We start from the raw sequence: 230686 nt of genomic DNA on the forward strand, positions 1-230686 counted from the left end.
CTTTGGCGAGAAGGTCAATTTTTTCTTTGGGTAACATGACTTCCAGCAGGACTTGCCGCAGGTTTTCTTCGACAAAATTTTTGCGGTCCTCAAGCCTTTTCACCTGCACGCCCGTCAGGCGCTTCTCCAACTCGTCACACACTTTGTCTGCAACTTCAAAAGCAACATCGTTTTCTGCCAGCGTCATTTTGAAGTCGTCAAGAAGGGGACGCAGGTTTTGGGGTTTAAGCTCAGCGGTGGTTACTTTGGTTACTAAGCCTTTGAAACCCGACTTGAGCTTATCAAACATAGACTACTGCGGTCCTGCACGTATCCCTGCAAGTAGACTTTCCATGCGGTTGCGGTCTTGGTTGATGCGTTCGACAACTTGGGTTAGCTGCTGCTGCGCTTGCACGCGGGTTTTCTCTAAATCGTCAAGGCGTTGCTTAACGATGGTTTTGGCTTCGGGCAAAGTTTTCTCCACACTCACACCTGACCCTAAACCAACCACAACCTTGTTGGGGTCAGCAAGTTTAACGTTGATGTAGCTACTACCGCCAATGGGAACCAGCATCTCAGCGTTCTCTTGCTCTTTCTCGAGGCTTTCCAGCGTCATGTTAGCGTAGGTCAAGTCGGTTAAAGCTGCAGTTAACATGCTAAGGCGTTGCTGCAGGGTATCTGCTGTCTGCTCAAAATAGCGTAACTGCATGCTGAGCTTGCGGACTTCCTCTTCCTCGTTGCCCACCATACCCAAGCTTATTCACCAAGAACCATTTTCTTTAGAGTAGGGTTTGTGATTTCGTCTGCGGGAACTTCTTCAACTTTGGTGACTTTCATGTGGCAACGTTTCACGCGGTGGCGGCTGCCGATTTCGGCGTAGACGCGTTCTTCAGCGTGCTCGGGCTTGTCGGCTACCATTTCCCTGACGAAGTCCGTTTTTAGGTTCGGCTTGTAAATCTTGCCGGTTACTTTGAAAACCTTCATTTATTCTACTTCCTGCACAACATCCAATGCATTCCCAATTATAAACATCTCGGGTCCAGTTGTCAAAGAACCAGCAACTGCAACATGCGAATTAGCAATTAAGCCCGTGCCAACGTAGGGTATGCCACAGTTCACGGTGCCCACATCCACTGGAACCTTCAACACAGACTCCAAAACCTGCTTCTCATCCTCCTTAAGCATAGGATGCGCCAAGACCCCTTTGTTGGTGGCAACCGCCAAGGCGCCCACGTAGGTTAAGTCGGCGATTCTGCCCGGAACAACTTCAACCCCCAAAGCGTCGGAAACCTGTTTCATGACAAAGTCCTTCATGCGGGGGTCAACCACAGCGCCTTTATCGTTAGCTAAAACCAAGTTGCCAAAGGCGGTTTTACGGCTCTCCATAACAACCACGTTGCCGTCAAACCCTGCTTTAATTGCGTCGATTTCTTCTTGGCGGGCAAAAGAGGAAAGGATTATGCCGTTGCTGTTTGCGCAGGCTAAGGTTCCTGCGAGCAGGCTGGCGCCGATGCTGGTGTGGATAAGTGGGACGTTTAGCCATTCAGCGGTTTTTTGGGCTTTATCGGTTGGAACCATTTTTGGGATTAAAACGAATTTGTCAGTAGCAAGAGAGTATACGCCTATGCTTGCGCTGCTGACTAGACTGGTTAGATACACGGTCAATTGGTTATTCTCCTCAGCTAAACGGGTTTTTAACAGCGGAATTTTTAGCAGCCCACTTTTTTGTTTGTAAACATTGTAGACAATGGATTCTGCAAGTGAAATTCTGCCTCTAACATTTATGCTGCAAGAACCAATTTGCAGAGAGCACATTTAAAGCTCTCGGAAAAAGCCACCCCTTTTACGCACCCAAACACACAAACCAGTTATCTTTAGAAAAGCTGAATCGCCCTACGAAATACTCAGTCCGCGTTAGATGATAGTTTTTTAGACAACAATGTCTGAACCAAACTCAGCAGGACCACTGTAGATAAAGATACAAAAAAGGAAATAAAAGGAACTCGACTAATAGCAAAATAAGGTTTACTGTTCAACAAAACAGGCGCACATTCAAAAACTAAAAATTCAAAAAGATAAGCAAAGGTAAACAACACTGAAGCAAAAAGTACACCAAAAAGAAAAAAACGAACCTTCTCAAAAGGTGAAAACTCTTTTAAGCCCCAAACCGCCCCAAACACACAAACAGCCACCACAAAAAAACCAGTCAAACCCGCAACAACAAAAAAATCAGAAGCTTCCATGAAAACAACCGAAGGCAAAACATTAAAAAAAACACCCAAGAGACCTCCACTTAAAACAAATTTCCATCTGTTACCTTGTAACATAACTTTAATTTTTGAACCAACACTCATGTATTTCAACTCCTAAGGGAGGGTTTACTGGGGCTCTGAACGGGATTTAGGAGAGAAAGAAAATGAAAACCAACGAGCAAAGTTGGAAATCATCTCCAGAGCCCACTCAGCCCCTCTTTTTTGCCAATGCTTCTCCTAACAAAAAAAGGAAAAAGGAAAGTTGTTGTTTTGCGGCTGTCTATTTCCGTTTCCTTAGCACTAGCACCGCTGCGGCGGCGACCACGATTATAACTGCTGCACCAATAGCGATGTAAGTCAAGGTTGGCGTGGCTGCTGTAGTAGCTGGCTGCGGAGCCGCACTAGGCGAAGGCGAAACAGACGGTACAGGAGTTGACACTGGCGGAGGAGTTCCCGCAGATGCCGGAGTTGGGGAGACAACGGCGCTAGCTGCAGATGCTTCTGTTACGACAAAAGCTGACTTTGCAGTAGACGACAAGAAGTACTGATCGCCCTCAAATCGCGCTGTAACAACATACGAACCAGGAACAGGCGGAGTCCAAGTAGTGCAGAAGAAGCCAGAGTCATCACTAGTAACAATGCCAACATCTTGATAGTTGCCATTAGGATCAAAAGCTAACAAATGCACATCAACAGGAATACCAGTTTGCGCACCAGTAGACTGCACTGCAACAGTGCCTTCAAACAATACAGCTGAACCCAGCGTCTGGAATTTCGGTGCAGCATCCACTGTCACCAAAGTAGGCAAAGCTGGACCGGAAGTTTGCACTGCTGGGGCTTCTTCGAAGCAGTAAAGAGCCCAGTCCATACTCGTCAAATACAGCGAACCGTTATAGGGCGTCGGAATCGAGTGCAATTCGTCGCCTCCAAGTTGGTACCACGAGTATTTTGCTCCAGTTGAGGCATCCAGTACATACAGGGTTCCCACTTCGTTTATGGCGTAGACCACCCCGTAAGAGTAGGATAAACCTGGAGCTATGCCCTCGCGAGACGTGTATGTGCTCCATGTTTTGTTTCCAGTAGTAGCATTGACGCAGCTCACAGAGTAGAAGTCACTAAGATAGACTGAGCCGCTGTGGTATAACAAGCCAGCCTGACCGGTTCCTTGATTCTGCTCAGGAGTGCCCGGATTATTTCCAGTTTGGTACAGCCAAATCATTGCGCCTGTGGTGGCGTTCAGAGCGTAGTTATTTCTGTAGGTTCCTTGAGCAAAAACCATGCCATCACCAAGCGTTACAGAACCCAGAATCCACCAGGGGGCTGAAGCGCCACCTAAATAGCCAGGGCATACAACGTTGAAAATGACCGCACCTGTTTCTGCGTCGAGCTTTGTTACGTTAAAACCTGCGCTTCCTGCTACACCGTTAACTCCAATATAGACTGCACCATCAGCCACTGCAGGAGTTCCATCCACGTATCCGCGTGTAGCAGCCGCTGATGAGCCCCCTATTCTTGCGCCCGCATTATATTTCCAAACTTCAGATCCACTATTCGCATCGAAACAGTAAAGCGTGTTACCTCCAGCAACGTATACCTTGTCGTCTGTAACTATTGGAGAGCCAGACCCTACGCTAGCACTTGATTGCCACACCTTAGTTCCAGTTGTTGCATCCAAACAGTAGACGTTACCATCGTCTGGACCTGTGTACAGCTTGCCATTGCCTACCGCTACTGTGCTACTGAAGCCTATTTTGCCTGTCGAATAGTTCCATATCGATGCACCGGTGTCAGCATTTAACGCGTAGATATTACCATCCCATGAGCTTACATACGCCACACCATTAACAAGCGTTGGCGAGGACACTAAAGCACCGCCTGTCTGAGCACTCCACTTAAGGGCCAAGTTTGTTGGGCCGTAACCCACGCCAGAGTGCGCTGGATCGTTCATGAACATTGACCAATCACGGGGTGTGTTGCCTATGCACCACACCTGATTGCTGCCGCCACCATAACCTGTTTCCCCTGTATATACAAATGTGCCATTCGCCCATGTTGAAGTACAAGGAATTATGTACAGATTTCCGTAGGCAACACACTGAAGATTGCGTGGTGCACCGTTTTCTATAGGTAGACGCCAAATTAGCTCACCAGTGTAAGCGTCGAAGCAGTCAAACTCAGAGTGGCTGGGCATACCTGTATCTGGATCTGCATATTGGTTTTCACCCATTTGAACGTAGATTTTACCATCTGCAATCGAAAGTTGGTTGGTGAAACCGACACCGGGTCCGTTCTTTTTCCATACGAGTTGACCAGTGGTTGCATTTACAGCGTAGATATAGCCATCCTGGTTCTTTGAGTATATCATACCGTATGCTGCACCTTGGTATCCAAAGAACTCATTAAAGAAGCTGTTTGGGTTGTAAGACCAAAGGTGTTCGCCGGTGGTGGCGTTCCAACCTTCCATTACGCCGTTGATGCCAGCAGCAGAGAATACACCGTCGACATAAGTCATCCCGCTGAATGCACCACGCTTCGTATTAACTGTCCACATTGTCGCTCCAGTTGAAGCGTTAACGCCTGTTAGGTAATTTAGGCTGGTTGACATAACCACTACTCCGCCACCGTATGCCGCGGGTGACTCCGAGCCATATTTACCGTAATCTGCGCTAGTTGTTCTGTTCCACGCTACGGTTGGGGGTTGTGATGGGTCGTTGAGTTTCCACCCTATAGTATTAATGACGAACATTTTCTGTTCAGGAATGTACCCCACTGTAGGCGTATAGCCCCCAGCACTAAACCCTGTCGGACCTGTCCACACTTTTGTACCATCGGCAATTCTAACACAGTCGGAGCCGTAGATCATGTAAGTATTGTCTACGCCGAAAATACTGTTGATGCTAAGTGTACCAAGGGTCGGTCTTGACCAGACGATTTTTCCTGTTGTATGGTCAAGAGCGTATAATGTACCAGCTTGGCTGGGATAACCTTGTGGAACATCACTTACAAGAATCAAGCCCCCTAAGGCTACTATTTGACTGTGCAGGACAGTTGGCAAAGTAGTTGTCCACTGCAAGTTCGGAGAATTAGGAGCTGGACCAGCAGTGAAATACGTGTTACTGGCATCCCCGCCTATTTTGGGATAACCATATTGCAGCAGGTCATTCGCGGTTTGTGCTTCAGCCGTAGGCATTGTAAAATCTGAGATTGCAAAGAGAACTGAAGAAAGCATAAGAAAAGCCAAAAAAAGGGCAGTTATAACTCTTCTATCTTTGTTTTTTTCTTTCATTTTTTTTACTCCTATACCGTGAAAAGGCTTAAAAGATTTTTAAAAACTTGTAAGAAACTAAAGTTTAGACAACTTTTGTTGAAAATCCAAAAAAGCTAAACGTTACTGTACTCAACATTATCGCTAATAATGGAGAGACTAAAAGGAATGGAAGATACTGTAAAAGCCTTCAGTGAGTTGGGCTTGACAGAACTGGAAGCAAGAATTCTAGTCGCTCTGCAAAAGCATAATCGCACGACCGCTAAAGACATCTCAGTAACACTAGATGTTCATAGACAACAAATTTACAACGCTTTGACTGACCTGCAGAAAAAAGGGTTAGTAACGGAACAGCTTGGCAGACCAAGCCAGTTCAAAACAGCGCCATTAAACCAGTTATTTGGCATACTACTTGAGAGGAAATCGAATTGGCTTTCCAACATGGAAAAGAAAACAGCCGAAATATCGAAAACTTTCAAGGAAAGCCTACCAGAATATAACGTAAAAGCTGAATATACATTCGATTTAATAACCGGAACGGAAAGAGTAAAGAGCGCCCTTCATAAGTGGGGAAAACCTTCAAGGACAATAGATACTACGGTAAAATTCGACCCCCTTATGCTGCGGATCGCAGAAGCACTTGACACGCGCAGAATTGAATATAGAAAAGATTTAGAACTACGAATAGTGACAGATAATACTAAATATTATTCTACTTTTCGGCAAAATTTCCCAAAACGAGAGGTCAGGGTCTTAAAGTATCCTGTTCCGCTTGAACTGGTTATATACGACAGAAAAAGGGCGCATTTGGCTGTTTATCCAAATAGATGCGTCTCAGCATCATCTGAAGTTGCGGTGTTAACTTCTAATCACCCGTGCTTTGTCGAGATGCTACAAAACTGCTTTGACATACTATGGAGAGCATCGAAAGAAAAGCCGAACCTTATACTTGACAAATAGCAGGTAAGTTTAATCGAACAGAAGACACAGTGACCAGTTTCAGAGTTGAGAGAGTTTGCTGGGGCTCTGACGCGAATCGGAGAGAAGGATACCCAGCGAGTAAACATCTTTTGCATCCAGAGCCCTCTCAGCCACTTTTAGGGTTTTCAAAAGAAAAAGGGGGTTAGGGGGTTTTGCGTTTTCTTAACGCAAGAGCTGCTGCGGCTGCAACAACAATTACGACCGCTACTCCGATGGCGATGTAGGTGGTTGTGGGGACATCGCTGGTAGGTGGAACGGCAAGCGCGGGGGTCGGTGACGCAGTTTGCATTGGAGTTTGTGTTGGGCTTGCAGGCGCCGGAGTGGGTGTTCCCTGAACTGTGGGCAGGGGGGATGCTGCGACAGCTTCATCAACTGCGAAGGCGGTTTTTGCCGATGACCCGTAGTAGGAGTTTGACCCCTCAAAAGTGGCAACCACTGTGTAAAGTCCAGGCACTGGAGGACACCACTGGGTTGCAAAGTTGCCGTAAATGTCGCTGGTTACAGGGCCAATTTCTTGCGTGTTGCCGTTGGGGTCAAAAGCAGTCAACTTAACAGTAACCCCTTCTGCATCCAGAGGCTTGGCTTGCTTAGCGTACATGTACTCCATCCAAGCCTGCATGTCCTCATCGGCGATTGCGGGAGTGCCTGCTTGCGCGGGGGTTTGGTCTGTCACGGTGCCTTCAATTAATACGCTGCTTCCTTCCGTGGAGATTTTTGGAGCAACAGTCACGGTGGTTTCGCTTGGTCCTTTACCGTAACAGTAGATTTGGTTGTCGTAGAAGTTGAGTCCAACAAGGAAGCCGTCCGCCGCCACTGCTGACCCCCAATGCAGAATCTTCCAGATTTCTGCTCCGTCAGAGGCGTTGATGCATCGCAGATAAGAACCGCGCCACAATGGCTGGGTGGGAGAGTGCTCGGTGGAGTAGGTGTAGATTTTGCCGTCACAAATACACGCAACTGAGATGGGGTAGCCGCCGTAGGGGGATTCAAAGCCAACCTGAGAAGCGTTGTAAACCCAAAGGAGCTCACCAGTTGTGATGTTGTAGGCGTACAGGTCTCCGCTGGATAAACCAGTTGACGAAATGAGTTTTCCGTCGTAGATGGTGCCAGTCATGCCGTAGAACTTCATTTGCGGTTCAGGGTCTGTTGGTCCCCAAATTTGCTCGCCTGTTTCTAGGTCAAAGCCCCACCATTGCCGCGTCATAGACTGTGAATAGATGAAGACGCCGTCTTCAGGGTCAACTGTGGGTCCGCTCATGCTGCCTCCGCCGAAAACTCCGGTGATTGCGCGGTCAGGAACACTTTCGGGTGGCGTGAAGGTTATGTTCCAGAGCAGTGTGCCTTCTTCGCCAGGTTTAAGGCTCAGCGCCCAAAGGTTACCTTCTTCGACGTAAGTGCCGTTGTTTTTGCCTGAAGTTCCGCCGATAACAAACTCGTCCTCACGAACCACACGAAGGCTGCCAGCCATCTGAGGCACGGAAACATTCAAGGAATAGCCGTTGTTGCCGTCGTAGGTCACGTTTAAGCCAGGCCGCCAAAGCCAGTACTCAGCAAACGTAGTACCCCAAACGGGTTTCCACCAAATCGTTTGGGTAGTGTTCCAGCACTGCAAGTAGAAAGGTTCTGTTGCGGGAGCCATCGGATTGGCGGGGTCAGATGTGCCCACGATGTTGTAGTAGGTTAAACTGCCGTCGTCGCCGTAAACTGAAACGCCTCCGCCGCCGAAAAAGCCGCCTCCGCCAGCCCATGAAGGAACGTTTTCTATGCTGCACATGTAGTTGCCAGTAAACGCGTCAAACATCATCCAAGTTGCGCCCGCTGACTCCATGAAGCCGCCTGCACTACCGGTTGACCAGAGGTAGGGTTTGCCGCCGTGCTGGTTAGGTGAGTCATAGTTGAATATTTGGCCAAACGCTAATGCCCCGCCTGTGATTGCTCCTGACGAGGAGCCACTTGGTGTAGATATGGGTCCGGTGGTGTTGTGGAAGTATAAGGTTTCTCCCGTGTATAAGTCGAGGCAGTACCAGCCGTATTTGGGTAGTGATTGAACGTTGTAGAAGATTTTTCCGTCAAGAATTATCGGTGGATTTAGGCTCAAACCTTCGTAGTCGGATGTTGAGTAGCCGGTGTCGCCAAATCGGGTATCCATCAAGCCTCCTGACCACATTGGAGTAGCCCACATTATGTGCGGACTTTCAGGCCCCAGCCCAAACGCGTAATTGCTTGTTGGCCCAATATTTTGAGCTGCCCCGCCTAGCCAGTTGCCGGCAAGGTATGCCCAGTTGCGGTTGGCTTCGTTGATGGGTCTGGTCCAGAATTCGGTTGGTAGAGGGGCTTCAGGCCAGCCTTCGATTGGGTCTTGCTGTACGGTTACGGTGACGGGGTCGCTGCTGCTGGCGGCGAAAGTGTCGTTGATGTATGAATCACCGCCCATGAAGTAGCCGCCTTCAGGTTTAGGCAAACCAGTAACTATATGCTCTGCAACTTTAGCAACAACGGTGTAGGTTCCGATTTGCGTTGGCTGATAGCTGGTCCAGCCACTGCCGACGGGGTCAGAAGTGATTGGGCCAATTGTGTCTATGGAACCGTCGGGTTTGGTGACTTCCACAGTGAAATCCCACCTGTCACCGTAGGCGCCGTTTGCGGTTGGCGGATACGCAGCGGTCCAAAAGACGATGGTAAACGGTTGGTCAACACCAATGACATCGTTTGTTACTGAAACGTAGGTGTATGTGGGAACTGTCCATGGGGGGTCGTGTGCAGTGACAGGGGGGAGTGCAATCAGAGAAGTAATTGTTAGCATCAGAAGTAACGCAGTTACAGCGATAGCTGCTTGGTCAGACGTATTTTTCTTTTTATTCTTTCGGATTTTCATTTTCTCTCATTCTCCTGAATTCCATAGTTCAGTAGTTGTTTTTGTATCAACTTAAGGGTTGGAATGTCGCACTCCGACAGACAGAACCGTCAGTTACCAAAAATTTTTATGCAAACCACACTGAATAGAAACTGGAGAGAGAATAGTGGAGATTCAAGAAGAAGACGTGAAAACTCTCACTTCCTTGGAGCTCACACCAAGACAAGCCAGAGTATATCTTGCCCTAGTTTTAACGGGAAGAACCACTATTAAAAAAATCGCCAAAGTAGCAAAGGTATCCCGACAAGACATCTATAGGATAATAGCGGCTCTACAAAAACTGGGCTTAGTTGACAGGGCACTCACGCTGCCGGCAACGTTTAAGGCAGTTTCGTTAGAAGAAGGCCTCGCTATTCTGCTGCAGCGGCAGAAAAAGGCTCTTTGCAAAACCCAACTTGAAGCGGAGCGGCTTTTTGAGAAATTCAGAGAACAACCTCCAGATGCCAACTCACCCCAGGAGGAGCCCCAGTTTATTTTGATTGCCGGACGAGAAAGAATAGCAACAGCCTTCAGAGAAGACTTAGCCACAGCCCAAGAATGCATCAGCATGAGCAGTTCATGGGAAGTTTTCAGGGAATTCATCTTCGATTTTAACTTTAACTTAACAGAAGCAGGAAAACGAGGCGTGATAGTTAGAGCGGCTATAGACAGGCCGTATAATGATAACGCGTTTTTGGCGATAACGCAGTTCCTCAAGAAAAACCCGATGTTCAGCCTCCGATTCACCCGAGAAGAAAAGCCGCTCTTCATGCTAATCACCGACAAGAACGCCGTGAATATGTTCATGGACACCATCACTACGGTTTACGCCAATGACCTCACAATGATGAAGTCAACCAACCGCATCTTCACAAATCTAGCACATTTCTACTTTGAAAGCATGTGGAACCAAGCAGAGAAAAACCTAACACACGAATACAATTACGCCTAACAAAAAGTTAAGATTAAAAATTGAGGCAGGGCGGTTACTCCGCTAGATGAACGGTTACGTTGCCTTCGCTGTCTTTTGTGGCGCGCACCCGGATTTTCCGGGGTGGTTTCTCAATGCCTTTGCTCCAGAGGTACTCGTTGACTTCGTTGGTTATTGTGAGGGTTGGAGGTTCTTCGTCTTCTTCTTCAGCGCGGGTGGGGACCTTCATGTGTTTCACGACGTAAGCCCGAAGCATACGCATGGCTCGCGGCGAACGTTTTCGCGGAGGCATAATCAAGGCTTTAGCAAGGGGTATGGTGTAGGTTTTCTCTTCAACGATTTCTTCTTCATCTTTTTTCTTCTTTTTCGTAGGAGTTGGGGCTAATTCAACGGGTACAGCTTCAGGCTTTGCGGCTTCTTCAGCTTCAACTTCAGCCTCCAAAGAGTCCATGAGGTTTTCTTCAATGGGCTTGTCTTCGGTTGCTTCCGCTATAGGTTCCTGAGACAGCTCTTCGGGTTTTGCTTCATTGACCATGGTCATGTTTCTCCTATGCCTTTATTTTACGGGTTCGCCAGTTTCTTCGGCGTTTAGGGTTGGTTCTCACTTTGCCGTCTGTCCGCGCAATTACCCATGTGGGAACAGATTCCTTTTGTTTACCGGCTTTAGCTAATCTTAGTTTCTTGGCTGCTGGTTTAACTCGCGCCATACTTTCAAATCCTAGTTATTCTTGTTTCCCGCTTCCGAGATTGAAGCTGGATTAATATTTGCTTCAGCTGCGCATCAGAGATAGGAAGAGCAATTCGTCCTGTCTGTGCCAGCTGGATGAGTTGCAGTTCCAACTGCTCTGTGAAGTCCCGCTTAACCATCTTGAGATTGGTAAGACGTTGCCGTGCTTCTGGCGACAAAATCTGTCTAAGCAGGGCTTCCTTTTGGGCTTCTACGTCCCTTTCAGCTTGAGCTTGCCTTTGCTCGTCGGAGCCCCGCTGCTGATATGCAGAAAGCTTTCTTCGACGGATCGCTTCAAGCTCATCATCAGACATTGATTCATTCGCCTTGATACTTCTTAAGTTCAGGAGCGGTCTTCACAAGTTCCTTGTGGAGGTCTTGGCTAACTTCCTTCATCATTTTTCTGCCTTTAGGCGTTAGGATTCTGCCTTTGGGGCGAGTAATCTGAACAAAACCAGCGGCTTCAAGTTGCTGGAGAACTTTGCGGATGTTACCGCCGCCTGCTTTGGAGGCATGATTTAGTCTAACTGTGAAGCCTTTCCTTCCGCCGTAGTCGCTGCGGAGTTTTTCCAGCCCGATGGGTCCGTGAACGTAGACTTTGCGGAGTAAACTTGCTGCACGGATGTACCACCAGTCAGGGTTTTGAGGCTGCTTCTCAGTATGACTGCCAGTCTTTGCTACTGCAGCCCATGATGGAGGCTGAACTTGCTCAACGTTTTCCTTAAGATATTTGGCTAAACGTTCAATGAATTGTGAAACGGGAACATCGTATGGAGTTGTCAAGATTCTCGACTCTTCTAGGCTATTCCTTGCAGTAAGACAACCTAGCCCAATATAAATATTCTCTGGGTGGAAAAAAATTTTGTTTCCAGTTCACCACAGTCACGGGACACGGAGCTAAGGCGGCGTTGGCGTGAAATCGGCGGAACCAAAAGAACCCGCCGCCGAACAAAGCATACGACTATGCATATTCGAATTGAGGGCGTAGCTTTAAAACCTTAAAGCACTAATAATAAACAGAAACGCGGTGAACCCCATGAAAGCTCTTGTCCTAAGCGGCGGAAAAGGCACACGCCTAAGACCCCTAACATTCACATGCGCCAAACAACTCATACCCGTAGCCAACAAACCCATCTTAGGCTACGTACTAGACCAAGTCCGCCAAACCAGCATTACCCAAGTGGGCATAATAACCGCGCCTGAAACCCAAAACAACGTCAAAGACTACGTCCAAAACGGCGCCCAATGGGGCTTTGACATCGCATACATCCCCCAAGAGCCCCTCGGGTTAGCTCACGCCGTAAAAACAGCTCAACCATTCTTGGCGGAAGACTCGTTTGTCATGTGCCTTGGCGACAACGTCACCGGACAAGGAATAAAACCCTTTGTAGAAAAATTCCAAACCGAAAACCTCGACGCCCTTATCATACTTAAAGAAGTGGAGGATCCCTCGCGGTTTGGCATCGCCCAACTGGACAGCGACGGTAACATTGTGCGGTTGGTTGAGAAGCCTAAAACGCCCATGGGAAACTTGGCTATCATCGGAACCTACCTTTTCTCTAACAAAGTTCACCAAGCCATCGAGCGCATCAAGCCCAGCTGGCGGGGAGAACTTGAAATAACTGATGCCGTACAAGAAATGGTCAACTTAGGGTTTAAGGTAAAAGCTGAAATCCTTAACTCATGGTGGCTAGACACAGGCAAAAAAGACGACATCCTCAGCGCAAACGCCAAAATCCTAGACGAATACATCCACCATGAAGTAAAAGGGCAGGTGGAAAACAGCGTTATCGAGGGACGCGTCTTTGTGGCAGAGGGCGCCAAGATAGTTAACAGCACGGTTAGGGGACCGGCAGTTATCGGCAGAAACGCCTTAGTGGAAGACTCTTTCATTGGTCCCTTCACAAGCGTAGGCAACGACTCGATAGTTGCTCATTCACATGTGGAGTACAGTGTGGTTTTGGAAAACGTCACCGTAGAAAACGTTGAGCGCCTTGAAGACAGCCTCATTGGCAGAAAAGCGAAAGTTACCCGAAACAAGAAAGTCAACACCATAAAACTCCATATAGGCGACTACTCCGAAGTAGATGTGTAGAAACTAAACCTGTTCGGCTTGAAGCGGACAAATGTTAAATAACAAGCTGAACAAAAGAACAAGTATTCGAAGGAAAAGTGATACGGATGCTGCCTGGAATAGTAGTTAAACATTTGAAACGATTTTTTGACGAAAGAGGCTCCTTCATGGAAGTCTTTAGAAAAGACTGCAAGGACCTTCTAATAGATGGCGATGTTATCTCCCAAGCAAACTTGTCCACAACATACCCCGGAATCATCCGAGCCTGGCATCGTCACCTGCGTGGACAAACAGACTACTTTTTGGCGCTGAAGGGCGCAATCAAAATTGGCGTCTACGACGACGAAACCGCCGAACTTAACGAAATAGTTTCCTCAGGCACAAGCATTCAGGCAGTCCGAGTGCCAGGCCACTTTTGGCACGGCTTTAAAGCCGTAGGCAACGAACAGGCTATGTTACTTTACTTCACCACTAACTTGTATGACGCCGCGGATCCAGATGAGGAGCGTCGACCCTGGAACGACCCCGCTTTAATTCCAAAAATCATTAACGGTAAAACTAAGGACCCTCGTGTTGGCAAACCTTGGGACTGGAATTACCCGCCACATAAGTGATTGCCATGAAAATACTTGTCACCGGCGGATTAGGATTCATAGGAAGCAACTTCTGCCGCCACATACTCACCAAACACCCAGACTACGAACTGATAAATCTGGACAGGATGGGCATAGGCGCCAACCCCGCCAGCATGCAAGACGCTGAAAACAACCCCAACTACCGATTCATAAAAGGCGACATATGCAACATTCCACTTCTGCACAAAACCATCAGCCAAGTTGACGCGGTGGTAAATTTTGCGGCGGAAACGCACGTAGACCGCAGCATAAGCGACCCCTACACGTTTGTGCAGAACAACACCATCGGAACCTACACTGTTCTGGACGCAGTACGTAAACATAACCTGCATGCGCGTATGGTGCAAATTTCCACCGACGAGGTGTATGGCACGGCGGTTCAAGGGTCATTCACCGAAAAAGACACACCTAACCCGTCAAACCCCTATTCCGCTTCTAAAGCAGCGGCAGACATGTTTGTGCTTGCTTACCATAAAACTTACAAGCTGAACGTTTCGATAACGCGGTGTACAAATAATTTTGGAGCGTACCAGTTGCCAGAGAAACTCATCCCAAAAACTATCATCCGCGCCCTCAAAGACCTGCCGATTCCCATCTATGGCACAGGTACTAACATCCGCGACTGGATATATGTGCAAGACCACTGCACCGCCGTGGAAACAGTTCTGGAGAAGGGAGAAGCTGGCGAGGTCTACAATGTTTCAGCAAAGAACGAAGCCACTAACTTGGAGATAGTGAAGAGAATTCTGGAGTTGCTGGACAAGCCAGAAAGTCTAATCACGTTTGTGGAAGACCGCCCAGGACACGACACACGCTACAGCTTAGACTCCACAAAGCTTCAAACGGAACTGGGTTGGAAACCCGCATTCTCCTTCAAAGAAGCATTGGAGTCAACTGTGAAGTGGTATGTTGAAAACGAGAAAGCGTGGACACCATTTGCTACACAAGATATACTTTCGCCAACCCCATGGAAGACTGCTGGCGGTAGCCGATGAAACTTGTAGTTACAGGTGCCAGCGGGCTGTACGGCTCTAAACTTGTGGAATTCGCCGTTGACCAGGGGCATCAAGTTTACGCGTTCCACAATCAGCACCCTGCCCCGCATGGAACCCCAGTTAAGCTGGACATAACCAGCAAAGAAGAACTGCAAGCTGAAATTCAGAGAATTCAGCCTGACGCCATCGTGCATGCCGCAACCCTGACGGGGGTGGACCAGTGTGAGCTGAATCGCGAGTTGGCGTGGAAGATAAACGTGGAAGGCACCCAAAGCATTGTTGAAGCGGCAAAGGCAACGGGCGCTTTTTTGTTGTATGTTTCGACCGACTACGTTTTTGACGGCGAAAAAGGCGGCTACACAGAAGACGATTTGCCCAGCCCCGTCAACTACTATGGGTACACGAAGCTGAAGGCTGAGGAAGCCGTCAAAAAAAGCTCAAGTGAGTACTGTATTGGGCGCACCAGCGTCATTTACGGTTCAACTCCAGCGGCAGGCAAAATCAACTTTGCCCTGTGGCTTTTAGACGAACTTAGAAAAGGAGAACAAGTGAAGGTGTTTGTGGACCAGTGGAATTCCCCCACACTCAACAGCAGCCTTGCCGACATGACTTTGGAGGTTGTGGAACGTAAACTGACGGGGGTTTTTCATTTGTCGGGGGCTTCCCGCATAAACCGATACGAGTTTGCAATGGCGCTTGCCAAGACATCGGGGGTAGATGAATCGTTAGTTGTGCCTGCCCGTTCAGAAGAGTTGTCTTTTCCCGCCAAACGCCCCAAAGACTCCTCGCTTGACACAACAAAAGCCCAACAGACTCTAAAGCATAAGCCACTGCAGATAGCTGAAGCCTTAAAGAGGCTTAAAACCGAAACAAACAAGCCTCAAGAATAACAACAAAGTAATTTCAGTGGGTTGTTGCAGTTGTTGACTGAGGGCGTTTCTGTGGTCACCACAACATGGAACGAAGCAGACAACATCGAAAAGTTAGTCACCGCGGTACGCAAAGTGTTGGCAGGGGTTGCTCACGAAATCATCGTGGTTGATGACAGCTCAACCGACGGAACCATCGAAATCACCCAGCGGGTAGCTGATGTGGCGGTCTCAAAGCAGCGCGAAGGACAAAGCAAAGGTCTACTGCACGGGATGCAACTGGCAAAATACCCCTTCGTCGTAACCATCGACGCCGATTTAGAGAACGACCCCAAATACATCCCACAAATGCTCCAGCAAATGCAGGCGGGCGCTGATGTGGTGGTGGCTTCCCGCACCAAGATTCCGCGGTTTTCCGAAAAGGTAGCCTCCAAAACGCTGGGCAAACTGGTGGGGGTGACGGATTTTTTCTCAAATTTTCGGGCTTTTCGAACCGAGCACGTGCCGATGTTTGTTTTGGGCGAGGGGGAAATGTTTGGCTCAGAATTTCTGATACTTGCAAAAAAACACAAACTGAAAATAACCGAAATCCGCTACGAGGCGCCGCCTAGACGCCAAAACCCCCGCATTGGAGGCACCTTAAGGGCGAACGTGAGGATTCTTTGGGCAACAGCCAAAGCCATGTGGTTATATGTGAAGTAGCCGAAGCAGAAAGAATGATTGTTAAGAAGCCCGTTTTCTTGTTTGCTTCTATCTCCTTTCCTTATGAAGTATCAGCAGAACTGAAGCCGACAATAAAAGGCAAAAAGCCCGCCTATTTGCCGTCTATTAGCATCCAAATAGCAATTGTATGCAGAACCTATAGAGGGGAGGGTCGACATTATAGGATTCGGTAGTTGAAGCGACAGGGAAAATGGGAAATCGTAGAGGGGATAGGGGTAGGCGATAGGTAGTCAACCTACCTTCAAGCACAAGCGGTACGGGGAAAGTAGACAAAAACAGAGAGAAAATCGGCATCAGATTATGTAAAAAGCATAAATACCGTCTGGATACACTTAGGAAGTGGTGTTTCAGATGCCCGTTCAGCAAGTCAGCGTGTTTTTAGATAATCGACCTGGCTCACTTTCAGAGATGCTGTGCCACCTTGAGAAACTTCAAATCAAAATTTACGCGCTCTCCATCGCCGAAGCAGGCGAATATGGAGTAATCCGCATGATAACCGCCGACCCCCAAAAAGTCGCGCAGTCACTGGAAGACGCCAACTTTAACCTCGCCAAAGCCAAGAAAAACACCGAAGTCACCGCCATCCTCATAACCGACAAAAACCCCATCTCAAAAATAGCCAAAATCCTAGGCGAAAAGGAAGTCAACATTGAATACGCTTACTCGTCAGCGGTTCATTACGACGGTAAATACGTGCTTGTGGCAAGGCCACGAGAGATTGAGGTCGCCGAGAAAGCCCTCCAAGACAACGAAGTTGCGACCCTGACATTGGAAGAAATCAAACAACACTTCCAATAATAGACAAAGACAGGCAAAATTATTTTAGAAGGCTGAACCAGAGAACATCCATCAACAGTCACATATGCAGCCACAGGGCTACTGGGGAAAACTGATGAGTGACAACAAACACTGGAACAAAACCGTAGAAACTATGCCGAGAAAACAAATCCGCGAACTCCAACTTAAAAAACTTAAAGCACAAGTCAAACATTGCTACGAAAACTCGGCGTTTTACCAAAGAAAATTCAAAACTGCAGGCATCACGCCAGACAGCATAAAAACCTTGGAAGACCTGCAGAAAATTCCCTTCACAGTCAAAACCGACCTGAGAGACAACTACCCCACGGGGCTAGTCGCCGTGGACTCAGGCAACATCGTGGAAATCCACGCGTCAAGCGGAACCACAGGCAACCCAATAGTGGGCGCGTACACCAAAACGGACATGGAAGCCTGGCAAGAAGTCATGGCACGCTCCATCTACACCACAGGCGGAAGAAAAGAAGACGTAATACACATCGCCTACGGCTACGGGTTATTCACAGGCGGATTAGGCTTCCATTATGGTGCCCAAAAAATCGGCATCGAAACCGTCCCCGCAAGCGGCGGCATGACCCAACGGCAAATAAAGCTCATGAAAGATTTAGGCGCAACAATTCTCTGCTGCACCCCAAGCTTTGCCGTGTACCTCTCCGAAGTCATGGCAGCTGAAGGCGTAAACCCCAAAAAAGACCTAAAACTACGCACAGGCATATTTGGCGCTGAACCTTGGTCAGACCGAACCCGCCAACGCATAAACACGGCTCTTGGCATTGACGCCTTTGACATTTACGGACTAACAGAACTGTGCGGTCCAGGCGTAGCCGTTGAATGCCCCGAACACAACGGGTTACACATCTGGGAAGACCACTTCATTGTCGAAACCATCAACCCTGAAACAGGCGAAGTTCTCTCTGAAGGCGAAGAAGGCGAACTGGTCTTCACTCCGCTTTCCAAAACGGGCATGCCGCTGCTTCGGTACCGCACCAGAGACATATCCGTTATCGAAACCGACATGTGCCCATGCAGACGCACACACTCCCGCATGATGCGCGTCAGCGGCAGGTCAGATGACATGCTCATAATACGGGGGGTCAACGTGTTTCCCAGCCAAATCGAATACGTCATCATGGGCTTCCCTGAGTTAGCAACCCAATACGAGATTTACGTGGACCGCCCAGACGCCTTGGACACTTTCGCCGTGAAAGTTGAGTTAACAGAAGAATACTCAAAGAGCACCGCCCTAAACATGAACGAGTTGAAAAGCAGAATCCTAAGCAAAATCAACAACGTCACAGGACTTAACCCCGAAATCCAGATTGTCAAATATGGCGAAATCCCACGAACCGAAGGCAAAGCCAAACACGTTTTTGACAAACGCAAAGGTAAAACCTAAAAGGTAAACCTGATGGCGCCCAAGATTGCATCTGACAAACCCAACAGCTTCCTGCTGCTTAACGGGGACGAAGCAGTCGCACGCGGCGCCTTAGAAGCAGGCATAAAAGTTGCAGCAGCCTACCCTGGAACGCCTTCAACGGAGATTTTAGAAGCCATCGCAGCAGTGGCTAAACAGTTCGGGATTTACGCGGAGTGGAGCATAAACGAAATTGTAGCCATGGAAGTCGCTGTCGGTGCCTCGATGGCGGGCGTCCGTTCCATCGTGTCCATGAAGCATGTCGGGTTAAATGTGGCTGCAGACGCCGCCATGACGCTGGCGTATACGGGTGTTGTTGGCGGGTTGGTTATTGCTGTGTGCGATGACCCCGCCATGCATAGCAGCCAAAACGAGCAGGACACACGCTACTTCGCGATTCACTCCAACATTCCGCTACTGGACGCGGGCAGCCCCCAAGAAGCCTACGAAATGACCCGCGACGCCTTTGAACTAAGCGAAATACTGCAGTTGCCCATCCTCGTGCGGTTAACAACCCGCGTTGCACACGGAAAAGCCCGCGTCAAAATCGGCAAATTCCAAGCTCTCAAACGAAAAGCGGAATTTGACAAGGAATGCGCCAAATGGGTTATGGTTCCCCAAAACGCCTTAAGGCAACACCGCATCCTCAAAAGCCGCTTGACACAGGCAGAAAAACTGGTTAACGAATCCAAATTCAACATCATTGAAGATAACAACAAAGAAATGGGCGTTATTGGCAGCGGCATCGGCTTCTACCACGCCAAATCCCTGCTTGAGCAGGGGCAGTTTTCTTGGTTGAAACTGGGTGCAGTGTATCCGTTTCCCCGCGGCTTGGTTGAACGATTTGTTTCAAAGCTCAAGAAGGTAATTGTGGTTGAAGAACTGCGCCCCTACGTGGAGGACAATTTACACGGCTTAAACGTGGAAGTTCTGGGCAAAGAACAGTTGGGGTTGGAGGAAATCGGCGAATTCACCCCCGACGGCATCAGAACAGCTTTCGCTGAACAGGGTTATCTGAGCCCCGCTGAACCCCAAACCACAGAGGAGCTACCCCAGCGTCCTCCAGGTCTTTGCCCAGGGTGCCCTCACCGCGCATTTTACTACGCCATAAACACCGTAAACCAGTTTGTCAGCTGCAACCCCGAGAAATGTGTAGGCTGTGACATCTGCGAGTTAGCTTGCTCTTGGGAGAAAGAAAAAGTCTTCAACCCCACCAAATCAAGAATACGCGCAGTCAGACTAAACATAATCACTAATGTTGCTTTGACGTGTCGCCTCTGCCCTGACGCCGCCTGCATTCAAGCCTGCCCAAAAGACGCATTAAGCCAGTCTAAAGAAACCCGCATCATAACTGTTGACCCAGACAAATGCAACGGCTGCGGCTGGTGCGTCGAAGCCTGCGAATACGGCTCCTTGACGCTTCACCCAACAAAGCATCAAGCCATAGCCTGTGACACGTGCAATGGCGACCCCAAATGCGTTCAAGCTTGCCCCGAATCCGCCCTAACGTTCATGGGACGCGCAAACGACAAAATCGTCACGGGAGACATAGGCTGCTACACGCTGGGCTGCTTGCCGCCAGTGAACACCGTTCAAACCTGCCTTTGCATGGGCGGAGGAATTTCTCAAGCAGCAGGTATGGCACACGCCGGCGTAAAAGACAAAACGTTCGCTGTTATTGGGGACTCAACTTTCTTCCACGGGGGCATGCCGGGGCTGCTTAACATTGCCTATAACAAGGCAAACGTCTGCGTCGTCGTTCTGGATAACCGCACCGTAGCCATGACGGGACATCAACCCACGCCAGAATCAGGCAAAACCGCCATGGGAGACGACGCGAAAATAGTCAACGTGGAAGCCATTGCAAAAAGCTTGGGCATCGAAAAAATAGATGCCATAGACCCCTACGACCTTAAAAAAACTACACAGGTTCTAAGGGAAACCATGAATTACAAGGGACCAAGCGTCATCATTTCCTTACGTCCTTGCCCGCTTAAAATCGAAAAAGGACCCCTCAGACAAGTTCAACAGACCTGCAACGGCTGCGGCTTATGCGTCAAAGCCTACGGGTGCCCCGCCATCTCCCTAAATGGCAACCGCGCCGAAATCGACGAGACCCTCTGCAGCGGTTGCGGAGTATGCGAACAAGTCTGCCCATTCAACGCAATAAGGAGCAAAGATGCCCAATGAAGCTGGACCTCATTTTCACGGGCGTTGGTGGTCAAGGTGTTGTGGTTCTAAGCGACATTTTCTGTGAAGCAGCCATGCTTGACGGTTTTGATGTTGCCAAGGCGGAAATTCATGGGATGGCACAGCGGGGCGGCTCCATAAGTGCACATGTCCGCGTCGGCGAGAAGGTTTTGTCGCCTTTGATTGAAACGGGCAAGGCTGAGGTGGTTGTGGGTTTTGAGGTTCTGGAAACCGCCCGAGCAATGACTATGTTGAAGCAAAAAGGTACCGTAGTGGTTAACACCAAATACATTCCTCCCGGCGGCGAATTATCAGGTTCAGGCAAGGCGTACAGTGTTGAGTCGCTTCTTGAATTAATCCGCAAAAAAGCGCTAAAAGTTCACGAAGTAGATGGAATAGCCCTCGCAAGCAAACTGGGCAATCTGCTTGTGGTAAACACCATTTTGCTGGGTGCCGTTTCCGCTCTCCCAGAAGTCCCAATTAAAATTGGGTCATTTCAGCAAGCCATTGCGGGCAGGCTGAAAGAGAAGTACATACAACTTAACCTGCGAGCATTCCAGCTTGGTCGAGAAAGCGTTTTATCTCGTTAGCTTCACCTAAAAGGCAAAGTACATCCAAAATAGGAGGAGACAGACAAATGAAGGGAACAGACTACTTCAGGCAATACATAGGCATCCAACAAGTCGAAGCAAAAGACGGTTACGCAAAAATGACCATGGAAGTCACTAAACAACACACAAACGCGTTAGGCTTCACTCATGGGGGAGCCCTTTTCTCGTTTGCAGACTGCGCCTTCGCCGAAGCCTCAAATTTCGGAGACAAAGTCGCCGTTGCGGTTCAGGTAAGCATAAACTTTCTCAGACCCACAAAAGAAGGCGACCTGCTAACTGCCGAGGCGGTCAGGGTTTCAGAGGGCAAAACCTTCGGATTATACAACATCACGATACGCAAGGAAGAAAAAATCGTCGCGGTTTTCTCAGGGTTAGCCTGCAAACAGTAAACAACAATCGGTCGGCAAAGCTCTTATACAGCTAAACCAACCTGCTAACGTAAACGAGGGAAACCCCATCCAAAAGAACCTGTCAGTAGCAAAATTCGGCGGCAGCCTTTTAGACACAGAAGGCAGAGGCATTCCCAAAATCCTCAAAAGCATCCGCGAACTACACAAAACCGACGCAGTGGGTCCAATTACGGTTTTTTCTGCTCCAACAGGCTGCACGGACGAGCTAATTCGCATAGGCGAAAGCTGCGCCCAATCAAGGAAATCTTCCGTAAACTCCATCTTCAAGATATACGAAAACCTCGCAGCCGCCTACGTCAAAGAAGACCACATGAAACAGGCAAAAGCCGATTTGGAGTTTTACAGGTCACAAACCGAAAAGGCATTAGCAAGTGTTAACAGAAGATTTAGCGGCAACATAAAGGCAAAGGTTCTCGCATATGGCGGAGAACTTGCAACTGCAAACCTCATGAGCCACATCATGCAAAGCCACGATTTAAACAGCATCAACCTTTCGCCCCATGACTGGCCCATAGTCACTGACGACGATTTTGAAGACGCCACACCCAACCCCGAACTAAGCCAAACACGCCTCAACAGCCTGACCAAGCCGCTGCAAGAGGGAAAAATAGTTTCTATGGGCGGGTTTTTCGCAGAGACCTCCGACGGGTTGGAAACGGTTTTGGGAAGAGGCGGCTCCGACCTTTCAGCCGTTTTCGTTTCCTGCCTACTAAGCGGAGAATACGATACACAAACCCTGCTATACAAGGATGTCCCAGTTCAAAGTGCTGACCCCAAAGTGGTCAAAGGACAAAAAACAGAACACGTTCCAGCATTAACATACAATGAGGCACATAAAGCGTCCATGATGGGTATGAAGATTGTTCAGAGTTCGGCAATCGCGTTAGCCAGACAATTCGCGGTTCCGCTCAAGGTGGTGCCCATTGATGAACCCGAAAGCTACTCAACCATACAAGCCGAAAAAACAGGCAATCAAATCGTCAAGTGCTTAACAGGCAAAACAGGATGCGCCATCTTGACGATGCACGACGAGAAAAGCCGCTCGCTAGAGGATTCCCTGCGGATATGGGAAAAACGCAACGACTTCATGGATTTGGGCGCAGAAACAATGGAAACAGGAGAAAGAATCCGCGACTTCCTATTTCTGGATTCGGACTATCTGAAAAAGAACGAGGAAAAACTCAAAGGGTTCGACGAGCACCTAAAAGTAGAGTACGGCCTGGGCGTAGTTACGCTCATCGGAGACCGCATGAAAAACTCACACGGAGTGGCTTCAATTGCCATCAGCGCAATTCAGGGCTTGAACATAAAGCGGGGAATTTTTGCGCCGCACACATCCCAAATCATAATCGTGGTCCAAGACAGCAACGTCAAAGCTGCAGTTGCTCTGATTCACCAGAAAATGGATGAACTCAACAAACCGCCAACTTAACCCCACCATTCACTCAAGAAAAGCGTGTAGTGCATAAACAAAAAACATAAGGAACCCTAAATAGTCCTTGAATACTCTACAATAGAAACGTGCGGCAGGAGCATAAAAACACGTGAATTTCACCGCAAAACAGATAGCGCGACAACGCATACAAACACTTATCCAACAAGCAGCAAACACATACAAGGCTGACCCGAAACGGGCTCAAAGTTACCTGTGGACCGCCAGAAAAGTAGCGATGGCAGCCAGAATTCGACTGCCACCCACATGCAAACAGCAAATCTGCAAAAAATGCAACACCCTGCTTATCCCGGGGGAAAGCAGTCGTGTGCGGATAAAGCCTCGAAGGGAACCCCACGTTGTGGTCACCTGTTTAGAGTGTGGTTACCAAACCCGAATACCCCTCAAAGCCAAAAAGGAGAAAACAAAAAGTGAGCAAAATAACCTCAAAAATGAAGAGACACGTTAAGCACGAACTCAAAGAAGAAGGACCCACAATTTGGGTAGGAAAAGAAGGCTTAACCCCGCAAGTGTTAGTTCAAGTTGAAAATCAACTGCAAAAAACAAAGATGGTGAAAATCCGGATTCTCAAAAGTGCACTTGTAACAGATACTGCAAAAGCCATTGCAACCAGAACCGCAGAGCAATTGAACGCGGCGCTTGTGGAAGTCCGTGGACACGTCTTTATCATTTACAGACGCCGAAAGAAGCAAACACCAACACCTGAAACCGACAAGCAATAAGTAGGCGTCAACGGCGTCGCTTGTTCAGATTCTTGCGTATTAAGGAAACAAGTTATATTCGCCGAAAAAGTTGTAGTTTAATGTTCGAGCAGCTATTGTTGTGCTGTTTGAAGAGTTGGGAGTAAGGTAAGCGGCTTAGAGGAGACAGAACAAAACGCATACATTATATCCCGATTCCAGCATGTTTCATGGAGGTGAAACGATATGAAAATAGGTGAATTAATCCAAGAATCAGACTGGAAAACCGAAAAGCACGTTCCTGTTATTGACTGCCCTGACACCGTTAAAAAAGACGAGATTTTTGAGGTAACTGCAAGCATAGGCAAAGAGGTTACTCACCCTAACACAACTGCACACCACATCTGTTGGATAGACTTGTACTTCCACCCTGAAGGCGAAAAGTTCCCACACCAAATCGGCAAATTCGAATTTACCGCCCACGGAGCTTCAGCACAAGGACCCGACACAAGCACAGTTTACACCCACCACAAAGCAACAGCAAGCATGAAAACAAGCAAACCAGGAACCCTATTCGCAGTCTCAATGTGCAACATACACGGACTCTGGCAGTACTCAAAACCGATAAAGGTAGAATAAACTACCTCAGGAACATAACCACAATATCCCCTTATTATTCTTCAAATAAAAAACAGCTGAAACGTTATAAAAAAAACCGGCGCTGCCAACAAAAAAGACAGAAAAGCATAACGCAAAACTGCAGGTTCCGCCGATTGTTACACTCGCAAAACAGTCATGAGTTTATCCATATAATCGAGTAAAATACACAATATTTTACCTACGCCACCTAAGCCACTAGCAATTCCACGCAAATTACGAATGTCAAGGTGAGTTATTGTTCTCGTAAATATCGCAACTGGAAGCAGAACTAACAGAAAGAGAACCACACCTAAAACAAGTTCAACCCAACTGGAAAAGCTCAACAACGAAATGGTAACAAAAGTTATAATTGCAGCTACCGCTGAGGAAAACAGGATTTTTGCAGAAGACCCCCAATCTACACTTACCCCGTAGGTTTTCTTGATGAACCATAGCCCCATGATTAGGCTGGGAATATTTGCGGTAAGGAGAGTCGCGATTAGACCCAAGACACCAAACCGCATAATCATAACATAACCCATCGGAAAACCTATCAATCCGGTAACCAATCCCATCTTCAAAACAAAACCCGTCTGCCCTTGACCATTTAGAAGTCCACCCAAGCTAAGGTGACCAAACGCGGCGTATAGGTATTGAATTGCAAGCAGAGCCAAAAATAGTGGAGCTGTTTCGTAAGTGTCTCCAAAAAGTGCTGCCACGGCTGGTCCTGACAAACACATCACAATAGCCGTAGCTGGAACGACAAAAAAAGATGCATACTTCACTGAAAACTGGAATATACTCTTCAGGTTTTCACGGTCTTTCACGGCATCCAGTTTTGAAAAGGCAGGAAACATCATGGTTGTTATTGGCATAGCGAAGAAAGTTATCAGAACAACAAAATTCATGGCTACGCTATAGTTTCCAATCATCACGTTGTCTTCTATATAATGAATAGGCAATAAAAACGCATAATATTGTGGCAAAATAGACGTAATGAGCACAGCAAAGGACAAAGGCAAACAATACGTTAACATTGCGGTTAAGTAAGCTTTTATTTCAAGCCTATTAGTAGAAGGCTTAGGCAAATGCCTGTAAATGTTCCAAATAAGGATCACGCCAACAACACCACCAATGTAGGTTCCTGCTGTGAAACCAATAATTGCGCCATTAACTTCAAGACCCAAGAGAACCAAGCCAATTATGATTGCCGTTTTAAAGGCACTTTGACAGATCATCATGATGCTGTTTAGTTCCAGCCTTTCATAGCCAGTAAATGCAGCAGTGGCAGCTGAAACCAGCCCGCTTGCAAAAACAGAAAAAGAAACAATCTGGATAAGAGGGGCTATAACTGGACGGTTAAAGACGCTGGTGGCTAAGAAATCGGCAAATAAAAACGAAAAAACGGAGAGGAGCAAACCTGAAGCGACCTCAAAGATTAGTCCTGAAAGGTATACGCTTCTAATTTCATCAAGTCTATTCTCAGCGCGATACTGAGCCGTGAAGCGTATCATTGCTGAGTTCATGCCCCAGTCTCTGAAAATGTAGATCAGGTTTGGAACGGTCAAAACGACTGCATACAACCCGTATGAATCGGAGCCTAACAGTCGAGCAATGAATATAGTGCCTATTGAGGAAATCAGGGTGGAAATTACGAGTCCCCAGAGGAAGTGGAAACTGCCTTTCGCTGAAGTTTTTGCGATGTCTGCAGTTTTGCTCATGTTGTCCTCATCGTCCCCAGTTGTATAGAAGGTTACGGATACAATTTCGACAGGTTATGCTTATCGTTTTTGGTCGTAACAGGATGAGGTGACAGAAGCTGTTGTTCGAGAAAATCAAACTTTAAGAGGTACCTCTAAAACTTGACCACACCTAACACGAAGCACCTACGCGACACCGAACTTATAAGGAGCTATTTTCAGCGACAACAGGTTTTCTGTTTAATTTGCTAAGTAACCCCGTGCTGGTTTTTGTCAATGAAGGTAAACCAATGAGGTCTGTGGAGACTGCTAGAAGCCTAACCAAAAGTGCAAAAGGCAGAGCAATCTCGAGAGGGGCGCCGATGTTGGTCAGCAAAAAGACATAGGCTGCTTCCTGCAGACCTAAACCTGCAAAGGTTATTGGAACATACATGAAAACAGCGGTTAGGGGACCCATGAAAAGCATGTCCAAAAAGGTGGGTTGAGCTAGACTAAGGGCTTGCGCGAGAACATAAAGGGAGATTCCACTAAACAGCACTGAAGCTAAAATCGAGATGATAATGGTTTTGGCTGATTTTCGTATTGCCACTTTGTCTTTGGAAAACGTCGCACGTAGAGATTCAAGTTTCCTAATCAAAATGCCTATGATGGGAAGTTTTGAGAGCCGCTGAAGCAGACCTGAAAAACAGTTAGTCCAGACCAGCACGGTTAAACCGATGCCTCCAACAAGCAGCAAGGTTATGCCGAGAAGCATGGCTTGGACCATGGTTGGGTCAATATTGATGCGGGTTAAAAAGTAGATTAGAGCGATAGTTGAGAAGGCGGCTTTGATGAAAAAGTTAAAGGCGCCTACAGACATCACGCTTATCATGCCCTTTTCTAATGGGACAGCCCTCAACTGGTTAAGCAGGACGGGAGTTGCAAAGTAACCTGATTTTGCGGGAGTAACGTCACTTAGAAGTTGTCCTCCAAAGTTTGCCAACTGAGTTATTCGCAGGGGTGGCGCGGCGTTGGTTGCTTTCAAAGCGCCATGCAGTGCGAAACCTATGGATAAAGAGGATAAAATGAAAAACGCTATAGACAAACCTAAAACAGGTATGTTAATGTGGGACAAAGCGTGGTAGGTTTCGGACAGGTTCACATTTTGGAACAGCAGGTACAAAATAAGAAGGCTGACCGCTACCTGGACAGGAATGAGCAGAGTTCTTATGCGTTTTTGCGATAAATTCAACAGGCAACTACCTTATTGGGTTAAGCCACAACAGCTAACAAAACTTGTGCAGAATTTAATTTAACCATTATGCTCAAACAAGGACAAACAGGCAAACCAAGCATCAAACCAGGGGACACAGCATCAAGAGCAGTAACTTGAAGGTAAACTCAACATCTCAAAATGTTTCAGGCAATGAAGGCTGTCTTGTATGTAAAATAAAAAGGTTAGACAGGTTGGATTGGCCGAATTTCAGGAGCATTTTTATTTCGGGTCTGTCACCAAAGAACGCTAGTTTAAAAACGCCAGTTTCCGCAGCAATCAATTAATTCCATTGGAGTCTCCCTAAAGTCTAGTTGGTGTTGACAGATAGTACTAGTACGGCACCAATAAGGGCAAAACTGGACAGGCACATAAGCGTAAAACCCATAGACTGCGATGTCTGTAGAAAGAACCCAATCAATGGCGCCTCAATTATTGTTGCAGTGCGGTTCCAAAAGGACATCATTCCAAAACCAAGACCAGCCTGTCGGACGGAAACCGCTTGAGCCATCAGCACAAATGCCAAGGCGGGTACTGTGCCAGCCGATGCCCCAACAATAAGAACCCCGACAACAAGTCCAGCGCCCTCCAAGAAGCTCAATGCAAATATGCTTGCCGCTGTTGCAAATAGACCAGCTACGACAAATGGCTTTCGGCTGCCTGTTCGGTCGGATAACCACCCATAAAATGGAACGAAGAATATTTTTGAAGCCATATACGTGCTTGAAATTATGCTTGCATAAACGGGCGTTATCCCCTTGAAAGTTGTAAACAAACTTGGAGCCCACGTGACAAAACCCGACGAGGCAATGCTGAAGAATAACCACATCAGACCAATTTTCCAGATTTCCCTGTTTTTGAGACTTTGACGAATCCCTGTGTAATTCGTCGGGTTTGGTTCAAATTGCATGTGTTTATCTCTTATTGTGACTACAAAAAAAACTGCAAAGCCCACTCCCGCAACCGCGCCAAAATAGAAGGGGGACCGCCAACCCCAACTTTGCGCTAACAGGGGAACTATAAGAAAAGCTGCAACTGCCGAGATTTGCGCACCTATGGAGTAAATCCCCATTGCAGTTCCTAACTCTTTCTTTTGGAACCATTGGGGGATTATTGCGGCTGTACCGATTGTTAGAAAACAGCTCCCAAACCCCGTTATGAATCGCCCGAAAAGGGCAACAGAAAACGTTGTGGCAGATGCTGTGATTAAGCTGCCGATTGTAACTGAAATAAGTGTTAGAAAGCCTAAACGACGAAAACCGTATTTACTTATAAGCAGCCCCGCGGGAATCGCTAGGATGAAACCGGGAACTACCACAACTGACATCAAAAGCCCCGCTGTTGCAGCGTCTACTGCAAAAACCGACTGCATCGTAGTCATCAGAGGAGGCACTGATTGCAACGCAAAGTAGTACATGTCGCAACTAAGCAAGGATGCAGCCAGAATTACCCATCGGTAATTTGAAGCTGCTATAGGTGCCTGACCAGTTGCCATCTGAGGTCAACAAAAAATGCGGCTCAAGAGGCTAATATTACTTTGCAGAAAAACCCTCAAGGAACCCCAGATACGCTTGAGACTCCTTTCTCGAAGTTGATACAACAAAAACCTCAGTTCTCGCTACACAACTTATTCATGCACGCGGTCATTTCCCGTATAGATCAGCTTTTTCAGCCTTGCACCACAGTTGTTCGAAATAGTTATGAAATAATTCAACAAAACTAGGATGATTAGTGTTAAAACACGCAGACTCCGTAATCGACGCTAAAGGATCCATGAGTATCCCCACGGTTTTTTTGTCAAAACAGGCTCCAAGCGTTTTAGGCACAGTAGGCGTGTATCTCAGTTCAAAATTTTGGTGACCCATAAGAGTCTGAACCGTCTCTGGAAGAATTTGCCCATTTTCAGGTTTCTCCACAATAACCCGTGTTTTCACTCCACGTTCCAGCGCTCTTTTGTGGGTTTCAAAAGAGTACACCATAGCCTGAGAAAACCTCTTTAAGCTAGAAATCGTGTCATTGCCCCACTGTGCATTCTGCATGTGAATCAAAGCGCCTCTAATAAAAATCGTCTTCTTAGGGGTTATGTGGAAATCTTTTTCCTGTTCTTCAATAACCCCGCCTATACAACATCGCGCTTGTTCAATAAGTTGCTCGGTTTTCTTCTTAATCTCTTGGTATTCTTGTTCCTTTCTGCTTAACAAGAGGGAAATGCCATCCTGTAATGGAATAGCCTCAAACAGGTTTGGTACACCTATCGTTTTCCCCACCAACCCCATTTCCTGCAGATTCAAAATTTCCCGATAAGCATTTGACCTGTCAACAACTGCAGCTCTCGCCACAGATTTTATCGATTGCTTTCCATTCATCACTAAGGTCAGATAAATTTTAGCTTGTAACGCATTTAGTCCTGCTTTATTCAAGACCAAGATGTCCTCATCCTTAAGCGGCAATACTCATCTCTCTCCATCGGGACAATATGTGCCTGAGTGAATTAACACCTTGCAGTTGTAACTTACATACACCACGGCTTAAAACACTTTTGCAATAAACTCCTTCGCCACAAAAAATAGGAGAAAACAGAAATATGCCTAAAATAATAGTTGCAAACAAAAATAACACTAAAACAACAAAAACGGTACTCTCAGTTGCTCTGCTAGTTCTTTTAGTTGCAGCTGCGGTAATGACAAGCACTAACGTTGGCGCACAACAAAATCTTATTCCAACATACGCGTTCTCTGACGAAGGACCAAACCCCGTCGGGCTAGGTCAAACTTGCTCAATAGGCGGATGGATTGTTCCGGCATCTGTCGGGGCAGGCTCAACATACCAAAACTTAACCTTCATCATCACCAAACCAAATGGCGCCACCGAAACCATTGTTGTCCCTGAAACACGAGTGGAAGCAACAGCCAGTTTTTGGTACACATGTGACCAACTTGGAACTTGGAGTGTAGTCCTTGAATTCCCAGGTGATGCTACCCACCAAAGCGCGATAAGCCAACCTTACACATGGACTGTGCAATCCGAATCCATACAGGAAACCGAACATATTCCCCTTCCAACAGGATACTGGTCATACCCAATTAACGCAGAATACTGGGAATGGTACCAAATTTCTGGACCATGGTACAACTCCCGCTTTGATGCTTCACAGACCCAATTCAACCCCTACACCAAAGGCCCCAACACACCGCACATACTGTGGAGAGAACAGGTCGTGCCAGGCGGCTTAATCGGCGGGGAATCCGGATGGAACTCCGTTGGCGGAGCCTTCAACGGCACTGAACTTAACATGGGCATAACAAACTACGTTGCTGCTCAAGGCAGGCTTTACTACACAACCAACCAGTTCCAGAACGACACCATAACTGATGTGCCAATACTCCACTGTGTAGACCAAGCCACTGGAGAGGAAATATACGCAGTGACCCTTGAAAGAGAAGCAAGCTATGCAAGCTCATTCCACACATACCAACTTTGGCTTGACCTCTCAGGAATAATCAAGAACGGAGACGGCGTACAAACACCAGATCAAAACGGCGCATTTGACGTATGGGTCTCTGGAAACGGCTTATGGCGAATCGACGCTTTCACAGGTGGAACAATGTTCTATTGGCCTGGGAAAACAGGAACATACTTCAACGGAAACATTTACATGACAAATTATCCTGAACGGGGCGATTTGTCGATGTTCCAAACCAGCAAACTGGGTCAAGGTAACTTAACTCCAGAATGGACGATTCAAGCAGGACTAAACTACATATCGCAAGATGGCATCATTGTACAGAAATTCACAGGAACCTCTGCGCCATACATGAAGATAAAATCGTGGAACGCAACAACCGGAGAATTGATCTGTGATGGCGAAGACTTGGGAATTCCTTCCTCTGAAGGTTACACATGTGTCTACGAGGACAAAGTTTACCTTGTAGGCGCAGACATGAAAGTACACGCCATAAGCATTTTAACAGGAAAACAAGTCTGGGAAAGTGAACCCATGTCGTATCCTTGGGGTGCTTTCCAGTCTTATGGGCAATCCGCTGGTTACGGATGCGTTTACCAAGGCATGCTGGACGGCCACATATACTGCTGGAACGCAACAACAGGCGAACTCGTATGGAAATACTACAGCGGAGACACCATAGACACCGCATACGGAACATATCCATTCTGGGGCAACATCGTCGTTGCTGACGGAAAACTCTACTCAGCCACGGGCGAACATACACCTCCTCAACCTTACCCAATGGGATACTGCCTCTACTGCATTGACGCCTTCACAGGAGAACTCGTATGGAAATACCCAGGATTCTCAACCTTCACATTTGCACACGTAGGCTTCGGCGACGGCATATCATCAGGCATGTTATGGTATCAAAACATGCAAGACGGCTGCCTGTACATGTTTGGCATGGGACAATCAGCTACACAAGTTTCAGCATCACCCAAGGTCGCAGCCAAAGGCTCTAGCATACTAATAGAAGGCACCGTAACTGACCAGTCCGCAGGACAACCCGGAACACCCGCAATAGCTGACAAAAGCATGAGCGAATGGATGGCTTACCTTTACGAAAACGCTCCAATGCCAACCGACGCAGCAGGCGTAGAAGTACGTCTCACCGCAATCGATTCACGCAACAACACCATCAACATAGGCACTACCAGAAGCGACTCATCAGGAACCTTTGGCATGCTATGGACTCCTTCAGATGAAGGCTTATACACAGTCGTTGCTTCGTTTGAGGGTTCTGATTCATACTATAGCTCATACGCCGAAACACGAGTAGGCATAACTGCTTCCGCACAACCAGCAGTGGCACCAACGCCAACTCCAGCCATAAATCCGACGCCAACAGCAATACAGTCCGCTTCTCCATTGCCCACCCAAGTTCCACAACCAACCAGCAGCACTTCCACAACGACATACGTTGCCATAAGCGTAGCAGTAGTTGTCGTCGTAATTGCTCTAGCAGCAATTGCCCTTAGAAGAAAAAAATAAGCAATCAAATCCTTCCCCATTTTTCTTTTTGGAAAAGGCAGTTAACATGGGGCTGAGAAGGCTCTGGAAATGATTTCCAACTTTGCTCGTTGGTCGTCTCTCTCCAACGTTCCAGAGCCCCAGCAAACCCACAAACCAAACCCCAAAAAATTGTAAGTTATAGCACCTGAAGGAGCTTAGTTCTCCAAAGCAGTTTCTCAGCTCGTTCAAACACGTATGAAGAGAAGCTGCTCTTTGCTGAAACTTTTGCTGTGTCTGCAGTTTCACTCGCTATCCAGTCCCCAAGTATTGCGAGGCTATAAGCGACAGATGCAATTGAGGTATGTTTATCGTCGTTTTTGCCGTGAACGAATATGAACAACACAGACTGTGCGGCGGTTGAATCCACTCTGGCCATTGGCACGCATGTCGGATTAAATGAAAAAGAAAAGGAAAAGAAAAAATGGGTTGTTTATTTTTTCCTGACAATCAGGACGGCGACAACAATTATCAGCGCGATTAAGACTACTGAGACTGCGTAGAAGGCTTCTGCAGGGAGACTGTTTGCGGTGTTAGTTGTGGTTGTTGGTGAAGTTGAAGTCAAATCTACTGCGATGCCTGTTTCACCTGTTGATGCAAAGTACGATTCGGTTCCATCGAAGCATGCTGTGATTGTGTAGGTGCCTTTTTGGGCGGGGGTCCATGAGACTACGTAGTGACCTGATGTGTCGGTGGTTGTTGTTCCTATTGTTTCGGTGCTTCCGTCTGGGCCTGTGGCGTAAAGTGTCACTGGTACTCCGCGGGCGTTCTGAGGCATAGGTTGCTGTTCATAGAGGTAAGCCATCCAGTCACTCATGAATTCGTCAGCTATAGCGGCGGTGCCTGCTGCAGGTATGCCTAAACAGGTTTCTCCTGGCGACTGGTCAGTTACGGTACCTTGGATTGTAACTGCATTTCCTACGCCAGGTACTGCTGAAACGGTTGTGGCTGATTGCCCTTTACCGAAACAGTAGATTTGGTTGTCGTATCCGTTAAAGCCCACCAAGTAGCCTTCTGCAACTGCCATACCGGAAGTGAAGAAACCGTCTATGCTCCAGATTTTTTGTCCAGTTTGCGCGTTGATTGCGTAAAGTTCTGCTCCTCTGTAGAGTGGGTCACCGTATTGGATGCTCGATGCGGCGAAGACTTTGTTGTCAGCTACAACCATAGCGGACTGCATGAAGGGATATGTTGGGGTGCTTGTTTCGACGCCGCTGGATTGTGCTTCAAAGTTCCACAGGTTTGTGCCGTCTGTCAAACTAACACAGTGGATGCCGTCCATGCAAAGTTGGTAGATGTTGCCGTAGGCGTTGGTTTCATATTTCGGCGGGGTTGATGGTTGAGAGCCCCATGCGTTCGGGTAGGCTTTGGATGGCCCCCAGACTTGTTCGCCGGTGTATGCACTGAAACCGCACCACTCCATTGAGCCAAGGTGGAACTCACCGTACACTCCGTTGGATATTAAGCCCATTAAGGCGTATGAGGTGGACCCTGCGGGTAGGGTTCGGTTCTGGACCCACATTTGTTCGCCTGTCTTTGCGTTGTAGCCGATTTCCATCTGCCAGTTCTGCGGTACCTGCATATTCCCTGTGGTTGAAACTATCACTTCAGAACTAACGATAGAGAGTACTTGACCTGAATAGACTTGGGGAAGGGTTACAGTCCATTCGTATCCGTTTATTGCGTTCACTGTGCGTCCAACTGGAGGCCTCCACATCCAGTAGAAGGCTTCACCAGTTGACAGGTGATCCAAGTTGTTATTTGGGTACTCTAACGCTTTGCTTGAGTTCCAGAGCGTAAGGGTCTTTTGTGCAGTATTAAGTGAGTAGACTAGTATAGATCCGTCGTCGCCGTACATTATTGAACCTGAAGGCACGTTTGCTAAGCTGCAGATGTAGTTTCCAGTGAAGGCATCAAGCATTTGCCAGACGTTGGAGCCTTTTGGCGAAGAGAACGAATACACGGTGCCGTTGCCCATTGTGTACTGGTAGGTTGCAGGTTCCTGTGATACATAGTTCTCCCATAGGTACGGAATGGCACCCTGCTGGTTAGGCGAGTAGTAATTGTAGATTTGCCCAAATTTCAATATTGGATACTCCCAAGCTATGTCAGTTCCGCCGATGTGTGCTGAGGTTTGGCTGCCGATTTGGATTGGCCCCGTGCTGTTTTGCCACCAGAGTGTTTCGCCGGTGCGCAGGTCCACAGCGTAGAAGCCTTCTCGTGGGGCGGTGGCTTGACCTTCGTTGTAGTAGAGGACGCCGTTCATTATGATTGGCGGCGTGAATGCGCCTTCGTAGAGTTTGCCTGTGTAGTAGTTGGTCATGGTGTCGCCGCCGTATTCTCCGCCGATTTGACCGCCGAACATTAGCGGTTTGGTCCAAACAATGTGTGGGGTGTTGGGAGCTTTGGAGTAGGGGTTAAAGTTGCTTGTTGAGTTATATGTTCCGTAAAGCCAGTTACCAGCGATTTGGTACCAGTCGTGGTTTTGTGCGTTAATTGGTCGTTGCCAGTATCCGTCTGGGAGGGGAGTTTGAGGTAGGGAGGTTACGGGTTGCTGCTGCACAACTACTGAAACGGTGCTTGAGCTGGGTTCATAGTAGTCGCCAATGAAGGGGCTAGTGCTGTACAACGAGGGAATTGGCGGAGGGTTAGCATTAACCAGCTTTTGGCCTGCAAAGGTCATTTTAAAGGTGTATGTGCCCACCATGTCGGGAACAAAGGAAGTGTATGCCCAAGCGGTGGGGTTGGAGGTGAATTCACCTAGGTTTTTGGTTGTTCCAGTTGGGTCGGTGACTTCGACGTTGAATACCCAGTTGTCGCCGTATATTCCGTTTGCGGTGGGTGACAAGGGGTTAAGCCAGAAGCTCACGGCTAAGGTTTGACCAATTCCAACGGGGTTTGGTGAGGCAGTGATGTAGGCGTAGGTTGGGATATTCCAAGCGGGATCGTGTGCGTTGACAGCGGGCAAGACGGTAAGAGTACATAAAGTCAGCAGAAGAGTCAACAGGACAGCTGAAATAAGTTTATTCTTATTGGGTTTCATTTTCTTATCTCCTTAATTGCGTAGAAGTACGTTTCAAGGTGTTCCCTTTTAAAAGAGTGTAATGTATGACATACACATACTGCCACCCAAAAGGGCCACCCATAAAAAGCCTCACGAAACCAACGGATTGGAGCGCTGTTAGCCTTAGTTTATAGGCTATTAAGCTGCCGCGCATTCGTTAAAGAAAATTTAATATGGATGTCGATGGAGAGATTAAAATACACCTTCAGTTTGGTAGGATTCAGCAGGCCACCAAAACGGGGAATGGAGAGAAGGAGAGAGAAGCATGAAAGCTATTCCGTCCCTTGATGGAAACACTGCAACGTTGGTAGAGCTAGGGCTCACTATTTCGGAAGCCAAAGTGTACTTAACTCTTGTACAGAGTGGTCCCTCAAAGATTGGAGTAATTTCTGAAATTACCAGCATTCACAGGGCAAATCTATATCCCACATTGCAGTCGTTGGAGCATAAATGCTTGATTGAGAAAGAAGTTGATTTACCAGCCGTTTACCGAGCTACCTCACCCGACATAATAATACCGATGCTGATAAAGCGCAAACAAACACAGGTTTTTGAACTAAAAACAAAAGCAGAGGCTATTGCCCTAAGTTTACGCAGCAAACCCTGCAAGGTTTGTGCAGCAAAAGAAAAAGCATTTTTCAGTTTAATTCCAGGAAAGGAAGTCATCACCCACAAACTGAGAAAAATGCTTCAAGAAACAAAAATTAGTTTAGAAGCAGTTACGACGAAAAATGGTTTTGTCGACACTGTTCTAGAATTTGGGGAAGACTATAAGGAAGCATTAGACAGGGGAGTAAAAATTCAAATTGCTACGGAAAGCAACTTCGCACAGTCTGCCTTCAAGATAGCTCAGGCGCTTGCTGAAAATTCGTTCTTTGAAGTTAAATGCTTAACACTGCCGGTTGATGCAGGCGTTTTCGTATTTGATAAAAAACAAGCGACGGTTTTGATCCCGTCTGAAGATAATTTGGACGGCGTGTCAGCCTTGTGGTCAAATAACGAATGTTTCGTGGCTATAGTTAAGACCTACTTTGAAAACAAATGGAGAAGCGCAGACTAACAGGTCAGTTAGAGACACAAGTCAATTTGCTAGGTAAGTTTGTCTAAAAGTATTTTAATTATCCTTTGGCCTGCCGTGCCGTCACCAAACGGGTTAACCCAAGCCCGCTCTACAGAAAGCATCGCCTTTGAAGCTTCAAGAATACGCTCAGGGTCAGTGCCTGCTAACATGTTTGCCCCCACATCTAAGGTCTCAGGGCGCTCAGTGTTTTCCCTCAACGTAACACAAGGAACCCTCAGAATGCAAGCCTCCTCCTGAACCCCACCTGAATCAGTCAAAACCAATTTAGCTTTGCTTTCCAGCTGCAGAAACGCCAAATAATCCAAAGGCTCAACCAACGTAAGCCCACTAACGTCAATGCCAAACAGTTCCAGTTGCTTTTTTGCGCGCGGATGAATCGGGTAAATAAGAGGAAGCCCAAGCTCCTTTTGCACCAACTGAAGCCCACGAATTAATTGGCTAAAACGGGTTTTGTCATCAACGTTTTCCTGCCGATGTGAAGTTGCCAAAACGTAGCCGTCAGCTGGGATGCCCAGCTGACTGAGAAGTTGCTTGTGCGATTCGGCTATGTTCATATTTTGAAAAACCGCGTCCACCACGGTGTTGCCGACCATGAAAACCCGGTTGCCAGAAATGCCCTCATGCAGAAGAATCCGTTTAGACTTCTCGGTTGGAGCAAACAGAAAATCCGAGCAGTGGTCAGTCAAAACACGGTTTGTTTCTTCGGGCATACTGCGGTCGTAGCTACGCAAGCCTGCTTCGATGTGCCCAACTTTGATTTTAAGTTTCACGGCGGATATTGCACCGGCAAGAACAGTGTTGGTGTCACCTTGAACCAGCACCACATTCGGAGACTCCTTTTGGAGGACTTTTTCGATGCCTATGAGCATTTCGCCAGTTTGTTTTCCGTTTGAGCTGGAGCCGACATCAAGGTTGTATTTGGCTTGAGGTAGCTTCAGTTGTTCGAAGAAGACATTGTCCATGTTGTATGAATAGTGTTGACCAGTGTGCAAAATGAAGTAGTTTAGGTTGAGTTTTTGGAATTCGCGGATTAAAGGGGAACACTTCACTATTTCCGGTCGTGTCCCCAAGATGATGGCAGTTTTCAAGAGTACTAAGTTCCTTAGTTGTTCAGGTGCAATTAACTGGTATTGATTTAAGCCTTAAAACGCTATTGCTACATAGGACTGACTCCACAATAGCATAACACAGTTGTCGTAAATTAATTGTTATTGTACCTGTGTGGATATGCAGAAAAATATTTTGCATAAAAAGAAATAGAGTAAATATCTTGTCTCTTACGGGTTAGCTACGTCTGCGTATAAGTAATGCTGCTATAACTGCGACGATTATCACTGAAGCTACGGGCTGCGACTATGTAGGTTGGAACAATTGATTGACTTCCAAGGTTCGCAACTGCACTTGGATTTGGTGACGTTGTTACTTGACCTGAAGGCGTAGTTGAAGCTCCGGCTGAAATGCTTGTTTCTGCAACTGAACCGCAGTATGACCTGGAGCCACACGAATGAAGCGATGATTGTGTACGAGCCTTGCACTGTAGGCGTCCAAGAGGCTGCGATGTGACCCATTAAGTCGCTTGTTGTCTGGAAGGTTTGGGTGTTGCCGTTGGACCTGTAACGCAGATTGCTACGGGTACGCCTGTGGCATCAGCGGGGTATTATTTGCTGCTCATAAAGTCTCCAGCCATTCACTCATGTATACATCGGAGATAGCAGGGGTGTCTTTTGTGCCTGGAACTTGTCTGTCATCGTTCATTGCACAGTTATTGAGTTCCCTACACCGGGGTTGCTGGGTTGCTGTAATCGCTGTTGTCCTTTGCCAAAACAGTAGATTCGGTTGTCGTAGCAGTTGTCTTTTACCATATAACCGTCTACAATAGCGGAGGGACCGAACCAGCAGTTCATCGTCCAGACAAAGGACACATACAGTTGCGTCGACAGCGTCAATTTTTTGCCTCGGAACAGGGGGCTATTGGGGAGTGCTCGCTTGTTTTTATATAGCATTTGCCGTCAGCCCATCAAAAGGTCGTATCGGTAGGGGTATTCGCCGCAAGGGTGTTTCTTCTCCTGCGCTTCCTCCGAAGAAGTGGACTTGCAGGCTACCTGTTTACATGTCACAGCAGTAGAGGTGCCCACCAAAAGTTGCAGCGTAAAGATTTCCGTTGCCCGCGGTCACGGGTCCACCGTACATGTCGAAAGCGCTGTTGTCTTAGAAAGTTGGTCAGGCATTGTTTAGAAGGCAAACCTGGCTTAGTCAGACACTTTGGCGAGAGGTTACCGGCTTTGGCGCCTAATCCAGTAAGAGCAACAAAAAGGAGGTGTGCTGATGAGGGGGTTAAACGATTTTCCTGAGGTATTTGGAGTAATCATAAACGGAATTCAGGGGTATTGTATTAAACCAGCTGAATTCAGTATGTTCCGAGTTTAGTTTAATTTCCCCTTCAGCGGAGGTCACCTCAAAAGCCAAAATTATCTTTATGCGATCAGGGGTTTCTTCAATCCGCCAGCCAACAATCTTTCCAACTTTCACGTCTAATCCCGTTTCTTCTTTGAACTCCCGCTTCAAAGCGTCTTGAAGAGATTCGTTTTCTTCCACATGTCCCCCAGCAACATGCCAGTAGCCTTTAAATGGTTCTACGTTGCGCTTCAAAAGCAAAATCTTGCTATCTTTAACGTAAATGCCATCAACACAGATAGAAAAAGTTTTTCCAGAGGTATTTATGGCGTTTTCGGTTATGTTTTCGTCCATCAACCTAAGCGTAGCCATCACCTTTTCCATCTGGTAGCTGCTTCGATAGTTACCAGCATATGCGACGGGTTTGAATTTGTCCTGTCCAGAACCAGCTTCGCTATTGTCTGCGTCGTCGACGGTTTCGATAGTTATGTAGCCTTTCTTGAAAGATAAACCAAAAAAGGCAACTATCGCCGTTACAGCTGCCACAGCTATCAGCACCGTCATGGTCGGAAAACTGCTGCTGTCCGCAGCTGGAGTGGCTGTGGGCTGCTGTGTTTGCAAAGGTAGGGGTGAATTGGAGGTTTGCGGCGTTTGAGAAGCCACAGGAGAAGAGGATAAGCTTGCTGATGCACTTGGACTTGGCGCAGTAGAAGAGGTTTCTATGGGAACGATGGGGTCTGATATTACGGAGAGGATATGATTTTCTTGCACGTTGGCGAAGTTAAACGACGTTAAGTTACCTTGATCGACATCATCCGCGTAGACATGGCTAACAAAGCCTGAATCGGAGGTTATGTTGAAAAGTTGAGCCTCACCATAATTGACGGAGATGTTTCCAGGCATAATTACGGAATGCTCATCCGTTAGAGCCGTGATGTTGTATGTGTTTATGGCGAAAGATACGTCTATCGTGTGGTTTTTAGTCACGTTATTGAAGGTGTAGGAGTCGGTGACGTTTTGTGAAGCGTTATCCACAAGCATTTTGTTGACGTGGTAGCCTTCGTTTGCCGTGAAGGTAAAAGTTTGAAACTGGCCACTGTTAATGACGACAGACCCAGATGGCGTGATGGAGCCATTTCCGCCAGCAGAGGCTGAAATCGTGAAAAGCTTAGTTGAAGACACGTTAACTATGTGCGGTGCCGTCACATTAGTAAAAGTATAGTTATAAATCTGACCCAGTGAAACACCGTCAATTGAAACATCAAAACGATAGCCTGACGAAACGTTAAAGCTGAAAGTTTGACACCCAGAATAATCAAGCGTCATATTTGAGGGCATAACACTTGAGTACACATCTGTCAAAGTCGTTATAGTGTAGGTTTTCCAATTTAGCTCTGAGATAGAAGAAGAATCAAGCATTAAAGTTGTAGTACAATTATCAGCATTCCAAACACCCGTGGTAAAAGTAGGCTTACCAAGATTTGTCCACACATTCACTACTGCACTATCGTTAGCTGTAAAAGTTAAACGATCATTTACAAAGAAACTGGTACAGGTAACAAGTGGTGTATTATTTCCAGCCAAAATGTTACTCATATAAATTAACATCGTATCGCCAGTAACAGAGTTGGTTAAGTTGTAATAGTTCGCATAAGAAACAGGGTCTGGATGCGCATATGGCCCCATAAGACAGATCGTAGCGAGATCACTTGATGATAAAACATAGTTGCTGTAAACACATATATTGTCAAGACTACCCGCGAAGTGTTCCCGTCCCTCTTGATTTGCCCCAATTCTAAAACTTGCTGAAGAAGAGGAAGGAGTGCCTAACATAAGGTCAGAAGCCACTAGGGTATTATTGAAATACATACTAACAAAGGTATTTTCTCCAGAAGATTCGCAAGTTAAAGACACCAATGTCCATGAAGCAGGTATCGTAGTGTTTGAGGTCAGCGATCTCCAAGCGTTACCGGTTTGATCTCGGAATTGAAAAGTAATCTTGGAATTTTGATTACAGAAAAGCTTATAGTTCCAGTCTTTTGTAATTATTTGGCCAGTGCCATTAGTTTTTTCACTTCTATACACCCAAGCCATCAAAGTAAACGGAGCAGCCAAACTTAAATCCGCTGACGACCCACAATCAACATAATTTGTTAAACCATCAAAATCCAAAGCTTTACCGTATGCTCCATTAACCCATAAGGGCGCAGGTATTGAAAGGGTTCCAGTATTATTATTTCCACTATAATCAGAGGCCGTTGAGCCTGCGCCTTCATTAAAAGACCAGAATCCAACCAGATGGTTTTCCGAGGAAACACCTTTTTGGGGAGTTTGGGAAAAAGTCACATCTGAATTAAAAGCCATTACACAATTGTTAAAATCTAACAAATACGAGTCTCGACCCGCAACAAGCACACCACTAAACAAGCCTAAAAAGAGCGTAATAGTCAATACACAAATAGAAGCATGTAATAGGGATGAATGTTCCACTAGAATACCTCATCAAAAAGCGATCGACATAGTTTACGAAGTAAAAAGCAAGACACTGTATAACAAAGCAAGAGAGTTTGATCAACATAGCGGTCAAAGAACTGGGCAGTAAGCAACAATTGTTTTACGGTTATACTCTTTTCGAAATTAGTCACACTAAGATGAAAAGTGGGCAAAAGTGAAGCAGTGTACCCTGAAGCTAATAGCACATTTTTAACGTTAAACATGTAGCCACCAACTCTCCTCCAAATTAATAAGCCATTTTTATGTTTTCACCAAGCGATGCATTTAAGATTTGCGATATTTGGCCTAAGACTGAACTAACCACAAGAGAAAAGTTGCCCGAAAAATTATAGAGAGGAAAAAAACGTGACTATCTCGGCACGGTTTGGAAAAGATCTGGAACCCAAATTTTTAACGCAATATGAAGCATACCAATTCCCTAATTTTGCAAGTTGTTCTATACTAAATTTTTTGGACAAACCGTAAATTAATGCAGAAACGAACGCATCACCGGCCCCAGTAGAATCAACGCATTGAACAACATTTGCAGCACACTTGAAGGTTCTCTGTGGCGTCACCATAAGACACCCAGCTCTACCCAGTCTAAGAGCAACTAAAGGAACTCTGTGACAAACAGTTTTTGCTATCGACGACAAATCAGCTTGATTTGTTAAAGCTTTAGCTTCATCATAATTCAAAGTAAGGACATCACAAGAATCAACTAGTTTTTCGAAAGAAGCCCTTTTTTCAGTCACCAAATTATGAGCAGCAATATCAAAAATTATTTTGACATTGAAGGATTTAGCAATATCCACTGCCTTAAATATAGCAGACTCTTGAAGAGCAGTAACTAAAGAATAACCAGTCAGTAGAATACATTTTGCACTTTGTATACACAATTTATGTTTTTCTACATCTTCTGGAGATAGGAAGTCATTTGCGCCTCTTGAAACCAAAAAAGACCTTTCACCATCTTCCGCAACAAAAGTTGTTATTATGCCAGTTGGAATAAACTTATCGAAAATCAATTTAACGTTTACACCCTCACTCAGCAAGTTGTCTTGGTAACAAAAGCCAAAGGTGTCTTTTCCAGCCTTGCCAATTAATGTAGCCTGCCCGCCCAACCTTTTCAATCCAACAGCTATATTGCCAATACCTCCAGGTTCAATCTTCATCGGGACATAACTCGTTCCCCCTTTAATCAAACTTAGTTTTAAGGGGTCTTGTCTAATCATGATATCAAAAAAAACATCGCCCAGTACAACGCAGTCAATTTTTTTAGCCTGATTCATAATGAAAAAACTCTAAACACCAATTTAAAACTAATCTGAATTCCGATGTTATAGCTAAGCTATAAAAAAAGGTCACATAACGCCGTAACGGAGAATACTAGTACCTGCACTAGAAGAAGGTATCGGAAGATTCATCAAATCAAGAAATGTTGGGAACAAATCAACTAAGGCACAATTTTTAGCAACGGTACCGATTTTGCGTACTTTAGGCCCGGAAATTACAAAGCGAGAATGATTATCTTTAACATCGGGGAGATACCCATGCATGCCCCGCACTTCGGCACCGCCCTGCCAGAAGTTTGGAAGAATGACATAACCTTCGTTTACAGCCCAAAATATTTGACCATGACTTAAGTTCGTGAAATTGCAGTTTTGTTCTTTTAAATATTGCGTTGATAATAGGTGGCCAGACGTTAAATCCGAAAGGATACGTTCGAGTTCATTCTGAACTTGTTCATTTTTCACCCAAAAACGTGCAATTGTTGAATCAAGAAAATATACATAATCATCGTTTAAACGCAAAGATGTTTTTCTCAGAATTTTTTCAATATCGACTGTATAACTCACAGGCACATGTCCATGATCGCCGAATACAACCATATTCACTTCATCATATACCTGTAGCAAATGAGAAAAGATTTTTTCGACAGCGATATCGACACCGGTCAGTGCATGTTTGCTTTGTAGAGATGAAGGACCAAAAGAATGACAAAACCAGTCGACCTCTGCAAAATGAAGCCAAACAAAAGCAGGCTTTTTGACCACCTCTTTTTGAAATTTAGCAACTATTCTATCGGTTCGTTGATCTGAACCAGGACTCCCTATGAATAACCAGCGTACATTGTTTTTCTCGAATATGTCAAATAACGTTTCAACCTCTGGAAGAAATTGTGGATCCCAAGGTGGAAGCTTCTCGGCGATATCGAAATTTTTCAATGATGATTGCGGGATGTAGGAAGCAAATCCAGGAAGATGGAACACGTGATTTCCTAAAAAGCCACCCAATACCCTCGTAAGTTTGTTGCGCCGTTCTAAAAATGAGAGCAGTTTCATTCGTTTATACGGTGAAGTTTGCGGCGAATATATGTGAAGAAGAAACTTGTCCGACTTTTCAGGGTAAAGCCCAGCAAACCAAGTAGGGTGGAGACAGTAACCTAGTGGCGGCACTAGCCGTCCAGTCACCCCTTTTTCAGCCATCTTTGAGAGAAAAGGCGTATCTTTACCGAGCATATCATATCGAAAGGCATCTATCAATATTGCCACTGTAACTGATTTCGAAGCGCCAGTCATAGTCGTGCCTCAATAAAACGGGATATTTGTTTTTGAAAAGAAAAACGCAAACTAAATGGATCGAAAGTATTTTTCAAAACATACTGCTTTAGTTGCTCCCAAATATTAATCGAAGAACCTTTCCTGAAATTTAGACCAGTATGCGTGTAAAGAACTCGACAAGCAGTATTTAACATATCTTGATTCAAGGTTCCATCACGATTTACAGAAAAAAGTAGATAAAGACGTGCTGCCAAAAATGCACAAGTTGGTTTCTTGTAAAACATCTTATGATTGGGCCAGCATTTGGTATTATTCCAAAAATTATGCACTGTACCGAAATTATAGGTCAATGGATGAGGACATTGTTCAACGAAGCTCAGGATCATATCATCAATATTTGTCGCTTTCATATGATAAAGTCGTTCCAAAGATACCGCGAAAGAAAGCTCAGCCAAATCTCTTGATCTGAACCACAAATCTACTGCAGCTTGCTCTACTTCGCTGCTAGGCTTGAGTTTATATGAGGCTGCCTGCTTAACAAACTCAAAAACGGAAGGTTCCAATTCATTATCTGGAAAACGCTTAGCAATTATTTTTTGAAAGGCTTGAAAAGATTCAGTTGGGGAAATAGAATATACACTTTCTGAAATTAGTAAGGCGTCAAAAGCCCCAAGGGCAAGTTTCATTGCTTCAAAAGTCAGATGACGTTTCTCGCTATGATGCAGTCCAAGGGATGTTGAACAAGGCGAAAAAGGAATCAGGGCACCAAAAACTCTATTGAAAAGCAAGCGTAATCCATCCACCACAGGAATATCTTGCGAGTTAAACTTAGGAAGTAAGCATTTTATATCGGGACCATAAATGCACTGTGACAACTGAAAATCATAAAGAAATTTTGTCACAGGTAAATCATGTAACTCATGAATGTTCCAAACGAAGAACTCATACACAGGGTGACCGGACATACTATAAACATTTTTTAGGTTCGTTAACAAAGAAGGATCTAAATTAGGCAAGGACGCCCAACCATTTGTAACCACAACAAGATCATAATCGCTTATTAACTCAACGTCAGGACCGTTTACTGCAACAGTACCCTTGGATGATGCATACCCACCGGTTAGGTATATACTTACAACGTTCGGCAAGGTCTTGAGCACATATTGACTTAATACCCGAAGATTGTGGCTCAACACAACATTAATCTGAGACACAGTTTTTATGTCAGTATACCCAGTTGCGGACCAATCGATGTTTTGTTTAAGGATATTCATTATTTCCATTTACCCGACCATAAGTTAAATCTATTTCTAAGTTGCGCCTAATAAATTAGGCAGCACGCGGTGTTGGTAACTTTTTATCGTGGGGAGTTTAAGCGGTAACTCGTCGGATAAAAACTGTTGATTCTTCGATTGCTGTTAACTGCCGCCAGATTTTTCAGAAACTTTGGAGTTAATTAACTGAAGGAGAAAACATAAGTGGACTCATTGTTACGGTATCGATGCTGACACTCAACAGGGGTACTGGCTTTATTTGGGTATCTTACCTTCGGGCATACTATGCTTGCTGTCGGGAATGGTCTCATTTGGTTTGGTGATGCTTTGAATGTTATCGGGTTCTTTTTCAGGTTTGTATTCTGTATTGGTGATTTTATAACGATGAGAATCAACATGGAGAAAGGGACCGATGAAAAGTTACCAGAACTCAACACGCTAATAACGTGAACAAAACCAAAAAGCAAATGAAACATAGAGGAGTCCAGCACAACAAAAGGCACAGTATCCAACTAAGGAGAAAAACTCTGATGCCGATCAACTAGAAAATCACTAAAGGCTATTGTTGAATTTGGTTGCCACCCATAATTAATCTGAACAAGCAGTTCCCGCACGCTTGACCAAGATGGAGAACCTGTGTCAGCAAAAAGATCAAAAGGAATAATTATTTTTCTCCAGCCCTCGGCATCATCTTTAATATTATTGTAACTGTAATAATCGGATACACTTTGTCCTCTAATTACGATATTGAAAGTTGCTTCTGAAGAATTGCCAAGAAAATTGAAAAACAAAAAATCGTAAGCAGACCAGTTCTGAACCTGAGGAAAAACATATCGCAAAGTGAAGCGTCCAAATGGGCCAGCAGTTAAAGACGCATTTATAAAGTTAGTTGCATTGGTTTGGTCAACTATATAATTTGTGAGAGAAAGATCCATATTTCCAGAACCGTATCGCTCAATCAACCACTCATTCAATGTCTGATTATTTTCTTGCATTAAAAATACTGGATTTACTAGTTGGAACTGCTGATAAGCAAAAATATAGAGCTTATCAGATATTTCAAAAATTGGTTCACCAAGCCATTTAGTGTAGGTATCAACTATAAAGCGGAAGTTACTTTGCGGTTCAAGCCTATAAGTCAAAACTATAAATACAGTTTTTGCACCTGTAAGATTCATTATTTGGTTAAGTGGATAGAAGACGTCAGATTCTTTTGAAGGTTGCACAGTTTTCAAATATAATTGCCAAGGTTCAGCAGAAAACGGTCTTTCCGAAACAAACAAATAATTCCCAGTTGAGGTTACAAAAGTTTTAGCACCAAACTCAGAAAGAAAAGCAGAGGAAGTAAACAGATCACCAAAAACATAAAAATTATTTGACCAATCGCCCTCTACGTTTTTTATAAATTGAGCAGCTTCAAAATCGTATTCAGAAATATACCTCAAAGATTGAGCGTTGTATGGTCCCACACTATTAACCCTTGGTAAACCGCCGTAAACAGAACTAACAATCGTTAAAGATATTACAAGAACAAATAAGAAAGAGAAAGATTTGAATACGAGTTTCTTTTTAAAGCGGGAAAAAAGATAGAAAGTGAAACCAACACGCAACTTGGTGGCAGACTCCATTACGAAGTATAAGCCCAGAGAGGTCAAAACGGTGGAAATCAGATTTAGACAGTAGAAGCTTCTGTAAGCACTTTCGTCAGCTACAGAAAGCAGACCGCCTGTTATGAGCATATTCATAAATGAGACAACAACTAAAACACAAACCAAGCACACCCAATTTAAATTCGCGCGACGTCTTATTGCAACAATTAACCCTAAGGCAAGAAAAAGGTACAATATATACGAAAAATTATTCAGATAGCCATAAAAAACTTGCCCCCAAAATGAAAGACTATTGTTAATCCAAAAATTGGGAAAGATTAAACTAAAGAGTTGATGGATACTGACATCGGGATTAAAGGAAAAAGAAAACACTTTCGGAGTCACAATACTGGTGAGATAATAAACTAAAATCATGGATATGCTACACAAAAATGAAAGTAGAATTAATCCCATCAAAGCCAATTTTGATTTTATGCGAGTTTTGCAGCCCTCTGCAAAGGGTCTAAATTTATGAAGGTAAATGCTTAAAACCGCAGCGATTAATGCAAACTGACCAACCCATTGGTGAATCAGCACAACAACCATAGTGAAAGTTAAAGCCACAAAGAGAGAAGGGCACAACAATTTTTCGGTTTGTATATACTTAATCCAAAAAGTAATTCCGATAAAAAGGAAAACTAATGCAAAAGTTTCCCCTTTTAATGGAGGAATCACGAGAAAGACAGTATGTTGAGAAAAAAGAACGAGAACAGCAGCCAATAAAGCAAATTTCTCGTTTATTATACCCGTGCAATGTTTCGCTTGGATATAACATGTCACGGGAATATAAGTAAAAAAGAAAATAGGAATCACCAAACTGGTGAACATTGGGTCTATGTTTAGAAATTTTGACAGTATTACTACAATCACATTCAAACCTAAGTAAGGTAGCTGTTTGTGAATAAGTGAACTTGCAACTTCAATCTGCCCAGGATCGGAAACGAAACGTCCATACTCTGCAAGATGACGAGCCCAAACTATATTTATCCAACTCACTGGCTCCACTGGAATTATGAAAATCAGCAAATAGATAGAGGTTGGTATAGCGACAAGCAAAATTATGTATAGTAAGAGTGTAGTTGTCTTTCGCCGCGCTGAAGAAATCATATAAATTAGAATCGCGGTTGCCAAGAAAAAAGAAACAAAGAAACTTACAGGCATTACGTCTAAAACAGACTTCAGAGATTCGCGGGTATGCACCGAATAAAGCAAGTAGAAGCAGATGAAAACCAGAATCAAATAAAGAAGATCAATCTTGGGAGGCAATTTCAGCCTGAAATGAGGCTTAAAAGAAGAAGAGCAGGAGCATTTGGGATCACCGGTGCAAGAACGGGTTTTCAGAGCCAAAAATGTCAGGATACCGCTAAGTAAAGATAGACTTAAGACTATCATATTATTAGAAAAGTCAAACAGGAGATAAATCAAAGAACCACTCACAGAAACTAGCGCTAAAAACAAAGCAGTTCCATAAAAAAACCTAAAAGCTGTTGATTCATTTCTAAAAAACACATTTCCAGTGAAGATAATGTTTGGAATGAAATACAACAAAAAGTTTAGAAAACCAATTACTGGTGAATTAAGATTAAGCCATAGACCAATCAACCCCATTATGGACAGCGTAATACAAGTCAGGTAATAAGTTCTATGAATAATGCTCACCAATCTTGCAAGGAAAAATACAAAGCAAACTCAAACTAAATTAACTTGAGTTACTGATCGAGGCTAAGATATCAGTCACTTTTTTTGTATGATGCTGCCACAGATAATATTTCTCAGCAATAGAACGCGCAATACCACCAAGTTCAATCACCTGGTCTGGATGCTCTAAGAAGAAGTCAATCGCATTTGCCATTTCTTGAGGGTTATTCTCCTGAACAAGTACCCCCGCGTTCAATCCCTTAAACATTTCGCGAATTTCTGGTAAATCAGTTGCCACAATTGCTTTACCAGCCAGCATATATCGTACAACAGCACCTGGGAAAAAACCAGATGAATAAGTTAATTTATAAGGTGCTACACAAACGTCAGCGGCAGAAATATAAAAATCGAGTTCATCAGGAGATAGTTTGCCCGTGTAAATAACGGTGACATTCAATTTTTTAATACAGGGCAAGAACGTCTCGAAGAGATACTTTGTTCCCCCAGAAAGTACCAATACTACATTTGGACAAAGTAGCTTACTAACAGCAGTTATTAAGCAGGTCAAATCATGCCATGGTGACATTGAACCTACATAATAAATAATTTTTTGCCCATTCAACTGATGTATCGTCTTAACATATGTTTTATCTTTTTGAGAAAACGGATGAGTACAAACAGGGACTATCGAAATTTTTGCTTGATTAACGCCGAGAGCGTGTAATCGATTTTTAAAAACCGTTGAGGGAACTATCACGTGATTTGCTGAAATAGCAAGTTCTCGAAGCCAAGAGTAACCACGATTTTTCTCCTTAATAGCGAGTTTATACGGAATGCCTTCGGACAGATCCGTTTCATAATTAAAGCAAATTTGGTCTTCCCAAAATTCAAGAATCAAAGGCACATTTAGCAGTTTAGCTAAGCGGGTTGGAAACAATTCTGGATAAAATGGAAAGGAGTAAAGTAAGTTTATATTATTTTTGTAAAAAAAATCACTTGAAAAATTAATTACCTTACTGTCAAATTTTGTGTCAACCGTACGTCGAAAATACGAGAACACTTGTACATTATTACTAATCAATTTCATGTATTTTGATCGCCGAAGGTACCCTAAGAAAACAAAGCCATTGAAGGCACCGCGAGAAATCAAAGGCAAAGATCGACAAGCGTTGGGGTACGCAGCGGGTTTAATCATAGAACCAACTAAATATATATCATGTAATCGCGAAAGATCGCTCGCAAGTTTATGATAATCAAGATAAAAGATGTTTGAAAGATTGATAAGAGGTGAAGTCAAGACGCCGATTTTCATACTTTAAGATACCTCTGGATTACACCAATGACGTGTTTTTTGTTTTGTCAAAAATATTTCGGTCAGCAACTTTTCTCAAACCTTGTACGGAATATCTTTTTATTGCAAACTTCTTTAAATACCATAAAAATTGATAATATGCACGAAAAAGCGATAGAAAATAGTCACCGACTCTTTTGCGATCAAAATCAGGAAGGCCCAAAATAGACCGCTGGAGAAACCAACTAGAGTGCCAGAGAGGTAAAAGAACAAACGAAACAATGGGAAAGCGAATAACTAAATTTTTCAACTCATAATTTTTAAAGTAAGTCAATAACATATTTCGGTAGCATTTTACTCTACGTTCGGGCGTGGTTCCTTCCGAACCAGCGCCAACATGAACAACCAAAGGAAGAGGTATATACACAGACCGGAAACCCGCGAGATTTAGCCTATAACCTAGGTCCCAGTCTTCGAAATTTGACACGTAGTCCTCTTCAAAGCAACCTATTTTTTCAAGAACGCATCGTTTGTAAAGTACTGCACAACCAGAATTAGCAAGATTTGTTCTACAGCAATTCGAGAGACTCTCGATTCGTTGCTCAACTAAGGTTTGAAGAAAAAAAGGCACAAGAAAACCACCATTTGTAAATCTCTGGCTAAACCAAGTTTTTCCAGTCAAAGAAAGGATTTTACAACCCACACAACCTATTTTTGGGTCCTTTTTAGCCTCACTAACCAATTCTGCAACAAAATTACAGTTAACTTTCGTATCATTATTCAAAAATATAACATAATCACCACGTGCATAAGTCAACCCGATATTATTACCTTTTGAAAAACCAAAGTTTTCAGGCAATACAATAATTCGCAATCGCGAATTTTTACCAAAATGATTCTTTACAAAAGCCACACCATCATCCGAAGAATTGTTATCGACGAACAAAACTTCATAACTATCAAAATTCTGATTTAATAATGAACTTAAGCAGTTATATAAGAAGCGTTTTCCATTCCAATTTAAAACGATGACAGAAACGAGCGGTTTATCTACAGCGGATAAATCAAGCACCCTCACAAATCAGCCAAATTTATTTTGCATAAACGCCTGTATTCATTCAGAGCTTCAAAAGGCAAAGCCATAAGACCGTTCCTCACCAACCAACAATCAGATACGACTCGTTTTTTCTGAATCAGAGAACGCTTTTGCCACGTCAGATGTTGATTTTTAATCAGCCAAAGATATGCACGCACCTTCACAGCAACACATTTCAAATTTTTTTGTTTTATTAATAAAAATAATTCAAAAACATCAAACGATAGGGAAATAAACAGAGCAGGCAATATGTTTTTGAATTCAACGTTTTTTAAAATATTCATAACACTGTTTTTAGTTCCTTGAAAAGTTTTCAGGGTAGTTATACGACCTTTGCCAGTCGTTCCACCCGCTGCATGGTATACACAAGAGTCAGGACAATACAAGACAGCGTACCCATATAACCAAGCACGCCAACCAAGGTCCGTATCATCCAAACAAGCAAAAAAGTCTTCATCGAAACCACCCAAGTCCAAAAAAACGTCTTTTCTGATTAACATCGCTGCAGCACATGGGTAACCAGTATAAAAAGGTAAAGAACCTAATTTGTCTTTAATACCCATACCAATACTAAACCCTCTACCGTTTAGAGTAAATTTTCCACCCCCGAATTCCAAAAATTCAGGTTTTTTCATGAAAAGTGTCTTGCTAGCACAAATTTGAACCGAATTTTTAATCGAAGCATTCACAAGACGTATCAACCAATCAGCATCTACAACAGTATCATTATTCAAGAAGGCAATGTAATCGCCATTTGCGTACTTTATGCCTCTATTGTTTCCTCCACAAAAACCATAATTATGATTTAGTTTAATTCGTTTAACCCAAGGAAAAATGGCTTCGACGAAAGCAAGACTATCATCTGTTGAGGAATTATCAACTAATATGACCTCAATAAGTTCAGAAGGATAGTTTAGTTGCTTAATCGAGGATAAACAGCGACTTAAAAAATGTTTTCCATTAAAGTTTAGCACAACAATACTGACATATGGAAGATGCCGCGAATCATACGAAGTAACAGAATTAGAATGATTGCCAATTAGAGATTTTACTGAAATAAGACATACACCTTACGATAGAGCTTTTTTGTTGGGTTGCGCACGGATAAAAATATGCAACATCATAAAACTGGCGATAGCCAACTTGAAAGAAGAACTGATAAAGCGTACGAATTGTTGCATAACATTACCTTCACCCATATCTTTCGTTTTAACGAAAGATATGACTAAACTGGTTTCAGCTATAATTCCTTCAATTTCTTTTAAGGTGAAATGATGCGGATGACTTTTATCAACTAACGAGAAGAAGGGAGCAAAAAACCTCAAAGGGTTGCGCACAGCGTGTACCCAAAGCAGCAATTCGCCAGTAGGCTTCAAAACTCTAGTTATCTCTTGCAGAACATTTGTTGGAGTTATAGAATGATCGAGAACGTTGAAACACACGCAGATATCAAAAATGTTGTCGCAAAAAGGGAGACTCTCACCAGTCGCTAAAAGGTGAGGGGTTAAAGAGGTGATTTTGTTTTGTCCAGTCCATGTATCGAATTTTAGGGGATCAATACCAACACTATTCGACGAATTAGTGAAATTTATTATTCCATATGGACCGCAACCGACTTCAAGTACATTAAGCGAAGAAAAATTGGGCCAAAGTCCAAAATTTTCTCTGACGAAAGCTGCCCACGCGTCAGATGTTTTTATTGCCTTCACATTTTTTTGTGCCCAAAAATCTTTTTCAGAATCTCGAGCTTTTAACCATCGATTTAATTGTTTTTTCATTGGTTCAATTAACCCTCTAATAAAGAATCATTTGGATAGGATTTCTGAAAAAACCGATTTCATATGCGCCCCAATTTTTGGGACCGTCAAATTCTTGGATACGTAAGTCAACCCATTTAGCCCCAACTTGGAGCTAAGCTGTTTATCCTCGTATAGGCGAACAATGGCGTCTGCAAGACCTTCAGCATCATCAGGCTTAACTAATAAACCCGAGTTAGTTGACCGGATATATTTTGCAGATTCACCATTTGAAACGCATATAATGGGTTTAGCATAAGACTGAAATTCAAAAATCTTTGTGGGCAAACCCAAATCTACGAAACTAAGTGAAGCCATTGGAAGTACAAAAACATCCGCAGAAGACAACAAGGAAACCAGATCATTTTTTTTCAAGAAAGTTGTGTCGAGAACAACATTATCAAGATTAAGAGCATGTATGGTTTGGTTCAATTTCGGTGCCAATTCACCAACGCCTCTTATTATAAAGACGATGTTTTTTTTGTTCCTCAGAATTTGTGCAGATCTCAAAATGATATCAAAATCGTATCCTAAACCCAAAACTCCAGAATACATCACAATAAAACGATTTGCCGAAACAGCCCCCGAAAGCAAAGGCTTGACACAATCAACACCAACTTCTATGACATGCACCTTTTCAGGAGCAACCTTGTATTTGTTGACTATACTACGCTTATAACCCTCACTAATTGGCGTAATAGCAACTGGAATAACATAAGAAAGCCAAGCTAAGAAGTCTAAGGACTTCCGTAAAATATTCGAATTCACAAGATGTAATTCATAAAAAACTTCCGGCCACAAATCATCGACATTTCTAACAATTGGCACATGGAAAAGTATGCCATAAATCAAAATAGGGAAGAAAGAAAACAAGTTAGGGTTAGCGCCCCACACAACATCTGGTTTAGCTATAAAAGGAAAAGCAAATAGAGAAGAAAGAATAAAACAAAAATGCAAGATAACCCTTTTTAATGGACTACTATGCGATAAGGCAGGAACCCATACGCGGTATACTTTTGCACCACCATATTGTTCAGCAACGACAGCTTTGTGCTTATAGCGTTCAGGGATATTTCCACCCGGATAATGGGGAAAGGCAGCAACTACGGTAACTGCGCAGCCAACATTAAGCAAACCGTTAACTACATTATTTGCTCGCGCACTACCTCCGCCCATATCAGGAGGGAAATACTGAGCAAAAACAAGAACGGTAAGATTTGGGGAGGTCATGTAAAATCAATTTTGAATATCAGTTGTTTGTAAACAACACGATTTGCGATACATTGTTCCGCAATCCAGAGTAAGTCTTAGCTAAACATTCTTCGAGGCTTACCTTGGTTCCCACATTAGAACTTCTATAGCCAAGCTGGATATCAGCGTTTCGCCCTCGGACTCCTTGAGGCGTAGAAAGAGCATATTTCTTTGTTATTTTTTTCCCAGAAATGTCGGCTTTTATATCTGCCAACCCGTTGATGATGCTTACTATACGTTCTGACCTTATGTTGATTGGGTCATCATAGTTAGATTTCATTAGTGTGATAACCCCGTAGATACAGTCATCAATAGCAATATGATCGAGTCTGCGGCACATCGCCCCAAATAGAGGTAAGCCCAGAATGTAAGGCGTCTGCAATTTTTCAGATGAAGCTTTTTTTACTTTGAGTCCGAAATTCATCTTCCGTTCACTTTTTTTGTTATTCTTGTTATTGCGTATAATGTAATGGCAGTCGAAATCATGAAGAACCCTATTAGGATAAAGGAGATAGAGGCTAAAGCAATATTGGTCACTATTTGATGGCTCACAGCATACAGGTTCATCATCCAAATGCCAAAAAAGATACCCGCCACCAGAAATAGCACCTCAGGTATTCCAACTAAAGTTATGGGCCTGTCTTCAACTATAAGCTTTACTAGAGACATAATTAGCCCAATTCCATGTGTAACGGGATTTTCAGTTGAAGTACTAACTCCTATAGTTTCAGAGTATTTGCAGGAAATAGGAACTTCACGTACCGTAAGCCCGTTCCTTTTAACTTCACGAAGAAGCTCTATGCTGGCGCTCATGCCGTCCTCAAACACAGACAGGCAGTCTAATGCATGTTTGCCGTAGGCTCTGAATCCGCTTTGGGCATCGCTGACGCCATTTTTGATGGTGCCGTTGGCTAGTTTGGTGATGACTTTGATGCCAACCCGTCTATGTCGGGGCATGTCTGCGGTGCCGTTTTTGCCTTTGAATCTGCTGCCTAAAACTACGTCGGCAGTTTGGTCTTCGATGGGTTTTATTATGCGGGGGATTTCAGCGGGGTCATGCTGCCCGTCCGAATCCAAGGTTACCAAAATGTCGGCGTTTAGTTCCCGGGCGCGCTTAAAGAGGCTCTGCATCGCTGCGCCGTAGCCACTGTTATGTTTGTGACGAACGACGACTGCGCCGAGCCGTTCAGCAATTTTAGCGGTCATGTCCGCTGAGCCGTCATCGCAGACAACCACAATGTCAGCGTACTTTTGGGCTTCTAAAACGACACGGGCGATGGTTTTTTCTTCGTTGAATGCGGGGATGCCTGCAACGACAACTGAAAGTTTACTCAGAGCACTATTAGTCATACCTTCTGAAGTATTTTGCTCTATCTGAACTTCAACCATAGATGCGCCTTCAGGAGTCAATTGTGCATTCGGGTCTTTACCACACAGAGCGCGAGGTAACGCGCAAAGTTGCGGTCCTGTATCCATTCTGCTGCGGCGTGGTTGCCCCAGCTCACTGCCATATTGCTTAATTTTTGTGCAAGAGGTAAACCAATAGTCCTCGTTATTCGTTCCGCCATGTTTTCTGTTGCCTGCTGCAGTTTTGTTACTATGGCCGTCAGCACTTTGGCCAGCTTTGTACTTTTGACGTTATCGACATATCGCATGGTGAGGTCGATTATACCTCTCTCAAGCCTGTTCAATGTTTTGAACCATAAGCCGCGTCTGAATGCGACCTTTTTTAACTCGTTTAGTGTACTAGAGGAAAGGATACAGAGTGTACTACTTGAAATTTCAGGGTGCGCCCTAATACAGGAAGACCTTCCTGATTGCTTAGCAGACAGCAGTTGTTTTAACGTATCCTTCTCCTCATTTGTTGATTATTGGCGGACAGCCGAAGTTGCCGCCCATCAAAGGAATACGGACGTAATATGTAACATTTATGAATCAGAAATCTGGACGCAGAATTCACTTTGCAATTCCCCCGACCAATATTGTGCAACATCGAAGCCTCGTACCCCCAACACTGAACATAAGTCTTAAGATAAAGCATAAAAACTTTCCGAAAAAAAGAGAACAAAAAATCAACTCACACATCCACATAAAGAATAATTGCACAATAGTTTACAAAATACAAAACATTTTTTTTTAAAACACAAACATGTACAAAACAGAACAACCTAATTTCCAGAGATTAACAGAAACAGCCACGGAAAAGTTAAGAATTGGAGGTATGAAATCACTACGCTCAGGCACTGAGCACAAAGTAAACAGAACCAACTTGCTCAAAGATTGAAGAGCCGAGCCAGAGAGTATGTGGTAAAGATGTTCATAACAATGAATGTAACTATTTTTTGGATTATGGACGATAAGAATACACCACCATGTTTCCCGAGCGGTAGACTTCAACAAATTCTGAAGGCAGAGACGGAATCGCGTACCAACCTTTCCCACTAACCCACCAGAATGAATAAACCGCATGCCCCGTATCGTGTGCATCTTGGGAAGCCCTTAGCATTTGGTTGGCAGTCACGGCACCGTCAGGCATATTGGACCACAGGGATATATCAGTTTTGAAAAACACAACCTCTCGGTTGGGGATACATGTGGAGGTCAAATAGTAAAATGCGTCATGTACCACAAACACTGAGTTTTGGGGCACGTTTTGGTTGACCCATTCAAAACAGTCAACCAGTGAGGCGGTATCTTGAATGGATATGGAGTTCTGCTGCATTGACGAGGGAATAACTGACAAGTAATTGTTATATTGGTAGAAATAGGGGAATGCATGTTCAGGGCTGGAAGCCATGAAATAGCCTGACAAGGTGAAAAGTGAAATCAAGTAAGCGAGGACTACAAGTTTAGGAATTACTCGCTTAATCTTTTGGTTGTATCTTTGGCTGAAGCGCCAGAGGCGGTCAATTCCTTCTGTAGCGAGGAACAGAAGAGGGTAAACCAGCAGCAGGACCCAGCGGAACCAAAGATAAAGCGGCAGATTTGGGTCCACCATCAACAGCATAACTACGGTTAAACCTAAAAGCACCCAAGCGCGAACAAACAAATCTTTCAAACCAAACAAACCCACAACCACGAAGGGTATGATGAACGCGTAACAGTAAACCAAGGAACCTCCGATGTAAAGTGCCAAAGAAAGCGACGGTTCTGAAGCCACTGATGGGGCAGGCACGCCAAAGGCGCCCGTTGTTAAGGAGAACCTCTGGAACATGAACAAGGCAACGGGAAGAACCGCTGAAGCGCTCAACAGCGCAAAGTCGTGGTTTGCCTTCTTGTGGAGCATTTTTGCGCCTTCCAGCAGAAGGAAGAAGAACAGGACAACAGTGGCTAACTCGTGGCTTAAAACTGTCAGCACCATGAACAAGGAGGCAGCGCAGTATTTGCGTGGAGAACTCAGTGTCTTAAGCGAGATCAGGGTGGCCATAAGGAAAATTAGTCCAAGTGTTTGGCGGTACATATCCCAGGAGTTTCTTAGAGAAACAAAGTAGACGCCAACTAGAATTGCTACAAGTAGGGATTTCCAGTTGCTCCAGCCTAACCCTCGCCGTGCATACAGGTACATTAGAAAGCATAAAATGCCCATCATTATGGGGCCGAGAAGTTTCATCAGAATTATGGCATTATTCGTTAGCCCGTAAAACGTTGAGGAGAGTAAATAGAATAAGTTGGTGTAATGCAAAAAGTTGGCCAAACCAGTTGACGCGATGGACCACCCGTCTTGCATGGTTTGTATATAGATAACGGTGTCAAATCCGATGGGGTAGGGCCAAGATAGCACCTCTGGGATAAATCGTGCTCCAAGGGGAATCAGGAAGGCAGCAAGAGCAAACCGGTAACGGTTAAGCATAACGCTCATTTTGGCTAAAGATAAGCTATACTTTATTCTGGTTCCCTCTTTCCCTCAGAGCTGCATTAAGCTTGAGACATTAGGGAACTGCACAATAAATAACCTTCGCGCAGAACACATCAGCGAAACAGTAGGAAGCAAACTTGTAAGTTAAGGTCTTCGCTTAAAATAAACCACAAATACCGCGGTTAAAGCCAAGCAAAATACTGCAACACCAGAAACAACAGCAACATATCCGTCTAATTCGCTAGTTGATGGCTCGTTTGATGGGGAAGGGAGAGGTGTTGGGATAGAAGTTGCGTTTAGTGTGGGGTTAAAAGAAATCGTGGGGGCAGGGGTATTGGGGGTTTTGGTGGAGTTTGGAGTGCTTGTTATTGTGGGAGAAGGGTTGGTTGGGGTAGGGGAGTCACTTGGGTTTGGTCTAGGTGTAAGCGTTGGGTCCGTGCTGGATGTTTCCGTGGGCGTTGGGGTAACGGATGATGGCTGATTAGAAGTGTAGTTTGTTTCCACCACATAAAGGGCTGCATCTAGGATTAAGCCGTTGGTTTTATCGGTGATTGATCCTACTACGCGACCGTTTTCGTCAATTCCTTCTTTGTAGCCGCTGGCGGGGAAAAAGAGAAACGCAGATGTTGCAAGACGGGGTTCAAGGTAGTTAACCAGTTTTTCTGCATACGAAGTGTTGTACAATGCCAAAAAGCCTACTGCCGTTTTGATGTAGGCAATTGGGGTTATGGGGGTAGGTTCAATTTTCCAAAAAGCCCCGCTGGGTGTGACTACCCATTCGTAGACGTATGTGGGGTCATCAAAGAGCCCTGTATTTCCCTCGCTCATGGCTGTGAATTTGTCGGTGAAATTATATCGTGCTTCATGGGCGAGGTAGACGTTGCGCATTAGTTTTGTCTGAAGGGGGTCAGGTTCAAGGTGGAACATTCCCAGCAGCAAAGATTCGCATCCGACGTAAAGTTTAGGCAACTCAATCCCCGAAAAAGAGGCGGGAGGTTGATTCATTGTGTGGTTCAGCAGGTTTAGAGCAGTTGAAATTTCAGGCGAACTAAATCCAAAACTTTCGAATCCGTGGGCCACATAATAATTGTAGTCGTCTGCGTAAGAATGAAACTGTGAAACGATGTAGCTGCTGTTTATCCGTGACTTTACAATGTAATCGATTGTGTTGGCTAAGTCTGGGCGGTACACTTGCAAGCTGTGCAGGGCGATGAGAAGGTTTCCGTAATCAGAAATGTTTGTGGTCTGGTTACTTATTCCAAAAGCCGGACGGCCAGTGCTTGATTCGTACCATAAGTAAGGTACGCCGTCTGTTGTGAGTTGCATTGTTTGAAGCCATGTTAATATTTTGTTCACTCGGTTATCAAAGCCCCACTCACCATCTGCTGATAGGAGTCCAAGTTGTTGGGCATCCATTATCGCAAACAGATAAGTTGCCATATCCCAACCAGTAAAATAATGCCAGCTATTGGATGCATAGTGTAGCCCAGTTGCGGTGTCTACGCCGACTCCAGGTTGAAAGTAGCACCACGCATTTTCCGCTAACCGCATCCAATACTCTTTGTCTGCATCAAGGACACTTTTTGAGTCATCAGAATTTGAGGACTTTGCAGCTGGGATGACACTCACCAGACATACAAAAATAATAGCATATACAACAATTGAACGCGTCTTGCCCTTCATCCTAAGTCACCAGCCGATAAGCCCCAAAATCTACACCCACCTGATTTTATATGACTTCAGGGGTTTTTCTAATTTATATGGGTAGCACTGTTGTGTTGAAACCAAGAAATAAAATTTTAGGTTCTTTAATATTTAGAGCAGCTATAGTTTTGGGAGTTTTTTTCTGCGGCTATGAATCCAAAGCAAGGCAGAAAGTATACCGCCGATAACTGCGACAGAAAGAGCTGCAACCCATTCAAATGGAAAAGCTTCGGCGGAAAAATCGTTTATGTCAGTTGCGTCTGGAATTGGCGAAGTTGAAACGGGCGAGGAAGTCATCAATGGCAATGAAGGATTGAGTGTTGGTGTTGATTGGGGAGGGGTGGTTGAGGGGGATGTACTTTCGGTAGCAGTTGGAGTAGCTGATGGTGAGGGAGTCGATGTTGGAGGTGGAGTAGAGGCTGAAGGGAAAGGCGTAGCTGTGGGGGGAACTACTGAAGGGCTGGGTGATGGGGTTATGGAATGTGAAGGGGTAGGGGACGAAGGGGGCAGAGTTGGGGTTGCAGTTGGAGACGAGGAAGGAGAAAGGGAGGGTGACGGGCTAGGTTGGGTAGGGGTAGGGTCGGGAGCTTGCATTGCATATCTGGCGGCGTTTAGTATAAGACCGTTAGTTTTGTCCACAAGTGTAGAAACCATGCGGTCGTTTTCATCAACGCCATCGAAATAGCCATTTACGGGATTGGTCAAGCTCCATGCGTTATAGGCTATGAGACGGTTTTCTAGAGAGGAAACCATGCTTCTTGAATAACTGGTGTTGTACAGCGCTTGGAAACCAACAGCCACTTTGAAGTACACAATTGGGACAGTAGGAGCTGGTTCAATCTGCCAAGATGCCCCCGTTGGAGTAACAATCCATTCGTAAACGTATGATGGTGAAGATAATTCAGTGTTTCCCTCGCTGAAAGCAGTTAATTTACCCGTTGCGTTATAGCGGGCTTCACTCACGGCGTATACTGCTCGCATTAACTGTGTTTGAAGAGGGTCTTGAGTTTCCAAGTTGAACATGCCTAAAAGGAGAGATTCACAGCCTACGTAAATTTTGGGCAGCTCAACGCCATACACTGTGACTTGAGGTTGATTCATGGATGTATTTAAGAGGTTTAATGCCGCGGAAATCTGGGGGGAATCATAACCGAAATACGCAAAACCATGAGCAACATAATAGTTGTAGTGGTCGGCATAAGCCGAAAACATTGAAACCATGTAGGCGCTGTTGATTTTTGAGTTAACGATTTGATTTATTCTTTCAGTTAAGTCAGGACGGCAAACTTGTAAACGGTGAAGCGCAATTAACAGGTTTCCGTAATCGGAAATGTTTGTTTCGCCATTACTGGCTGGAAGCCCTGTGTCAGAATCATACAAAGAGTAAGGCACACCGTTTGGAGTCAGCTCCATCGTTTCAAGCCAGCTTAATACTTTTTCAATCCTGTAATCAGCACCCCAAGATGAATTGCGGTATATTATCCCAAGCTGTTCAGCGTCGAGAATGGCGAAGATATAGGTGCCTAAATCCCACCCTGTGAAGTAATGCCAATAGTCAGAACCCCTGTGAAGCCCTGTGTCAGGGTCAACACCGACACCTGGTTGGAAATACTGCCAAGCGTTGTTAGCTCTCCAAAACCAGTATTCTCGGTCAAGGTCACGTGACCCGGTCTGGGCTTGCGCAATCGATGAAAAAGATGGAACTTCAGCAAATAAAATCAGAAATACAAACAAAATGGCATATAGAAACTTGGAGTTAGTACTCATAAATAACTTCCTCGCCCGCGAGTTTGAAGACTTCAAAGAAACCACATGTGAAATGCCTGAAAGTATTAACCCTGATTTTTCATCGCCCCTATGAGTAACCATGAAATAGAGTAGGTATTAATGCGGGGCTTCTTAAGATTTTAGGGTAAACCATCTCCCTGAATGAAATTTTCAGGCCTCAGGGGAAAGATTCTTGAAGACATTGAAGACGTCTTGGGCATACTTTGTCCATGTTAGGTTCTTTTGGATATACAACTGGCCACGTGCCACAACATCCGCCACCAATTTGGGATTGCTCAAAATAAACAAAACCGAAGCCGCAATCTCTTCAACGTTTGCATCTATCAAGAACCCGATGTTCTCTTGTTCAATTACTTCTGCCGCTCCGGCACCCCGTGTTATAACCGAAGGCTTTCCTGCTGCCAGTGCTTCAAAAGGAACTAAACCCCATGTTTGATCCTTTACGGGAAAAAGGTTCACATCACAAGCATTGTACAGAAGGCGAAGTTTCTCCTCTGCGACGCCTCCAAAGAAAACAACGTCCTGCGCTAAACCAAGGCGCTGGGCTTCTGCTTTCAAAGCATTTAACCATGGACCTTCACCAACAAGAGCTAATTTAACGTTCCCCAGATGGGGCTTTAAAGCTTTTAAAGCGCGTATGCTTAAAATCTGATTTTTCCGCTGCACCAGTGCCCCCACATGAAGCAAAAGAACCCCCTCAGCTATGCCCAGTTGAGCTTTAGGGTTGGAAATTGTTTGATGAAAAAACTCGTAATCCACCCCAGTAGGCAGCACAGTGGAACTTAAGCCGTACCGTGATTTTATCATGCGGCTGTTAAGGGGGGAGCAGGTTACAATTGACCTGAAAGTCCGGCGAACGATACATTTGTCAACTGTGGTGGCGAAACGTAAGGCAATTCGAAAAAGTAAGCTTTTGTTGTAGAGGTCTTTTGTTTGATTGTAGGGCGCCAAAACCTCGCTGGAAAACCACACCAGAGGCTGCTTTGCCCTTGCAAGCCAAACTGCCCAGTAGGAAGGAAAATTTCCCACACAAACCACATCAAACTCCGAAGAGTGCCGCTTAATCAATCTCGCCAATAAAAGAAGCTCTTTTGAAGAAGACGCTGTGACCTCAAAAATACTGCCTAAATTAGCGGGGTTAGTGGGTTTGGGTGGAACCAGATAGGTTAGGTTTGATAAGTTAGGATGGAGCTGGGTTAAATCGGACGAAAGCGCGGCAATGGTCACATCAAGCGACATCAAATTAAGTTGGTGAGCCAGATTGAGAAGAGCTTTTTCTGCGCCTCCCGCAAAAACATGTGGAACAACAAATAACACTTTCAGACCACAAAACCTCCAATAACAGGGAAGCCCGAGCTCTTCGCAGTGGTTAACATTTCGTATCTGACCAACGAACATACTTTCCTGCAACTGTTCAAAAAGGTTTGCGATTTCTAACCAACATCAAACCCAGATTAAAACAAAATTCATGAAAAACAAAAAAAGCGGCTAAAGCCGCATGGTTCACGGAAGGTTACAGCGCGTTTCGTTTTCGAATCAGAAACACCGCAACTAAGACAATCGCAACAACGACAACCACAATGACTGCCCATAACCAAGCAGGTGTTGAAGGCTGCTCTTCAGGTGTGGGGCTCGGTTGGGGTGTTTCTACCGGCGAAGCGGTTGGAGTAGGAGTAACGGTGCTAGATGGCGTTGGAGTCGGAGTTGGGGCAATGGTTTGTGTTGGAGAGGGCGAAGCGGTTGGAGTGGGCTTAGTTGTTGGGGTTGGAGTGGATGTTGGGTGGACTGTTGGGGTTGGAGTTGGTGCAACCGTTGGAGTGGGAGTTGCTGTCGGGGTAGGGGTTGGAGTTGGAGTTGCGGTTGGAGTTGCCGTGGGTGTTGGAGAAGGAGATGGCGAAACCGTTGCAGTATTGCCGATTGCGAATAGTGGGTCAGTTGTGCTTGACAATGTAATCGTTAAAGTTTGTGCAACAGGGTCATCAGTTGTGGGTAAGGCGACAAAGGAGTTGTTTGAGGGGATATACTTGTAAATCACGTAGGGTCGGGTTATGTTTTGAAGGCTTAGGTCAGTTTCGTTATAATGGAAGATAACATTGGCACTAACGAAGTCGCTTGGTTCGAAGTAAAAAGCAATTGCTATGAAGTTTGTTAAAGTTACACCTGGAGGCGTGTTACCCGTCGGTTGAGGATTTCCTGAATACACTGTTGAAGTTACAGTCCCAAAAGTGCCAGGTTTACCGGTTATGTTGAATGACACTCCTGTGGTTTGGTTAACGAATGTTGATGTCGCGCCAGGAGGGATACCTACAGGAGTACTTTCATGTGCAGTGTAATCTGAACTGGCACAGGCAAGGTTTGTCATCATCAAAGCTAACGTTAAAACTGAGATGCTCAATGCAACTTTTTTCAAGTTATTCATAGGTTGAAAGTCCCCAATAGCTCATAGTTGTATTGATGGATATTTAACAATTTCGATTTTATCAACTCCCACTACTGACGATATACTCTATTTTTAAAAAATAGGACTACAAAACAATCAAATTTGAGGCAAAACGCAAAGCATTACACAAAAGAATCAACACTGAAACCACCAAAACCAGAGCCCCCGCAGAAAACCGTTTTTTGCACATATCGTCTTTGCGAACAATCACATGCATCAACCAGGACAGACCTAAACTTGAGAAGACCACCAGAGGCATGGCAAAAAGGAACTTGTGGTAAGCAAACTCGCTGCCTGTGAACAAGATAGCTAAGCTTGAAACAAAGACCCAGGATGTGAGCAGTGAAGACATTTCTGATTTACTTCTGAGGACAACAAAGAATCCGACGATAGAGAGAAAAACGATAAGAACACAGCCAAAAGCGCCGCCTAAATAAAAGTCTGCAGTGACTTTCAGACTGTTCCAAAGAAAACTCAGATTTGGAAAAGTCAGGTCTCTTGCTACAGTATCGTAAACTATGGTTACGGACGAGGTTACTGTTAAAAGGCGCCTGAAAAAATCGAAGATTACGCTTAACAGAAAACTCGAGAAAACAAGCAACAGCTTAGTTTTAAAACTTGTCCACAAACCAGCATCGGAGGAAGCCAAACGCCACTGCATAAACAGGAAAGCCAGCATGGAAAGGGCAAGAATGAACCAAGCCCAGGGGTACGCAAAAACTATTAGAACTGCCACTGCCGCTAATGAAGAAAAGCCTAAAAGGAAATTTTTCCGTTGCGCCCAGATGAAAACAATGTAATAGAGATAAACCAGAAGTAAGCCAAGCATATTGGCGAAGTAGCCTGAAAAAATCAGTCCCAAAGCTTGAATTGATAGGGGCGCCAGCAAAACTGCGTAAACTGCAGTTTCGCGTGGACCGCCCACCAATTTTGTAACGAAAAAGCAGAAAACAGCAAACACTGGAATCAGTAGAGCAGCAAACAACTGCACTAAGTCCAAAGAGGGAATGACTGCAGACAAGAAGTATAGCAGTATCAAGAAAAATGAGCGGTCACTGGCGAAAGCTAAAGACATTGCACCGCTAAAGCCGGCGGCATGCAGGTCCTGAAGCCATTGATAGTAGAATGGGGCGTCGGTACTCACAAGCCTATATGTTGGGTTAATCCAAGGCAAAACCGTAACTAAAACCAGAACCGAAGAAATGACGAAAGATAATGCAAAAGCGAGAAACAGGAAAAAACGGCCATTAGTAAAACTGGAATTTTCTTTCGGGTCAAGGTCAAAGGAGCCCACGAAATCAAGATGCCTTCGAGAAAGAGGTCTTTGAAGCCAAGTAGCTGCTTTTGATAGAAGACCTACTTTTATGAATATGCCTGTGAGACCTAAGAAAACAAGAATCAGATAAGCCAAGGGTAGAAGGGGCGAGAGCAGGTTCGCGAAGCTGAGGTCTAAAAGAACTAAGTGACGTGTTGCAGCCATTGCAGGGGGACTTAAAGTTGAAGCAGTTGGGCTGATGAGAACCAGTGTGGAGACCAAGGAACCAGCTTGCACGAACAGCAACAAGAAAGCAAAACACAAAAGTAAGTCGCGTATAGCCGATAACGGAGAAAGTTCAAGTACCCACCGAAAACTGACGGCGAATAAAGCGACGGATATGCTGGCTATAGCCAGAAACAAAGAAACATCGAATCCGAAAAAGACTAAACAAACCGAAAAAAGGGGAACAAGCAGCAAAAACAGACGCTTTTGTTTAGTAGGTCTTTTTTGGTGGAAACGGTATAAAACATAAGCAAGTACAACGAGAACAGCTGTCAGCCAGATTAAGGCATCCAGATTTTGGGACAGAAACACTTTGCTTACAGTTTGTTGAAGCATGCCTCCGCCGACAAGAGAAAAGAAGGTTACGCCCAAACTGTTCGCAATAAACAATGCAGAGTACATGAGTGACAGCGTTAAAGCCAGTTTTGCAGCCCAGGACAACAGTTTGGTTAGCGCCATAACAGGGTAGGCTCCTTGTTACGTGTTGTAATTTTTGAGGGAGATTCGGGTGGTTACAAACCCTAATGTGGCGCACATGCTTTTTACTGTAAAAAGCAGGCAAAAACCCAAAAACAGTTTAACAGACCGTCCAGGGGTTCGCATAACCTCTAACAAGGTACGCAAAGTTAGGTTGGCGGTCAGAAGGTGAGGGGTTCTGTTTTTGGTTTTTGAAAACGCAACTACCGACTGCCCATACATGAGGTACTTAACTGTTATAGCCTTCAGCGAGCCGCTTTCACAGTGAAAAACCTGGCTGCTACACCAACCTTCCTTGACGCCTGCAGCTTTGAGCCTTTGATGTAGCTCTTGGTCTTCCCAAAAACGTAACTCACTTTTGAAAGCTGAAACGCTCAACAGCGCATCTCGTTTGAAAAATCTTGGGATTCCACCTGTTTGGCCCCAAGCTTTGACCATTCTGTTCTTCCAAAAGGCTGAACAGTGGCCCCAAAAAGTTTCCCACACAAAAACCTCTGGAATTTTGACTGCTTCAACGCTGCTGGAATTGCAGGTTTGGATGCATTTCTCGACAGCGTCAGCTTTGAGAAATTGGTCTGAATCTAAAAAGAGCACATAAGGGGCAGTGGATTTAAGAAAGCCAAGGTTTCTTGCAGCAGCGGGGGTTCCTTTATGTGTATGGACTTTGGCATTGAAAGCTTGGGCAACTTGGCGGGTTTTGTCTGTGCTGTAATTGTCGACAACAAGGATTTCGATGCAGATGGATGTTTGTTTGGTTAGTGAGTTTAGGCATCGAGCTAAAGTTTTCTCGGAATTGAAGGTGGAAATCACCACAGTTACGTTTTCTTTAGGTTCAAGCGGGTTTGGCTTCAACTAGCCGCTAACTCCAGATATGCCCGTTCATACGCGTCTGCAATGACACCCCAACTTTCGCCGTGGGCAAACGCTAAGTTCTGAGCGCTCATTTGGGTAGCCAGCTGTTCATCAAACAACACTTTGAGAAGCGCAGTCTCCAATGCTTCAACATCTCCTGAAGGCACCAGTAACGCAGAAGCACCTGCATCCACAAGTTCTCTGATTTCAGGCAAATTCGATGCTACAATAGGCCTACCGTAGCCGCATGCCAAGTGGAAGACACCGCTGGTTCCCGTCGCAGCCAAATACGGTATCGCGACCACATCGGACTGGGTAAAAACTCTCTCGAGATTGGGCTCAGGAACATACCCTAAAAATTCTACATGCTGAGGATGCCCATTGACGTAGGGGTACATGTAATTGGGGTAGTTGGGGTGATTGGTACCTGCTACAACGAGTTTGACATTAGCGCGTTTTTTTTGCAGAGCCTCAAATGCCTGTAACATTATGGGAAGCCCTTTGTATGGTCCCATGTGTCCAAAAAACAGGATTACTTTGTCTGGGGGGTCCACAAAGGAACAGTTGGTGGATACTGTGCCGTGGGGTATGTATTGTATGTTAGTTTTGCCATAGTGGTCCTTTAGGTAATCTGCATATGACTTAACCGTAACCACCACGCGTTGGGCAGTAAGCGCAGATTTGGTGGCGACCAATATGCCCACCTTGTTAAGGAAACTGGGTTTAATGTTAACGTGCTCCAGTTTCACTTTTTCGCCTAAATTGTGCACTTCAACCAAAACTTTGAAACCTAAAAGGCGACTTAAAAAGGTCAAAGAGAAACCAGCAAAGTTTGCAAGGCGACTTTTGCCATAACTCTGGAAGTGGATATTGAAGTGAACCACATCAGGCTTCAACTTCACAATTTGCAAGATTATACCCAGTATTGAAAAGGGGTTGTCAGGTTGCCAAACACGCAGGACCTCAACTTTTGGGTCGTCCTCGGATACTTCATCAAGGTTTGTTTTGTCAGCTAACAAGTAAATTCGGCCAATCGAAGACTTAGCTTTAATGGCGTTCACTAAGTTTTTGGCGTATTCACTTAAACGGGCACGATTAGGAGGGTAGGAGGAAACTAAACAAACACGCAGCGGGGAGGACTTCAAAAGGGAGACATTTGAAGGGTGATCTGTTTTGACGAAGCCACCTTTTACGGTTTTTTGCCAGACTTTACGTCGTCGGAAAATGAATTGAATAAAAGCCCATAACGCGATAAACATCTGCATGAACCAATAGCCGTAAACAAATGGAACCCAAATTATGTTTTTGAGTTTGACGGGCTTTTCAAAAAACGCCATTGAAGCGCCCAGCGAAATCAGGGTAACCGATGTTAGTAAGATGACAAGATTTGTGGAAAACGGAAAGATAACACCCTCAGAGGGAAAAAACATACTGAGTGCCCAATTGATGTAACTGGCAAAACAAACAATCATGATGAAAGGCCCGATGAGGGAAAGTTCCGCGTCGATTACTCGGCGATTGATATTGTCTAGTAGACTTCCGTATTTGAGGGATGCTTCCATGTACCCTCTATACCAACGGGTACGCTGAGTAATCAACCCTCTTAAAGAGAAAGGGGTCTCTTGACCCGAAGAAACTTCAGGGGCAAACTTTACACAACGACCATGTTTAACTAACTTTAGGGAAAGCTCAACATCTTCAGCCAGAGCTGATTCTTCCCAACCATCCATTTCTTCGAGAACGCTTCTTCTGATGAATTGACAGCTACCGGTAAAGGCAACAAAAAGCCCAAGTTTCTCCCTACCATGAAGTAGACCTTGAAACCAAGCTTTGTCTTCAGCGGCAGCTACGCGGGTTAACATGTTCTGGCTTTCATTCAGCGATACTGAGCTTCCCTGAACTGCTGAAACAGTGGGGTCCGAAAAGTAGGATGCGAGTCTTTGTAAAACATCTGGCTGGGGAACACTGTCAGCATCAAAAACGCCAATTATCTCGCCGGTCGCTTGAGCAAAAGCTAAATTCAAAGCGGCAGGTTTACCTTTTGAAGCTGTTTCACAGAGAAGCTTAACACTGTCGGGATAATGATTGGAGAAATCAAGACAGATGTTTTGGGTATCATCTTTAGAAGTACCTGCAACCACAAGTATTTCCATTTTGTCTTTAGGATAATTTAGTTTCGTTAAAGCATTTAGACATCGATGAATAACCGCGGCTTCGTCTTTGGCGGGCACGATTAAAGAAAATTTTGGCAGATTTTGTTCATCGATGGAACTATGGGAAAGTTTTGTCTGTTTTTCATGTCTGATTCCGGCAAAGATTATTCGAGCATGATAAATTGCCCAAATCAGCATTACAGCGAGTAAAATTGATGAAACTATCCCAAAAACGTTCATGTAGCCACTTCATCGACCTTTACTTCATTTTTTTCCAACACTGTAACGCCCACCAACAATTAGTAGGAAAGTGAAGCATACACAAACGCTACTATTAGCCACCTCAACTGTGATTGACGTATCTGCGAACGTCTGTGCATGTAAATCATTTTGTCCCCATGAACTAATCCGCTCGTTTGTCTTTTATAGTTTATCTTGTGATGACACACACCTACTGGGCATTCGCCAACAAGTCGAAAGAAGAACCACGCAAAACAGAGGTTGCAGACCATCAAAAAAGAGAAGAATAAACGTCAACAAATTTTTCTGAAAAATAATCCTCATAAAAAATGTCAAAAATTAATAAGATGTATCAAATCCAATTCAGGGTTGTTTCATGAACACAACGAACTCTTCAAGGCTTCTGGGCTGCAAAACGTAATTCGAGCGGCGTTCCTCGCCGATTGTTGAGGAGGGTCTTGACCCGTAGTCATGTCCAGGATACACCTCAACACAATCACTTAGTCTCAGAAGCTTTTTGAAAAGACTGTCGTAGAGGCTTCGGCTGCTACCTCCGGGAAGGTCTGTTCTGCCACACTCCCCCACAAACAGCGTATCGCCAGTTAAGAGTTTCCTTCCGTCCACAAGAAGACAAATGCCATCTGCGCTATGCCCAGGAGTGTAAATCACTTTGATGTCGATAGCCCCAACTTTGAGCACATCACCCTCATCCACTGCTACATCAAATTTTGTTCCAGATAGTCTGTGAGCCACGATTTGCCCACCAAAAACCGATTTTAACGCAAGGTTCCCAGCGGTGTGGTCAAGATGTTCATGCGTACTAACTATGTATTTAAGCGCGTAACCACCGCTTTTGAGAGTTTGCAGGATTTTGTCTGTGTTAAAACTTGAATCCACCACTGCCGACTCCCTTGAAAGTTCATCGGCAATTATGTAAGAGAAGTTGTCGCTGTGCTGACTGATTTGTTCAAAGAACATCCTTAAACCCAAGGTTAATGCATTCAGGGGGAGTTGAAATAAGTTTTCTTTCAAAATGCCTTTTAATTAGCTTCTGACAATTGAGGTCCATTGTTTTTATTTAACTCTGGTGTGCTGACCGGTTTCGGAGCTGCACACATATTTACACGTCGAAACGTGCCATCGTGGTTTTTTTGAGATTGTATGCCTCTGATTATGCAGACTGCGTCAATAAGCACAAGACACCAAATCATTACAACTTCAACAGTAATGACGATTAGGGAGGGTTCATAAAGGGAAGTGGTGTGAGATGCGCCCCCAAAAAGCAGCATTTGGGTAAAGATTACACTAAAAAAAGCATGCATCCCAGATTTGCCGCCAAAAGAAGCAGGGTTTGTGTTTTCAAGTATTACCCTCTGAGAATAATAGACCCAAGCTCTGCTTGCCACACCTATTAACTTCAATTTATGGGTCGAGAGATGATGGAAAAAAGGGCATATAAGTCTGTGTTGTTCACGAATTGTGACAACCTAATGTTCAAACCAAGAGATACAACTGTACAGGTACAGTAAAGCTATACCAATTTTTGGCTTAAAATAATCAACTCGACAACAGAAACCACAGTTTTTTGTAACAAACAAAAAAATGAAAAACTAAAAGTTTATAGACTATTTGTCATTATCAGTTATTTGGTGTTCTTAATGGAAAGTCAAAATACAGTGGCAAAATCTTTAGAAAGAACCTCTGAAACGATAAGTGAAACAATTTTGGCAGTCATGGATAAACTTGCAGGAAAACAATCAGACCTCAAACTGAGTTTCCAGGATTTGACATTAGAAGTCGGCGTGGTAAAAGCAAAAGTAAACGGCGCCGTCGTCTTAGACGTAGTCTATTCAAAGGGAACCGAAGAACAGGCGCCATAAGGTAGGCGAGATACAGTTGGCCGAATTAATAGGTCAACTTGTGAAGTCAGGCAAAGTCACTGTCTCCACCAACAACACTGAAGAACTGGAAATCAACATAGAAAACAAACGAATTGATGTTGAAGCCATCCACAAAGACTTTCTTAAAGAAATACTCTCAGCGATTCGGCAATCAAACAAGACAGAGGATTCAGAGGAAGGCAAGAAGACAAGATTTGGCGGAATCAAAACAGTTTCAAATACGCTTGATGCCGCGAAGGATATCGCTGAAGATCTATGCAAGGCAGGCGTCACGGTAACGCTTTCCTACAAGGGCGATACGGTTGTTACTTTGGGTGCTGATGCCAGCTCTAAAATTTTGAAGTTCGCCACAGGATCCAAAGCCATAGAAATCAACAGCCCCAGAAAACTGATAGAACTGGGCATTTGACACACCCTTTCTTTGCTGAATTCTTTCATTAACCGTTAATTTAGCTTATCTTGAAATCAGCATTCATCGTTTTTCTTAACACCCTAAAGCAACCTACAAACCAGTTTGGAAGGGACATAAAAACCAAAAGGTGGGTGGCGGGTCCGACGGTTATCAGACGACTGGTAACGCATTTATACTGACGCCTCCTTGTCGATCAGCTGTTTTAGCTGTTGGCTGAGAACTTTTAGCTGGCGTCTTTGCAAGTCTTCTGGACCTATACAGGTTACTGCGCCTTCGGCTAGTGCATCTCGGGTTAGCATTTGTTCAGGATTCATTCCCCAAGCGCGTATTATTTCTTTTAGGGCTTCGACTTTGCTGACTTGTTGTTTTGGTTTTATGCATAATCCTGATGCAGCATAGACGTTGCGTAGTTTGTCGATTCCAATGCTTTGTATGTCGTGGTAGGTATCGACTGTATGTCCCATCATGTAGTCAACGTAGTCAGGTTGAACACCTAAAGCGAGCAGTTGGGTTTTGAAGTATTTTCGTAGGCTGTGGACTCTTAGGTCGTACATTCGTCCGTTTCGTTGCTTTATCAGGTTTGCTTTGAGGTAGAGTCGGTGGACTAGGTAGCGGATTTGTTTTGAGGATATGTTTCTTGTTTTGCTCTCAGTTGAGTCTCGAATTAGCGGTGATTGGTCGGTTAGGTTTTCAGGCGGGTTTTTTTCTGTTCCTTTTTTGCGTTGGTCTATGTAGAGTTTTAGGTATTGGGCTGCTTCTGCGCCGAGGAACGTGTCGTAGTCGTGGTATTTGCCTTTGGTGATGTCTGCTTCGATGTGGACGTGGATTGGGGTTATGTTGTTTTCTAAGTCGTCGCGGACGTGTCGGTATTGGAGTTTTGATAGGGTGTCTTCTCGGAAGGCGCCTAAGGCTAAGCATGTGACTATTACTTTATCGCGTAGGTTGGCGATTTCCAAGAGTTTGTCGAGTTCTTCAGGTTTTGGCGCTCGGTCTTTGTAGGTTACTCTTCGGCTGAGGGGTTCGGCGAGGTCGATTTTGGCGCCGTTTATTCGGTAGAAGGTTTTGACGCTTTTGATGTAGTTGTTGACTGGTCCAGGTTTTATTCCGTCGTCTTGAAGTGAGGCTAAGTAGTCGTTGATGTAGCCTGTGTGGTTTTGGACTCGTGCTGGGTCTGGGATGTTGCCGACTGGTTTTATGTCTTGGATTATTAGGTCGGGGCTGTAGCCGAGCCAGATTGAGTATTTTCTGATTTGCACGGTGTATGTGCAGCAGGTGTTGGGTGATCCTGAGCAGTGGCGAAGCAGGTGACGTGCTACTTTGAGCACGCTTTGATTGTCGAAGACAAACGGTATAAGCGATGGTCGGTCAGAGAGAAAAGCGTTGAGAACGTATTCGACGAGTCCTCGTTCTTTGGCGGCTAAAACTTTTTCTAAGCTAACTGTTACGGGTTCTTTTAGTTTCCATCCGCGTTTGCTGTATTCAAAAGTGACTGTGTTGCCTTGGATTGTCATCTGTACTGGCAGGTTTTTTAGCTCTTCTAAGGACAGCTTCTGGTTTCTGATGATTATAGGGGAGGCAATGGCTTTTGTTATGACTTCAGCGGTCATTTGCCGTTGCTCCTTTTCTTTGAGTTTTTCGCTCCGATGGTCGGAACGCATACTCACCTTCTACTTTAGGCTGTTTGCAATTTAAATTCAACTCAAAACTCGACGATAGCTTTCGTAGCTCCAAGATATCCGATTTTAACAAGACAAGACCTGAAGCTTTAGGGTCGCCACCATGCAAAGTGGGCGGTTCAGCATCTCTATCCCAGGCTAAAACAAGGTACAAATCGCAATCGTAGATCAGCCAACCCACTGCTTCTCTTGTTTGAGGTTTCATGGCTATGGCAGAACTTCGATTATACAAGACATGGTCAAGATAACGGACAAAAATTAGCTTCATGAATAATTCGGGTGAACTTGGAGATTTTGTTATGTTTAACGTAAGTTCAGCCACTTCCTCTCACCATTTTTTTATTTGAAGAATTTTTCTCCTCGGATGCGTTGGCTAATTTGGATGTAGCGATGGTTTTTGCAGAAATCCAAAATTTTAGTTAAGCGCGGGTCATCAGCTCGCTTGAACTGTTTTATGAAGCCAACCCTTCCTGTTTGCACCCGGACTTCGAATGTTCCGTCAACGCCGAGTATCTGGTAGAAGCCTCGTTTTTCCCCAGCATATTCTTCAAGAACCACCCAGTCCTCGACAAGATTAACCAAGCAGTTTTCACCTTGACCAACTCTCAGGCTCACCATAAAAAGTATCTGCCCCCGCAAAGTGCTCATCACTTTGAAGGGCACCGCAAAGTGACGTATCTTTTAAAGACATATCGAAAGTGCTTCGATGAGCATTTGCAGGTTGGTTTCTGGGGCTGTTAGGAGAAAACAGTTCAGGTCTTTTTTGCTCAAGACAAGCGCTGCTTGTGCTCTAAAGCTCAGTTTATAGAGTGGGGAGAGAAAATGGGCTTTTGCCGGTTTTATTCCCTCCTTCTTTAACCAGCCTTGTTGGCAGAGTGCTTTTACTCGTCTATCGACGCATTGCCGTTTAGTGTGCCTGTATCCTTTGATGCCTCTGATTTTCAAGTATACGTCATAGCTCGTCAGGAGCTTATTTGATGAGAGAATTAGGAAGATGATGAAGTTCAGTTTGGCTTGTCGACCACTGAACACTGATAGCTCTGTGCCCTTGCATCGCTTCCGTGCCACAGATGTCTACTCCCCCGACGGATAAGGGAGCAAAAGAGGCGTGGAACTTTGGCATGCCACCATTGCCGTTCAGAGGCACGCCTCTCCTTTCCCATAGAAGCAAAATGGGGAGTATGTTGGCTGCACCATGTTTAGCGCATAGTGAAGTTTTATAGGGCCTAAAAAAGGGAGATTGTTCGGAACAGTCAGACTCGGCATTTTTCCTTTTTTATGCAGTAAACGCTCGCCTATTCTTGCTGCTAGACCTGCGATTATTCTAAACAGTCCTATGAATAGCGTGACGGCATTCCCAATTGGAGGTGGCTGGTAATATGTAGATTATTAGACATGAGCAAAATACCACAGTTTTCTTCGTTCTTCTTCTTTTTTCAAGAGCGTGTTTTCTTTTTTCGGATGCACTTTTGTTGTTTTTGTGGGGTACTCTATCTCTTCATTTGTCCCACTTGTTTCAAAAATGTATTCTTCATCACTGCAGATATTTTCGTTAGTGGCTTTGTTATCTTCTATTGACAGATTTTTAGATGCCTCTTTCTCTTTGTTCCCTCCTTGTGAACGATTTTTCCGCTCGGCTGAATCTGCCAGTGGGTACATAGTATTTCCCTCGAAGAATTTCTCATACAGGGCATGTTTACCTAAAAATGTTATTTATTTTTCACTCACCTATCGTGAGTGCACATTAAATACGTCTATACGAATTTTAGTAAAATTCACATGTCAGGAATAATTAAGCCATGACTAATCAATCAAAGGATGACATACTTACAAAAAAGGTATTTGATTTCCTTTCCAGCAAAAAGGGGTCCAGCTAAAAAGGGTTTAAGGGGACGCGCGGTACTGGAGACTTTTAGGGGAAGCAGCAATACAACGAGCTATTGTTATAGAAAAAAAGATAAAGAATTAAAACGGAAATGAATGCATGATCAATCTAGCTCTTGTCTCGGTAGACGCTATTTCAGCAATACTCTGCTTTGTTCTGCTAAGGTTCATGATAAAACCCTATCGCACTACCGGTGAGGGACGATATCTCGGTTTGCCTCTGGGCTTTGGCCTTTTAGGCATATCGTACATCCTCATGGGGACAAGCGTGTATTTTGGGTCATTTCTTTTTGCGGACGATATTAAATGGTTCCAGATTTTAACGCAAGCCTATGCCTTTGCTTTTCTGGCGGCAACCTACTATTTTTCAAAGAAACCTACCAAAAACATGCGCTTATGGTGGGACACCACTTATGTAGCCTTGTTTTTTGCTATACTATTTTCATATTTGATTGTGGGTGTACCTCCAATGTTTGAATTGCCTAGCTACCAAATGGCAGACAACGCCCTTCGGCTTTTCAACATTATTTTTCTTGCATACATCTCTATCCACACCCTAAGAAGTCATGTGTCAAATCCTAATCCTAAAACGATATGGATTCCTTTTGCATACCTACTGCTAGGTTTTGGTCAATACTCTTTGTTAATTTGGTCGATTGACTCAAGCTTCTCAGCATACATTGGTGCTTATGTCCTTCGTCTGGTAAGTTTGCTTATTTTCCTTTTCGTTGCCTATCGAACTTTCTATGTCTCGGTTAAGAAGGGAGGTTTAGATGAAAAAGCTCCCGCGTAGAGACAAAATGAAGATTTATGGGGATTTACTTTCAATACTTAGTGAAACGAATACCGAAAAGGTTGTTCTTACGCGTATTCAGTTAAGAATAAACGTTCCTTTTGATAGGCTGAAAAGCTATATCTCTGAATTAAGGGAACTAGGTTTAATTCAAGATGAGACCTCACTGAAATTGACGAATAAGGGTAAACAATACCTTAGAGAGTACGAGGCTGTTCTTGATTTTATGAACCGCATGGGTTTAACATACCGATAGAAAACAGCAGAAACGAGTTTGCTTTAAGAAACTGAAATTTTATTTTACTCACCTATCGTGAGTGTGCATTAAATACCCATAATCAGGTACTCTTCTTGAATTAATTATGTCTTGGTATACTGTACTAGTCCTTTGTGCTGGAATCGCCATAGTGGTTTATGGCGCAGATGAAGCCATAAAGCGACTTACGAGTCTGTCAAAGTTCTTTCGGCTTTCCGCCTTCGTCACTGGTGTAGTAATAGCAGGCACACTCGCAGTTCTTCCTGAACTATCCATCGGTATCCTATCCGCTCTTGACGGAACATCCACCTTCGGTTTAGGCATTATTCTTGGGGCAAACGTTGCCGATTTGACGTTAGTCCTTGGAATTGTGGTGTTGCTTGCAGGAAACCAAAAAATGACTTCAGGTATGATAAAGAATTTGAAGATTTCTTTTTTTGCAGTTCTTCTTTTCCAGTATTCTTGCTCTTGGACGGAGAAATTTCCGGTACAGACGGACTCATTCTGGTGGGTGGTTTCGTCGTCTATGTTGTTTGGTTACTTATAACTGGGCACAAAGAAAAAGGCGTAGCCGAGAGCATGCGCTTTTCAAAAAGAGTAGTTCGATTGGGCATTACCGTTTTTCTCTTAATTATTGGGATAACAGTATTGTTCATTGGCAGCGAGCTAGTAACTCAATCCGCGCAGGAGTTAAGTTCAGTCTTTGGTTTGCCCTTGTTTTTGATGGGGCTTGTTGTTGCTATTGGAACCTGCTTGCCTGAGATGGCGTTTGCCGTTCGCGCGGCTGAAGCAAAGGATGGCGAGATTGGCATAGGCAACATTTTGGGCAATGTTCTTGCAGATTCAATGTTGACAATCGGCATAATTGCGCTTGTACATCCTATCAGAATACCAAACCTGCTTGCCCCATTAACAGCTGGCGTGTTCGTAGCGGCATCAATAATATTTGTGTACTTACGTTCAAGAGACGGGACCATAGATAAGAAAGACGCGATGCTGTTAATCGGCGTTTATGCGCTTTTCGTTATAATTCAGTATTTGATTGAAGCCCTCGGTATTTGATTAACGGTAAAATGAGTAATTGACCAGACAAAAAAATTACGTAAAACATTGGAAAGAAGGTGTCAAAATTAGACCCCCCAAAACTTGAAAACATTACAAAAAATATTGAAGCATGGCTTAAAGCAAACTTTGCGAAAGCTATCGCGCAATCTCCTACCGAGAATGAACGATTCAAATTTAGAAAAATAACAAAAATTACCAGAGTTTGGAAAAGCAAAGATTGCTGGGTTGTGGATGCGTTTGTTGAATATTCCTTCCCAAATCAAAAAACGAAAACATTCACTTTCCAGGTAAACAGTACTGGCGAAGTTTTAGGGTTTGACCTCAATGAGCAGCCTACAAGAATCGTTTCAATTTAGAAACTCTCCTAGGCTTACAATCGAACTGATTCGCTTTGAAAAGAAGGCGGCAAACACAAGATGGCCACTCTCACAGAAATCTTCCAGCAAATACTAAATACAAGCGCTATCAACGCTGAAATCTTAGCTTCAATAGTCATATTTGCTGTCATTGCTTTTATTGGATGTGTCGCATACCTTGTTTTCGGCAGGTATTTTTCTAGGTGGACACAGAAAACCGAAACCACCATAGACGACAAGATACTCGTCGCCGTGAAAGTCATCATAGTGATAACAATAATAGTATTGGGTATCGAGTATGCGCTTTCACCTCTATCGTTCCTACAACCATACAAAGACACCTTAACAGGAGTCTTCACAGTACTCCAAATCTTGCTAGGCGCTTTCGCCTGCACCAAAGTCTCAAACGCAGTGACAGACTGGTACGCAGGCAGAACTGCACGTATAGCAGGAAAAAACAGCCACCACCTCCTGTTTCTGCTCAAAAAAATAGTGCAAATAGTAATTTTCATCTTTGCTTTTCTCATTATACTCTACGTGTTCGGCGTTAACCTCACTGGAGCAGTCGTGGGCTTAGGCGTTGGAGGTATCGCTATAGCGTTTGCCTTACAAAGCACCTTAAGCGACTTTTTTAGCGCATTTTCAATTTATTTTGACCGCCCATTTGAGATTGGTGACTTCATAGTCGTGGGCGAATACAGCGGAACCGTAACCAGCATAGGCATCAAATCCACCCGTCTTAAACTTCTACAAGGTGAAGAACTAATCGTCTCCAACAAAGAATTAACCTCTGCTAGCGTACGAAACTTTAGAAAGCTACAAAAAAGGCGGGTAACTTTCACAATCAGCGTAACCTATGATACACCTATTGAGAAGTTAAAGAAAATCCCACAAATAATAGCGGACATAATTAACAATTTAGACACTGCTACTCTAGAACGCGTACACTTCACAGAGTTTGGCGATTGTAGCCCAAAATTTTTAATCAGTTACTACGTTAACTCGTCAGAGTATGCCAAATACCTTGATACACAACAACAAATCAATTTTTCAATTAAAGAAGCGTTTGAACATGAGGGCATAGAGATGGCATTCCGAACAAGCACAGTGTATATCAAAAAGCATGTATAGAAAAAAATGACTCTGCCTAAAATAAGCTATTTTATTATATCGCGGAAAAACAACGACACAAAAAATGACCAAACATTCTGGAGTTGAGGCGAGTTCTAGTGGCTACGTATATAGTCAGCCATGGTGGCATTAATCAAAGTGCACTTTCATTTTCGTATATCGGTAATGTATTTAAATAACGTCGATTACCGATATATCGGTAACGTTTCGTGACAACAACATTTACCGATACACTGGGACGCAGAAAAAATAGAGGCGCACTCCGCGAACGCATAATCAGAACCTTGCTAGTTGAGCCAAACGGTACACTCACAAAGTACAAACTTGCCAAGATGGCAGAAGCCTCTTTCCCATGGACGCATGAATTCCTCAACAAACTCCAAGCCCAAAAACTGGTCAAAGGCACCGAGGTCACAGACTATGCGGGGCTCATCAACTACTGGCTACAAATAAAAACCAAGCCCGAAAAAAGAGATTACATGCACAAAAATCCTCTCGACTTAATTCAAACAGTTAAGCTTCCGTATGCTCTCACGACTTATCAGGCAGAAAACCTTGTCCAACACTATCTCTTTCCTTCCCGAATTGACTTATACATAAAAATGGAAGACATGGATAAATGGCATGAAGAATTGACTGCTGAAGGGTTAGTCGGCAAAGGCAACCTAAGACTCCTCATAGCAGACGAACACGTCTTCTACGGAGCATTTAAACGCCAAAACTTAACGGTTGTGAGCATTCCGCAGTTAATCGTTGACCTGCTACAAGAAGGCGGCGTATGTACCGAAGCCGCTGAGAAACTCATCAGCAAGGTGGAGCAGCATGCTATATCAAACAACTGAAACAAAAACCTCGCAAGAACAAATGCAGGCAATCTTTTCTCAACTTAAAATCCAAACTTGCCTGCTCGGTGGATGGGCAGTTTACTATCTGGTAAATCAGAACTTCCAAAAAGCCACCGGAAGAACCTACATCGGCTCAAGAGACATTGACCTTGGCTTTCACATAAACTTGGAATGGACTCAGGAGCAGCTGCAAAATTCGGAGTTTGCTACCACAATCAAAGTGGCTGAAAGCATGGGTTTTAACTCAGTGAGTTTTAGGCTGGTCAAGGATTTTGACATAGACACAGGAAAAGAGTTAACGCCCGAAGAATCAGCCAAACTTCCATTATACCAGATATTTCAGTTGTACATAGATCCAATCGTTGACTGCATCCACCCCGAAATAAAAAACCTGCTTGGCTTTGTGCCAATAGATGAGCCTCTTTTATCGCTGGTTTTCCAAGAAAAAATGCACAGAACCCAACCGTTATTTGGAAAAGACGTCTTAACTCCAGAGCCCCATGTCATGCTAGCGATGAAAATCAACTCTGCCCCAAGAAGAGACAAAGAACACAAACTGCTCAAGGACATAGCCGACATCTACGCCCTTCTTTGGCACTCAGACATAAAATTGTCCCAGCTCAAAGAACAACTCTTCGCCATAACACCCAAAGAGAAGATAAGAAAAACAGTGCAAAACTTCTCCACCGAAGACATCAGCAAAGTCGCAGCAATATTAGGAATCGACAGCCAAGAAATAACACGAGTATTAAAGGAGATAACGTAGGCATTATGGTATCCATGGACGATAGATGGAAGCTTGATCCAGCCTGCAAGTTTGACGGCTATAATATTGGTTCCAGCAACTATTATGAAGAGTTTAAGAAAATTATAAATGAAAATGGAACTATCTTCACAGATGAAAGCCAGCAATGGGTAGCCAAACAAGTTATTGATGAAAAGGACTTTCTCACGGAAAAACAAGCAAGAGAAACATTACTAAAAGCTTTTTTATTGTATGCCAAAACCCGTGAGAGATACTTCAAGTGGAATAAAGTTAAAGGTAACTATCTCATCGCTCTTAATGAAACATTTGAAGCAATGAAAAAAGAACTCGATATTGTTGCAAACAAGCTCTTTACATTTGAGCTAGATGGACAAAAAATGGCAAAGCAAAGGGGGGAAACAATGGAGCATTATTTAATGCGGGAGGTAATGCTTCAGTATTTTAACGATTATCGAGGTGGAGTCGATTCTTTTGTTGAAGAATACTCACAAATAAGGGATGTTCTTGAAAAAATAGCTCAAGGAAAAAGCGATAAAGACATCTGGAAAGAAGCGTCAAAGAGAGCGGACTTATATGTTGTACTTAAAAATGGGCAAAAGCTTTGGGTAGAGGTTGAAAGGACAACAAATAGTAAAGAGTTGAATGACAAATTAACAAAAATACAGGCGGTTACTTCTCTGTGTCCTGGCCTTATCGATAAGGTAGTCTTTGTATTTCCAGGGCTGATTTCTGCCATGTTAGAAGGACTGTTAATAGAGGCAAGAAAAGTTTGTTTTCCAGAGGATATGCTGGAGGTCTTTGAAGTGAACTTAAGGGAGAACCAAATTTTACAGGCGATAAGCCCTAAGCTTGTTAGCACAGAGTTTGGCGATAGACTCTTGGATATGATTGCGGACGGAATTCAGAATCCATCTGGTGCCGTTGGTCTAATGGCGAGAGACCGAATTTATCAGAAGATAATCCTGCCTCTTTTTGATAATAATCCCGAAAAGCAATGGATAACAGAGAAACGTGATAAGACAAGAAGGCTTGTCCGCTTTTGGAGAATCAGAACAGGGAAGTTGACTGCAACAGCAAAGGAACTTGAGTTTAAAGAAAAAGCGATAAGAAAAATCAAAAAAGATTACCCATTTTTGATATCTTAAAGTTCAAACCCCTGAATGCTTCTTGCGTTACTTCATATCGGCGCGCGCGAACTTCAAAGCACAGTTGATAGCGAGTTATCCTTGTTTTCAAAGTCGAATGAGTATTTGCTCAAAATTATGAAGATTGAAAGAACAAAAGCAGTTATTGGAACAATGCAAGCGTTTTTTGATGCCGTCCTCCATGAAACTGTGATAATAAAACCGAAAGATTGAAAGTTTTTGCTCTCAAACTGACAGCCTTCCTTGTTTGTTGTCCTTTTTAGTTCGTTATTTTTGGAACTGCTCATTCGGATGTTTTAGCGGTAACTCCGGCAATTAGAACTATACCAGTAAAAGACTGCTGTTTTCGAGCGATAAGCAAGGCAGCGATTAAGGCATCTGAGTTACAAACAAAAACAAAGCCGATAAAATATTTCATCTATCGTGACTTAACATCTTTATCGTTCTGACCGACGCCAGCTTTTGGTTGCCAAATCAAAATACCAGAAACGCAAGCCCTTATCCAAACATTCATTTCTATGCATTAAGGAACGGATGTTTATTTTCGTTAAAGCGCCTTCAAGCTCATCATCCTCAATAGAGACAGGGCATAATTTCCCTGCTCCACTCCAATACTTTTCAATTTGTGGACATTTCGGCAGAATTACGGTACGGTTAAGGTCTGGGTGAACTGGAAAAACTCGGCAAATTAGCGGTCTTTTTTCGTAAATCTCGCATTCATTTTTCTCGTTCAAATGAGGACAATCCGCAAGTATAAGCTGATAATAAACGATAGTTGTTGGTTCCTTATCGCCAATAGCGATGTAAGGCACAATGAATTTGGGGTCAAACTCTTTTGCCTCCTCTTCAGTTAAGCACAAACCCTGCAACATTCCAAATTCTTCAACGAAAAGACCTCGGCAACATGTTCCACACTTTTTGCACTTGAAGGTTAAATCACTCAATCAGATTTGCCCCCGATATTCGGCTCATCCTTTTATTTAGCCTCAGTTTTCCTCGTTATTGTCAGGTTGTAACTACCGAGTTTTAAAAGTATGAGAATCAAGAGATGCATATAATGAACCTGATATTCAGCACTAAGCATTAATGAATGCGCTATCTTGTGCCTTAGATTGTATCCTGCTTTTTCTATGAGCACAAATTTGAACAACAAAAGGTCGTCAGGGTCAAATAATTCGCTTATTCTTTTCTCACTCAAAAGAGCATTTAATTCTTTTTCGTAAGTAATCCTTTTTCCATGTTTCTTGTCAGCCTTAGAGGTAAAAGTGGCAATACCCTTGAAAAAGAACATATCTCTAAGTAATCCTTCAATCTTTAAAATTAAAGAATCAATACATAGAACTAAATTTGGATAATTCTCTGAAACTCGCCAATAATCCATTTGAGTGAAATATTCAAACAATGAAGGCGCTAACAAGCTTAACCAATTATGCGGCACTTCTTTGTTGAATCTCTTTTTAGGAATAGTTTTACCGAACCAGCTATACTTTTGGAAAAAATCCATGAGCGCTTCATATGTAATTTTGTTCTCTTTCAATCCTTCAATGAACACCATATTTAGATAGCGCAAACAATAATTCTCAAGAATCATATGGTATTGATGAAGTGTCCTATAGAGCTCAATTTCTTCTGGTGTTGTAAAGCATTGAGCTGTATGCCCCTGTTCGTCGGTAAGAGTGATTGGAAAAATAGCTTGCAACTGATGCTTCTTTAAAATTTTCTGTGTTAACTCTTTTGTAAATTGATAACCAGGTAGCAAGCTTTTATCCGTCATAATGAAGCAAATTATCTGTTCAGGCGTGAATTTCATCAACTCTTTTACTCTTGCTTCGCAGTCAGCAATGTATTCCTTGAGGTTAATAGGAACCTCAATCTTTGGGAATTCAAGACTTCGACTTAGCTCAGTATAAACTCCTTCAAGCTCTTGGATTTTCGCTGAGTTTTTTGCAAGCTTATAGTGTTCTAAGGCATCACTACAGAAGTCAATGGCAACATGTTTGTTGCTCCTCAAGCAAGCATTCATCATCTTTTCGTAGGATTCTGCCATCACTTCATTCCAGTTGTATTTGGTTGTCCCAGCTTTTTGTTCAACCATTTCGCCAAGTTTCAGAATAGTGATTGCTTGATGTGAGTCTCCTAATGACTGGGAAAAGTTGAAACAGATATCATCTATACCGCTAAAATCAGCCTTTGTGAACACGGTTTTTTCCTTTATCATCAATCCTATTAAATCCATACGAACCCTGAACAAACAAGTGCTCTCTGCGTTAAAGTCGAGAATTAATCGCTTGACTTCAGATTTTGCTAAGTCTATTCTATTTGCATCGTTAATGTTTTTTGAAATTAGAAGCGCATTTTCGACAACCCTTACCACATCAAAGCCAAAATGTTTTTGTGGATCATCTTTGTCTTTTTGCTCATAAAGTTTTATCAATTGGAGATAGTTGTCTATAGCCAGTTGCGCATAGTCACCATGCTTTTTGGGACTGAACCATAGAAAATGAGCGTATTGCGCCTTTAGCAGAGGGTTGTGAGTTGACTTCAACCTCTCAATAATGTAGTCATACGATTGTGGAACAAACGCGTCGTAAACTGGATAACTAACAAGTTTTCCTTCATTGTCGGGTTGGGTGTATAACGGAGCAACAGCATTTCCAGCAAAAGAGAAATTGAAGATGTTTATCTCCCATTGAGCTTTCGCTTCTAAGTCGCTCTTGTTCTCAATATGCATTTTATCGCGTATCTTTTGAAAAAGATTTGCGATTTCACGATATTTGTAATCGACAGCTTTCTCTTCGAGAAGTCTATACAAGCTATCTAAATCTGAGATTTCAGCCACCAACTACCCCTTGGCTCCTTTTGTTTAGCTAACTCATTATACCTTTTAGAAATTTAAGGAGTGCTTAACTTTAAAAGCAACCAACATTAAGACGATAAACAAATGAGCTGGCAAATTAAAGGTCGCATCGGGCATTTCGCCTTAAAAGTTGGACAGATTGGACAAAAATCAAGAGAAGTAATTACCAGTAGAACAAGAAGTTTCTTAAACTCAGCGATTAATTTACTGATCAAAAATTATTTTGCCTTAAATTTGTTTGCTTCATTGTATGCGGTTTTGGGAATACCAATTCAGCTATTTCTAATCGGGAATAACCAGTTATTGAACATTGCTTTAGCGATGGCTTTCATCATAGTTCCAATAGGCTTGACTTTTCCAGTGATGGTAAAAGCGGCTGAGCTTAATCCATCATCCTTTACCAAAACGTTGAAGCTAAGAGACGCGCTTTCGCAATTGTTTTGGGTATTGGCTGGTGCTGTTGTCCTCTTATGGAGTGCATTCTTTGTTATTGCAGTTTATTACACAAATTATCTTCCAAGTGAATTTGCCATCGTCTTGCCTGCGTTCATATTCTCCTATGTGGGAGTTTCTTTGGTTGAAGCCTTGATTGGCGGCTCAGCCATTGGGCTATTGTTATCAGGAAAAAATCGAATGAACCTTAGGCTCTGCGCAAGAACTTATTTCAGAGTTGCAGCAAATTGTGTTTTGGGTGCTGAGTATAAGAGCAAAGTTTGTGACTTCAAGAGTGCAATTGATTATGTAAATGCTTATCTTAGGTCTAAGTACAACCTTCAACTTCTCAAAGGGCAAGGATATTACGACTATTTCAGAACAGTTGCTTTTGCTGGAAGCGATGATGAAAAACAACGGCTTAAAGAAGCAACAATTGATTTTGCTGACAAGCTAAAAAACGAAATTGACCTTAACGAAACCTTAACAGCGACAAGAAACATCAGTGGAAAAATCGTTTGCAGTGAAGAGGATATGCTTTCAGAGATTGACTATGAAATTGGAGCCAAAAAATGGTTTACTCAGCATAGTAAAGACCTCGGTCTTGCCATTGCAGTTTTGTCGTTGCTTGTGGCATTGTGGCGCGCAGTTCAGCATTAGGTTAATGGATTTTCCAAAAGAGGTAGGCTTTTGTTTGGGATAGCATTGCAAGAATTTTGATAAGTTTACTGATCTTGATGTTGTCGGCGGTTTGCACGTTTTTAGCGTAATCGATTGTTTTTCCGAAGGGCTGATGCCTGCTGTCAGTAAACTCTTTTTGAAATCTCGGATGTTTGTTTTTAATGAATACTTCTTTAAGCACACCAATTTGAGCGGCGGTTAGGCTGTCAATTTTTCCTCGTACATAACGTGTGCTACCAACAAGTTGCATATCAAACCCTAACTCCAAGAGTACATTTGAGACTTTAGAGATGCTTTCAACCGACTTTTGTTCTGCAATCTTTTGCATGCCTGCTTTTTCCGCGAAGGGAGAATACTTTGCCATCACGGCAATTAATTCAACGTAAGGAGTTCCCGCCATAGGCAGTGTTTCACGAATCAGCTTGGCACCTAAGCCGATGGTTCGGTATTTTGGATGGATGACTACTCGGTTGATGATGCTTAGTTTTTTGTTTAGCTCTTGAATTGGCATTCTTGGAAGCATAAGACGCCTTCCATAGCAGGCTGGCGGTGGGTAACTATAAACGATGACGCCGCAGAGCTCATCTCTTCGGACCAAGCGGAAGATTTTTCGGGGAACCGCGACCTTGTGCCCGCGGTAGTGGAAACTGCTGAGTTTTTGCCAGTCTTCTCTGGTGCCTTTTTCCACTTTCATTTCTCGGATTAAGCTGCATTCGGCTGCTGGCATGTTTGGGTAGTAGTTGATTTGGATTTCTTCGCCAAACCGTTTATGCACTAGTACGCTTGGTTTTAGGTCGTCTTGTAGGTCGCTGTGGGTTGTGGCTGCTATGACTGCTTTTCCTTGTTGCCGCGCAATCTTCTGGAGGTTGTAAGCTATGATTTTGGCTGTATCACGGTCCAAGCAGGCGGCGAATTCATCCATCAGCCACCACTGTTTGCCGCTCTCGATTAGTTTAGCAATTCGATAACGGTACTTTTGCCCATCACTAAGCTGGCTGTACGTGCGCAGGAAAAGGAAGGCATCGTTTAACCCGACTTTGCTCAGCAGCTCTAAACCTTCTTCGACCGTGGCGCCGACTGTTTCGATCAGAGGCTTGTCCGGGTCAACTGCAACCTCTGACAAATCAATAGCTTCATCGCCCAGGTCTGCTCTAATGGCTCGTAGTAAAACGCTTTTGCCGCTGCCACTGTCACCCGTAATGTAAACGATATCTGTGGGTCCAATCTTTAGCGTGGCATCTAAAACCTTGAACTTCTGCGCTTCGTCAATGCCTAAGCCGAATGCTTCAGCCACGACTAGGCTTCTGGGTGTGATTTTGGTGTGGGTTTCGTAGCTGATGTTGAAGGTGAATTTTTCTTCTTCTCTGTTGTAGATTCTTCGGAGTTGGGTTATGCGGAAGGGTTCGTTTCTTCGTCTTGTCATTTCTTGGTCACCTTGGGATAACTGTTAAGAATGGTTCAGGTTCCATCTGTACGGTTGCAAACACGGCTAGGGCTATGCTCCAAAAGACGTCGTCGTGTGTTCCGTTTGGATGCGAGTAGCCTATGGCGCCGTCCTTGCGTAGGTCATAGCGCTCAACGTTAAGTTCGGTGCAGATGTCGCCTCGGTATGGGCGCTCCCAATTCAGCAGCGGATAAAAGAACTTATGATTCGCCATGCGTTGCTTAAGCAGACTTGCCATCTCGCTCTTTCGGGGCACGCTAAAGTTGACGCCTTCAGCGTTTTCCATTCCAGCAGTTTCCATGTCCGCGATGATGGATGGCCCTTCTCTGGTGAAGTCAACCCTGATTTTTTGAAATCCACCCCACCTATCCTGCAACGCCTTAAGATAGCCCAGAACCTGAGCGTAGAGCGTGGGCTGTTGGAAAATCTTCAGGTGCCTAAGAAAAAGCTTATCGTTTAGCCTTTCAACCACCGAGAGTACACAGTAGTCGCGGGTTTGAGCCAAATCCAGCCCAGCAAAGAAATCGCCTTCACATTCAGCTTCAGGGTTAAACTCTTGCAAGTCCACGCCACAGTTCTTCACGGTGCCAACGCAGGCAACGATTAAGCTTTGAGCCAGCCAAACATCCTCGTCTTCAGCCCATTCCGCCTCCATTTCCCGACGCCAACGGGCAGGGTCATCACCAAATTGGCGTTTAATCTTCTCAATAATCGCTGGTTTTAGTGGACCGTTAGGCTCGATTGCCTTGTCCCATGTGAAGTGGTGTCTTGCAAAGTCTGAGTAGTCTTTGTGGTTGCACATTTTCCAAAACATCGAATCCGTACTAAACGGCGTACTAGTCGCAATTAGCTTGCCGTTGGTTGTTCCCAACGTAAACAGAATAGCATCATACAAATCCTCATCGTTAGGCGTGAAGTTGCATTCTTCCCACCAAATAATCGAGAACGTTGGACCCCTGATAGTGTCAGGGTTGTTTGGGAACGCTTCAATGACGCTGTCGTTTGGCAGCGATATTCGGGTTTTTTGGACATGCAATCCCCGCTGCGGAAGCTTGCGGCAGAAACCGCCCATTCGCCTGATGTTGAGTTTGGTTTGGCGCCAGCTTGGACCAACAATGGCAATGTAGCTGTTCGGATGCTCCCAAGCATACTTAAGAAGCAATGCTGAAACCGAAAAGCTCTTTCCTGTTTGCCTTGGCCAACGCACCGCCAAAAACTGGTTCTTCTCAAACAACTCTGCAAGCTCAATCTGGTACTGGTAAGGTGAAAAGCCAAAGATTTGCTCAAAGAAACTCTTAACATCACCTTGTAAGCTTTGGACTTTGCGCTCGCCTAACTCTTCAACAGCAGCCATATCTTGGCGAAATCCTTCCCACTCTTCGAACAGTCTATTTTTGTGCATTGCTCTGGGACTTTTTGATAAGTTCCGCAATCTTTTTCCTAGCCTCCATTAATTCCTCTTCAAGTTCACGATAGTGAATATACTCTGCAAAACGCTCTTGGTACACTTTAGCGCCCGCGATTATGCCGCGCAGCCGCAAAACCTCAGCCTTATCCAATCCAGGCGTCTTTAGAGCATCCAACGCAGCAGCCAACATCTTTAAGGTCTCTTCGATGCTGGGCAGTTCCTCGGGCAGTTCAAGTTGGGTAGAACAACAACAATTGGAATTTTTCGGCTGTTGTTGTTCTTTCAGTAAACCGAATTTTATCAGCTTTTGACGAATCGCCTCCTCAGTATATCGACCGTCAAAGCTGAAGGCTAAAACTCTAAAGTCAGTGGTTCCCGTTGTGTACCAGTCTTTGAGTTTCTTTTCGTCATCTGCTGGCCATGGTTTGCCTTTGGTCATGTTTTCTGCCCCACAAACAACCCAATGACCGTGCCGCTTAGCCCCGTGATGGACGCGAAGATTTCAGCGTTCCAAGTATGCAAAAACGCCAGATGCGCAAGTTCCAAAGCGGACATAAAAGCGGTCATGCATATGGCGAATTTGACGCCTAACAGAAGCTTAGCAGTGGGTTCTTCAACGATGAGGCGACCTCTTTCAAAGCGTCTGCGAGTCAAGGCACGCTTAATAGGGTCTGCCATCGATGCTCAACCTCCGCTGTGCAAGTGCTCTCCGAAATGTCCTTGGGCGATTCATCGAACGGTGCCCACCCATCATAAAACTATTAACAAGCATACTAGCCGATTCGCTTTGAATGTGCTCTTTTAACAACACGGAAACCCCTAAAGCCCAACCCATCGGTATTGCGGTGTAATCTAAATCGAAGAGGCCATCGGCATAGCGAAAACTGTTCTGTGCAATCACAATATGCTTAACACGGTCACCGATTAGCCCAACGAATATTCCCCAACTCTTCACGGGCACATCAATGGTCATGCCTGAACCGCTGCTTTTGCCAACGCTGGCATCGCACCAGTCAACAGCGATTAAATCACCGGGCTTAACATTTTCCATTTGTTTTAGGATTTGCTTACTCATTTTCTGCTATAACCTCGCAACCTTGTACCTGTTAACACGGTCCACTTTAGACCGCAAAGCATACACATAATCCGCAAGCAGTGCCTTTTCCCGTCCAAGCTCCAACGTGACTTCCAGCTCGCCCGTTTCGGCTTTGACATGGTATTCAGCGATTAAGATGCGGAAGTTGCCGTTGATGTTCTCGTTTGGCAAAGAAACAGCCACGGTATCTGCTGGGAAAAGCGGAGTATTCCCATAATCGATAACGGTGCTCTTGAGCGTGATGTACTCTGAGGGGTCTTTCATGCTGGCTAAAATTGCCCTTGCTCTGAGCAGGCATTCGGTGTCGCTCCAAAGCTCCTCGTCAATATCCACGTATTCTCTAAGACCATAGCTGCCTTGGCTAGCTGCATCCTGCAGAACGCTGCTATAGCGCAAGCCTCCGAAATAGAACTTGTCAATCCAAAACGAGCCTGAACCCGTAACTTGGACAGGATAGCAGTAGAACGCCACAGCTTTAATTTGTGACCAATCAAACCCCGACTGCACGCTCCAGTCAACCGCATTAACAGCGCCTACTTTGAAGGTTTCACTGGTCCACTGGTCAGAACCAGCGGTGCTTACTGACTGAAAAGTGAACTGGCGGCTAGCTGAGCGGCTGGAATTATCCCAAAGGACAAGTGCAGAGCCAGCCTCAAAATAGGCTTCTTTTTGGATGGCAAAATGTAGCTCAGGATACAGGTTAGCGTTAACCACGCCGTTGAGCTGGAAGAGTACGCCGCCGAAGTAGTTGTTTTGTACATATAGCTTGATGCTGTAGGGGCTGCCCATGGCGGTTTCAAGGCTTACTTGCCCTGCAGTGGCAGTCCAAGAGCCATCCGTGGGTGTTAGGCTCTGTGTCCAAGCAACCTTGTTTAAGGGTGCACTCTTGTCTTGTGCTCCGTAAATGGAGACTTTGTTTCTTATTGCTATGATTTCTTTCCAATATTCATAAGCTTCAATTTTATCGGTTAGGCTGACGGGGCTGGTTTTGGTGTTTCTGGGGAAAAACTCGATTTTGGCGTCAGGCATGGTTCTAAAATCGTAGCCAATGACACCGTTCTTGTCGCTTTCAGAAGCGATTTTTTGGAGCAAATCCCAGACTTGTGTGTCTTGCACTTTGAGGTCAGTGAAGGTTGTGTCAGTGTTTTCGACAAGCTCCGTGCTGCCTCGCACATGGCTTAACCCTGAATAGTAATCCAAGAGGTTTTTGACTATGTCCTCGCCCTTGTAGCCGCTGTAGTCTTTGGTTACCGTTTGCCTAAAGAGCTTCTCGCCCCAGCATCGCCCAGCAACTATAACATAGTTTTCGGTTGGGCTCGACTGGAACTTGACGCTTTCCGTTCTTGTGGTTATGAGTTGAGGAACGTTAGCGCCTCTGCCAATGCAAATGTAGCCGTCCTGTCCGACGTTAAGTGGGTAGGTGCCATTGGGGCTGTATTTGCTGTTCCAGTTCTGCAGGTGAAGCTCCCAACTGCTAACCTCTTTTGTGGCGCCCAAATGCACAAGGGCTTCTATAACGTCCACTTGTGGAATGCCAACAGAGCCCAAAGCAATGGTTAAAGCGGGTGGGCTAACGCTCATTGTTCTACACCCCTCCGATAGAAAGAAGCATCCGAAGAACTACCACTCCCCGACCTAGAAATGACGGCTGATTCTCCTGCCCTTTGGATACTGCGTGTATGGGTGGGCGTTTCTGCGGTGGCGCTGTTGAAGTTCTGCACGCTAGCCGTAGCAGTGTTCATGCTACTGGCAAAATATGCCATGGCAGCGGCAGCCGCAACAATAACGGCAATCCCCACTCCCGTTAGGGCTAGGAAGGTTCCATAGCTGATGTTTAGGGCGTTCTGCGCCGCAGTCGCAACCCAGCAAGCCGCCGAATACACCTTCTGAGCAACAGCTAAGCCCGTACTGGTGCGCAAAAACAAACCCATAACCGAAACTACCATCATGGCAGAGTTGAAAACCTTCATCTCCGAATCATTTAGCAACCCAAACTGGTTGGCAACGTAACCGATGGCTGTGCCTGCAGCGCCCAAACCCGCAAGAGTTGAACCCAAACTCTTAACCCGTGTTGCCAATGTTTCGGCGTCTGTCTGGACTCTTGAAAACTCGTTGCTGGCACGGTTCACTGCTCTTATGGTGACAGCGATTTCGCGAAAGCTCATAGCCCAGCCTCCGCTTTAGCCTGTTCAATAGCTTGCACTATGACGGATTCGAGTTCGGGAAGGTACTGTTGAATGGCTGGGTAAAGGTAGGGTTGTGCCTGCATGTACTTGGTGCCAAGCTCAACAAAAAAGGCATAAGTCGCATCTGCGCCGATTTCAGCGACCCATTCCCTGATTTTGGCATAGATTGTGCTGCGAAGATAACCCGTAACCATCGGCGCATTCTTGACGGCTTGAGCTTTGACGTCGGCAGCCCAGCTAGCCAAAAAGCTATGGACCTCACGCTGCATGCCCGAATCGAACCTTTGCATAGCTGCTTTGAATTCTTCTACGCCTTGGATGTCACAGGTTACTTCTACCGCCGTTTTGCTTCACGCTCCGCTTTTTTCTTTTCTTCCTCGTTCATTTCGTCCATCACGTTTAGGATGTGGCAGAACTCCTGCACTGTTCTGGCTGGCTGCTTGGCGAGCTCTGTTGGTGTCCATCCGAAGGCTTGACATAGCCGAAACTCGACAAGAGCGCTGTGCGGCTTTCCTCGTCTAACTGCTCTAGTAAAAAACGCAAATCCTCACGAGCCAACCCATTCAGCTTATTGGCGACTTTCGAGAAGAGTTCTCCAAGCTCAATGGGGATTCCGTCTTCTTCGCTCAGCAGTTTCTCAAGGGTTATGGGGTGGCTTTGGGGCTGCCCATGCATACTAGCCACGATAGTTTCAGCTTGAATGGCTATGAAGTCGCTGCTTTCAACGTCGCCTGAGAGCTTGTTGTATTTGGTGTGTTTTTGGATGATGCGGTTTCGCTTAGCCCATGTTATCTCGGCAAAGCTGTATATGCCCTGGTATTCTTTGTCGAAGCGTCCATCGATTTCTAGTTTTTCTGTTTTCACTTTTTTGCCTCCGTGACTAAGAAATTGTGAGCGGTCCTCTAGCCGTGAACGGAACCTTGGCATAGATTAGGTCCTCAGCTTTGCCGCTCAACGAAAAATCATCCCATTTGGTGTACTCAACGTTGACTTTGTTAGCGCCGCCAAGCCCAAATTCAAGGCTGGATTGCTCGGTATCAGCCAAAATGTCGTCGGCTTCTTGCTTGCTTTCAAACTCAAAAGTCAACTCTCCAGTCAAAAGCCGCTTGCCCCACGTTAGGTACTTGGCTAAGTGCCCGTTTGTTGACCGTATGACCGGGACAGCTTTGCATGAGTTGTCGATTTGCAGTTTCCAAGAAGTAATCCGTTCACATGCTACACCGCCGATTTTCACGTAGCTCTCGCTGCCTGAGACAGCGCCTGCATACTCTGTGTAGGTGGCGTTTGCAATCTTGGCTGCCGTTATTTCCACGTCTTGGGCTGGGAATTCGGCTTCGCACTCCAAAATGCCGTCTATATCACATGTTAGGGTTGCCTTGTTGAAGCGTGCGCCCTTGTAGAGCAAGCTTATGATATCGGTTGCTGTGACAAAGATGTCTTTGTAGTAAAGCACCTGCAAGGAAAGACTGGTGTTGAGTTCCTGTTTGACGTACTGCAACAGGTTAATCGGTGCGTCAGAGGGGATTGGATACTTGAGTTTTAACAGCGGTTGTCTTAGCCCACGTTTTAGAGAGACCACGTCCACTGAACCAGTGCCTGCCACTCGGATGTTGTTCGGGTTTATGTCGGGGTCTAAGTTGCTGCAGGAGTGCCCAAGCATCGCTGGGCTCGCAGGAACCGCGCCGAAGGTGCCCTCTGGAACGTAGTAGAATTTTTCTTGGTCGGAGTGATAGGTGTCTACCATCTTGCTTTTCACCTGTAACTATGAAATGGCTATGGACTCAAAGAGCCAGGCCACGATTTGTATTTCTTCTTTGAAGAGGAAAGGCTTCACGTCAGTAACATCGACGTCTCGATAACTGTGAACATCGCAAAACGTGACGCCTCTAACGTCAACGGTTGCTTGGACAAAATCGCAGTACAAAACGGCAGGCGAAACCCCGTCTGACGGGTTAGTTGTTCTTGCCAACATGTAGAGAAAACCGTCGCTGTTAACGTAGTTTGCAAGGTCAGAGGTTAGAGTTAAGTTCAGGGTCTCATCGGTTCCTGCAGAACCAGTTAACGAATTATTCCAAGCATCTGCCAAGTTATCCCAAACTTTGAGGATAACCCCGTTTCCCTCTGGTGTAGTTCCGAAGCCTTCAAACGACAAAACTACACGCTTTAAACACTGTTTTCTTGGTTCATTACGAGTTTCCCCTGCTTTGGAGCCGATTTTGAAGCGAAAAAGCATAAATGGGTACTCGCCGTTGCCGTTTGCGCTTTTAGAATGTCTTAGGTCATCGCTGCCCCAGAGGTTAGCATATTCCGAACTTGGCAACTCTGTCCATGAAGCGTTTGAGGGTTCCAGTTCGCTTGTGGCTGCTGCATCATACACCTTATGGGTTGCAGAGGTCGAGTCTATCGGGTAAAAGTTGTAGATTGTTCTGTAGGGCAGGTTACGGTTTTCTGGGACGATTAATAGGAGTTGCTCAAGCACTTTGTCTCGCATAACTCTGCCGACGTCGGAGTTTGGAGCGGGCTTATCCGTGGTTGTTATTGTTCCCCGAAGGGAGTAAATGCGCCGTCTTAGCTTTCCGTCCAAGGTGTGCTTTTGTTGTTGGCAAGGTTCAGTGGTTTTGGAAATTGTGATTTGGGCGTCGTAGTCTTTTAGGAGTTCCCGGTCATAGTTTGCCTGAGAGCATAGGACACGGGCTAAGCCGCCGTCATCTTTAACGACTCTGAGCCGAGATTCGATAAGTCTTAGAATGGTGACGACTGGGTTTTCAAGCTCGCTCAACTTGAAATAAGCCTCCTAGCGATGCTTTTGAAGTAGAAGCGCTGGTTCGCAAATGTGAAGGGTGTTATGGTTTGGATTTCGTAGTCTTCGCCTTGACGCCTAATCTTGTCATGCACTCGGACGGGAAGAAACGTGTAAAACGCCAAGTAGTCGTTGAGGTAATAGCCCGCCTCCAACATCACCTGCTCAGCCTTAAGCGAAGAAATCACAGCCAACAAATCCAATGGCTCACCATAATCCACGGTGGCAGCCGCTTCTCGAACTGGATAAAGCGTGACTGTCTCGCCCTTGCTTCTCAGAATTCTTGTGAACTGGGTTGTCGGCTCTTCATAGTGTAGGAACAGTTGGGCTAACCAACAGACCGTAACCATGGCCTGCTTGTTTTCCACATAGCTAAAGTCTTGGTGTTTGGCGCCCCAAAACATGAATTCCTCAGCGTGTTTGCTGATGAGTTCTACGCTTAGTTTGAGGCTGGGTTGGTCGTGGTTCTTGCGAATCTTCCACAGAATCCCGCTTGTGACCGCATCGTAATAGTCGCATGCCGAGAACCTGCTGAGCACATCTATGTAGCCAGCCCAGCATACCGATGGATTATAGGCGGGGTACTTTGCGTTTGCCTTGATGCTGTTTAGGGCGTTGTAGACTTTTTGGCAGCTAACACTCCACCCCTCAACCGCATACAAGCCCAATAATGCGTAGGCGAAGGGGTCATCGTAAACCTCATTCTCGCTCAAGCCAACTCGGTGCCATTTGCCGTCTACAGGGTCAAAATCCAACCAAAGAGCCACAAAACCTACCCTCAAAAAACCGATAGTCTTGCTCATGATGCTCTCATACAAGGCTGTATTTGGCGTGTCGTAGGTTTCGGCTAGCATCTTTAAGCCAATCAAGCCGTAGAGGCATTCGATGTCCAGCTGCAAAAGCCAAGCATCGCCAATCGTTACTGCTCTTGCGAAGCCGCCGTATGCCTGTTGGTCTTGCATGGTTTTGAGGAAGGTTGCTCCGGCTAGCTTTGCAGCATCCAAATATCTATTGTCGCCTGTGAGCTCGTAAGTTCTAAGTAGGGATGGAATGGCTCTGCATGCGTCCACGCTATAGTAGTAGGTGCTGGTCTCTGAGCTTTTGAATCCGCCATAAGCCTTCTTTGCTGGGTCAGTGCACTGCTGGGTGAGAACCCAATCGGCTAAATCCACTATTTTGGCAAGGATGTCTGTTTTTCTGTCCTCAAATTGCGGGGCAGAATACGCTTCATAGAGAAAGTCGATGGCAAAACTTGCAGCTAAGACTCCTTTTCCAAACGTTGGGTCAGGCGTGTTTGGCGGGATAACGTAAACATAGGGTGCGTAGTCCATGACGAATTGGTGATAGGTTTCAGGAACGGTTCCCATGGCTACACGCACCCCACATACGGCTCTTTGAGGCTAGCAAGAACGCGCTCGAATTCCGTTTGCAGAACTGTTAAGCTGGGAAGTGACGAGTTAGAACTGCTCAAGTCGCCGACACTGAAGTTTAACCCGATTGCTGAGCCGCCCGTCAAATAGCAAACGGCGTAAATGGCAGCCAAGAGCGTTATGGCTTCTTTTTGGGCGTCGGTGCAGTTTTGGTAGTCAATATCAGCGGAGAGTTCAAGCTCTAAAGTGACCTCTGCACGCTTAATCATCTTCAGAACTTTCACGTCAGAAATATCCGAATCCTTAAGGTTCAGCGCGTCTCTGACGTCTTCCGCCGATACGCTACCCATCCTTTATGCAGCTCCTGTGCTTTCTTGCGGTTTGCCGCCCATCAGTTCTTTGATGCCCGCAATTATTCCGCCCACCATTGAACTGCCAAGGATGCCGAGTTCGACGTTTCCAATTGGAAAGCCGAGTCCCATCCAAGTAGCCAGTGGCGGCAGAACGAAAGCGACAAACATCAAAAGCGCCTGCTGTTTGTCTGACAACTTCATTTCTCTTTTACCTCCTTACCTTGAACACCCGCTTGCTCTGGCGTGCTTGCAGGTTTGGCATCCCAGAGCTCCCAGCCAAACTTGACCGCATTCTTGCGGAACTCCTCAGCCCGAACCAGCCCCAATTCGGCAGCTTTGATAAGGTCGGCTGGGTTTAGCTCAGGGGTTTCGGGGCTGCCAAAATTCAACCGAACCTTAGCCTTACTCGCGTCAAACCCAGCTTGAGCGACAGTTACAGCAAAAATTTCCTTTTCGACCTGACGTTTGATGTATCGCTGGACTGGTTTTATGAGCATGTCTTGAAGGTCTAAGGCTGCCCGTGCGCTTGCTTCTGTGAAGCCTGGAGTGCTAAACAACCTTGGCAGAGGCGTTTCGCAGCCCAAATAGAACTGGTTAACCATGTGGTCGATGTAATACTCAAAACGTGCCCTCGGGTCAATCGTGACTGGAAAAACGCCGACAGACTTGGCACCACTAAAAAGCCACTGGCCTTCTTCAGGGCGATTTTTTATTGCACTTTCATACTTTTTGATGGTGTCCTCTTTCTGCCCTTCCAGTTGCACGACAACGTCCGGTCCAGCGTACTTGGTGAATATGCTGGGCAAAATCTTCTCTATCTTAGCTTTCATCCAAGCGTAGGACGGGCGCTTATCGGTGTCAACTGTTAAGGTGTGCAGGAGAACTTGCAATAAGCCGACGCCGAAACCAGACGGCACATCACAGTTAAGATGCCAATGGACAACCGCTTCGGGCTTGAGTTCATTTCCAGCATTGCCGCCATAGGTGCCTGAAAGCTGGTAACCCGTAACCTTGTAGGGAATTTTCAGGTTGGGAACGGTGCTTAACCCAATTCGCTGGACCGCGTCAATGGGCATACGGAGCGCATCTGTTAGCCTTTCAGGCGTGAGTTTGAGCCAGAAATCATTGCCGCAGCCAATCAACGGCTTAGCCATTTCATTAAGCAAGCCATCTAAGTTGACGTCTTCACAGAACTTATCCACGGCTGCTTTGGCTTGGGCGGCTTTCTCGTATTTTTCATCTGCCGTGGTATAGAAGCCCATGCCAACCGTTGAAGCCGCCAACAGGTCCACGCTGCTCTTGCATGTTGGGTCACGGTCATAGAGCTTCATCACATCGGCGAGCGGAATGCATGACGTGTCAAAGAATACTCTGCCGTTTGGAGATGCAACTCCTGAAGCAGGCGCATAGGAAAGTACTTCCTTGATTTTCTTGATGACTTTGCTCATGACGTTTTAACCCTGAAGTTTTTGTTTAGCCCAAAAAAGAGGGAAAATAGATGTTGTTTGCCACGGCGTTTAGGTCATGGTTTGCTTAACGTTAGTCATGCGTGCGATAGCTTTGGAGCGAAGAATCCCAGCGCCAAACCGTGTAGTTCCACGAACACCGTACTTGCCAGTTTTGACGTCTTCCCAGTCTTCCACGGTTACGTCTCGGCGAAGAAGCATAACTGAAGCCACGCGAGTATCGATTGCGTACATTGTTCCGTTAGGCACTAGGGTGCTTGACTGTACTGTCATGCCAAGTACGCTGCCGATTGTGCCTTGTGCAATGTCTGTTTCGCTGCTTGGTAAGTAGACGGATTTCACGAATTTGTCATCGTTGAGGAGCTGGTGCAGTTGCATCTCGTTAATCGCCAGCACGTTAGGGTGCCATTTTTCTCTTCGGACGGCTTCATGCAAACTCAAAAGTGACGCCCAGCTTGCCACGGCGCCGCCGCCAGCCAGTTCAGCGCCAGTTGCCAAGTCAGCAGCCAGAACTCCTGCGTATAAGTCGAGAATGGTTTCAGTTTCTTTTTGTCCTAAAGCTCTGCCCACGTTGTCAACGGCTTTGCTCATAACGTTCCAAGTTGCATCTTCGAGGTATTCGCGGGTCCACTGGTCTGAGGATTCGGCTAGCTGGTTAGTGTAGATATCTACTGTAGAGGGTTTCTTTGCGCTTAATCTTGTAACTGCGCCTTCAGCATAGCGATAACCGACTGCCCCTTCATCGAGTGGGAAACGTTCCATCGCCTCAGTTGTTGGCATTACGGTTATGATGTTTCTGCCGATCAGTTCTGGCCATGCAGCGTCAACCATTGTGTCGTGCATTCTGCCAAGGGCGCCTGCCACATCGCTGAAAAAGGCTTCTTTGACACCCATCTGAACGAAACGTTTGAGGAATGGGTGGTCGGCTTTCTGTTTGAGTTTTTCGTAGAGTTCGCGTTGGTCGTTTGGCTTTGCCATTAGGGTTTCATAGAGTCTTGGTTTCATTGGGGGTCACTTTCCAACGGTTATGAAGATTAGGTCGCCGTCGTTGACTGCGGATTCAAGGGCTGTGCCGAGTTTGCGGTTGTAGAATATGGTGTAGGTTGCTGCTCCGCCTTCGTTGACTGCTTGGTCAACGAGTTGAGTGACTTTGCCGTCTGCGGCGCTGCATACGGCTTTGCCTCGTGTTATGGCTCCGTTGGCTACGACTTTGACTTTGCCTTTTCTGAGAACTGGGCACATTTCTGTTGCAAGAACTGTTTTTGTTGCTATGCCTATGGCGTCGTCTCCACCTGGACTGGGCGAAACCTTGTCGTCAGCGCTCAGGTAGACGGGTGAGCCTTTGGTTATGCCTGCTGCGGCTTCAAAAGATTCGATGAGGACTGTTGGGTCGTCTGTTTCTCCTGCGGCTATCGAAGCATTGTCTGTTTTATCGACCATTCAAAATCAAATCGATTTTAGGTTTTGAATTTCCCAAAGTTCGTCCTTTGGTACTCTTCCCCACAAAAGTGAGCGAAAACACAGCTAGCAGCCTCCAGCTTTTTGCTCTAGCTTTTGAATTACTCTGCGAAGTTCTTGGCACATGCGTTGAGGTCCAAGACTCCAACTTCGCTGAACCATCGGCGAAGGCAACACTGCCTCAACCATTTTAGCAGCTTCCGAGACCGCTATCACTTTGGGCGGGTTTTTGATTAAGCCGCCACCGGGAACCTGCTTACGCAAGTCTTCGATGGTTTTCTGCGCTTCTGTCAGTTGCCCTTGGAGGGTTTCGGTTTTTCCTTGCAGGTTGCAGACGGAGCTTTCGATTTTGAGTTCTCCCGCAGCCGAGCACAGCTTTTTGAGTGCTTGGGCTTTGAGTTCTGAGGAAATTTTTGTTTGGTCTAGACGTTGCAATGCAGCTATGATGTGGGCTTGGTCGAGGTTGCCTTCGGCGTTCTTATACTCTAAATGCCGTAGGCTTCGTGGTGTAGTTTTGCCCTGGTCGTCTTTTGTGCCTCCGGGTTCAATGGCTGCAAAACAATCGTCTCGCAGGTTGTTGACGTAGGCTGTGTCCCATTCTGCTTCTTGAACGCCCGCTTTTCGTAGTGCTTCCGTGACTTTGGTGTCTACGAGTTTTTCTAAGACTTGTACGTTGGTTTCAGGTATGCCTGGAACGGCGACTAGGCTTAACTCGGCATTGTGCAGTCCGTGCGGAACTTTGCCGTCCACAACATCGACCGCTTCATAGTCTGCGCCTACGCTTACGTGCTGGACTAAGCCTTTGCGGATTTTCTCGGCCGTCTGGTCATCGTAAATTTCGGCTTCATACCAGAGGCTGTGTCCGTCCCAATCCGTTTTGGTAACCTTACCGACGGCGTTTGGCACTGCAACATGCTCAATGTAGACTGGCGCGTTTGTGAGTTTGCTTGAGAAAGTTTGCAACTCCTCAGATGTGTAGATGTTGAGATTACGGCTCATGCCCGTCGTCATGGCGACACCCCTAATCCTCAGTGGCTTATCTGCCATTTTCTCAAGAACACTAAAAGGCAAAACTGCCGACAGATGCTCTACTGCATGCTTGCAGCCTTCGCACTTTTTTGTGCCGTCTTTGTTGTCTGTTTCGCTTTTAGACATTTTTCGGTCAAAGAATATGGTGGAAAGCTAAAACAGAAATAGCTTATTAGCGCATTTACGATAATAACCTATTTAGGACAATGGTTCGTAAAATAAGGCTTAAGATGAATCTTACAAAAAGAGAACGCACAATTTTGCAATTTGCACAACAAGGATTAAGCGATTATAAGATAGCTCGCAAAATAAACAGCGACCCCCCAAGCATTACGCGCTCACGGAAAAATGCGTACAAAAAACTCGTAAAATCCGTAGTTGATATAGAATGGTTAGTAAAAATTGGTTTTAACATTTCCGAACTAAGCCAATCGGCATCTAGAACCAACCAATACATTTTTTTCTTGTGAATCGCTCTTCTTTAAAAAACCCCTATTCTTAAGCCAGTTACTGTTATCGAGGGGAAATCTTTCTGTTATTCCGCCTATTTCTCAATTTAACCCAAATATTCCTTAAGATTCGGACCTGTTCAAAATTCATGCCTAAACCGTCTCTTAGCAATATTTTGTCATTGGCATCAAAAATTTGAGCCAAATTGCCTTTTCTAATATTGGTATCAATGTCGACAGGATTTAAGTGATCAATACCGACTATTGGTATAAGGAGTTCTTCAGCCTCGCTAGGTTCAAGCGTTAAGACACCACCGCCATAACTTCTGCCTTTAACTTCAGCGGAAGCAAAAGTCAAGGAATTAAGAAATGCCCCTGCAATTTTTTTCCCATCAACTCCTTGGTTGAAGTTAACCCTGTGAATGGTATCCGTACAAGTTGAGCCCGATGTGTTCAATACCATTTTTGGGTAATCATGTATTTGTCTTAGCAAAAAAGCCTCGGGTTTGTAGATGGTCGGAACGCGGAACCAGTCATCTCTACGAATCCTGCATTTGAAACCTTCATTAACCCCATGCTGCACTCCCTTTTCAATATAATTCTTAATTGCATCGGGTAAGTCTGCATATTGCGTTTGAGATGGCGCAAAAAGGTAACAAGGGTTATCCTTTTGCCTAATTTTTTGCCAATCATCCTCAGAAAATATTATGCCTTCAATATCGGAAGAGCGGCCAAAAATTTTGATTGTGTATTTTTCGTCAATTCCGATATTATTGAGTGTATTTTTCGATAAAATAAAGAACTTATTTTTCCCAGTAACTACGCCAATATCCACCGAATACAAATCACCTCCCCTTTTTATGCCCTCTAAAGTAGGTATTTTTCTAAGTAATTCTATTTCTTCGGTGTCTAGAAAATACTGTGTCCATTTTTCGGTAGAATGATCCATCGGCTTATATTTATAATACTGAAAATTCTTCGAAACATCTTCAGGTCTAATTCTCAAATACAAGTCGTTTTCATTCTTTAGTTCAATGACTCTTATGCCTTCAATTGGTCCATTGTTTCTTTCTCCCAGTAATAAAATGACCTCTTGCTGCGCTGTCGGAAAAATTAGTTTCTCAAAAGTAATAATTGTGAGTTTGCTAAAGAAAACGCTCAAAAAACGACGCGTGTCGGTGGCATACTTCACTTGAAAAAGCTGAGCAGGGATTACCATTGCTATCTTTCCGTTTTCAGAAAGCAATTGAGACGACAATAAGAGAAAAGCAATCCAGGAATTTGCGTGACCACTCAATTTAAAATCAAAAAGCTCGGAGATTAGTTTAAAAGCAATTTCTTTTGATTTCTGGGGAAAGTCCTGATAGCGGATAAAGGGCGGATTGCCCGTAATCATAGAAAATTTTTTGTTATTTTTCAGAAAAAGCTGGCAATAATCAAAAAAATCCCCGTTTAAAACAATCTTTTCAGGGTTTGCAATATCTAAATCTGATAGAAGACGTCTTGCCTTGTTCGCCTCTTCTTCAACCAGTTCAATGCCAATTAAGTGTGACTGAAAAGCGTCTTTGGGTAAGTTTATGTTAGAAAATTTTTTGCAAATTGAAGAAAGAAAAATACCGTTACCACAGCTTGTTTCAAGCACGACAGAATTACTATCAAGTCCAGCCCAGTCTATTAAGAAATCAGACACAATCTTAGGAGTGTAGAAACCTCCTCTAAGTTTGTCTACCGTAGACTTTGATGTCAGGACAAGTACCCCACAGCCAAGTAATTGATTTAAATTGGTACATATGTAATCAACTACATAAAACCTATTTGCTAGATACTCGTTATCTAATCAAAGAAAGTGGTAATGGTAAATGAGCAATAAAGGGCTAACCTTCACCGTTGATAGTTTGCTACTTGGGGAAATAGGCGAAAGGCTAGTTACCAAAAATTACATAGCACTAGCTGAGTTAATAAAAAATGCTTTCGATGCCGATTCTGAACACGTTGTAATAACAATGGAAAATACAAAAAGCGATTCTTTCAGCGATGACGGAACAATCACAGTTGCTGATTGTGGACATGGTATGAGTTTGGAACAAGTAAGAGCTTTTTGGATGAGAATCGCGACCCCAAATAAGCAAAGGAATCCCTATTCTCCAAAATATGGAAGAAGAAAGACTGGAGATAAAGGAATTGGTCGATTTGCTTGCCGAAAGTTAGCTAATAAACTAATTTTGACTTCTACTGCATTACTCCCGAATAATAAATTTCAAAAGACACAAGTAACGTTCAACTGGCCCAATTATCAGGCTGGTTTATTACTGGAAGAAGTAACAAATGAATACTCAACAATATTTTTAGAAAAAGCAGAGACAGGAACATCTTTGCAACTAATAGGCTTGAGAGATAAATGGTCGCAATTAGACTTTGACACTTTGAGGAGACGAATTGGTGAATTATCGGTTATCTCACCTACAAAACGACCAGGTTATCCTGAAGACCCTGGAATGACCATTGAAATACGAGCAAATGAATTTCGGTCAGGTGAAGGCTTCTTAGTTGAGCAGATTAAGGATGCAGGGTGGGGCAGAGTAGTTGGAAGTGTTTCGTCTCAAGGTCTTGCTTCTTTGACCCTCGATGCAAAGAAAATTGGTAAGGTTCCTTACGAACTGCCAAATACATATGCCAAAATTCCAAACATTAGTTTTGACATCGCTATCTTCTGGGATAGAACTGAATACCTGAGAGATCCTAAAACTTTAATGGGCGGCTTAATACCCCAGATTTTCAAAAATTATTCAGGAATTAAAGTTTTTTTGGATGGTTTCCGAGTATATCCTTATGGCGACCCCGAAAATGATTGGCTAAATATAGATGAAATCCAAGCAAGAAAGTTAGCCAAAATCAGTGACTACTTCAATAAAGCAGCCAATAATTTAATAGGTGTTGACCCAAATCGCGCGAAATTAAATCATCCTAGAAATCAGAACTTGATAGGCGAAGTACGTCTTTCAAATGAGCCTACTCGGCTTTTCGATGTACCAATTAACAGAGAAGGTTTTATCGAAAATGAGTCTTTAGTCGACCTAAAAAAATGCCTGAAAGATGTATTGGAATGGGTAACACTCTGGTATGCTCATTACCTATATTTGAATGAGCAAGAAACTGTACGAAAAGCTCAGGAAGAACTTAAGGATGTATTAGGCGAAACTGAAAGCCCAACAAACTCTCCTGTGAGAACTGGCCCAGAAGAAATGATTTTGGTTGATACCGCAGTCAAAACTCTTGATAGAATAACCGATTCTCTACTCAACGCAAAAGAGAGCTCAGTTGGTCCCGAGGCAAAAATACAGTACGAAAAAACAAAAGAAGCTGCCATTAAGGTTGTTCAAAACACTGTTAGCAGATTAGAAACACAAACTAACAGTTTACGTACAATTGCTTCAACTGGAGCTTTAATGTTTATTTTTACGCATGAAGCTCAGTCGGTTATTAGTAGCCTTGACACTCATGCAAACGAACTCGAAATACGAGCAAGAAATATGCCTGACAAGGAAAAAAAACTACTGTTGAATTTGTCGAAGTCTTTTAGAGAAACGAGAGACCGCTTTGACGACCAAATTCGATTATTTAGCAGGTTGTCCGATGATATCAAAAAAGTGGAGAGAAAAAGACTAAACGTTAATAACTCATTTAAACAAGTGAAAAACGTCTTCGCTGGGTTTATTAAAGATTTTAATGTAGAAATTGATGACAAAATCGACCCCTCCCATAGAACTGGCTTAATGTTAGAACCGGAATTATATTCAATACTTATTAATTTGCTATCCAACGCATTAAAAGCCGTACTAGCTTGCGAATCCAGCAACAAGAAAATAAAAATTGAAACATTCGAAAATGACGACAGTTTGGTTCTTCGAGTTTATGACGATGGCGTTGGGCTGAAGAAGGAATACCGCGAATTAGTAAAACAACCGTTAGTTTCAGACCCCGAAGGAAAGCTCTATAAAAATCTCAAGGGTAAAATAGATGAAAGAACTCTAACGGCGGTTGGTTCAGGTCGAGGGCTGGGATTAAGCATCGTTGGCAGTATCCTTGAATCATATAATAAACAGTTAAATTTCATTGATGCTGAAGAACCATGGAAAACATGTGTAGAGGTGGAATTGCCATGACAGAGAGTAAGGTAATCTGGATAGATGATGATTTAAGTCATAAAAAAGACGCAGACTTACTTGCAGAAAAAAGCGCTGACTTAAAAATAACCTTTTTTCATCCAAAAGAGTTTGTAGTGGAGGAGATGCCGGTTGATCTTTTCTTATTGGATGATAGGTTATATCAACACGAAAATGCTAAGAATGAAAAATCAAACGCGCGCGGCTTTACTCTCGCCGCTAATATAAGGTTCAGCTTTCCTGAAATTCCAATTTACATTTTCACCAAGGACTTCTTTGACCAAGGTATATTTGGCGTGTTATCTCAAGCATCAGAAAGCTTTGTAGACGAGAAAATTTATTATAAAGATGTGCAGAGACGAGGAGTAGAAATTCTACTTAACGATTCTCTCGATTATAAAAAAATCAGGTCAGTTGAAAAACTTAACTTACAACAACTTCTGAATTTATTGAACCCGCCCGAAGATATAGTTGACGAATTGAAAAATGCTTTGCCTGAAGCTTTAAGGGATGGATTACGCCCAGCTGATGACCAAGGAAAATCTGAAGGAAACTCTCTCTTTTATGGCAAATGGATTAAAAAATCGTTGCTGACTTACTCAGGCTTTATTTACGATTCGCTTTTTGCTGCAACAAGTGTTGGTTTAACCGAAAAAATGTTTTTGGAGATTCAAGATTTCGCCCCTGCATTATATGACGGGTTGTTTTCAAAATCAAGGAAACCATTATGGTGGAACCGGAAATTACGTTCGATTTTAATGACCAAAGCACAAAAGGCCTTAGATAATAAAGCCATAGGTAATCCCTTCGCTTTAGCCGAAAAAATCTTTAATCTCAAGGAAAACGAAATATTGAAGTGCGCCGTTTGTAAAGAAAAATATCCCGAAACCGTCGCTTTCAATAAAGACGATCCAAACGACCGACAGCCTGTCCATTTCTCTTGTAGCGCCGTTGATTACACAAAGGAAAACAAGCTGTTCTTTGAAGAACTAAGGTATTTCAAGTATGAGGATTAAAAATGAATGAAGCTGAGTTGACTTCATATCGAAAACACCTCATAAAATCTTTTTCTTGTATTAAAGGCAACCCAACTATCCAAAGAAACTGTTCAGAGATTAGTATTCTATCGGGAACAATTATCGATACATTAAAAGAATTAAGAGACCCGAAAAATTGGAGTTTAAAAATAGACCCCCCTTGGAAGATTCCGATTGAAAATGATGATCGCTATTTCAGTCAGAATGAAGCAATTCTGATGTTAAGTGGCATATTAAGTGTAGAAAACTTGAACTTTCAAATGTATTCTTTTGTTTCTTCGATAGTGTTGAAGTCTCAAAAAAACAATGACGCCCAAATAACGCAAATCCCACTGGAGGATTACTGCGAACATAAGCATATCCATAAAGATAGGTTAGTCAGAAGATTTCACTTTGACTTAGCTATAGGTGAAAACCAAGACAATAAGCCCGTTTCACATTTTCAATTTGGCGGCAAAGAGTACACTAATCAGTATCCATATTCATTAAATCCGAAAATTGGCATCCCCAGAATTCCCTATCCTCCAATTGATTTTATAATACTCTTTGACATGATGCTAAGGCAATTTAAAACCAAAATTCCAAATAGTTTTTATGATTCAAAAGATTGGGTGAGCTGCGTAAAGGTGAGCGAGGAGTATCGAATGAAAGCATATTATGAAGCTGTTGTGAAATATTTTGGAGTAAAAAGCAGAAAACCGTTAAGTGAAATGCTCAGCGCAGATACCTTTTTTCTTTAAAGGCATTGTTAAACAGTTCTTTCAAAATCATCCTTGCTTTCGCCCCAAGCTTCTACTGCAAAAGTAGTTAAAGCCCAATGCCAGCCCCGCTTTTCTGCAATATGTTGTCCAAACTCTTTTTCTAGCCGCCTGTTCATTCTTAAAATCCTTCGACTTATTTGATGCCGAGTAACTGCAAACTGCCTTAACCGCATTTGTAAGTCTTTAGGCAACAAGCCGGGTCTACCCGCTTCAAAAAGCAACTGTATAATCTCTATGTCTATCTCATCTCTACAAGTCACACGCTTAATCAGTGACTGCTCAAAATTGAATGAATCTTTCAGGCCAGCAAAAATAGTGCGTAACATAAGCTTGATTTCTTCCAATTCTGTTAACGTCTTCTTGAGGAGTTGATGATTGTATTTTAGGCGACCTATTTTGTCGCTTTGGGTGCGCTTCTTTTTGGGTTTCTGAACGGGTTTTTCGCTTGCTTCCATGTCAGAATGCACACTCCATGTTTTCTGCTCCATCAACACAGGGCGAAATTGACTGCTGGTAATCAGGACCAAGCAACCACAGAAAAGCGGCTTCTAAAAAGCATGGACTTTTCCCATGCCCTCGGCACATTGCTAAAAGTGCTTTTGAACAGGTTTTCACTGCCATTAGCTTAAAACTGCTGCTAAGAAACGTAGCTTTTCCCTCCGTTCTCAGAAGTCTTAGACGCCTCTTGGGTGCCGCATTCTATACTCCCGACAAGCCGTCCTAAAGCGTCAGCAACCTTAGCCAAATCGCAACCCATCTTCTCCAACTTTGTAAGACTACCAGAAATTCTCTCCAAATCGCCAAGAGCAGTTTCCACTTGGCCTTCCAATTTCTTGACCCGCTCAGGCATCAGCAAATACTCAACCGCTGCATCACGGCCAAGATGATCCAGTTCGCCCTCGTCCTCTCCTGGGCTATCATCAATCAACCGCTTTGGCGTGCTCACTTCAAAATAGCGATTCAATAAATTCGCTACTGGGTCATCGATGCCAAGTTCATGGCGCCTGTTAATTTCGCCCTGACCGAGAACGCAACCGTATTTGCTCATTAAGCCCTGAGCAACGCGATCAGCCATGTTCTTAGCCAAAGTTACGAGCTCCCCCGGACTGCGACCATAAAATGTCTCAACATGAACAATCCAAGACGTCGTTGTATGCCTAACTTTGACACCTTGCTCCAAACCCAAAAGAGCCGTCCAATTCTGCATTTCAATCCGCTTAAAATCGCCCATCGGATAAACGCCTTCACGTAAGACCGGATATTTGAAAAAACAACGATGCAGCCGAAAGACGCCGCTGCTGAAGAGGACTCCCTCACAGGATATGAGAAAATTTTGACCTCGCTCTGTAAGCTCAAAATCAACAAAGTTACTGCGTTTCAATCGGCGAATTAACCCTGCCTTCTCCAGCTTTTTTACGTAGTAAGCTACGTGCTGGCGCTTCCAGCCACGTACACGTCCTATCTTGGCAGGGTACATTTTTACTTCGATGCCTTTGAGTATGGGTATGACGCGGGAGCGGACGGTATTGAAGTCAAATTTGACTTTTGACTTTGAAAGCGAAATATTTTGACTTCTATCGTTAGTGTCGGTCATAAAAAAATCACCTGAGTTTTGGGATGACCTTTTCCTTGATTCTTTGTCTAAGCGCCTCTATGCCTTCGTCGAGTTCTGCCAAAGTTAGCAAGCGTTTTCCATGAAAGTCAGCCAGTGCAGCTCTTAGGGAATCGCGGTTTTCAACCGTGTCTCTTATGCGAAAGAAAGCAGCAATACCCGATACGCCATCAACGATGACTGGTGCCGCCATAACTTCGAACTCTGCGTTCTTTGGGGTTCCAGGCGCAAAGTAGCAGTGCTCTAAATACTGGCCAAAGCCGCCGTTATAACCAAAAACAATCCAACGATCATCATTTATCCAATCAACCGCATCTACTTTTCCGATTTTTAGCTCCATCCAAGCCCTCCTAAATGAAAAGCCCCGGTCGGCTTGTGCCGCAACCTTCAGTGTACTTCGCACGCAGAGGCAAACCGACCTTCAAAACCTCTTTGAGAATGACATCTTTGTTGGCGCCGCTTTTTTTGCTAATTTTTTCAAGGATGACGTCTTGTTGCGAGGCGGTTAGTTCCTTCCAATCTAAAAGGAACACTCTCTCGACTCTGTCTATGCCTTCCAAGGTTGCAGGTTGAGTTATGATGCTTTGGATTGGCGCTTCGCCGTCTGGGAAGATGTCGCACCAAAGGGCTTTGCCTTCAGCGTTTAAGTATGCCCAAGTGTGGTATTTCCTCAAACTTGAGCCTCCTTCTTGTGCACTCTGAGTTTTAATCGTGCGCACGCTTCGCTTGAAGCTATACGATTAACTGATTTCCTGCCCTGCATGGTTGGTTCGGTGCAACGTCCACACCAAAAAACGCAGTCCATACAATAGAAAACTTGAGCGCCTGACGACGTAGCTGGCGCTTGAAGAATAAACCTAAAAAATTTTGAGAAACTAAAAAAGAAAAAGGGGTTGAGAAAATTCAGTATAAATTCGTTACTAGATTGGCGGGTCCGACGGGAGTTGAACCCGCGACCCTCGGATTAAAAGTCCGATGCTCTAGCCTGACTGAGCTACGGACCCACCTTGTGGGAAGCTGTTGATAGCAAAACGACATGGGGGTTTTTTAGCGTTTCTGTTTTTGTTTGGGATTTTTGAAAAGTAGAAGGGGTTTATTGGACTTTGAGGAAGTTTGAGACGAAGGTTTTGATGTCTTGGTTGACGCTTAGAAGGGTGTCGATTGTGTGGGCGCCTTTTTTAGTGAGTTGGTAGGTTCGTTTTCTTTCATCCCAGATTCCTTCGACTAACCCGTTTCGTTCTAGACTGTAGAGTAGGCTGTAGATGGTTCCTGAGCTGACTAAAAGCTGGAATTTGTTGTGGATGTAGCTGATGATATCGTAGCCGCTGAAGGGCCCATTTCGAAGTTCGCTTAGGATTATGATGTCTAAAAAGTTTTTTATGATGCGTTCGTTCATTTTTTTGATAATTTGGGCTTCCGATTTTTCCATCGTTACAACCATCGTGATTTTCCCCATTTCTCCCGTGGTTGGTTAGATAGTTCAATTCTGATATAAATATTTAACTAATATTCGAACTTCGACTCAGAAGTTAATACATGTTGCATGTTGTTTAAACATTGTTTAAACATGCATGATAATTCAGGTATGCGGGTGTTTGAAAAAGAAAAATGGTGAGGATAGAATAAAGGATAGAAAAAGTGAGGCGAGATGGCCGCTTATTCGGTGTATTCTCGGTGTTCGTCGTCATTTGAAGATGCTTCGGGCAAGCTCTCTTTTGCGGAGTGAATTGCCACCTGTGGAATTTCTTCGGAGATTTCTACGGGAGCGTCTGCGACTGCTTCTTGTTGCGCCTCTACTGGCGCTTCCTGAAAAGGGTTCTCCACAATCTCCTCCTCTACGGGCTGTAGAAGTTCCTGCTGTACAACGTCGGGTTCGGCAACGTCAAATTCGTCTAATGGACGTTTCTCGATGATTTCTTCTTCAACAACTGCAACTGGTTCTGGAGCTGCAATTTCTTCCGTAATGGGCATTTCTTCAGCAACTGGAGCTTCAATAACTGGAGTTTCTATCTCCATGGTTTCTGGGGCGGGCTGCTCAATTTCCGTCTGTTCAACAACTGCTTCTTCTACGATTGAGGGCTCTTCGACTGGAAATTCCACGATTGGCGCTTCCTCAACTACGGGTTGTTCCACAATTGCAGGTTCTTCCACAATTGGAGCTGTTTCTTCCATCGCGGGTGCTTCTTCTATTGGAGCTTGCTCAACAGTTGGGACTTCCACAACTGCTTCGGGTTCGGGGGCAACCTCAACTGGTTCAGCCACTGGCTCGGGGGTAGCTGCAAGAACAATGTCAACTTGAGAGTCTGCAGGAGCTTGCTCAACTGGTTCAGGTTCGGGTTCCAGAGCGGGAGCTTCTGCGATGTGGGCTTCTAAGGTTGGCTCGATTGGTTCTGCAACTGGTTCGAGAATAATTTCTGGCGGGGCTGCAACAAATTCAGCAGGTGCAACTTCGAGCGGGGTTGCTTCGACGGCTGCAACTGCTGCCTGGGCTGTTTCTTGGGGTTGTTCGGGGGCAACTTCAAGGAGGGGGGTTTCGGCAGTTGGAAGGGTTGGTTCCGCGATGGTTGGTTTACAGAGTTGGTCCATTGCGGCTTGGATTGTTTCGAGTTCGTGCTTGGCGGTTTCTAGTCCGTTGGTGAGGAGGTTTATTTCGAGGGTGTAGGTGTTTTCGTCGATTTCTCCTGCGACGTGTTGGATTTCGTAGTTTGCAAGGAGAATTTCTAGGGTTTTGATTTGGTTCTGGAGGTCGGCGGATTTTGCTTGCATTTTGCTGACGAGTTCTTGTTGCTGTTTTTCGATTTCTGCAATAGCGGCGGCTATTTCTGCTTTGAATGAGTCATGGGTTGATTGAGAAATCTTGCCTTTTTCAAACAAGCTGTCCAGTGCTTGCTGCTTCTTCTTGGCTATCTCGTTTTCTTCGTTTAGACGGTTAAAGGAATGTTTCCATGAAATCACTTTTAGGCACCGTGCACACATAGGGACAGCATGGGAAATAACGTTTGTTAACATGCACATATATCGCTGCCAGATAAAAACGGGTTGAGCAGCGTAGAAAAATGAAATTATGCATACAAAAAGCCGTTGAATCTATAACTGGTTATATCATTAAACAGTTAAAAAATACATGGAGACAGAAGCGCAACTAAACACCCAAAGGTGTAAAATGGAGTAGCGGCTGGAAACACTTTGACGCGTTGCTCTACGCACGCCATCCCTCTCTTTTTCTGCAGATTGCATTTGGGTTGCTTTTTTGTTTCTGGAGGTGGGTTATATTTTTCTTGCGTCACAGAAAGGCAGAGGAAGGTTATAGAAGGCGCATATTGCTCGAAACTGGCGGTCCACTACATGGTGCTTGTGACTTAAACAGCTGGGCTTAATTTTTTGGATTGCGCCGTTTGAGGGTGAAAAAGGCGATCAGAAGGAGGACTGCTGTTGCGGTTGTTGCCCCTGCTATTATGCCGATGTTTTCTGCGGAGGGAGAGGTTTGTTTTGCGTCGGGGGATTCAACTTGGCGAGGCGGTTGCTCGGTGGGAGGGGGAAACTGGGAGGGGGAAGCTGAAAGTGAAGGTGAAGACAAAGTTGGAGTAGGGGTTGGTTGAGGTGATTGAGTTAGAGAAGCCGTGGGCTGCACTAGTTGAACATCTACCTCGGCGACGGAAGCATTTACGACTTCGAAATACACCGTTTCAGAAGAACATACGCCACCTTCAGAATTCCCTGCATATGCGGTGACGCTGTGAACTCCAGCGGCCAAAGTGTCCAAGTTTGCCTTGCCATTCGCGGTTACGTTTGCGTTGCCATCCAAGCTGTAGCCCAGCCAGGGCACGTCTGCGGTGGCAAAAAAAGCCAAGGGCACACTGCTTACTGGGTAGGTTGTGTTTGCGGGTTGCATTATGGTCAGTGTGTATTTGAGGTTGACGGGTTTACTGAGGGGATGATGGTCCACATTGTTATCATTCATAACCACTGCAGAGTCGTAGACTCCTAATTCAGGGACCTCGTTGGCGGTTGGATGCTTGGCTGAATAGTCGCTCCAGAAGTTGCCCTCTTTGCCGTCATCCCAGAGGTTGAAAGAGGCGTTTGCGGGGTAAGTTTGGTAGGGGTAGCCGCCAACGTTGTTAACGAAGTCGTTGTGATGAATCAGGTTGTTGCCTACCGAGCCAGTTATTGTTAGAGCCCAGCTTTTGCTCCAAGCGATGTTATTGCGTGTTATGAGGTTGTTGACGGATTCGCCGACATGAAGCCCTTTTTCTGAGCTGTACAGTATCGAGTTTTCTAAGAGGGTGTTGTTGCCGCCTCGGTTAATGGTGAACCCTTTTTTGCTGTGCGTTATGTAGTTGCGAGTGAAAGCGTTGTTGTCGCAGTCGTCTAAATGTATGCCAAAGTTTTCGTTAAAGGACATCCTGTTCGTGGACACCTCATTAAATCCCGATGCCTCCATGTAAAATCCGTCAGAGTTGTTTGCTACCAGATTTCCTGAGAGTAGGTTGCCAGAGGAGCCCCGCATTACTATACCGGCTTGGTTGTTGGTTATGATGTTTCGGGTGATTGTGGAGTTGGTGACGCCGACAAGAAGCATGGCTTGCCGCCGGTTGGTTATGTTGAGGTTTTGAACGGTTATGTTGGAGCAGCTAAGAAGAACCACATAACCAACGTTGGGGGGAACCGTTTTGTTGTTTTGCCATATCCAGTAACAAATCGGCGAGCCATCAACAATGTTGGAGTAATCAAACTCGTCAACAAAGCGGTCCTCAAAATTCACATCGTAAGTGTTATTGACTAAACAATTACTGCGAAATACGTTCGACTGCGAGTATGTGAGAATTCCGTATGTGTTGTTCGCGATGTTGTTTGAGGTGATTGTGTTGTTTTGGGAGTTGAAGAGAGCGACTCCTTTGTCGTTGTTGGTGATGTTTGTTTGGGTAACTGTGGAGTTAGTTGTGGAAATCAAAACGATGCCTTGCCCGTTGTCGGATAGATTCAGATGTCGCGCCGTTATGCCACTGCAGTTGATGAGCGCAACGTAGCCAGCGTTGAGGGGCACTGTTTTGTTGTGTTGGTTTACCCAGTAGTATATGGATTTGCCGTTTATGGTGTTTGAGGCGTCAATGTCGTTGATGAAACTTTTTAGGGGTAGGTTAGTTGCGTTTTCGCAGTCGACCCAGAGGTTAGGTCCCGCCCCCAACATTGAATTGCTGCGCAAAACGTTGTTGACTGAGTTTTGAATGAATATACCACCTCTCGAAGTGAAACGGTTTCCCGAAATAAGGTTCCCTGTTGCTGCATCAGCCAAGGCTACTCCGTACTGATTGGACACAAAAACGCTGTCACAAACGGCGCAGTTACGGGAATTGCTTAGAAAAACCCCATACCCAAATCCGGTCACATACAGGTTTTTGAGCGTGACGTTAATTCGTGCCTTCAAAGCTACAGCGTCCTGACGCCCCAAAGCAGGCATCGTCTTCAGCATGGTGTAGCCTGCACCGTCAATGACAATGTTATCTCGCTCAACTTCAATAACAAAGTCGGTTATGTTCCCAGTGAAAAAGTAAACGTCGCCGTCGCATCTTATCGGCGCAGTTGAGGGCGTGATGGTTCCGTTGGCTGTGAGGCAAATTTGTTGCAGGGGAGGATAAAGGAAATTTGCTTCAGCCACTTTAAGCTGACTAAAACTTAAGCCAACGGGAAACAGAAGCAAAAACGCGAACGCAGCAACCAGCAGTTTTTTTCTAATCAACCAGAACCCTCCGCTTAAGCCGCTTCACATACGTATATCCAAGGGTGCTTAAACCAGCGACTACCGCTAGAAGTACAGCTGGAAAATTTAGTGTGCTCCACGAACTTGATGGGGACACTGAGTTTTTGGCGGGAAGTGTTGATTTTGAAGAAATACTCTCAGCGGGAGAGGGGGAAGAAAGGGAAGGTTCGGTAAAGCTTGGGGAATTTAAGGGTTCGTATAGGGGAAAAACAGATTCGTTCATGGTAAATTGGTGTCGTCGGTCGCTGAATGAGAATATGTGAGGTGGAGAGAAGAAGCCCACACCCAGCAAAGAGTAGTCTTCCCCTTCGAAAGTGTAGCTCCAATCAAAATCAGGCGTATCACGAACAGAAATATCTAGTTTAAGGTTACCGTCAACTTTGGAAAGCGGTTCAACCACTGCAACTTCTTGAAGCAGGTCATCCATGTCGCCAATTGTGGAGTCGTTTGTGAACTGTTCGTATCTTTGGAGAAAATCGTGTGCCAATTCAAGGGGGTCATCCGATGGGGGCTCTATATAGGGAATTGGGTCAATGTTGCCTACGTCATAATAGACAAGACACCAAGTGAGGTATTTACCTCGGAACTCAAAAAGTGAATGAACTGAGCCACCTTCCTCGAAGGTTAAGACTACTCTTCCTCCTTTTTGTCCGCGCGTGCCTAATTCGGGGCTGTTGTCGCCAGTCTCATAGGACACATGAACAGTGCATTGGGAGGTGTCGATGTGCAAAACATCCTTAAAGAAGGTGAGCAGTTGAGTTACTTCGTCGGAAAACTCGGCGTGCACCTCAGGCAACTGAAACATTGGCGCCGCGGCAAGAGATAAGCAAAGTAGAGCCACAAATAACTGGGGTTTTTTAAAGCCACCCATTCTGCATCAACCGTTCCTTGAAAAGAAACGGGTCTTTTTAGAAAATAAAAGGGTTCTTGTAAGGGTTTTTTGACAAAAACAAAGAACACCAGAAACCAGTTAGGTCAAAAATTCTTGACTAACAACAAGGAAGCCTAAGCAAATGGCTACACTGCCAAACATTCCCGACTTCCATAAAGGGGAATTAGGCGCTTTCCAGAAGCGTCTGCAAAAGCCTAATCGCCGACCACGCAGCTAAAGCGCTGGTGTGAGGGTTATCGGGGTGGGGGTCGTTTGCGAAGCGCAGAAGCATTTCGCCAAACCGCCATTTAAGCTGGATTTCGTGGGTGTTGCGAGTGACAGAGGGGTCGGAGATGACTTGCACTTTCACTTTTACGGGGCGAACGGTTAACGCTAAAGTTGCAGCGACATTCATGGCTTTGGGAAACGTTTTGGCGGCATCCTCGGCGGTGCCCTCATAAACGACTTCGGGGGCGGTGTTGGTTTTGTCGAAGGCTTTGGGGTTTTTGCGTGAAGCCAAAACCACCTCGTCGACGCCGGCCATGGTGGCGCTGGATATGGCGTCTAAGCCTCCGATGGCTCCTGCAGGCACATGCACACGGTTCAGGTCAACAGGTAGGTCAAGCAGGGCACCTGTGCTCATCACAATCAACTCGATGCCTGCCGCTGCGATTTTGGGAACGTATTCTTTGGCTGCCTGCTGTGAAGCCGCCTCCACAATCACGGTGGGTTTGCGGTCCAGCAACGCCTCAAAACTGTCGACGATGGCGACGGGGAAATTGAGGACGCGTTTAAGCTGCTGTGCCTTTGCCTTGTCCACGTCAAAAACAAGCAACTCATCGCATACGACCAATCTGCGTTGGATAGCTTCTGCAAGAACCGTACCGATGGCACCACAGCCAATTAAACCAACAGTCTTCATTTTCTGGCTCCGTTAATTGGGTTTAGCGGCAACTTGGTACTCTGCAACGAACCGCACTGTGGGGAACAGGGGGAGTTCTCTGCCGTTGCCCTCTTCAGGCAGCACCACCAACGTGTTAACTTTGAGGGCGCCCACGATGTCAACTTTGCCTTCTTCCAGTGCTTCTGCTGCGGAATGGTCGCCTGCGTAGACGGTGAGGTTAGTTATTGGGGTGTTGAGGGACATGCGTTTTTCGGCTTTTTCCCTGCGGACTTCGCCGATGAACTCCACGATGACATCGCCGCGTTTCTCCGCGTGCTCGTCCACCCATGCCTCGTTAACCTGTGGCCACGGTGCCTGCTGGAGGCTCTGGTAGCCTTTGTCAGGGGCGTACATGGTTTGGTAAATTTCCTCAGTTAAATGCGGAACCACCGGCGAGAGCATTTGCAGAACGCGGTAGAGCACTGTGTATAGCGTGTACTGCGCGGCGGTCCTCTGTTCTTGCCCGTGGACTTCGGGTCGGTATAGGCGGTCTTTGACGGCTTCTACGTAGGCGTCGCAAAAAACGTGCCAAGTGAAGTTGCGAAGCTCCTCCACAGCAAGGTTGAACTGGCACTTCTCAAAGGCATCGGTGACTTTAGCGGTTACTTTTTCGGTTTTGCTAAGCATCCAGCGATCCAGCGGTTCAAGCTGCAACGCAGAGGGGTCTTGGATGGGTTGGTAGTCGGAGAGGAGTTTGCTAGTGAAGCCTGACACGTTCCACAGCTTCACAAGAAAGCGTCTGCCGTATTCGACATCTTGGACGCGGTAGGGGATGTCAGAGCCTGTTGCGCCGCCTCCTGCTGCCCACTGGCGAATGGCGTCGGATCCGTACTTGTTGAGGGCTTCGGGCGCGGCAACGTAGTTTTTGAGGGATTTACTCATTTTTCTGCCGTCCTGCCCCAACACCATACCGTTGATAAGCACACTTTTGTAGGCGGTTTCGCCAAACAGCGCCAAATGCCGCACCATAAGGTAGTACGCCCAAGTTCGGATGATGTCGGTTCCTGACGGGTGAACGCTGGCGGGGAAGAGGCGTTTCCAGTCGGCTTTGTCGGGCCAGCCCGCGTGGACGGCGCAGGTGATGGAGCTGTCCATCCAGGTGTCGAACACGTCGGTTTCGCCCGTGAATTGGGTGCCGCCGCATTTGGGGCACTTCTCGATGCGGGGGGCTTCAAGTTTAGGGTCGATGGGGACCCAGTCGGGCTCGGCAAGGATAAGCTCGCCGCAGCTGTTGCAGTACCAGACGGGGATGGGTGTTGCGAAGAGCCGTTGGCGGCTGATGACCCAGTCCCAGTCCAAGGAGCGCGCCCAGTCGATGAGGCGGTTCTTCATGTAGTCAGGGTACCAGACCACTTCGTTGGCGGCTTTTTCTACCGCTTCGGTTAAGTCGCGGGTTTTCATGAACCACTGTTTGCGCTCCAAAATCTCCACATGCGCCTTACAACGGTCACACACACCCACTTCCTGTTGGATTTTTTCAGTGTGGTCCAGCAAACCGGCGTCGGTGAGGTCTTGGACGATGGCGGCGCGGGCTTGGTTTATGGTTAAGCCGTGGTATTTGCCGCCGTTCTCATTAATACGCCCGTTCTCCGAGAGAAGCATGATGACGGGGAGTTTGTGTTTCATGACGGTTTTCACGTCTTCTTTATCCCCATAAGTGCAAATCTGCACCACGCCAGTGCCGAATTCGGGGTCAACGGATTCTTCGCCGATGATGGTTACGGTGCGGTTTACGATGGGCACCACAATTTTTTTGCCGATGTACTTGCTAAACCGCTCATCCGAAGGGTTCACTTCCACTGCGACGCAGGCGGGGATGAATTCGGGGCGGCTGGTGGCAATCATCAGATGCTCGTTTGTGCCCTCCAATGGGTAACGAATGTAGTGCAGTACGCCGTCGCGTTTAACGTGGTCCACTTCGGCGTCGGCTATGGCGGTTTCGTCGCGGGGACACCAGTTAACGGGGTGCGTGCCACGGTACATGTAACCCTTCTGATGCAGCAAAATGAAGCTGAGCTGCGTGCGGCGCCAGTAGTCGGGGTCCATCGTTTTGTACTCGGTGCTCCAGTCGATGGATGCACCCAGCTTCAGGATGCCTTCCTTCATCATGGCAATGTACTTTTCGACCAGCGCCATGCACATTTTGCGGAACTCGTCAGGGGGCAGGTCGCGTTTGCGGATGTTGTTGGCTTTTTCGACCTGGATTTCGATGCCTAAGCCGTGGCAGTCCCAGCCCTGCGGAAACAGCACGTTAAAACCGCGCAGGCGCTTGTAGCGAGCGACTATGTCAAAGTAGGTCCAGTTGAGCACGTTGCCCATGTGAAGCTCGCCCGACGGGTAGGGCGGGGGTGTGTCTATGCTAAAGGGCGTCCGTGCGGTGTCGTTCCAGTCGTAGCGGAATATGCCCAATTCTTCCCATCGCTGTTGCCATTTGCGTTCAATTTCGATGAAGTTGTACTCTTTCGGCAAGGCTTGCATGCAAACTGTTCTCCTGTAAACGTTCAGGCTTTAGAAAAACTATGGTAGCACCTAAAAACATTATCCCACTCACAAACGCAACCTTCAGAATCTCATCAGCAAGCACCAAGACCTAACTCACAAATGTTTTTTAAAAAAATAACTCGACAAACAGACCAAAAAAAAGTCAATCACCATCGAGTCAATCCCGAATTTCAAAAACATAACCTAAACTGTTGGCAACCTTGGATTTCTATTGGAAGCAGTTTTGGTTATTTGATAGAGCTTTGCTGGGAATACACAGTATCAGTTCGTCAACAGCGAATATCTATATACCGAAGCGAACACGAAGCAGCCAACATAAAAAAAATATAAAACACTGAAAAACAGCAAGCAATTTATCTAAAAGTGGTTGTCATGCATAGCAAGCGCTCGGCAACAACAAAATGGAAAACAAAAAATCAGGGTTAAAAGAAAAAGTGCACCCTGAAGTGTTATATCAAGCCTAAGGTGGCTATCAGGAACAGCGCATAAATTATCAAAAACACTGTGCCCTCTTTCCAGGTTAGCTGTCTTCTGGACAGGAAATGTGAAAAGAACACGTTTGCTACCATGGCGAATATTATCAGGTTTAAGAAGACATTCATGTTAAACGTCAACGGAGCGCCGACAAGTGCTGGCACAAAGAGCGCAATCCCTAAAATCAATGTGGTGTTGAAGAAGCTGGCGCCGACGATGTTGCCTAACGCAAGGTTCGGATGCCCACGAAGGATGGATTTTATGCTGATTGTTAGTTCAGGTAAGCTTGTGCCCGCCGCAATTATCGTTGCACCTATCACCTGCTGAGACACGCCCATTGACGTGGCAATAAAAATTGCGGATTCAACCAGAAAGTTGGCGCTTATCACTACACCTAACGCGCCCAGCACCGTAAACAAGATATACTTTTTGAGACTACCGCGCTCTTGTGGTTCTACTTCTATGTCTGTTTCCTCTGTGGTTACTTTAACTTTGGACAGCCTGTACATGTATCCCGCAAAGATAACCAAAAGGAGCAAACCTACAAGCCACGCTGCCTGCGTTGAAGTGTAAATGAGTACAAGAGGAACCAAAGAGGACACGAAGAGTCCAAACTCGATGTTGCTGAACTCTGACTGTACAAAGGAAGGAATAATGTTGCATGAGGAAGCACTGGTTTTGTTCTGGTTTTTCCCGAAATTCAGCTTCAGACCCAGAAGTATTGCGCCTAAACCCAAGATTACGGTGATGTTAAATATGTTTGAGCCTAAGGCGTTTCCTATGGATAAGGGGGCGCCTCCAGATAACGCAGCCGACAAAGCCACAGTTAACTCAGGTAGCGTAGTCGCCAGAGAGATTAAGGTGAAGCCAACAGAGGTTTTTCCAAGCTTGCCCAGCGCCGCCACTTTGGTGGCGTAGTTTATAACTATGTTGCTTGTCCAGTTCAGAAACACTAATGCAACAACAATTACCAAGATGTTTCCGAGGAATCCGTAGTCCGCCATTTATCCTCCCGCTCCCCAAGGTAAATCATGATTTGTATATTGCGCAGAGCATCTTTAACCAAAATATTAACCTTGCTGCTTGAGCTTTCTCAATTCTTCACCGTGCTATGCGCCTCAGAAACAAGCCTATGTAAAGGATGCCCGTTTGCTAATGAAGGCACACTTTTTTGGTGGCTGGTGTAAGTGCCTGTTCTTGTTGGAGAACGCCCTGTTCTTTGGGGAGAGTTAAATTTACCCAACGTAACATAACAGTAGGTGGAACCTTGAAAAGAAACTTGGTTATCCTTCTTTCCTTTGCGGTGTTAGCTATTTTAGTCGCGGGCACCGTCGTTTACAGCCAAGTAAACCCAAACCATACACAACCGCCAGCGGCTTCGCCTTCAGAAGAACCCCCACAATCCTCCACGGCTTCAACAACTACTGCAAACACCACCCCTTCACCGTCTGCCTCTCAAACGGTTTCTTCCCCCTCCCCTGAACCCTCACCCACCGACCACCCAAATTCCTCGCTACCTTCTGCTTCTCAATCTCCTCCCTCACCAACGACCACTCTGATGCATACACCTACAGTTTTTGATATTGTAGTTCCTGGCGATTACTCTCATATTCAGGAAGCTGTTGACCACGCCTTTGATGGCGCAGCTATTCTTGTGAAGACGGGCATATACAATGAATCAGTAACCGTCAACAAGCCACTGTGGCTGGTCGGAGAAGACAACCAAACAACAATAATCGACGCCCACAGCGTAGCCCCAGACATGTGTATCCTCGCGGATAATGTCAACGTTACGGGTTTCTGCATGATAAACACCGCTATTCCAGCGCAGGGAAACTGGATGTTCTATTGGGAATACGTCCCCGCAAAGCAGCTGCAGAATATTCAAATGAGTAACGTCAGCGGCTGCAACATCTACCACAACGTTTTACATAACAGCAGCGTCGGAGTGGACCTTTCAGACTCAAAAAGTAATCGTGTATTTGAAAACGAGTTCTGCGGCAACGGCGAAGCTGTGCACATTTCAGGAGGTAGCCACTTTGTCGTTAATAACGTGATTGCGAACCGCAACGGTGGAGGCACAGGTTTAGCGATTGCTTCAAACCACAACACCATAATCAACAACACCATAACGGAGGGTACAGGCGGAATCTGGTTCATATCCGGCGAAAACAACACCCTCATAGGCAACAAGCTCCAGGGCAACTTCATCAGCTTGCTTGCGGGGTCAACTGAGCCGTGGTTGGACTACGATAACGCTGTCGATTCCTCAAACACCATCAACGGCAAACCCATCTACTATTGGATAGACCGCGCAGGCGAGACTGTGCCGTCGGATGCGGGCGCAGTCATATTGGTCAACAGTACTCGCATGACCATCAAAGACTGCGTCTTTCCGCAGAGCACCTATGGGATAATGCTTGTAAACACCAACCAGTCCACGGTTGAAAATAATCAGCTTGCCGTTTTAGACCCCAATCAACTTGAGCAGTACCATACACCTGGCGTTCCCCTGTATATCCTATTGTTAAACAGTTCTGGCAACCAGCTAAACAGCAACCAGGCAACTCTCTGGCTGAACACCTCATCAACGAACACGCTAACACAGAACACAGGTGTCATTCGGCTTAGTGGTTCAGACCATAACCAAATCACTCAGAACAACGTGACCAAAATCGGCTTCATGTCTATAGACTGGTCGGGTATTGTTCTGAGTCAATCCTCAAACAACACCATAAATGAAAACGACATTTGGGGTAACAGCGCAGGCGTGGGAGTAGATGGAGGCGCCACGTTCAACCGCATAATCAACAATAACATTCATGGGAACGCTCAAGGAGGCATCGTGCTTGGGACAATGGGTTCAGGAACAAAAAATAACCTCATTTGTGGCAACAACATCACCGACAACGGCAACGAAGGTATACTCGACTCAGCCTTTGGCACCCAAATCATAGGTAACAATCTCCCAAAAAACAGCGGCAACGGCATTGAATTGAGTAATAGTGTTAACTGTACCATAATGGGAAATGTTATCGAAGGCTTCTTTTTCGGAATGTACCGCAACAGCGCCATAAATTGCACCATAGTCGCTAACAACGTCAGCCTAAACACCAGATATGGACAGTACGGCATCTGGTTCCAATCTGAAGCACCAGGAACATTTTACCACAACAACTTCATATCCCCCATAAGTTTTGACCACTCCGACTATACCGCTAACGTCTGGGACAACGGCATGGAAGGCAACTGGTGGTACTTTTACACGGGAACCGACGCAGACGGCGACGGCATAGGAGACACACCCTACGAAATCGGACCCAACAACATCGACTACTACCCCTTAATCAACCCGTTCGACATCACCACAGCCATTCCACAAACCGTGCCATAGCCCTCGCTTTCCTTTTTTGGGCACATCGGATTAAGGCGAGAAAACCCTTTTTTGGTATAGCCGACATGGTCTTCTAATTGGCAGTTAACGGGGCAGTTGAATGAAACTGGAAAAGTACATGAAGCAAGCGGTAGAAGAGGCGAAAGCAAGTTTACGCGAAGGAAACAAAGGGTTTGGCGCAGTCATCGCTAAAAATGGACAAGTTGTGTCGTCTGCTCATGACACGGAGTGCACCGAAAACGACGCCACAGCCCACGCAGAACTTCTCGCTATCCAAAAAGCCTCACGCAAAGTGGGCAAAAATCTTTCAGACTGTATCTTGGTTTCAACGCATGAACCGTGTCCCATGTGCGCCACGGCTGTGATTTGGTCGGGTATAGCCGAAATCGCCTACGGATTCTCAACCAAGGAAGCGATTAAGCAGGGAAGAAGGCGGATAGACCTGTCTTGCGTGGAGCTATTTCACAGGGCAGGCGTAAAGGTTGTTGTACATGAGAAAGTGTTACATGAAGAATGCACGGTTTTGTACCGAGAAGACGTTAGGGCAGAGATTAGGAAGCTTCGTAACGCAAACGATGAAGCTCTGAAGGCGCTTAATATCAATTCAGCCCAAAGGCGGGTTAAGTGGTTTAAGGAAAATCGGGAAAAGCTTGAGGATGTCATAACCAAAGACATACTGGATTCAGGCTATAGGCTACTTTTAGAACGGTTGGGCATCACGGAAGATCAAGCTCCAGTTGTATCAAGAACTGAACACGAGATTGTTTTCCATTCCCAAAACTTCTGTCCCACTTTGGAAGCCTGCAAAATACTTGGCGTAGACACAAGAATCATTTGTAGAAAACTAAACGAAAACGCAACTGACACGTTGCTTAAGCAAATTGACCCGCATCTAGAGTTTTCAAGAAACTACCAAAACCTAAGACCTTACACAAAGTATTGTGAAGAGAGTATTCGCATAGCAGAAAAGTGAGCTCTATAGAGCCCGCATTGGTTGGGTATCGAATTGTTAATTAGCTCCAAGAGCCAGTATCCTTGTAAGGTGTTTTTCTTGTCAACCACAATTGAGCCGACCGCTCCAACCAAAATTTCTCAAGCATACCTTAAACCCCGAGGAAAAGTCCACCCCAGCCCCGCCTCATGGCAGGACCAAATCGTGTATTTTTTGCTTCCCGACCGATTCAGCGACGCCAACGAAGCAACCCGACCCCTCTTCAACCGCGCAACCCCAGAAGCGCATCTAGCAGACAAGGGCAGGTGGATGGCAAGCGGCAAAACCTTCCAAGGAGGCACCATAAAAGGAATCACCAGCAAACTCGGCTACATCAAAGACTTAGGCGCCACCACACTTTGGGTTGGACCCGTCTGGCAGCAAAGACCAGACCTTAACGACTCCTACCACGGATACGCCATCCAAAACTTCCTTGATGTGGATTCACGGTTTGGGACGCGGCAGGATTTGCGGGACATGGTGGATGCAGCTCACGATTTAGGGTTGTATGTGCTTTTGGACGTGATTTACAATCATTCAGGCAACAACTGGTTCTACCAAAACGAGGAAGGATACGCCAGCGACATTTTGCCGTACCGTTTTGAGCCGCCCTACCCATTTGGCTGGTGGCGAAACCAAAACGGGCGCCCTGCAACACAAGCTGCAACCGCCCAAGACGGCGTGTGGCCCGTTGAATTCCAGAACCCAGAGTGGTACACTCGCGCAGGAAAAATAGAGCATTGGGACCCCGCAGACTGGGAAAACCCCATGCATGATGACTGCGAGTTTCGAAGAGGCGACTTCTTCAACCTCAAAGACCTCAACCACAGCAAAAACGAAGTTCTCTCCGCCCTCATCCGCGCCTACCAGTACTGGATTGCCTTAAGCGACTGCGACGGCTTTCGCATAGACACCGTCAAACACACGTCGTTTGAGGCGTCCCGCAACTTCTGCGGCGCCATCCGCGAATACGCCGAATCCATAGGCAAAGAAAACTTCCTACTCTTAGGCGAGGTAACGGGGGGCGCGAAAATGATAAGCAACTATCTGGACATTTTTGGCATGAACATCGACGCAGCCCTTGACATAGGCGAACCTGCAGACCGAATCGCCGACATGACCAAAGGCTTTGGCAACCCCCAAGACTTCTTTAACCAGTTCGGCGGCAAAGACCAAGACCAATTTGGCAGCCACCGCGTAATCGGACGCTACCACGTCTCCATATTGGACGACCATGACAAAGTGGGTTCCCGCGGGGGAAAACGCCGCTTCAGCGCAGGCAACAACATCAAACATAAACACCAACAAGCCGCCCACGCGGTAGGCGTGCAACTGACGACTTTGGGGATTCCGTGCATTTACTACGGCACCGAGCAAGCCTTTGACGGCTCCGAAGACCAACACGACTCAGCCATCGAACCCACAACATCAGGCGACGTCCCCTACGGCGACCGCTACATCCGTGAATGCATGTTCGGCGGCAAATTCGGAGCCTTCCAAACCCAAGGCTGCCACTTCTTTGACCCCAAAAACCCCACCTACATGCGCATCGCCGCCATCGCCCGCATACGCAACCAGAAAAACATGGTTGGCTTAGCACTTCGCCGCGGCAGACAATACCTGCACAAAACCGCCAAACCACCAGACGCCCAGTTTGCGTTACCTTCCGCGGGAGACATCGTGGCGTGGTCGCGAGTCTTCTTTGACCAAGACGTTTTGGTTGCCCTTAATACGAATGGGGAAAAAGAGCAGACTGCAAGGGTTCTGCTGGACTCGCGGTTTCACCCCAAAGAGTCGAGCATGAGTTTTCTGTATTTGAGCGACTGGACTGACGCGGAGCTGGCAAAGGTTCCCAACCCAGCAAGGGCGGTTCCTGTGGAGTACGTTGAGGGACAGGCAACTGTTTTGGTGCATTTGCCCGCTGCGGGAATGGCAATCTTAGCGTAACGAAGGCGAATCGGCTCAGTCAAGGCTTAAACCGATAAGCCTTTTAGGCTGAGTTCAAATCTTTCTTTAAAAGGTAATTCGGGGAGCTGGGAAATGACCCGGCTGAGAGGACAGTTCCTTCTGTCGACCCAATGAACCTGACCCAGATAATACTGGCGGAGGGAAAAAACAGTGAACCTAAACGCAAAAAACTATAAATCAAACCAGATTTCTCAATCCAAAAAAATTTCTTTAACCGCAATTATGGCTGCATTAATCGCAGTTACAACCATAATCGCCATACCCCTTCCACCCCCACTTTCAACCATAAACTTGGCGCCGGTGATAATCTTCACCGTAGCCATTCTTTTGGGACCAAAAGTTGGGGGCGCAGCCACGGCCATAGGATGCGCAATCGGCTACTTAACCGGCATAAGCGTCGGAACCATAGTTGTTCCCCCAGGCTTTCAATACATCTACCTGTTCGGATTAATTGCCGCCCGAACCCCAATGGCAATAGCAGTCGGGTTGCTGCGCAAAAAGAGCGAAATCGCAGGAATGACGCTGGGTGTTGTGGTGGAGACTATGATTTTCTTTGTCATCGACCTTGCCATGTTTGGCATAGCATTTGCCATATTTGACCTTGGGGTGTTCATTGACTTCGTGTTTGTACCCATCACCTTTGTTGTGCTCATTGCAGTCCGCAGGATGCTAAACAGCAAATATTTAGCTTAGATGAAAGAAATGAATGAAAAAACGGTGTACACCGAGGAAAAAACCGCCAAAGAATACGAAGCATACTACAAAACCAAGTACCGCAGAGCAGATGCTCTGGAAAAAAAGCTGCTGGAAAAAATGCTATCACAATTTAACGATATCAGTCAAGTGTTAGAGGTTGGTTGCGGAACAGGGCACTTCACAAAATGGATGGCAACACTGGGACTGCAATGTTACGGCGCTGATGTATCAAAGCCCATGCTGCAAGAAGCAAAAAACACGTGGACCCAAAGCTGCCTTGTTCAGTGCGAAGCAACACAGTTGCCCTTCGCAGCCCAATCCGTGGATATAGTTGCGTTCATAACAAGCTTAGAGTTTATCCGTGACCCCCAAACGGCGCTATCTGAAGCTTTGCGGGTTGCCAAGAAGGGTTTGGTTATTGGGCTGCTCAACAAATTCAGCCTCTCAACACTAACAAAACAGGTCAAGACGACTTCAGGAAGAAGCAGGCACTACCAAAATGCACACTTCTACGCCGTAAAGGACATAGAACAAATGCTAAAGCAAACCCAAACCAAGCGAAAGGCAATGGTGTGGGATACAACGGTTTTTCCATCGGTTTTCGGAGACCTCGAATCGTCCAGTTTACCGTTTGGAGCGTTTCTGGGCATCGCCGTAAAAGTGGAGCATGAATCAAATGAGTGAAATCGGCAAGTTTCCAATAGACTTGATTGAAAGAACAGTTTATGCTCATTTAGGAGCCAAAAACCAAGCGGTCCTTGTCGGTCCAGGTCACGGCAGAGACAACACTGTAATCCAAGCTAATGGCGACCAAGTTCTCATCGCAACCGCAGACCCATTATCAGTCATTCCTGCTCTGGGCTTCAGAGATTCAGCTTACATATCGATACATCTTCTCGCGTCAGATTTAGCAACATGTGGGTTTCCACCCAGATTTTTCATGGCAAACCTCAATCTACCGCCCCACATGAAGAACGAAGAGTTTGAGGAATACTGGAACTGCATCGACGAGGAATGCAAGAAACTTGGGGTAGCCATTGTGGGTGGACATACAGGCAGATATGTAGGCTCCGACTACACAGTCGTGGGTGGGGGCGTGATGATGACGTTTGCCCCAAAAGACCAATACGTAGACAGCACCATGAGCAAACCAGGAGACGCCGTGCTAATGACCAAAGGCACCGCAATCGCCACAACCGCTATCCTCACACGGGTTTTCCCCCAAACCATCGAAAACGCCTTCGGCACAGCCTTCCTCAAAAAAGCGCACGCCTACTTGGAGAAGTTCAGTGTAGTGGAAGATGCCTTAGCGGTTGCTTCGGTGGGGCGCAGAGAAAAAGGCGTAACCGCAATGCATGATGTCACGGAGGGAGGCTTAACGGGTGCACTTTATGAACTAACGGAGGCGTCGGGCGTAGGAGTAGAAGTGGACCTGTCAAAGGTCCCCGTAACCAAGGAAGCAAAGCAGATATGCGAGTTGTTTAACCTCTCACCTTACTCTACATTAAGTGAAGGCACCCTGATTGCGACAGTTAAACCTAAAAAAGCAGATGAAACCCAGCAAGCGCTGAAGGAGAAGGGCATAGAAAGCGCGGTCATCGGAAAAATCATTAGCCAAAAAGAAGGCAGATGGATCAAAACCGAAGGAAAAAAGAAGCCTTTGGAAAAACCCACCGTTGACCCGTATTGGGCGGCATATTGGAAAGCAACACAGGAAGGCTGGAAATAAACATGTCCAAGCTGGAAGGATTGTATCTGGTTGTTTCGCCAATACTGCCCACGGATGCACTACTTTTTGCGGTTGAAAGGGCTTTGGAGGGCGGTGTTGACATAGTGCAGTTTTTGTCAGAGCAAGAAAACAGTGAAGTTCGAAAGGTGGCAGTGAAATTGGCAGAATTGACTCAGGGGCGCGATAAGCCTTTTCTCATAAACACGGACATAGCCTTAGCTAAAGAAGTTCAAGCGGATGGGGTTCATTTTGACAACTTGGAGACGGTTCCTGCGGAAGTAAGAGAAGCCTTGGGTGAAAACTGTATAGTAGGCTACACAGTTAACGCGGATATGGAAAAGTTACGCTGGGCAGAAAATGTGGGTGCTGACTATGTTTCGTTTTGCGCTGTTTTTCAAACATGCACCAGTTCACACTGCCCGATAGTGCCGTTAGAAAAAATAAGTGCCGCCAGAGCTGAGACCGGGCTTTCGATGTTTGCGGCTGGAGGCATAAATTTGGAGAATGTGGAAAAAGTTTTGGCGACAGGCGTGGATGGCGTTGCGGTTGCGTCTGCGTTACTTAGGGCGGAAAACCCTAAGCAAACAGCTATGGCTTTTAAGGATAGAATCCTCAAACGCCACAGCTAAACGAGGCAGTAGTTATCTTTTCATTTCGTCAAGCATGAAGGCTACGATTTCATCAGCTATGTTAACTTTGGTCACCATCTGCAGCCCCTTCCATCCCGGCTGACTGTTGACATCGCAGATTTTGGGTCCGTCGGGTCCCTCAAGAATGTCCACACCGCTGACTTTGGCACCCACCGACTGCGCCGCTCTGACAGCCATATCTTCAAACTCCTTGCTCAGCGTTATGGGAACGGGTCGGGCGCCTTGGCTGTAGTTGGTTTTCCAGCCGTCCGCTTCTCGCCGCATAGCCGCCACAACATGGTCGCCAACCACAAAAACGCGGATGTCGGAGGTGCCGTGCTCCACAAACTCCTGCAGGTAAATGACGCCATGCTGGAAGGTAATGGCTTTAAAGACTGTGAGGGCAACTTCGGGGTCGTTGACGCGGGTTGCGCCTATGCCTCGACTGCCAAAAACGGGTTTGATGACGACATCGCCACCCAGTTCATTGAATGCCTCCAAAGCCCAGTTAGCGCTCTCGGTTGCGAAAGTGCGCGGGACAGGCACACCGTTGTCTTCAAGAATGGAGAGTATATCGTATTTGTCGACGCAGTGTTCGATGGCTTCTGTGGGGTTGATGAGGTAGAAGCCTTCGCGTTCCAGCTTATAGAGCATGTCCATACGGAACACGAGCTCTTCAAGACTTCCGCGTCCGATGGGGCGGATGAGCAAGGCGTCGAGGTCTTGGAGCAAATCTACATCTTGAAGGTTAATGTCTTTGGCTTTGAAGTAGGGTTTGCCTCCAAGCTGAGCGATTAGTCGGGGAAAAGTGAAACAAACATAAGGTATGCCGCGTTTGGTGAGTGATTCTCGGACTTGGGTGCTACTCCAAGCTTCCATGTTTCGTGTTGCTATTCCAATCTTCACGTAGGGTTCTCCTGCGGACTTTATCCTTCAAAAATGCATTTGGTTTGGGCTCTTAAAGTTTCCGCGGGAAAAACCACGCTTGCGCCCGACAAGCTGCAATTATTAAATACAAAAATCAATATGCAGATAAAATTCTTATAGGGAGTTAGTTAAACTACAATAGAAAACTATTCGTGGAAAAGGGAAAGGCTTTGGCGAAAACAGAAAACAAGTGCATCGTGATTCTGGCAGTTTTAGTGTTTACGTTAGCATTCATGGGGATAGGTGCCTTTGGGGTAGTACAGGTTAATGCTGAACCCACAGTATCGTTAAAGCTTCACAAGGACTTTGGGTACAGCAGCTTTGGCAACGACGCCCAAGGCAACTGGACAGTACAAGCCAACGTTTCAGAAGACACCACACGGGTCGAATTCTACCTTGACGATGAACTGCAACTTGACGACACCCAGACACCATTTGCATGGTCCTACAACACCGATGAATTCCCTGAAGGTCTGCACACCCTGAAAGCGGTGGCTTACGACGCAAACGGAGACACTGCAGCCGCAGAAACCCAACAGAACTTTGTTCCATACCCAGAAGGCTTAACGACAACTATCATAATCGTGGTTGTAGTAAGCATCGTGGCTGCGTTAATTGCCGCTATAGTCATGATGAGAAGAAACGACAGCAAAAAACACTAGGCCAACAACAGCTAGAACGGGTGAATGAAGGCAACCATTTGATGGGCGTTCTCAAATTTTGGCTCCAGCGGCAACTGCAGGTAGGCGCCGTTTTGGTTGAAGTAGGGTTCGCCTTTACGGCTAAACAACGTGAGCACTTTGCCGTTGTGGTTAATTTTGTAGCCTGCCTCAGCGGGTTCATGTCCCCGTATGAGAATCTGCGCATCTAACGCCCCCAGAACCTCCTCGGTGACTTCTTGGCCAAAAACGTAACCAGCCCCCCTTGGAGAAGTTCCTAAACGGCGGATTTGCTCGTCAGGGTCGCTCCAAAGCAACTCCTCAAGAAACGTCGCTTTGGGATACAGTTGTTGGGCGTTGGCGAGGTCTTGGAGACTTCGAAGGTTGTGGGGTAGTCCACCGTGAACCATGAGGTAACGTTTCTCCACGTAAACCGCGACCTGCAAGTGACAAAAGAGTTCTGTGAGTCGTTGATACACGTCATAGCCGTTTTGCTTGAATTTGCGTTGCAGGTATTCGGGCAGGTCATGGGGAGAAGCCATCAAATCAGGGGGACCTTCATGATTTCCCTGCAACAACACAACTTGCAGGGGAAAAGCCAACTTAAGCTCAAGCACGCAGTAAATCAGCTCAGGCGACAAGGCACCACGGTCGCCGTAATCCCCCAAAAAAATCATCGACGCAAACTTGTCGCGTTCCAGTTTGTCAAGAAAACCGCTCTGCTCCAAAATGACGCGTAGACTGTCAAGGTCGCCATGCAAGTCCCCAACAACCAACGCCTCCCCCACGGGTTTGAGAGTGACCAACTTGCCCGTCACCGTTAGGTTTTCGGTGCTTTTTGGGTCGGAAAGTACGTGAATCGCTTTTTCTACTACTTCGAGGTAAGCGTTGGCTGCTGCGGCTTTGGACTCCTGAATTATTTGTGGAAAATCCATGTGGGGACCCTATTGGATTTGGATTTGTTTACCCATGAAACTGAGAACGTTTGCTTCTATGCTTTTCTTGAGGTGTTGCGCCCTGTCTTTAAGGTCTTGAGCTTGATTTGCCTTCATGCGCTCTTCATCCTCAATGCTGCCTTTTCGGACTTTGAGCGTTTCCATCTGCTGCGTAAGCAGGGTCAGGCTGTTTTTTGCCTCTTCCATTTGCGGCGAATCCAGCAGCTTCCGTTTGAGATTGGAGACATCAACGCACCGTTTGTGTAGAGTTGTTAAAGCTTCTGACTTGAGGATTTCGTCTACGTCTTGTTGGGCTTTACGTTGCTTGTCGGGTTTTAGCTTCAGCTTGTCTTCTGAAAGCAGGTTGGTGAATTTTTCTAAAATTCCCTTTAGCATGGGGCATCCTGGCTGCTCGGACACGATGGCATCAAAGGGGTTGTCCATGTAGAGCCCAATCATCTTTAACTCGTTAGGTGTTATACCGCCGCCTCCGCCGTACGTGGCTAATGCCTGCATTTTCAGAAAGGGCTTTTGCAGGTGCCGTAAAGTCTGTTTCAGCTCGTTGCTTAATTCATCCACTTCAGCGTCAAAACTGCCCAGTTGCTCCAGCGTGTCATTGCCCTTAACTTGAGCCATTTTATGCTGCAACGCCTCAATTTCCTTCTCCAACAAAGAACGTTCCTCTTGCAGGTTTGATTGTTCAGTTTCGATGCCGACGATTTGCTGCTCAACGTTCTGCAGTTCAGCGATGAGTTGGTAGGTTTTCTCCAGTGTCTGGGATTTGATGTATTCTTTGGTTACGAATTCAATGAAGGCTTTGGCGGTGAACTTGGTTTTTTCGTAGGTGGCGAGGAATTTTCGGCGGTCCATGATGAAGAAGGGGCTGATTCGGGGGAACCAGTTGCGAACGTCGACTTCGATGACGGCAAGGGTTTTTTGGATTTCGTTGGCATAAATGTTGATGCTATCAAAGGAGACCTGGTCGGGGGCTTTGAGCTTCTTTAAGCGGTCCATGAAGATGCCGGAAAGTTTGTTGAGGGCACGGGCGCGGTTGTAAAGTTTCATGTTGCGTTTTTCGATTTCTTTTTGGCTGTTGTCGTTGAGCATTTTGCTGGCGTCACTGAGGCTTTGGAGGGCGTTTTGGGTTTCGTCACGGTGTTTTTGGGCTTGAGCTTGAACGGGGTTAAGGATGGAGCCTGTTTCTTGTTCAAGCCAAGTTTTGAGGCTGGAGGTGGAGAAGGTGGGTTGGGTCAAGGCGCTCACTGGTGATTATTTAGAGTTTGAAGTATTTATCAAATTTCCCAAGTTACAACTGCGAAATGAAATTTTTATGAATTTAACAGGAGGCGTTCTCCACGGCAGTACAGGTTTTCCTTCATACTATCGACTGCCGTTTTGAAAGCTAATCATTTTTTAAAAAAAGAAAAAGGTTAGGAGTTGAATTCAAGATAGTGGAAAACAAACTATGTTTGTTAGAGCAGATAGCAAGCCTGATCCCTGCAGCGGGAACGATTTTTGGCAATTGGATGTGCTTTTAGCTGAACCAGCGACAGAAAAAAAGACGCGTAAACCACTGACGAAGAATAACTCCTTTTTTGGTAGCTACTCTTAAATAATTAGTCACAGCCATTACCAACAAAGATGACTCGACATGGACACTAAAAAACTAACCCTTGCAGTCATGATGGGCGCACTAGGAGGCGCGCTCTTCGCAATCTCGTACACAGTCGGACAATTCGCCCCTGGAATAGCATTAGACCTCTCCATTATCGCAGTAGTCATAGCGGGATTCTACGGAGGACCAACAGTAGGCTTCACTGCAGGACTCATCGCAGGCGTTTTGCCAGGAATCATGTTTGGTCCGTTGGGATTTGGGGGAGCGGTCGGACTTATTGGATTGCCACTTGGCAAAGGACTTTCAGGCATGACTGCTGGATTTCTCGCTAGAGCGTTTAAACTTGGGCAAAAAAATCCTTCACCCTATTCGCCTCTTTTGGGAATCCCCGCAACCTTTCTATCATACATTCCCGAAGGCGTATTCACCTATGCATACTTCATTTTGATAATGGGAGGGCTCAGCGGAGGAAATGTGTACATCTTCACTATACTGCCAAAAGCCTTGGTCGAAGTTACAATAGCAAGCATAATAGTCACTGCACTATTGTACCATAAGGGTTTCAACAGCTTCGTCAGAGCACACTTCACAAAAAACCCAAAAAAAGCAATAGCTTAAAAACAGAACTCGAGCCCATTTCTTCTTTTTTTAAAAAGAAACAATAAAAGAAAAGCTTAGAAGCCCAGTGATTGGGCTAAAACGGTTGGGTTGATTTCGCCTGCCTTGAAAACCTTGCCCGTCTTTGCGTTATTCACCATAAGCACAGCGGGGGCAAAGAGGTTGTGGTCAATTTTGTAGAAGTCTTTGTCGGCTTCAAGGAAAATCTGCAGAAACGGTTTCCCGTAATCCTTGCTCATCTTGGATGGCGCCTGCTCCACGATTTTCTGCAACGCTGCCTCATCATCGGATTCGACTGTGCAGTAAACGGTGCCGCCATAAAGGATAGCGTCGTTTGTGCGTGCCATAGCAACCTCGAAGTCTTTGCCCTGCGGCGGAATCGGCGCGTAACCACAAGCGTACTTGATGGTTTTGGGGTCTAAGCCCAATGTGCGGAGCTTGTGGATGCCCACTTCAACGATTCGTCCAGTGACTTGAGTTAAGCCTGCGATGCTTGCTGTGGGAGCAACGACTGCAACGAGGTTTTCGGGCTTCACGTTACATGCAGTGGTGACTTTCTCAATAAGGGTGTCTGAGGGAAGCACGTTACTTTCCAGCGTCAGAACCGCCTTGTCGGAAGCGTCTTTGTAGCCGATTTCCTCAAAAACAGTCTTAGGCTTCAAAGCCAACGCGCGTGCGGGCCCTGAACCGATTGCGATGGAGCCAGCGGGTTCTTTTATCCGCCACCCAGCAAACTGTGAACCTAATGCTGCAATTGCAGGGTGGTCTGTTGAGATGGTTATTGAAGGGAAGGTTAGGTCGCCGTAGGTTTTGAAGCCAAGTTGAGCTTTGCCAGCGCCACCCAAACAGAGTTCAGTTAACATTTTTCCTGCTTGGAAACCACCAGGAACGTTGACCCCGGCGTCAATGATGGTGGCGCCTGCAGCAGATTTTGAGGCGTGCACTCCATAGAATGCTTGTTTATCTTGAAGTTTTTCGGACAGGTTCCACGCTAAACTGTTTACACTTAGGTTTTCGTGCAAGGTTGCTTGCTCCTAAAGGTACTTATCGTATACTGGACCTAATTGAGGATTGCTTGGTTTGGAGATGAATAGCTTGCCGGTTCCTTGTTGCGCTAAGTCGCCCAGAAACACGTAAAACGGTCCCTGCGCGGTTATTTCAGCGTCAACTTTCACTTTTCCCTTTACGGAGTCAACGGTGAAGCTGGGCATGATATCCTCAAGCAGGCCACCAACTATGATTTTGCCGCCTGTCATGCAGGGAGCTAAACGTATGGCGCAGCCTTTCTCGATGTAGATGGTGCCGTTTGCCATGTGGTATCCGAGGAAGCGGCCAGCGTTGCCTTTAACTTTGATTACGCCGCCGTGCATGTAGCAGGCTGAGTCGGTTCCGATGTCGCCGTCAACAATGATTGCGCCTCCGCGCATGCCGACCTCGCTGCCCCGGTAAGGAGAAGCTACATAGTCACCCGCGTTGCCGTGAACTTCAATGATGCCACCTCGCATTTGGCTGCCTGTCCATCCGACGGCGTTACCGTTGATTACGATTTTGCCTCCAGCCATTTTTTCGCCAGTGTGCATGCCAACATCGCCGTTGATGGTGATTTCGCCAGATTTCATTCCTTGTCCGATGCGTTTGACTTTGCTTACGTCGCCGTTGATGGTTATGTTGGATGTTCCGTCTTCGGTTTCTTCGATTTTGAAGAGGTCACAGAGCGTTAGCTGAGCGTTTCCTTCGGTGAGGTGTAAGTCAGCTATCTGCTCGAGGGTTTTTCCTTTGAATATGTCGGGGTTGATGCAGTCTGCTTGAACGGGCACGTCAAATTTTTTCAGTGGAGAAAGAACAATCATTTTAGACATCCGCCTTTACAGTTATTGGACTTGGAACCTTAATGCAGTGGTCAAACACGGGGTAGTTGTCGTATTCGATGGTCCAGTAGTCTTTGAACCGGCGTTTCATGTCTTCGTCAATGAGGCAGGGTTCGTTTGTGTCCACGTTAAGCCACATTGTTTTGCCGCTGGGGGTCTTGACAACCTCTCCGTCTTTAACCACAATTTGGCCGTCTTTAATTGTGTACGCCGCGCTGCCGAAAGCTGCACGGGCAGTCTTGTACTTCTGGGATATGTCTGTGGTTTCAGGGTTAATGTTGTATATGGCTACGTCGCCGTCGGCGCCAACACCCAGATGACCTTTATCTTTTAGCCCCAGAGCTTTGGCTTGACCAGCGCGGGTTACAATTGCTAATTCATACAGACTTAACTCGCGCTTAATCGAGGGCAGCAAGCTTCGGGCTTGGGCTTTCTTGTGGCACTTCTTAAGCATAGCCATGCGGGCTTTTCGGCTGGTGAGCCACGCCATGATTTTTGGATAAGCAAAGAAGGGCCCGCCGTTGGGGTGGTCGGTGGTCATGAAGATTTTCCACGGGTCTTCAATTAGCAACGCAAGCTCTAAACCGATTGACCATTGGACGGCGTTAACAGCGCTTGTGCGTTTATAATGCATAGGTATGATGCCGCCGCTTGTTTCAGTCTCGATGTCAGAGTTGACCCATTTGTGTCCGCTCAACTGGTAGAGGGTAAACTCGAAGGGACCGTCAGCGGTCATGGTTGTGGTTTCGGAGAATATGACTTGACCCATGTCGAAGGTCATATGGTTGTGGTTGTTGATGTATTTGGAGATTTCTTCCGCGGCGGATTTCATGTTGCCCCAACCGTCGCCAGCGAAACTGCTGAACTGCAGGTGGGTGATGTGCCCGACGGGGCGGTCGCCGGTGTAAATGTCTTCCAGTGCTTTCATTGTGTCTAAGGTGGTGGTGTAGTTGCCAGGCAATCCCAGATTGTTTGTGTGTAAGTGTATTGAGTGGGGCAGGTTAAGCAGCTTGTTTACTTTAGCTAAACCGCGCACTATTTCCCGCGGAGTGATGCAAAAGTTAGGCACTTGGTCATCGATGCTGTGAACGTTGCCGCCAAAGCCCCAGCTTTCTAAGCCGCCAGGGTTAACAATTTTTATGGCGTAGCCTTTGGTTGTACTCATCATCCACGCAACGTGACGTGCGCATTCCTCGATTTTGTCTTTGCTTAAGTATTCGAGAACAAACCACCAGTCCCCGATAAGGGGGTAGGAGGCTTTGTCCAGCATGGGTATGTCGTTGAGTTCTTCGTGAGTGTGTTTAGCCTCCAATGGAGCCATGGAGGGGTTCATGACGGTGGTGTAACCCATCTTTGCGTAACGATAACCTGTGGTGAAGGTTGAAGGAATCGAGTAGCCGACACCTGACCGGGTGAGAGCCGTTTTGCGCTCCACATCCTTAACGTGGTCTTCAGGACGAATCATGCGTCCAGTGTTAACTTCGCCACCTGCAATGTGGGTATGAATGTCCACAGCGCCAGGCATAACCGTTAAGCCAGAAGCATCAACAATTTGGGCGGTTTTCTCGTTCACGCTCGCGACTATTTTGCCGTCTTTGATGGCTATGTCCATTTTTTCGCCGTTAATCCCGTTAATGGGGTCAAAGACGAAGCCGTTTTTTATGAGCATTTCAGTCATTTAGTTAGCCTCCACTTTTGCGGCGCATTTGGTTTTTGGCGGCGCCGCGGCTGCTTTTTCAGCTTTAATTTTTCTGACTTCGGCAAGAATCCGTGTGAGCAATTCTTCGTCGTTAAGGACACCCTGTGGGGGCTCAACAACTTTTCTAAGCACTATGGGCACGTGGTCCATGCGGTAGGCGGTGCCTTCGTATTCGATGCCGCACCACTGAGTCGGAAACACAACGTCGCCGAGCCGTGAGATGGCGTTCCAGTCAGGGTTGATGGTGATTAGGGGGTGCTTCATCATGTTTTGCACGGCTGCCTTGGGGAAGTGCGCGCCAGGGTCGGCAGAGATGACAAGAGTTGCATCGTTGTCGCCGCGACGTAGCACATCGATAGCGGTGTTTTCGCCGGGGTTATACTGGGGGTAGCCTTGGGAGAAGTCAAGCGCGTAAGGGTAGCCTGTTTGCCACGCGAAAACCACGTTGGCGCCTGTGACGTTGAAGTGTCCTCTCATGGGGGAGATGACGAATTTGGTTTTTTTGTTAAGGTCACGCGTCAAGGCAATGGCGATTTCGATGTTTCTGAATCTGCCCGCACTTGCGGTTAAGCCAAGCCCGAAGAATATGACGCCGAATTCACAGTTAACCAAGGCATCGGCGACTTCTTTGAGGTACTCAACTGGGACGCCGCCGACTTTGTCAACATCCAACTCCTGATCGTTAACAAGGCATCGGAGGGCTTGTATGATTTCGTAGTCCTTGTTAGGCTCCACCTGCACAAAATAATCCGCAGCTTCAGCAGTCATAGTTTTCCGCACATCAAAAACAATCATCTTACGCCCCATTTTTTGGATGGTTTGTGGGGGGGCGTCGACGACGCATGTTTGTGGACGGGGTGGAGGTTGATATTTCATGAAGTGGCTTTGGCGGGCTGCTGCGGCGAGTTTTTTCTTTCCTGAGGTAGCTTTTATTTTTTGGATGTATTCTTTCCATTCGCTTTTCTCAAAACGCCCTTCACTAAAGTTAGTGTATCTTTCTACGTGTCGGGGGTGTGAAGCCCAGGGGTTGCATGCCCAGTAGACAATCAGGTCGGCGCGGTGGCGGATTTGCCCCAAGGTGCAGGTTGGGATGCCGATTTCTTGGGTAGCCATCACGGAGGGTCCGTGGCAGACGCTGCAGCAGTTGTCTAGTGCTGAGCCTAATTCTTCAGCTAACTCGACGCCTACGCGTTGGGCTTCGCTGGTTGAGCTGCTCCAGCCGAACAGCAGCGGGTACTTGGCGTCGGCGAGGATTTGGGCTGCTTTGTGAACGGCTTCATCCATAGAGACAGGGACTAATGTGCCGTCTTTTCGAATCATGGGTTTTAAAATTCGTTCTTCGCTGTTGTAGCCGTGAACCATTTTGGCTTCACAGACTGCACAGCCATTTTTCATTTTGACGATTTTGTTATCTTCCACGGTTACCTCAAGGTCGTCACAGAGGCAGCCGCATATTGGACAAACAATGGATTTTAGTTCGGTCGTCATTACATTCCCTTTCCAAACTCTTTTTTGAGAAGCTCATTTAGGGTTAAAACGGTCTGATCGGGGGCGGGCTCCACATCCACGGGGAACCCTTTGAACATGGGCATACCCATACTGAAGGTGTCATCTCCGCAAACAGCGTTTGCCCAAAGACCGCATGGTATGAAAACCATCCCAGGCATGGAACCTCGCGGAAATTTCCTTGCCTTCACCACAACTGAACCGTACTTGGAGGTTACTTGAACGTTGGCTCCGTTTCGCAAGCCAAGTTTTATCATATCTACTTTGTCCATAAAACAGACAGCGGCGCTGTCAAAGTATTCTTGGGAGCCTTTCCCCAGTTCTTTGCCTACGCCTTGATCTATTGTTCTGCCCGTGATTATAGTTGCACGTAACTTTTGGTCTACCATACCCTTGACCTATCCAATAGAGATTTCAGTGGTCATATTTAAGAGTAAGTTCAAAAAACACGTAAAATTCAACATCAAAATGTGTGCAAAACACTCAAATGCCACCACATTTTACCCCAGAAAACCCCGTTTCCGGTTTTTAGAAAACAAAGAAGGCTTGAAAGTTAGGTTAGTTTACCATGTTCCGCATTGAAGGTAGCGTTGTAGGTTCTTTTGTGGGCGGCGCCAACTGCGAAAGTGACGTCGGGCAGAAACGTGACTCCCCGCATGCGTCTGAGGTCCTTGGTTGTGTCGGGTTCGGTGTCGTCAAACCAGCACATAACGTAGTGGTCTTGTTTGCCTTCGGGCGAAATGATATAGTCGGTGTCACCCATGAGCGTGAAGAAATCGTGGATTTTTCCGGCGAGTTTGCCGTCGTCAGATTTTGTGACCGCGAGCTGTTTTGCCCTAACGACCACGAATGGGTCTTGCTCGGGGTTAGTGGAGCGTTCCCTGAATATGCAGATGACGGCTTTGTTCCAAACAAAGTCAACCAAAACAATTCCTCAGTAAAATAAGTGCCCCGATGATATATAACATTGATGCTGCAAGGGCACCAACAAGAATTGAGCTTGAGTGACCGCACCACATTAATTAGTTGAATGCGCTTGAAACAGTAGAGGGTTAAACATGAGTGAAGACCAAGACTTTTTTGTTCCAGTTTTAGATGAAAAGGACCTACAAGAAGGCTCCATGAAACGCGTATCTGTGGAAGGCACCCCAGTTCTACTGGTTAAGGTTGCGGGAGAAATCTTTGCTATCGACAACCGTTGCCCCCACATGAGCTGCGGCTTTGACGGCGGCGAACTGGATGGCAACGTGATTATTTGTCCCTGCCACGACTGGCGCTTTGACCTCAAAACAGGCTCCTACGAAGACCAACCTGAAATCAAACTGGTAAAGTTTCCGTGGAAGATTGAGTCAGGCAAAATCTGGGTCAAAGTCGACGAAGAGTAGCCGCACAAAACGTTCTCTCCCGTTTGAGGGCGCTCTACAGTTAGGTGGTCCTATCACCGGACTTCAAATCCGGGGAGTCCGATAAGGACTCGGGGTTCAATTCCCCTTGGGCGCCGCCACCACCCGTTTTATCCAAACCAGCATCTTATCAAAGCGGCATCACTTTTCGTTCCCCAACTGGCAAACCGCTTGCGGGGGATTAGGATGCACGACGGTTTGTTCTTGGCAGAAATCCCAGAAAAGCTCCGCGGCTTTAAGCAGGCTTCGTTTAGGTCGGAGCAGGTAAAGTTTGCGTGTGGTGTTTACGTCTTCCAGTTTTTTTATCAAAACCAGCCCTGCGGCTTGAGCTTTGCGGGAAGCAATGGATGAGACAAGACTTATGCCTCTGCCCTCCGAAACCGCGGTTATGACTGATTCGGTGCTGCCAAGCTCAAGGGTAGTTTTCAACCCAGCAGGAGAGAAACCGGCGGATTCAATGATGCGCTCGATTTCGGCGCGGGTTCCCGAGGTTTCCTCACGGTTGATGTAGGGATAACGCAGAAGTTCTGCAAGTTTGACTGATTCACGTTTAGAAAGCTCATGCCCACAAGGAACGATAAGCACGAGTTCTTCTTGACCGATTTCGATGGCTTCAAATTTCTCGGTGTATCCCCGTATGCTACCCGTCGCAGCAAAGTCCACATCGTTTGCCTGCAGACTCAAAAGGCTGGAAACGCTGTCTTCGGTTTTTATTTTGAATTTTACGTCAGGATTCCTTTTTTGGAACTCAGCAATTAAGCTCGGAAGCAGATGCTCTTCTGGGATGGTGCTGGCGGCAATTTTCAGAACCCCTGAAAGTTTATGCTTGGTTGAAGAGATTGAGGCTTTGGCGGCGTCTAAGTCTTGGAAGATTTTTTGGGCGGTTTCTTTTAGGATGAGTCCTGCTTCGGTGACTTCGACGCCTTTTACGGTGCGTTTGAGCAGTTGAGCATCAAAGTATTCTTCCAAGGCGGCGATATGGTTGCTGACTGTTCCTTGACTGGTTCGGAGTTCTTTGGCGGCAATTGAAAAGCTGCCAATTCGAGCTACTGCAAGGAAAGTTTTCAAATAATCCAATCGCATCGTTCTGGCTTCCAACTCAATGTAAGTTACTTATTTTTTGGGTAACCGCTTATATATTGTTCTCTTCTGATAACGATTTCGTATTCTGAGTTTTCCCAAGGTTGATTCTTGAACGAATTGGCTGTATTTATTGTTTCATTTGGTCAAGTGTCACGCGCAACACATATCTATCAGAAATTTTAATACGCAAAATCAATATTCCAAAAGGGGATGTAGGAAATCCAAAAAAACATACGCATAACGATAGTAATCGCTGGGTTAATCACCGGCGCTTTAGCAGCCATAACTCAAGTTTCTTTCAACGTCCTACCACCATACGCATACGGCATATGCGTTGCATGCCACGCCAGAGACTTAATCAACTGGCTCGTCAACCAGGCCACCGGCTGGAGCCTATCAGTTGCCCCTGTATCCGTTGTGGCACCCGTGTTAACTGTTGTGGGACTAGTTGTGGGTGCATACGTAGCATCAGCGCGTAACCACGAGTTTAAACTCAAAACCACCAAACACCCCCTCACCTCCTTCATCTACGGCTTTCTCGTGATGGTGTTCGCCCTAATTCTGGGTGCTTGCCCACTCCGAACCATCCTGCGCATCGCCTACGGTGACATAATCGCGGTGATTGGTTTTGCGGCCATAGCCCTTGGAGTGTTCATAGGCGCCGAACTCATCAAATGGAGCGCCCAACGGGGACTAAACAGCAAAGGAGGCATCTAAATGGGGCAAACTGAAATTCTGTTAGCAACTTTAGTGGCAGGATTAATCGTGGGTTACGTTGCTCAACGAGCACGCATGTGCTTTGTCGGAGGAATCCGCGACTACATACTCGTAAAAGACACACACCTACTCAAAGCTCCACTTGCCTTCCTAGTCGGAGCCGTAGTCATCTTTGGAGTTGCCTCCCTGTTCTCCAGCGCCCCCCTCTGGCCCTGGGCAGTAAACAAAGCTTTGCTTCCAATTCCCGGCGCACCCCTCTCAAGCGCAGCCACCACACCCCTGTGGGTAAACGTGTTCCTTGCAGTTCTCGGCGGCGCAGGATTAGGATTGTTTTCGGTTTTGGCTGGAGGCTGCCCGCTTAGGCAACATGTGATGGCTTCAGAAGGGGACAAAAGCTCAATGTCGTATTTGGCGGGTTTCTACGTGGGCGCCGTCGTGTTCACCGCGGTAATCTTGCCAATAATAATTGACGTGTTATAGGAGGTAGAGAAATGAAAAAAGAAACTTTAGACCTAAAAGGCAAAACCTGTCCGTACCCTGTGCTGTTGACCAAAGAGAAACTTAAGAAACTCGCATCCGGAGACATCCTAGAAGTAACCGTGGACTATCAGCCCGCCAGAGAAAACGTGGAACGCGTTGCCAAAGCTGAAGGCAGCAAAATCGTGGAAGTCAGAGACGAAAAAACGCAGTTCACCATCGTCATTGAAAAGAAGTAACCACGCCTGGGAGCGAATAGGTTGAATAGAGACAAAAGGGAACGCGCAATTCTGTTGCTTAGAGATGTCCGCGAAAGCATAAAAGCTGAGCGGATACTCAAAGCAAAAAACTACGACGTAAAAGTAGTGGCGCCCCCAGTCGAAGTGAGAATCGGATGCGACTTAGCCATCGAAATCAACCTGGTGGACAGCTTTGGGATTGAAAACCTGCTAAAAGATAACCACATCAACCCAATCAAAGTGGTTCCGTTAAGCAACTTGGAGCTTAGGCCACTGGAAATCATCAAAGAAGTCGACCTTGATGACTACTTGATGGTGAAAGCGGGTCACATGAAGTTGACCTTCGAGAAGCAAAACGGCAAAATCGTAAACGTTTCAGGAGGCGGATGCCCCGACATCCCCTTTCTGGCGTTAAGCATGGTCGGTAAAACCTTGGAGGAAACACAGCGACCTGACGAGTTGGGCTATACTCTTTGCGCGTTTATGCTGGAGAAAGCCTACGAAAGAGCACTACAAACCTACAGGAAGACCCAACCATGTTAGTCATTGTTGGCACCGTACCCCTCAAAGACATGCCCCTGACCACGGACTTCTGCAAGTTTGACCACGAAAAACTCACCGTTGACGATGTTGATTTGCCGCTTATCAACGGAACAAGCGCCTTGGTGGCAACTGCAGCCCAAACCTGCAGCGCCCTCAAAATCGAAAAGCCCTACGCCGTGTTGGCAGGCGACATAGGCACAGGGGAAGGAAGCAAGCTAATTTACAGGCACCTACGAGACACACGTATTCCCGCTGCAGAAAAAACCGTCATAGCAATGCACTACATCAAACCCAACGTGCTGTACGCCAAAGACGCCATCAAAACACTCCGCAGACGCCCCAACACCACGCTGATTGCCGACGCAGGCTCCCTGTACGTCGCCAAAGCTGCTGGACTTGCCAAAGACTTTGACCTTTTCACGCCTGACCCTGGCGAAATGGCTTTTCTGGCTGACCCTGAAGCCATGCACCCCGCATACGTGCGCAGCTTCATTTTTGATGCCATAAATGATGTTCCCGCCTTGATTGCACAGGCGTACAAATACGGCAACGCTGCCAAAGCCTTGTTGGTGAAGGGCGTAACGGACTACATTGTTGACGACGGCAAAATCGTGGGTGAAGTGTCGCAACCAAGCATCCCCGCGTTGGAGGCAGTCGGCGGAACAGGCGACACCCTCGTGGGCATTGCATCGGCTTTGATTGCGGCGGGCTACGGCGTAACGGACGCTGCAGTCTTGGCTGCGAAGGCAAACAGGCTCATGGGCGCGTTGGCGAAGCCTAATCCCGCCACGAAGGTGTGGGAGATGATTCGGTTCATCCCTGAAGCGCTGGAATCAGCTAGGAAAACGCAGACAGGCAGATAGGTCAGGTCTGCGAAGTCTCATCTTTTTTGTTTGATGACTGTTTTGTTTGTAAGTGAGTTTGGATAAAATTTATATCAGGAGCGCTAATAGTCTCTATCAGATACCTTAAAGAGGCTATGTTATGGTTTCGTTCACAGTGTTGATTAATGAAGCACCTATTGCTAAAGAACGCGCCTTCACTGCCCTCAGGTATGCAACCACCTGCGCACTTGAAGGACACGAAGTGAAAGTTTTCTTGATGGAAAACGGCGTGTACGTCGCAAAGAAAGGTCAAAACCCCTCCTCCGACGCACCCAACCTTATGGTTTACCTTGAAGAACTCCTAAAAAGCAATGTAGAAGTCAAAGCCTGTGTGGTCTGCTGCCAAGCTCGAGGATTAACCGAAAACGACCTAATTCCAGGCGTCAAAATCGCATCCATGCATGAACTCGTCGAATGGACCGCAACAACCGACAAAACCATAGTGTTCTAGTGATTGATTTGGAAAACGAGAAACTAGACGTGAAGGGCAAAGTTTGCCCCATGCCCATCCTTTTAATCAAGCGCAAACTGGAAACGGTGCAGACGGGACAAATTCTGGAAGTCAACGGCGATTGTGGTCCAGCGTTTGATAACGTGCAGCGGTGGGCAAAAAACGCGGGACACGAGATTGTTGAAGCCACCAAAAACGGCGTTGAGTTCAACATTAAGATAAAAAAGCAGTAAACGGCACCTCACCTTTTGCTTATTTGGGTGGTTTAGGCTGGTTTTGTGGGTCTGAATCACTCAACATTTTATTTGCTTTTTTAATGTATTTTATCAAAAATTTTAATAGCAACCTTCACGGTCAACAAACCAATAGGCAGTGTTAGTATGGCACAAAAATACGTTGATTTATGGACAAGCCTAGGAATTGACCTAGAAAAACACAACCAGCTTCTAACAGTTTTACCCCAAATCTACACCGACCTGGTTTTATCCCAGAAAAACAGACCCCAAAAAATGGATTACTTTGACTTTGTCATCTCCGAAATCCATGGGCTCCGAGTAGATGAACTGGATAAACTCCGCAAAGAAGGCAACAAAATCATCGGCGCCTTCTGCCTCTACGCGCCTGAAGAGCTTGCATACGCAGCAAACGCCACCATGGTCGGCTTATGCGGAGGCGCAGACTTCTCCATCCCCGACGCTGAAGCAACCCTGCCCCGAAACATGTGCCCCCTCATCAAATCATTCTACGGCTTCAAAGTGGGCTTAACTTGCCCCTACTTCCAATGCTGCGACATGCTAGTCGGCGAAACCACCTGCGACGGCAAAAAGAAAGTCTACGAACTCCTCAACGAGCACACCCCAACCTACGTCATTGAAGTCCCCCACAAACCCGACACCCCCCAAGGCAGAAGCCTCTGGCTTAAAGAGCTGGAAGAATTCAAAACCCAACTTGAAAAACTAACAGGCAACACCATAACCGCTAAAAAACTCAAAGCCTCCATTGAACTCATAAACAACAAACGCAAAGCCCTCAAACGCCTCGCCGAACTCCGCAAAGCAACTCCCGCACCCATCAGCGGCTTAGACGCCCTCATCGTGACCCAAATCGGCTTCTACGACGACGTGAAACGGTTCACCACCAAAGTCAACGAACTCTGCGACGAACTAGAGGAACGCGTGAAAAACGGCGTCGGCGTCACCGACAAAAACGCGCCCCGACTCATGGTTTCAGGCTGCCCCATGGCAGTTCCCAACTGGAAGCTACCCAGCATAGCCGAATCCGCAGGCGCCTCCATAGTTGTCGAGGAAAGCTGCGTTGGAAGCCGATACTTCATGGACATGGTAGAACCCAAAGGTGAAAGCCTCAACGACCTGCTCGAAGCCTTGGTGGAGAAATACGCCAAGATTCCCTGCGCATGCTTCACCCCCAACGACGCCCGTATAGAAAGCGTAAACCAGTTAGCCAAGGACTTCAAAGTCGACGGTGTAGTCTACTACACGCTGCAGTTCTGCCACAGCTACAACGTTGAAGCCGTCAAAGTCGGCAAAGCACTCAAAGGCGAAGACGTACCGATGCTGAAAATCGAAACCGACTACACAATGGAAGACGCCGAGCAAATCCGCACAAGACTAGAAGCCTTCCTTGAAATGATCAAAGGCAAACGGAAACAGTAAATTCCCTCCTTTCTCCTTTTGTTTACTAAAATTAACTTCGGGTAGGTTGAATTTATTTGGCTGTTGCAGGTGTTGATGCAGGTTCAGCGGCAACTAAAGCCGTAATTATCCAAAACCAAAAAGCAATCGCGCACGCAATTGTGCCCACAGGAGCCAACGGCAAAAACGCATCCACAAACGCCTTGGAAAAGGCGTTGGCTGCCGCAAATCTCACCCGCACAGACTTGCAGAACATCGTTTCAACAGGGTATGGAAGAAGAAACGTCGGGTTCGCCGAAAACGCAGTAACCGAAATCACCGCTCACGCCAAAGGCGCCAAAACCCTGTTCCCAGCAGCAATGACCATAATTGACATCGGCGGGCAAGACAGCAAAGTCATCAGCCTTGACGAAGAGGGACGCATAAACAATTTTGTAATGAACGACAAATGCGCCGCGGGCACAGGCAGATTCCTCGAAGTCATGGCGCGAACCATGGAGGTTTCTCTGCAAGATTTAGGCGAATTATCCATGTCTGCTGAGAAGCCCGCGAAAATCAGCAGCATGTGCACCGTGTTTGCCGAATCCGAAGTGGTCTCGCTCGTTGCCCAGGGCGAAAAACGTGAAGCCATCATCGCGGGGCTGCATGAAGCCATATCTAAACGCATCTCGGGCATGGTGAAACAGGTGGGACTGCGACGCGAAGTAGTTTTCACAGGCGGCGTCGCCAAAAACGTGGGCATGAAAGCCAGTTTAGAGCGGGTTTTGGGTTTAAACATTAATATCCCCGTGGAGCCTCAGATTATAGGTGCCTTTGGAGCAGCACTAATCGCTGAAGAAGGCATCAACTAGTAAAGTAACGATAGGCGAAAAAGTATGGAGTACAGGCTCACCAAAGTTGTGCCAGTGCACGGATGAAGCTGCAAGCTCCCACAGTACCAGCTGGATAAACTTCTCAACCAGGCAGGCGTCACGGTTACGCCCTCCGATGAGTTGTTAGCTGGACCGTGGGAGAACGCCAGCGCCGTACAGGTATCCGAAGACGTTGCGGTACTCAACACGCTGGACTTTTTCACCCCCATCGTTGACGAGCCAGAAACACAAGGCAGAATCGCCGCCAGCAACGTCACCAGCGACATCTACGCCATGGCGGTCCCTAACATCGTAACGGTGCTGTCGATTATGGCGTTTCCCGAAAACATGCCCCAAGAACTCGCCGTGGGTATGCTTAAAGGGTTTGCAGATTTCTGCCGCGAAATGGATGCTCCTCTCATCGGCGGACACACCATCCGAAACCCATGGCCCATAATCGGAGGCGCAGCCACCGGCGTAAGCCACCCCAAAAAACTCAAGTACACCCGAGGCGCAAAACCCGGCGACGTACTCGTTTTAACTAAGCCCTTAGGCGTCCAACCTGCGATGGCAGCGTACCGCATGCGTAAAGAAGAGGAAGGCAGAGAATTCCTCCAAGAAGTCCCCGCGGACTTGGTTGAAGCAGCGGTTTCGGGCGCCGTCAAATTGATGACGACTTCCAACAAGCCCGTTGCTGAGGTGATGCAGCAACTTCCCGTACACGCCGCCACCGACATCACAGGCTTTGGCTTAAAGGGGCACGCGGAGAACATGGCAAAACTGGGCGGCGTGAACATCTTCTTTGACCAGCTGGCGGTGGTTCGGGGGACGCCTGCGTTGGCAGATTTGCTTGGGTATTCGTTGTTTACGGGGGAGGCGGCGGAAACCGCTGGGGGCATGTTGCTTTCGGTGGCAAAGAAGGATTTGGCGGATTTGCTAGATGCGTTAGAGAAGCGGAACGTGGACCACGTTGAGGTGGGCTACGTGACAGCTGGCGAGGGCATCGTAACGGTTGCCAAGGACGCAAAAATCGTCGAAATCTAAGCGTGAACCCTTTTTTAATCACAAAACTTGCTGTGTCTATTAGGCTGCAAATATTAATTGTATGCAGAACCTATAGAGGGGAGGACCCTTACTGTAGGATTTCCAAGTTAAACGTGTTTACTGGACAGTTGGACGGTTAGATTACCCATTAAAGGACCTACCAAATGCCGCTGTTGTTTGACCTCATGGTTGCTGAACGTGCGCTCGGCGTTAGGGCAGCTTTGTTACCCCTTCCACGTGGGCAAAGTGTTCATCGAACGAATAAAGCTCTTGTACGCCGTTTTGCTGCATTACGTCAACCGCCAAAGCGTCGTTAGCCTCAAGCTTTAGGTCCTCGCCTAACTCAACTGCCACAAAATACTGCTCACTGGAGACGCCCACAATTTTTAGGTTGTCCAACATGAAAAGTCCCCTCATAATCGTGGTTAGCTGTTCCTGCGGTAAGCCATGTTTAAGGATGTTTGCAACCTCTGAGAGGTGAACCACCGTAATTAGTGCTTCTTCTTTGCCTTCAAAGATGTTGGCGATTATTTTTTTGGCTTGCTCTTTCATCTGATGCTCTTTTTCTGACAGCTGCTTTTTGGGTTTGTAAAAAGCGTAAATGAAGACATTGGCGTCTAAGAATCTCATTTGCCTGATGCCTCATAGAAGCGCTTTTCAAACTCGCTCCAGTTTCCTATGGCTTCCACGCCTAAGTCCACTTGGTCGAAGTATTTGGTGAGGTCAACTTGGCGTTTTGGGACGAGTTTTAGGTATCCTTTGCGTTTGATGACGAAGACCTCTTTGCTTTCGCCAAGCTCTGACTCTCGCCAGTCAGCAGGCAGGATAAGACGACCCTGTGAATCCATTTTTTTAACTTCAACCCCAGTTTCCAAGCTTAATCACCATAAATTATGGTGTTGCTCCAGTAAAATAAGGTTTACCTACGTTGCGTTAAACCAATTAATAGGCTGAAAAACATAGGGGGATAGGGCTATAGCGAAACGTAGCTGACCTACCACGGGAATAGGCATGTTAGTATTTTGGGGGGTACCTGTCGGTGTATCCCGCCTTACCCATAACCCACGATTCACACCACGCCTTATCCGCCCACGCTCGCTCCGCAAGAAACCGCCGTCCGCCTTCAAAATGCATCTTCGCCTCTAACCGGTAATTCTCTGCTGCTGCCAAAAACGCATCTTTGCCCCGAAAATCCAGCTCCACCGCCTTTCCCACTTCACTCTGATGTTGCGACCACGCAAGCAGGGTTTCGGCTTGGTTTTCGCGGCTAATTCCCGCCCAAAACGGCGAATGCTGCTTTTCCAACTCCGCCGCACAGGAAGCGAAGACAGTTTGGGCTTCCTCAAACTTGTGTCGCAGGCTTAACGCGGCGGCTTCTCTGAGGTGCCCAAGCTCTTGTAACGGAACGGCGCCCAAGGTCACCTTAAAGTCCTCTTTTATGGTGCCTTTAGCGAGGCGGGTGCGGAGCTTTGAGAGGTCTTCGTAGCGGTTAATGTTCACAAAGCTTTTCAGTTCAGGGTCCAATGTGTGGATTTTGCCCACGGGAGATACAAACAGCACCTTTTCTGCGCCTCTTACCACATCGTCGGAGCGGGGACGCCTTAGGCGACAGAGGGTTTCCATGATTTGTGTGGCGCTTTCGCGTTCCAGAGCCATGACGAGGGTTTCTATTCTACCGTTTGGCCACATCGGCACCGTAACCTGTGCCTGCGCATCTTCTGCAGCGTCAAAAAGGTACTGTGTGATTTTTGGGTTCATCAGGGGCATGTCACAGGGTAGAGTGATACAGTAATCTGCTTTTGCCGCCTTCAGCCCCGTCATTATAGCCACGTTGGGACCGCTAACATGGCTGATTTGCTCGTCAACCGCAAACCCCACCTCACCCAAACTGTAATCCTTTAGAGTATAGACATAGTTGGCTTTGCGGGCTTCCTCATTAACACAAACCCAAACCTCATCGACCACTTTACGGGCGTTCTCCACCACATGCACCAGCATAGGTTTCCCTGAAAGCTCTGCCAACGCTTTGTCCCGCCATTCTCCTTGGCCAAGCTGGAATCGTCGGGCTTTTCCCCCTGCAAGAATCAGCGCAGCCCGTCGCGTCACGTTGCTTTCCTCAATCTTTTTTTGATTTAGCCGTGGTGTATTGCAAAATAAGCTGCAGCAGCTTTTCGCCCTCGGTCTTTAGGTCAATTATGGGAATTTTGAGCCAGCTTATCTGCGGTTTACTCTGAGAAATTACCCCTGTGACGGCAAGAATCGGCTCAGCAGTGCCCTCAAGAGTCCGCTTCAAGTTATCCTCGTCTTTAGCCGTGATTAACTTGGGAACATCTGGTCGCTTTGCGATTAGGCTGTGAAAGCCCTCAATGAAAATAATGTCCAACTGTTCCCGCTCAAGCAACCCGATGACTTGGTCTAAGTCGTTTAGAGCAGCTTCAGTTCTTTTCAATATGGCTATTTCTTCGGGGCTTATGGCGGCTATGACTTTTGCTCCTGCTTGGGCATACCTCCAGGTGTTGGTGCCCTCTTTGTCCATGGTGAAGCCTCTGTGGTGTACGTGTTTTATGGAGCCGATTTTGTAGCCTTGCGCAGAAAGATGAGAAATTAAATATTCAAGTGTGGTTGTTTTGCCCGAGCCGCTTGTTCCCACTGCAGCGATAACTAAAACCATGCAGTCTACACTCCGACGGAAAACAGTCAAAAAGGGCTCTAATAAACACCGCGATTCCGCAAACCGTCTTTTATGGTACTTCGCGGTTAAACTCAATCCATATTATCCAGTTTTCCCATCTTTTGGGCAGGTGCAATCATGCCTAAAATTGTTGCGGTCGTCGGCGGAAAACACTCCGGAAAAACCACCATAATCGAAAACCTGATTCGGCAACTCAAAACCCGCGGTTACCGTGTGGGAACCGTAAAAGAGATGGTGCGCATTCCCACCTTAGATACGCCTGAAACCGAAACCGACCGCTACACCACAGCAGGCGCCCAAACCGTCGTGGCAGTCCCGCGGGAAGAAACGGTGGTTTTCATCAAACGCCGCCTTGGCATAAATGAAACGCTGGATTACCTGCGCGACATGGATTTTGTGTTGCTGGAAGGCTTTGAAGCTGAAAAGACCCTGCCAAAAATAATCGCAGCCAAAACCGCGGACGAAACTGCCTCCTTCAATGATGGCTTAGCCATAGCAATTTCAGGCATCATCTCGGATTCACCAGAGGAAACCAGCAAAGCCGCCACGCTTCAGATTCCACTGTTTAATGCTATCCGCGATGCCGCGAAGCTGGTGGAGGTTGTGGAGCAGAAAGCTTTTGCGAAGTTGCCTGCTTTGCCTCACTGCGGCGAATGCGGATACGCAAACTGCTATGAAATGGCTAAAGCGCTGGTTCGGGGGGACGCTGAGGCAAAGGGGTGTGTGTTGCCCAAAAAGGACGCTTTTGTTCTTGAGGTGAACGGGGTGCGTATTCCGCTTAAAGAGTTTCCGCAACGAGCTTTTCAGGGTGTGTTGGAGAATATGGTTTTGTCGCTTGAGGGGGTTCCTGAAATAAGGGAGATAAAAATTAAGTCAACCCGAAGGGAACCGTTTTAGCGTGCTTCAATCACGGCGATGCCTCGGACCCACCGCTGCGCGAATTCGTCGTTGCCTATGATTAGCCGTATGGGTCCTTCGCCGCCTTCGGAAAGCGGCGTTAACGCTGAGCCGTCTTTTTCGTATGCCAAGATGGTGTGGGGGTTGTTTGCGTCTTGGAGGGGTATGGTTGCGCCGTAGCCGTCGGCTGCCTGCAAGTAAACGGAGGTGGCGTTGGGGGAGATGTGAGCTTCTTGCAGCACGGCGCTGAGGGGTACGCCTGTGTAGTTAAACACGCCGTTGTCTGCGACGTGGGAGCTGGAGCTTAAGGTTACCTGTATGGTGACGGTCGTGAACGCTTTTAACTCGCTGTAAGTGAAGTTTTGGGGGTTGTCCACTGCACCTCTGACAAGGATGCTTCCTTCGACTCCAGCGTTTTGACGCATGTAGAAGTATACAGGTACTGTGACGGCAATCACAACAATTAACGCTGCTATGGCGATTTTGCTTGCTTTATTCATCTTTTAACCTTCGTTTACTCTTAACCCAAGTTTTCTTGTTCGAACCAGCAGCATGTTTGCAATGAGCCCGCCGATGCCGCCGCTTATCGCAGCAACCAACGCGATGAACAGCAACACATACTCAGGCAAAACCAAAATCAAACTGCCCACCAAAACCGTTCCCACAGCATTTGCCACTGCCCCAGCCCCCAAACAGCATCCCGCACAGCACGCCTTGTGCCGCGAAAGCAGGAAAAAGCCGTCGATGGCAAGACCCGGCGCCAAATAAATCACAAAGGACAGGAGCCCAAAGTTGCCAAACGGCAGCAACAAGCTAATGAAAGCTTGGGTCAAAGAAGTTACGGTGGCGGCGCCTGTTTTGCGCACAAACCCATACGCCATGACTGGCCACATCATGTAGATGCCGCCCGCCAACGCACCCGTCGGAATGTAAAGCGGACCCGCCAAAGTAGCAACCAACGGGTGAATGACGTTTTTGGTGGCTAAACCTAAACTGGCAAACAACGCCATCAAAACTAAGTCCACAGTCGCCCTCTTGCCCGCACTGGCACGCATGTTGACGGTTTTGATTTTCATGACACATTCGATGTTACAAACGTGTAATATCGTTGAAATAAACCTTCGCCCCGCCCAAACCCTGCAGAACCATCAAAACGTGCACTTCGTATGCGTGTGTTGTTTAGGGGATTTTTTTCAGTGCCAAATCCAGTTCTGTCTGTGCTTTGCGGTATCGGGTGATGAGTTCTTTGCCGTAGGGGGTGATTTCTGAGAATCCGCCGCCTTTGGCGCCTCCGCGGGTTCGGTTCACTAAAAGTTGTCCGAGGCGTTTTTCGGCGAGCGTGATTCTGTGCAGGGCGTAGCGGTAGGACATTTTTAGGTTTTGGGCTGACAGGAGCATGGAGTGGGTTTTGTCGATTTCTTCGAGCAACTCTGCCAGTCCGTCCCCGAAAACTGATTCCCCTTCCTCGTTAATCATCCAAAGCTTAATGGCGTACTTCAAATCGCGCATGGAAAACACTTCCCTGATGCATCACTTAGGTGGGAAAAGCAATTAAGGCTACCGCAAAAACGTGAAACGCAGCCTGCAGTATCTGGTTTTGATTTGAACCAGAAAAATCGGGGTTTAAAGGGGTTTTTGTTTGCTTGGGGGTGGTTGTGGCTTTTGTGTTTGTTTTGTTTTGGGGTTTTGCGTCGTGTTTGTTGGGCTTGGGGAAGGTTTTTATAAGTTAATTGTATGTATTGTATATACACGTAAATATTGTATAGTTGTTGAGAGGCTGCCAAAATGTCCAAACTCCAAACCCAAACCACCCAAATAATAACCAAAACCCACAAAATCCTCACCAAAACCCAACTCGCACCCCAAATCAAGCAAATAACCGTCACCGCCCCCGACATAGCCCAAAAAGCCAAAGCCGGACAATTCGTCATCCTCCGCGTACACGAAAACAGCGAACGCATCCCCCTCACCCTCGTCACATGGGACCCCGACCAAGGCACCATCACCCTCATTTTCCAAGAAGTCGGCTTCTCCACCATAGAGTTAGGCAAACTTGAAGTCGGCTCCGAAATCCTCAACATCGCAGGACCCCTTGGAAAACCCAGTGAAATCAAGAACTACGGCAAAGTCGCCGTGGTCTGTGGAGGCGTCGGCACAGCTGCAGCGTACCCCATCGCCAAAGCCCTCAAAGAAGTTGGCAACACGGTAATCTCCATCATTGGCGCCCGCAACCAAGAGTTGTTGGTTTTGGAAAACGAAATGCGTCAAGTCTCCGACGAGTTTTACATATCTACTGACGACGGCTCCAAAGGACAAAAAGGCTACGTCAGCGACGTTCTAAAAACCCTAATCGACAAAAACTACGGGTTTGACTCAGTCTACGCGATTGGGCCCCCTATCATGATGAAAGTCACCTCCGACGTAACCTTGCCCTACAAAATCAAAACCATCGTCAGTCTTAACCCCATCATGGTCGACGGGATGGGCATGTGCGGAGCTTGCCGCGTGGCGGTAGCAGACCAAATCCGCTTCGCCTGTGTAGACGGACCCGAATTCGACGCCCACCAAGTCAACTTCAAGGAGCTCATGCAGCGCCTCAAAGGCTACGTGGACCAAGAAAAATCCGCCAACCAACCACACCACGGAGGGCAATGCACTTGCCACCAGCACTAACGGAGGAAAACAAAATGCAAAACCGTCTCCAAGCTGTTCCAATGCCCAGCCAAGAACCCAAAGAACGCATCCGCAACTTTACAGAAGTCGCTCAAGGCTACAGCGAACAAGACGCCTTAGCCGAAGCCAGCCGCTGCTTAACCTGCCCCAACCCCCAGTGTGTGAAAGGCTGCCCTGTAAGCGTTGACATACCTGCGTTCATCAAATTCGTCAAGGAACAGAAATACGACCAAGCCATCAGCAAAATAAAAGAGAAAAACAGCCTGCCCGCCATATGCGGCAGAGTCTGCCCCCAAGAGCTCCAATGCCAAAAGCAGTGCGTGCTGGGCAAGAAGGGCGAGTCCGTTTCGATTGGGCGACTGGAACGTTTCGTTGCAGACTATGAACTTAAAAATAGCCGTGCTGCCCCCAAATTGCCTGCGTCAAACGGCAGAAAGGTTGCTGTGGTTGGTGCAGGTCCCGCCGGCTTAACTGTTGCAGCGGACTTGGCTAAGCTGGGCTACAAGGTGGTGGTTTACGAGGCGCTTCACGTTGCAGGCGGCGTGCTGGTTTACGGCATCCCCGAATTCAGGTTACCCAAAAAGATTGTCCAAGACGAAGTCAACTACATCAAAAGCTTAGGCGTAGAACTACGCACCGACGCCCTCATCGGCAGACTCTTCACCATCGAAGAATTGTTCAAGCAGGGCTTTGACGCTGTCTTCATCGGCACAGGTGCAGGGCTTCCCCGATTTATGGGCATACCCGGCGAAAACCTTGGCGGCATCTACAGCGCCAACGAGTTCCTCATCCGCGTTAATTTGATGAAATCCTACAAGTTCCCCGAATTCAAAACCCCAATCCGCATAGGCAAAAACGTGGTCGTCATCGGCGGCGGAAACGTAGCTTTGGACTCCGCCCGATGTGCCCTGCGGCTTGGAGCCGAACACGTCTGCATTGCTTACCGCCGTTCCCGTGAAGAGATGCCTGCCCGACTGGAGGAAATTGCTCACGCTGAAGAAGAAGGTATCGTCTGCAAGTTCTTGGCTTCTCCGACGCGGTTTTTGGGTGACGAGAAGGGCAACGTGAAGGGCATGGAGTTTATGACTATGGCTCTTGGGGAACCTGATGCTTCAGGCAGACGAGCCGCAGCTCCCATGCCTGGCTCTGAAGCAGTCATGGATGTTGACACGGTGATTGTCGCCATAGGGCGAACGCCAAACCCCATTATCCAGAGCACGACCGCGGGTCTTCAAACCACCAGCAGAGGCATAATCATAGCAGACCCGAAAACTGGACAGACTAGTTTAGATGGGGTATACGCGGGGGGCGATATCGCAACTGGCGAAGCCACCGTTATCAGCGCCATGGGTTCAGGCAAAACCGCCGCTCAAAGCATCCACAACTACTTGCAAAAAAAGCTGCAGCCCAGCATTGCCGACTCAGGCTTGGACAAAATCTTTAACCCCCAAAGCGTTGCAATCATCGGAGCCAGTGACGAAAAAGAATCCGTAGGACACGCCATCATCCAAAACTTTGTCAAATCAGGCTACGAAGGCAAAGTTTACTTTGTTAACATGCGCAAACCCGAAATTTTGGGGGTTAAAGCTTTTCCCTCAATCAGCCAAGTTCCCGAAGCCGTTGACCTTGCCATCATCGCTACACCCGCCAAAACGGTTCTTAACGTTCTGGAACAGTGTGGACAGGCAGGCGTAAAAGGCGTCATCATCGTCTCCGCAGGCTTCAAAGAAACGGGCAGTGAAGGCAAAGCTTTAGAGGAGAAGCTGTTCCAAGTCGCAAAACAGTACGGCATCAGAATCATTGGACCCAACTGCATCGGCGTAATTCACCCAAACGCCAAACTCAACGCCACCTTCATTGACAAAATGCCCAAACCCGGCAACATCGCGTTCATTTCCCAAAGCGGCGCATTAGGCTCCGCCATTCTGGGCAGGGCAATTGACAAACACATCGGGTTCAGCAAATTCGTTTCAGTTGGCTCCATGCTTGATGTAGACTTTGGCGACCTCATCAACTACTTCGGCGCAGACCCCCAAACCAAAAGCATACTGCTCTACATCGAAGGCATAACCGACGCCCGCAAATTCATGAGCGCCGCCAGCCGCATAACCAAAACCAAACCCGTAATAGTTGTTAAAGCGGGGAAATTCAGCGAAACCGCCCAAGCCGTTGCTTCTCATACGGGCTCGCTTTCTGGCGAGAACCACATCTACGACGCCGCCTTCAAACGTGCGGGGGTGGTGCGTGTGGAGGAAATTGAGGACCTGTTTAATGTGGCGGAGATGCTGAGTTCGCAGCCGTTGCCTAAAGGACCCAACCTGGCGGTGATTACTAACGCTGGGGGTCCGGGTGTTATGGCTACGGATGAGTTGATTGCACAAGGCGGAAAAATCGCCCAGTTAAACCCAGAAACAATCAAGCGGCTGAACATGGTTTTGCCGCCTTTCTGGAGCCACGGAAACCCCATTGATGTTTTGGGGGACGCCAAAGCTTCAAGATACAACGCGGCTCTTGGCGCGTGTTTGGCTGACGAAAACGTTGACGGAGTGTTGGTGATTTTTACGCAGCAAATTATTTCACAACCTTTTGAAATTGCTCAGTCAATTGTTAAGTTAGTCAAACATGCCGAAAGCAAACCTGTTTTTGTTAGCTTTATGGGTGACCGAATGCTACAAGACGCCAAAACCTTGCTTAACGCAAATGGCATCCCCACGTATCCGACGCCTGAGAACGCCGTTAAAACCTACATGAACCTGTACCGTTGCCAACGCAGCATCAACCAAACCGACGAGAAACCCCAAGCCAACCTGCAGCCTGAACAAGCCAAAGAATCAATTAACGGCATTTTCGCCAAGGTTGCCAGCGAGAACCGGGAAGTTCTGACCGAGTATGAAGCCAAGAAGGTTTTGAAGTGCTACAGTTTTCCAGTTTTGGAAACTTGGGTTGCAACCACCCCCGAGGTTGCGGCGGATCTTGCTGGGCAGATTGGTTTTCCCGTTGCGTTGAAGGTTTTGTCTCCGCAAATCACCCATAAGTCAGATGCAGGCGGCGTTGTCTTAGACTTAAAGTCCGCTTCGGAGGTGAAGCAAGCCTTTGAAAAAATTCTGGCAAACGCCAAAGCATATAACCTCGACGCGAAGCTGCTGGGGGTTACTGTGCAGCCTATGGCCAAGACCAAAGGGTGTGAGCTTATCATAGGCGGAAAAACCGACCCCCTCTTTGGACCCACCATTCTTTTTGGCATGGGCGGGGTAGGCGTGGAACTCTACAAAGACTACGCCATTGGGCTTCCACCTTTAAACAGGAACCTGATTCGGAAAATGCTTGAAGAAACCAAAGTCTACTGCCTCTTGAAAGGTTACCGCAATGTGCCCCCGTCCAATCTGAAACTGCTTGAAGAGACATTGCTGCTTTTCTCCCAGTTGCTGGCAGATTTTCCGCAAATCAAAGAAATTGACATGAACCCGCTGCTGCTCAACGAGAAAGAACTGGTGATTCTTGACGCCCGAATCCTAATTGACAAACACTTCACCTCCAAAAACTTCAAACCCTTTCAGCACATGGCAATCAGCCCTCAACTCAGAGATAACTAAAAGCCAACAAAAGTAGTTACAGCTAGGCGTTAAAGCCAGCTGTTTTCTTTTTAGTCTGTTTTTAGGGTTCTATTTTGTAGGAGCGGTTGATGGCGATTTCTGCGATGTTTATGGCGCAGTGAGAGATTCTTTTGATGTTGTCTCGTATGGAGCAGATGGCGCAAACTAACTCGGCGTTTTTCTGTTTTCCTGTGAAGGCTCGGGAGGCGATTTCTACGTCTATGCTGTCGATTATTTTTTTGTGTTTGAGTATGTCTACGGCGTAGGGGACATCTTTTGTGAAGAAGGCACCCACCGCTTTGCCGTACAACTCAACCACTTCCACACCTGCCACCACAACAAGTTCCAGCACATCGTCTGGAATTTTGAGTTGGTAGCCGTCGAGCATGATTATGTGGCGGGCGATGTCAGCTGCGTAGTCGGCAGCGTGTTCCATACGGTAAACCAGCATCTGATGATCCATGCAATCCAAGGCGTCAATGTGCAGCTCGTTTGCCAAAACGGGGTCTTGGGCGGCGTTTCGCAGAATCCTGATGATAAAGAAGGCAAACTGGTCCACATCATCGTCGAGGGAAAACACTGACTTCGCCAAAGTCACGTCGTTATCACATACTGCCCTGATGGCGTCTTCGCACATGGAACGTGAAATCAGGTGCATCCTTTGAATCGCTTGGTCTAGGGAGGCTTGGGATTCGTCGGTTAAGCTTTGGATGTAGACGCTTTTGGAGTCAGATTCCATGACGCGCATGTAGAGCCTGCCGGTCATGTTGCGGACTGCCTTTATTTGGGGTACGGTGAAGACTTTTTCGGAAAGGAGTTTTATGCCTGAGTACCCGTTCAGGAAGGCGCCTAAGATTTTTTGGGTGATGAGAGTTTCGTCGTCGTCTTTGCCGATGTCTATGGTTATTTCTTGGGGTTCGTTTTTGTTTTGGTTGCTGGGGTAAACAATTAGGGCACGGTCGCGCTGGATGGCGTAGGAAACGGAGTCACCTTTCTTTAGTCTGTTCATTTCCATCCAGTCTTTTGGCAAGGAGATGACCATGGATGATTTGCCCAGAGACATGATTTTGCGTTCCAAGCTTGTATCCTCACTATATCTACTGTGAGAGGTTAATACAAACTATTCTAATATATACCGTTAGTCCCTGCCCAAAACAGTTCATATCCCTTCAATTTTCCCAAATGATAGCCCAGCACCACAGGCAGTAGGTGAGTTACGTTTCGGGTAGCCTCTACCCCTCTATAGGTTCTGCATAGATATGCTATTTGGATGCTAATAGACGGCAAAAACTTGTATCGTGCATCACTTCAGTGAGGTTAGACTTCAATCTGTGTCAGTTCTAGCTTGTTGAAGAGGCAAACCTCAACTGTGTCACCTTTCTCCTTGTTGGTGTGGGGCGGAATTAGGGTGTACCCGTTGGATTTGACGATTGTTGTTAGGGCGCTTGAGCCTCCTGCTGTAGGCGTTGCCACCAGTTTTCCGTCTGCCCGCTTTAGGTGAACGAGCAGGAAGCGGAATTGAGGACCATTATGCACCTCTTCACCCAAGACGGCGGGAACCCTCGGAACACTTGAATCCGCAGCCAAACCCAAGTAGGCAGCTATTAGCGGAGCCATGAACAGGTAGAAGCCACCGATGCAGCTGCCGATGTGCCCAGGCAACATCACCACAGGCTTACCGTTGACGACGCCAAAACCTGCGAGGGCTCCTGGACGCAGCGACACCCCCTGCAAGACGACGCCGGGGTTGCCCAGTGCGTTGATGGCGTCGGGCACAAAGTCTTTCACGCCCACGCTGGAGCCGCCGATGGTTGCCACAATATCTGCGGATTGGAGGGCTTGGCGGATTTTCTCCGTGACTTTGTCAAGAGCGTCAGGCATGATACCCATCAGCTTAGGTTCGCCGCCTAACTCTGAAACCAACCCCGCCACGACCAAGGCGTAATTGTTGGCGAAAATGGAGGGCTCGTTTTCGCGTTGTTTAAGCAGCTCATCGCCGCCCGAAATGACCGCGACGACCGGTTTCTTGAAAACGTCCACGCGGGTTAGCCTGTTGGAGGCAAGCAGCCCGGCGTCTTGGGAACGCAGAACCTGACCCTTCTTGAGAAGAAGGTCGCCTTTTTTCATGTCGTCACCCATCGGAATGAGCCCTTCGCCCTGCTTAATTTCCCTGACCACTTCCACGGTGTCGTCGCGGAGGCGGGTTTCTTCGACCTTCACCGAAGCAGAGGCGCCTTTGGGGATGGGTGCGCCGCAGGCAACGTAAACTGCTTCGCCGGGCTTAAGTTGCAGGGTGGTGGGGTGGTCTGGGGGAAACAGTTTACCCACGATTTTGAATGTTGCAGGCTTAGCTGGAGAAGCGGCTTTTGTTTCTTGGGGATTAAGGGCGTAGCCGTCGATGAAGGTTTTGTCGTAATCGGGAAGGCTCAAAACTGAAAACACATCCGTCGCCAAGACGCGCCCAAGACACTGTTCCAGCGGGATGCTTTCGGTGCATGCTACGTTTCTGGGGATGCTTGTAAGCAACTTTTCCACAGCTTCGGTGGGGTTTGCCCGTTTGGGTAATCTGCGTATGTCAGGTCGATTCATGAAGTCACCGTAACTGTAACTATGTATGTGAAAGGGGGTTTAGAAGAGTATCTTTTCGGGCGCGGAGTAGATGTTCATGCGTTTGCCCCGCACAAACCCCACCAGCCCCATGTTTGCCCTCTTCGCTGACACCACCCCCGACGAAAGCACCGCAGCCATCGAAGCCACAAGAGGAATGCCGACTTTGGCGGCTTTATAAATCATGTCTCCGGGCACGCGTCCCGTGATGGTCATGAAGCACTCGCCCAAATCCACATGGTCCAACACGGCGGTGCCGATGACTTTGTCCACGGTGTTGTGTCTGCCCACATCCTCCGAAAACGCAACCAAGGACCCGTCGGTTCGGTAAATCGCCGAGTCATGCAGCCCGCCGGTTTGTTGGAAACCTTTGGCGCGTTTGTTCATGTCGTTGATGCAGTCAATGATGACTTGGGCTTTGACTTTGAAGTGGGAGTTGACTTTGGGGATGGTTTCTCTGCGTTCGTAGGGTGAGGTGCTGGCTTTTATGAGGGGAATTACGCGCCAGTGCACCCTTGAGTGCTTCATGCGTTCCTCCACATCTACATCGGAGTTGAGGGTTATGCGGCAGGTGTAGGCGGCTTCGTCGACGGTTATCTGGGCGATTTCGTCTGCCGAACGCAAAACGTCCTCCGCCAGCAGGTACCCCACTGCCAACTCTTTGAATTGCAGGGGAGAGCACCAAATCACAAACGAGTAGGTGGTGTTCACAGAAATCTGCAGGGGCACTTCATCCGCCACGTAATCAGGTAATTGTTCCGCTTTGCCCGCGGCGAGGTCAAGTTTGAGGATGTCTACTTGACGCATACCTTTCAGCACCTACCCTACCATGCCGGTACTGGAATATAAAGAACAAGAAGCAAAAGACGCAAAGTTATGGGCGGTAGCCGCTTAACGTGCCCAACGCCAAGGTTGCGGCAGTTATGTCAGCGGTGGTGCCAGGGTTGTAGTTGTTGCCACATTCCCGAAGCTTGCGGTCAAAGAGCAAAATACTTTCCCTGCCTTTGGGAGTGTCTAAGCCGCCTAACTCGAGGACGTTTTTGGCGTCTTTGGAGACATCAAGGGTTTTTTCTAAGCCGACTTTTCGGGAGATGAAGGTGTCGGGGCGTTCGGAGAGCACTTTGAGGAAGGTGTGGGTGATGGCAGTGTTAAGGCACTTCTTTTTCTCGTACAACTGCTCCATCAGGTAAGGATAAGCCAATTCGAAAGCTATGGGAAAGTTGTTGACCCACTCATAGCAGATGTCATCGTAGCCAGCGCCAATCTTAAAGACTTGGTAAAGCGAAACGTCCTCCTCGACAAGGCGAGTTTTGGAGTTGGCGTCGTTTACGTCTAGGTCAGGGGCGTCGTTTAAGCCACTGGGGCTGGCGATGGCGATTGCATCGTAGAGGTTCACGGCGTCCTGTGCCGTGGTGGATTCGACAGCAAGTTTCATGTTTGCCCGAAGCTGCTTGAGGTCAAATTCGCCCTTCTCGCCTATTTGGGTCATGCCAGCCGCGACTGCCAAGGGGATAAAAAGCATCACAGTGCCCAGCAGGGTGTTGCCGCCGTGTTGCCATGCGTCTATGTCGGCGACGCAGTCGCGCATAAGTTCACCCATACCCGCTTGGTTGACTTGTAGTTGCCCGTTTTGGATGGCTATGCCTCGTTTGGCGGCTTCCTCAAATGAAGCGGACGCGGCCACGGCTGAAGCCAAGAAGTGTTCTACGCGGGTGCCTTCAAAGCCGACCACGAAGTTTACGTTGCCGGGTTTGTTGGCGCTGACTTCGAAGAGGATAGCCATTTCTAGGCATCGGGAGATGTGTTTTGCCTTGTTGAATTGGGCCATGAGTGCGCACCGTGGGTTATTGAGGCGCAAAAAAGGTTTATTAACGTTATGTAAAAAGGTACAAACACTTGAAGAACACTACAACCCCACTTCAGAAGGCAAATTTATGCGTGCACGTGAAGGCGACCTCATCCAAACAGCCAACAACGTCATATTCGACGTAAAAGGTTTAGTTCACCCCCCAAACAAAATCTTGGCGTTTCCCCGATACATCCCCAGCCCCACAGGCAACCGCACCAGCAGCCAAGGCAACCTGTACGGCAAAGTCTACAACCTCGCCGAACGCTACCAATACCTAAAACAGAAAACGCCGCACCTGCTCGTGTTTGACCCCGTTTTCGGCGAAAATCTATGCGAAGTCTCAACCACCGAAATCACCAAACACTACAACCCCATCGAAGCCCTTGAAAAGCTGCGCCAAGCCAGCAAGCTGCAGCCACTGGAGCAGAAAGCTGTGGCGTTGGCGGAGGAGTTGCAGGAGGCAGCAGGGATTCCGTGGAGCAGCATAGGCATCTCAGGCTCAGTTATGGCGGGACTGTTCACGCTGCAAAGCGACATCGACCCCCTCGTGTACGGCACAGAAAACAGCCGCAAAGCCTACGAAGCCATGGAGAGGCTGCAAAAAACGCAGACATCACATTTCAAGGCATACACGCGCTCAGAGTTGCAGGCGCTCTTCGAGTTCCGTTCGAAAGACACCAAGATGAGTTTTGAGGACTTCGAACGCGTCGAAACCCGCAAATTCTTCCAAGGCATGTACGATGGAACCGACTATTTTGTGCGGTTCGTCAAAGACTGGCAGGAAGTAGATGAACAGTATGGTGATGTGTGCTACGAAAACTCTGGCTACGCCAAGGTCTCTGCCTTGGTGGTGGATGACTCCGAAGCATTGTTCACACCCTGCAGCTACAAGCTGGAAAAAGTGAAAATTTTAGAAGGTCCCCAACTGGAGCCCCTCACGGAAGTGGCGTCATTTCGCGGCAGATTCTGCATGCAAGCCAAACCCGGCGAAGCAGTTGTGGCGCAAGGCAAAGTGGAACGGGTCACCGACAAACGCAGCGGCAACAGCCACTACCGCGTCATAATCGGCAACCAACCCGCCGACTACCTCACCCTGTCACACGCGTAGGTCAGCAACTTTGAGCACTTGCTCATAGTAACGTGGACAGTAAGTCAGGGTTACCTGATAAAAGCTGCCGTTTTCCGATTGAACCTCTTCAAGGCTGCCCTGCACGATTATGGTTTCGTCTTTGTGGGCTTGCAGGCGGAACTCCTCCATGTAGGAAACCACACGCACAGCCTCCAAAGCCTTCTTTGAACCAGATAAAACGTTTAGGGGTTCAATGCCGTAAACCGACGGAATATACGGAGCATCAGCATCTTCGGTCACGCGGGCTTTCAGGTTAACCCAGCCTTTGCGCACAATCTTGGTTTTAGAGTTGTATTCACTGTTGATTTCCTCCCAGCTCTTTACGGGCTCAAACTCGGCTTTTATGGTTCGCCCACTTTGGCGGTCGTCATATAAACCGTAGATGAGTTTGCGTTTCTGGTGCCACAAGAACTCTCTGACGCTAAGATTCTTGAACCGCCATTTCTTACCATCCATCGCGGCGGAAGTTGAAAACTCGTTACGGAAACCCGAAAGCCCATCACTGTAAAGGTCGCCGAGGACTTCGCGCACTTTAGCGATTTCTTTGCCGCCATAAACCAGCAAATCAATGTCCGAATAGTCAGGATGATGGAACCCATGCAGCATGGACCCAAAAACGCCAAAATCCTTGATGGTTAACCCCGAACATTTGAGTGAAATTTCCAACACACGCTGAGTAGCCGCCACAAGGTCATCAGGAGAACCCTCAGCCGCCAACACCTGCAGCCGCCGCTGCGGCATCCTTGCCTCCGCGATGTCACCTTTCTTTATACCCACAACCTTAACGCCCAACATCTTGTGGTCCAAGGTGTATTGGGGGTAGTTTTTGAAGACGAATTTCCAGCCTTCATCATCGTAGAATTTGTAGAAGACTTTCCCGCTGGTTCCACCGTTACGAAGCGCCCGCTTATCCTTGGAGTGAAAAATGTCGGCAGAAGCGTATTCGGCGTCGCATATGTAGGCGCCACGGGGGTGACTGTAGCCGAAAACGCGGAAAATCAAGCCTTCCTTGGTGAGGACGCCGTCGCGGTCACGCAGTTTCTTTATAGCGGCCATATTTGTTCTTCCTCAGACGTTGCTGTTCCAACCACAACCTGATACGTCGCCTCGCCTGTTTTAACAGACTCCACCTTTTCCAGCATCCCAGAAACTTTCACCTTATCACCAGTTCGGGCAACATTACGGTAACAGCCAATGTTGCTTAGGATGCAGCCGGGAACTTGGTCAAGAGGAAGCTGGGATTTCTCGTCCGCAGGCTCATAATCTTTAAGCCGGTATATCGCGGGGCGGTAAATTGCCTCCGTGTCATCACTAATCACACACTGAAACTTTACAGGCGTGGTAGGTATGAAGCGGTATTCACCATACTTCTCATACACTTCTTCAGGAAGCTTCCCAGCCGTAAACATCCAAATTTTATCCTTGTACTTGCCTTTGAATTTGCGGGCGCGGTCCAGCTTGTTGCCAAAAATATAACGCATAGTCCCAGCGTTCACCAGACGCTCAATGGTTTCTTCAACCACACGAAAGTTTCCAGTGCCGTAAACAACAAAGTCGATGTCGCTTTCTTCACTGTGCATGTTTAGCGCAATGGAGCCGTGCATGCCAAAGTGACTAAGACGAACACCAGACTCCTTGCTGAGCATGGTTATAAGCTCCACAGCTAAAGCTTGCATGCTATCGGGGCTGGGCAAAGCAAGGATGGTTTGCAAGCAGTCGCGGGGAACAAAAACTTCGGCGATACGTCGGATTGGGGCGCTGATGAGTTCCTTGTTGCGGAAGGGACATAAGTAGAGGTAGTCGGGAAAGTTTTTCCGGAAGGTTTCAATGAAGGATTGATAGTTTTTGGCGGTGTAGAGTTTTTCGGCGCGGAAAAGTTTCTTGCCGCCAAACTGCCACGTCCGCTCAAGCATTTCCACGTGGAAGAGCTCTTGGTACTCGGCGGGGATATATTTAAGGAACGCGAACACGCGTCCGCCGGGATGCTCGTAGCCAAGCGTGTTGAATATGAAGCCTTCATGGGTTACGAAAGTGTCTCCGTCTCGGGGGATCCAATTTTCTGTGGAAGCCGTTTTGATGCACCGCGTTAAGAAGACAAAATGAGGATTAAAAAAGCTATTGCAAACACATTCCGACAAAAATTATCGACACACAATTAGGAAAAGAAAGCGCACTTCAAAAGAAAGCCCAAAGATTGGAACATCAACTACCTATCTGGTCTAAGGGCAGCCTAAAATAGGGAAGAGAAGGCAGCATCTTATACTGTTGCGGTTTTGTTCATCTTTATCTGCAAGGCAATTACCGCTGCACTAACCCCGACCACTACCGTTGCGCTCAAAAGAATAAACAGCCAGTTATGAGCCAGGAAGCTGCTTAACAGGTCGTTTCGATAGAAGCAAATCCCATAACCGCCTACTCCAAGCCCAGCCAAAAAAAGAGCCACCTTCAAAACGTCTAGCAGACGAATGTGGAAGGTTTCTGCCCTGAATCTTCGGTCCAGTCCGCCTGCAGCAAAAAGCAGCACAACTGAACCAAAACCAAGCAGGCAACCACGCCAGTTTCGGGTAAAGAAAGCAGCCAACCGTTCAGCGTTGGATGCATCGGGCAAGAATACCCACAGAAGAATCAGGATATGGAGCCTACTAGAAAGCCTGTGTCGAGTAGCTGCCCGTTTAAGGCTGGACCCCAAGTTCTGCGCCAGGGCACGGGTTTGTCGCCAGCTACCTGAAGGTCGGGGTCAGCGGTTTCCAGTAGCCCACGGGAGCGGGGAGGTAGGGTAGAGCCATTCGCAGCCTCGGTCTTTCACCGTTGTAAGAGATTCTTGGAAAGAATGCAGGAACATGCCCAAGGAAACGAAGGGGTTGACCAAGAAGACGGCGATTATGACAAAGAAATTGTGGAACAGGGAGCGATGAAGCTGTTCATCGCGATACTGCTTGATTTTCATGAACAGCATTCTCTGTCTAAATCAGGCAGAAGCGCCCCAAGGGCAACCAGAAGGGCAGGTCCGGGTTGACCAAACAGCAGAAAACCGAGGGCTAAAGAGAAAAAAAGATGCGTGTAGGTAAATTCACGAGTTTGTCCCCAACCGATATATCACCAGAAAATGAATTTCTAATTTTCGGTTAGGCTACCGCCCCTGAACGTTAATTGCCAGAAAAGCCATAAATCTTAAATTGCTAAAACAAAAAGAGTAGTTAGAGTGCAATCCATGAACGCAGAGTTATATCCCTATGTACTTTTTCTTCCAGGCGAAGAGAAAAACAAGGTTCTCAGCGCCATATTCGGCTCCAAAGCCGCAGTTGACCTCCTCAAATTCGCCTTAGAGCAAGGCGTAGCCAAAAGCATCTACCAAAAAGACCTCGTCAAAAAACTCAACTTCTCCAACAAAACCATAATCGAAAACCTCAAAACCCTCACCAAACTCGGCGTTCTAAACGAAGCCATGGAAAAAAACGAAAAAGAAGGTCGAATCATCTGGGTCAAAGCTTACCAACTCACCGACCTAGGCAAATGGTTCGCGCTCCTCATGGCTGACGAAGAACAAATCAGCGAACGAGAGAAAGCCGAAATTATGCAGAACCTGTTCCGCATCTACGTAAAGATGGTCAAAGGCTTAGCGGAAGAGCTTCACATCGACAAACGCATGTTTGAAGACATATTCAGGGAAGAAATGCAATCTTGAAAGTTGTCTCCATCATTGGCACCAAAAAATCAGGCAAAACCACAACCACCGAAAACCTCATCTCGGAACTCTCCAAACTCGGCTACAAAGTGGCAGCCATAAAACACGTCCCCGAAAGAGACTTCACCCTCGACACGCCCGGAAAAGACACTTACCGCTTTGCCCAGCACGGAGCCAAAACCATTGTTGCGTTCTCCGCTAAAGAACTCACCACCATCGAAAAAATCCCCGCTGAAGAGGTTTCCTTTGAGAAACTTTTAGAGAAATGCGCAGGCAACGACATTGTGCTGGTTGAAGGCTTAAAACAGGTTATGGCAAAAAACCCCGCAATCCCCAAAATCTCTGTAGTTAAAACCAAAGAGGAAGCTCTATACGCCAAAGAAGCCTACACGCCCATCCTTGCCTTCAGTGGACCATTTAACACCAAAGAACTGGAGCCCAAAACCACCTACATCAATGCACTAACAAATCCGGACAAACTAGCCGCATTCATAGAAGAGCAAGTGCTCAAAAAATAAAAAATAGTGCTGTTGTTGGTGTGTGGGGTTTGGAGGCTTTTGAAGGGAGAAAGGGAAGCGTGCAAAAAGTGTGAGACGCCCCCAAACCTGTCCACCCAACTAGTTGCCGTGTGCCTCTTTTCTCCATATTTCTAAAGTGCTTTGAAAGCTTCAAACCAACGGGTATACAACGCCAGCATATCCATGGAAACACTGGGTTTTCGCGCATCAAATATCTGTCTGAAATCATTCATGATTAAGGGTCTTGGCTTTGCGGCTTTGTCTAAGGCTTTGCCTGACTCGAAGAATTCTCCGATAAGGGAAAGCTGCGCTGACTGGCAAACGTCCCGTATGTCGCTGCCTGAGAAGCCCTCGCTAAGCCTTGCCAACTCATGCAGGTCTACATCTTTTTCAGTCTGAAGGTTCCCAGTGTAGAACTTGAGCATGTTTACACGTGTATTGTGGTCAGGCAACGGCACCAAAATACGCTTCTGGAACCGGCGAATAAACGCCCAATCCAAATCCCAAGGCTTGTTCGTGGCGCCGATGACGTAAACGTGCAGTTGCTTGCCTTTGTCCATGATGCCGTCCATTTCTTTGAGGAACTGGTTCTTAACACGGATTTCGCCGCCCACCTCATTAGAATGAGTGCCCATCAGGGAGTCTAACTCGTCCACGAACACGATGGCAGGTTTACCATCAAGGGAGCTTTTACGTGCAGAACCAAACAGCTTCGCGACATTCTGCTCTGCCTCGCCCAGCCACTTGCTCATAATGGACGCCGCATCAATGCTGTAAAAGTTTCCATCTATCTCTGTGGCAACTGCCGCAGCCAGCAACGTCTTACCGCAACCAGGAGGACCAAAAAGCAGAATTCCACGCGGCCAACCCAACGGAAACAGGTCAGGCCGCTGCACAGGGTAAACAATAGCTTCTTTAACGGCTTTCTTGGCGGGTTCTAAACCTACAACTTCGTCCCACGTAACATGGGGCTTCTCCGTAACTATGAGCTCTTCACCGTCGGGTTCGCCTGCAGGTGCAGCGCGTTCTACACCGTCTTCCTCGACTGTCTGCTCTTCCATCTCATGCCGCACACCCCGAACCGAAACAGCACCCTGCAGGGCTTTAATTCGTTCTTGGTATGCGATGGCTCGTTGCACATAGACTTTGTTTAAGCCGTATTCCGGATAAAGTTGGACAAGTTGAAGCAGGCTTTCGATGGCTTTCTGGTACAGAGTTATAGCTCGGCCTTTGTTGCCTTGCTTGTCCATTTTCACGGCTTCTAATGCGTAAGCTGTTGCTACTCTTTCAAGTTCTTGTGAAGCGCTCATGTTTTCCCCTCTAATCGACTTATTCTGGCGGTCTCAGTTCAATTTTTATACGTCCCTTGTTGCCTAAGCTTTCAAGGGCTTTCTCAATTTCCTTGTTTGAAGTGTTTAACTCACTGGAACAACGTGTAAGGTCTATTTCACCATTACTCTTACGAACGTACTCCAACAGCAAATCCTCAATTGAGGACTTATCAACGGTCAACGAGAACTCCTTGATTTCCTGTTTCCGATAGGAAAACGTGGTCTGAGGTGCACTCCGCGAGGAATCGACCTTCGACTTACGTCCAACCGCCTGCGAATTCGAAGCCGACAGAGCAACAAGCTCTCTCACGGGGGCTGCTTTGGGTGCAACAGTGGCTTTCGGCTCCGTTGCAGGCGGTTCAGGCAGAGTATCGGCGAGTTTCTGCTCCAAGAAGTTTGAAACTTCTTTGAGGATTTCTTCGCCGCCCTCTGTTTTGTTTCCGACTGGAATCACAGCGTCTGCATCAGAAGTAACTTTGGTGGCGTAAAGCGTCTCGCTGATGGTGGTTTGGACTGTGTTAAGCTCTGCGGACACGTCGGGTAACACTTGGAAAAGCTCCTGCGATACATTCTGCAACAGCTTCAACGCAGGCTTAAGGTCCACAACGATTTCGCTGAGTTCCTTGATGGTTTCAAGTCTAAGCACAACGCGTTCTATAGCTAACTGAACATTGTATAGAAACTTGAGTAGCTTACGGACTTCAGCGAGTTCATTAGCGCAAACCGACGCGCGTTCTTTGTTATTCTTTTTCAACGCGCTCATGCAGGTTTCGAAAAGCACTTTATCGCGTTCTTTAAGGCGGTAGCTAGCCTGCTCCAGCTTGTTTTGCTGAACTCGAAGCGTGTAAATTGATTTAGTTGCTAGTTCTTTGACGGGAGGAGGAGCGTGGCGGGCTAAAACTTTAATTTTTGTTCCCTCCGCACCCTGCTATCTTTCCCATCTACTCTTCCGGCTATATTCCAGCCTTTCCGACTTCTTTGACGTAAACTACAACGGGGGGTTCTGGGAGCTCTGGCGCTTCAGGCTCTGGAGCTGCTACCGGGCGAGGTGATTCTTGAGCGGGTTCATTGTAAACTGGGGGTTTCTGTTCAGGCAATGGTTTTTGTTCGGGCAACTTGGGTTCAGCAACAACTGGGGATTCCCCGATGAGCATGTTGGAAAGCTTGGTCTTAATTGATTCCAAGTCAGCTTTTTCGGCGGCAGTACGTTTCAGGGTTTCCTGAAGCATACTAAAGCCGTTGCGGTATGCTTCGTCGTTGATTTTCCCGATTTCGTGCTCTAACTCCAAGTGTAAAACACCGTAGCTTAAAGCTTGAATTTCATCTTCACATCGGTTAATTCCCTGAGCGGCTTCGTCCAACAGCAGCTGAGCGTCTTTGCGCAGCTGGCTTAGGACTGTAGAGAAGTTGCTGTGGAGCTCTGTGTATAGAACTTGGGCGATTTTTCGTTTTTCAGCCAAGTCCTTTAGGGCTTTGTCTTTGCGCCATATAAACGGAATCTGGTCGCAGAAGATTGCGGCTTTAGCCTTAATTTTTGAAATGAATATGACATCAGCGCCATTGAATATGAGGTACTCCATGGGCTGCTTTGTGAATCTGCCATCGCTTTGTTCGATAAATGCTGCTTCGAACTTTCCACTTGGCGTGGTGGCGAAAGAGATTATTCTCCCAACTAAACGGCCGTATTCGTCTTTCACTGGTTTACCAATTGAAAGAAAAAGATTGGATGGGGATGTTTGAGACATTTTTTATCCTCCTTTTAGAATCCTTGTGTTGTTTGCTCGGTGCGGGACGAGGGCGCTGCGGGCATGCTTGGTGGCAGGTCGGGGAAGCGGTCTTTGATTTTTTGTTCTGCAACAGTTGCGGCTTCAGCAAGGATCTTGGATGCATCGTCGTTAACTGTGTCGAAGTTGAGGGTCATTCCTGAACCTTGTCCTGCTTCGATCATTATTCCGCTGAGCATGTTGCCTATTTCTCCGAGTTCATTTTCTGCTTCGGGGAACACGCTGACTAATCCTGATCTGACGGACCGTAGAACTCCCACTGCTGGTCCCAGAGTGGAAACTACATCGCCAAGTTCTGATACTGTTCGTAATCTTAATGTTATTTGTTCAAGGGCAAGCTTCGCGTTAATGATTAATCTGGACATTTTCCGGACTTCAGCTAGTTCATTAGCAAAGACGTTTGCGCGTGCAGTGTCGTGTTTGGTGTAGGCGTCAACGATGCGGGCGAAGATTGCTTTGTCACGTTGGCTGAATCTGTCGGTTGCTTGGTCGAGTTTTTGGACTTGGAGATCAATACGTCTAACGGCGAAATCTAAACGTGGCTTCAGGGGGCCTGGTGGCTTCACGGCGTCTTTTATGCGATTAGTGAACGGTGTTTCTTCCCGTTTACTTTCCCATTTTTTAGCGAACCTTTCAGACAATTCTATTCCTCCAACTACAGTGACTGCACAGAACTGTCTTATACATTGTTAATATGGCGTCAATATGCTCGTATATACGTAGGGCTATACGTGCCTGAAAAAAAGGGCTGGAGCTTTAATTATTGGAATAAAGCCGGAATAGCGCGCATGGAAATTTTTAACATAAACATGTTAGTTAGACTAAAGAGACCCATAGTGTAATTGCTATACAAAGGTGAAAACAATGGGTGACAGATTAAAAGTATTCGGAATCATCGCCATTTTAGGGTTCATGGCCGGCGTCCTAGCACAACTCGCAGCAACCTACTTCATCCCGTGGATGATCTCTGTTCTGCCAATGCTTAGCGGTATCACGAGCTTTCTGATATCAGGTCTTGCCGGAGCATGCCTCACTGTTGGATTAGTCGGTGCATGGGCATACTTTAAAGGCAACCGAACAGTCTAAAAAGAAAGCTTTAACCCACTTTCTTTTTAGTGTTCCACAGTATACTTCATGCCTTATTCTATCTTGTTTTTATCACTCTTTACTGCTTTTTTGAAAAAATATTAGTTGAATGGTTGTTGTGGACTCAGTAGCGGAAAAAGAGTTCATCCGCGGGCTAAGCGTCTCCGTACCTCGATATCCTCATTGTCCGAGTTACTCAGACAACAACGGCGCTTATTTGCATTTCTCAGCAACATTGGTCTGGATGCTCATGAGTAACCCAAAGAAGCATTGTGTTTTGGTGGGTAAAGCTTTTAGGAGATGTTTTTTGTTAGCTACACAGCCAATGGGCAGCAGCTTTTAATCAGGAGTCAAGAAAATGCAGTACCGAACAGTACCAAAAAACGGCGACAAACTCTCTGCGTTAGGTTTTGGAGCCATGCGATTGCCAGTAAAAGGGCAAAACATCGACGAGCCACGCGCGATAAGCCAAATTCGCTACGCAATTGACCACGGCGTTAACTACCTTGATTCTGCCCCGCCGTACCATGGCGGCGAGAGCGAAAAACTGCTCGGAAAAGCCTTGCAGGACGGTTACCGCGCAAAAGTGAAAATCGCCACCAAACTCACCTCATTCATGTTAAGCAAAGCCGAAGACATGCAGAAAATGCTAAACACCCAACTGCAGAAACTCCAAACTGACCACATCGACTACTACCTGCTGCATGGGTTGGAGGAACGGTCTTGGCGAAAACTTCAAGGCTTTGACGCTTTGAAGTTCTTGGATAAGGCTCAGGCGGAAGGAAAAATCGTTAACCAGGGTTTCTCGTTTCATGGGTCACTTAAAACCTTCAGAGAAATTGTGGACGCTAACTATTGGGCAATGTGTCAGATACAGTATAACATTTTGGATGAGAACCTCCAAGCCGGAACAGCGGGGCTAAAATATGCCTCGTCCAAGAAGCTTGCGGTTATGGTTATGGAGCCGTTAAGGGGTGGAGCGTTGGCTTGCGACCCGCCCCGAGAAGTGAAACAGATTTATGACAAGACAGAAAAACGGCTGTCGCCTGCAGAGTGGGCTTTGCGTTGGGTTTGGAATCACCCTGAGGTAACGGTGGTGCTTTCGGGCATGAACGATGAGAAGCAGATTGTAGAGAACATTCGAACTGCCGAAACAGCGTTGCCCAACTCCCTGAAAGCAGATGAATTATCCGTTATCGGAAACGTGGCAAAAGCTTACCGGCGGCTAACAAAGATTCCCTGCACGGGCTGCCAATATTGTATGCCTTGCCCATCTGGGGTAAACATACCCGGCAGTTTCCAAATATACAATGATATGTGCATGTTTGGGGATGAGCAAAAAACCCGCAGCAAGTACGCTATGATACTGATGGGTGGCTTACATGGAAAACGTTCAGACCCCGCTCTGTGTCAAGACTGCAAAACCTGTGTGGAACGCTGCCCCCAACACATAGATATCCCCCAACAACTCAAACAGGTCGTCGAAAACATTGGCGGTCCAGAGACTGAGGCGATTTTTGCACGGCAAAAAAGTGCGCAACTACAAAAACCTGCAAAACCCATTAGAGAAAAGCCGTGAAAAGAAGACCAGAGATATTTGGGGTCAGTATCCAAAGATTGTGCCTAAAATAACCAACTCAAGGGAGAAGTAGAACAGGTACAGTTTCTGCACTGGCACAGGAAGTCTGCCTAACGCGGGAATTACGGTTTCTTCCATGAAGTTATGTGTATTCAAGCTTGTGTTCAACCTGCCTAAAGGTTGGTTTCGCGTTTACTATGCCTGAAGTTGCTGCTGGATATACAGAAGGCGTTTAACCAACATGCAGAGACTACAACAGCAACCTGCTAAACTAACTTAAAGAATATAAAGATAGTAACCAAAAAAACCGCCAATTGATGTCAAAACCGAATTTTTCAGAGTCATTTGAAGAAAAAAACACCAAAACACTCACAAATTTGGCGGAACCCCAGCATCAAGTCGAGCTGTCTTTTTAGCAGCCAATTTTGACGACATAATCGCGAGAATTCCTGCAAGCACGGGCAACCAGTAGAAGCTTAACGCGTATTGTGAGTGGAGTCCCGATACATCCTCGGGTGTCAAACCGAAGCTGGCGGGTGAAAAGAGCCCCGCGATTGCTTTCTCTTGTGGAATTGGAGTTTGAACTATAGTGGCGCCTAAACCTAAATAGAAAATGGGGCTGCATGCAAGGGCGATTATGCCTGAAAGAATCAGAAGTCGTTTGGCGGTTTTACCTGTTGCTAAGCTGCCTTTGATTGCCAAAATGCCTGCAGCCAGAATCATGGCGGTGGTTGCCCAGTTAAACCAGTAGGGCAGGATTTGCGTTTGGTTTACGCCGTTAGCTGTTCCAGTGAAGCCCCAAAAGTACAGTGAAACGCTGATTTGGTTAGAGAAGTCTTGCTGGAAGTTTGGGAAGGCTCCAGTGAGGTTGTAGAAGGAAACGGAAAGCCAAGGCAGCAACAGACTTACAAAAAACAGCCCCGCAGAAAGCAAAGCCACCCAATTTTTCCTCATATTACCCCCGAGGGGTAGTAGGGTGTTTTGGTATTAATTTCTTGCCCAGCTAGCCGAGGCAGAGAGTTGAAAAAGAAAGGAAGGAGGAGGCGTTATTTTCTTCGCCGCTGCAAAACAAACCCTATCACAGCAGCCACAACCAGAAACACCACCACGAAAATCAAGATGTTCATCCATGTGGGGAAACCTTCCTCTGGTTGTGGAGATGGAGACGGGCTGGGGGAGTTTGTTGCAGTAGGGGCAATTGTCGGGGTTGGGGTAGGGGTGGTGGTTGGCAAGGTTACTGCACCGTTTGCGTCGGTTTTTACCAGCCAAAAGTCTCCTTGTCCTGAGCCCGTGGCGTTAGTGTAGCCGCCTAATGTGTAGGTTCCGTCGCTGTTCTGGACCACCGCGCCAAGCACGTTCTGTCCTGATTCGCCGATGGTTTGGTTCCACTGCTGCACGCCCGAAGAGTCAGTTTTAACCAGCAAAGCTTTGGTTTGAGCAGGGTCTGCTGAATCGGTGACTCCAACGAGGGCGTAGCCGCCATCACTAGTTTGGATGCCGTTGAGGTTATCGCTGGTTACGGTTCCGCTATAAGTCTGAGTCCACTGCTCCTCGCCTGAACTGTCAGTTTTGAACAGCACAAATCTGTTTGCGTTGCCAATTTGAACCGTGCCTGCCAGAGCAAAGCCGCCGTCACTGGTTGGGATGAGGGTGCTTGAAATGTAGTTGTTTGCGCCTCCGTAGGTTTGGTTCCACTGCACCGCACCTGAACTGTCGGTTTTGATAAGCCAAAGATTGGCTTGCCCAGAACCGTAAGAGTCAGAGTCGCCCGCTAATGCGTAGCCACCATCGCTAGTTTGAACCACGGAGTAGACGGCGTCATTTTGGTCTGCACCGTAGGTTTGATACCATTCCAACTCGCCTGTGGAACTGATTTTTGCGAGCCATCCGTCACTTTGCCCTGCGCCGATAGTGTTTGATGCCCCCACTAAAGCGTAGCCGCCGTCACTAGTTTGGGTGATGCCGTAGGCGATGGCGGTGCCCAGTTCGCCGTAGGTGCTGTTCCAGCTGAGGTTGCCCTCGGCGTCGGTTTTGACAAGCCAAGCATAGATGCCGCCTTCGTCAATTGAGTAAGTGTAGCCGCCCAAGGCATAGCCGCCATCACTAGTTTGCGTCAAAGTGTCGGATATGCCTTGTTCTAGACCGCTGTAGGTTTGGTTCCACTGCATCACGCCGTCGGTGTCGGTTTTAACAAGCCATGCGTTTACGATGCCTGAGCCGAAAGAGTTGGTGGTTCCCGTCAAAACGTAGCCGCCGTCACTGGTCTTAACCATGGCGTAGGCTTTGTCGGGGTAAGGTCCACCGTAGGTTTGGCTCCACGTCGCCGAAGCAGCCTCGACGCAGGTGGAGGTGGAGAGCAGAAGCACAATTCCTGTCAGAACTAAGCCTAAAGTTACCATTGAGGGTCGGTTTGACATTTTTGGTCTTGGGTGAATATGTGCTAGATGCATAAAAGGTTACGCCAAAATTACAACCAATTTCAGTTAACTGCATTAAACACGCAAAAGATGCATATTGCGTGGTTGGTGGCGTCGTTTAAAAGTTCCCAGAGGTGCTCCAGCTGCTGAGCGATTGAAGAACAAAGGAGTCACGGTGTTTGCGCAGCTCCAGTTTCCGTGTTTCGGCGACTGTTTTAAGGAAATTCAAAAAACCCTCGCCAGAGGTGTCCTCTGCTTTGATGTAGAGGAGGTAGCCTTGTTCTTTATTTTGAGAGTCAAATATGCTTAGTTTAGGCGGTTTGGACAGGTTTTTGCAGCAGAACGACCCAATAACGCGGTGTAGCTCCATAACTTCTACGAAATTCACGTAAGCACCAACTTTCCATTTTTGAATAACGCATGCAGAGAAAGCACTTAAAGGGTTGTGCCTGCACTGTTGCAACAACAAACATTTATCCAGACACCTAACGAAGCCTTGCTTTTAGCAAGGCAAATAAGCAATATCACCATAAACAATACACAGGGAAATTTATGACGGTATGGTTCTGTGTAAAAACCGCTGAAGAAGCAAACGTTGTCGGAGACGTAGTTTGTGCCTTCAACGTCTTTGAAGACTCGCACCCCAAAGGAAAATACACATGGGTCATGGAGAAAGGCGTTGGCGATGAGGAGTACTGGGAAATTAAAGGAAAATATGAGGCGCTGGGGGAACTCACTACCATAGCTTTAGTTTACCGTGAAGGCGACACCGTGGTTTTTGGGGAAGTGAACGATGATTTGGTGCCCAACTTTTTGGCGCCACTGCTGCAGAAGTATGGCTTTGACAACGTGAAGTGGATTGTGGCAACGTCTAAACGTTAAACCCCTTGTTCTAAGCCGCCACCGACTAAAGCAGCCGTGTAGTCTAAGCGTCGAACGATATGTTGACAAAGTTTATACAATAAAACGGTGTATTTTTTGAGAGACAAAACCATGCGACGCCAAAACGCCAAACTGGGACCCATAAATTACCATTTAGTCGGCAAAAAAGTGGACCCCAAAATTTTAAGCCTATTTCCTTCGCTTAATCAGCAAAACGCCACAAACAACCCTGCTGAGAAGGATGCAATCCAACAAAAGTTAACCTGCATATACCTGCTTGGCAACTGTGGTTCAGCGCCGCTCGCCGAACTGGTAAATGCCATGCAGCTCCCTCGGGCAACCGTGGCAAACAACATTAAGAAACTGGTTTTGCTGGGGCTAGTCGAGGCGGTTAAGGCTAAAAAAATGGTCAAATATTCGCTAAGTACAGGTGGGGTTTTGGTTTTGGCGGCGTTTCGAGAATTCCAAGAGTGGAACAAAATCAAGACCGCCCTTTTGGGTGTTCCGAAAGCAAATGACCCCCTTGCATACACGTTGTTCACCATAGGTTACGCCTCGGACGGCAAACCTGAAGGCGTCTACAATGCCTTAGTTAAGTATGCATCTCAAGGACACAGTTTAGAAGGCTTAGAGGTGGAGGTTGCGGCGGAGTCCTTGCTGAATTTTTACCGCGCCGACATGCGCGCCTCGGGTCCTACGCCTCCAAACTACCTGGGCGTGTTTAAGGAGTTTACGACAACAGGTTTTCAGGATGTGTTTCGCATGCTGCTGATGGCAATTAAGCCCACAGCAGAAGACTACAACTGGCTGGTAGAGTTCTTCAACGAAGTCGCCGAATTCTACTACGACCCCTCACGAGTAGCCTACGTTAACCTTCTAAAAGAGAACAAACCGTTCAGGGATAGGCTGGAGGAGTTCAAGAAGCAGCAGGACCAACTGATAAAGAAGGAGGGCTCCAACTTGGAGGTAACATTCTCGGTTCCCAGCGCGGGACTGCAAAAAATAGACGCCATGCCGCCTCATCTGCGAGCAATGGGCATGCGGTTAATGCTGGAACCCATGAAATTCATTAACAAGGAACTGTGCGGCTTCTACTGGGAAAACAAAAAAGAAGAAAAATAGCTACTTTACGGCAGCGTCACTTATTTTTGCGCCTTCCGCTACTGCCCTGATGGCTTCCATGAAAGCCTGCGAAGGCGGTGTGGGAACCACAGTTATCCTGATGATGCTTGAGGACTCAGCCTTGTAAGAGTAAGTGTTCTGATACTTAGCATCCACCGTGGAGGCTTTGAACAGGTAATTTGCGCGGGCTTTCACGTTATTGACTGATTTGCTTGTAGAGGTGGTGTTTTTGTTGATGGAGATGGCTGTACGAATTTCGATAACGCCACTTTGAATGCTAAGCAGAGTCGGCAAAACACCGAAAGCCAAGGCGTTGCCTTTGATTTCGCGGTTTTCTTTTTTGTTTCCATCAAGGTTTTTGACGTAATTTATTGATATGTCGGTGCCAGCCAATTCTTCGATGCCTGCAATGAAGTCTTTGTTGGCTTCATTCTGGGAAGAAACCATCGCAAGCAACAGGTCACGTATCATTTCATCGAAACTTATACCTTCTTCAGCCAAAGACATAGTCAAATCTCCTATTGGGCGCGGCTTTTGTCAACCAAAGTTTTGGCTGACTCCACCCACCTTGCTGAATCATCAACTGATAACTTGAAGCTTTTAGGCACCTTAACTATCCCCTCTTTTACGGCGTTAGTCAAGATGGCGGTTAGCTCTTCGGGGGTGGCTTCTGCAAGTTTCTCTTTGGAATCAATCTTTGCGCCCACCACCAGCAACTCTGCAACTTGCTCGTCAACACCTTCTACGCCTGCGATGTTACTTTTCACCATCAACTTTGCCATACTGATGAATTCAGTTGCTTTCTTGCTGGAAATCTTAGCTTTAGATAAGTCCTGCGGGGCTGCCAACGCCAAATCACTTACCGTGGCGATTCCAAGGTCGCGCAATTTGGCACCTAAAATTGGACCGATACCCTCAACAGATTCGACAGGACGTGTGCTTGATATGGGTTTAACCGCGAGCGGGATGGGGCGCAGAGTCAAGTTTAGGGTGCTCATCAAGTTGGGGTCAATTTCGCCTTGTTTTGTGGGCAAGGCAAACATGGTTTTTTCGCCTTCTTGGGTGACGACAGCTTTGAGTTGTAAGGTGAAGTCTGAAAGCACGAAGGTTGTGGAGCGTTCTTGGCTCATGGCAAAATCGTGGACGCGCAGAAGGTCTTTTTGCAGTGAGGTTATCAGGGTTCCTGAGTCTAATTTGGCTGCAAACCCAGTTGCCGCGGCAACCCTGTTTGCTGTAGAGGTTTTTTCATTTTTTTCATCAGACATTTTTTTCACCTGGTTTTAATTTGAAGGTTAGTTTGAGTTCACTTTCCCCTTTGTCGCTGTAGTAGTTGGATTCTGCAGCGTTTGAGGGGATAACTTCCAGTCCGCCGTTATTGAGTACTGTACACTTTAGTTGTATTTCTATTTGAGGGATAGTAAAGGCGACTGGCTGGTCTTGGGTTGCTTGAGCGGCTTGGTCTAAGCCTTGGTTAGCTTGGTTGAGTAACTGGGAGATTACGGAAAAAAAAGTAAAAGGGGAAGACATTTTCATTACGACGATGGGGGTGTTTCTGCAGGTGCAGGGGTTGTGTCTTGGACGATTTTGTCGATGGCTTTGACGAGCGGTTCTGGTGGCGGTGCAGGGGCAACTTTGATTTCGATGAAACTGGATGCTTCAACGGAGTAGGAGTATTTGCTGGAGTATTTCGCGTCGACGGAAGCAGAGAAGAATGCCCAGCCACCTTTAGCTTTAACCTGCACTGATGCCTCGGTCGTCCTCTGCATGGTGATTACCATCTTTATCTGGATGGTTCCGCTTTGGATTTGCAGAAGAGTAGGCAGAATGCCGAAAGCTAATGCGTTGCCAGAGATTTCTTTTTCTTCGTTTGAGTTGTCGCTGGTTTTGCGGTATTTAAGTGAAACCGGAGTGTCAACTAGGTCTTCTACGCCTGCAATGAAGGAAGAGTTTGCGTCGTTTTGGGCGGCAACCATGGCTAGCAGCAGGTTGCGAATCATTTGGTCAAAAGGCACGCTTGCAAGTTCTGTTCCGATTGATAGGGCTGACAATTTCATACCTCGGAGTTGCTTTCTCGGTGTTCATTCTATTTAACTATTGAGACAGCATATTTCTGTCAAACCTGCAGCACCGCATTGGGCAAAGATATATAAAAACTGTAGAAACGTCATGACGCATAAACAGAAGTATGGCGATACAAGATAAAAAGACAAAAAAACAGCAAAAACAACCCCAAACAACAAAATTTAGCGCACCACAGCTAAATAACGTACCATCCAAAGGCAAACTGTAAGTATCAATTTGACAACATACGCGCGAAGAAAAACAAAAAAACCCACCAAACCATAAGCAAAACGCAACAAACTATGCAGCAGTTTCAGGTCTTCTTTTTTTAACCCAGTAAAAAACAGCACCCAACCCCAGAAACGCTACCCCAGCAAGCCACGAATTTGGCGCCGCAAAATAGATAAACACCAAAAGCGAAAGGCTGGAAACCAAACCAATAACCGAAATCACCCGTGGGTACCTACGATGCTTAAGCTTGAGCGCCGAGATGTTTGCCCACACGTAGCTAAAAAGCAGCCCAAACGTGCTCACCGCAATCACGCTGGTCAAGTCAGCAAACAAAACCACCACCGCCATAACCAATCCAACAATCCAAATCGCCACATAAGGCGTCCCAAACCGCGGATGCACCCTACCCAGCGCCGCAGGAAAATCGCGTCGGCGAGCCATGGAAAACGCCATCCGGGAAACCCCCAAAACCGCCGCCAACAAAACGCTCGCCGTGGCAACTGCGCCGCCAACTGCCAAAACCTGCATAGCCCAAGCGTTTCCCGAACCGCCCATGGCAACCACTAAGGGCGCATTGGATGAAGATAACGGTTCGGCACCTACTAAACCAACTGCGACCGCGCCCACAAGCACGTAGATTACGGCGCAAATCAGCAACGAAAGCAGCACCGCACGCGGAACATTACGCTTGGCATCCTTAACTTCCTCCGCCAAAACGGCAACTCGGGGGAACCCACCGTAAGCAAAAAAGATGAAACACAACCCAAAAAGCATCCCTTCACTAAAGGGCGTAAAGGGCACAAAATTTTCCACCTCAACAAACATTAACCCATATGCAACAAAAAAGCCCAAAACTGCAATCTTCACCAAAACTAGCACGTTATTTAAAAAAGCGGACTGCCGCACCCCCACAAAATTCAAAGCCGTAAACCCCAAACATAACAGCGCTGCTATGACGTTGGCGGGTAAACCTGGAACAGCAGCACTCAGGTAGTAACCAAATCCCAGAGAAACCGCGGCGCCGCCAAAGGTGTTTGCAACCACCCACATCCAGCCCGTCAGGAAACCTGCAAACGGCGAAACCAGCCGTCGCGTGTACTCGTATGCTGCACCTTCGACGGGCTGCCAAGTTGTTAACTCCACAAAGCTTAGCGCCGTAAACAGCGCCAAAACTGCAGCCAACCCCATCGAAACCACCAACGCCGAACCCGCATACCCCGCCAAAATGCCCGTTACAACAAAGATTCCGCCGCCAATTATGGCGCCAACGTTTATGCTTACGGCATCCCAAAGGCTCAGCGTAGGTTTAAGCTGACTGGGCTGATCCCTGTTTTCCATGCAACCACTGCTAAACAAATCCAACTTGCATAGCTATTAAAACCTTGGCTCTGTCCTTGTCGGTTCGTTTCTCCAATAACCTTCAACCTAGTGGGGTCCATTTGATTAAGAAGAGCATTGGCTTTAGCACTAAAAACAGATTTTCAGTTTAAACCTTCTGAGGATTGCGGAATAATTATTCGGACAAGAATAATGGGGTACACTAAGATGAAATGCAAGCAAACGAACTGACAACTGGAAGGAATATGGTCACCACTATACTTCTTCGTCATAATTTTGGAAAAGGTTGAGAATTAAAGGTCTTTGCGTTCTTTTTGGAACTGTGCACCACATGCTAGCAAACTGCTCATGTGGTTTTCTAGGTGGAATTTATACGCCTGAGCGTTCCCAATTTTTCTTGTAGGTACAACAAAGCCCATATCCACAAGTTTCTTCAACGCGTCTTTTGTAGTCTTGTAAGAGAGATTAGCTGATTCAGATAACATGGAGATGGTTTGCTCTGAATTCCCTACAATGTATGCTTGGTCGAAGAGTCTGGCTGTTGGTCCTCCGAAAATGCTTGAGAATGGCCCTCTTGTTGCATATTCCTCAGAGTCTGCCCTTTTCCCACTACGTTTCTGGATTTCTTGCATAACGCTTCAACCTCAGAAGCAGTTAGTATTTATTTACACTTAAAGTTTACTATTTACCAATAAGATTTTAAAATATTCCAAAGCTAAAACATTTAAACGGGTAGCGATAAATCCTCCGTTATGCCACCAACCCTATCGTCCATGAAACCAGAGGAGCGTGAATACGTAGGTTTTATTTTAAATAAGTTATGGGTCAATAGGTACTGGTGTGGCGAAGGCAAAAATCAGCATTTGGGACACACTTCAATTGATAATGTACCGAAAGGAAAGTCTCGTAGCGAAAAAGGCGCTATCTTGGATGTTGTTGACGACTTAATTCGGCTTGGTTTTATATGTCCAGTTTCAGCCAATCAAGATAGACATGTTTGTGCAAGTAGAGCTCCCGAAAAGATAACAGATGCACTACCCATAGTTAATGAATATCGCATATCGGTAGGCTTGACTCCGCTATCAGAAAACGATATCTAGAACCATACACAGACGGCCTCTTAGTTTTCAGGTTAATCTAAGTAACCAAATGGAGTTAATACAATAAGCATGCAAGAACACGCTCCAAATTGGAGCCCAACAAAAACATCACCCACGAAAATTACATAATCCTCCCACAGCCTGGAGTTAAGAATTAAACCTTGACCACAACAAACTGAAGAACCCTGTCACCGAGTCTTTTCCCTGTCACCCCAATACTCGCGTGTGCGCAGGTACTGGATTTTCGCCTTCAACAAGTCCGTGTAAAAGTCGTCTTGGTTGGGGTGCATTTTGCCCAGAATCCGTGACGCCGTTTCTGCACCCACCCCCTTCACCTGCAACGCCCTGACGGCTTGTTTGCCGTAGCTGAGAATCAGGTCGGCTTTGCGTCGGGCTTGCGTAAGCTCCTTGAGTTCTTCGGGGCTGAGTTCGTCGCCGCGTCGGCGTTTCTGCAAATCCCGCTGCATTTTTTTGGGGTCTTGGCTAGGGTAAAGCAGTGTTAGCAGCCGCGAACCACAGTCCCCGCATTGCGGCTCATCAGCAAGCTTGCCCACACGACTTTGGGCTGTCCAGTTGCCGCAGTTCATGCATTGCAACGTCACCGTTCGGGCGTCTATGGCGTTTTTCATTCGGTCAATGTTGCTTAAAATGACCCGTTCAGGAGCCATCAACTCGCTTATGTCGGCGTACTGCGCCAAAATGTGGTAAGCCAACGGTGTCGGCTTCTCTTTTCGCTTCAACGGTGAAACCGCAATTTTTCCCTCTTGAATCTCATGCAAAACCTGCTTAGCTTTGGTCAAATCAGCTTTTTCCAGCATCGCTTCCCGTAACGTTTCCTCATAAACAGGCGTATTCTCAAAGCTTGCCCGTAGTTTGGCTTGCCGCTCAGGACTCATGGTTTTGCCCCGTGGCAGGGCACCGAAGCGTTCGGCGACAAACTTCATTTTGTAGGCGAAGGGAAACTTGGCGTGCACGTATCGCTCAAACGCCGCATCAACTTGCTCGTCGGTTAAGTTGAAAAGGGTTTGGGGCAGCTCTTCAACTTCTCGACGCGACAGCTTTCGGGGCGTCTCCACCAGAATGCGGTAGCCGTCTGCCCACCAACCCGTGATGACTTCGCGCTCTGAAAGCACCGAATCAAAAACTCCTGCCAACGTGCGGTTCACCACTTCCCCAAAGCACGCATGCATAATCAGGTATCGGTCGTAGGCTTCCAGCAAGATGCGGCTCTGCGTGGGTAGGGGTGCACCTTCTTTTTGGTGCTCGTCAATTTCTGTAACGGTTTCCATCAGCGTTGCTTTGTCGGTTTGCAACTCCGCAGCCAGTTCAGCCGCAACATCTTCCACGGGTTTGCCTTCTTTTAGGAGTTTGCCGATTTTTTCCCGTTCCGCACCTGTTTGCTGGGCTAAACCAAACGGAACAGGCAACATTTCTCCGTCCCAACCTGGAATTGCGGCGAAGGGGTCTTCGGCGGGAACCACGTGTACAGTGCCTGTTTCTTCCTCTATTTGTACGATGCGCCAAACTTTGCCGCGTATAATAAAATGCAAGCCGACCCGCGCGTCTAACGCCATGAATTCGTCGCCTAACGTGCCGATTTTGCGGTCGCTGAGCACGTTTATGACGGGGTAGCGTCTTTCGTCGGGTATCATACTAAGGTTGCCGTAGTAGTATTCACGGGTTCGGCCTGTTTTGCGCAAAACTTTGCCTTCTGTGGTTGTTTCTAGGCGTAGTTTGTGGAGGCTGGCTAAAAAATCTACCACTTCCACAAGTTGCTTTTCGCTCAGGTTGCGGTAGGGGTATGCTTGGTGCACGGTTTCTTCAAGCTGCTTTGCGGTGGTGGTTTGTTGGTCCATGAGCACGCCTGCAACTTGATGCGCCAAAACATCCAACGCATTCTCATGAATGAGCACGGGTTCGATGCGGTTGGCTTGGGCGTTTTCTACCGCTGCGATGGATTCTAAGGTGTCGTCGGGGTAAACCGTGACGAGTACGCCTTCGCTGAGCCGCTCAAGGCTGTGTCCGCTTCTGCCCACACGCTGAATTAAACTGCTGACTTGCCTGGGCGACATGTACTGCACCGTCAAATCTACGTTGCCGATGTCGATGCCCAGCTCCAGCGTGCTGGTGGCGATGATGGCTTTAAGGGTTCCCACCTTGAAGCTGTCCTCAATGCTGACCCGTTCCTCCTTGCTCAGGGAGCCATGGTGCACAGCGATGTCGGGGCGGTTTAGCATGCTCATTTTGTGCCCCAACATTTCAGCGATGGTTCGGCTGTTAACAAAAACCAGCGTCGACTTATGCGTGTCGATTAGGTCTGTGAGGGCGCGGATTCTGGCTGCCGCTTCCGCGCTGGTCTCCAATTTCCCTGCAAGCTCAAAATCCTTCTCGGTCGGAGTGGGATGCTGCACCAGGTAGCGGTAGTTTTTGGCTAAAACCGCCTGCACCACCGTAACTTCACGGCTTGTTCCCGCGATGAATTTGCCCACTTGCTCGGGGTTGCCAACTGTTGCCGACAAGCCGATGCGCTGAAACTCATGCTGTGCCGCGTCGAAAAGCCGCTCCAAGGCCAGCGTCAACTGAACCCCCCGTTTGCTTTCCGCCAAGTCATGCACTTCGTCAACGATGACACATTCAATGTTGGAGAGGTGTCTGCGCATTTGGCTACCGGGCAAAATTGCCTGCAACGTTTCGGGCGTGGTGACCAACATTTGGGGTGGTTGGCGGGCTTGTTTACGTCGGATTTTCATTTCGGTGTCGCCGTGGCGCACATCCACCGAAAGGTCGAGTTGTTGGCTCCAGAAGGTGAGCCGTTTGAGCATGTCGCGGTTTAGGGCTCGAAGAGGCGTAATGTAGATGATTTGGATGCCTTTGGGTTCGTGCCCTTGGGCTTTTTTCTCAATTAGCCTAGAAAAGACGGGGAGAAGTACGGCTTCGGTTTTTCCTGTACCCGTGGGCGCAATCAGCAGGACGTTTTTGCCTGCTAAAACAGGGGGAAACGCCAAGGTTTGGGGCAGGGTAGGCTGGGTGAATCCTGCCTGCGTTAAAGCGTTTTGGACAGGTTTGGCAAGTGAACCGAAAACGGAGTTTTCCTTGGCGTTTTGCATGTCTTGGTCAGGGGACTAGGCGTGAGGGCGGTTTTATCCTTATCCATATCCAGACAAAACGCCGCTGTTCGTTGTCTTTGAAGGCATCACACCCAGCAGCAGACAAACATATGTTGACACGTTTCGTTAAGGGTGTGGTGCAGACAGCAGTTTTATGCCCTCTGCTTCCGCCCATGCCTTCAGGGTTTTGGTGCGGATGTTGCCCATGCTGCCGACGCAGAGCATAATTGCCGCCATGTCCTCGTCTTTGGGAATCTCAACGACCATCACAAAATCGTATTCGCCCATGGTTAAAAATATCTGCATTTTTCCGCCTGCCTTCTCAATCATGCTGCGGGTTGTTTGGAGCCTGTCTGGCACGGAGGAGATGTTTTTGATGCCCTCGTTGGTCCAGTTTCCTAAAACAACAAAATTCTGCAAACAAGTTCACCTACTAGTGGTCTGAAAGTTTTCAGAATAAAAGCATTATGGCATTCCTCTTATGCATATTTAAAAGGTGACGCTAGGCGCTTATTTTTGGTGGGGGTTTCACCCGTCGCCCCAGCTTAATCCTCAAGGCAATCCGATGCAGTTTACGCAGGGAATGCACCAGCTGCTCCACGTTGGGCGAAGCGGAGTATATGAGGGGGATTTGTTCGTATTCTGCCAGCTTAACCGCTTCCTCGTCAGGACGCACCCGATGAAAAACCACCACCCGCGGCTTCAAAGGGCTAACCCGAACAATCATCATAGTCAACGCAGGATTTTCCACGTTTGTAAACACCAACGCCCGCTCCGTTGTTGCCCCAAACAACTGTGCATACTCCAACCCCGAAAACGCCTCCACAACCTTCTTGGCGTCCACCACCGTGTAGCCTTCAACTTCCTTGACGAATCTTTCAGCGTCAACCACCACCTCGCCTTCGATGGCTCTGGACAGGTGCTCAACGCGCACGGGTATGGGAAACTCACGTAGGTCCACGATGGCCATGCTGGGGGAACTGGTGAGTTTAGTGAATTCACGGATAAAGCGGCTGCCCTTTGCCTCGTCGATGGCAAGCAGTGCCCAGACGAATCGGCGGATGAATTTTGCTCCGGGGCTTTTGCGTCTGCCGCTTTCGTAGTCGCTGATGACGGTGCTGCTGCTAAGGGACATTTTTTCGCTAAGGCTGATTTGGCTGACGGCAAAAAGTTCGCGCCATTTTTTCATGGTGGAGCCGGGTTTGCTGCTGAATATGATTTCTCCTGCGATTCTTCGGGCGAGAACTTCTCGTATGCTTGGCGAAATAGACACAGCGTGACCTCAATGCATCCACTTCAGAAAGGAGGTATAAATCTGTAACGTTTTTCTGCGAAGCCTTAATGATTAGACTATGAAAATTAGCATGACGCCAACCACAATGACCACGGCGCCTAACACGCGGTTAAGGGTTGCTTTCTCATGAAACAGCATAAACCCTGCGATGGCGCTAAACAGGGGCGTAACGGAGGAGATGGGCACGGCTACGGCTTCAGGGATGTTTAGAAAGCTGTAGTTTAGCAGAAACCAGCCTGCCCCATTTGCCACCAGCCCACCAATGCAGAGTTGGATTATGGTGCGGCGTTTCATCTTCAAGAAACCGCGGTTCTTGTCCAGTACAGGTGCAAACAGCGAAAGGAACAATGCTATGGCAGCGACCCGCAGGGTTATCATGGCGTAGTTAGCGTCCAAACTGGTTGCCCCCGACAGGACTATGGCGGCGTCCATTAAGCTGATGCTTACGGACCACATGATGGCTGTTGCTAGAGAAGCCGCAATGCCAGTTAAAGCCAACTTGCCTTTAAGCGGCAAAGAAACAGCGTCACGGTCGCGGCTCAGCAGCCAAATGCCCGCCACAATCACCACCGCACCAACCACCGCGGAGGCCGCCACGGGTTGCCCCAGAAAAAGTGTAGCCCAAAGCAGACTGAAGAGGGGGTAGCTTGCGGCTAAGGGAACCGCCACAGAAACACCCACGGAACGAAGCCCCACCATGTATAGCGTATCGGCGACGCCCAAGCCGACAACACCGCTGGCAGCCACTAACCCAAGCACCGGAAGAGGCAAACTGGAGAGGGCACTCCATTTTCCAAGCGCCAACAAAACCAGCAGCATCACAAGAGCGTTAGTTGCGGACCGCACGATGTTTGCGGATACGGGGCGGGTTTGGAACAGAGCCTGCCGGTACAATATTGGAGCTATTGCCCAGCAGAAAGCTGCGCCTAACGCTGCAAGTTCGCCCAGCACAACCGCACTCAAAAGTTACCCCACAAACCTTCACGTAGAAGGGCATATATGAATTTCCAACGCAACGGGAAAACAGCAAGAGTTATAGGTTCAGCGTCTAACACTGAAGCGGTGCACAGCGTGTCGTTTAAGCATCAGATGGAAGATAACTCAAAAAGCAAGCACTCCAGCATTGTGTTGGCGCTGGATTTTCCTTATCAGAGCACACTGGAACGTGAACAACTGCTCACAAAAGCCAAGAACCTTTTGGATAGGGTTAGCCCCTATATTTGCGCGGTTAAATTTAACCATCACCTCACGTTGCCACTTGACCTTTTTGGCGGCGTCCAAACCCTCATAAAAGAAGCCCACCGCCAAGGATTGCTTGCCATCATGGACTGCAAAATCAACGACATAGGCAACACCAACAACGTTATCGCTCAATACTACTTTGACGCGGGGTTTGATGCGGTTATAGCGAACCCGTTTGTGGGCTGGGAGGAGGGGTTGAAACCCATTTTTGAGGCTGCGGTACAGCGGCAAAGGGGCGTCATCTTGCTGGGGTATATGAGTCACAAAGGCGCCGCAGAAGGCTACGGACAAACCATACATGACGCCGAAACCAACGCAGAAACCAAGCAGTACTTAACGTTTGCGCGCAAAGCTGCCCGATGGAAGGCTGATGGCGTGGTGGTTGGGGCGACGGTGCCAGAGAAGGTTCGGGAAATGCGGTTTGTTCTGGGCGAGGCGGTGCCCATTTACGCGCCGGGCGTGGGCGCGCAGGGTGGTTCACCAGAAGACGCAGTGAAAGCTGGTGCAAAGTATTTGATTGTGGGGCGCGAAATTGTTCACGCAGAGAACCCTGCGCAGCGTGCAGAGTTGCTTAGACAGAAGGCAGAATCTGCAAGATAAAAGCGGAAAATAGAGGAAAAGGGGTTTTTTATCGGCCGCGTTTGTTTTCCCAGAGTTCTTTTTTGAGGAGGTCGCGGACGGCGCTACGGATCACGCTGCTGCGGCTTGGGTACATGTTTGACCGAACTAGTTCATCTAGGCCTTCGAGGTATGCTTCTGGTAGGAGGACGGTTACAAGTTTCATGAGATTCCCTCTTTATGTTAGCCACATATACATGCGGCAAATATATAAAATTTAACCTAAAACATAACAAAACCTACAACGCCCAGAGCCCAAGGGAGAGGTTAAATTCTTGAACTCACCTATTCCTACCGAGTGTGAATCAGCCATGTTCAAGGTAAGAGTTAACAAAATCGAATCAACCCGCGACTTAGACGGCAACTTGGGCAAACGCATTGAACTAATCGAGGAACGGGAAATCTCAGGCAACAACTTCGTCATGCGCCCCCAAACCGACGAAGCAAAAATGATCCAAGATGTGCTTCAAGCCGTACAGCAACAGATGCCCATGTTCCCGCAGAAACAACAAATGTCCATGCCCAAGATTCTGCTGTTTTTAACGGAGCAGGAATACGACAGCTTAGGCATTAACTTCGATGTCAACCAAGTCTATGAAGTCACGCTGGCTAACCAAGGCATCCAATTCACGAAAGTGTAACAGCCGCTCCCGCACCTGCGTAAGCGCCGCATGCCGAGGATGAAAAGACAACACAAACATCACGTTACTTATACTTGCTTGAATTTCCTCCTGATTGCCTAATTTGCCTTCATCGCAGTAGACGGGCACAGGCTCCTCACCGGCACATTCGTAGTACACGCAGATGGCGTTGCTTCGGCTGGGCTGTTGATGGAAGTCGAAGTTTAGGTTGAGTTGGCTTGCCGTTTTTTCAGCGGCGTTTTTTACGAGTTGCAGACGCTGACGCTGGGTGGGCGTAGCTGCATCGGATGTGTAAAGGGCAAGGTTTCCTTGTTGAAGTTTTTTCATTTCGGTCACCGATAAGGGGTTCGTCAGCGGATGCTTTTAATGTCCTTGTAAAGGCGACTTGCAGACACAGGAGAGAGGGTACTTAAACTGAAAAGGTTGCTACATAATGCAGCCACATCGGCTTAAATCCAGCCCGCATATAACTTGTCAAGGCGTCTTTATGCAAACGCAAAGTTGGCAGCTCCCAAGCTGGTGGTATCCCCAAGGCAGGCACCCAAAAAACGATGACGGTTACTTTGAAAACATGAGCCGCGTCATCTTCCAAGCAGGCTTAAACTGGACCGTCATCGATAAAAAGTGGGCAACCACCCAAAAAGCCTTCGCAGACTTCTCCATACCCAAAGTTGCCCAATTCACCCAAGCCGACCAAACCCGACTCAAGCAGGACTCAGGCATTGTGCGCAACAAAAGCAAAATCCAAGCCACCATCCAAAACGCCCAACAATTCCAAGAAATCCGCAGACAACACGGCTCGTTTAGGGTGTATCTTGAGGGGTTAGATAAAACCCGCAACTACGCCGCCGTGGTCAAGGAACTCAGCAGCCGATTTAAACGGCTTGGCCCCTCTTCGGCAAGCCTGTTTTTATATACGGTGGGCGAACCCATCAAACCTGAAGGCTGGATGTAGCTACCACGTTTTGGTTTTCGTCGCCTTAATTAGGCAGCATGGGCACTGTTTTTACAAACGGAGTGAGGCACCGTTAAAACTCGAGTTCACATTTTCGTCAGCGGTAAAGTTCAAGGGGTCTTTTTTCGAGTTCGAACCATGGAAAGAGCCCTCCGACTGGACGTGAAAGGCTGGGTACGGAACTTGCCCGATGGCAGACTGGAGGCAGTTTTTGAGGGCGAAGAAGAACCCATCCAGAAGCTGTTGGAGTTCTGCAGGCGTGGACCCAACCAAGCTGTGGTGACCCGCTTTGACATACAGTGGGAACCGTTTGTGGAAGAGTTTTCCACGTTTAAAGTGCGTTACTGAGACTGTGGATTGTTTAAATGGCTGGGTGTTTTTTGTTTTGTGAGGAATTTGACATGAAGGTTTTGGGGTTAGTTGGAAGTCCGCGCCGAGGCAGCAACACCGACCTGCTGGTCAGCGCATTGCTCTATGGGGCAGGCGCAGCCAACCACGACATTGACAAAGTGTACCTTTACGACGCAGACATCCAGCCCTGCGTGGACTGCCGAGCCTGCAAAAAAGGCACCCACCAATGCGTCATCGGCGACGGCATGAAACAGCTTTACCCCAAACTGGAAGAAGCCGACGTTATCGTGTTTGGTACACCGCTGTACTGGTATGGACCCACCGCAAAAATGAAGCTACTCATCGATAGACTCCGCCCCTACGTTGCTTCGGGGAAGCTGAAGGGCAAAAAAGCCGTGCTGATTGCGCCCTCCGAAGAAGGCTCAGAAGCCTGCGAATGCTTATTGCAGATGTTTGACATGTCGTTGAGGTATTTGGGGATGGAGTTTGCAGAAAAAATTCGGGTAAAGGCATCAGAAAAAGCACAGGTTAAGGAGCAGCCTGAAGCGTTGGATAAGGCATTTGCATTTGGAAAAGCCTTAAAGTGAAAAGGGAAAGACTATGCACTTTTCTTGTAGACGCGAAAGTGGCTGTCGCGTCCCGCACTGACATATTCGCCGCCGACGCTGCGTACGGTTGAGGCGATTTTGGCGAAGTTCTCTGAACCCAAGAACTGTTTTGGTTTAATCATGACGTATTCGCCTTTGTCTTCGAAAAGCAGCAGGTTTGTGAGGTCTGGGGAAAACATCGTCCGTATGTCGTTAACATCCTGCGATTTAGCTTCGGGGGGGGCTTGCGGTGTGGATGCCGCGGAATGTAGAGGAGACTCTGAGGGGACAGGTCTGGGCGTGGGGGAAGCTTGGCTGCTGGTTATTTGGGCGACAGCCATGGATTTGAGGCTGGACGAGACGGTTTTGAGGTCTTCAGAAACGTTCTTTAAAACCGAAAGGAGGTCATCGATTTTGTGAACCAAATCGTCCATTTTTTCTTTGTCCGCACTCACACCAGTCACCATAGTTGAAAGTACTTAAGGTGCAGCTTATTATTTGAAATTTGCCATAGAAAAAGGCGCATCACTGATGCTTGAGATTGATGGAAGCAAAAAAAGCGGAAGCGGAACTATACTGCGCTTAGCGGTGGCGTTAGCCGCCATCAAAGGTGAACCCCTTCACATAACCCACATCAGGCAAAATCGCCCCAAACCCGGCTTAAAACCCCAACATTTAGAAGCCGTTTTGACCACTGCGAAGCTTTGCCGCGCTAAACTGAAGGGCGCCACGTTGGGGAGCAGGGAGCTCTGGTTTGAGCCTCAGGAAATCCGTGGCGGCACCATCCAAGCCGAAATCGGAACTGCAGGCAGCATTCCTATGCTGTTCATGACGGCGCTGCCTGTTTGCCTCTTCGCCAAAAACCCCGTGCAGCTCCAAGTCTGCAAAGGCGGAACCGACACCCTGCATGCCCCCACCATAAACTACTTGCGGCACGTGTTTTTGCCAACCCTCAGACACATGGGCGTGAAAGCCCAGTTGGAGGTACAGCGTTATGGGTATTTCCCGAAGGGCAACGGCGCCGCAAGCCTGAATGTGGAGCCAACGCAAAGTTTGCAGCCTCTTCAACTGGAAGAGTTCAGCAATCTGGCGGCGGTGAAAGGAGTTTCGGTATGTACGTTTTTGGCGGACCGAAAAGTGGCTGAGCGTCAAGCCGACGCAGCAACCCAGCGCCTCGCCATGGAAGGCTTCAAAGCCGACATCCAAGTTGTAAACGACACCTCCAACACCCTACAGAAGGGCAGCAGCATGGTGATGTGGGCAGAAACCGACACGGGAGCAATCTTGGGCGCTGATGCCATTGGAGAATTGAAAAAAACTGCGGAAACCGTCGGAAACCAAGCTGCTGAAAAGCTCCTTGCCGAAATCTCGGGGCAGGCTACGGTGGACACGTTCTTGGCGGACATGCTGATTCCCTACATGGCACTGGCTAAAGGGGCCTCCGTGTATCTGACGCGAACTGTTTCGGAGCATTTGGAGACAAACATTTGGCTGGCTCAAGAAATCCTGGGCGTTCGCTTCAATGTTAATAGGGTCGGCGCCCTCTACAGGGTAGAAAAACAGGCGGAACCAGATGCCTAAAGAAGCCCCAAGCCTCACCGTGCCCAAAACGCTGGGTCAAAAAACCCTTAACTTAGCCAACAAACTGGGCTTAACCGAAAAGCGGTTGCAGATTCAAAAAGGCGAAAACGGCAATCTCTTCATTCCGCTGGTTCGCAAACCAACCGAAAACGAAGCCGCAGAACTGCAGTTGCAGGTGCCCCAAGCCCAACTAACAACACATGTTTTTCCCGAGAAAAAACAGCAAGAAAAAACTCTCGCCGAAAGTCTCGCCGACCAGCTCCCACCCAACCTGCTTGACAGTCTGCCCCGCGCTTTAGATGTTGTTGGGGATATTGCTATAATTGAGGTGCCCCCTGAACTGGAACCTTACAAAGCTGCCATTGGGAAAGCGGTTTTGCAGGCGCATCGGAGTGCGCGGGTTGTTTTGGCGAAGGCGGGCAAAGTCAGCGGCACGTTTAGGCTGCGGGAGTTCGAGTTTTTGGCGGGAGAAAAACACACGCGCACCCTCTACAGGGAGCATGGATGCAGTTACTTTGTGGATATGGCAAAAGCGTATTTCAGCCCACGGCTTAGCCATGAGCATCAACGGGTCGCGGAGCTTGTCGGGGAGGGTGAATCTGTTGTGGACTTGTTTGCGGGGGTGGGTCCGTTTGCGGTGCCGATTGCTAAAAGCTGCAAAACCGCCCAGGTCTACGCCATCGACATCAACGCTGACGCCATTGACCTGCTTCAGCAGAACGCGCGACTAAACAAGGTAGAAGGCAGAGTCCACGCCTTTGTGGGCGACGCCAGACGAATCGTGGATGAAAAATTGGCGGGTGCGGCGGATAGGGTTATTATGAATTTGCCTGAAACCGCCGACGCGTTTATTGATGTTGCCTGTAAAGCCGTGAAATCGGAGGGCGGCATCGTACATTTTTATGGGTTTGTTCGCATGCCCAATACGCTGGAGGAGTTTAGGCGGCTTTTCGCTGAGGGCGTTGCGGCGGCGGGGAGAAAAGTTGTCAGGTTTGAGGTTGTGAAGACGGTGCGGGAAACGGCTCCGTATGAGTGGCAGGCGGTTCTGGATGCCGAAATCAAGTGAAAGAGTACTCTAAGTCTTAGAGTTTTGCCTCTAAATGGTAGGACTATAACCCCTGCCCCTGTACAGGATACACAAAGCAAAAGAAACACAGGGGACAACTTTGGAGAAACTCGACTCCCTTAAAACCGTCACAATCGCGTCATTCACGCTGTTTGGCATCCTCGTCGGCTTAATGTCAATTTATAGAAACCTCGACACCGCGGTGATAGCGGTTATTATGCTCACTGCCGCGTCATGTTTACTGCTGACCTATTTGGTGATGAAAATAAACAGAACACCAATCGACAAAGAAGACACAAAAGAAGCGGAATTGCCAGCCAAAGACAAAACCAAAAGTGCCGCAGGTCAGCAGAAGGTTCGCACGGTTAGGATTAGGGTTGCTTGTTGCTTTGGGTCTTTAAGTTTTTCCACCAATTCACGGTTAAGGTCTTTGGCGGCTTTATCGGCGTAGACACCCAGAGTGCGCTCGGAGGCAAAGCTGCTTTTCCGCAGCACCATCTCGGTTGGGTGGGAAAGGGAGAGGTGTGGGGAGCCTTGGGCGTGGATTTCCTCGGAATGGTCAGCCACTTGAATTTTTATGGTGAGTTTGGCGTTGGGGTTTTGGAGCGCGGCTTTAAATTCGCCGCTCAAGTCGGTTAAGCCTTTGTCAGCGGCTACCACAAGGATGCAGTCGCCATTTTTGGAAAGCTCACGTTCCCGCGTAAACTCGACGGTTGAATGATGGGTAGCCTGCACGTTCGGATGCCCAAAACCGTGAATTACTTCGGTGAATTCAGCGGCGAACAATTATTCAGGAACCTCTATGGAGTCAACTTTGCCGTCGCCGTCTAAGTCGTAGCCCTGAATAACCGCCGCAAAATTCTCCTCACCGTGATAGGCATGCAGGGTTTTTTTCCAGAAATTAGTCAACGCCAAAACGCAGGCTTTGGTGCCAACTGCCTTGTTTCCCGCTAAAACGATGACGCGTTTGCTGCTGTCCCACGGATTGGGAATATTGGCAATTAACCCAGCTACGTCTGCGGTGTAGACCAAACCCGTTTTTTGGGAAACTAAACCGCCAAACAAGTAGCCCTGCGCCGTTGATTGCATGTTAAACCGAATCGGCAGATGCTCATTGAGTTCCTGAGTTATCAAATTCGTGCCTGGACCGCCCACCAGAAGAAGATTATTTCGTTCTTCTTTCTCAGCCTTCACATCCACGTCCAGTTTTATGGCGAAATCCTCAGGCATCTTCACAAACTGCCCCAAAAAAAACGTCAAATGCGCCGCATAATGTCCGTCTCGGGCGCTGGTTTTAAAGGGTCCATGCGGGGTGGGGCTGCCAACCACAATTTTTCCATCAAAAGCGCCGTCAGCGGTAAGGAAACCCGCAAAGAAGTCTTGGATTTGCTGACTTACTGCCAAAAGGGAAGGGCGCTGCATGGGTTTGTAGCCGTTGGAGAATTCGATGCCAAACGCAGGGGAAACTGTGCGGTAGTATTTGGCGATGGCGCCCTTCTTTTTTTCTTCCCGCTCTACAAAAATGACCCCTGATCGCTCCAGTTTACGGATATGGTAGTAGATTTTTTGTTCGTGCATGCCCAGTGCGCGGGCAACTTGCATGGGGTACATGGCTTTTTCGTTGAGCAAGGTGAGGATGTTCCAGCTGAGGCTGCTTAGGACGAGTTTGAGGTCGCGGGGGTTTTGCATGACGGCGATTTCTTTGACTTGCTGCTGGGCGCCAGATTCTTTGAGGAGCAGTTTCTTGTCCATCAAGATTCATCTGAGCATATACCAAGTATAACTGTTATAAAAAATTTTTTCATAGTACGCATCGTGTAAGATGAAACATAAAAGACCACATAAAACACATAAAATCAAGACAGCAGTAAAACTGCATTAGTGGCAATTGACTTTTTTTGATAATAAAAGTTAAGAGTTGCTTGATTCATTAACAACGTGTGAGTGGTGGCAACAGTAGTGCAGACAAAAACGGAGCACCCTTATGTTGAAGTTAACCCAAAAGTTTGCAATGGCGCCCCAGTTATAACTGGGACACGTTTGAGAGTAGTGGATATTGTTGTAGAGTATGAGTACATGAGCGTCACTCCAGACGACATCATAAACGCGCACCCGCACCTTAGACTAGAACAAATTCACGATGCCTTATCATACTATTATGAACATAGAACAGAAGTGGACAACAGAATAAAAGAGGACAAACAATTCATTCAGAAACTTTACAGAAGCACAAAAGGCAGATGACCTAATCATTTCGCCAAAAAGTCTAAAGATTTACTTGGACGAAAGCGTAAACGTCGCAGTTGCTGAAGGACTAAAGAGAAGGGGGATAGTAGCTTTTTCCGCCAAAGACCTTGGCAAACTCGGCATGACTGATGAAGAGCAGTTAAAAACGGCCATCCAAATTGAGGCAGTGATTTTCACTCATGACACAGATTTTCTAAGAATGGCTATTGATAAGGAACATTTTGGAATAATCTATGTGCATCAACAGAAACTTTCAGTCGGTGAATGTATATCCAAACTTAAAGTCATAGCCGAGATGACAAAACAACACGAAATGAAAAACAGAATAATTTTTCTTTAGTCCAGCAAAATATATCGATTTTCCTCTTTTTACAAAGTTAACTGTCCTCACTTCTCTGCGACCCTAAAAAAATTTTTTAGGTTCCTACTTTAAAACACGTAACCCAACCAGCTATCCCCATCAGACCCTTATAAGAATTCTTGTATGTGTTAACGTTTATGCTAAAAATGCTTATAACCGCTCAGAAGCCAATAAAAACTGAATATGTTCAAGGGAGCAAGTATGTTCATATGTGCGGAATTTTCGGATGCATCACAAAAGACCAACCCGCGGCGCCCATCATCCATGCGTCGCTGAAACGACTTGAATACCGCGGATACGACTCCGTCGGCATCGCCACCATAAACAACGGCGAAGTCGCCATCAAAAAAGACCAAGGAAAAATTGACGAAGTCCACAAACTAATCAACCTCGACGACATGCAAGGAACCGTCGGCATCGGGCACACCCGCTGGGCAACCCACGGCGCCCCCCTCAAAGTCAACGCTCACCCCCACACCGACTGCACTGGACAAATTGCCGTCGTCCACAACGGCATCATAGAAAACTACAACGAACTCAAAGCCGAACTAGAAAACCACGGCCACGTCTTCCATTCAAGAACCGACACCGAAGTCATTCCGCACCTCATCGAAGAAACCCTCACAAAAAACCCCACCCTAAGCCTCACTGAAGCTGTCGTGGAAACCATCAAAAGACTCAACGGCGCCTACGCGCTTGCCGTCATTTCCTCTAAGGAACCCGACAAAATCATCTGCGCTCGAAACGAAAGCCCGCTGGTTGTAGGGGTAAATTCTGAGGCGACCTATTGTGCGTCGGATTTGACGGCGTTTTTGCCCATGACCAACAAAGCCGTTATGATTAACGACGGCGAACTGGTCATTCTTACACCGGGCAGCTATGAGATTCGCCGCCTCCAAGACGGTTCAATTGTCACTCGAGAACCCAAAATCATTGACTGGACACCCGAAATGGCAGTCAAACAGGGATATCCACATTTCATGATTAAAGAAATCCATGAGCAACCCGAAACCCTGCGCAACACGTTGCGGGCGCAGGAGCACTATTTGGATTTAATTTCAACGTTTCTGGACCGCGCCAACGAAGTTTTCTTGGTCGCCTGCGGAACCAGCTACCACGCCTGCCTAGCCGCCTCGTACATGTTCTCTAAACTAGCGTTTCTGCCCTCCTACCCCGTTTACGCGTCGGAGTTTGTGGAGCAGCACGGCAAATCCGTCAACATCGACAGCACCATCCTCGCCGTCAGCCAGTCAGGAGAAACCGCCGACACCCTTGGCGCCGTCACCTGCAGCCAGCAACGCGCCGCAACCATCCTCGGCTTAACCAACACCATCGGCTCCACCCTCACAAGGGTCAGCCGCGTCTACATTGGGCAACAGTCAGGTCCCGAAATCGGCGTCGCCGCCACCAAAACCTTCACCTCACAACTGTCAGTTCTTGCGCAGCTGGCATTTGAGTTGGGAAACCGCCGTGGAAAAGTTTCACAGGACGAAATGGATTTTATAGCAGAAAAACTGGACCAGCTCCCGCAGACGGTGGAAGCTATAATTCTTACGCAGGAAGACAAAGTTAAGCAGCTTGCCAAAAAGTATCGAGACGCAGAAATCTTCTTTTTCTTGGGCAGGGGCATAAACACCGCCACCGCCTACGAAGGCAGACTTAAACTTATGGAAATTGCCTACGTGCCATCCATTGCGTTTCCGGCTGGCGAGAGTAAACATGGACCCATAAGCCTCATCGAACCCGGGTTCCCCGTCGTTTTCATTTGCCCAAGTGATGGTCAAACTCACAAGACACTCATCGGCAACATACAGGAAATGAAAGCCCGCGGCGCCAGCATAATCAGCATTGTCGAGGAAGGCGACGAAGAAATCAAGGCGATGTCAGATGACTACGTTGAAGTCCCCAAGGGCATTCCAGAGGTGTTGTCGCCGATTCCGTTTGTGATTCCGCTACAGTTATTGGCTTACTATATGGCAGTTGAGAAGGGGCTTAACCCAGATACTCCGCGGAACTTAGCCAAATCTGTCACAGTCAAGTGACACCCTCCCCCTTGTTTTGTTTGTTTTTGTTTTTAAATCCATACATATTAAAAAGGATAAACGGCACACCTATACGCGGTGTCAGTTTTGGAGAAGGACAACTGGGGAAAACTAATAGAGGGACTTATCAAGCAGGGCACGTTAAAGTCGCCCAGTGTAATCAACGCCCTCCAGCAGGTTCCTCGAGTGAAGTTCCTCACAAAAGAAGGACAAAAATATGCTGCGGTAGACACGCCTATGCAAATTGGGTTTGGGCAATCGGTTTCTGCACCCCACATGGTAGCGATTATGAATGAAGCCCTGCAGCTTGAGGTGGGGTCAAAGGTTTTAGAGGTTGGTGCAGGTTCAGGGTGGCACGCCGCAACGATAGCAGAGGTGGTGGCACCCAAGTTTGCGCCTCGAAGCGAGTGGGGCCACATCTACACAGTGGAAGTCATCGCCTCATTAGCTGAGATGGCGCGCAAAAACATCATAAACACCGGTTACGGTGACCGCGTAACCATCATAAATGGCGACGGCGGCAAAGGCTACCCCGAAAAAGCGCCTTACGACCGCATACTGGTCACTGCCGCAGCCCCACAAATCCCCACCCCACTAATAGACCAGTTGAAAAGCGGGGGCATAATGCTGGTTCCCGTGGGCAGCCCGTTCTTGTTCCAAAAACTAGTTAAAGTCACCAAGCAAGTTGACGGAAAAATCGTTGAGGAAAACCTCGGCGGAGTTTCGTTTGTGCCGTTGACCGGCGAATTTGGCCACAAAATGGGTTAACCAAACCATTTCTCCAGCGTCGTTTTGCCCTTCTGTTTTGCCGCGCCTGCCTGCATCTTCTCCACAGCTTTGCGGACGCGGTCCTCGGAGAAATCTTTTTCCCGCACCAAAAAGTCCACGATGCCTTCGACGTCGGGGTCATGCCACTCCACCGTAAAGTCGTCGGATACTTGGGGGTGGAGAAAGATTTCTCGGATTTCCTCGGGGGGATGGGGGAAGGCGGCGTTTTTGATGTGGGGCAACGCGTTTTCTAAGGTTCCGTGTTGCTTGATGAGTTTAATCGCGGTTTTAGGTCCCAACCCGCGGATGCCATCAGGGTTAAAGTCTGTGCCGATGAGAATGCCTACATCAACAAGCTGTTCTTGGGTTATGTCCATCTCTTTGAGGGCATCTTTGAGGGATATGGTTTCGGGCACAATGTCTATGTAGACGTTTTTGCTGGGCAGCTTGCGGCGTCCCGAAATAGTCACGTTCCGCAGCAGCAGAGGTGTGCCAAAGAGCAGGCTGTCATAGTCTTGGCTGGCACAGTAATCCGCAGCACCCTTACGCGCCATGTACGAGGCTTGAGCTTCACCTTCGCTGGGCGCCCTAAGCCACGGCAACCCCATCAAATCCAGCAGGCGTTGGCTGTCGGTCTTCATGTAGTCCTTCATGGTGGTGGTTGCCTGCGCAAACGTCCGCATCTTGGCGGTGTCGCCTTCTGCAGCGGCTTTTTCGTAGTGAACTTGGGCTTGAGCTTTGATTTGTTTACGCCGCTCAATCTCTTCCCGCTTAAACTTGGGTGGAGCACCATCAAAGACGTAAATGGGTTTAATGCCCAACTCAACGAGGTTGCTGGTGCGGTAAAATAAGCCGCTAAGGTGGCTGGTAACTTTGCCAGTGCTGTCCATGAGGGGGGTGCCGTCAGGTTGGCGGATGATGCTGAGGAACTGATAGATGGCGTTAAAGGCATCTATGGCCACGGTTTTTCCTGCTAAATCTTCGAGTTTAACCACGGTTTTTGGTACGATGTCACGTAAGTTTACGCCCAAAACTTGCACCCGTCAACATATTACAAAAAACAAGTTAAATAACTTGCGAAACACCCAAACCGTCGATGCCAGGAAAGGACATGAAATTTTCGATGAGCCTGTAGGTGTTAATGTGTATCCACATACCCTTAAACGAGCACCCACCCTTCAGTTCACACATCTTTTGCTCAATCAAACAAGTGGAGGTGATGTTACGTGAGGTTTATGCTCATCGTCCACATGCCCACCCAAGCCGGAAACGACCTGCTCCGAGGCGGCATAAAACCAATAGAGGACCTCCTTGCCGCAGTGAAACCCGAAGCCGCATACTTTGGCGAGCACTACGGCGAAAGAACCTTCTTTTTGGTGGTTGATTTGCCCTCCGCCGACGCCATCCCCCGCGTCTCCGAACCCCTCTTCAACATGGGCGCCCGCGTCGAATTTCACATAGCCATGGTTATAGATGACCTAAAGAAAGCGTTTCAGAACAAACCCCAAATAAGCGCCCCCATATAACAGCAGCCAACTAACGTTTAGCAACGGTTTGTCAACAACTGTGTAGTCAATGGAACTTTGTCAATAAATTTTGACAAAACATTCTAATACAAAAATCAATAAAACCGCAGCCCGCCAAGTTTAGGTGGGAATGCCAATGAAGAAAACACGCCAAAATGCATTCTTGATATTTGTTATTGGAGGACTCGTTTTCTTTGGCAGCTTACGCCTTGACACGGCACAAACTGGGGTAATAACCATAATCGGCTCAGACACCACATGGACCAAAACAAACAGCCCCTACACCCTCACTGGACCAATAGTCGTAAACGAGGGCATAACGTTAACGGTGGAAGCGGGAGTCACCGTGAACCTCAACAACTACTACCTATACTTGAACGGCACCCTCAAAGCAATTGGCAACCCAAACGACAGGATTCAATTCTTGGGTGGAGAAATCACTTTTGGAAGCAACCCAGAAGGCACCTCTTCTACATTCGAATACGCGGTGATTAATGCCTCAGTATCAAGTAGCCGACCACTTGTACTGGAGAATAATGTGGTTTACCGCCAAGTTACTGCTGGAGACACCTCAACATTCATGTATAACATCATTTCAGGGGACATCAAAGCTGGAAGTTCAACTACAATTTCTTACAACAACATAACAGGAGCCATTTCTGTGGGAGACGCCTGCGTGATTTTCAACAACACGATTGGAGGAGACACGTCGACAGGAAAACTCTCCAAAGTTATGAACAACATTATGCAGGCAAGCGTCCTTTCTACGAATCCGTCAACTGCATTAACCGTTGGTGCCTCATCCGAAGTCAAGAATAACACCATCACAGGTGGACTCGCAGCCACTTCTTCAACAATATCAAACAACACTATCTCTGGTGGTTTTCCCTTTACCGATTGGAGCATGGTTAGAGTAACGGATTCTACCTCTGCAGTTATGGTTGATGGGAACTCCACTGTCGCCTCAAATACAATCTTCAGTACCCGAGGGTACGGGATTCTGGTCAAGGAGGGGTATACAAAGATTTCTGGGAACACTGTAAGTCAAGGCATCAGGGTCGCTGGTGACGCATTGATAGAGAATAATCTAATCATCAACAGCGGAACGGGAATAAGAGTTGGCGAAATATACGTCCCTGCCTTCTACGAAGCCGATTACGGCAACGGCGACTCCGTAATTCGGAATAACATCATCACTAACTGTACCACGGGCATCGGAAGCACACAGGGCGGTGGCACATCAAAAATTGAAAGAAATCTCATAGCGAATAACATCAACGGCATACTGGTCAACTCAGAGGTAACCATTCAAAACAACACACTTTCCAACAACACCGTCGGCATCGAGTTAAACAAGTGGACCCGCGAAATAATTTTCAACAACATCGTAAACAATAGCCAGAACGGCATCGTCCTAAAGGACGTATCCAAGGATGTTAATTCGACTTACAACTGGTGGGGAACCACCGATATGCAAACAATTAACTTCTCGATACACGATTTCAAGTACAACTTTAACTTGGGCACAGTCAGTTTTGTTCCCTTCTTAACAGAGACAAACCTACAAGCCACACCTACCCCCGAAGACGCATTACCCACACCTCTTGAGCCCACCAACCCAACTCCTACGGCAATAACAGTCTCGGTTTCTCCGCCTGCGGCTCCTATGGGAACATCAGTGACCATAACAGGCACAGCCACAGGAACGAAGGGAATGGAAATAGCAGTGACTACAATTGATCCAAACGGAAATTTCCAAACCATCGGCAATTTGCCTCCTCAGCCAGACGGTTCGTACAAGGTCAGTTGGATTCCACCCCTTGAAGGCACCTACACAATTATTGCTGCCCTTGATGCTACAGGGGTGAAAGCAACCACGAACCTAACCATAACTCACGTAGAATCCAACTCAACACCCACAGCTACTTCGACCCATTCAATCGGGCCTTCTTCAACCGAAACCCCGACCCAAACCACGCCGCCAACGCCCCAAACGTCCCCGACCGCAGCAGCAAACAATCAGCTAACCACGCAGAGTACGCCCCAAGTAAGCGTCGCTCCAGAGACCACCCAAACAGGTGGTCAAACAGAGGGGCAACCGCCGCCGTCTGATGCAACGGCAACGGTAACTATCGTGGTAGCAGTAGCCGCAATTGTGGCTGTACTTATGATTCTGGCGGTTATGCTCAAAAGAACCAGCCCAGCCAATGCAGCCAGCTAAAGCAGCCAACCTATTTGCCGTCTATTAGCATCCAAATAACAATTCGATGCAGAACCTATAGAGGGGCAGAGGTCTCTCTGATTCTTACTTCGCTAACGTCATTTTCGTGTAGATAATTTTGGGAACAGAACTTTTTCTTTACACAAGAAACCTTTACAATCAGGCTTTTAAGCCACCTCTCTTGTTTAATAAAATGTTGGTCACCATGGGAATCAAAAGCAACCAAACAAGAATAATTGTGTGGTTCATGCTTGCAATTCTCACTTGGGTGTTTGCTGCTAATTTGGCATACGCAAATCCCCTTCCGCCTCCGCCTGAAAGCTTGCCCACCATTTTAATCAACGCCGACGGCAACGTAACACCTCCAACTGACGTAATTGAACGGGATGGCGATGTGTATTATCTAACTCGCGACGTTTTCCAGGAATACACACTGAAAGTTAATTGCAGCAACATAGTACTTGATGGAATGAATCATTTGATTGATGGTGCAGGCGCAGGTAGCAATGGCGTTATGTTAACCAGCGTTGCCAACGTCACCATCAGGAATTTGCGGCTAAAGGATTTCTATTTTGAGGGACTATCGCTTTTCAACTCTTCAAAATGCACCATAACTGCAGTTAACACACTTGACACCAAATACAGGCATTAAACTCAGTGACAGCTGCAATAACACCATAACTGCGAACCAAATAACCAACAACAAACAGTTAAACGGCAGCTCGGGTATCGTGTTTGGTTCTTCGTATGTGCTTGGCGGAGCCTATCAAAACAGCATCTTTGGCAATAACATAACGGGACTACACTACGTTTTTAGGGTGGAGGGCAACTCTAGCGGCAACAGCGTTTACGCCAACAATTTTCTAAATTACTCCCAGCCAATGCTTTCAACCACCGACAAGCACATGATGAACTTTTGGGACAACGGCGCCGTGGGCAACTACTGGAGCACCTACGACGGGGCAGATGCTAACCAAGACGGAATCGGCAACACCCCGTACATGTTAGATTTGCACGATAAGGACAATTTCCCCCTGATGGTTCCCGCAAACGCTTCCTCAGCGTCCTCTGCATCAGCAACAACTCCAGAGGTATCGTCTGCGTTGACAACTTCTGAATTTACTCCTGCAGTGGGTGTGGCGTTGATAGTGATTGTCGTTGTGTTGTGTCTGCTTTTCAGAAAGGAGGTTGTGTGACTTCGCCAAAACTGAAGTGAAAAGTTTTTTGTACACAAATTTTCTTTACAAACACCCTTTTTAGTTGAGTTGACTTAGAGTGAATCGGTGGTGGCTGTGGGTAACAAATCCGTCATAGGGGTTTTATCGACGCATCATGAACGGTTATTGTTTTCAGGCAGTCTACTTCTCGTTTTGTGCGTTTTTATTTCAGTCAATTCGGCTAATGCATCTTTGGCGATGTTTAGCCGAACATATGGAGGAACAGAAACAGACGTGGCTAATTGCATAATCGAAACATCCGACGGAGGATATGCCATAACTGGTTACACATACTCTTTTGGCGCTGGAGGGGAGGATTTCTGGTTAGTTAAAACAAACGCTAACGGAAATGTAGAGTGGAATCAAACATACGGAGGACCATTAGATGACCAAGCATACTCCGTAGTTAAAACCTCTGATGGGGGATACGCCTTAGCTGGCTACACAAGGTCTTCTGGTGCTCCAGGGATTGCGTGGTTAGTTAAAACTGATGCAAGCGGAAACATGCAATGGAACCGAACGTATGATGAAACAAAAGAGAAAGAGATTGGCGCCTTGATTGAAACCTCTGATGGGAGCTTTGTGATAGCAGGAAACCACTGGGGGATGAGTTATAGAGTTTTTGATTTGTGGCTGCTTAAAACTGATGCCGAGGGGAATGAAATCTGGCAAAAAACTTATGGTGAGTCAATAATGGAATTCGTGCGTTCTGTGGTTGAGACGTCTGATGGAGGATATGCAATAGCAGGTTGTACTGGTTCGGGGTCAAATGATTTCTGGTTAGTTAAAACAGACGGTGATGGAAATGTGGAGTGGAACCAAACATACGGAGCCATAAAAGAATACCCTAATTCAGCAGTAAAAATTGAGCAAGCTTATTCTCTGGTTGAGACCTCTGATGGGGGCTTTGCTTTGGCGGGATTAACAGATTCTTTTGGTGCTGGAGAGGACGATTTTTGGTTAGTTAAAACTGATGCAGAGGGGAATATGGAGTGGAACCAAACATATGGAGGAGTCAAAGATGACCAAGCTTATTCTGTGGTTGAAACGTCTGAGGGGGGTTATGCTTTAGCGGGTCGAACGAAGTCGTTTGGCGCGGGCGGGCTTGATTTTTGGTTTGTTAAAACGGACGCAAACGGAAATATAGAATGGAACAGAACGTATGGAGGGGCAGAGGCAGACTACGCTAAGTGTGTTATTGAGACCACAGACGGAGGATACGCCATAGCAGGATATACATCATCTTTTGGTGCCGGGAAGGGAGACTTTTGGCTAATCAAAACCGACACGGAAGGCAACTACACTCCAGAATCCTTGCCATCACCTTCAACAACAGAAAGCCCATCTCCAACCGCCTCACCATCACCATCAATTCCCGAATTCACACCCTCAGCCGCCTTAGCGGTGACAGGTACAGTTTGCGTTATAGCCTTCATCTGGAAAAAAGCCGCAAAGCAACTTCAGAAGCAGAACAACGCCGACTAACAATACTTAGTAATTGAAGAAAAGACGCAGACTTAGACAAACAGTTTTCTTTGCAAACAACATTAAAAACGTAGAGGGATAGGACCTATCAGAAACGTAGCTAACCTACCAAAAAACCCAATAAAAATCTCGTTCTGACACGCACGCATAGGCCAAACTTTTTCGCGAACACTTTTCCGTAAGTTCATCAAATATCGCTCAGATACCACCGAGGACTGGCATCTCGGGCGATTGGAAGATGCAGGCTGAGCTAGTCGACCGAAGTCTTCTAGCGTACACCCCAACTCCATCAAACCCATCTTCTATGGGAGCCCTCGTCCAGTGAAACTGGAATGGCTGCCTCTTTTCGGGAGAGGCTTCGAGCTTAGATGCTTTCAGCTCTTATCCACAACAGCGTGGCTGCCCGGCGACTGCCTTATCAGACAACCGGTTAACTAGAGGCTACAGCGTCCCGTTCCTCTCGTACTAGGGACCCTTTCCCCTCAGGCAGCCAACACTCCCAGCAGATAAAGTCCGACCTGTCTCACGACGGTCTAAACCCAGCTCACGTTCCCTTTTAATAGGCGAGCAGCCTCACCCTTGGCCCCTTATGCAGGGCCAGGATAGGAAGAGCCGACATCGAGGTACCAAGCCGCGGGGTCGATGGGGACTCTCGCCCGCGACGAGCCTGTTATCCCTAGGGTAATTTTTCTGACACATCCAGCCCCCACCAAAGGGGAGCATGGATGATCGCTAAGCCCGGATTTCTCCTCTGCATCCCTTACTGTTTGGGATACAGTCAGGCTGGCTTTTGCCCTTGCACTCTACGGAGGGTTTCTGTCCCCCCTGAGCCAACCTTAGGGCGCCCTTGATATCTTTTCAAGGGCGTGCCGCCCCAGCCGAACTGCCCACCTACCGTTGTTCCAGCCCACAAGGGGCCGGTGAGAAACACGGTTACAGAAAGTCGGTGTTCCATTGTTGCCTCCCCCACGTCCCGGAGAACGCAGGATCGACGGCTCCCGACTACACTCTGCATCCGCAACCGTATTCCAGCGGCAGGCTGCAGTAAAACTCCACAGGGACTTCTTTTCCCGCTGGGAGATCGTGGACTGTTCGTCCACGTTATGTGGTTTCACCGGGTACTACGCGGGGACAGTGGGGCCCTCGTTGATCCATTCATGCACGTCGGAACTTACCCGACAAGGCATTTGGCTACCTTGAGAGAGTCAGAGTTACTCCCGGCGTTTGCAGGCCCTTAGCCCAGTTGGACCCAGGTTTCAGGTACCTGTACTGGCCAGGATTCAGAAACCGTTCACAAGCTTTCGCTCTTGCGGTTTCCTGTGTTTTTATTAAACAGTCGAGACCCCTTTGTCACTGCGACCTGCTTTCGACAGCCGAAGCTGTAAGAGCAGGCACCCCTTATACCAAAGGTACGGGGCTAAATTGCCGAGTTCCCTCGCATTAGTGTATACCCGACACGCCTTAGGTTTCTAGCCTAGGGGCACCTGTGTCGGTTCTTGGTACGGTCACAGAGGATCCTTCCTGCACCCTTTTCAGTGGCTCCAGAAATCAGCTGAACCACCCTAAAACGGGCGGCTATTCCCGATTTCGTCTGGTTCTCGCCATTACGGCACTCCCCAGATTTATACGGTTAAACAAGGCGACAGCCCTGCTCAGCCTATCCCGAAACGTCCGGTGTTAGGCTTGCGTTACCGCGTGTACCTCTGTGGTTCCGGAATCTTAACCGGATTCCCTTTTTCGGCATGATCGGTTGAGTCATGTCTTAGGACCGACTTACCCCCGGCTGAAGATCGTTGCCGGGGAACCCTGGCCCTTTCGGCGGAGAAGATTCTCACTTCTCTTTGCTGTTACTACCACCGGGATCTGCAATCCTAATCGGTCCACTGGACCTCACAGCCCAGCTTCTGCCCAACTAGGACGCCCTCCTACCAGCACATTGCTGTGTTCTGAGGTATCGGTGGCTGGCTTAGCCCCGTCAATTTTCGGGGCCGTTAGCCTCGGCGGGTGAGCTGTTACGCTTTCTTTGAAGGATGGCTGCTTCTGAGCCTACCTCCCCGCTGTCTGAGGCTGACGACGCCCTTCGGTTTGACATTTAGCCAGCACTTGGGGACCTTAACCTCAGTCTGGGTTGTCCCCCTCTCGGTCATGGAGCTTACCCCCATTAACCCGTTTCGTGAGGTCTATGACGCGAGTGGATTCGAAGTTTGAAAGAAAAGTGGATCCTTTCGGACCCTTGTTTTCCAATCAGTGCTCTACCCCACTAGCTGCCTCGCTCACGACTAGACTAAGATCTACTTCGGAGGGAACTAGCTATCACCAGACTAGATTGGTCTTTAGCCCCTATCCCCAGGTCTGAGGAACGAATTGCACGTCAGAACCCCTGCGAGCCTCCATTAGGCTTTCGCCTAACTTCGCTCTGCCCAGGGATAGATCGTCTGGTTTCTAGTATGTAAAGCTGTGACTCCGGGCCCTTTCAGACCCTGCACCTGACTCTTGCGAGCTGCGTGCGTATTGGTTTCCCTATGCTTACGGGTTTTTAGCCCTTAGGCTTGCCACAGCCATAAACTCCCCGGCCCGTGTTTCTAGACGGAATATGCAACCCTGGTCCTCCTTCTTTGTACTGCCATTTCACAATGGTTTCCTTCAGAAGGAATCTACCCTTCTGGGCTGCAAACGTCTGTTACTGTCTGGTTTCAGGCACTTTTCACCCCCATTCCGGGGTACTTTTCAGTTTTCCGTCACCGTACTAGTGCACTATCGGTCTTGAGGCGTATTTAGTCTTGGAAGTTGGTGACTCCCAACTTTCTGCACCCAAGCCAGGGTACAGTAGTCTGGGTATCTGAGCATAATTCATTCTGGTTTGCGTTTACGGGGCTATCACCCTCTATGGCAGGTCTTTTCAAACCATTTCAACTTCGCCAGGGAAGAAGAACTCAGACCCTTAACTCTACATCTCCCACAAGTTTCCCTGCGGGATTCGGTTTGGACTATTCCCATTTCGCTCGCTGCTACTAAGGGAATCCCGTTTTGGTTTCTTTTCCTCCCCCTACTAAGATGCTTCCGTTCGGGGGGTTACCGCTCCGTAAAGGAGCATTTCTAGGAAGTCCCATTCAGGAATCCTCGGTTCGAAGGCTGCATGCGCCTACCCGAGGCTGTATCGCCGCTTGCCGCGCCCTTCGTCGGCTCTCAAGCCGAGCCATTCTCCAGACAGCGTGGCATGTCCGAGCCTTAGTGGTATCTGTTTGGCGTTTGATGAAACCTTACGTTATGTGTTGCGCGTCGCTTTTGGCCTATGCGTGGTGTCATGTGAGCATGTCTTGTGCGTCAAGGTGCTCATTCACCCTTCACCCCAATCTGGTTAGGACGGGGGTTGCATCTGTTTTTTCGTTGGCAACTGAATGTTGCTGGAACAGTTAGAAGCGCTTCTCGGCAATATAAGTGTTGTGTCGAACAGGTTTGAGGTTTCTCCGTTCAACCCCAAGCTGAGCAAAGCACACATTTCCCGTGTTTTTACGTGAATGTTTTGCGTTTTGCCCACATTCAATCAGCACCGAAGTTGCAAATACGCTTCTACACCGCAAACTTTGTTGCGGCTAAAGGCTTCCAGTTACACAGCCCTAAACACGCTATATGCCCCTGCAGAATCACCCATTTTTTGGGGAAATCTGCGGCGGGAGCGCGTAAGTCAGCTTCACCATAAGCCCATATAGAAACAATAAACGCGGGCGTAGAAAAATTTTTTGGCGAGAGCAAAAATTCAACAGGCTCTTAGTGTAAAGCAGATTGGGTTAAAATGTAGCTGGAAGTGCCACATATAACGGCACAAGAAGCACCTCAAATCAGATGTTCTTGTCGCTTAAAATTAGGCTTTTAGTCTAAATCAGTGTGGTTTGGTTAGAGTAGCTTTAATTATATATGCTTGTTACGTTAACTCCAATATATGGAGGAAACGGGCACTGCTGATGACTAGGACATTTACAGTGGGCATACTTTCATCGAACTGTTATTTAGTTAACTGTAAGGATACTCTTCAGGCTGCAATCATAGACCCCGGGTTTTCAAGCGAACAGGAAATTGACGAGTTAACATCCTATATCGAGAAAAACAATTTGGAACCTAAATTCATAATCAACACCCATGGACACCCAGACCACGTCTGCGGGAACCAAGCCCTAAAAGACAAATATCATGTTCCAATCTGCATTCATGAAAATGATGCATATATGCTTGGAGAATCAGGCAAAGAAACTGCAAGGTACTTCGGTTTTGACACGGTTTCACCCGCGGCAGATATTCTTCTTCGCGAAGGCAGCTACGTAAAATTTGGGGATGTCACTCTAAGAGTCGTGCACACACCTGGACACAGTTTTGGCAGCATCGTGCTTTTAGGAGAGACCGAAGTTTTCACGGGGGACACCCTGTTTGCGGGTTCCATCGGACGCACTGACTTCCCCGGCAGCTCGGACCACGATATCCAAGTTTCGTTACGCAAACTGATGACCCTTCCAGACTACTTTGTTGTCTATCCAGGGCATGGACCTAGAACAACCATGGGTGAAGAGAAACGGGTGAACCCCTTCCTAAGAGTCTTATAAATCAAAGCCCACACCCTCGCTTCAAGTTATCATTTTGACCTACCCCCCCTCTACGGGTTCTGCATCGAATCAATATTAGCATTCAAATAGGATAGCACTGGCGGCAGCGGCTCCTGCACAGGATTTGGGCATGATTCAGACCATATTCTTCGCCTCCGTGATTTTCCACAGCTACCTCATCGACAGTGTGGCAGGAAAAATCAGCGATGAATCCATCGCGTCAGGCTTCGAACACGCCAGCATACTGGTCATAATTGCAGTTATCGCAGCGAAGGTCATTCCTCAATTTGTAAAGTTCTAACAAGGCGAGTAACTATGCAAGTTGAGAAGCAAAGTAAACGTTTCCGAAGCGACAAACGAGCGTTCAGCCCAGCAATCGTCACCGTCATTGTGACCAGCTCGGTTATCGTTATGGTGTTTGTTGCCATGGTTTACACAGATGGGTTTTTGAAGATGCTGCTTGCGGAAAACGAGTCACAACTACAAGCAGTTCATGCCTAACCACCGCACTGCAGATTGATGACATCGCATGGACCATTGGACGCACTCAAACTGTCAGGTATTTTAGCCGATTTGCGCAAGTGGCATTTGAGCCGAATGTTCTAAGCTACTCGATTGAAGTTAGCCATGACAGCCAACCAGTCCAAATAGGTAAATGAAACTTTGCCGACAGGCGTTATCCTGTTCAATATGCCCACCACTGACTACACAGTGGGCAACGCTATGGTGAGAACATTTTTCCTGCGGCCAACAGGTCGTTTGTCCAAATGGCTCTTCCGCCCCTGTGAGCAAAGTCTATGTTATGGAGAAACTGCCAATGGAAGGCGGCAACTATACTCGAGTGGTTGTTGCACCGACAATTCGGCAACTAAACTCCACTATGGCAACCAAACTACGTGAAGTTTTACCTGCCCCTTTTGACCACCGAAACAAACCCCCTGCTTTCACAGTCAGTCACGTTAATTGGCAAAACGGTAACGCAGTACACCAACGACTATGTCGAGCAGGTTTGTTTCAGGATGGAGTTTACTCAATCCGATGAGGGGGTGATGCGGGTTTCTTCCCATTTAACGACCAGCTACAAGCCGCATACTATGAAACGTGGTTGATTTACCAGAAGACGCCATTGTTGAGTTCTACGTTGGCACAGTTTCGGTTTATCTGGGGAAGCATGTATAGAATGGAGGTTGAAGACAAATGCAGGTAACCATTGAATACATGATTTTGATTCCAGTTCTCATCCTCGAGATTTTCCTGTTTCTCATCGCGGTCGACTGAGTTGCCGCCGATTGTTGCCGTGGAAACGGAAAATTATCTTTCAAACACTTATTTCAGCTACAGATTTGCAATTCATACACATTAAAGATCTAAAATGTAGTTGATACAAACTAAGAGGCGAAAAGAGTATGGCATTCAAAAACCTAAAAATGCTAAAATCAAGAAAGGGCATCTCGCCGATACTAGCAACACTGCTACTCATTGTCATCGCAGTCGCAGCAATATCCGTGACATACGCATGGATCATGACCTACACTGACAGCACAACTGAAAAAGCAGGCGTCATGCTGTACAAAGCCAACGTGCTATTTAATTCAACCACCACAGACAGAATCACAATCGACATCGGCAACTCAGGCACATCCGCGGCTACCCTAAGCAAAATCTACATTGGAACTTCTGCTACAGCAGTTGCGGACCAAGGCACATTATCAAACACTGCGTTAGCTGCAGGCGGCATTATAAGCAATACGTTCACATACAACTTTGATTCAGGTGATATGTACTACTTTAAAGTCGTACCAACAACCGGGAACCCATTAGAATTCAATGAAAGAGCCCCATAAAACGACAAACCTTTTTCTATTTTTTATTTTTCAAAACTGAAACCAATTTATCCAGCTGAAGAGAAAAATCACCAATTTGAAGGTGCCGTGACGTGCAGGAAATCTTTGCAGCATCCCGAGTAGCCGTATCGTTGGTCTTCCTAATTTACGCGTCTTGGAGCGACTATAAAACCCGCGAAGTCTCCAACCGCGTCTGGGTACTCTATGCACCCATCGCTTTAGCCTTAACAGTTCCCGAACTTCTGCTCTATGAACCAGCAAGCCTGTGGTACTTCGGTTTAAGCGTTGGCTTAACCGTCAGCTTTGCGTTTCTATTATTCTACACAGGAGGGTTTGGCGGAGCCGACTCCAAGGCGCTTATGTGCATCGCGGTTGCCTTGCCCTTTTTCCCCACAGTCCTTGTTAAACCAATTTTAGCTAACGGACTCTCGCCACTTTCGCAAGTCGTGTTCCCCGTAACCATCCTAAGCAACGCCGTGTTAATTGCTGCGTTCAGCGCGGTAGGTCTGCTCCTCTGGAACGTGGGCACCAAAGCAAAAACCAAAAAACCCCTGTTTGAGGGCACTCTTGCAAGTCAGTCAGTAGGGAAAAAACTGTTGGTGCTGTTGACAGGAAAAAAGTATCCTCTTGAAACACTAAAACAGAAATGGCACATATACCCCATGGAAGACATAACAGCAGAAGAAGGACCCCCCGAGGTTGCAAAGAGAAAATTGTTTATTGTACCCAAAGATGAGGGTCGAGATGAAGTTTTGGCGCGGCTTTCTCAGGCGGCTGAGGAAGGTAAAATTGAGTCAGCAGTGTGGGCTACCCCCGGGTTGCCTATGCTTATTTTTGTGACGGCGGGTTTGGGTGTTGCGCTTTGTTTAGGCGATGTTGTTTGGATATTGGTTGCGCAACTGTTTGGGTAACTAATGCCGTTTAGAGTTGGGTTTTGCTGCGTTTTGAGTAGGAAACGGAAGCAACCGCCATGAGTGCACTCCCAGAGCCTATGAGTGGCAAGGCATAGTTGCGGTAGGGGTAGGTAATGAGGGAGAATAGGTCGGTGTTTGCAGCGGCGTAGGAGAAAAGAAACGCACTAATTGCAAACAGGACAATTGAGGTTAACAGGAGACCGATTTCGATTTTAAATTGCACTTTGATATTGCGCCCCAAACTTGAATTGCATTCGGTAAACTTGTGAGAAAGGTTATTTTAGCTTTACGGGAGAAAAGTACAGAAGAGGTTCCAACTCTGTGACCGGATGCATAAAAGAACTAACAGCTTTCCTCACCCAACAACCAAAACCACTCAAAGTGGTAGCGATGCCAGATTTTTTCATGGACCGCCTCATAAATCTGCCCTTCAACCCCCAACAATTCACCACAGAAGTCAACGGTATCGTGGCGCGAAAAGGCGGCAGTATAGACCGAATCAGCCAGATAGACCAGCATGGAGGAAACGCCATCAACATCACATGTGCCCTGCTAACGTTGGGCACGCAGGTTACACCGATTGTTTGCACCAGCGAGTTAGGGTTGGATCAGATACGGTTCCACCTCAAAAAGCACAAAAACGTAGATTTAAGCCACATTAAAATCCACCAAAAAGCATCCGCAACCACCGCGTTAGAGTTCAAAACTGACAGCGGAAAAGTAAACGTTATGGTAAGGGATTTAGGTTCGTTGATAGATTTTGGACCAGCCGACCTCACCCAAGAAGACCGCACTGCCATTGAGGAGGCGGATTACGTGTGCCTTTTTAACTGGGCTGGAACCCTTAAACATGGCACTGAACTTGCCCAAGCAGTTTGCCAACACGCCAAAACCAAAGGCACATGCAAAGTTTACTTCGACACCGCCGACCCCCTGCCCAACAAGAAAAAAATGCCTGAGTTCATGGAGAAAGTTCTCAAGAGCAGCCAAGTTGATGTTTTAAGCTTAAACGAAAACGAGGCGGTCACCTACGCGTCTTTGCTCAGCAGCGAAGTTGAAGAGCAACGCGGAAAAGTCGAATTCAACGAGTTAGCCCTTTTCTCCGCCCAAATCTTAGCCAAACATCTGCATGCAAGAATTGATTTGCATACGACCAGTTTTGCGGTTTCGATTTCTGGGGGGCGCGCGGTTTTTGCGCCTGCCTTTAAGGTGGAGGCAAAGCGGGCGACTGGCGCGGGGGACGCGTGGGACGCGGGAAACCTGCTGGGCGACGCCAACGGGTTATCCGACGAGTGCCGATTGACGCTGGCAAACGCGGTTGCCGCATGCTACCTCACCGACCCTGCTGGGGAGCACCCCACAAGAGAGATGCTGCTTAAGTTTCTGCAGCAAACAGAGACGTAGATGTTAGGTAGCCAGATTTTTTAAGCCCAGCTCCCTTTAACCAAGCAACGTAATGTATTGAGGACAAGTGGATGGGTAAGCTGTTTGGAAGCAGTGGAGTTCGAGGTTTAGTTAACGTTGTTTTAACGCCCCAGTTAGCCTGCAAAGTGGGTATGGCAGTTGCCGCCCAAGCAAAAGCGCAACGTGCAGTGGTGGGGCGAGACACACGGGTTTCGGGACCCATGCTTGAAGACGCCTTAGTGGCGGGTTTAACGGCGGCAGGCGTGGACGTTTCCTTGGTGGGCACGGTTCCAACGGGGGCAGTGGCGTACTTGACCAAAACGTTGGGTGCCGACGTGGGGTTCATGCTTACTGCGTCACATAATCCGCCCCAGTACAACGGCATCAAGGTGTTCCGCGGTGACAGCCTCTCTTTCACGGACGCAGAACAGAACGCGGTCGAAGAAATCATTGCCCAAAACCGCTATGCACTGGCAGATTGGCGCAAAGTCGGCGCCGCCTCCAAAATCGAAGCCAGCCACCTGTATATGGATATGCTCAAAAAGGCGGGTGCCCTGCAGAAGCCTTGGCGCGTCGTCGTAGACCCAGGTTGCGGCGCAACCTACCAGACCGCACCTGCAGCCTTATCCGCTTCGGGATGCAAAACCACAGCCATAAACGCGCAGCCCGACGGCTACTTCCCCGCCCGCAAATCCGAACCCACAGCCGAATCCCTCACCAGCCTATCCCAAACCGTAAAGGCACTGAAGGCGGATGTTGGATTGGCGTTTGACGGGGACGGCGACCGAGTGGCGTTTGTGGATGAAAACGGGGCGTTTGTGGATTTTGACCGCGCTCTTGCGGCTTATGCAGCGTATGCGCTTAAGCGGAGCGGTGGGGGAACGGTGGTTACGAATGTTGAGGCTTCGATGTGTGTGGAGACTATGGCGGCACGGTTTGGCGGCAAGGTGATGCGTGTTAGGGTTGGAGATGTTTATGTTTCGGAGGCTATGGCGGAGGTTGGGGCGGTTTTCGGTGGTGAACCCTGCGGCGCGTGGGTGCATCCTAAGCTGCATTGGTGCCCTGATGGCCCCCTCTCCGCTGTGCTTATGCTTAAGGCGCTGGAGGAAGAAAACCTCAGCTTAAGCGCGTTCATTGTCCAAGTGCCTCAGTATGTGACTTTGCGCGAGAACCTTACCTGCAAAAACGAGCAGAAAAAACAAATCGTAGCCGACCTGAAAAAGACAATAACCCAAAGCTTCCCAGACTTCACTGACCTGTCAACGGTGGATGGGGTGCGTTTAGCCCTCAAAACGGGTTGGCTGCTTATTCGCGCGTCAGGCACGGAGCCGCTGATTCGGCTGACGGTGGAGGGTGAATCGTTAAAAGCGGCTCAAGAGATAATGAATCAAGGCGTAACGCTCGTTAAGAGGTACAGTGAGGCATAGTGATGAAGGCGGTTTTGTTAGCGGCAGGCGAAGGCTTAAGGCTGCTTCCAGTCACGGCGACCCGACCCAAACACTTAATTCGTGTCGGCGGCAAACCCATTCTACAACACAGCTTAGACGCGTTGAAAGCCAACGGAGTAACCGAAGCTGTCATAGTCACCCACTACATGGGCGACGCCATCCGCGGCTACTTCGGCGACGGCACAGAATTTGGTTTTAAGCTGGAGTACGTGGAGCAGAAAGAAGTTTTGGGGACTGGAAACGCGGCCAGTGTGGCTGAGCCGTTTGTGGAGGGCGATTTCATGCTGGTTTACGGGGATTTGCTGTTTTCCTCGCAAGCCATCAAAACGGTCTTAGACGCTTATGGGTCTGGGGAGGCTGCGGCGGCTATGGCGGTTGTCTCTGTGGATAAGCCTGAAAGCTACGGCATCATTGACCCCGCAAAAGACAGAACCGTTAAACGTATCGTCGAGAAGCCCAGCCGCGAATCTGCCCCCTCAAACTTGGCAAACGCGGGTTTGTACGTGTTTGGCAAAGACGTGTTTGACGCGTTGAGGCGGGTGGAGCGTTCGCCGCGGGGCGAGTGGGAACTCACCGACGCCGTGACCCTGCTGGTTTCGGAGGGCAAACGAGTTTTGGCGGCGGAAATCTCGCGTGGTGACTGGTTTGATGTGGGGCGCCCGTGGGATTTGCTGGATGCCAACACGTGGGCACTGCAACGCATGGAGCACAAGGTTCTGGGCAATGTGGAGCAAGGCGCGCATTTGCTGGGTCCGGTTACGGTGGCGGAGACGGCGCGTGTGCGTTCAGGAGCCTACATTGAAGGCCCATGCTTCATCGACGAAGGCGCAGATGTGGGACCCAACTGCTTCATCCGCCCCTGCACGAGCATTGGCAAAAAAGCCCGCGTTGGCAATGCCTGCGAAGTCAAAAACAGTATAGTCATGGACGGCACCCACGTGGGGCACCTGAGCTACGTCGGCGACAGCATCCTCTGCGAAAAATGCAATCTGGGGGCAGGCACCAAAACCGCGAACCTGCGGCTGGACGATGGGCACGTGAAGATGATGGTTAAAGATAAAGTCGTGGATACGGGCAGGCGAAAGTTAGGCGCCATCTTGGGGGACAATGTGAAGACGGGAATAGGCGCGTTACTCATGCCGGGTGTGAAAGTTGGCAACGACAGTTGGGTAGGCGCAGGGGTGTTGCTGGAACGGGATTTGCCTGCAAATTCGATGGTGTCTGTGCGGCAGAACTGGGAAAAGCAGGAAAAAAGAAAACAGCCCACTTCTTAGTCCAGCGTTTAACTGTTGGGCGTTTATGGAATGTGGATGTTTGCTTCTTCAAAGCTTTCCGTTTCAGGATTGAACTGGTAGGCGCTTACGGTTATTGAGTAGCCGACAAGGGGACTGTTTATTCCGCGGATGTTAAAGCGGACTCTCTTTTTGAGGAAGCTGCAGTCAAAACTCTGAGCATGTTTGCGGGTGTAGGTTTTGGATTCGATGTTCAAAACCAGCTCAAGCCAGTTTGGGGGTTCAACCCCGTTTTTCTTGGAGCCAAAAACTTCGCCCTTGATGAAGTCCTTGTCGTCCTTGGATAATTCAGGAGGGCTGTTAATGTGGCTGTGGTACTCGCCGATAATCTGGAAACTCATCGAGTTTATGGTGTCTTTTATTCGGTTGTATGCCGCGCGGTTACTGGGAACCCAGAAAGATTTCCCGCTTTCAGACGTTTGAACAGGGTAGGCAACATCCAACACTAAACAATCAGTTCGCTGCCCCTTCACAAAACGCTTGTCTTCTTTGCCTATCAGAATGCCGCCAGTTTCCTTGTGAGGCGTCTCCAAGCAAGAAGTGATAAGGGACGCAAGGCACAATTCCGAAAGGTAAACCGTTTTTCCCATATCTCATTCCCGAGTTAAGTTATCATTCACAGCTAATAAATTAATGCAAAACAGACCCCCAAAAACTCAAACTGAAACGAAACTACTGTTTAAGGACAATGGCGTTTGCGGGACATTTTGGCACACAGTCGCCACATCCATGGCACAAACGGACCTCCACGACAGCAGCTTCGTCGGCGTCAATTCGGAAAATAGCTTTAATTGAGCATGCTTGGGCAGCAACGCATTTTTCGCAGCGCAGGCACTTGTTGGGGTTGACTATGGCTTTTGGCATTGCAAAAACCCCAAGCAAAAAAGGGCAAAAAGGGAGAGGTTAGATTTTGATGATTTCTGGTTTTACGTCGCCTTCAATGCCAATCGCTTTGGCTTCCTGCACCTGCAGCATGCAATCCACATGAGAGGAGTCATTGAGGATTTGATAGTTTGCCATGGACAAAAACGCGCCGTCTATGGATACCGCGGAGTCAGAGGCATACACGCCGATGTCTTTCATAACGCGTTCTCCTGCGTTAGGTAAACAGTCACAGTACTGGGCGATGTCTTTTGCAAAACTCACAAACGAGACTTTGCCTGGTTTAAACGTGGAAAGCACCCCAAGCGCCGCTGAAGCCAAGGCCCGGCCAAGATTAGGTTTATCCACAAAGCTGATGGCATCCATCGGGCAAGCTTCCACACAGATGGGACACCGCATGCAAAGCGGCGAGGTATTTCGGGCTTTGCCCTCAATTATGTCGGGAAAATGGTTGGGGCAAGCGACTTTGCATTTGCCGCAGCCGACACATTTGCTGGTGTCAATCTCGATGCCTACGGTTCGGTGCTGCCGCAGTTTCCCCACTCCCGGCGTGCAGCCCATGCCAAGGTTTTTGATTGCGCCCCCAAAGCCGCTGAGTTCGTGTCCTTTGCAGTGGGAGATGACTATCATGGCGTCGGCTTCGGCTATGGCACCTGAAACCTCAATTTCGTCCAAGATGCCCTTGGTTTTCACTGTACGGTGGCTTTCGCCGCGTAAGCCGTCGGCAACCACGAATGGGGCAACGGTGCCAAAGCCGTTCATGAGGGCGGTGTGGGTGTGGTCGATGGCGTTGTGGCGTTGGGCAAGGTAGAGGGTGTTGGAGTCTGTTAGGAAGGGCTTGCCGCCGGCTTCTTTGACTTGGCGGACAACTTCATGCACGAAGAAGGGCTGCACGTAGTAGGGGTTGCCCAACTCGCCGACGTGTAGTTTGATGGCGACCAAGTCACCTTTCTGGATGCAGTCGAAGGTGCCTGCTTCGGTGTAGAGCCGTTTGGTTTCTTCAAGCAGGTTATTGGAAGGGTTCCAAGGAACAAAATGGACAGTCACATAAATACCTCCACAAACAAACCCTAAAACTACGCGGACATTTATAGGGATTTAGCCGCATGAGCAGTATTTGAATTGTTGACAACAGAACTGCAGAGCACCTTCGGCAGGAGGTAATTAAGTTCAGGATAAACCGCAACAGCGTAGGATAGAAGGGGTGGGGATGTAAGGGATATAGCACTTAAGCTAATCGAAAGAATGTTATACTCGACCAAAAAGAATCTTCAAACATGGTATTTCGCCACTTCAAAGCGGGATTTAAAGCATCCATCAAAGGTGCATTTGTCGGAATCATACTTTCGGTTGTTTTCTCCACAATAAAACAGTTCACGCCAACATATACAGTATTTGTTGACCTTTTTTTATTGTTGAATCTTGTTGGAAGCGTCCTGCTGATTACTAAACTCAAGTATTGGGGCTCAGGCTATCTTGTTGGTTACTTATTTGCCATTTGGGTAATGAACTATTTTGGGCTAATCGAAACGTGGCTTGTGATGCTTTATGCCGTTGTAGGCGTAGCGTATATTATCATTCGGTTTTCACGGAAAATGTAACATTCTTAAACGATGACGCGAAAAAACATTCATAGACGCAGGTAAAGTAAAATTTCAACAGCGAAATACTCAAGCAGACAGGGAAACAGGAACACCATGAATTAGCAAGTTAACCTTAAAGGTTCAATCTGTTCAGTAAACTCACTGACAAAACACAACATACTTGTTTACGTTAATCAAAGATAAATAGTTGGAATGCACAATCGTAAGAGATAACAACGGAGTTGAAAGATAGTGTCAGTTGCGCAAAGAAAACTCGCAAGCGAAATCGTCGCGCTGGTAGACAAGCCAGTCACCATTAACACAACCACCAACAAGAAGTTCATTGGCACACTCACAGGCATTAACCCAGATACCCTTACCCTCTGCATAGCCGAAGCAAAAGACGAAACCGGCCAAGTCTTCCGCAGACTATTCCTCAACGGCGCAGTCGTCGCCCAAATCGCCAGCACCGAAAAACCCTTTGACCTCAAAGCCCTCGCCCAAAGACTCGAAAAAGTCTTCCCAACCATGGTTAAACTCTACGAAGATTTAGGCTTCATCTGGGTCATGGACAAAGTCAAATTGACCGAAAAAGGCGTCGTGGAAGGTTCAGGTCCAGCTGCAGAACGTGTGCAAAGAGTTTACGACTTGTTCATGAGCGAAAACAAAGCCTAAATGTACCAGCGCAACGCCTCTTCCTCTTTCTTCTTTTCTTCAGAGATGTTGCGAATTAGCCCAAATGACTCCAGCAGTCGTTTTGTTTGCGCTGCAGCTGCATCGACACCAGACAAGTCCAATTCTAACCCCAAATGCTTACCCAACGCCGACAAAGCCACTCTAGTTGCTGCAGCATCAGGAACCATACCCACCGTATCCACCAACAAAGCGTACGCCGTGAGTCCCCGCAGTTGGCATAACCCAATCACAAGCCCCGCGATGCCAAAAATGTGGCCGACCATAATCTTAGAATCCGCACTCAAAACCCTCTGCAACGTAGCCTCATCTGAAGCGGCGCAATAAAGCGAAGGCACACCTTTAACCTCATCCTTCTTAAAACCACCCAAAGAAACCGCATCCCGACAACCCAAATCCTGCGCTATATCCAGAACTTTACCGCATAACTCGTACTGCCCAGGAGTGGTGAGCGCCTGTGTGTTGCCATACCATATGATAAGGTCACGTTCACCCTCGCCACGTTTAACGTAGTAAAGCTCGTTTAAGGGAGAAGTTGCACCGCCAGCTTCGTTGAGGATGGCGAAGTCTTGGAAGCTGCTGGATAGGATTTCGCAGAATTTTTTGGCTTTCAACTCAGTTATCAGGTGCAGCGCTGCTATGTTGGCGACAAAACCGATTCCGGGCAAGCCTTCAATTAAGAGGGGATTGTTAAGTTGAGGTTTCTCGAGGAGTTCTACACTGCAGACCATGGTGAATCACTGACGAAGGGATGCTGGTAATAGGCTCGAAATAGGATATAAGGCTGCCTAACAAAGAAACCTGAAGCCAGCCAAAAGGTCATTTAGACGTTTCAGAAGAAGACTTGTCAGCTTCACTTTTGTTGGAACCTTTTTTCTTCTGTTTCCACTTCACCTCAAACGTGTACTCCTTCTCAGACGCATCAGCAGACTCAGTTTGCTCAAAAACAACCTTGGCACTTGGCTCATGCCCCTCATTTTTCTGCGCTGCTGGGAGTTCAACTTCCCGCGCTTCCACCGAAGCATTTTGAGGCTCGTTGGTCACAGTCGGTTCATGTTCAGGTTCTTTGGTTTCATGCTCCAAAGCTTCCGCTTCCTTGCGTTCCACATGGGTTGACGGCTTGGGATTTAGTTTTGACTCCACTTTCTCAAGCTCTTTGGAAATCGCCTGTAGCTCAACAGGGTACAAACGGTGCGGTTTACGGTTTGAATGCGAACCAAAAGTGTCAGCGTAACATTTGGAGAATTGAGCCCCATACATCAAAGCTTCGGCTATGACAAAAATCCATATCAACAAAACTATAATGGACCCCGCCGCTCCAGTTACAGAAGTGACTGGAAAGGTGCGCAGGTAAAACCCAAACACGTTGTTTAAAATTGTGAAAACAACAGCAGTAATCACGGCGCCAATCCAAACATCGCCCCACTCAATTTTTACGTCAGGAATTTCTTTAAAAATTATGCCAAACAGAACCGCAGCGGACGCAAAAGAAAACAAAAGCTGAACCACAAAGAAAAACGCTAAAGAAACAAAGGTGCCAGTAACTCCGATGGCGTCACTTAAGGAGCCAAAAAGCAAAGTAGTGTACTCTAACCAGCCCACCACGATGACTGTGGAAAACAAAACCAGAATAAACGGAGCAAGACGTTCCCGCACTTTTGTTTTCAAACTTCGACCTTTAGGCCGATGCACTTCCCAAACAAGGTTAAACGTGTCTTGCAAAACCACAAAAGCGCCCGCTGCACCCGCCAAGGCGAAAACAATGCTAAGCAAGGAGTTGAAAACAGACGTGAACGTGTTGGTTACGCCTTCCAAAAGCTGCCCCACAAGGTCGGCTATAGTTGCACCTGCGAGTACCTGAATCTGGGAAAGCAATTGCTCTGTGCCTTGAGTGGTGCCATAAAACTGAGAGTATAAAAGCACCGTGAGAAGCAGAACAGAAGGCAAAGGTAAAATTATAAAAAAAGCCAACGCTGCAGCTCGGATAGTGGCGTTGTTAGCGTGCCATTTGTGAAAAGAAGTTTTGACGAGTTCTAAAAACTCTTTACGATTCATCGCACCATACTTAAGGTAAAAGAAGCATCTATGTCTTATGCTTGAAAGCCATCATTCAACGTGAAAAGCTGCATAAAACGCAACTTTCGCTAATCAGAAATATCACAAGACAGCAAACAACGGTTGGTTTCAAACTCATTTTTAGGCTTAGGCATCAACGGAAGAGTGATAATTACTGTTGTTCCTTTGCCTGATGTGCTTTTAAGCTCAATTGTGCCTTCATGCGCCTCAACAATACGTTTACAGATTGCCAAGCTGAGCCCCATGCCTTTGGCTTTGGTGGTGTTCAGCGGAGAAAACATTTTGGACAAAACACAGTCAGGTATGCCAACACCAGAATCAACAAAAGAAATCTCTACGTTTGAGCCTTTTTGGACCCCCCAAACTTCTATAGTTCCCGCTTCAGGTATAGCCTCAACTGAGTTGCATAAAATATGTTCGAAGACCTGCTCAATTTTGGGCTCATCCACGGACAACTCGATTGTGTCCTGAACATGATTTTGGATTTCAATACGTGGGGGAATATGAACAGCAAGCAAAGCTCGCGAAAGCAGAGAGTTAAGCAGAGATTTTGTGATGTTTAAGCGTAAATCACTTGAGTAATCAATTAGGCAATTGATGATTCGGTTTGAATCGTCAACCGCGTTTTCTATAATGCCCAAAATCATCTTCTGGTCAGCCTTGGTGATTTTGTCGCCTTTCTGCTTTAAGAAATAAGCGCCGCTTTTGATTCCCGTTAAGGGATTTCGCAGGTCATGCCCAATCTGCCCCGCCAACTCCCCAATTGAAGCAAGCCGCTCCGACCGCAGGATTTTTTCTTGCATCTGCTTGCGTTCGGAAATGTCAACAAAGTTTTCAATCAGCAAAAGTCTGCCGTTAGCCTCCAGTTTTGTAACGTTCTTAAGTATCCAGGTTACGTCGCCGTTCGCGGTGAGAAGCACGCGTTCTTGAATATCTACAGGTAAGCCTAAGTCGGTTATGGGGCATTTTCCTCTTTCGGAGGGACAGATAAACTTGTGGCATATCCGCCCCAACACTTCTTCCCGAGTAGCTCCAATCATCTTAAGTGCCGTTGTGTTCAAATCAATAATCATATGGGTGCTGGCGTCGATTACTATAATTCCCGAAAGCATTGAGTTCAGCAAAGTCTCAAGATAATTCCTGTTATTGGCAAGGTCTTCCTCAGCTTTTTTCCGTTCAGTGATGTTATGCAGAACACAAACTATACCGATGTCTCGACCTGTTTTGCTCCGCACCATCGACCCTGAGAACAGAACCTGCTTTTCTCCACCACACTTTGTTTCACAGGTAACTTCACAATTGTTAATTACTCTTTTTTCCACCAGGTCCTTTAAGGTGCCCAGACAATGCGCATCGACACATAATTTAGTAATTGATTCCCCGATTAACTCTTCTTCGCGGTAACCAAGAAAATTCACCAATCGTTCATTTACCCGAATCATCTTGCCTTCAATGTCTGCCAAAATAAGCGAGTCAGGAATTGTGGAGAGAATGCTTTCAGCTGCAAAAGCCGCATCAAAAGCGAACAAATCGTGTTTCAGAATCGCGTACCCCACCAAACCGCCAAAAAAAATAATGGATATATGCCCTAAGTTGGGCACATCCACGCCTACCGAACGAAACAGCATGTTAGTAATTACAAAAACAACAACAGGAATCCCAAAGCCTACCGTCACAAACTTTCTTCGCTTTCGTGCAGTTTCCCCGCTGGTTTTACGGTAGAACCTAAAACATAGAGCAAATGCCAGAAGCGGCAAAATCGCTGACCAAAGTGTGCTGGCAGCGTAAATCCATGTGGCTGCGGGAGCATCGGTGTATCCCCAATACTTTAAAACAGGAACAGTGTTTACCCAATCAGTCAAAACCTCAACAAGCCAAAAGAAAACAGCGGGCAGATACAACGCAATAAGAGTGAATTTGTTTTTTAGCCAGCTACTTTGGGTGAAAACCAACGCGAAATGGACAACCAAAACCACAAAGAAAGGCCAGATGGAGCCAACTTTATTCCAAAAGTACGCGCTTTCAAGATTGGGTGCTTGCCACATTAGAACAGTGGTTAGGGTGTAAAAAAAACCTGCGATGCTTGCTAAAGCAAAAAGCTTGTTTGACTCTGCTCTTCGGTTCAAAGAGTAAACAACAAAACCCAGTGCAAGGCAGATAAAACCCGCAAGTAACGAAAGCCCCGAGTACATATCCATGCGGATACCTCTATCCTAAGCAGAGGCTTGTTAGCCATCTCCAGTAACGTTTAGATTTTGAACTTTGCTGTTGGCGCATTTTCAACTCAACTTTACTTCAAGTAGAATAGATATAAGATATGTGAAAACAGAATCAGTATTCCATCAGTTAAACCAAGATTTTCACAGTCAATGAACCAGTATAAATGTTATAGAACAGTGGCGGGTCCGATGGGATTTGAACCCATGACGTTCAGCTTAGAAGGCTGACGCGCTATCCGTGCTGCGCCACGGACCCAACAAGCGGATTCTTCATAGTGAATCCATAAGATATAATTTTACCTGTCAGCCGCCTATTTTCCCTTCAATCCATGCCTTCAGCGAAGGCGGCTTAGACTTGACACGTTTGCGGCTTCATCCACGTATGCCGCTGGAACTCAGCCTACAGGATTTGTTGCGAAAAAGTTATTAGCTAAACTTCATGATAGGTTCAACTCAACATCTCACTGGGGAAGGTCCACTTGCCGAATTTCAATCCAACGGTCTCAGTAATCATCCCAACATACTGTGAAGAGGAAACCATTGAAGGCTGTCTAAAAAGCGTGGTCAACCAACGCTTCGACGGCAACATTGAAACAATTGTTGTTGACAGCCACAGCCCCGACAACACGCGAACTGTTGCCAAACGCAGCGCCGACAAGGTTCTTGACTTAAGAGCAAGAGGCGTTGGAAGAGCACGCAACGCAGGCGCCAAAGCCGCGGAGGGACGAATCCTGCTGTTTCTGGACGCCGACACATACTTGGAAACTAATTTTTTGTCAGAAATGTACAGCAATTTTGCGGACAAAAAAGTTGTCTGCGTTTCAGGCATCTTGAAAAACTTGGAGCATTTAAAGCCGTTGGATAGGCTGTTTGCAGTTTCTCATTATGGGTTCACCAACAAGTTGGCGATGGTTTCAGCACGAATAGGTGTTCCGCTGTTTCCGTCAGTTTGCTGTGGTGCGCGAAAAGCGGTTTTTTTTAAAATTGGCGGTTTCCGTGAGGATATTGCCTGCGCCGAGGACATCACGTTTAGCCGTGAAATGGGCAGAGTCGGCAAATGCTTGGTTAACAGCAGAGCCACAGCGTACACGTCGGTTAGGCGCATCAGCAAATGCGGCAAAGCCGAAATGTACTCGATGTACTTTAAGAATTACGTGAAGCTTTTCCTGATGAAACAGAACCCGTGGGTTCAGGATTTCCCGCACATAAACACAACTTGAACACTCCATGTCTTAAGCATGCAGGCCCCAAAATGCTGAATTTCTTTCTGTTTTTGGGTTCAAAAGTGTAAGCGGAACCTTGATTAGGCAAGGCTATCCTCTTTTTGTAGGGTTTGTTTTCATGGATAAAAAAGACAGTTTAACCACTTCTGTAGATAAATCTAAAGCCCAGAGTATACTGCGCTCTGTCCCTTACAGTCAAGGTTTCCACTTTTTTACCGCAGTAGGACAATACACAGGAGAAACGGCGATAGACCTGTTTGCGTTTTACGAAGAGCTCCGAGTCATAGACAACGAGGCGGTTAGTTTTCATGTGCCACGCCGCGACTTCCAGAACTGGATTGAAAAAACTTTGGGAGACTTGGAGTTGGCAGGCGAAATTGACGCGGTGAATCCTCGGCAGCCTGTGGAGCAGTTAAAGAAGCAGTTAGTGGAGGTTGTGGGAGCCCGCCTGACGCAGCTGCACACCGTAGCCAAAGACCCCTAAATTTTCGGAACCTCAAAAATGCGGGTGAGTACGAAAGTTTAATGTGTACATTTTGAGTATTGACTTCTGATGGTTATGAAGATTATCGGCATTTGTGGCAGCCCCCGAGCTTTAGCCACAGAATACATTCTCCAAGAAGCTTTAAAGCAACTCTCAGAGAAAGGCTTTGAAACCAAGTTATGGGCGGCACAGGGAAAAAACATCGAGTTCTGTGCCCACTGCGACTACTGCCTAACAAACAAAGAATGCGTAATCCAAGACGACATGCAAGAACTCTACACCCAACTCACCGACGCTGACGGCATCATCATCGCAACCCCCGTCTACAACGGCGGCGTGAGCGCCCAAACCAAAGCGATAATGGACCGAACGCGCGCAGCCGTTGCGTGGGACAAAAACTTTTTCAAAGGCAAAATCGGCATGGGCATCGCTGTAGGCGGAGACAGAGCAGGCGGACAAGAACTTGCTCTTATGCAGATTCACACATTCTACATCCTAAACGGCATGATTCCCGTGAGTGGAGGCTTTTTTGGCGCAAACTTGGGCGCCACGTTCTGGAGCAAAGACACCTTAGAAGACGCCAAAGCTGACGAAGAAGGCTTCCGAAGCCTGAAAAAGACCTTAAAAAGATTCGCTGAGTTCCTCAAAGAAAGAGAAAGCAAAGAAGGGGAAAAGCCACATGAGTAGCCAGCCAAGTGAAGCAAAGAAAAGTAAGGTTGCGTGGGGAATCACAGGGGCAGGCGACCGCATTGCCGAATACGTACAAATCATGAAGGAACTCAAAAAGGAATACGAAGACACCGTGGACATTCAGGTGTTTGTGTCCAAAGCAGGCGAAACCGTGCTCAGATTCTACAACCTTGAAAAGGAAGTGAAAGAAAACTTTTCCAAATACACCGTGGAGCAGAACGCGAATTCGCCGTTTCTGGCGGCTTGGATGCAGATGCGCAAATACGAGTTTTTGCTTATTGCTCCTGCTTCTTCAAACACGGTGGCAAAAATCGCTTACGGCATAGGCGACACCATGATTACCAACGCGGCAAGCATGAGCCTCAAAGCGTTTGTGCCCATCTACATTTTGCCCGTGGATTTTGAAGAAAAAACCCTCATCACCAAGCTACCCAACGGCAAAGACATGAAGCTACGGGTGCGCAAAGAAGATGCGGAAAACGTCCGAAAACTTGAACACATGGAAGATGTTCATGTTCTTTCGGAACCAGAGAAAATCCGAACAGCCTTCAAGGAGCGGTTCGGGCAAAAACCATAATTTTTGGCTGGACCCCGTGCTTTGGATGGCGGCGTGTCAAAACACCAACGAAAGCCCAGCCAATCCGCCTGTTAGAATGAGGCTTGAGATTACGTAGCCTATGATGGCGCCTGGGCAGAGGAAGGGCAGCCCCGCTTGGGGTTTTCCTTTAATCACCAGCAGCATGAGCAAGGCAAAACCCACCAAGGTTCCTGCGAGGACAGATAAGCCTATGGTGAAGCCGTAGTCGGGGATGTTGTGGAAGGCGGCTGCGGCGAGGATTCCGGGGATGATTATGTCGCCTGCGCCCATAAAGAAGGCGTCACGTTTTTCTCCTTCGCTAAGCGACTCTTTCAGCCCCTTGGTTTGTTCGACAAGGGAGTAGCCGCGAGTTTTGGGTACGACAAACAAGATGGGCAGCTTGAGGTCTATGAGGGTGTCAGCTAAGTCTATCATGTGTTTGGTTTTGTAAACGGATATGGCGTCGTAAAGTGCCATGCCTATGAGTAAAATCAGCACTATGAGGATGGTTAAGGAGATGCCTAGCATGGCGATTGCGCCGACGGATGTGATTATGCCGCTTAGGTCCACTATGTACCATTCAGGGTACTTCACCAGCAACGCCACAATGACCGACATTATAGCCACCGAAAGCGCCAAGGAAATCTCCCAAGGGAAAAGGTAGCTCAGCAAGGGGTCAAACACGTAGATGCCAAGCAACCCTGTGGACCCGAGAAAGATGGCTTGGATGATTTTGGTTTTGCCCCACTTTGCAATAAGCAGGATTAGTGCTGTGAAGACGATGAGCACCGAAAAAAAGAACAACAGGTTTGAAAAGTCGCCGGGGTTCTCAAAGGCAACTTGACCTGCAGCTTCAAAGGGTCCAGATATCCAGAAAGCCAGCAAATCGATTAAAACAAACAGTCCGCCCATTACGAAAATGGGAAAGACATCGCGGGTGGTGGTCTTTGGGGCTACAGGTGTCTTGGAGCTCATGAGCCTTTTAAACTGGAAACTACCTATTTATGGCTATTCCAAAATTCACAATAAGTTTTCATTTGAACCAACAAAAGCCAAAAAGGTAGGGGTGGAGCCGATTTTTCTGGTCAGGTTAAATTTCGAATTTGTCACCCGTTTTAGGCGCCACAGCATCCAAACCCAGCTCAGTGTTAGCCCATTTTGCCAGGGTTTCACAGTTACCTTCTGCGCCGTGCACAGCAAAAATCTTGGGTTTACCACCGACCTTTTTGATGGCTTCTCGAAGTTGAGTTGCGCCACAGTGGCTGGAAAAGTCGAAGTGCTGCACTTTGGCTTTGATTTTGCGGACTTTTCCGTCGATTGTGCAGATGCCTTTTTCCAGAAGCTGCCTGCCAGGCGTACCTGGAATCTGGTAGCTAACCAGGAACACGGCGTTGTTGGCTTTTTTGCCGACTTTGCTTATGTAGAATTGGCTTGGTCCACCTTTGAGCATGCCTGCAGGAGAAATGATTACGCCGGGTTTGCGTAGGGATTTGCGGCGGTCTCGCCAGCCTTCCACCCATTCAACTTCACGCATGGCTTCGGTGAACAGTTTAGGGTCGCGCAAGAACTCTTTCTCGTTCAGGATGACTCGGCTGGCTTCGCGTGCCATGCCATCAAAGACGACGTTGTGGGCGAATTTGTGTCCTGCCAACGTACAGGCGATTTCTTGGGCGCGTCCAACCCCGAAAGCTGGAATGAGGACGATGCCGCCTTTTTCAACCACCTCGGTGCAGGCGTCCACGAATTTCTTTTCCAGTTCGGGACGGGGGGTGTGGTCTTCGGTTGCGTAGGTGCTTTCGGTTATGATGGCGTCTATGTTGCCGTAGTCCATGGAGGCACCTTTGAGAAGCATGGTGTCTTCCATGTTAAAGTCGCCTGTGAACAGTAGGCGTTTGCCTTCGGTTTCTACGATTACGGAGGCGCTGCCTGGAGTGTGCCCCGCGTTTAGCAACTGGAAACTCATGTCGCCTACAGTTTCTGATACGCCAAAGTCCAAGTGTTTGTTGCTGCGGACCATGGTTCGTAGTTCCAAGTATTCGAAGGGCAGGTAGTAGCCGGACAGGTGGATGAAGTCTTGGATAAGTAGCTGGGTTAGCTCCAAGTTAAGCCTGTTTGTGTAGAGGGGGCGTTTACCTTCGATGTAGAAAATGGGAATTGCACCCGAATGGTCTAAGTGGCTGTGAGTAAGAATTACTGCATCAACATCTTTTGGGGGCACATGCATTGGAAAGCCAGGTTGCCGTTCAAGCATCACGCCATAGTCAAGGAGAACCTGAGTTTTCTGAGACTTAACTGAGATGCCCATTCTGCCAACTTCTCGTGCTCCGCCTAAAAATTCAATCTGCAATTAGGACCAATCCTTTTAGAGTATATGAAAGCTTTCGCAGATATCATGACATGGTAGTCTTTTAAAAATGTATTGACGATTCAAAAGCAAAAGCGGACACAAAGCCCTTCTTGATAGCATTTAAAATGTCATCCACCGTGAGTTCCGCTTGAACTTGATTGTAAACCGAAAACAAATCAGTGGGGTAATGTGAATCACTGCCACCAACCCCGACCATCCCAGCGGACTTGGCGAGGTCACGCGCCAGCCTGTTGGCCGCAGCTGAAGAGCCCCCGTTTAGTACTTCGATAGCGTCCACGCCGCTGTCTTTGGCGTACTCACCTAAACCTAATTCACGAAACGGATGCGCAGCAATTGAAACGCATGAATTGTCTTTGGCAAAGTCCACGACATTCTCAACAGACCAAGGCGTTGGCGGCAACACTTCCGTCCCCAACACAAGCACGTCACCTTGTTGGGTGGTGATTTCCACTCCGGGGATGATGAGCACGTCGGGGTAGGGTGCGGCGAGTTGCTGTACGGTTTTGACGCCTCGGACGGTGTTGTGGTCGGTTACGGCGACTGCTTTGACTTTAGGATGAGAGACCAGTTTCTCCACGAGGGTACGAGGGGTAATTTGGGAGTCAAACGAAAAAGTAGTGTGAAGATGAAAATCTGCGTAAATCAAGGCGTCCCCTTCAGGTTCTCCCTAAGAATAGACTCCAGCCGCGCTAAAAACTCTTTAGTTGCCTGCGCATACAAACCCAACACCTCAAAGGGCACGTTCTTTTTGGCGCAGGCGGCTTTGCATTTCTGCTTAACCGCGTTGCCCCATGTTTGTGGGTCATCAAGCAAAACCACCGCCTGATAGTTTGAGCGCTGGATGTATTCTGAAGTTTGATTTGCCACGTAATTGACGACGTCGCAGTCCAAGGGCAGGGCGGTTTCGTGCTGGCTGAGCGGGTAAACCTCATCCAACTCCAATGGAACCACCCCAAACGGCGCCGCATAAAAACAGACATGCACATAGCCAGCGGCGTCTTCGCCTACACGGTTGACCATGCGGCGGACATCCTTGAATTCCTCGCTTCGGTGGAACGGTTTGTTGCGGGTTTGAGGAATCAGCACCAGAACCTTGGCGTCTTTAGGCGGCTGGTAACGGCTGGTTAGGCGGTGTCGGTAATGGGTGATTTCGGGGCGTGAGAGCCCGATGCTGTCAAGAAAGAAAAAGCCGCTCGGCTTCACGGTTGGGCTGAGCTTTTCAATGTATCCCTCATAGTCTTTAACCCGCTTCAAAGCTGTAAGTAGTGCGGGGTGGGCGTGGGCACGCATTTCAACGTGTTCCCAGAGCCTGCCGTCGCGGATAGCCTGTTTAATGCGCTTTAGCTCCGCCACACAAACATGCAAATTATGCTCCGCAAGAAACTGCTCCCTCTGAGCCTTAGGCA

The 230686-nt window shown here is 47.0% G+C and carries 233 protein-coding genes, 3 tRNA genes, 1 rRNA gene, 1 pseudogene and 1 riboswitch (2 of these 239 cut by a window edge); of the genes and pseudogenes, 98 read left to right on the top strand and 140 right to left on the bottom strand.

The window, feature by feature from the left end:
* The 6 genes from ftsY to ACBZ72_07525 form a co-directional block, all read right to left on the bottom strand.
* Positions 1 to 289, bottom strand: partial view of a signal recognition particle-docking protein FtsY gene (gene ftsY / locus ACBZ72_07500; GenBank protein XES76026.1) — the start only. The gene continues 617 nt to the left of window position 1, outside the view; 289 of the gene's 906 nt are visible here — the first part of the coding sequence; the start codon lies at positions 287 to 289; its stop codon lies off the left edge, out of view.
* 3 nt (positions 290 to 292) lie between these two features.
* A complete protein-coding gene (pfdA, locus tag ACBZ72_07505) occupies positions 293 to 727 on the bottom strand; it encodes a prefoldin subunit alpha (protein ID XES76027.1) in 435 nt (144 codons plus the stop codon).
* 8 nt (positions 728 to 735) lie between these two features.
* On the bottom strand, positions 736 to 963 hold the full coding sequence (gene rpl18a, locus ACBZ72_07510; protein ID XES76028.1) for a 50S ribosomal protein L18Ae: 228 nt from the start codon (positions 961 to 963) through the stop codon (positions 736 to 738).
* On the bottom strand, positions 964 to 1794 hold the full coding sequence (locus tag ACBZ72_07515) for a translation initiation factor IF-6 (protein XES76029.1): 831 nt from the start codon (positions 1792 to 1794) through the stop codon (positions 964 to 966). It abuts the gene before it with no gap.
* Between the two features lie 89 nt (positions 1795 to 1883).
* Entirely contained in the window at positions 1884 to 2333 is a 450-nt protein-coding gene (locus ACBZ72_07520; GenBank protein ID XES76030.1) for a hypothetical protein, read from the bottom strand.
* A gap of 178 nt (positions 2334 to 2511) precedes the next feature.
* The gene (locus ACBZ72_07525) at positions 2512 to 5517 is read right to left on the bottom strand and encodes a PQQ-binding-like beta-propeller repeat protein (GenBank protein ID XES76031.1); all 3006 of its coding nucleotides are present in this window, start codon (positions 5515 to 5517) and stop codon (positions 2512 to 2514) included.
* Between the two features lie 147 nt (positions 5518 to 5664).
* Here ACBZ72_07525 and ACBZ72_07530 point away from each other — a divergent pair, with 147 nt between their 5' ends.
* Complete coding sequence (locus tag ACBZ72_07530) at positions 5665 to 6456, top strand: TrmB family transcriptional regulator (protein XES76032.1); 792 nt, start codon at positions 5665 to 5667, stop codon at positions 6454 to 6456.
* Positions 6457 to 6619: 163 nt separating this feature from the next.
* On the opposite strand, the gene ACBZ72_07535 is transcribed toward ACBZ72_07530, so the two are convergent.
* Positions 6620 to 9352 carry a PQQ-binding-like beta-propeller repeat protein gene (locus tag ACBZ72_07535; GenBank protein XES76033.1) on the bottom strand — a complete coding sequence of 911 codons (2733 nt, stop codon included), beginning with the start codon at positions 9350 to 9352 and terminating at the stop codon, positions 6620 to 6622.
* Between the two features lie 145 nt (positions 9353 to 9497).
* Here ACBZ72_07535 and ACBZ72_07540 point away from each other — a divergent pair, with 145 nt between their 5' ends.
* Positions 9498 to 10322, top strand: coding sequence for a TrmB family transcriptional regulator (locus tag ACBZ72_07540; GenBank protein ID XES76034.1), 825 nt, complete (start codon positions 9498 to 9500; stop codon positions 10320 to 10322).
* 34 nt (positions 10323 to 10356) lie between these two features.
* Here ACBZ72_07540 and ACBZ72_07545 read toward each other — a convergent pair whose 3' ends face one another.
* The 4 genes from ACBZ72_07545 to ACBZ72_07560 are packed head-to-tail and all read right to left on the bottom strand — an operon-like array spanning position 10357 to position 11811.
* Entirely contained in the window at positions 10357 to 10836 is a 480-nt protein-coding gene (locus ACBZ72_07545) for a 50S ribosomal protein L31e (GenBank protein ID XES76035.1), read from the bottom strand.
* A gap of 13 nt (positions 10837 to 10849) precedes the next feature.
* Positions 10850 to 11008: a 50S ribosomal protein L39e gene (locus tag ACBZ72_07550; GenBank protein ID XES76036.1), complete on the bottom strand. Its 159-nt coding sequence runs from the start codon at positions 11006 to 11008 to the stop codon at positions 10850 to 10852.
* Positions 11009 to 11012: 4 nt separating this feature from the next.
* Entirely contained in the window at positions 11013 to 11360 is a 348-nt protein-coding gene (locus ACBZ72_07555) for a DNA-binding protein (protein ID XES78664.1), read from the bottom strand.
* A complete protein-coding gene (locus tag ACBZ72_07560) occupies positions 11347 to 11811 on the bottom strand; it encodes a 30S ribosomal protein S19e (GenBank protein XES76037.1) in 465 nt (154 codons plus the stop codon). The genes ACBZ72_07555 and ACBZ72_07560 overlap by 14 nt, the downstream gene beginning before the upstream one ends.
* A 253-nt stretch (positions 11812 to 12064) precedes the next feature.
* Here ACBZ72_07560 and ACBZ72_07565 point away from each other — a divergent pair, with 253 nt between their 5' ends.
* The 14 genes from ACBZ72_07565 to ACBZ72_07630 all read left to right on the top strand — a co-directional run bounded on the left by ACBZ72_07565 (position 12065) and on the right by ACBZ72_07630 (position 24537).
* Positions 12065 to 13123: a glucose-1-phosphate thymidylyltransferase gene (locus ACBZ72_07565; GenBank protein XES76038.1), complete on the top strand. Its 1059-nt coding sequence runs from the start codon at positions 12065 to 12067 to the stop codon at positions 13121 to 13123.
* 86 nt (positions 13124 to 13209) lie between these two features.
* Positions 13210 to 13716: a dTDP-4-dehydrorhamnose 3,5-epimerase family protein gene (locus ACBZ72_07570; protein XES76039.1), complete on the top strand. Its 507-nt coding sequence runs from the start codon at positions 13210 to 13212 to the stop codon at positions 13714 to 13716.
* A 5-nt stretch (positions 13717 to 13721) separates the two neighbouring features.
* Positions 13722 to 14732, top strand: coding sequence for a dTDP-glucose 4,6-dehydratase (gene rfbB, locus ACBZ72_07575; GenBank protein XES76040.1), 1011 nt, complete (start codon positions 13722 to 13724; stop codon positions 14730 to 14732).
* Positions 14729 to 15622: a dTDP-4-dehydrorhamnose reductase gene (rfbD, locus tag ACBZ72_07580; GenBank protein XES76041.1), complete on the top strand. Its 894-nt coding sequence runs from the start codon at positions 14729 to 14731 to the stop codon at positions 15620 to 15622. The genes rfbB and rfbD overlap by 4 nt, the downstream gene beginning before the upstream one ends.
* A gap of 24 nt (positions 15623 to 15646) precedes the next feature.
* Positions 15647 to 16303 carry a glycosyltransferase gene (locus ACBZ72_07585; protein XES76042.1) on the top strand — a complete coding sequence of 219 codons (657 nt, stop codon included), beginning with the start codon at positions 15647 to 15649 and terminating at the stop codon, positions 16301 to 16303.
* A gap of 372 nt (positions 16304 to 16675) precedes the next feature.
* Positions 16676 to 17122, top strand: coding sequence for a hypothetical protein (locus tag ACBZ72_07590; GenBank protein ID XES76043.1), 447 nt, complete (start codon positions 16676 to 16678; stop codon positions 17120 to 17122).
* Between the two features lie 94 nt (positions 17123 to 17216).
* Positions 17217 to 18536: a phenylacetate--CoA ligase family protein gene (locus ACBZ72_07595; protein ID XES76044.1), complete on the top strand. Its 1320-nt coding sequence runs from the start codon at positions 17217 to 17219 to the stop codon at positions 18534 to 18536.
* A gap of 12 nt (positions 18537 to 18548) precedes the next feature.
* The gene (locus ACBZ72_07600) at positions 18549 to 20744 is read left to right on the top strand and encodes a thiamine pyrophosphate-dependent enzyme (protein ID XES76045.1); all 2196 of its coding nucleotides are present in this window, start codon (positions 18549 to 18551) and stop codon (positions 20742 to 20744) included.
* A complete protein-coding gene (locus ACBZ72_07605; GenBank protein XES76046.1) occupies positions 20741 to 21334 on the top strand; it encodes an indolepyruvate oxidoreductase subunit beta in 594 nt (197 codons plus the stop codon). Before ACBZ72_07600 ends, ACBZ72_07605 begins: the two co-directional genes overlap by 4 nt.
* Before the next feature lie 47 nt (positions 21335 to 21381).
* On the top strand, positions 21382 to 21744 hold the full coding sequence (locus ACBZ72_07610; protein XES76047.1) for a hotdog fold thioesterase: 363 nt from the start codon (positions 21382 to 21384) through the stop codon (positions 21742 to 21744).
* 79 nt (positions 21745 to 21823) lie between these two features.
* Entirely contained in the window at positions 21824 to 23197 is a 1374-nt protein-coding gene (locus tag ACBZ72_07615; protein ID XES78665.1) for a hypothetical protein, read from the top strand.
* 112 nt (positions 23198 to 23309) lie between these two features.
* Positions 23310 to 23666 (top strand): ribonuclease P protein component 4, encoded by a 357-nt coding sequence (locus ACBZ72_07620; protein ID XES76048.1) that lies wholly within the window; start codon positions 23310 to 23312, stop codon positions 23664 to 23666.
* A complete protein-coding gene (locus tag ACBZ72_07625; protein ID XES76049.1) occupies positions 23629 to 23940 on the top strand; it encodes a YhbY family RNA-binding protein in 312 nt (103 codons plus the stop codon). The genes ACBZ72_07620 and ACBZ72_07625 overlap by 38 nt, the downstream gene beginning before the upstream one ends.
* 204 nt (positions 23941 to 24144) lie before the next feature.
* On the top strand, positions 24145 to 24537 hold the full coding sequence (locus tag ACBZ72_07630) for a class II SORL domain-containing protein (protein XES76050.1): 393 nt from the start codon (positions 24145 to 24147) through the stop codon (positions 24535 to 24537).
* A 137-nt stretch (positions 24538 to 24674) separates the two neighbouring features.
* Here ACBZ72_07630 and ACBZ72_07635 read toward each other — a convergent pair whose 3' ends face one another.
* From ACBZ72_07635 to ACBZ72_07650, 4 genes are all read right to left on the bottom strand, one after another.
* The gene (locus ACBZ72_07635) at positions 24675 to 26258 is read right to left on the bottom strand and encodes an oligosaccharide flippase family protein (GenBank protein XES76051.1); all 1584 of its coding nucleotides are present in this window, start codon (positions 26256 to 26258) and stop codon (positions 24675 to 24677) included.
* 181 nt (positions 26259 to 26439) lie between these two features.
* Entirely contained in the window at positions 26440 to 27468 is a 1029-nt protein-coding gene (locus ACBZ72_07640) for a lysylphosphatidylglycerol synthase transmembrane domain-containing protein (GenBank protein XES76052.1), read from the bottom strand.
* A gap of 331 nt (positions 27469 to 27799) precedes the next feature.
* On the bottom strand, positions 27800 to 28984 hold the full coding sequence (locus ACBZ72_07645; protein XES76053.1) for a nitrate/nitrite transporter: 1185 nt from the start codon (positions 28982 to 28984) through the stop codon (positions 27800 to 27802).
* A gap of 148 nt (positions 28985 to 29132) precedes the next feature.
* On the bottom strand, positions 29133 to 29939 hold the full coding sequence (locus tag ACBZ72_07650; GenBank protein XES76054.1) for a TrmB family transcriptional regulator: 807 nt from the start codon (positions 29937 to 29939) through the stop codon (positions 29133 to 29135).
* Between the two features lie 134 nt (positions 29940 to 30073).
* Between ACBZ72_07650 and ACBZ72_07655 the strand changes: the two genes are divergently transcribed.
* A complete protein-coding gene (locus tag ACBZ72_07655; protein XES76055.1) occupies positions 30074 to 32488 on the top strand; it encodes a hypothetical protein in 2415 nt (804 codons plus the stop codon).
* A 451-nt stretch (positions 32489 to 32939) separates the two neighbouring features.
* On the opposite strand, the gene ACBZ72_07660 is transcribed toward ACBZ72_07655, so the two are convergent.
* On the bottom strand, positions 32940 to 35549 hold the full coding sequence (locus ACBZ72_07660; GenBank protein XES76056.1) for a PQQ-binding-like beta-propeller repeat protein: 2610 nt from the start codon (positions 35547 to 35549) through the stop codon (positions 32940 to 32942).
* A 286-nt stretch (positions 35550 to 35835) separates the two neighbouring features.
* Here ACBZ72_07660 and ACBZ72_07665 point away from each other — a divergent pair, with 286 nt between their 5' ends.
* A complete protein-coding gene (locus ACBZ72_07665; GenBank protein ID XES76057.1) occupies positions 35836 to 36630 on the top strand; it encodes a TrmB family transcriptional regulator in 795 nt (264 codons plus the stop codon).
* Positions 36631 to 36659: 29 nt separating this feature from the next.
* Here ACBZ72_07665 and wecB read toward each other — a convergent pair whose 3' ends face one another.
* The 25 genes from wecB to ACBZ72_07790 all read right to left on the bottom strand — a co-directional run bounded on the left by wecB (position 36660) and on the right by ACBZ72_07790 (position 70125).
* Positions 36660 to 37739, bottom strand: coding sequence for a non-hydrolyzing UDP-N-acetylglucosamine 2-epimerase (wecB, locus tag ACBZ72_07670; protein ID XES76058.1), 1080 nt, complete (start codon positions 37737 to 37739; stop codon positions 36660 to 36662).
* 663 nt (positions 37740 to 38402) lie between these two features.
* Positions 38403 to 38654, bottom strand: a complete 252-nt coding sequence (locus ACBZ72_07675) for a hypothetical protein (protein XES76059.1) — start codon at positions 38652 to 38654, stop codon at positions 38403 to 38405.
* 103 nt (positions 38655 to 38757) lie between these two features.
* Positions 38758 to 38841, bottom strand: a complete 84-nt coding sequence (locus tag ACBZ72_07680; GenBank protein ID XES78666.1) for a hypothetical protein — start codon at positions 38839 to 38841, stop codon at positions 38758 to 38760.
* Between the two features lie 144 nt (positions 38842 to 38985).
* Positions 38986 to 41535, bottom strand: coding sequence for a LamG-like jellyroll fold domain-containing protein (locus ACBZ72_07685; GenBank protein XES76060.1), 2550 nt, complete (start codon positions 41533 to 41535; stop codon positions 38986 to 38988).
* A gap of 350 nt (positions 41536 to 41885) precedes the next feature.
* Positions 41886 to 42830, bottom strand: coding sequence for a carbohydrate kinase family protein (locus tag ACBZ72_07690; GenBank protein ID XES76061.1), 945 nt, complete (start codon positions 42828 to 42830; stop codon positions 41886 to 41888).
* Between the two features lie 72 nt (positions 42831 to 42902).
* The gene (locus tag ACBZ72_07695) at positions 42903 to 44120 is read right to left on the bottom strand and encodes an alkaline phosphatase family protein (protein ID XES76062.1); all 1218 of its coding nucleotides are present in this window, start codon (positions 44118 to 44120) and stop codon (positions 42903 to 42905) included.
* Positions 44117 to 45376, bottom strand: coding sequence for a hypothetical protein (locus ACBZ72_07700; GenBank protein ID XES76063.1), 1260 nt, complete (start codon positions 45374 to 45376; stop codon positions 44117 to 44119). Before ACBZ72_07700 ends, ACBZ72_07695 begins: the two co-directional genes overlap by 4 nt.
* Before the next feature lie 512 nt (positions 45377 to 45888).
* Positions 45889 to 48633 carry a carbohydrate binding domain-containing protein gene (locus ACBZ72_07705; protein ID XES76064.1) on the bottom strand — a complete coding sequence of 915 codons (2745 nt, stop codon included), beginning with the start codon at positions 48631 to 48633 and terminating at the stop codon, positions 45889 to 45891.
* Positions 48634 to 48724: 91 nt separating this feature from the next.
* Positions 48725 to 49975: a glycosyltransferase family 4 protein gene (locus ACBZ72_07710; GenBank protein XES76065.1), complete on the bottom strand. Its 1251-nt coding sequence runs from the start codon at positions 49973 to 49975 to the stop codon at positions 48725 to 48727.
* Positions 49976 to 49994: 19 nt separating this feature from the next.
* Positions 49995 to 51026 carry a glycosyltransferase family 2 protein gene (locus tag ACBZ72_07715; GenBank protein XES76066.1) on the bottom strand — a complete coding sequence of 344 codons (1032 nt, stop codon included), beginning with the start codon at positions 51024 to 51026 and terminating at the stop codon, positions 49995 to 49997.
* 2 nt (positions 51027 to 51028) lie between these two features.
* On the bottom strand, positions 51029 to 52024 hold the full coding sequence (locus tag ACBZ72_07720; GenBank protein XES76067.1) for a glycosyltransferase family 2 protein: 996 nt from the start codon (positions 52022 to 52024) through the stop codon (positions 51029 to 51031).
* 96 nt (positions 52025 to 52120) lie between these two features.
* On the bottom strand, positions 52121 to 52828 hold the full coding sequence (locus ACBZ72_07725; protein ID XES76068.1) for a class I SAM-dependent methyltransferase: 708 nt from the start codon (positions 52826 to 52828) through the stop codon (positions 52121 to 52123).
* A 27-nt stretch (positions 52829 to 52855) separates the two neighbouring features.
* Positions 52856 to 54076 (bottom strand): glycosyltransferase family 4 protein, encoded by a 1221-nt coding sequence (locus tag ACBZ72_07730; GenBank protein ID XES76069.1) that lies wholly within the window; start codon positions 54074 to 54076, stop codon positions 52856 to 52858.
* A gap of 19 nt (positions 54077 to 54095) precedes the next feature.
* Positions 54096 to 54521 (bottom strand): hypothetical protein, encoded by a 426-nt coding sequence (locus tag ACBZ72_07735; protein XES76070.1) that lies wholly within the window; start codon positions 54519 to 54521, stop codon positions 54096 to 54098.
* Complete coding sequence (locus tag ACBZ72_07740; GenBank protein XES76071.1) at positions 54518 to 55486, bottom strand: glycosyltransferase family 2 protein; 969 nt, start codon at positions 55484 to 55486, stop codon at positions 54518 to 54520. The genes ACBZ72_07735 and ACBZ72_07740 overlap by 4 nt, the downstream gene beginning before the upstream one ends.
* Positions 55487 to 55503: 17 nt before the next feature.
* Positions 55504 to 55788, bottom strand: a complete 285-nt coding sequence (locus tag ACBZ72_07745; protein ID XES76072.1) for a hypothetical protein — start codon at positions 55786 to 55788, stop codon at positions 55504 to 55506.
* A gap of 656 nt (positions 55789 to 56444) precedes the next feature.
* Positions 56445 to 57947 (bottom strand): hypothetical protein, encoded by a 1503-nt coding sequence (locus ACBZ72_07750; GenBank protein ID XES76073.1) that lies wholly within the window; start codon positions 57945 to 57947, stop codon positions 56445 to 56447.
* Between the two features lie 150 nt (positions 57948 to 58097).
* A complete protein-coding gene (locus tag ACBZ72_07755; GenBank protein XES76074.1) occupies positions 58098 to 59582 on the bottom strand; it encodes a DUF3131 domain-containing protein in 1485 nt (494 codons plus the stop codon).
* A gap of 195 nt (positions 59583 to 59777) precedes the next feature.
* Entirely contained in the window at positions 59778 to 61424 is a 1647-nt protein-coding gene (locus ACBZ72_07760; protein XES76075.1) for a DUF3131 domain-containing protein, read from the bottom strand.
* Between the two features lie 171 nt (positions 61425 to 61595).
* Positions 61596 to 62762: a glycosyltransferase family 4 protein gene (locus ACBZ72_07765; protein ID XES76076.1), complete on the bottom strand. Its 1167-nt coding sequence runs from the start codon at positions 62760 to 62762 to the stop codon at positions 61596 to 61598.
* A 196-nt stretch (positions 62763 to 62958) separates the two neighbouring features.
* Positions 62959 to 63864 (bottom strand): hypothetical protein, encoded by a 906-nt coding sequence (locus ACBZ72_07770; protein XES76077.1) that lies wholly within the window; start codon positions 63862 to 63864, stop codon positions 62959 to 62961.
* A 106-nt stretch (positions 63865 to 63970) separates the two neighbouring features.
* Entirely contained in the window at positions 63971 to 65884 is a 1914-nt protein-coding gene (locus ACBZ72_07775) for a hypothetical protein (GenBank protein XES76078.1), read from the bottom strand.
* Between the two features lie 18 nt (positions 65885 to 65902).
* Positions 65903 to 66754 (bottom strand): glycosyltransferase family 2 protein, encoded by an 852-nt coding sequence (locus ACBZ72_07780; protein XES76079.1) that lies wholly within the window; start codon positions 66752 to 66754, stop codon positions 65903 to 65905.
* Positions 66751 to 69147 (bottom strand): glycosyltransferase, encoded by a 2397-nt coding sequence (locus ACBZ72_07785; GenBank protein XES76080.1) that lies wholly within the window; start codon positions 69145 to 69147, stop codon positions 66751 to 66753. Before ACBZ72_07785 ends, ACBZ72_07780 begins: the two co-directional genes overlap by 4 nt.
* 363 nt (positions 69148 to 69510) lie before the next feature.
* Positions 69511 to 70125 (bottom strand): MBL fold metallo-hydrolase, encoded by a 615-nt coding sequence (locus ACBZ72_07790; protein XES76081.1) that lies wholly within the window; start codon positions 70123 to 70125, stop codon positions 69511 to 69513.
* 680 nt (positions 70126 to 70805) lie between these two features.
* Between ACBZ72_07790 and ACBZ72_07795 the strand changes: the two genes are divergently transcribed.
* Both ACBZ72_07795 and ACBZ72_07800 read left to right on the top strand, forming a co-directional pair.
* Positions 70806 to 71027 carry a hypothetical protein gene (locus tag ACBZ72_07795; protein ID XES76082.1) on the top strand — a complete coding sequence of 74 codons (222 nt, stop codon included), beginning with the start codon at positions 70806 to 70808 and terminating at the stop codon, positions 71025 to 71027.
* Between the two features lie 16 nt (positions 71028 to 71043).
* Complete coding sequence (locus ACBZ72_07800) at positions 71044 to 71457, top strand: hypothetical protein (protein XES76083.1); 414 nt, start codon at positions 71044 to 71046, stop codon at positions 71455 to 71457.
* A gap of 173 nt (positions 71458 to 71630) precedes the next feature.
* On the opposite strand, the gene ACBZ72_07805 is transcribed toward ACBZ72_07800, so the two are convergent.
* The 5 genes from ACBZ72_07805 to ACBZ72_07825 all read right to left on the bottom strand — a co-directional run bounded on the left by ACBZ72_07805 (position 71631) and on the right by ACBZ72_07825 (position 74795).
* Positions 71631 to 73118 (bottom strand): tyrosine-type recombinase/integrase, encoded by a 1488-nt coding sequence (locus ACBZ72_07805; protein XES76084.1) that lies wholly within the window; start codon positions 73116 to 73118, stop codon positions 71631 to 71633.
* Complete coding sequence (locus ACBZ72_07810) at positions 73057 to 73458, bottom strand: hypothetical protein (protein XES76085.1); 402 nt, start codon at positions 73456 to 73458, stop codon at positions 73057 to 73059. The genes ACBZ72_07805 and ACBZ72_07810 overlap by 62 nt, the downstream gene beginning before the upstream one ends.
* A 17-nt stretch (positions 73459 to 73475) precedes the next feature.
* Positions 73476 to 73718: a hypothetical protein gene (locus ACBZ72_07815; GenBank protein XES76086.1), complete on the bottom strand. Its 243-nt coding sequence runs from the start codon at positions 73716 to 73718 to the stop codon at positions 73476 to 73478.
* A 99-nt stretch (positions 73719 to 73817) separates the two neighbouring features.
* The gene (locus ACBZ72_07820; GenBank protein ID XES76087.1) at positions 73818 to 74204 is read right to left on the bottom strand and encodes a hypothetical protein; all 387 of its coding nucleotides are present in this window, start codon (positions 74202 to 74204) and stop codon (positions 73818 to 73820) included.
* 321 nt (positions 74205 to 74525) lie between these two features.
* A complete protein-coding gene (locus ACBZ72_07825) occupies positions 74526 to 74795 on the bottom strand; it encodes a hypothetical protein (protein XES76088.1) in 270 nt (89 codons plus the stop codon).
* A gap of 493 nt (positions 74796 to 75288) precedes the next feature.
* Between ACBZ72_07825 and ACBZ72_07830 the strand changes: the two genes are divergently transcribed.
* From ACBZ72_07830 to ACBZ72_07870, 9 genes are all read left to right on the top strand, one after another.
* Entirely contained in the window at positions 75289 to 75813 is a 525-nt protein-coding gene (locus ACBZ72_07830) for a hypothetical protein (protein XES76089.1), read from the top strand.
* Entirely contained in the window at positions 75794 to 76069 is a 276-nt protein-coding gene (locus ACBZ72_07835; protein XES76090.1) for a winged helix-turn-helix domain-containing protein, read from the top strand. Before ACBZ72_07830 ends, ACBZ72_07835 begins: the two co-directional genes overlap by 20 nt.
* 106 nt (positions 76070 to 76175) lie before the next feature.
* Positions 76176 to 76616 (top strand): hypothetical protein, encoded by a 441-nt coding sequence (locus ACBZ72_07840; protein ID XES76091.1) that lies wholly within the window; start codon positions 76176 to 76178, stop codon positions 76614 to 76616.
* Positions 76617 to 76675: 59 nt separating this feature from the next.
* Positions 76676 to 77131, top strand: a complete 456-nt coding sequence (locus ACBZ72_07845; GenBank protein ID XES76092.1) for a sodium:calcium antiporter — start codon at positions 76676 to 76678, stop codon at positions 77129 to 77131.
* A gap of 59 nt (positions 77132 to 77190) precedes the next feature.
* The gene (locus ACBZ72_07850) at positions 77191 to 77490 is read left to right on the top strand and encodes a hypothetical protein (GenBank protein XES76093.1); all 300 of its coding nucleotides are present in this window, start codon (positions 77191 to 77193) and stop codon (positions 77488 to 77490) included.
* 60 nt (positions 77491 to 77550) lie between these two features.
* The gene (locus ACBZ72_07855; GenBank protein XES76094.1) at positions 77551 to 78621 is read left to right on the top strand and encodes a mechanosensitive ion channel family protein; all 1071 of its coding nucleotides are present in this window, start codon (positions 77551 to 77553) and stop codon (positions 78619 to 78621) included.
* A 209-nt stretch (positions 78622 to 78830) separates the two neighbouring features.
* Entirely contained in the window at positions 78831 to 79463 is a 633-nt protein-coding gene (locus ACBZ72_07860) for a hypothetical protein (GenBank protein ID XES76095.1), read from the top strand.
* Complete coding sequence (locus ACBZ72_07865) at positions 79444 to 80232, top strand: hypothetical protein (GenBank protein ID XES76096.1); 789 nt, start codon at positions 79444 to 79446, stop codon at positions 80230 to 80232. The genes ACBZ72_07860 and ACBZ72_07865 overlap by 20 nt, the downstream gene beginning before the upstream one ends.
* Before the next feature lie 14 nt (positions 80233 to 80246).
* Positions 80247 to 81377, top strand: coding sequence for a hypothetical protein (locus ACBZ72_07870; protein XES76097.1), 1131 nt, complete (start codon positions 80247 to 80249; stop codon positions 81375 to 81377).
* Positions 81378 to 81814: 437 nt separating this feature from the next.
* On the opposite strand, the gene ACBZ72_07875 is transcribed toward ACBZ72_07870, so the two are convergent.
* Positions 81815 to 82321, bottom strand: coding sequence for a YkgJ family cysteine cluster protein (locus ACBZ72_07875; GenBank protein ID XES76098.1), 507 nt, complete (start codon positions 82319 to 82321; stop codon positions 81815 to 81817).
* 32 nt (positions 82322 to 82353) lie between these two features.
* Positions 82354 to 84216 carry a DUF4209 domain-containing protein gene (locus tag ACBZ72_07880; protein XES76099.1) on the bottom strand — a complete coding sequence of 621 codons (1863 nt, stop codon included), beginning with the start codon at positions 84214 to 84216 and terminating at the stop codon, positions 82354 to 82356.
* 102 nt (positions 84217 to 84318) lie between these two features.
* Here ACBZ72_07880 and ACBZ72_07885 point away from each other — a divergent pair, with 102 nt between their 5' ends.
* On the top strand, positions 84319 to 85326 hold the full coding sequence (locus tag ACBZ72_07885; GenBank protein ID XES76100.1) for a hypothetical protein: 1008 nt from the start codon (positions 84319 to 84321) through the stop codon (positions 85324 to 85326).
* 1 nt (position 85327) lies between these two features.
* Here the strand turns inward: ACBZ72_07885 and ACBZ72_07890 are convergent, their stop codons facing one another.
* From ACBZ72_07890 to ACBZ72_07975, 18 genes are all read right to left on the bottom strand, one after another.
* Positions 85328 to 86770, bottom strand: coding sequence for an ABC transporter ATP-binding protein (locus tag ACBZ72_07890; protein ID XES76101.1), 1443 nt, complete (start codon positions 86768 to 86770; stop codon positions 85328 to 85330).
* Between the two features lie 7 nt (positions 86771 to 86777).
* Positions 86778 to 88145 (bottom strand): terminase large subunit domain-containing protein, encoded by a 1368-nt coding sequence (locus ACBZ72_07895; protein ID XES76102.1) that lies wholly within the window; start codon positions 88143 to 88145, stop codon positions 86778 to 86780.
* Between the two features lie 34 nt (positions 88146 to 88179).
* On the bottom strand, positions 88180 to 88638 hold the full coding sequence (locus ACBZ72_07900; protein ID XES76103.1) for a hypothetical protein: 459 nt from the start codon (positions 88636 to 88638) through the stop codon (positions 88180 to 88182).
* Positions 88635 to 88877 (bottom strand): hypothetical protein, encoded by a 243-nt coding sequence (locus ACBZ72_07905; protein XES76104.1) that lies wholly within the window; start codon positions 88875 to 88877, stop codon positions 88635 to 88637. The genes ACBZ72_07900 and ACBZ72_07905 overlap by 4 nt, the downstream gene beginning before the upstream one ends.
* Positions 88861 to 89274 (bottom strand): hypothetical protein, encoded by a 414-nt coding sequence (locus tag ACBZ72_07910; protein XES76105.1) that lies wholly within the window; start codon positions 89272 to 89274, stop codon positions 88861 to 88863. The genes ACBZ72_07905 and ACBZ72_07910 overlap by 17 nt, the downstream gene beginning before the upstream one ends.
* Positions 89275 to 89280: 6 nt before the next feature.
* Positions 89281 to 90876, bottom strand: coding sequence for a hypothetical protein (locus ACBZ72_07915; protein ID XES76106.1), 1596 nt, complete (start codon positions 90874 to 90876; stop codon positions 89281 to 89283).
* On the bottom strand, positions 90873 to 91460 hold the full coding sequence (locus tag ACBZ72_07920) for a hypothetical protein (GenBank protein XES76107.1): 588 nt from the start codon (positions 91458 to 91460) through the stop codon (positions 90873 to 90875). The genes ACBZ72_07915 and ACBZ72_07920 overlap by 4 nt, the downstream gene beginning before the upstream one ends.
* Positions 91457 to 91801 carry an HK97-gp10 family putative phage morphogenesis protein gene (locus tag ACBZ72_07925; GenBank protein XES78667.1) on the bottom strand — a complete coding sequence of 115 codons (345 nt, stop codon included), beginning with the start codon at positions 91799 to 91801 and terminating at the stop codon, positions 91457 to 91459. The genes ACBZ72_07920 and ACBZ72_07925 overlap by 4 nt, the downstream gene beginning before the upstream one ends.
* A 79-nt stretch (positions 91802 to 91880) precedes the next feature.
* On the bottom strand, positions 91881 to 92345 hold the full coding sequence (locus ACBZ72_07930; protein XES76108.1) for a hypothetical protein: 465 nt from the start codon (positions 92343 to 92345) through the stop codon (positions 91881 to 91883).
* Positions 92346 to 92361: 16 nt separating this feature from the next.
* Entirely contained in the window at positions 92362 to 93225 is an 864-nt protein-coding gene (locus tag ACBZ72_07935) for a phage tail tube protein (protein ID XES76109.1), read from the bottom strand.
* Positions 93226 to 93243: 18 nt separating this feature from the next.
* On the bottom strand, positions 93244 to 94260 hold the full coding sequence (locus tag ACBZ72_07940; GenBank protein ID XES76110.1) for a hypothetical protein: 1017 nt from the start codon (positions 94258 to 94260) through the stop codon (positions 93244 to 93246).
* The gene (locus ACBZ72_07945; protein XES76111.1) at positions 94257 to 95648 is read right to left on the bottom strand and encodes a hypothetical protein; all 1392 of its coding nucleotides are present in this window, start codon (positions 95646 to 95648) and stop codon (positions 94257 to 94259) included. The genes ACBZ72_07940 and ACBZ72_07945 overlap by 4 nt, the downstream gene beginning before the upstream one ends.
* Positions 95649 to 95650: 2 nt before the next feature.
* A complete protein-coding gene (locus ACBZ72_07950) occupies positions 95651 to 96001 on the bottom strand; it encodes a hypothetical protein (GenBank protein XES76112.1) in 351 nt (116 codons plus the stop codon).
* Between the two features lie 3 nt (positions 96002 to 96004).
* Entirely contained in the window at positions 96005 to 96205 is a 201-nt protein-coding gene (locus tag ACBZ72_07955) for a hypothetical protein (GenBank protein XES76113.1), read from the bottom strand.
* Positions 96202 to 97452, bottom strand: coding sequence for a hypothetical protein (locus ACBZ72_07960; GenBank protein ID XES76114.1), 1251 nt, complete (start codon positions 97450 to 97452; stop codon positions 96202 to 96204). Before ACBZ72_07960 ends, ACBZ72_07955 begins: the two co-directional genes overlap by 4 nt.
* Before the next feature lie 69 nt (positions 97453 to 97521).
* A complete protein-coding gene (locus ACBZ72_07965) occupies positions 97522 to 98475 on the bottom strand; it encodes a phage major capsid protein (protein XES76115.1) in 954 nt (317 codons plus the stop codon).
* Positions 98476 to 98481: 6 nt separating this feature from the next.
* The gene (locus ACBZ72_07970; protein ID XES76116.1) at positions 98482 to 98910 is read right to left on the bottom strand and encodes a capsid cement protein; all 429 of its coding nucleotides are present in this window, start codon (positions 98908 to 98910) and stop codon (positions 98482 to 98484) included.
* Between the two features lie 84 nt (positions 98911 to 98994).
* Positions 98995 to 100083, bottom strand: a complete 1089-nt coding sequence (locus ACBZ72_07975) for a hypothetical protein (GenBank protein ID XES76117.1) — start codon at positions 100081 to 100083, stop codon at positions 98995 to 98997.
* Positions 100084 to 100187: 104 nt separating this feature from the next.
* Here ACBZ72_07975 and ACBZ72_07980 point away from each other — a divergent pair, with 104 nt between their 5' ends.
* On the top strand, positions 100188 to 100427 hold the full coding sequence (locus ACBZ72_07980) for a LuxR C-terminal-related transcriptional regulator (GenBank protein XES76118.1): 240 nt from the start codon (positions 100188 to 100190) through the stop codon (positions 100425 to 100427).
* Positions 100428 to 100470: 43 nt separating this feature from the next.
* Here ACBZ72_07980 and ACBZ72_07985 read toward each other — a convergent pair whose 3' ends face one another.
* Positions 100471 to 102198: an N-6 DNA methylase gene (locus tag ACBZ72_07985; GenBank protein ID XES78668.1), complete on the bottom strand. Its 1728-nt coding sequence runs from the start codon at positions 102196 to 102198 to the stop codon at positions 100471 to 100473.
* Positions 102199 to 102265: 67 nt separating this feature from the next.
* Between ACBZ72_07985 and ACBZ72_07990 the strand changes: the two genes are divergently transcribed.
* The 3 genes from ACBZ72_07990 to ACBZ72_08000 are packed head-to-tail and all read left to right on the top strand — an operon-like array spanning position 102266 to position 106346.
* The gene (locus tag ACBZ72_07990; GenBank protein XES76119.1) at positions 102266 to 104569 is read left to right on the top strand and encodes an ATP-binding protein; all 2304 of its coding nucleotides are present in this window, start codon (positions 102266 to 102268) and stop codon (positions 104567 to 104569) included.
* Positions 104566 to 105585: a hypothetical protein gene (locus ACBZ72_07995; protein ID XES76120.1), complete on the top strand. Its 1020-nt coding sequence runs from the start codon at positions 104566 to 104568 to the stop codon at positions 105583 to 105585. Before ACBZ72_07990 ends, ACBZ72_07995 begins: the two co-directional genes overlap by 4 nt.
* Before the next feature lie 2 nt (positions 105586 to 105587).
* Positions 105588 to 106346, top strand: coding sequence for a hypothetical protein (locus ACBZ72_08000; GenBank protein XES76121.1), 759 nt, complete (start codon positions 105588 to 105590; stop codon positions 106344 to 106346).
* Between the two features lie 8 nt (positions 106347 to 106354).
* Here ACBZ72_08000 and ACBZ72_08005 read toward each other — a convergent pair whose 3' ends face one another.
* From ACBZ72_08005 to ACBZ72_08060, 12 genes are all read right to left on the bottom strand, one after another.
* On the bottom strand, positions 106355 to 106822 hold the full coding sequence (locus ACBZ72_08005; GenBank protein XES76122.1) for a hypothetical protein: 468 nt from the start codon (positions 106820 to 106822) through the stop codon (positions 106355 to 106357).
* A 182-nt stretch (positions 106823 to 107004) separates the two neighbouring features.
* The gene (locus tag ACBZ72_08010; GenBank protein XES76123.1) at positions 107005 to 107961 is read right to left on the bottom strand and encodes a hypothetical protein; all 957 of its coding nucleotides are present in this window, start codon (positions 107959 to 107961) and stop codon (positions 107005 to 107007) included.
* A gap of 7 nt (positions 107962 to 107968) precedes the next feature.
* A complete protein-coding gene (locus ACBZ72_08015) occupies positions 107969 to 108319 on the bottom strand; it encodes a hypothetical protein (GenBank protein XES76124.1) in 351 nt (116 codons plus the stop codon).
* A gap of 10 nt (positions 108320 to 108329) precedes the next feature.
* Positions 108330 to 108653, bottom strand: a complete 324-nt coding sequence (locus ACBZ72_08020) for a hypothetical protein (GenBank protein ID XES76125.1) — start codon at positions 108651 to 108653, stop codon at positions 108330 to 108332.
* Positions 108654 to 108905: 252 nt separating this feature from the next.
* Positions 108906 to 108983, bottom strand: a tRNA-Lys gene (locus ACBZ72_08025).
* 89 nt (positions 108984 to 109072) lie between these two features.
* The gene (locus ACBZ72_08030) at positions 109073 to 109408 is read right to left on the bottom strand and encodes a PadR family transcriptional regulator (protein ID XES76126.1); all 336 of its coding nucleotides are present in this window, start codon (positions 109406 to 109408) and stop codon (positions 109073 to 109075) included.
* 227 nt (positions 109409 to 109635) lie between these two features.
* Positions 109636 to 110934: a CdvA-like protein gene (locus tag ACBZ72_08035; GenBank protein XES76127.1), complete on the bottom strand. Its 1299-nt coding sequence runs from the start codon at positions 110932 to 110934 to the stop codon at positions 109636 to 109638.
* A 418-nt stretch (positions 110935 to 111352) separates the two neighbouring features.
* A complete protein-coding gene (locus ACBZ72_08040; protein ID XES76128.1) occupies positions 111353 to 113716 on the bottom strand; it encodes a nitrous oxide reductase family maturation protein NosD in 2364 nt (787 codons plus the stop codon).
* A complete protein-coding gene (locus tag ACBZ72_08045) occupies positions 113709 to 114608 on the bottom strand; it encodes a hypothetical protein (GenBank protein XES76129.1) in 900 nt (299 codons plus the stop codon). The genes ACBZ72_08040 and ACBZ72_08045 overlap by 8 nt, the downstream gene beginning before the upstream one ends.
* 184 nt (positions 114609 to 114792) lie before the next feature.
* The gene (locus ACBZ72_08050; protein ID XES76130.1) at positions 114793 to 115530 is read right to left on the bottom strand and encodes an aspartate dehydrogenase domain-containing protein; all 738 of its coding nucleotides are present in this window, start codon (positions 115528 to 115530) and stop codon (positions 114793 to 114795) included.
* Positions 115531 to 115542: 12 nt separating this feature from the next.
* Positions 115543 to 118029, bottom strand: coding sequence for a valine--tRNA ligase (locus tag ACBZ72_08055; GenBank protein XES76131.1), 2487 nt, complete (start codon positions 118027 to 118029; stop codon positions 115543 to 115545).
* A gap of 473 nt (positions 118030 to 118502) precedes the next feature.
* Positions 118503 to 119531 carry a sodium:calcium antiporter gene (locus ACBZ72_08060; protein ID XES76132.1) on the bottom strand — a complete coding sequence of 343 codons (1029 nt, stop codon included), beginning with the start codon at positions 119529 to 119531 and terminating at the stop codon, positions 118503 to 118505.
* 263 nt (positions 119532 to 119794) lie between these two features.
* On the opposite strand from ACBZ72_08060, the gene ACBZ72_08065 reads away from it, so the two are divergent.
* From ACBZ72_08065 to ACBZ72_08095, 7 genes are all read left to right on the top strand, one after another.
* Complete coding sequence (locus ACBZ72_08065; GenBank protein ID XES76133.1) at positions 119795 to 121921, top strand: nitrous oxide reductase family maturation protein NosD; 2127 nt, start codon at positions 119795 to 119797, stop codon at positions 121919 to 121921.
* A gap of 100 nt (positions 121922 to 122021) precedes the next feature.
* On the top strand, positions 122022 to 122894 hold the full coding sequence (locus ACBZ72_08070; protein ID XES76134.1) for a nucleoside deaminase: 873 nt from the start codon (positions 122022 to 122024) through the stop codon (positions 122892 to 122894).
* Between the two features lie 69 nt (positions 122895 to 122963).
* Complete coding sequence (locus tag ACBZ72_08075) at positions 122964 to 124859, top strand: alpha-amylase family glycosyl hydrolase (GenBank protein XES78669.1); 1896 nt, start codon at positions 122964 to 122966, stop codon at positions 124857 to 124859.
* Positions 124860 to 124928: 69 nt separating this feature from the next.
* A riboswitch (TPP riboswitch) is annotated at positions 124929 to 125040 on the top strand.
* Positions 125031 to 125573, top strand: a complete 543-nt coding sequence (locus tag ACBZ72_08080; protein XES76135.1) for an ECF transporter S component — start codon at positions 125031 to 125033, stop codon at positions 125571 to 125573. (Overlaps the previous riboswitch by 10 nt.)
* 9 nt (positions 125574 to 125582) lie before the next feature.
* Positions 125583 to 126260: a class I SAM-dependent methyltransferase gene (locus tag ACBZ72_08085; protein ID XES76136.1), complete on the top strand. Its 678-nt coding sequence runs from the start codon at positions 125583 to 125585 to the stop codon at positions 126258 to 126260.
* The gene (locus ACBZ72_08090; protein ID XES76137.1) at positions 126253 to 127305 is read left to right on the top strand and encodes an AIR synthase family protein; all 1053 of its coding nucleotides are present in this window, start codon (positions 126253 to 126255) and stop codon (positions 127303 to 127305) included. The genes ACBZ72_08085 and ACBZ72_08090 overlap by 8 nt, the downstream gene beginning before the upstream one ends.
* Before the next feature lie 2 nt (positions 127306 to 127307).
* Positions 127308 to 127934 (top strand): thiamine phosphate synthase, encoded by a 627-nt coding sequence (locus ACBZ72_08095; protein XES76138.1) that lies wholly within the window; start codon positions 127308 to 127310, stop codon positions 127932 to 127934.
* A gap of 12 nt (positions 127935 to 127946) precedes the next feature.
* On the opposite strand, the gene ACBZ72_08100 is transcribed toward ACBZ72_08095, so the two are convergent.
* Positions 127947 to 128840 (bottom strand): RimK family alpha-L-glutamate ligase, encoded by an 894-nt coding sequence (locus tag ACBZ72_08100; GenBank protein ID XES76139.1) that lies wholly within the window; start codon positions 128838 to 128840, stop codon positions 127947 to 127949.
* A gap of 191 nt (positions 128841 to 129031) precedes the next feature.
* On the opposite strand from ACBZ72_08100, the gene ACBZ72_08105 reads away from it, so the two are divergent.
* Positions 129032 to 129523, top strand: coding sequence for an Ig-like domain-containing protein (locus tag ACBZ72_08105; GenBank protein ID XES76140.1), 492 nt, complete (start codon positions 129032 to 129034; stop codon positions 129521 to 129523).
* Positions 129524 to 129534: 11 nt separating this feature from the next.
* On the opposite strand, the gene ACBZ72_08110 is transcribed toward ACBZ72_08105, so the two are convergent.
* Positions 129535 to 130455 (bottom strand): metallophosphoesterase family protein, encoded by a 921-nt coding sequence (locus ACBZ72_08110; GenBank protein XES76141.1) that lies wholly within the window; start codon positions 130453 to 130455, stop codon positions 129535 to 129537.
* Between the two features lie 9 nt (positions 130456 to 130464).
* Positions 130465 to 131709 (bottom strand): hypothetical protein, encoded by a 1245-nt coding sequence (locus tag ACBZ72_08115; GenBank protein XES76142.1) that lies wholly within the window; start codon positions 131707 to 131709, stop codon positions 130465 to 130467.
* Between the two features lie 397 nt (positions 131710 to 132106).
* Between ACBZ72_08115 and ACBZ72_08120 the strand changes: the two genes are divergently transcribed.
* Positions 132107 to 132688: a hypothetical protein gene (locus tag ACBZ72_08120; protein XES76143.1), complete on the top strand. Its 582-nt coding sequence runs from the start codon at positions 132107 to 132109 to the stop codon at positions 132686 to 132688.
* Positions 132689 to 132744: 56 nt separating this feature from the next.
* On the opposite strand, the gene mch is transcribed toward ACBZ72_08120, so the two are convergent.
* From mch to ACBZ72_08150, 6 genes are all read right to left on the bottom strand, one after another.
* Positions 132745 to 133710 (bottom strand): methenyltetrahydromethanopterin cyclohydrolase, encoded by a 966-nt coding sequence (gene mch / locus ACBZ72_08125; GenBank protein ID XES76144.1) that lies wholly within the window; start codon positions 133708 to 133710, stop codon positions 132745 to 132747.
* 12 nt (positions 133711 to 133722) lie between these two features.
* Entirely contained in the window at positions 133723 to 134547 is an 825-nt protein-coding gene (locus ACBZ72_08130) for a formylmethanofuran dehydrogenase subunit C (GenBank protein ID XES76145.1), read from the bottom strand.
* Positions 134540 to 136234 carry a formylmethanofuran dehydrogenase subunit A gene (locus ACBZ72_08135; protein XES76146.1) on the bottom strand — a complete coding sequence of 565 codons (1695 nt, stop codon included), beginning with the start codon at positions 136232 to 136234 and terminating at the stop codon, positions 134540 to 134542. Before ACBZ72_08135 ends, ACBZ72_08130 begins: the two co-directional genes overlap by 8 nt.
* Positions 136235 to 137743 carry a formylmethanofuran dehydrogenase subunit B gene (locus ACBZ72_08140; protein XES76147.1) on the bottom strand — a complete coding sequence of 503 codons (1509 nt, stop codon included), beginning with the start codon at positions 137741 to 137743 and terminating at the stop codon, positions 136235 to 136237.
* A complete protein-coding gene (locus tag ACBZ72_08145) occupies positions 137743 to 138150 on the bottom strand; it encodes a molybdopterin dinucleotide binding domain-containing protein (GenBank protein ID XES76148.1) in 408 nt (135 codons plus the stop codon). The genes ACBZ72_08140 and ACBZ72_08145 overlap by 1 nt, the downstream gene beginning before the upstream one ends.
* 164 nt (positions 138151 to 138314) lie before the next feature.
* A complete protein-coding gene (locus ACBZ72_08150; protein ID XES76149.1) occupies positions 138315 to 138686 on the bottom strand; it encodes a hypothetical protein in 372 nt (123 codons plus the stop codon).
* A 133-nt stretch (positions 138687 to 138819) separates the two neighbouring features.
* On the opposite strand from ACBZ72_08150, the gene ACBZ72_08155 reads away from it, so the two are divergent.
* Positions 138820 to 139146 carry a Rieske (2Fe-2S) protein gene (locus ACBZ72_08155; GenBank protein ID XES76150.1) on the top strand — a complete coding sequence of 109 codons (327 nt, stop codon included), beginning with the start codon at positions 138820 to 138822 and terminating at the stop codon, positions 139144 to 139146.
* Positions 139147 to 139174: 28 nt separating this feature from the next.
* Positions 139175 to 139265, top strand: a tRNA-Sec gene (locus ACBZ72_08160).
* Positions 139266 to 139305: 40 nt separating this feature from the next.
* On the opposite strand, the gene ACBZ72_08165 is transcribed toward ACBZ72_08160, so the two are convergent.
* Positions 139306 to 140247: a selenium metabolism-associated LysR family transcriptional regulator gene (locus ACBZ72_08165; protein XES76151.1), complete on the bottom strand. Its 942-nt coding sequence runs from the start codon at positions 140245 to 140247 to the stop codon at positions 139306 to 139308.
* Positions 140248 to 140664: 417 nt separating this feature from the next.
* On the opposite strand from ACBZ72_08165, the gene ACBZ72_08170 reads away from it, so the two are divergent.
* The 10 genes and pseudogenes from ACBZ72_08170 (at position 140665) to selD (ending at position 147105) form a co-directional block, all read left to right on the top strand.
* Positions 140665 to 140964, top strand: a complete 300-nt coding sequence (locus ACBZ72_08170) for a hypothetical protein (GenBank protein ID XES76152.1) — start codon at positions 140665 to 140667, stop codon at positions 140962 to 140964.
* Positions 140965 to 141444, top strand: a complete 480-nt coding sequence (locus ACBZ72_08175; protein XES76153.1) for a YeeE/YedE thiosulfate transporter family protein — start codon at positions 140965 to 140967, stop codon at positions 141442 to 141444.
* An 11-nt stretch (positions 141445 to 141455) separates the two neighbouring features.
* A complete protein-coding gene (locus tag ACBZ72_08180) occupies positions 141456 to 141680 on the top strand; it encodes a sulfurtransferase TusA family protein (GenBank protein ID XES76154.1) in 225 nt (74 codons plus the stop codon).
* Between the two features lie 21 nt (positions 141681 to 141701).
* A complete protein-coding gene (locus ACBZ72_08185; GenBank protein ID XES76155.1) occupies positions 141702 to 142223 on the top strand; it encodes a DUF3343 domain-containing protein in 522 nt (173 codons plus the stop codon).
* Positions 142217 to 143086: an NAD(P)H-hydrate dehydratase gene (locus ACBZ72_08190; GenBank protein ID XES76156.1), complete on the top strand. Its 870-nt coding sequence runs from the start codon at positions 142217 to 142219 to the stop codon at positions 143084 to 143086. The genes ACBZ72_08185 and ACBZ72_08190 overlap by 7 nt, the downstream gene beginning before the upstream one ends.
* A gap of 121 nt (positions 143087 to 143207) precedes the next feature.
* Positions 143208 to 143558, top strand: coding sequence for a DsrE/DsrF/TusD sulfur relay family protein (locus ACBZ72_08195; GenBank protein XES76157.1), 351 nt, complete (start codon positions 143208 to 143210; stop codon positions 143556 to 143558).
* A complete protein-coding gene (locus ACBZ72_08200) occupies positions 143558 to 143791 on the top strand; it encodes a sulfurtransferase TusA family protein (protein XES76158.1) in 234 nt (77 codons plus the stop codon). Before ACBZ72_08195 ends, ACBZ72_08200 begins: the two co-directional genes overlap by 1 nt.
* A gap of 147 nt (positions 143792 to 143938) precedes the next feature.
* Positions 143939 to 145231, top strand: coding sequence for a double-cubane-cluster-containing anaerobic reductase (locus ACBZ72_08205; GenBank protein ID XES76159.1), 1293 nt, complete (start codon positions 143939 to 143941; stop codon positions 145229 to 145231).
* Positions 145232 to 145287: 56 nt separating this feature from the next.
* Entirely contained in the window at positions 145288 to 146061 is a 774-nt protein-coding gene (locus tag ACBZ72_08210) for an acyl-CoA dehydratase activase (GenBank protein XES76160.1), read from the top strand.
* A 78-nt stretch (positions 146062 to 146139) separates the two neighbouring features.
* A pseudogene (gene selD / locus ACBZ72_08215) lies at positions 146140 to 147105 on the top strand (selenide, water dikinase SelD).
* 210 nt (positions 147106 to 147315) lie between these two features.
* Here the strand turns inward: selD and ACBZ72_08220 are convergent.
* The 4 genes from ACBZ72_08220 to mobB (ACBZ72_08235) all read right to left on the bottom strand — a co-directional run bounded on the left by ACBZ72_08220 (position 147316) and on the right by mobB (ACBZ72_08235) (position 149776).
* Positions 147316 to 147735, bottom strand: a complete 420-nt coding sequence (locus tag ACBZ72_08220) for a type II toxin-antitoxin system VapC family toxin (GenBank protein ID XES76161.1) — start codon at positions 147733 to 147735, stop codon at positions 147316 to 147318.
* Positions 147732 to 147980: an MraZ N-terminal domain-containing protein gene (locus ACBZ72_08225; GenBank protein XES76162.1), complete on the bottom strand. Its 249-nt coding sequence runs from the start codon at positions 147978 to 147980 to the stop codon at positions 147732 to 147734. Before ACBZ72_08225 ends, ACBZ72_08220 begins: the two co-directional genes overlap by 4 nt.
* A 139-nt stretch (positions 147981 to 148119) precedes the next feature.
* Entirely contained in the window at positions 148120 to 149211 is a 1092-nt protein-coding gene (locus tag ACBZ72_08230) for a molybdenum cofactor guanylyltransferase (protein ID XES76163.1), read from the bottom strand.
* Positions 149212 to 149221: 10 nt separating this feature from the next.
* A complete protein-coding gene (gene mobB, locus ACBZ72_08235; GenBank protein ID XES76164.1) occupies positions 149222 to 149776 on the bottom strand; it encodes a molybdopterin-guanine dinucleotide biosynthesis protein B in 555 nt (184 codons plus the stop codon).
* A gap of 138 nt (positions 149777 to 149914) precedes the next feature.
* On the opposite strand from mobB (ACBZ72_08235), the gene mobB (ACBZ72_08240) reads away from it, so the two are divergent.
* The gene (gene mobB / locus ACBZ72_08240; GenBank protein ID XES76165.1) at positions 149915 to 150694 is read left to right on the top strand and encodes a molybdopterin-guanine dinucleotide biosynthesis protein B; all 780 of its coding nucleotides are present in this window, start codon (positions 149915 to 149917) and stop codon (positions 150692 to 150694) included.
* Here the strand turns inward: mobB (ACBZ72_08240) and ACBZ72_08245 are convergent.
* From ACBZ72_08245 to ACBZ72_08255, 3 genes are all read right to left on the bottom strand, one after another.
* A complete protein-coding gene (locus ACBZ72_08245; GenBank protein XES76166.1) occupies positions 150691 to 151194 on the bottom strand; it encodes a molybdopterin-dependent oxidoreductase in 504 nt (167 codons plus the stop codon). The genes mobB (ACBZ72_08240) and ACBZ72_08245 overlap by 4 nt on opposite strands.
* 3 nt (positions 151195 to 151197) lie before the next feature.
* Positions 151198 to 151770 carry an ECF transporter S component gene (locus ACBZ72_08250; GenBank protein XES76167.1) on the bottom strand — a complete coding sequence of 191 codons (573 nt, stop codon included), beginning with the start codon at positions 151768 to 151770 and terminating at the stop codon, positions 151198 to 151200.
* A gap of 103 nt (positions 151771 to 151873) precedes the next feature.
* Positions 151874 to 152203 (bottom strand): winged helix-turn-helix domain-containing protein, encoded by a 330-nt coding sequence (locus tag ACBZ72_08255; GenBank protein ID XES76168.1) that lies wholly within the window; start codon positions 152201 to 152203, stop codon positions 151874 to 151876.
* Between the two features lie 276 nt (positions 152204 to 152479).
* On the opposite strand from ACBZ72_08255, the gene ACBZ72_08260 reads away from it, so the two are divergent.
* Entirely contained in the window at positions 152480 to 153367 is an 888-nt protein-coding gene (locus ACBZ72_08260; GenBank protein XES76169.1) for a sulfide/dihydroorotate dehydrogenase-like FAD/NAD-binding protein, read from the top strand.
* 14 nt (positions 153368 to 153381) lie between these two features.
* Complete coding sequence (gltA, locus tag ACBZ72_08265) at positions 153382 to 156960, top strand: NADPH-dependent glutamate synthase (protein XES76170.1); 3579 nt, start codon at positions 153382 to 153384, stop codon at positions 156958 to 156960.
* Positions 156961 to 157021: 61 nt separating this feature from the next.
* Here gltA and ACBZ72_08270 read toward each other — a convergent pair whose 3' ends face one another.
* From ACBZ72_08270 to ACBZ72_08285, 4 genes are all read right to left on the bottom strand, one after another.
* Positions 157022 to 158038, bottom strand: coding sequence for a PhoU domain-containing protein (locus ACBZ72_08270; GenBank protein XES76171.1), 1017 nt, complete (start codon positions 158036 to 158038; stop codon positions 157022 to 157024).
* Between the two features lie 239 nt (positions 158039 to 158277).
* Entirely contained in the window at positions 158278 to 159549 is a 1272-nt protein-coding gene (locus ACBZ72_08275; GenBank protein XES76172.1) for a molybdopterin molybdotransferase MoeA, read from the bottom strand.
* A 39-nt stretch (positions 159550 to 159588) separates the two neighbouring features.
* Entirely contained in the window at positions 159589 to 160374 is a 786-nt protein-coding gene (fdhD, locus tag ACBZ72_08280; GenBank protein XES76173.1) for a formate dehydrogenase accessory sulfurtransferase FdhD, read from the bottom strand.
* 67 nt (positions 160375 to 160441) lie between these two features.
* Positions 160442 to 161395 carry a triphosphoribosyl-dephospho-CoA synthase gene (locus ACBZ72_08285; GenBank protein XES76174.1) on the bottom strand — a complete coding sequence of 318 codons (954 nt, stop codon included), beginning with the start codon at positions 161393 to 161395 and terminating at the stop codon, positions 160442 to 160444.
* Positions 161396 to 161501: 106 nt separating this feature from the next.
* Between ACBZ72_08285 and ACBZ72_08290 the strand changes: the two genes are divergently transcribed.
* Positions 161502 to 162524, top strand: coding sequence for a hypothetical protein (locus ACBZ72_08290; protein ID XES76175.1), 1023 nt, complete (start codon positions 161502 to 161504; stop codon positions 162522 to 162524).
* On the opposite strand, the gene ACBZ72_08295 is transcribed toward ACBZ72_08290, so the two are convergent.
* The 3 genes from ACBZ72_08295 to ACBZ72_08305 all read right to left on the bottom strand — a co-directional run bounded on the left by ACBZ72_08295 (position 162513) and on the right by ACBZ72_08305 (position 165153).
* Entirely contained in the window at positions 162513 to 163601 is a 1089-nt protein-coding gene (locus tag ACBZ72_08295; protein XES76176.1) for a nucleotidyltransferase domain-containing protein, read from the bottom strand. The two genes, ACBZ72_08290 and ACBZ72_08295, sit on opposite strands and share 12 nt — an antisense overlap.
* Entirely contained in the window at positions 163589 to 164683 is a 1095-nt protein-coding gene (locus tag ACBZ72_08300; protein XES76177.1) for a hypothetical protein, read from the bottom strand. Before ACBZ72_08300 ends, ACBZ72_08295 begins: the two co-directional genes overlap by 13 nt.
* A gap of 119 nt (positions 164684 to 164802) precedes the next feature.
* The gene (locus tag ACBZ72_08305) at positions 164803 to 165153 is read right to left on the bottom strand and encodes a hypothetical protein (GenBank protein XES76178.1); all 351 of its coding nucleotides are present in this window, start codon (positions 165151 to 165153) and stop codon (positions 164803 to 164805) included.
* A gap of 222 nt (positions 165154 to 165375) precedes the next feature.
* Between ACBZ72_08305 and ACBZ72_08310 the strand changes: the two genes are divergently transcribed.
* The 3 genes from ACBZ72_08310 to mobB (ACBZ72_08320) all read left to right on the top strand — a co-directional run bounded on the left by ACBZ72_08310 (position 165376) and on the right by mobB (ACBZ72_08320) (position 166748).
* Complete coding sequence (locus ACBZ72_08310) at positions 165376 to 165561, top strand: hypothetical protein (GenBank protein XES76179.1); 186 nt, start codon at positions 165376 to 165378, stop codon at positions 165559 to 165561.
* Positions 165562 to 165756: 195 nt separating this feature from the next.
* Positions 165757 to 166230: a hypothetical protein gene (locus ACBZ72_08315; GenBank protein ID XES76180.1), complete on the top strand. Its 474-nt coding sequence runs from the start codon at positions 165757 to 165759 to the stop codon at positions 166228 to 166230.
* On the top strand, positions 166227 to 166748 hold the full coding sequence (gene mobB, locus ACBZ72_08320) for a molybdopterin-guanine dinucleotide biosynthesis protein B (GenBank protein XES76181.1): 522 nt from the start codon (positions 166227 to 166229) through the stop codon (positions 166746 to 166748). Before ACBZ72_08315 ends, mobB (ACBZ72_08320) begins: the two co-directional genes overlap by 4 nt.
* Positions 166749 to 166879: 131 nt before the next feature.
* Here the strand turns inward: mobB (ACBZ72_08320) and ACBZ72_08325 are convergent, their stop codons facing one another.
* The 4 genes from ACBZ72_08325 to ACBZ72_08340 are packed head-to-tail and all read right to left on the bottom strand — an operon-like array spanning position 166880 to position 170504.
* Positions 166880 to 168058 (bottom strand): AAA family ATPase, encoded by a 1179-nt coding sequence (locus ACBZ72_08325; GenBank protein ID XES76182.1) that lies wholly within the window; start codon positions 168056 to 168058, stop codon positions 166880 to 166882.
* A gap of 19 nt (positions 168059 to 168077) precedes the next feature.
* Positions 168078 to 168986 carry a Snf7 family protein gene (locus tag ACBZ72_08330; protein XES78670.1) on the bottom strand — a complete coding sequence of 303 codons (909 nt, stop codon included), beginning with the start codon at positions 168984 to 168986 and terminating at the stop codon, positions 168078 to 168080.
* 46 nt (positions 168987 to 169032) lie between these two features.
* Positions 169033 to 169824, bottom strand: coding sequence for a CdvA-like protein (locus tag ACBZ72_08335; GenBank protein XES76183.1), 792 nt, complete (start codon positions 169822 to 169824; stop codon positions 169033 to 169035).
* A gap of 14 nt (positions 169825 to 169838) precedes the next feature.
* Positions 169839 to 170504 carry a Snf7 family protein gene (locus ACBZ72_08340; protein XES76184.1) on the bottom strand — a complete coding sequence of 222 codons (666 nt, stop codon included), beginning with the start codon at positions 170502 to 170504 and terminating at the stop codon, positions 169839 to 169841.
* Between the two features lie 223 nt (positions 170505 to 170727).
* On the opposite strand from ACBZ72_08340, the gene ACBZ72_08345 reads away from it, so the two are divergent.
* The gene (locus ACBZ72_08345; GenBank protein XES76185.1) at positions 170728 to 170949 is read left to right on the top strand and encodes a hypothetical protein; all 222 of its coding nucleotides are present in this window, start codon (positions 170728 to 170730) and stop codon (positions 170947 to 170949) included.
* A 358-nt stretch (positions 170950 to 171307) separates the two neighbouring features.
* Positions 171308 to 172528: an aldo/keto reductase gene (locus ACBZ72_08350; GenBank protein ID XES76186.1), complete on the top strand. Its 1221-nt coding sequence runs from the start codon at positions 171308 to 171310 to the stop codon at positions 172526 to 172528.
* A 24-nt stretch (positions 172529 to 172552) separates the two neighbouring features.
* Here the strand turns inward: ACBZ72_08350 and ACBZ72_08355 are convergent, their stop codons facing one another.
* The 4 genes from ACBZ72_08355 to ACBZ72_08370 all read right to left on the bottom strand — a co-directional run bounded on the left by ACBZ72_08355 (position 172553) and on the right by ACBZ72_08370 (position 175333).
* Complete coding sequence (locus tag ACBZ72_08355; GenBank protein XES76187.1) at positions 172553 to 172684, bottom strand: hypothetical protein; 132 nt, start codon at positions 172682 to 172684, stop codon at positions 172553 to 172555.
* A 213-nt stretch (positions 172685 to 172897) separates the two neighbouring features.
* Positions 172898 to 173482 carry a hypothetical protein gene (locus ACBZ72_08360; protein ID XES76188.1) on the bottom strand — a complete coding sequence of 195 codons (585 nt, stop codon included), beginning with the start codon at positions 173480 to 173482 and terminating at the stop codon, positions 172898 to 172900.
* Between the two features lie 92 nt (positions 173483 to 173574).
* Positions 173575 to 174945, bottom strand: coding sequence for a hypothetical protein (locus tag ACBZ72_08365; protein ID XES76189.1), 1371 nt, complete (start codon positions 174943 to 174945; stop codon positions 173575 to 173577).
* Between the two features lie 118 nt (positions 174946 to 175063).
* Positions 175064 to 175333, bottom strand: coding sequence for a hypothetical protein (locus ACBZ72_08370; protein XES76190.1), 270 nt, complete (start codon positions 175331 to 175333; stop codon positions 175064 to 175066).
* 164 nt (positions 175334 to 175497) lie between these two features.
* On the opposite strand from ACBZ72_08370, the gene ACBZ72_08375 reads away from it, so the two are divergent.
* Both ACBZ72_08375 and ACBZ72_08380 read left to right on the top strand, forming a co-directional pair.
* Positions 175498 to 175827, top strand: coding sequence for a hypothetical protein (locus ACBZ72_08375; GenBank protein ID XES76191.1), 330 nt, complete (start codon positions 175498 to 175500; stop codon positions 175825 to 175827).
* Positions 175828 to 175923: 96 nt separating this feature from the next.
* The gene (locus ACBZ72_08380; GenBank protein ID XES76192.1) at positions 175924 to 176949 is read left to right on the top strand and encodes a winged helix-turn-helix domain-containing protein; all 1026 of its coding nucleotides are present in this window, start codon (positions 175924 to 175926) and stop codon (positions 176947 to 176949) included.
* Here the strand turns inward: ACBZ72_08380 and ACBZ72_08385 are convergent, their stop codons facing one another.
* The 6 genes from ACBZ72_08385 to ACBZ72_08410 form a co-directional block, all read right to left on the bottom strand.
* Entirely contained in the window at positions 176950 to 177456 is a 507-nt protein-coding gene (locus tag ACBZ72_08385; protein ID XES76193.1) for a hypothetical protein, read from the bottom strand. It abuts the gene before it with no gap.
* Between the two features lie 11 nt (positions 177457 to 177467).
* Positions 177468 to 178214 (bottom strand): DUF4332 domain-containing protein, encoded by a 747-nt coding sequence (locus tag ACBZ72_08390; protein ID XES76194.1) that lies wholly within the window; start codon positions 178212 to 178214, stop codon positions 177468 to 177470.
* Positions 178207 to 178476: a hypothetical protein gene (locus ACBZ72_08395; protein ID XES76195.1), complete on the bottom strand. Its 270-nt coding sequence runs from the start codon at positions 178474 to 178476 to the stop codon at positions 178207 to 178209. The genes ACBZ72_08390 and ACBZ72_08395 overlap by 8 nt, the downstream gene beginning before the upstream one ends.
* Before the next feature lie 5 nt (positions 178477 to 178481).
* A complete protein-coding gene (locus ACBZ72_08400) occupies positions 178482 to 178997 on the bottom strand; it encodes a hypothetical protein (protein ID XES76196.1) in 516 nt (171 codons plus the stop codon).
* A 313-nt stretch (positions 178998 to 179310) separates the two neighbouring features.
* The gene (locus ACBZ72_08405) at positions 179311 to 180579 is read right to left on the bottom strand and encodes an APC family permease (GenBank protein ID XES76197.1); all 1269 of its coding nucleotides are present in this window, start codon (positions 180577 to 180579) and stop codon (positions 179311 to 179313) included.
* 293 nt (positions 180580 to 180872) lie between these two features.
* Positions 180873 to 181211, bottom strand: a complete 339-nt coding sequence (locus ACBZ72_08410; GenBank protein XES76198.1) for a hypothetical protein — start codon at positions 181209 to 181211, stop codon at positions 180873 to 180875.
* Between the two features lie 141 nt (positions 181212 to 181352).
* On the opposite strand from ACBZ72_08410, the gene ACBZ72_08415 reads away from it, so the two are divergent.
* Positions 181353 to 181679, top strand: a complete 327-nt coding sequence (locus tag ACBZ72_08415; GenBank protein XES76199.1) for a hypothetical protein — start codon at positions 181353 to 181355, stop codon at positions 181677 to 181679.
* Positions 181680 to 181867: 188 nt separating this feature from the next.
* On the opposite strand, the gene ACBZ72_08420 is transcribed toward ACBZ72_08415, so the two are convergent.
* The 4 genes from ACBZ72_08420 to ACBZ72_08435 all read right to left on the bottom strand — a co-directional run bounded on the left by ACBZ72_08420 (position 181868) and on the right by ACBZ72_08435 (position 187043).
* Positions 181868 to 184786, bottom strand: coding sequence for a DEAD/DEAH box helicase (locus tag ACBZ72_08420; protein ID XES76200.1), 2919 nt, complete (start codon positions 184784 to 184786; stop codon positions 181868 to 181870).
* Positions 184787 to 184912: 126 nt separating this feature from the next.
* Complete coding sequence (locus tag ACBZ72_08425) at positions 184913 to 185206, bottom strand: GYD domain-containing protein (protein ID XES76201.1); 294 nt, start codon at positions 185204 to 185206, stop codon at positions 184913 to 184915.
* Between the two features lie 82 nt (positions 185207 to 185288).
* On the bottom strand, positions 185289 to 186059 hold the full coding sequence (locus ACBZ72_08430) for a transcriptional regulator (GenBank protein ID XES76202.1): 771 nt from the start codon (positions 186057 to 186059) through the stop codon (positions 185289 to 185291).
* A 72-nt stretch (positions 186060 to 186131) separates the two neighbouring features.
* Positions 186132 to 187043: a DMT family transporter gene (locus ACBZ72_08435; GenBank protein XES76203.1), complete on the bottom strand. Its 912-nt coding sequence runs from the start codon at positions 187041 to 187043 to the stop codon at positions 186132 to 186134.
* Between the two features lie 36 nt (positions 187044 to 187079).
* Here ACBZ72_08435 and ACBZ72_08440 point away from each other — a divergent pair, with 36 nt between their 5' ends.
* Positions 187080 to 187922, top strand: a complete 843-nt coding sequence (locus tag ACBZ72_08440) for an orotidine 5'-phosphate decarboxylase (GenBank protein XES76204.1) — start codon at positions 187080 to 187082, stop codon at positions 187920 to 187922.
* Positions 187923 to 187950: 28 nt separating this feature from the next.
* On the opposite strand, the gene ACBZ72_08445 is transcribed toward ACBZ72_08440, so the two are convergent.
* The gene (locus ACBZ72_08445; protein XES76205.1) at positions 187951 to 188106 is read right to left on the bottom strand and encodes a ribbon-helix-helix domain-containing protein; all 156 of its coding nucleotides are present in this window, start codon (positions 188104 to 188106) and stop codon (positions 187951 to 187953) included.
* A gap of 145 nt (positions 188107 to 188251) precedes the next feature.
* Between ACBZ72_08445 and ACBZ72_08450 the strand changes: the two genes are divergently transcribed.
* The gene (locus tag ACBZ72_08450) at positions 188252 to 188581 is read left to right on the top strand and encodes an arcadin 1 (GenBank protein ID XES76206.1); all 330 of its coding nucleotides are present in this window, start codon (positions 188252 to 188254) and stop codon (positions 188579 to 188581) included.
* On the opposite strand, the gene ACBZ72_08455 is transcribed toward ACBZ72_08450, so the two are convergent.
* Positions 188504 to 188908 (bottom strand): hypothetical protein, encoded by a 405-nt coding sequence (locus ACBZ72_08455; protein XES76207.1) that lies wholly within the window; start codon positions 188906 to 188908, stop codon positions 188504 to 188506. The genes ACBZ72_08450 and ACBZ72_08455 overlap by 78 nt on opposite strands.
* Positions 188909 to 189068: 160 nt before the next feature.
* Between ACBZ72_08455 and ACBZ72_08460 the strand changes: the two genes are divergently transcribed.
* The 3 genes from ACBZ72_08460 (at position 189069) to ACBZ72_08470 (ending at position 190474) form a co-directional block, all read left to right on the top strand.
* Positions 189069 to 189536 (top strand): DNA-3-methyladenine glycosylase I, encoded by a 468-nt coding sequence (locus ACBZ72_08460; protein XES76208.1) that lies wholly within the window; start codon positions 189069 to 189071, stop codon positions 189534 to 189536.
* 90 nt (positions 189537 to 189626) lie between these two features.
* Complete coding sequence (locus ACBZ72_08465) at positions 189627 to 189884, top strand: acylphosphatase (GenBank protein ID XES78671.1); 258 nt, start codon at positions 189627 to 189629, stop codon at positions 189882 to 189884.
* 32 nt (positions 189885 to 189916) lie between these two features.
* Positions 189917 to 190474, top strand: a complete 558-nt coding sequence (locus tag ACBZ72_08470) for a flavodoxin family protein (protein XES76209.1) — start codon at positions 189917 to 189919, stop codon at positions 190472 to 190474.
* Between the two features lie 11 nt (positions 190475 to 190485).
* Here ACBZ72_08470 and ACBZ72_08475 read toward each other — a convergent pair whose 3' ends face one another.
* Positions 190486 to 190929 carry a hypothetical protein gene (locus ACBZ72_08475; protein XES76210.1) on the bottom strand — a complete coding sequence of 148 codons (444 nt, stop codon included), beginning with the start codon at positions 190927 to 190929 and terminating at the stop codon, positions 190486 to 190488.
* A 43-nt stretch (positions 190930 to 190972) separates the two neighbouring features.
* Here ACBZ72_08475 and rtcA point away from each other — a divergent pair, with 43 nt between their 5' ends.
* Positions 190973 to 192055 carry an RNA 3'-terminal phosphate cyclase gene (rtcA, locus tag ACBZ72_08480; protein ID XES76211.1) on the top strand — a complete coding sequence of 361 codons (1083 nt, stop codon included), beginning with the start codon at positions 190973 to 190975 and terminating at the stop codon, positions 192053 to 192055.
* Positions 192048 to 193121, top strand: coding sequence for a class I SAM-dependent methyltransferase family protein (locus ACBZ72_08485; protein ID XES76212.1), 1074 nt, complete (start codon positions 192048 to 192050; stop codon positions 193119 to 193121). Before rtcA ends, ACBZ72_08485 begins: the two co-directional genes overlap by 8 nt.
* Before the next feature lie 345 nt (positions 193122 to 193466).
* Here ACBZ72_08485 and ACBZ72_08490 read toward each other — a convergent pair whose 3' ends face one another.
* Positions 193467 to 193907, bottom strand: coding sequence for a DUF371 domain-containing protein (locus ACBZ72_08490; GenBank protein XES76213.1), 441 nt, complete (start codon positions 193905 to 193907; stop codon positions 193467 to 193469).
* A complete protein-coding gene (locus ACBZ72_08495; GenBank protein XES76214.1) occupies positions 193908 to 194873 on the bottom strand; it encodes a helix-turn-helix domain-containing protein in 966 nt (321 codons plus the stop codon).
* Positions 194874 to 195080: 207 nt separating this feature from the next.
* Between ACBZ72_08495 and ACBZ72_08500 the strand changes: the two genes are divergently transcribed.
* The 4 genes from ACBZ72_08500 to ACBZ72_08515 all read left to right on the top strand — a co-directional run bounded on the left by ACBZ72_08500 (position 195081) and on the right by ACBZ72_08515 (position 198539).
* On the top strand, positions 195081 to 195365 hold the full coding sequence (locus ACBZ72_08500) for a DUF433 domain-containing protein (GenBank protein ID XES76215.1): 285 nt from the start codon (positions 195081 to 195083) through the stop codon (positions 195363 to 195365).
* A gap of 34 nt (positions 195366 to 195399) precedes the next feature.
* Entirely contained in the window at positions 195400 to 195708 is a 309-nt protein-coding gene (locus ACBZ72_08505; protein ID XES76216.1) for a DUF5615 family PIN-like protein, read from the top strand.
* A gap of 230 nt (positions 195709 to 195938) precedes the next feature.
* A complete protein-coding gene (glmS, locus tag ACBZ72_08510; protein ID XES76217.1) occupies positions 195939 to 197771 on the top strand; it encodes a glutamine--fructose-6-phosphate transaminase (isomerizing) in 1833 nt (610 codons plus the stop codon).
* A gap of 87 nt (positions 197772 to 197858) precedes the next feature.
* Entirely contained in the window at positions 197859 to 198539 is a 681-nt protein-coding gene (locus ACBZ72_08515) for a protein-L-isoaspartate(D-aspartate) O-methyltransferase (protein XES76218.1), read from the top strand.
* On the opposite strand, the gene fen is transcribed toward ACBZ72_08515, so the two are convergent.
* Positions 198536 to 199570: a flap endonuclease-1 gene (gene fen, locus ACBZ72_08520; protein XES76219.1), complete on the bottom strand. Its 1035-nt coding sequence runs from the start codon at positions 199568 to 199570 to the stop codon at positions 198536 to 198538. The genes ACBZ72_08515 and fen overlap by 4 nt on opposite strands.
* A gap of 195 nt (positions 199571 to 199765) precedes the next feature.
* Here fen and ACBZ72_08525 point away from each other — a divergent pair, with 195 nt between their 5' ends.
* The 5 genes from ACBZ72_08525 to ACBZ72_08545 all read left to right on the top strand — a co-directional run bounded on the left by ACBZ72_08525 (position 199766) and on the right by ACBZ72_08545 (position 204988).
* On the top strand, positions 199766 to 200065 hold the full coding sequence (locus ACBZ72_08525) for a hypothetical protein (protein ID XES76220.1): 300 nt from the start codon (positions 199766 to 199768) through the stop codon (positions 200063 to 200065).
* 136 nt (positions 200066 to 200201) lie between these two features.
* Positions 200202 to 202286 (top strand): right-handed parallel beta-helix repeat-containing protein, encoded by a 2085-nt coding sequence (locus ACBZ72_08530; GenBank protein ID XES76221.1) that lies wholly within the window; start codon positions 200202 to 200204, stop codon positions 202284 to 202286.
* Positions 202287 to 202491: 205 nt separating this feature from the next.
* The gene (locus tag ACBZ72_08535; protein ID XES76222.1) at positions 202492 to 202938 is read left to right on the top strand and encodes a hypothetical protein; all 447 of its coding nucleotides are present in this window, start codon (positions 202492 to 202494) and stop codon (positions 202936 to 202938) included.
* The gene (locus tag ACBZ72_08540) at positions 202916 to 203482 is read left to right on the top strand and encodes a NosD domain-containing protein (GenBank protein ID XES76223.1); all 567 of its coding nucleotides are present in this window, start codon (positions 202916 to 202918) and stop codon (positions 203480 to 203482) included. The genes ACBZ72_08535 and ACBZ72_08540 overlap by 23 nt, the downstream gene beginning before the upstream one ends.
* Positions 203483 to 203578: 96 nt before the next feature.
* On the top strand, positions 203579 to 204988 hold the full coding sequence (locus ACBZ72_08545; protein XES76224.1) for a hypothetical protein: 1410 nt from the start codon (positions 203579 to 203581) through the stop codon (positions 204986 to 204988).
* Between the two features lie 211 nt (positions 204989 to 205199).
* Here ACBZ72_08545 and ACBZ72_08550 read toward each other — a convergent pair.
* Positions 205200 to 208216, bottom strand: a 23S ribosomal RNA gene (locus ACBZ72_08550).
* 734 nt (positions 208217 to 208950) lie between these two features.
* On the opposite strand from ACBZ72_08550, the gene ACBZ72_08555 reads away from it, so the two are divergent.
* The 6 genes from ACBZ72_08555 to ACBZ72_08580 all read left to right on the top strand — a co-directional run bounded on the left by ACBZ72_08555 (position 208951) and on the right by ACBZ72_08580 (position 212338).
* Positions 208951 to 209583 (top strand): MBL fold metallo-hydrolase, encoded by a 633-nt coding sequence (locus ACBZ72_08555; GenBank protein XES76225.1) that lies wholly within the window; start codon positions 208951 to 208953, stop codon positions 209581 to 209583.
* A 130-nt stretch (positions 209584 to 209713) separates the two neighbouring features.
* A complete protein-coding gene (locus ACBZ72_08560) occupies positions 209714 to 209884 on the top strand; it encodes a hypothetical protein (GenBank protein ID XES76226.1) in 171 nt (56 codons plus the stop codon).
* Positions 209885 to 209898: 14 nt separating this feature from the next.
* Positions 209899 to 210084 (top strand): hypothetical protein, encoded by a 186-nt coding sequence (locus ACBZ72_08565; protein XES76227.1) that lies wholly within the window; start codon positions 209899 to 209901, stop codon positions 210082 to 210084.
* 301 nt (positions 210085 to 210385) lie between these two features.
* On the top strand, positions 210386 to 210625 hold the full coding sequence (locus tag ACBZ72_08570; protein ID XES76228.1) for a hypothetical protein: 240 nt from the start codon (positions 210386 to 210388) through the stop codon (positions 210623 to 210625).
* A 364-nt stretch (positions 210626 to 210989) separates the two neighbouring features.
* Positions 210990 to 211427 (top strand): archaellin/type IV pilin N-terminal domain-containing protein, encoded by a 438-nt coding sequence (locus ACBZ72_08575; GenBank protein XES76229.1) that lies wholly within the window; start codon positions 210990 to 210992, stop codon positions 211425 to 211427.
* 92 nt (positions 211428 to 211519) lie between these two features.
* Positions 211520 to 212338, top strand: coding sequence for an A24 family peptidase C-terminal domain-containing protein (locus tag ACBZ72_08580; protein XES76230.1), 819 nt, complete (start codon positions 211520 to 211522; stop codon positions 212336 to 212338).
* 10 nt (positions 212339 to 212348) lie between these two features.
* Here ACBZ72_08580 and ACBZ72_08585 read toward each other — a convergent pair whose 3' ends face one another.
* Positions 212349 to 212564 carry a hypothetical protein gene (locus tag ACBZ72_08585; protein ID XES76231.1) on the bottom strand — a complete coding sequence of 72 codons (216 nt, stop codon included), beginning with the start codon at positions 212562 to 212564 and terminating at the stop codon, positions 212349 to 212351.
* Positions 212565 to 212662: 98 nt separating this feature from the next.
* Here ACBZ72_08585 and ACBZ72_08590 point away from each other — a divergent pair, with 98 nt between their 5' ends.
* The 3 genes from ACBZ72_08590 (at position 212663) to glmU (ending at position 216467) form a co-directional block, all read left to right on the top strand.
* On the top strand, positions 212663 to 213745 hold the full coding sequence (locus tag ACBZ72_08590) for a carbohydrate kinase family protein (GenBank protein XES76232.1): 1083 nt from the start codon (positions 212663 to 212665) through the stop codon (positions 213743 to 213745).
* Positions 213746 to 213816: 71 nt separating this feature from the next.
* Positions 213817 to 215172: a phosphoglucosamine mutase gene (gene glmM, locus ACBZ72_08595; GenBank protein ID XES76233.1), complete on the top strand. Its 1356-nt coding sequence runs from the start codon at positions 213817 to 213819 to the stop codon at positions 215170 to 215172.
* A gap of 2 nt (positions 215173 to 215174) precedes the next feature.
* Positions 215175 to 216467, top strand: a complete 1293-nt coding sequence (gene glmU / locus ACBZ72_08600) for a bifunctional sugar-1-phosphate nucleotidylyltransferase/acetyltransferase (protein XES76234.1) — start codon at positions 215175 to 215177, stop codon at positions 216465 to 216467.
* A 23-nt stretch (positions 216468 to 216490) separates the two neighbouring features.
* On the opposite strand, the gene ACBZ72_08605 is transcribed toward glmU, so the two are convergent.
* The 3 genes from ACBZ72_08605 to ACBZ72_08615 all read right to left on the bottom strand — a co-directional run bounded on the left by ACBZ72_08605 (position 216491) and on the right by ACBZ72_08615 (position 218414).
* Positions 216491 to 217075: a Mov34/MPN/PAD-1 family protein gene (locus tag ACBZ72_08605; GenBank protein ID XES76235.1), complete on the bottom strand. Its 585-nt coding sequence runs from the start codon at positions 217073 to 217075 to the stop codon at positions 216491 to 216493.
* 82 nt (positions 217076 to 217157) lie between these two features.
* Positions 217158 to 217349, bottom strand: a complete 192-nt coding sequence (locus ACBZ72_08610) for a 4Fe-4S binding protein (protein XES76236.1) — start codon at positions 217347 to 217349, stop codon at positions 217158 to 217160.
* Between the two features lie 39 nt (positions 217350 to 217388).
* On the bottom strand, positions 217389 to 218414 hold the full coding sequence (locus tag ACBZ72_08615) for a DUF362 domain-containing protein (protein ID XES76237.1): 1026 nt from the start codon (positions 218412 to 218414) through the stop codon (positions 217389 to 217391).
* A 230-nt stretch (positions 218415 to 218644) separates the two neighbouring features.
* On the opposite strand from ACBZ72_08615, the gene ACBZ72_08620 reads away from it, so the two are divergent.
* Together ACBZ72_08620 and ACBZ72_08625 are read left to right on the top strand one after the other, a co-directional pair.
* A complete protein-coding gene (locus ACBZ72_08620; GenBank protein ID XES76238.1) occupies positions 218645 to 218968 on the top strand; it encodes a hypothetical protein in 324 nt (107 codons plus the stop codon).
* A 234-nt stretch (positions 218969 to 219202) separates the two neighbouring features.
* On the top strand, positions 219203 to 219625 hold the full coding sequence (locus ACBZ72_08625; GenBank protein ID XES76239.1) for an Lsm family RNA-binding protein: 423 nt from the start codon (positions 219203 to 219205) through the stop codon (positions 219623 to 219625).
* Here ACBZ72_08625 and ACBZ72_08630 read toward each other — a convergent pair.
* The 4 genes from ACBZ72_08630 to ACBZ72_08645 all read right to left on the bottom strand — a co-directional run bounded on the left by ACBZ72_08630 (position 219622) and on the right by ACBZ72_08645 (position 224194).
* Positions 219622 to 220374, bottom strand: coding sequence for a PAC2 family protein (locus ACBZ72_08630; protein ID XES76240.1), 753 nt, complete (start codon positions 220372 to 220374; stop codon positions 219622 to 219624). The genes ACBZ72_08625 and ACBZ72_08630 overlap by 4 nt on opposite strands.
* A gap of 88 nt (positions 220375 to 220462) precedes the next feature.
* Positions 220463 to 221698 (bottom strand): YihY/virulence factor BrkB family protein, encoded by a 1236-nt coding sequence (locus ACBZ72_08635; GenBank protein XES76241.1) that lies wholly within the window; start codon positions 221696 to 221698, stop codon positions 220463 to 220465.
* Between the two features lie 89 nt (positions 221699 to 221787).
* Positions 221788 to 223917 (bottom strand): PAS domain S-box protein, encoded by a 2130-nt coding sequence (locus tag ACBZ72_08640; GenBank protein XES76242.1) that lies wholly within the window; start codon positions 223915 to 223917, stop codon positions 221788 to 221790.
* Between the two features lie 199 nt (positions 223918 to 224116).
* Positions 224117 to 224194, bottom strand: a tRNA-Arg gene (locus tag ACBZ72_08645).
* A 223-nt stretch (positions 224195 to 224417) separates the two neighbouring features.
* Between ACBZ72_08645 and ACBZ72_08650 the strand changes: the two genes are divergently transcribed.
* The 4 genes from ACBZ72_08650 to afpA all read left to right on the top strand — a co-directional run bounded on the left by ACBZ72_08650 (position 224418) and on the right by afpA (position 226912).
* Entirely contained in the window at positions 224418 to 225158 is a 741-nt protein-coding gene (locus tag ACBZ72_08650; GenBank protein XES76243.1) for a glycosyltransferase family 2 protein, read from the top strand.
* Between the two features lie 121 nt (positions 225159 to 225279).
* A complete protein-coding gene (locus tag ACBZ72_08655) occupies positions 225280 to 225645 on the top strand; it encodes a DUF5752 family protein (GenBank protein ID XES76244.1) in 366 nt (121 codons plus the stop codon).
* Between the two features lie 75 nt (positions 225646 to 225720).
* On the top strand, positions 225721 to 226332 hold the full coding sequence (locus ACBZ72_08660) for a flavodoxin family protein (GenBank protein XES76245.1): 612 nt from the start codon (positions 225721 to 225723) through the stop codon (positions 226330 to 226332).
* Positions 226325 to 226912: an archaeoflavoprotein AfpA gene (afpA, locus tag ACBZ72_08665; protein ID XES76246.1), complete on the top strand. Its 588-nt coding sequence runs from the start codon at positions 226325 to 226327 to the stop codon at positions 226910 to 226912. The genes ACBZ72_08660 and afpA overlap by 8 nt, the downstream gene beginning before the upstream one ends.
* Positions 226913 to 226948: 36 nt before the next feature.
* On the opposite strand, the gene ACBZ72_08670 is transcribed toward afpA, so the two are convergent.
* The 4 genes from ACBZ72_08670 to tgtA all read right to left on the bottom strand — a co-directional run.
* Positions 226949 to 227887, bottom strand: a complete 939-nt coding sequence (locus ACBZ72_08670; GenBank protein XES76247.1) for a presenilin family intramembrane aspartyl protease PSH — start codon at positions 227885 to 227887, stop codon at positions 226949 to 226951.
* 115 nt (positions 227888 to 228002) lie between these two features.
* Positions 228003 to 229259 (bottom strand): MBL fold metallo-hydrolase, encoded by a 1257-nt coding sequence (locus tag ACBZ72_08675; GenBank protein XES76248.1) that lies wholly within the window; start codon positions 229257 to 229259, stop codon positions 228003 to 228005.
* Positions 229260 to 229320: 61 nt separating this feature from the next.
* Positions 229321 to 229926, bottom strand: a complete 606-nt coding sequence (locus ACBZ72_08680; protein XES76249.1) for a PHP-associated domain-containing protein — start codon at positions 229924 to 229926, stop codon at positions 229321 to 229323.
* A protein-coding gene (tgtA, locus tag ACBZ72_08685) for a tRNA guanosine(15) transglycosylase TgtA (GenBank protein XES76250.1) crosses the window boundary here: on the bottom strand, positions 229923 to 230686 show its 3' portion. It continues 868 nt past the right edge of the window; the window shows 764 of its 1632 coding nt (coding positions 869–1632); the start codon falls outside the window, past its right edge; the stop codon is at positions 229923 to 229925. The genes ACBZ72_08680 and tgtA overlap by 4 nt, the downstream gene beginning before the upstream one ends.

This window comes from Candidatus Bathyarchaeia archaeon (genome assembly GCA_041447175.1).
Taxonomy (GTDB): Archaea; Thermoproteota; Bathyarchaeia; order Bathyarchaeales; family Bathycorpusculaceae; genus JADGNF01.

Excerpts from the sequence above, each read along its gene's own strand:
- glmS (XES76217.1), top strand. The coding sequence starts at position 195,939 with ATGTGCGGAATTTTCGGATGCATCACAAAAGACCAACCCGCGGCGCCC.
- ACBZ72_07795 (XES76082.1), top strand. The coding sequence starts at position 70,806 with ATGGAAAGTCAAAATACAGTGGCAAAATCTTTAGAAAGAACCTCTGAA.
- gltA (XES76170.1), top strand. The coding sequence starts at position 153,382 with ATGCAAAACCGTCTCCAAGCTGTTCCAATGCCCAGCCAAGAACCCAAA.
- ACBZ72_07700 (XES76063.1), bottom strand. The coding sequence starts at position 45,376 with ATGAATATCCTTAAACAAAACATCGATTGGTCCGCAACTGGGTATACT.
- ACBZ72_08635 (XES76241.1), bottom strand. The coding sequence starts at position 221,698 with ATGAATCGTAAAGAGTTTTTAGAACTCGTCAAAACTTCTTTTCACAAA.
- rfbB (XES76040.1), top strand. The coding sequence starts at position 13,722 with ATGAAAATACTTGTCACCGGCGGATTAGGATTCATAGGAAGCAACTTC.
- ACBZ72_08290 (XES76175.1), top strand. The coding sequence starts at position 161,502 with ATGCGTGCACGTGAAGGCGACCTCATCCAAACAGCCAACAACGTCATA.
- ACBZ72_07710 (XES76065.1), bottom strand. The coding sequence starts at position 49,975 with ATGAAAATCGGCGTCTTGACTTCACCTCTTATCAATCTTTCAAACATC.
- ACBZ72_07545 (XES76035.1), bottom strand. The coding sequence starts at position 10,836 with ATGGTCAATGAAGCAAAACCCGAAGAGCTGTCTCAGGAACCTATAGCG.
- ACBZ72_07630 (XES76050.1), top strand. The coding sequence starts at position 24,145 with ATGAAAATAGGTGAATTAATCCAAGAATCAGACTGGAAAACCGAAAAG.
- ACBZ72_08195 (XES76157.1), top strand. The coding sequence starts at position 143,208 with ATGGTTTCGTTCACAGTGTTGATTAATGAAGCACCTATTGCTAAAGAA.
- ACBZ72_08390 (XES76194.1), bottom strand. The coding sequence starts at position 178,214 with ATGTCTGATGAAAAAAATGAAAAAACCTCTACAGCAAACAGGGTTGCC.
- ACBZ72_08655 (XES76244.1), top strand. The coding sequence starts at position 225,280 with ATGGATAAAAAAGACAGTTTAACCACTTCTGTAGATAAATCTAAAGCC.
- ACBZ72_07750 (XES76073.1), bottom strand. The coding sequence starts at position 57,947 with ATGCTTAACCGTTACCGGTTTGCTCTTGCTGCCTTCCTGATTCCCCTT.
- ACBZ72_07550 (XES76036.1), bottom strand. The coding sequence starts at position 11,008 with ATGGCGCGAGTTAAACCAGCAGCCAAGAAACTAAGATTAGCTAAAGCC.
- ACBZ72_08385 (XES76193.1), bottom strand. The coding sequence starts at position 177,456 with ATGTCTTTGGCTGAAGAAGGTATAAGTTTCGATGAAATGATACGTGAC.
- ACBZ72_08375 (XES76191.1), top strand. The coding sequence starts at position 175,498 with ATGACGGTATGGTTCTGTGTAAAAACCGCTGAAGAAGCAAACGTTGTC.
- fdhD (XES76173.1), bottom strand. The coding sequence starts at position 160,374 with ATGCGTCAAGTAGACATCCTCAAACTTGACCTCGCCGCGGGCAAAGCG.
- rpl18a (XES76028.1), bottom strand. The coding sequence starts at position 963 with ATGAAGGTTTTCAAAGTAACCGGCAAGATTTACAAGCCGAACCTAAAA.
- ACBZ72_08055 (XES76131.1), bottom strand. The coding sequence starts at position 118,029 with ATGCAAGCCTTGCCGAAAGAGTACAACTTCATCGAAATTGAACGCAAA.
- ACBZ72_07890 (XES76101.1), bottom strand. The coding sequence starts at position 86,770 with ATGACAAGACGAAGAAACGAACCCTTCCGCATAACCCAACTCCGAAGA.
- ACBZ72_07910 (XES76105.1), bottom strand. The coding sequence starts at position 89,274 with ATGAGTAAGCAAATCCTAAAACAAATGGAAAATGTTAAGCCCGGTGAT.
- ACBZ72_07855 (XES76094.1), top strand. The coding sequence starts at position 77,551 with ATGGCCACTCTCACAGAAATCTTCCAGCAAATACTAAATACAAGCGCT.
- ACBZ72_08260 (XES76169.1), top strand. The coding sequence starts at position 152,480 with ATGTCCAAACTCCAAACCCAAACCACCCAAATAATAACCAAAACCCAC.
- ACBZ72_07785 (XES76080.1), bottom strand. The coding sequence starts at position 69,147 with ATGAACGTTTTTGGGATAGTTTCATCAATTTTACTCGCTGTAATGCTG.
- ACBZ72_07530 (XES76032.1), top strand. The coding sequence starts at position 5,665 with ATGGAAGATACTGTAAAAGCCTTCAGTGAGTTGGGCTTGACAGAACTG.
- afpA (XES76246.1), top strand. The coding sequence starts at position 226,325 with ATGAGTAGCCAGCCAAGTGAAGCAAAGAAAAGTAAGGTTGCGTGGGGA.
- ACBZ72_07520 (XES76030.1), bottom strand. The coding sequence starts at position 2,333 with ATGAGTGTTGGTTCAAAAATTAAAGTTATGTTACAAGGTAACAGATGG.
- ACBZ72_08250 (XES76167.1), bottom strand. The coding sequence starts at position 151,770 with ATGAAAATCAAAACCGTCAACATGCGTGCCAGTGCGGGCAAGAGGGCG.
- ACBZ72_07610 (XES76047.1), top strand. The coding sequence starts at position 21,382 with ATGAAGGGAACAGACTACTTCAGGCAATACATAGGCATCCAACAAGTC.
- ACBZ72_07790 (XES76081.1), bottom strand. The coding sequence starts at position 70,125 with ATGTTCTTTGAACAAATCAGTCAGCACAGCGACAACTTCTCTTACATA.
- ACBZ72_08315 (XES76180.1), top strand. The coding sequence starts at position 165,757 with ATGAACGCAGAGTTATATCCCTATGTACTTTTTCTTCCAGGCGAAGAG.
- ACBZ72_08410 (XES76198.1), bottom strand. The coding sequence starts at position 181,211 with ATGCAAGAAATCCAGAAACGTAGTGGGAAAAGGGCAGACTCTGAGGAA.
- ACBZ72_07915 (XES76106.1), bottom strand. The coding sequence starts at position 90,876 with ATGAGCGTTAGCCCACCCGCTTTAACCATTGCTTTGGGCTCTGTTGGC.
- ACBZ72_07735 (XES76070.1), bottom strand. The coding sequence starts at position 54,521 with ATGAATTTCGGACTCAAAGTAAAAAAAGCTTCATCTGAAAAATTGCAG.
- ACBZ72_07870 (XES76097.1), top strand. The coding sequence starts at position 80,247 with ATGGACGATAGATGGAAGCTTGATCCAGCCTGCAAGTTTGACGGCTAT.
- pfdA (XES76027.1), bottom strand. The coding sequence starts at position 727 with ATGGTGGGCAACGAGGAAGAGGAAGTCCGCAAGCTCAGCATGCAGTTA.
- ACBZ72_07570 (XES76039.1), top strand. The coding sequence starts at position 13,210 with ATGCTGCCTGGAATAGTAGTTAAACATTTGAAACGATTTTTTGACGAA.
- mobB (XES76165.1), top strand. The coding sequence starts at position 149,915 with ATGCCTAAAATTGTTGCGGTCGTCGGCGGAAAACACTCCGGAAAAACC.
- ACBZ72_08325 (XES76182.1), bottom strand. The coding sequence starts at position 168,058 with ATGAGCGCTTCACAAGAACTTGAAAGAGTAGCAACAGCTTACGCATTA.
- ACBZ72_08415 (XES76199.1), top strand. The coding sequence starts at position 181,353 with ATGAAACCAGAGGAGCGTGAATACGTAGGTTTTATTTTAAATAAGTTA.
- ACBZ72_08360 (XES76188.1), bottom strand. The coding sequence starts at position 173,482 with ATGAGGAAAAATTGGGTGGCTTTGCTTTCTGCGGGGCTGTTTTTTGTA.
- ACBZ72_08535 (XES76222.1), top strand. The coding sequence starts at position 202,492 with ATGGGAATCAAAAGCAACCAAACAAGAATAATTGTGTGGTTCATGCTT.
- ACBZ72_07635 (XES76051.1), bottom strand. The coding sequence starts at position 26,258 with ATGAGCAAAACTGCAGACATCGCAAAAACTTCAGCGAAAGGCAGTTTC.
- ACBZ72_07705 (XES76064.1), bottom strand. The coding sequence starts at position 48,633 with ATGGGGTTGATTGGTCTATGGCTTAATCTTAATTCACCAGTAATTGGT.
- ACBZ72_07905 (XES76104.1), bottom strand. The coding sequence starts at position 88,877 with ATGGCAGACCCTATTAAGCGTGCCTTGACTCGCAGACGCTTTGAAAGA.
- ACBZ72_08155 (XES76150.1), top strand. The coding sequence starts at position 138,820 with ATGAGTGAAGACCAAGACTTTTTTGTTCCAGTTTTAGATGAAAAGGAC.
- ACBZ72_08285 (XES76174.1), bottom strand. The coding sequence starts at position 161,395 with ATGGCCCAATTCAACAAGGCAAAACACATCTCCCGATGCCTAGAAATG.
- ACBZ72_07965 (XES76115.1), bottom strand. The coding sequence starts at position 98,475 with ATGAAACCAAGACTCTATGAAACCCTAATGGCAAAGCCAAACGACCAA.
- ACBZ72_07695 (XES76062.1), bottom strand. The coding sequence starts at position 44,120 with ATGACTGGCGCTTCGAAATCAGTTACAGTGGCAATATTGATAGATGCC.
- ACBZ72_08110 (XES76141.1), bottom strand. The coding sequence starts at position 130,455 with ATGGATTTTCCACAAATAATTCAGGAGTCCAAAGCCGCAGCAGCCAAC.
- ACBZ72_07660 (XES76056.1), bottom strand. The coding sequence starts at position 35,549 with ATGAAACCCAATAAGAATAAACTTATTTCAGCTGTCCTGTTGACTCTT.
- ACBZ72_07680 (XES78666.1), bottom strand. The coding sequence starts at position 38,841 with ATGTACGGTGGACCCGTGACCGCGGGCAACGGAAATCTTTACGCTGCA.
- ACBZ72_07995 (XES76120.1), top strand. The coding sequence starts at position 104,566 with ATGACAGAGAGTAAGGTAATCTGGATAGATGATGATTTAAGTCATAAA.
- ACBZ72_07935 (XES76109.1), bottom strand. The coding sequence starts at position 93,225 with ATGGTAGACACCTATCACTCCGACCAAGAAAAATTCTACTACGTTCCA.
- ACBZ72_07835 (XES76090.1), top strand. The coding sequence starts at position 75,794 with ATGAAAAAGCTCCCGCGTAGAGACAAAATGAAGATTTATGGGGATTTA.
- ACBZ72_08485 (XES76212.1), top strand. The coding sequence starts at position 192,048 with ATGCCTAAAGAAGCCCCAAGCCTCACCGTGCCCAAAACGCTGGGTCAA.
- ACBZ72_08090 (XES76137.1), top strand. The coding sequence starts at position 126,253 with ATGAGTGAAATCGGCAAGTTTCCAATAGACTTGATTGAAAGAACAGTT.
- ACBZ72_07960 (XES76114.1), bottom strand. The coding sequence starts at position 97,452 with ATGAGCAAAGTCATCAAGAAAATCAAGGAAGTACTTTCCTATGCGCCT.
- ACBZ72_08660 (XES76245.1), top strand. The coding sequence starts at position 225,721 with ATGAAGATTATCGGCATTTGTGGCAGCCCCCGAGCTTTAGCCACAGAA.
- ACBZ72_08565 (XES76227.1), top strand. The coding sequence starts at position 209,899 with ATGCAAGTTGAGAAGCAAAGTAAACGTTTCCGAAGCGACAAACGAGCG.
- ACBZ72_08395 (XES76195.1), bottom strand. The coding sequence starts at position 178,476 with ATGTCTTCCCCTTTTACTTTTTTTTCCGTAATCTCCCAGTTACTCAAC.
- ACBZ72_07955 (XES76113.1), bottom strand. The coding sequence starts at position 96,205 with ATGAAGTTGTCAGACAAACAGCAGGCGCTTTTGATGTTTGTCGCTTTC.
- ACBZ72_08555 (XES76225.1), top strand. The coding sequence starts at position 208,951 with ATGACTAGGACATTTACAGTGGGCATACTTTCATCGAACTGTTATTTA.
- ACBZ72_08095 (XES76138.1), top strand. The coding sequence starts at position 127,308 with ATGTCCAAGCTGGAAGGATTGTATCTGGTTGTTTCGCCAATACTGCCC.
- ACBZ72_08405 (XES76197.1), bottom strand. The coding sequence starts at position 180,579 with ATGGAAAACAGGGATCAGCCCAGTCAGCTTAAACCTACGCTGAGCCTT.
- ACBZ72_07655 (XES76055.1), top strand. The coding sequence starts at position 30,074 with ATGCCTAAAATAATAGTTGCAAACAAAAATAACACTAAAACAACAAAA.
- ACBZ72_07565 (XES76038.1), top strand. The coding sequence starts at position 12,065 with ATGAAAGCTCTTGTCCTAAGCGGCGGAAAAGGCACACGCCTAAGACCC.
- ACBZ72_08610 (XES76236.1), bottom strand. The coding sequence starts at position 217,349 with ATGCCAAAAGCCATAGTCAACCCCAACAAGTGCCTGCGCTGCGAAAAA.
- ACBZ72_08640 (XES76242.1), bottom strand. The coding sequence starts at position 223,917 with ATGGATATGTACTCGGGGCTTTCGTTACTTGCGGGTTTTATCTGCCTT.
- ACBZ72_08575 (XES76229.1), top strand. The coding sequence starts at position 210,990 with ATGGCATTCAAAAACCTAAAAATGCTAAAATCAAGAAAGGGCATCTCG.
- ACBZ72_08570 (XES76228.1), top strand. The coding sequence starts at position 210,386 with ATGGAGAAACTGCCAATGGAAGGCGGCAACTATACTCGAGTGGTTGTT.
- ACBZ72_08165 (XES76151.1), bottom strand. The coding sequence starts at position 140,247 with ATGCGATTGGATTATTTGAAAACTTTCCTTGCAGTAGCTCGAATTGGC.
- ACBZ72_07900 (XES76103.1), bottom strand. The coding sequence starts at position 88,638 with ATGACCAAAGGCAAACCATGGCCAGCAGATGACGAAAAGAAACTCAAA.
- ACBZ72_07730 (XES76069.1), bottom strand. The coding sequence starts at position 54,076 with ATGACCTCCCCAAATCTTACCGTTCTTGTTTTTGCTCAGTATTTCCCT.
- ACBZ72_07885 (XES76100.1), top strand. The coding sequence starts at position 84,319 with ATGAGCTGGCAAATTAAAGGTCGCATCGGGCATTTCGCCTTAAAAGTT.
- ACBZ72_07760 (XES76075.1), bottom strand. The coding sequence starts at position 61,424 with ATGAGTACTAACTCCAAGTTTCTATATGCCATTTTGTTTGTATTTCTG.
- ACBZ72_08310 (XES76179.1), top strand. The coding sequence starts at position 165,376 with ATGCAGGAACATGCCCAAGGAAACGAAGGGGTTGACCAAGAAGACGGC.
- ACBZ72_08145 (XES76148.1), bottom strand. The coding sequence starts at position 138,150 with ATGGTAGACCAAAAGTTACGTGCAACTATAATCACGGGCAGAACAATA.
- ACBZ72_07950 (XES76112.1), bottom strand. The coding sequence starts at position 96,001 with ATGGGTAGCGTATCGGCGGAAGACGTCAGAGACGCGCTGAACCTTAAG.
- ACBZ72_07740 (XES76071.1), bottom strand. The coding sequence starts at position 55,486 with ATGGTTGAAGTTCAGATAGAGCAAAATACTTCAGAAGGTATGACTAAT.
- ACBZ72_07970 (XES76116.1), bottom strand. The coding sequence starts at position 98,910 with ATGGTCGATAAAACAGACAATGCTTCGATAGCCGCAGGAGAAACAGAC.
- glmM (XES76233.1), top strand. The coding sequence starts at position 213,817 with ATGGGTAAGCTGTTTGGAAGCAGTGGAGTTCGAGGTTTAGTTAACGTT.
- ACBZ72_08130 (XES76145.1), bottom strand. The coding sequence starts at position 134,547 with ATGTCTAAAATGATTGTTCTTTCTCCACTGAAAAAATTTGACGTGCCC.
- ACBZ72_08530 (XES76221.1), top strand. The coding sequence starts at position 200,202 with ATGAAGAAAACACGCCAAAATGCATTCTTGATATTTGTTATTGGAGGA.
- ACBZ72_08030 (XES76126.1), bottom strand. The coding sequence starts at position 109,408 with ATGGAAAAATCGGAAGCCCAAATTATCAAAAAAATGAACGAACGCATC.
- ACBZ72_07895 (XES76102.1), bottom strand. The coding sequence starts at position 88,145 with ATGGCTGCTGTTGAAGAGTTAGGCGAGCGCAAAGTCCAAAGCTTACAA.
- ACBZ72_08000 (XES76121.1), top strand. The coding sequence starts at position 105,588 with ATGAATGAAGCTGAGTTGACTTCATATCGAAAACACCTCATAAAATCT.
- ACBZ72_08005 (XES76122.1), bottom strand. The coding sequence starts at position 106,822 with ATGGAAGCAAGCGAAAAACCCGTTCAGAAACCCAAAAAGAAGCGCACC.
- ACBZ72_07600 (XES76045.1), top strand. The coding sequence starts at position 18,549 with ATGGCGCCCAAGATTGCATCTGACAAACCCAACAGCTTCCTGCTGCTT.
- ACBZ72_08190 (XES76156.1), top strand. The coding sequence starts at position 142,217 with ATGTTAGTCATTGTTGGCACCGTACCCCTCAAAGACATGCCCCTGACC.
- ACBZ72_07840 (XES76091.1), top strand. The coding sequence starts at position 76,176 with ATGTCTTGGTATACTGTACTAGTCCTTTGTGCTGGAATCGCCATAGTG.
- ACBZ72_08295 (XES76176.1), bottom strand. The coding sequence starts at position 163,601 with ATGGCCGCTATAAAGAAACTGCGTGACCGCGACGGCGTCCTCACCAAG.
- ACBZ72_08345 (XES76185.1), top strand. The coding sequence starts at position 170,728 with ATGGGTGACAGATTAAAAGTATTCGGAATCATCGCCATTTTAGGGTTC.
- ACBZ72_08205 (XES76159.1), top strand. The coding sequence starts at position 143,939 with ATGGCACAAAAATACGTTGATTTATGGACAAGCCTAGGAATTGACCTA.
- ACBZ72_08015 (XES76124.1), bottom strand. The coding sequence starts at position 108,319 with ATGGAGCTAAAAATCGGAAAAGTAGATGCGGTTGATTGGATAAATGAT.
- ACBZ72_08060 (XES76132.1), bottom strand. The coding sequence starts at position 119,531 with ATGGCGGACTACGGATTCCTCGGAAACATCTTGGTAATTGTTGTTGCA.
- ACBZ72_07515 (XES76029.1), bottom strand. The coding sequence starts at position 1,794 with ATGTGCTCTCTGCAAATTGGTTCTTGCAGCATAAATGTTAGAGGCAGA.
- ACBZ72_08365 (XES76189.1), bottom strand. The coding sequence starts at position 174,945 with ATGTCAAACCGACCCTCAATGGTAACTTTAGGCTTAGTTCTGACAGGA.
- ACBZ72_07770 (XES76077.1), bottom strand. The coding sequence starts at position 63,864 with ATGAATAACTTGAAAAAAGTTGCATTGAGCATCTCAGTTTTAACGTTA.
- ACBZ72_07690 (XES76061.1), bottom strand. The coding sequence starts at position 42,830 with ATGAATCAGGCTAAAAAAATTGACTGCGTTGTACTGGGCGATGTTTTT.
- ACBZ72_07825 (XES76088.1), bottom strand. The coding sequence starts at position 74,795 with ATGTACCCACTGGCAGATTCAGCCGAGCGGAAAAATCGTTCACAAGGA.
- ACBZ72_08175 (XES76153.1), top strand. The coding sequence starts at position 140,965 with ATGGGGCAAACTGAAATTCTGTTAGCAACTTTAGTGGCAGGATTAATC.
- ACBZ72_07805 (XES76084.1), bottom strand. The coding sequence starts at position 73,118 with ATGCGTTCCGACCATCGGAGCGAAAAACTCAAAGAAAAGGAGCAACGG.
- ACBZ72_08050 (XES76130.1), bottom strand. The coding sequence starts at position 115,530 with ATGAAGACTGTTGGTTTAATTGGCTGTGGTGCCATCGGTACGGTTCTT.
- ACBZ72_07535 (XES76033.1), bottom strand. The coding sequence starts at position 9,352 with ATGAAAATCCGAAAGAATAAAAAGAAAAATACGTCTGACCAAGCAGCT.
- ACBZ72_07590 (XES76043.1), top strand. The coding sequence starts at position 16,676 with ATGCCCGTTCAGCAAGTCAGCGTGTTTTTAGATAATCGACCTGGCTCA.
- ACBZ72_08460 (XES76208.1), top strand. The coding sequence starts at position 189,069 with ATGCAAACGCAAAGTTGGCAGCTCCCAAGCTGGTGGTATCCCCAAGGC.
- ACBZ72_07775 (XES76078.1), bottom strand. The coding sequence starts at position 65,884 with ATGGCGCTAACCAAACTGTTGTCCTGGGCTGCAAAACTGGCTTTAACG.
- ACBZ72_07525 (XES76031.1), bottom strand. The coding sequence starts at position 5,517 with ATGAAAGAAAAAAACAAAGATAGAAGAGTTATAACTGCCCTTTTTTTG.
- ACBZ72_07645 (XES76053.1), bottom strand. The coding sequence starts at position 28,984 with ATGGCAACTGGTCAGGCACCTATAGCAGCTTCAAATTACCGATGGGTA.
- ACBZ72_07865 (XES76096.1), top strand. The coding sequence starts at position 79,444 with ATGCTATATCAAACAACTGAAACAAAAACCTCGCAAGAACAAATGCAG.
- ACBZ72_08245 (XES76166.1), bottom strand. The coding sequence starts at position 151,194 with ATGAATAAAGCAAGCAAAATCGCCATAGCAGCGTTAATTGTTGTGATT.
- ACBZ72_08255 (XES76168.1), bottom strand. The coding sequence starts at position 152,203 with ATGCGCGATTTGAAGTACGCCATTAAGCTTTGGATGATTAACGAGGAA.
- ACBZ72_08085 (XES76136.1), top strand. The coding sequence starts at position 125,583 with ATGAATGAAAAAACGGTGTACACCGAGGAAAAAACCGCCAAAGAATAC.
- ACBZ72_08670 (XES76247.1), bottom strand. The coding sequence starts at position 227,887 with ATGAGCTCCAAGACACCTGTAGCCCCAAAGACCACCACCCGCGATGTC.
- ACBZ72_08140 (XES76147.1), bottom strand. The coding sequence starts at position 137,743 with ATGACGACCGAACTAAAATCCATTGTTTGTCCAATATGCGGCTGCCTC.
- ACBZ72_08350 (XES76186.1), top strand. The coding sequence starts at position 171,308 with ATGCAGTACCGAACAGTACCAAAAAACGGCGACAAACTCTCTGCGTTA.
- ACBZ72_08120 (XES76143.1), top strand. The coding sequence starts at position 132,107 with ATGGACACTAAAAAACTAACCCTTGCAGTCATGATGGGCGCACTAGGA.
- ACBZ72_07980 (XES76118.1), top strand. The coding sequence starts at position 100,188 with ATGAATCTTACAAAAAGAGAACGCACAATTTTGCAATTTGCACAACAA.
- ACBZ72_08180 (XES76154.1), top strand. The coding sequence starts at position 141,456 with ATGAAAAAAGAAACTTTAGACCTAAAAGGCAAAACCTGTCCGTACCCT.
- ACBZ72_08275 (XES76172.1), bottom strand. The coding sequence starts at position 159,549 with ATGAATCGACCTGACATACGCAGATTACCCAAACGGGCAAACCCCACC.
- ACBZ72_07665 (XES76057.1), top strand. The coding sequence starts at position 35,836 with ATGAAAGCTATTCCGTCCCTTGATGGAAACACTGCAACGTTGGTAGAG.
- rfbD (XES76041.1), top strand. The coding sequence starts at position 14,729 with ATGAAACTTGTAGTTACAGGTGCCAGCGGGCTGTACGGCTCTAAACTT.
- ACBZ72_08440 (XES76204.1), top strand. The coding sequence starts at position 187,080 with ATGAATTTCCAACGCAACGGGAAAACAGCAAGAGTTATAGGTTCAGCG.
- ACBZ72_08045 (XES76129.1), bottom strand. The coding sequence starts at position 114,608 with ATGGGTGGCTTTAAAAAACCCCAGTTATTTGTGGCTCTACTTTGCTTA.
- glmU (XES76234.1), top strand. The coding sequence starts at position 215,175 with ATGAAGGCGGTTTTGTTAGCGGCAGGCGAAGGCTTAAGGCTGCTTCCA.
- ACBZ72_08560 (XES76226.1), top strand. The coding sequence starts at position 209,714 with ATGATTCAGACCATATTCTTCGCCTCCGTGATTTTCCACAGCTACCTC.
- ACBZ72_07675 (XES76059.1), bottom strand. The coding sequence starts at position 38,654 with ATGCTATATAAAAACAAGCGAGCACTCCCCAATAGCCCCCTGTTCCGA.
- ACBZ72_08010 (XES76123.1), bottom strand. The coding sequence starts at position 107,961 with ATGACCGACACTAACGATAGAAGTCAAAATATTTCGCTTTCAAAGTCA.
- ACBZ72_07975 (XES76117.1), bottom strand. The coding sequence starts at position 100,083 with ATGTCTAAAAGCGAAACAGACAACAAAGACGGCACAAAAAAGTGCGAA.
- ACBZ72_08630 (XES76240.1), bottom strand. The coding sequence starts at position 220,374 with ATGGTCTGCAGTGTAGAACTCCTCGAGAAACCTCAACTTAACAATCCC.
- ACBZ72_08420 (XES76200.1), bottom strand. The coding sequence starts at position 184,786 with ATGCAAAACGCCAAGGAAAACTCCGTTTTCGGTTCACTTGCCAAACCT.
- ACBZ72_08070 (XES76134.1), top strand. The coding sequence starts at position 122,022 with ATGAAACTGGAAAAGTACATGAAGCAAGCGGTAGAAGAGGCGAAAGCA.
- ACBZ72_08445 (XES76205.1), bottom strand. The coding sequence starts at position 188,106 with ATGAAACTTGTAACCGTCCTCCTACCAGAAGCATACCTCGAAGGCCTA.
- ACBZ72_07605 (XES76046.1), top strand. The coding sequence starts at position 20,741 with ATGAAGCTGGACCTCATTTTCACGGGCGTTGGTGGTCAAGGTGTTGTG.
- ACBZ72_07920 (XES76107.1), bottom strand. The coding sequence starts at position 91,460 with ATGAGCTTTCGCGAAATCGCTGTCACCATAAGAGCAGTGAACCGTGCC.
- ACBZ72_07595 (XES76044.1), top strand. The coding sequence starts at position 17,217 with ATGAGTGACAACAAACACTGGAACAAAACCGTAGAAACTATGCCGAGA.
- ACBZ72_08335 (XES76183.1), bottom strand. The coding sequence starts at position 169,824 with ATGTCTCAAACATCCCCATCCAATCTTTTTCTTTCAATTGGTAAACCA.
- ACBZ72_08605 (XES76235.1), bottom strand. The coding sequence starts at position 217,075 with ATGGGAAAAACGGTTTACCTTTCGGAATTGTGCCTTGCGTCCCTTATC.
- ACBZ72_07725 (XES76068.1), bottom strand. The coding sequence starts at position 52,828 with ATGAAAAAACAATTAAATCGATGGTTAAAAGCTCGAGATTCTGAAAAA.
- ACBZ72_07990 (XES76119.1), top strand. The coding sequence starts at position 102,266 with ATGAGCAATAAAGGGCTAACCTTCACCGTTGATAGTTTGCTACTTGGG.
- ACBZ72_08450 (XES76206.1), top strand. The coding sequence starts at position 188,252 with ATGTTCAAGGTAAGAGTTAACAAAATCGAATCAACCCGCGACTTAGAC.
- ACBZ72_08620 (XES76238.1), top strand. The coding sequence starts at position 218,645 with ATGGTATTTCGCCACTTCAAAGCGGGATTTAAAGCATCCATCAAAGGT.
- ACBZ72_08495 (XES76214.1), bottom strand. The coding sequence starts at position 194,873 with ATGGACAAGAAACTGCTCCTCAAAGAATCTGGCGCCCAGCAGCAAGTC.
- ACBZ72_08220 (XES76161.1), bottom strand. The coding sequence starts at position 147,735 with ATGAGATTCTTAGACGCCAATGTCTTCATTTACGCTTTTTACAAACCC.
- ACBZ72_07945 (XES76111.1), bottom strand. The coding sequence starts at position 95,648 with ATGGGAACCGTTCCTGAAACCTATCACCAATTCGTCATGGACTACGCA.
- ACBZ72_08135 (XES76146.1), bottom strand. The coding sequence starts at position 136,234 with ATGACTGAAATGCTCATAAAAAACGGCTTCGTCTTTGACCCCATTAAC.
- mobB (XES76164.1), bottom strand. The coding sequence starts at position 149,776 with ATGGTTTTAGTTATCGCTGCAGTGGGAACAAGCGGCTCGGGCAAAACA.
- ACBZ72_08455 (XES76207.1), bottom strand. The coding sequence starts at position 188,908 with ATGAAAAAACTTCAACAAGGAAACCTTGCCCTTTACACATCCGATGCA.